Source organism: Burkholderia sp. Ax-1719 (assembly GCF_011753055.1).
Lineage (GTDB): Bacteria > Pseudomonadota > Gammaproteobacteria > Burkholderiales > Burkholderiaceae > Paraburkholderia.
In genome coordinates this window covers 1-191,212 of sequence record NZ_VWWJ01000015.1, presented here as the reverse complement: position 1 = coordinate 191,212, position 191,212 = coordinate 1, and the positions used below count along the sequence as shown (strand labels likewise).

At 64.3% G+C, this 191,212-nt stretch carries 174 protein-coding genes and 1 tRNA gene; 90 read left to right on the top strand and 85 right to left on the bottom strand.

Features of this window, described 5'->3' with window-relative positions; genetic code table 11:
- Nucleotides 1-259 precede the first annotated feature (259 nt).
- Complete coding sequence (locus F3J17_RS23285; protein WP_028217122.1) at nucleotides 260-598, bottom strand: P-II family nitrogen regulator; 339 nt, start codon at nucleotides 596-598, stop codon at nucleotides 260-262.
- Nucleotides 599-1,169: 571 nt separating this feature from the next.
- On the opposite strand from F3J17_RS23285, the gene F3J17_RS23280 reads away from it, so the two are divergent.
- Together F3J17_RS23280 and F3J17_RS23275 are read left to right on the top strand one after the other, a co-directional pair.
- Nucleotides 1,170-1,439, top strand: a complete 270-nt coding sequence (locus F3J17_RS23280) for an accessory factor UbiK family protein (protein ID WP_167064321.1) — start codon at nucleotides 1,170-1,172, stop codon at nucleotides 1,437-1,439.
- Between the two features lie 139 nt (nucleotides 1,440-1,578).
- Nucleotides 1,579-3,135 (top strand): YifB family Mg chelatase-like AAA ATPase, encoded by a 1,557-nt coding sequence (locus tag F3J17_RS23275; RefSeq protein ID WP_167064318.1) that lies wholly within the window; start codon nucleotides 1,579-1,581, stop codon nucleotides 3,133-3,135.
- A gap of 434 nt (nucleotides 3,136-3,569) precedes the next feature.
- Here the strand turns inward: F3J17_RS23275 and F3J17_RS23270 are convergent, their stop codons facing one another.
- Nucleotides 3,570-4,121, bottom strand: coding sequence for a hypothetical protein (locus F3J17_RS23270; protein WP_167064315.1), 552 nt, complete (start codon nucleotides 4,119-4,121; stop codon nucleotides 3,570-3,572).
- Nucleotides 4,122-4,318: 197 nt separating this feature from the next.
- On the opposite strand from F3J17_RS23270, the gene F3J17_RS23265 reads away from it, so the two are divergent.
- On the top strand, nucleotides 4,319-4,858 hold the full coding sequence (locus F3J17_RS23265) for a TlpA disulfide reductase family protein (RefSeq protein ID WP_167064312.1): 540 nt from the start codon (nucleotides 4,319-4,321) through the stop codon (nucleotides 4,856-4,858).
- 92 nt (nucleotides 4,859-4,950) lie between these two features.
- On the opposite strand, the gene F3J17_RS23260 is transcribed toward F3J17_RS23265, so the two are convergent.
- The 7 genes from F3J17_RS23260 to F3J17_RS23230 form a co-directional block, all read right to left on the bottom strand.
- Nucleotides 4,951-6,312 carry a sigma-54 dependent transcriptional regulator gene (locus F3J17_RS23260; RefSeq protein ID WP_167064309.1) on the bottom strand — a complete coding sequence of 454 codons (1,362 nt, stop codon included), beginning with the start codon at nucleotides 6,310-6,312 and terminating at the stop codon, nucleotides 4,951-4,953.
- 38 nt (nucleotides 6,313-6,350) lie between these two features.
- A complete protein-coding gene (locus tag F3J17_RS23255) occupies nucleotides 6,351-8,312 on the bottom strand; it encodes an ATP-binding protein (protein ID WP_167064306.1) in 1,962 nt (653 codons plus the stop codon).
- A gap of 187 nt (nucleotides 8,313-8,499) precedes the next feature.
- Nucleotides 8,500-9,834, bottom strand: coding sequence for a dicarboxylate/amino acid:cation symporter (locus F3J17_RS23250; protein WP_167064304.1), 1,335 nt, complete (start codon nucleotides 9,832-9,834; stop codon nucleotides 8,500-8,502).
- Nucleotides 9,803-10,078 carry a hypothetical protein gene (locus F3J17_RS23245; RefSeq protein WP_167064301.1) on the bottom strand — a complete coding sequence of 92 codons (276 nt, stop codon included), beginning with the start codon at nucleotides 10,076-10,078 and terminating at the stop codon, nucleotides 9,803-9,805. The genes F3J17_RS23250 and F3J17_RS23245 overlap by 32 nt, the downstream gene beginning before the upstream one ends.
- A gap of 78 nt (nucleotides 10,079-10,156) precedes the next feature.
- Nucleotides 10,157-11,161 carry a lipoyl synthase gene (gene lipA, locus F3J17_RS23240; RefSeq protein ID WP_167064298.1) on the bottom strand — a complete coding sequence of 335 codons (1,005 nt, stop codon included), beginning with the start codon at nucleotides 11,159-11,161 and terminating at the stop codon, nucleotides 10,157-10,159.
- Nucleotides 11,162-11,222: 61 nt separating this feature from the next.
- Nucleotides 11,223-12,041 carry a lipoyl(octanoyl) transferase LipB gene (gene lipB, locus F3J17_RS23235; RefSeq protein ID WP_167064296.1) on the bottom strand — a complete coding sequence of 273 codons (819 nt, stop codon included), beginning with the start codon at nucleotides 12,039-12,041 and terminating at the stop codon, nucleotides 11,223-11,225.
- A gap of 179 nt (nucleotides 12,042-12,220) precedes the next feature.
- Nucleotides 12,221-12,547: a DUF2917 domain-containing protein gene (locus F3J17_RS23230; RefSeq protein ID WP_167064293.1), complete on the bottom strand. Its 327-nt coding sequence runs from the start codon at nucleotides 12,545-12,547 to the stop codon at nucleotides 12,221-12,223.
- A 99-nt stretch (nucleotides 12,548-12,646) separates the two neighbouring features.
- Here F3J17_RS23230 and F3J17_RS23225 point away from each other — a divergent pair, with 99 nt between their 5' ends.
- Nucleotides 12,647-13,624 (top strand): transcriptional regulator GcvA, encoded by a 978-nt coding sequence (locus F3J17_RS23225; protein ID WP_167064291.1) that lies wholly within the window; start codon nucleotides 12,647-12,649, stop codon nucleotides 13,622-13,624.
- An 87-nt stretch (nucleotides 13,625-13,711) separates the two neighbouring features.
- Here the strand turns inward: F3J17_RS23225 and F3J17_RS23220 are convergent, their stop codons facing one another.
- The 10 genes from F3J17_RS23220 to F3J17_RS23175 form a co-directional block, all read right to left on the bottom strand.
- On the bottom strand, nucleotides 13,712-14,020 hold the full coding sequence (locus tag F3J17_RS23220) for a DUF493 family protein (RefSeq protein WP_167064289.1): 309 nt from the start codon (nucleotides 14,018-14,020) through the stop codon (nucleotides 13,712-13,714).
- On the bottom strand, nucleotides 14,017-15,015 hold the full coding sequence (locus F3J17_RS23215) for a D-amino acid aminotransferase (RefSeq protein ID WP_167064287.1): 999 nt from the start codon (nucleotides 15,013-15,015) through the stop codon (nucleotides 14,017-14,019). Before F3J17_RS23215 ends, F3J17_RS23220 begins: the two co-directional genes overlap by 4 nt.
- An 18-nt stretch (nucleotides 15,016-15,033) precedes the next feature.
- Nucleotides 15,034-16,236 (bottom strand): D-alanyl-D-alanine carboxypeptidase family protein, encoded by a 1,203-nt coding sequence (locus F3J17_RS23210; RefSeq protein ID WP_167064284.1) that lies wholly within the window; start codon nucleotides 16,234-16,236, stop codon nucleotides 15,034-15,036.
- A 344-nt stretch (nucleotides 16,237-16,580) separates the two neighbouring features.
- The gene (locus F3J17_RS23205; RefSeq protein WP_167064281.1) at nucleotides 16,581-17,213 is read right to left on the bottom strand and encodes an alpha/beta hydrolase; all 633 of its coding nucleotides are present in this window, start codon (nucleotides 17,211-17,213) and stop codon (nucleotides 16,581-16,583) included.
- Between the two features lie 39 nt (nucleotides 17,214-17,252).
- Nucleotides 17,253-17,588: a ferredoxin gene (locus tag F3J17_RS23200; RefSeq protein ID WP_027815750.1), complete on the bottom strand. Its 336-nt coding sequence runs from the start codon at nucleotides 17,586-17,588 to the stop codon at nucleotides 17,253-17,255.
- Between the two features lie 162 nt (nucleotides 17,589-17,750).
- A complete protein-coding gene (locus F3J17_RS23195) occupies nucleotides 17,751-18,983 on the bottom strand; it encodes a VanZ family protein (protein WP_167064278.1) in 1,233 nt (410 codons plus the stop codon).
- A 79-nt stretch (nucleotides 18,984-19,062) separates the two neighbouring features.
- A complete protein-coding gene (locus tag F3J17_RS23190; protein WP_167064275.1) occupies nucleotides 19,063-19,692 on the bottom strand; it encodes an ABC-type transport auxiliary lipoprotein family protein in 630 nt (209 codons plus the stop codon).
- Nucleotides 19,693-19,898: 206 nt separating this feature from the next.
- On the bottom strand, nucleotides 19,899-20,864 hold the full coding sequence (locus F3J17_RS23185; RefSeq protein ID WP_167064272.1) for an MlaD family protein: 966 nt from the start codon (nucleotides 20,862-20,864) through the stop codon (nucleotides 19,899-19,901).
- Nucleotides 20,865-20,963: 99 nt separating this feature from the next.
- Nucleotides 20,964-21,845, bottom strand: a complete 882-nt coding sequence (locus F3J17_RS23180; RefSeq protein WP_167064362.1) for an ATP-binding cassette domain-containing protein — start codon at nucleotides 21,843-21,845, stop codon at nucleotides 20,964-20,966.
- A gap of 41 nt (nucleotides 21,846-21,886) precedes the next feature.
- On the bottom strand, nucleotides 21,887-23,020 hold the full coding sequence (locus F3J17_RS23175; RefSeq protein ID WP_167064269.1) for an ABC transporter permease: 1,134 nt from the start codon (nucleotides 23,018-23,020) through the stop codon (nucleotides 21,887-21,889).
- A 381-nt stretch (nucleotides 23,021-23,401) separates the two neighbouring features.
- Here F3J17_RS23175 and F3J17_RS23170 point away from each other — a divergent pair, with 381 nt between their 5' ends.
- Genes F3J17_RS23170 through F3J17_RS23160 form a run of 3 tightly spaced genes read left to right on the top strand, consistent with a single transcriptional unit; the run spans nucleotide 23,402 to nucleotide 25,411 of the window.
- Nucleotides 23,402-24,319: a biotin--[acetyl-CoA-carboxylase] ligase gene (locus tag F3J17_RS23170; protein WP_167064266.1), complete on the top strand. Its 918-nt coding sequence runs from the start codon at nucleotides 23,402-23,404 to the stop codon at nucleotides 24,317-24,319.
- A complete protein-coding gene (locus F3J17_RS23165; RefSeq protein ID WP_167064263.1) occupies nucleotides 24,316-25,122 on the top strand; it encodes a type III pantothenate kinase in 807 nt (268 codons plus the stop codon). The genes F3J17_RS23170 and F3J17_RS23165 overlap by 4 nt, the downstream gene beginning before the upstream one ends.
- 49 nt (nucleotides 25,123-25,171) lie before the next feature.
- Nucleotides 25,172-25,411 (top strand): hypothetical protein, encoded by a 240-nt coding sequence (locus F3J17_RS23160; protein WP_167064260.1) that lies wholly within the window; start codon nucleotides 25,172-25,174, stop codon nucleotides 25,409-25,411.
- A gap of 48 nt (nucleotides 25,412-25,459) precedes the next feature.
- Here F3J17_RS23160 and rfaE2 read toward each other — a convergent pair whose 3' ends face one another.
- The 5 genes from rfaE2 to F3J17_RS23135 form a co-directional block, all read right to left on the bottom strand.
- Complete coding sequence (rfaE2, locus tag F3J17_RS23155; protein WP_167064257.1) at nucleotides 25,460-25,945, bottom strand: D-glycero-beta-D-manno-heptose 1-phosphate adenylyltransferase; 486 nt, start codon at nucleotides 25,943-25,945, stop codon at nucleotides 25,460-25,462.
- Nucleotides 25,946-26,066: 121 nt separating this feature from the next.
- Nucleotides 26,067-26,936, bottom strand: a complete 870-nt coding sequence (locus F3J17_RS23150; protein ID WP_167064254.1) for an acyl-ACP desaturase — start codon at nucleotides 26,934-26,936, stop codon at nucleotides 26,067-26,069.
- 672 nt (nucleotides 26,937-27,608) lie between these two features.
- Nucleotides 27,609-28,337: a PhaM family polyhydroxyalkanoate granule multifunctional regulatory protein gene (locus F3J17_RS23145; protein WP_167064251.1), complete on the bottom strand. Its 729-nt coding sequence runs from the start codon at nucleotides 28,335-28,337 to the stop codon at nucleotides 27,609-27,611.
- A gap of 95 nt (nucleotides 28,338-28,432) precedes the next feature.
- Complete coding sequence (locus F3J17_RS23140; protein ID WP_167064248.1) at nucleotides 28,433-29,260, bottom strand: enoyl-CoA hydratase/isomerase family protein; 828 nt, start codon at nucleotides 29,258-29,260, stop codon at nucleotides 28,433-28,435.
- A gap of 63 nt (nucleotides 29,261-29,323) precedes the next feature.
- Entirely contained in the window at nucleotides 29,324-30,316 is a 993-nt protein-coding gene (locus F3J17_RS23135; protein WP_167064245.1) for a fumarylacetoacetate hydrolase family protein, read from the bottom strand.
- Nucleotides 30,317-30,436: 120 nt separating this feature from the next.
- Here F3J17_RS23135 and F3J17_RS23130 point away from each other — a divergent pair, with 120 nt between their 5' ends.
- The 7 genes from F3J17_RS23130 (at nucleotide 30,437) to F3J17_RS23100 (ending at nucleotide 39,039) form a co-directional block, all read left to right on the top strand.
- On the top strand, nucleotides 30,437-31,354 hold the full coding sequence (locus F3J17_RS23130; RefSeq protein WP_167064242.1) for an IclR family transcriptional regulator: 918 nt from the start codon (nucleotides 30,437-30,439) through the stop codon (nucleotides 31,352-31,354).
- A 71-nt stretch (nucleotides 31,355-31,425) separates the two neighbouring features.
- On the top strand, nucleotides 31,426-32,799 hold the full coding sequence (locus F3J17_RS23125) for a DUF3108 domain-containing protein (RefSeq protein WP_167064239.1): 1,374 nt from the start codon (nucleotides 31,426-31,428) through the stop codon (nucleotides 32,797-32,799).
- 360 nt (nucleotides 32,800-33,159) lie between these two features.
- Nucleotides 33,160-33,999 carry a 3-oxoadipate enol-lactonase gene (pcaD, locus tag F3J17_RS23120; protein WP_167064236.1) on the top strand — a complete coding sequence of 280 codons (840 nt, stop codon included), beginning with the start codon at nucleotides 33,160-33,162 and terminating at the stop codon, nucleotides 33,997-33,999.
- 191 nt (nucleotides 34,000-34,190) lie between these two features.
- Nucleotides 34,191-34,448, top strand: a complete 258-nt coding sequence (locus tag F3J17_RS23115; RefSeq protein WP_027815766.1) for a DUF3567 domain-containing protein — start codon at nucleotides 34,191-34,193, stop codon at nucleotides 34,446-34,448.
- A 235-nt stretch (nucleotides 34,449-34,683) separates the two neighbouring features.
- The gene (locus tag F3J17_RS23110; protein WP_167064233.1) at nucleotides 34,684-35,763 is read left to right on the top strand and encodes a homocysteine S-methyltransferase family protein; all 1,080 of its coding nucleotides are present in this window, start codon (nucleotides 34,684-34,686) and stop codon (nucleotides 35,761-35,763) included.
- A gap of 83 nt (nucleotides 35,764-35,846) precedes the next feature.
- The gene (gene metH / locus F3J17_RS23105) at nucleotides 35,847-38,564 is read left to right on the top strand and encodes a methionine synthase (protein ID WP_167064230.1); all 2,718 of its coding nucleotides are present in this window, start codon (nucleotides 35,847-35,849) and stop codon (nucleotides 38,562-38,564) included.
- A gap of 259 nt (nucleotides 38,565-38,823) precedes the next feature.
- Nucleotides 38,824-39,039 (top strand): acid-shock protein, encoded by a 216-nt coding sequence (locus F3J17_RS23100; protein WP_167064227.1) that lies wholly within the window; start codon nucleotides 38,824-38,826, stop codon nucleotides 39,037-39,039.
- A gap of 96 nt (nucleotides 39,040-39,135) precedes the next feature.
- On the opposite strand, the gene F3J17_RS23095 is transcribed toward F3J17_RS23100, so the two are convergent.
- A complete protein-coding gene (locus tag F3J17_RS23095) occupies nucleotides 39,136-39,462 on the bottom strand; it encodes a DUF1840 domain-containing protein (RefSeq protein WP_167064224.1) in 327 nt (108 codons plus the stop codon).
- A 293-nt stretch (nucleotides 39,463-39,755) separates the two neighbouring features.
- Here F3J17_RS23095 and argS point away from each other — a divergent pair, with 293 nt between their 5' ends.
- From argS to F3J17_RS23070, 5 genes are all read left to right on the top strand, one after another.
- Entirely contained in the window at nucleotides 39,756-41,540 is a 1,785-nt protein-coding gene (gene argS, locus F3J17_RS23090) for an arginine--tRNA ligase (RefSeq protein ID WP_167064221.1), read from the top strand.
- A 130-nt stretch (nucleotides 41,541-41,670) separates the two neighbouring features.
- A complete protein-coding gene (locus F3J17_RS23085; protein WP_167064218.1) occupies nucleotides 41,671-42,570 on the top strand; it encodes an SPOR domain-containing protein in 900 nt (299 codons plus the stop codon).
- A 122-nt stretch (nucleotides 42,571-42,692) separates the two neighbouring features.
- Nucleotides 42,693-43,346: a thiol:disulfide interchange protein DsbA/DsbL gene (locus F3J17_RS23080; RefSeq protein ID WP_167064215.1), complete on the top strand. Its 654-nt coding sequence runs from the start codon at nucleotides 42,693-42,695 to the stop codon at nucleotides 43,344-43,346.
- A gap of 14 nt (nucleotides 43,347-43,360) precedes the next feature.
- Complete coding sequence (locus tag F3J17_RS23075) at nucleotides 43,361-44,134, top strand: SDR family oxidoreductase (RefSeq protein WP_167064213.1); 774 nt, start codon at nucleotides 43,361-43,363, stop codon at nucleotides 44,132-44,134.
- A 213-nt stretch (nucleotides 44,135-44,347) separates the two neighbouring features.
- Nucleotides 44,348-45,955, top strand: a complete 1,608-nt coding sequence (locus F3J17_RS23070; RefSeq protein WP_167064210.1) for an ABC transporter substrate-binding protein — start codon at nucleotides 44,348-44,350, stop codon at nucleotides 45,953-45,955.
- Between the two features lie 45 nt (nucleotides 45,956-46,000).
- On the opposite strand, the gene F3J17_RS23065 is transcribed toward F3J17_RS23070, so the two are convergent.
- Both F3J17_RS23065 and F3J17_RS23060 read right to left on the bottom strand, forming a co-directional pair.
- Nucleotides 46,001-47,149, bottom strand: coding sequence for a glycosyltransferase family 4 protein (locus tag F3J17_RS23065; protein WP_167064207.1), 1,149 nt, complete (start codon nucleotides 47,147-47,149; stop codon nucleotides 46,001-46,003).
- On the bottom strand, nucleotides 47,146-48,213 hold the full coding sequence (locus F3J17_RS23060) for a hypothetical protein (protein WP_167064204.1): 1,068 nt from the start codon (nucleotides 48,211-48,213) through the stop codon (nucleotides 47,146-47,148). Before F3J17_RS23060 ends, F3J17_RS23065 begins: the two co-directional genes overlap by 4 nt.
- Nucleotides 48,214-48,603: 390 nt before the next feature.
- Here F3J17_RS23060 and F3J17_RS23055 point away from each other — a divergent pair, with 390 nt between their 5' ends.
- Nucleotides 48,604-48,885, top strand: coding sequence for a hypothetical protein (locus F3J17_RS23055; protein ID WP_167064201.1), 282 nt, complete (start codon nucleotides 48,604-48,606; stop codon nucleotides 48,883-48,885).
- 9 nt (nucleotides 48,886-48,894) lie between these two features.
- Here the strand turns inward: F3J17_RS23055 and fabI are convergent, their stop codons facing one another.
- A complete protein-coding gene (gene fabI / locus F3J17_RS23050) occupies nucleotides 48,895-49,674 on the bottom strand; it encodes an enoyl-ACP reductase FabI (RefSeq protein ID WP_167064198.1) in 780 nt (259 codons plus the stop codon).
- A gap of 95 nt (nucleotides 49,675-49,769) precedes the next feature.
- A complete protein-coding gene (locus F3J17_RS23045) occupies nucleotides 49,770-52,703 on the bottom strand; it encodes a DUF3141 domain-containing protein (protein WP_345891236.1) in 2,934 nt (977 codons plus the stop codon).
- Nucleotides 52,704-53,153: 450 nt separating this feature from the next.
- On the opposite strand from F3J17_RS23045, the gene F3J17_RS23040 reads away from it, so the two are divergent.
- Nucleotides 53,154-54,116 (top strand): bifunctional enoyl-CoA hydratase/phosphate acetyltransferase, encoded by a 963-nt coding sequence (locus F3J17_RS23040; RefSeq protein WP_167064195.1) that lies wholly within the window; start codon nucleotides 53,154-53,156, stop codon nucleotides 54,114-54,116.
- The gene (locus F3J17_RS23035; protein ID WP_167064192.1) at nucleotides 54,117-55,367 is read left to right on the top strand and encodes an acetate/propionate family kinase; all 1,251 of its coding nucleotides are present in this window, start codon (nucleotides 54,117-54,119) and stop codon (nucleotides 55,365-55,367) included.
- 21 nt (nucleotides 55,368-55,388) lie between these two features.
- Here the strand turns inward: F3J17_RS23035 and F3J17_RS23030 are convergent, their stop codons facing one another.
- On the bottom strand, nucleotides 55,389-56,015 hold the full coding sequence (locus F3J17_RS23030; RefSeq protein ID WP_167064189.1) for an alpha/beta hydrolase: 627 nt from the start codon (nucleotides 56,013-56,015) through the stop codon (nucleotides 55,389-55,391).
- 219 nt (nucleotides 56,016-56,234) lie between these two features.
- On the opposite strand from F3J17_RS23030, the gene F3J17_RS23025 reads away from it, so the two are divergent.
- The 6 genes from F3J17_RS23025 (at nucleotide 56,235) to F3J17_RS23000 (ending at nucleotide 60,382) form a co-directional block, all read left to right on the top strand.
- Entirely contained in the window at nucleotides 56,235-57,185 is a 951-nt protein-coding gene (locus tag F3J17_RS23025; RefSeq protein ID WP_167064187.1) for a glyoxylate/hydroxypyruvate reductase A, read from the top strand.
- A gap of 78 nt (nucleotides 57,186-57,263) precedes the next feature.
- Nucleotides 57,264-58,196 carry a hydroxymethylglutaryl-CoA lyase gene (locus F3J17_RS23020; protein ID WP_167064184.1) on the top strand — a complete coding sequence of 311 codons (933 nt, stop codon included), beginning with the start codon at nucleotides 57,264-57,266 and terminating at the stop codon, nucleotides 58,194-58,196.
- Nucleotides 58,197-58,232: 36 nt separating this feature from the next.
- Complete coding sequence (locus tag F3J17_RS23015) at nucleotides 58,233-58,754, top strand: YbaK/EbsC family protein (protein ID WP_167064181.1); 522 nt, start codon at nucleotides 58,233-58,235, stop codon at nucleotides 58,752-58,754.
- Nucleotides 58,732-58,992: a DUF1289 domain-containing protein gene (locus tag F3J17_RS23010; protein WP_167064178.1), complete on the top strand. Its 261-nt coding sequence runs from the start codon at nucleotides 58,732-58,734 to the stop codon at nucleotides 58,990-58,992. The genes F3J17_RS23015 and F3J17_RS23010 overlap by 23 nt, the downstream gene beginning before the upstream one ends.
- Nucleotides 58,989-59,447 (top strand): MaoC family dehydratase, encoded by a 459-nt coding sequence (locus tag F3J17_RS23005; RefSeq protein ID WP_167064175.1) that lies wholly within the window; start codon nucleotides 58,989-58,991, stop codon nucleotides 59,445-59,447. Before F3J17_RS23010 ends, F3J17_RS23005 begins: the two co-directional genes overlap by 4 nt.
- The gene (locus F3J17_RS23000; RefSeq protein ID WP_167064172.1) at nucleotides 59,444-60,382 is read left to right on the top strand and encodes an MBL fold metallo-hydrolase; all 939 of its coding nucleotides are present in this window, start codon (nucleotides 59,444-59,446) and stop codon (nucleotides 60,380-60,382) included. The genes F3J17_RS23005 and F3J17_RS23000 overlap by 4 nt, the downstream gene beginning before the upstream one ends.
- 292 nt (nucleotides 60,383-60,674) lie before the next feature.
- On the opposite strand, the gene F3J17_RS22995 is transcribed toward F3J17_RS23000, so the two are convergent.
- Together F3J17_RS22995 and F3J17_RS22990 are read right to left on the bottom strand one after the other, a co-directional pair.
- Nucleotides 60,675-61,976, bottom strand: coding sequence for a DUF445 domain-containing protein (locus F3J17_RS22995; RefSeq protein ID WP_167064169.1), 1,302 nt, complete (start codon nucleotides 61,974-61,976; stop codon nucleotides 60,675-60,677).
- A gap of 110 nt (nucleotides 61,977-62,086) precedes the next feature.
- Nucleotides 62,087-62,989 carry a DMT family transporter gene (locus F3J17_RS22990; RefSeq protein ID WP_167064166.1) on the bottom strand — a complete coding sequence of 301 codons (903 nt, stop codon included), beginning with the start codon at nucleotides 62,987-62,989 and terminating at the stop codon, nucleotides 62,087-62,089.
- A gap of 131 nt (nucleotides 62,990-63,120) precedes the next feature.
- Here F3J17_RS22990 and F3J17_RS22985 point away from each other — a divergent pair, with 131 nt between their 5' ends.
- Nucleotides 63,121-63,609, top strand: coding sequence for an Lrp/AsnC family transcriptional regulator (locus tag F3J17_RS22985; RefSeq protein ID WP_167064163.1), 489 nt, complete (start codon nucleotides 63,121-63,123; stop codon nucleotides 63,607-63,609).
- 21 nt (nucleotides 63,610-63,630) lie between these two features.
- On the opposite strand, the gene F3J17_RS22980 is transcribed toward F3J17_RS22985, so the two are convergent.
- A complete protein-coding gene (locus tag F3J17_RS22980; RefSeq protein ID WP_167064160.1) occupies nucleotides 63,631-64,524 on the bottom strand; it encodes an alpha/beta hydrolase in 894 nt (297 codons plus the stop codon).
- Between the two features lie 222 nt (nucleotides 64,525-64,746).
- Between F3J17_RS22980 and F3J17_RS22975 the strand changes: the two genes are divergently transcribed.
- Nucleotides 64,747-65,706 carry a nitronate monooxygenase family protein gene (locus F3J17_RS22975; protein WP_167064157.1) on the top strand — a complete coding sequence of 320 codons (960 nt, stop codon included), beginning with the start codon at nucleotides 64,747-64,749 and terminating at the stop codon, nucleotides 65,704-65,706.
- Nucleotides 65,707-65,713: 7 nt separating this feature from the next.
- Here F3J17_RS22975 and F3J17_RS22970 read toward each other — a convergent pair whose 3' ends face one another.
- The 3 genes from F3J17_RS22970 to F3J17_RS22960 all read right to left on the bottom strand — a co-directional run bounded on the left by F3J17_RS22970 (nucleotide 65,714) and on the right by F3J17_RS22960 (nucleotide 69,123).
- Nucleotides 65,714-66,670, bottom strand: coding sequence for a LysR family transcriptional regulator (locus F3J17_RS22970; protein WP_167064154.1), 957 nt, complete (start codon nucleotides 66,668-66,670; stop codon nucleotides 65,714-65,716).
- Between the two features lie 191 nt (nucleotides 66,671-66,861).
- Complete coding sequence (locus F3J17_RS22965; RefSeq protein WP_167064152.1) at nucleotides 66,862-67,971, bottom strand: porin; 1,110 nt, start codon at nucleotides 67,969-67,971, stop codon at nucleotides 66,862-66,864.
- Between the two features lie 621 nt (nucleotides 67,972-68,592).
- Nucleotides 68,593-69,123, bottom strand: a complete 531-nt coding sequence (locus F3J17_RS22960; RefSeq protein ID WP_240161119.1) for a hypothetical protein — start codon at nucleotides 69,121-69,123, stop codon at nucleotides 68,593-68,595.
- A gap of 658 nt (nucleotides 69,124-69,781) precedes the next feature.
- Here F3J17_RS22960 and F3J17_RS22955 point away from each other — a divergent pair.
- The 4 genes from F3J17_RS22955 (at nucleotide 69,782) to F3J17_RS22940 (ending at nucleotide 74,478) form a co-directional block, all read left to right on the top strand.
- Nucleotides 69,782-70,816: a bile acid:sodium symporter family protein gene (locus F3J17_RS22955; RefSeq protein ID WP_167064146.1), complete on the top strand. Its 1,035-nt coding sequence runs from the start codon at nucleotides 69,782-69,784 to the stop codon at nucleotides 70,814-70,816.
- Nucleotides 70,817-71,117: 301 nt separating this feature from the next.
- The gene (locus F3J17_RS22950; protein ID WP_167064143.1) at nucleotides 71,118-72,959 is read left to right on the top strand and encodes a phosphodiesterase; all 1,842 of its coding nucleotides are present in this window, start codon (nucleotides 71,118-71,120) and stop codon (nucleotides 72,957-72,959) included.
- Nucleotides 72,960-73,147: 188 nt separating this feature from the next.
- Nucleotides 73,148-74,029, top strand: coding sequence for a hypothetical protein (locus F3J17_RS36045; protein ID WP_205194920.1), 882 nt, complete (start codon nucleotides 73,148-73,150; stop codon nucleotides 74,027-74,029).
- Between the two features lie 17 nt (nucleotides 74,030-74,046).
- On the top strand, nucleotides 74,047-74,478 hold the full coding sequence (locus tag F3J17_RS22940) for a hypothetical protein (protein ID WP_167064140.1): 432 nt from the start codon (nucleotides 74,047-74,049) through the stop codon (nucleotides 74,476-74,478).
- Between the two features lie 122 nt (nucleotides 74,479-74,600).
- Here the strand turns inward: F3J17_RS22940 and F3J17_RS22935 are convergent, their stop codons facing one another.
- A complete protein-coding gene (locus tag F3J17_RS22935) occupies nucleotides 74,601-74,756 on the bottom strand; it encodes a DUF3309 family protein (protein WP_103702607.1) in 156 nt (51 codons plus the stop codon).
- A 211-nt stretch (nucleotides 74,757-74,967) separates the two neighbouring features.
- Here F3J17_RS22935 and F3J17_RS22930 point away from each other — a divergent pair, with 211 nt between their 5' ends.
- The 7 genes from F3J17_RS22930 (at nucleotide 74,968) to F3J17_RS22900 (ending at nucleotide 84,101) form a co-directional block, all read left to right on the top strand.
- Nucleotides 74,968-76,029: a LacI family DNA-binding transcriptional regulator gene (locus tag F3J17_RS22930; protein WP_167064137.1), complete on the top strand. Its 1,062-nt coding sequence runs from the start codon at nucleotides 74,968-74,970 to the stop codon at nucleotides 76,027-76,029.
- Nucleotides 76,030-76,036: 7 nt separating this feature from the next.
- Nucleotides 76,037-77,380, top strand: coding sequence for an AGE family epimerase/isomerase (locus F3J17_RS22925; protein WP_240161118.1), 1,344 nt, complete (start codon nucleotides 76,037-76,039; stop codon nucleotides 77,378-77,380).
- Between the two features lie 40 nt (nucleotides 77,381-77,420).
- Nucleotides 77,421-78,398, top strand: a complete 978-nt coding sequence (locus tag F3J17_RS22920) for a carbohydrate kinase (RefSeq protein ID WP_167064134.1) — start codon at nucleotides 77,421-77,423, stop codon at nucleotides 78,396-78,398.
- A gap of 161 nt (nucleotides 78,399-78,559) precedes the next feature.
- The gene (locus F3J17_RS22915; protein WP_103702613.1) at nucleotides 78,560-78,781 is read left to right on the top strand and encodes a hypothetical protein; all 222 of its coding nucleotides are present in this window, start codon (nucleotides 78,560-78,562) and stop codon (nucleotides 78,779-78,781) included.
- A gap of 134 nt (nucleotides 78,782-78,915) precedes the next feature.
- Entirely contained in the window at nucleotides 78,916-79,161 is a 246-nt protein-coding gene (locus F3J17_RS22910) for a hypothetical protein (RefSeq protein ID WP_167064131.1), read from the top strand.
- A gap of 146 nt (nucleotides 79,162-79,307) precedes the next feature.
- The gene (locus tag F3J17_RS22905; RefSeq protein WP_167064128.1) at nucleotides 79,308-80,291 is read left to right on the top strand and encodes an ion channel; all 984 of its coding nucleotides are present in this window, start codon (nucleotides 79,308-79,310) and stop codon (nucleotides 80,289-80,291) included.
- Nucleotides 80,292-80,486: 195 nt separating this feature from the next.
- Nucleotides 80,487-84,101, top strand: coding sequence for an indolepyruvate ferredoxin oxidoreductase family protein (locus tag F3J17_RS22900; RefSeq protein WP_167064125.1), 3,615 nt, complete (start codon nucleotides 80,487-80,489; stop codon nucleotides 84,099-84,101).
- 56 nt (nucleotides 84,102-84,157) lie between these two features.
- Here F3J17_RS22900 and F3J17_RS22895 read toward each other — a convergent pair whose 3' ends face one another.
- Nucleotides 84,158-85,435: an EAL domain-containing protein gene (locus F3J17_RS22895; protein ID WP_167064123.1), complete on the bottom strand. Its 1,278-nt coding sequence runs from the start codon at nucleotides 85,433-85,435 to the stop codon at nucleotides 84,158-84,160.
- 413 nt (nucleotides 85,436-85,848) lie between these two features.
- Here F3J17_RS22895 and F3J17_RS22890 point away from each other — a divergent pair, with 413 nt between their 5' ends.
- The gene (locus F3J17_RS22890) at nucleotides 85,849-87,516 is read left to right on the top strand and encodes a Na+/H+ antiporter (protein ID WP_167064120.1); all 1,668 of its coding nucleotides are present in this window, start codon (nucleotides 85,849-85,851) and stop codon (nucleotides 87,514-87,516) included.
- A 95-nt stretch (nucleotides 87,517-87,611) separates the two neighbouring features.
- Here F3J17_RS22890 and F3J17_RS22885 read toward each other — a convergent pair whose 3' ends face one another.
- The 6 genes from F3J17_RS22885 to F3J17_RS22860 all read right to left on the bottom strand — a co-directional run bounded on the left by F3J17_RS22885 (nucleotide 87,612) and on the right by F3J17_RS22860 (nucleotide 93,802).
- Nucleotides 87,612-88,916, bottom strand: coding sequence for a solute carrier family 23 protein (locus F3J17_RS22885; protein ID WP_167064117.1), 1,305 nt, complete (start codon nucleotides 88,914-88,916; stop codon nucleotides 87,612-87,614).
- Between the two features lie 493 nt (nucleotides 88,917-89,409).
- Nucleotides 89,410-90,060, bottom strand: coding sequence for a DUF2239 family protein (locus F3J17_RS22880; RefSeq protein ID WP_167064114.1), 651 nt, complete (start codon nucleotides 90,058-90,060; stop codon nucleotides 89,410-89,412).
- 81 nt (nucleotides 90,061-90,141) lie between these two features.
- Nucleotides 90,142-91,647 carry a sensor domain-containing diguanylate cyclase gene (locus tag F3J17_RS22875; protein ID WP_167064111.1) on the bottom strand — a complete coding sequence of 502 codons (1,506 nt, stop codon included), beginning with the start codon at nucleotides 91,645-91,647 and terminating at the stop codon, nucleotides 90,142-90,144.
- Nucleotides 91,648-91,898: 251 nt separating this feature from the next.
- Nucleotides 91,899-92,675 carry a putative DNA-binding domain-containing protein gene (locus F3J17_RS22870; RefSeq protein ID WP_167064108.1) on the bottom strand — a complete coding sequence of 259 codons (777 nt, stop codon included), beginning with the start codon at nucleotides 92,673-92,675 and terminating at the stop codon, nucleotides 91,899-91,901.
- Nucleotides 92,672-93,535, bottom strand: coding sequence for a DUF692 domain-containing protein (locus F3J17_RS22865; RefSeq protein ID WP_240161117.1), 864 nt, complete (start codon nucleotides 93,533-93,535; stop codon nucleotides 92,672-92,674). Before F3J17_RS22865 ends, F3J17_RS22870 begins: the two co-directional genes overlap by 4 nt.
- 12 nt (nucleotides 93,536-93,547) lie before the next feature.
- Nucleotides 93,548-93,802: a DUF2282 domain-containing protein gene (locus F3J17_RS22860; protein ID WP_167064105.1), complete on the bottom strand. Its 255-nt coding sequence runs from the start codon at nucleotides 93,800-93,802 to the stop codon at nucleotides 93,548-93,550.
- A gap of 277 nt (nucleotides 93,803-94,079) precedes the next feature.
- Here F3J17_RS22860 and F3J17_RS22855 point away from each other — a divergent pair, with 277 nt between their 5' ends.
- Nucleotides 94,080-94,394, top strand: coding sequence for a DUF4148 domain-containing protein (locus tag F3J17_RS22855; protein WP_167064101.1), 315 nt, complete (start codon nucleotides 94,080-94,082; stop codon nucleotides 94,392-94,394).
- 299 nt (nucleotides 94,395-94,693) lie between these two features.
- On the opposite strand, the gene F3J17_RS22850 is transcribed toward F3J17_RS22855, so the two are convergent.
- The 14 genes from F3J17_RS22850 to F3J17_RS22785 form a co-directional block, all read right to left on the bottom strand.
- Nucleotides 94,694-95,503, bottom strand: coding sequence for a hypothetical protein (locus F3J17_RS22850; protein ID WP_167064098.1), 810 nt, complete (start codon nucleotides 95,501-95,503; stop codon nucleotides 94,694-94,696).
- A gap of 82 nt (nucleotides 95,504-95,585) precedes the next feature.
- Entirely contained in the window at nucleotides 95,586-95,879 is a 294-nt protein-coding gene (locus F3J17_RS22845) for a hypothetical protein (RefSeq protein ID WP_167064096.1), read from the bottom strand.
- Between the two features lie 311 nt (nucleotides 95,880-96,190).
- Nucleotides 96,191-99,121 (bottom strand): SNF2-related protein, encoded by a 2,931-nt coding sequence (locus F3J17_RS22840; RefSeq protein WP_167064093.1) that lies wholly within the window; start codon nucleotides 99,119-99,121, stop codon nucleotides 96,191-96,193.
- Complete coding sequence (locus tag F3J17_RS22835) at nucleotides 99,084-101,009, bottom strand: phospholipase D family protein (protein ID WP_167064090.1); 1,926 nt, start codon at nucleotides 101,007-101,009, stop codon at nucleotides 99,084-99,086. The genes F3J17_RS22840 and F3J17_RS22835 overlap by 38 nt, the downstream gene beginning before the upstream one ends.
- Entirely contained in the window at nucleotides 101,006-102,229 is a 1,224-nt protein-coding gene (locus F3J17_RS22830; protein ID WP_167064087.1) for a hypothetical protein, read from the bottom strand. Before F3J17_RS22830 ends, F3J17_RS22835 begins: the two co-directional genes overlap by 4 nt.
- A 400-nt stretch (nucleotides 102,230-102,629) precedes the next feature.
- Entirely contained in the window at nucleotides 102,630-104,339 is a 1,710-nt protein-coding gene (locus F3J17_RS22825; protein WP_167064084.1) for a LeoA/HP0731 family dynamin-like GTPase, read from the bottom strand.
- A complete protein-coding gene (locus F3J17_RS22820) occupies nucleotides 104,339-106,540 on the bottom strand; it encodes a hypothetical protein (protein ID WP_167064081.1) in 2,202 nt (733 codons plus the stop codon). Before F3J17_RS22820 ends, F3J17_RS22825 begins: the two co-directional genes overlap by 1 nt.
- A gap of 122 nt (nucleotides 106,541-106,662) precedes the next feature.
- Nucleotides 106,663-107,013 (bottom strand): hypothetical protein, encoded by a 351-nt coding sequence (locus tag F3J17_RS22815; protein WP_205194919.1) that lies wholly within the window; start codon nucleotides 107,011-107,013, stop codon nucleotides 106,663-106,665.
- Between the two features lie 631 nt (nucleotides 107,014-107,644).
- Nucleotides 107,645-108,331 (bottom strand): WYL domain-containing protein, encoded by a 687-nt coding sequence (locus tag F3J17_RS22810; RefSeq protein ID WP_345891234.1) that lies wholly within the window; start codon nucleotides 108,329-108,331, stop codon nucleotides 107,645-107,647.
- 765 nt (nucleotides 108,332-109,096) lie between these two features.
- Nucleotides 109,097-109,172, bottom strand: a tRNA-Ala gene (locus tag F3J17_RS22805).
- Nucleotides 109,173-109,243: 71 nt separating this feature from the next.
- Complete coding sequence (locus tag F3J17_RS22800; protein WP_167064348.1) at nucleotides 109,244-109,570, bottom strand: c-type cytochrome; 327 nt, start codon at nucleotides 109,568-109,570, stop codon at nucleotides 109,244-109,246.
- A complete protein-coding gene (locus tag F3J17_RS22795) occupies nucleotides 109,570-110,361 on the bottom strand; it encodes a BON domain-containing protein (protein ID WP_167064078.1) in 792 nt (263 codons plus the stop codon). The genes F3J17_RS22800 and F3J17_RS22795 overlap by 1 nt, the downstream gene beginning before the upstream one ends.
- 48 nt (nucleotides 110,362-110,409) lie before the next feature.
- On the bottom strand, nucleotides 110,410-110,997 hold the full coding sequence (locus F3J17_RS22790; protein WP_167064075.1) for a phosphoheptose isomerase: 588 nt from the start codon (nucleotides 110,995-110,997) through the stop codon (nucleotides 110,410-110,412).
- Between the two features lie 197 nt (nucleotides 110,998-111,194).
- Nucleotides 111,195-111,707: a YraN family protein gene (locus F3J17_RS22785; RefSeq protein ID WP_167064072.1), complete on the bottom strand. Its 513-nt coding sequence runs from the start codon at nucleotides 111,705-111,707 to the stop codon at nucleotides 111,195-111,197.
- Between F3J17_RS22785 and rsmI the strand changes: the two genes are divergently transcribed.
- On the top strand, nucleotides 111,706-112,596 hold the full coding sequence (gene rsmI, locus F3J17_RS22780; RefSeq protein WP_167064069.1) for a 16S rRNA (cytidine(1402)-2'-O)-methyltransferase: 891 nt from the start codon (nucleotides 111,706-111,708) through the stop codon (nucleotides 112,594-112,596). The genes F3J17_RS22785 and rsmI overlap by 2 nt on opposite strands.
- Nucleotides 112,597-112,780: 184 nt before the next feature.
- Here rsmI and F3J17_RS22775 read toward each other — a convergent pair whose 3' ends face one another.
- Nucleotides 112,781-113,380, bottom strand: coding sequence for a septal ring lytic transglycosylase RlpA family protein (locus F3J17_RS22775; RefSeq protein ID WP_167064066.1), 600 nt, complete (start codon nucleotides 113,378-113,380; stop codon nucleotides 112,781-112,783).
- Nucleotides 113,377-113,763: a hypothetical protein gene (locus tag F3J17_RS22770; protein ID WP_167063901.1), complete on the bottom strand. Its 387-nt coding sequence runs from the start codon at nucleotides 113,761-113,763 to the stop codon at nucleotides 113,377-113,379. Before F3J17_RS22770 ends, F3J17_RS22775 begins: the two co-directional genes overlap by 4 nt.
- Before the next feature lie 398 nt (nucleotides 113,764-114,161).
- On the opposite strand from F3J17_RS22770, the gene F3J17_RS22765 reads away from it, so the two are divergent.
- The 3 genes from F3J17_RS22765 to F3J17_RS22755 all read left to right on the top strand — a co-directional run bounded on the left by F3J17_RS22765 (nucleotide 114,162) and on the right by F3J17_RS22755 (nucleotide 116,109).
- The gene (locus F3J17_RS22765) at nucleotides 114,162-114,833 is read left to right on the top strand and encodes an MBL fold metallo-hydrolase (RefSeq protein WP_167064063.1); all 672 of its coding nucleotides are present in this window, start codon (nucleotides 114,162-114,164) and stop codon (nucleotides 114,831-114,833) included.
- A 79-nt stretch (nucleotides 114,834-114,912) separates the two neighbouring features.
- A complete protein-coding gene (locus F3J17_RS22760; protein WP_167064060.1) occupies nucleotides 114,913-115,548 on the top strand; it encodes an exonuclease in 636 nt (211 codons plus the stop codon).
- A 90-nt stretch (nucleotides 115,549-115,638) separates the two neighbouring features.
- Complete coding sequence (locus F3J17_RS22755; protein WP_181315535.1) at nucleotides 115,639-116,109, top strand: Lrp/AsnC family transcriptional regulator; 471 nt, start codon at nucleotides 115,639-115,641, stop codon at nucleotides 116,107-116,109.
- Between the two features lie 98 nt (nucleotides 116,110-116,207).
- Here F3J17_RS22755 and F3J17_RS22750 read toward each other — a convergent pair whose 3' ends face one another.
- The 3 genes from F3J17_RS22750 to F3J17_RS22740 form a co-directional block, all read right to left on the bottom strand.
- On the bottom strand, nucleotides 116,208-117,374 hold the full coding sequence (locus F3J17_RS22750; protein ID WP_167064057.1) for a cation diffusion facilitator family transporter: 1,167 nt from the start codon (nucleotides 117,372-117,374) through the stop codon (nucleotides 116,208-116,210).
- 274 nt (nucleotides 117,375-117,648) lie between these two features.
- Nucleotides 117,649-117,957 (bottom strand): H-NS histone family protein, encoded by a 309-nt coding sequence (locus F3J17_RS22745; protein WP_167064345.1) that lies wholly within the window; start codon nucleotides 117,955-117,957, stop codon nucleotides 117,649-117,651.
- 480 nt (nucleotides 117,958-118,437) lie between these two features.
- A complete protein-coding gene (locus F3J17_RS22740; protein ID WP_167064054.1) occupies nucleotides 118,438-119,106 on the bottom strand; it encodes a pyridoxamine 5'-phosphate oxidase family protein in 669 nt (222 codons plus the stop codon).
- A 296-nt stretch (nucleotides 119,107-119,402) separates the two neighbouring features.
- Here F3J17_RS22740 and F3J17_RS22735 point away from each other — a divergent pair, with 296 nt between their 5' ends.
- A complete protein-coding gene (locus tag F3J17_RS22735) occupies nucleotides 119,403-120,560 on the top strand; it encodes an MFS transporter (protein ID WP_240161125.1) in 1,158 nt (385 codons plus the stop codon).
- A gap of 108 nt (nucleotides 120,561-120,668) precedes the next feature.
- On the opposite strand, the gene F3J17_RS22730 is transcribed toward F3J17_RS22735, so the two are convergent.
- Together F3J17_RS22730 and F3J17_RS22725 are read right to left on the bottom strand one after the other, a co-directional pair.
- Nucleotides 120,669-121,814 carry a branched-chain amino acid ABC transporter substrate-binding protein gene (locus tag F3J17_RS22730; RefSeq protein WP_167064051.1) on the bottom strand — a complete coding sequence of 382 codons (1,146 nt, stop codon included), beginning with the start codon at nucleotides 121,812-121,814 and terminating at the stop codon, nucleotides 120,669-120,671.
- Between the two features lie 556 nt (nucleotides 121,815-122,370).
- Nucleotides 122,371-123,489: a nitronate monooxygenase gene (locus F3J17_RS22725; RefSeq protein WP_167064048.1), complete on the bottom strand. Its 1,119-nt coding sequence runs from the start codon at nucleotides 123,487-123,489 to the stop codon at nucleotides 122,371-122,373.
- Nucleotides 123,490-123,688: 199 nt separating this feature from the next.
- Between F3J17_RS22725 and F3J17_RS22720 the strand changes: the two genes are divergently transcribed.
- Nucleotides 123,689-124,387, top strand: coding sequence for a dienelactone hydrolase family protein (locus F3J17_RS22720; RefSeq protein WP_345891233.1), 699 nt, complete (start codon nucleotides 123,689-123,691; stop codon nucleotides 124,385-124,387).
- Between the two features lie 127 nt (nucleotides 124,388-124,514).
- Nucleotides 124,515-126,029, top strand: a complete 1,515-nt coding sequence (locus F3J17_RS22715; RefSeq protein ID WP_167064042.1) for an amidase — start codon at nucleotides 124,515-124,517, stop codon at nucleotides 126,027-126,029.
- Between the two features lie 27 nt (nucleotides 126,030-126,056).
- On the opposite strand, the gene F3J17_RS22710 is transcribed toward F3J17_RS22715, so the two are convergent.
- The 3 genes from F3J17_RS22710 to F3J17_RS22700 all read right to left on the bottom strand — a co-directional run bounded on the left by F3J17_RS22710 (nucleotide 126,057) and on the right by F3J17_RS22700 (nucleotide 128,132).
- Nucleotides 126,057-126,368: a high-potential iron-sulfur protein gene (locus F3J17_RS22710; protein WP_167064039.1), complete on the bottom strand. Its 312-nt coding sequence runs from the start codon at nucleotides 126,366-126,368 to the stop codon at nucleotides 126,057-126,059.
- A gap of 205 nt (nucleotides 126,369-126,573) precedes the next feature.
- Entirely contained in the window at nucleotides 126,574-127,680 is a 1,107-nt protein-coding gene (locus tag F3J17_RS22705) for an NAD(P)/FAD-dependent oxidoreductase (protein WP_167064036.1), read from the bottom strand.
- 212 nt (nucleotides 127,681-127,892) lie between these two features.
- Nucleotides 127,893-128,132, bottom strand: coding sequence for a DUF4148 domain-containing protein (locus F3J17_RS22700; protein ID WP_167064033.1), 240 nt, complete (start codon nucleotides 128,130-128,132; stop codon nucleotides 127,893-127,895).
- Between the two features lie 383 nt (nucleotides 128,133-128,515).
- Here F3J17_RS22700 and F3J17_RS36310 point away from each other — a divergent pair, with 383 nt between their 5' ends.
- The 14 genes from F3J17_RS36310 (at nucleotide 128,516) to F3J17_RS22630 (ending at nucleotide 144,007) form a co-directional block, all read left to right on the top strand.
- Nucleotides 128,516-129,166, top strand: a complete 651-nt coding sequence (locus F3J17_RS36310) for a hypothetical protein (RefSeq protein ID WP_240161116.1) — start codon at nucleotides 128,516-128,518, stop codon at nucleotides 129,164-129,166.
- A 75-nt stretch (nucleotides 129,167-129,241) separates the two neighbouring features.
- Complete coding sequence (locus F3J17_RS22690) at nucleotides 129,242-130,045, top strand: endonuclease/exonuclease/phosphatase family protein (RefSeq protein ID WP_167064030.1); 804 nt, start codon at nucleotides 129,242-129,244, stop codon at nucleotides 130,043-130,045.
- Nucleotides 130,046-130,182: 137 nt separating this feature from the next.
- Complete coding sequence (locus F3J17_RS22685; RefSeq protein ID WP_167064340.1) at nucleotides 130,183-130,830, top strand: LysE family transporter; 648 nt, start codon at nucleotides 130,183-130,185, stop codon at nucleotides 130,828-130,830.
- A 592-nt stretch (nucleotides 130,831-131,422) separates the two neighbouring features.
- Nucleotides 131,423-132,193: a ferredoxin--NADP reductase gene (locus F3J17_RS22680; protein ID WP_167064027.1), complete on the top strand. Its 771-nt coding sequence runs from the start codon at nucleotides 131,423-131,425 to the stop codon at nucleotides 132,191-132,193.
- A 454-nt stretch (nucleotides 132,194-132,647) separates the two neighbouring features.
- Complete coding sequence (locus F3J17_RS22675; RefSeq protein WP_167064024.1) at nucleotides 132,648-133,646, top strand: ATP-binding protein; 999 nt, start codon at nucleotides 132,648-132,650, stop codon at nucleotides 133,644-133,646.
- Entirely contained in the window at nucleotides 133,643-134,299 is a 657-nt protein-coding gene (rqpR, locus tag F3J17_RS22670) for a response regulator transcription factor RqpR (protein WP_167064021.1), read from the top strand. Before F3J17_RS22675 ends, rqpR begins: the two co-directional genes overlap by 4 nt.
- A 336-nt stretch (nucleotides 134,300-134,635) precedes the next feature.
- Nucleotides 134,636-136,039, top strand: coding sequence for an amino acid permease (locus F3J17_RS22665; protein WP_167064019.1), 1,404 nt, complete (start codon nucleotides 134,636-134,638; stop codon nucleotides 136,037-136,039).
- 395 nt (nucleotides 136,040-136,434) lie between these two features.
- Entirely contained in the window at nucleotides 136,435-136,956 is a 522-nt protein-coding gene (locus F3J17_RS22660; protein ID WP_167064016.1) for a (2Fe-2S)-binding protein, read from the top strand.
- A gap of 12 nt (nucleotides 136,957-136,968) precedes the next feature.
- A complete protein-coding gene (locus F3J17_RS22655; protein ID WP_167064013.1) occupies nucleotides 136,969-139,365 on the top strand; it encodes a xanthine dehydrogenase family protein molybdopterin-binding subunit in 2,397 nt (798 codons plus the stop codon).
- Nucleotides 139,366-139,378: 13 nt separating this feature from the next.
- Nucleotides 139,379-140,179 (top strand): xanthine dehydrogenase family protein subunit M, encoded by an 801-nt coding sequence (locus F3J17_RS22650; protein ID WP_167064010.1) that lies wholly within the window; start codon nucleotides 139,379-139,381, stop codon nucleotides 140,177-140,179.
- Nucleotides 140,180-140,263: 84 nt separating this feature from the next.
- A complete protein-coding gene (locus tag F3J17_RS22645; RefSeq protein WP_167064006.1) occupies nucleotides 140,264-141,151 on the top strand; it encodes a MoxR family ATPase in 888 nt (295 codons plus the stop codon).
- 5 nt (nucleotides 141,152-141,156) lie between these two features.
- Nucleotides 141,157-142,437 (top strand): VWA domain-containing protein, encoded by a 1,281-nt coding sequence (locus F3J17_RS22640; RefSeq protein WP_167064003.1) that lies wholly within the window; start codon nucleotides 141,157-141,159, stop codon nucleotides 142,435-142,437.
- A complete protein-coding gene (locus F3J17_RS22635; RefSeq protein WP_167064000.1) occupies nucleotides 142,428-143,012 on the top strand; it encodes a carbon monoxide dehydrogenase subunit G in 585 nt (194 codons plus the stop codon). The genes F3J17_RS22640 and F3J17_RS22635 overlap by 10 nt, the downstream gene beginning before the upstream one ends.
- Nucleotides 142,985-144,007 carry an XdhC family protein gene (locus F3J17_RS22630; RefSeq protein WP_167063997.1) on the top strand — a complete coding sequence of 341 codons (1,023 nt, stop codon included), beginning with the start codon at nucleotides 142,985-142,987 and terminating at the stop codon, nucleotides 144,005-144,007. Before F3J17_RS22635 ends, F3J17_RS22630 begins: the two co-directional genes overlap by 28 nt.
- Nucleotides 144,008-144,131: 124 nt before the next feature.
- Here F3J17_RS22630 and F3J17_RS22625 read toward each other — a convergent pair whose 3' ends face one another.
- From F3J17_RS22625 to F3J17_RS22615, 3 genes are all read right to left on the bottom strand, one after another.
- Complete coding sequence (locus F3J17_RS22625) at nucleotides 144,132-144,272, bottom strand: DUF1145 domain-containing protein (protein ID WP_167063994.1); 141 nt, start codon at nucleotides 144,270-144,272, stop codon at nucleotides 144,132-144,134.
- A gap of 13 nt (nucleotides 144,273-144,285) precedes the next feature.
- On the bottom strand, nucleotides 144,286-145,689 hold the full coding sequence (locus F3J17_RS22620) for an OFA family MFS transporter (RefSeq protein WP_167063991.1): 1,404 nt from the start codon (nucleotides 145,687-145,689) through the stop codon (nucleotides 144,286-144,288).
- A 356-nt stretch (nucleotides 145,690-146,045) separates the two neighbouring features.
- Nucleotides 146,046-146,741: a PepSY-associated TM helix domain-containing protein gene (locus F3J17_RS22615; RefSeq protein WP_240161123.1), complete on the bottom strand. Its 696-nt coding sequence runs from the start codon at nucleotides 146,739-146,741 to the stop codon at nucleotides 146,046-146,048.
- 367 nt (nucleotides 146,742-147,108) lie between these two features.
- On the opposite strand from F3J17_RS22615, the gene F3J17_RS22610 reads away from it, so the two are divergent.
- Complete coding sequence (locus tag F3J17_RS22610; RefSeq protein WP_205194917.1) at nucleotides 147,109-149,064, top strand: DUF3857 and transglutaminase domain-containing protein; 1,956 nt, start codon at nucleotides 147,109-147,111, stop codon at nucleotides 149,062-149,064.
- A gap of 22 nt (nucleotides 149,065-149,086) precedes the next feature.
- On the opposite strand, the gene F3J17_RS22605 is transcribed toward F3J17_RS22610, so the two are convergent.
- Together F3J17_RS22605 and F3J17_RS22600 are read right to left on the bottom strand one after the other, a co-directional pair.
- Nucleotides 149,087-150,127 carry a serine/threonine protein kinase gene (locus F3J17_RS22605; RefSeq protein ID WP_167064335.1) on the bottom strand — a complete coding sequence of 347 codons (1,041 nt, stop codon included), beginning with the start codon at nucleotides 150,125-150,127 and terminating at the stop codon, nucleotides 149,087-149,089.
- Between the two features lie 230 nt (nucleotides 150,128-150,357).
- Nucleotides 150,358-150,570: a hypothetical protein gene (locus F3J17_RS22600; protein WP_027815839.1), complete on the bottom strand. Its 213-nt coding sequence runs from the start codon at nucleotides 150,568-150,570 to the stop codon at nucleotides 150,358-150,360.
- 738 nt (nucleotides 150,571-151,308) lie between these two features.
- Between F3J17_RS22600 and F3J17_RS22595 the strand changes: the two genes are divergently transcribed.
- Nucleotides 151,309-152,550 carry an MFS transporter gene (locus F3J17_RS22595; RefSeq protein WP_167063987.1) on the top strand — a complete coding sequence of 414 codons (1,242 nt, stop codon included), beginning with the start codon at nucleotides 151,309-151,311 and terminating at the stop codon, nucleotides 152,548-152,550.
- Between the two features lie 269 nt (nucleotides 152,551-152,819).
- The gene (locus F3J17_RS22590) at nucleotides 152,820-153,005 is read left to right on the top strand and encodes a hypothetical protein (protein WP_167064332.1); all 186 of its coding nucleotides are present in this window, start codon (nucleotides 152,820-152,822) and stop codon (nucleotides 153,003-153,005) included.
- A gap of 73 nt (nucleotides 153,006-153,078) precedes the next feature.
- Here F3J17_RS22590 and F3J17_RS22585 read toward each other — a convergent pair whose 3' ends face one another.
- Complete coding sequence (locus F3J17_RS22585) at nucleotides 153,079-154,077, bottom strand: fatty acid desaturase (protein ID WP_167063984.1); 999 nt, start codon at nucleotides 154,075-154,077, stop codon at nucleotides 153,079-153,081.
- Nucleotides 154,078-154,264: 187 nt separating this feature from the next.
- Nucleotides 154,265-155,308 (bottom strand): L-glyceraldehyde 3-phosphate reductase, encoded by a 1,044-nt coding sequence (mgrA, locus tag F3J17_RS22580; RefSeq protein WP_167063981.1) that lies wholly within the window; start codon nucleotides 155,306-155,308, stop codon nucleotides 154,265-154,267.
- Nucleotides 155,309-155,557: 249 nt separating this feature from the next.
- Here mgrA and F3J17_RS22575 point away from each other — a divergent pair, with 249 nt between their 5' ends.
- Complete coding sequence (locus F3J17_RS22575; RefSeq protein WP_167063978.1) at nucleotides 155,558-155,764, top strand: DUF3185 family protein; 207 nt, start codon at nucleotides 155,558-155,560, stop codon at nucleotides 155,762-155,764.
- A gap of 23 nt (nucleotides 155,765-155,787) precedes the next feature.
- Here F3J17_RS22575 and F3J17_RS22570 read toward each other — a convergent pair whose 3' ends face one another.
- The gene (locus F3J17_RS22570) at nucleotides 155,788-156,552 is read right to left on the bottom strand and encodes a phytanoyl-CoA dioxygenase family protein (RefSeq protein WP_167063975.1); all 765 of its coding nucleotides are present in this window, start codon (nucleotides 156,550-156,552) and stop codon (nucleotides 155,788-155,790) included.
- A gap of 522 nt (nucleotides 156,553-157,074) precedes the next feature.
- Between F3J17_RS22570 and F3J17_RS22565 the strand changes: the two genes are divergently transcribed.
- Nucleotides 157,075-157,434, top strand: a complete 360-nt coding sequence (locus tag F3J17_RS22565) for a hypothetical protein (protein WP_167063972.1) — start codon at nucleotides 157,075-157,077, stop codon at nucleotides 157,432-157,434.
- Between the two features lie 108 nt (nucleotides 157,435-157,542).
- Here F3J17_RS22565 and metK read toward each other — a convergent pair whose 3' ends face one another.
- Complete coding sequence (metK, locus tag F3J17_RS22560; RefSeq protein WP_167063969.1) at nucleotides 157,543-158,730, bottom strand: methionine adenosyltransferase; 1,188 nt, start codon at nucleotides 158,728-158,730, stop codon at nucleotides 157,543-157,545.
- A gap of 291 nt (nucleotides 158,731-159,021) precedes the next feature.
- On the opposite strand from metK, the gene F3J17_RS22555 reads away from it, so the two are divergent.
- The 9 genes from F3J17_RS22555 to hslU all read left to right on the top strand — a co-directional run bounded on the left by F3J17_RS22555 (nucleotide 159,022) and on the right by hslU (nucleotide 168,709).
- Nucleotides 159,022-159,906, top strand: a complete 885-nt coding sequence (locus tag F3J17_RS22555; protein ID WP_167063966.1) for a lipid A biosynthesis lauroyl acyltransferase — start codon at nucleotides 159,022-159,024, stop codon at nucleotides 159,904-159,906.
- A 158-nt stretch (nucleotides 159,907-160,064) separates the two neighbouring features.
- Nucleotides 160,065-160,931 (top strand): diaminopimelate epimerase, encoded by an 867-nt coding sequence (gene dapF, locus F3J17_RS22550; protein ID WP_167063963.1) that lies wholly within the window; start codon nucleotides 160,065-160,067, stop codon nucleotides 160,929-160,931.
- Nucleotides 160,932-161,126: 195 nt separating this feature from the next.
- A complete protein-coding gene (locus F3J17_RS22545; RefSeq protein ID WP_167063960.1) occupies nucleotides 161,127-161,810 on the top strand; it encodes a DUF484 family protein in 684 nt (227 codons plus the stop codon).
- Nucleotides 161,811-161,848: 38 nt separating this feature from the next.
- Nucleotides 161,849-162,793, top strand: a complete 945-nt coding sequence (gene xerC / locus F3J17_RS22540; RefSeq protein WP_167063956.1) for a tyrosine recombinase XerC — start codon at nucleotides 161,849-161,851, stop codon at nucleotides 162,791-162,793.
- Nucleotides 162,794-162,910: 117 nt separating this feature from the next.
- Nucleotides 162,911-164,116: a class I SAM-dependent rRNA methyltransferase gene (locus tag F3J17_RS22535; protein WP_167063953.1), complete on the top strand. Its 1,206-nt coding sequence runs from the start codon at nucleotides 162,911-162,913 to the stop codon at nucleotides 164,114-164,116.
- A 189-nt stretch (nucleotides 164,117-164,305) separates the two neighbouring features.
- Nucleotides 164,306-165,418: a GTP-binding protein gene (locus F3J17_RS22530; RefSeq protein WP_205194921.1), complete on the top strand. Its 1,113-nt coding sequence runs from the start codon at nucleotides 164,306-164,308 to the stop codon at nucleotides 165,416-165,418.
- 597 nt (nucleotides 165,419-166,015) lie between these two features.
- Nucleotides 166,016-166,435, top strand: coding sequence for an RNA polymerase-binding protein DksA (gene dksA / locus F3J17_RS22525; RefSeq protein ID WP_027815854.1), 420 nt, complete (start codon nucleotides 166,016-166,018; stop codon nucleotides 166,433-166,435).
- Nucleotides 166,436-166,798: 363 nt separating this feature from the next.
- On the top strand, nucleotides 166,799-167,335 hold the full coding sequence (gene hslV / locus F3J17_RS22520) for an ATP-dependent protease subunit HslV (RefSeq protein WP_103702740.1): 537 nt from the start codon (nucleotides 166,799-166,801) through the stop codon (nucleotides 167,333-167,335).
- Nucleotides 167,336-167,359: 24 nt separating this feature from the next.
- Nucleotides 167,360-168,709: an ATP-dependent protease ATPase subunit HslU gene (gene hslU, locus F3J17_RS22515; RefSeq protein ID WP_167063947.1), complete on the top strand. Its 1,350-nt coding sequence runs from the start codon at nucleotides 167,360-167,362 to the stop codon at nucleotides 168,707-168,709.
- Nucleotides 168,710-168,796: 87 nt separating this feature from the next.
- Here hslU and F3J17_RS22510 read toward each other — a convergent pair whose 3' ends face one another.
- Nucleotides 168,797-169,339: a response regulator transcription factor gene (locus tag F3J17_RS22510; protein ID WP_167063944.1), complete on the bottom strand. Its 543-nt coding sequence runs from the start codon at nucleotides 169,337-169,339 to the stop codon at nucleotides 168,797-168,799.
- A 103-nt stretch (nucleotides 169,340-169,442) separates the two neighbouring features.
- Nucleotides 169,443-170,795: an ATP-binding protein gene (locus F3J17_RS22505; RefSeq protein WP_167063941.1), complete on the bottom strand. Its 1,353-nt coding sequence runs from the start codon at nucleotides 170,793-170,795 to the stop codon at nucleotides 169,443-169,445.
- A 116-nt stretch (nucleotides 170,796-170,911) separates the two neighbouring features.
- Between F3J17_RS22505 and F3J17_RS22500 the strand changes: the two genes are divergently transcribed.
- Nucleotides 170,912-172,546 (top strand): hypothetical protein, encoded by a 1,635-nt coding sequence (locus F3J17_RS22500; RefSeq protein WP_240161115.1) that lies wholly within the window; start codon nucleotides 170,912-170,914, stop codon nucleotides 172,544-172,546.
- A 33-nt stretch (nucleotides 172,547-172,579) separates the two neighbouring features.
- On the opposite strand, the gene F3J17_RS22495 is transcribed toward F3J17_RS22500, so the two are convergent.
- Complete coding sequence (locus F3J17_RS22495) at nucleotides 172,580-172,807, bottom strand: cysteine-rich CWC family protein (RefSeq protein WP_167064326.1); 228 nt, start codon at nucleotides 172,805-172,807, stop codon at nucleotides 172,580-172,582.
- A 312-nt stretch (nucleotides 172,808-173,119) separates the two neighbouring features.
- Here F3J17_RS22495 and argB point away from each other — a divergent pair, with 312 nt between their 5' ends.
- From argB to F3J17_RS22460, 7 genes are all read left to right on the top strand, one after another.
- Nucleotides 173,120-174,019, top strand: a complete 900-nt coding sequence (gene argB, locus F3J17_RS22490) for an acetylglutamate kinase (RefSeq protein ID WP_027815859.1) — start codon at nucleotides 173,120-173,122, stop codon at nucleotides 174,017-174,019.
- Nucleotides 174,020-174,191: 172 nt separating this feature from the next.
- Nucleotides 174,192-174,962 (top strand): pyrimidine 5'-nucleotidase, encoded by a 771-nt coding sequence (locus tag F3J17_RS22485; RefSeq protein WP_167063938.1) that lies wholly within the window; start codon nucleotides 174,192-174,194, stop codon nucleotides 174,960-174,962.
- Between the two features lie 198 nt (nucleotides 174,963-175,160).
- Nucleotides 175,161-175,841, top strand: a complete 681-nt coding sequence (gene slmA / locus F3J17_RS22480) for a nucleoid occlusion factor SlmA (protein ID WP_167063936.1) — start codon at nucleotides 175,161-175,163, stop codon at nucleotides 175,839-175,841.
- Between the two features lie 265 nt (nucleotides 175,842-176,106).
- Nucleotides 176,107-177,252 (top strand): homoserine O-acetyltransferase, encoded by a 1,146-nt coding sequence (locus F3J17_RS22475; protein WP_167063933.1) that lies wholly within the window; start codon nucleotides 176,107-176,109, stop codon nucleotides 177,250-177,252.
- Complete coding sequence (gene metW, locus F3J17_RS22470) at nucleotides 177,249-177,857, top strand: methionine biosynthesis protein MetW (RefSeq protein WP_167063930.1); 609 nt, start codon at nucleotides 177,249-177,251, stop codon at nucleotides 177,855-177,857. The genes F3J17_RS22475 and metW overlap by 4 nt, the downstream gene beginning before the upstream one ends.
- A gap of 69 nt (nucleotides 177,858-177,926) precedes the next feature.
- On the top strand, nucleotides 177,927-179,363 hold the full coding sequence (locus F3J17_RS22465) for an AmpG family muropeptide MFS transporter (protein WP_167063927.1): 1,437 nt from the start codon (nucleotides 177,927-177,929) through the stop codon (nucleotides 179,361-179,363).
- Nucleotides 179,360-180,568 (top strand): M48 family metallopeptidase, encoded by a 1,209-nt coding sequence (locus F3J17_RS22460; RefSeq protein ID WP_345891232.1) that lies wholly within the window; start codon nucleotides 179,360-179,362, stop codon nucleotides 180,566-180,568. The genes F3J17_RS22465 and F3J17_RS22460 overlap by 4 nt, the downstream gene beginning before the upstream one ends.
- A gap of 24 nt (nucleotides 180,569-180,592) precedes the next feature.
- On the opposite strand, the gene F3J17_RS22455 is transcribed toward F3J17_RS22460, so the two are convergent.
- The 5 genes from F3J17_RS22455 to gatC form a co-directional block, all read right to left on the bottom strand.
- Nucleotides 180,593-181,375, bottom strand: a complete 783-nt coding sequence (locus F3J17_RS22455; RefSeq protein WP_167063924.1) for an exodeoxyribonuclease III — start codon at nucleotides 181,373-181,375, stop codon at nucleotides 180,593-180,595.
- A 49-nt stretch (nucleotides 181,376-181,424) separates the two neighbouring features.
- Nucleotides 181,425-182,270 (bottom strand): polyphosphate kinase 2 family protein, encoded by an 846-nt coding sequence (locus tag F3J17_RS22450; RefSeq protein WP_167063922.1) that lies wholly within the window; start codon nucleotides 182,268-182,270, stop codon nucleotides 181,425-181,427.
- A gap of 108 nt (nucleotides 182,271-182,378) precedes the next feature.
- The gene (gene gatB / locus F3J17_RS22445; RefSeq protein WP_167063920.1) at nucleotides 182,379-183,854 is read right to left on the bottom strand and encodes an Asp-tRNA(Asn)/Glu-tRNA(Gln) amidotransferase subunit GatB; all 1,476 of its coding nucleotides are present in this window, start codon (nucleotides 183,852-183,854) and stop codon (nucleotides 182,379-182,381) included.
- 3 nt (nucleotides 183,855-183,857) lie between these two features.
- Nucleotides 183,858-185,348, bottom strand: a complete 1,491-nt coding sequence (gatA, locus tag F3J17_RS22440) for an Asp-tRNA(Asn)/Glu-tRNA(Gln) amidotransferase subunit GatA (RefSeq protein WP_167063917.1) — start codon at nucleotides 185,346-185,348, stop codon at nucleotides 183,858-183,860.
- Nucleotides 185,349-185,518: 170 nt separating this feature from the next.
- Entirely contained in the window at nucleotides 185,519-185,818 is a 300-nt protein-coding gene (gatC, locus tag F3J17_RS22435; RefSeq protein WP_167063914.1) for an Asp-tRNA(Asn)/Glu-tRNA(Gln) amidotransferase subunit GatC, read from the bottom strand.
- 381 nt (nucleotides 185,819-186,199) lie between these two features.
- On the opposite strand from gatC, the gene F3J17_RS22430 reads away from it, so the two are divergent.
- From F3J17_RS22430 to mrdA, 4 genes are all read left to right on the top strand, one after another.
- The gene (locus F3J17_RS22430; RefSeq protein ID WP_004189550.1) at nucleotides 186,200-187,243 is read left to right on the top strand and encodes a rod shape-determining protein; all 1,044 of its coding nucleotides are present in this window, start codon (nucleotides 186,200-186,202) and stop codon (nucleotides 187,241-187,243) included.
- Nucleotides 187,244-187,474: 231 nt separating this feature from the next.
- Nucleotides 187,475-188,527: a rod shape-determining protein MreC gene (mreC, locus tag F3J17_RS22425; protein WP_167063911.1), complete on the top strand. Its 1,053-nt coding sequence runs from the start codon at nucleotides 187,475-187,477 to the stop codon at nucleotides 188,525-188,527.
- Entirely contained in the window at nucleotides 188,527-189,039 is a 513-nt protein-coding gene (gene mreD / locus F3J17_RS22420) for a rod shape-determining protein MreD (RefSeq protein ID WP_167063908.1), read from the top strand. Before mreC ends, mreD begins: the two co-directional genes overlap by 1 nt.
- Before the next feature lie 104 nt (nucleotides 189,040-189,143).
- The coding region (gene mrdA, locus F3J17_RS22415; RefSeq protein ID WP_167063905.1) for a penicillin-binding protein 2 at nucleotides 189,144-191,212 on the top strand (2,069 nt) is incomplete at its 3' end.

The following is a 191,212-nucleotide window of genomic DNA, read 5'->3' as shown; positions in this document are numbered from 1 at the left end:
CCGCGTCGGCGGCGGGCGCGGAGGCCGTGGCGGCAGGCGCCGAAGCCGATGCGTCAGGTGCGGATGCAGTTGCGGCGGACGCCGCGGCGGGTGCGGACGCATCGTCCGCCAGCGCGGCGCCGATGCCACCGGCCAGCAGCGAGCCGGCCATCAGCAAGGACATCAAAAGTTTGCGCATCTTGGTTTCCTCTTGTCTCTCTATGTCGGCCAGGACTGGCGCTTGACTAGCGCCTTACGCTGGCCCCGTGACCGTGGTCTGTTACAGGGCGTCAGCGCCGGTCTCGCCGGTGCGGATGCGGATAACCTGTTCGATGGGGGTGACGAAAATCTTGCCGTCGCCGATCTTGCCGGTGCGGGCGGCGCGCTCCAGCGATTCGATGGCCTGCTCGACGATGTCGTCGGACACGGCCGCTTCGATCTTCACCTTCGGCAGGAAGTCGACGACGTATTCCGCACCGCGATACAGCTCGGTATGGCCCTTCTGACGGCCGAAGCCCTTCACTTCCGTGACTGTGATCCCCGAGACGCCGATGGCCGAAAGAGCCTCGCGCGCTTCATCGAGCTTGAACGGCTTGATGATTGCTGTAATCAGTTTCATGTAGTCCTCGCTGTGGTTGCTTTCATCCCGTATTCACTTCTGCAACGGGCGCCTGCGGTGCGGGTCTCGCCCCGCCGACGCACCGCGAGCCAGCCGTTGTTCGGTGCGCGGGGGGTTATTAGCAACACCCGTGCCAATTTGATCGACGGGCGTTTTTGCGGGACTTGCGACGAAGTTCGATGCACGAAGTGCGCATCCCGTGGACAATGCCGGTCCGCACGCCGAAGTCCGCGCCGCGCGGGCCGCGCAAGGCCCTGGCCGAACGGCCAGCGCAGGCCGCGGGCGGTGGCAACGCCAGGCGAGAGTTGCTAGAGTGTTCTCAAGGATCAGGGCGCGGCAGGATCGCCTCAGATGCGCGCGAATAGGCGTGAGAACGCAGCGCGGCGGCCTGCGAAGCGCACGGCCGGCAAGCGGCACGACTCGCTGGAAGCGGTTCGCGCCGGATGCGCACCAGATGCGCACACGGGCATCGCAGACTTCGCGGGTCTCGCACCAAGATCGGTCACGATCCGGATCGAGGCACAGTCCAAACGAAATCTGCACATTTTTTGTGCAGCGAAGGGGAAACCGAATGAAACAACCGAACGACGTATTCAACGACCTGCAGTCGAAGGTCAGCGAACTGCTGCAGAACTCGCCCGCACGCGATGTGGAGCGCAACGTGCGCGCCATGCTTTCGCAAGGCTTTTCGAAGCTCGAACTTGTCACGCGCGAGGAATTCGACGCGCAAACTCAGGTGCTGGTGCGTACGCGTCAACGTCTGGAAGAACTTGAGCGCCGCGTGGCCGAACTCGAACAGAAGCTGCCGGTTGCGTCGCCCTCGACTGGGCAGTCGTCCTGATTAATTTCACCTTTCTCAAGGCAAGCGAGCCGTAACGGTTTAGCAATGGAACCGTAAAGGGGCACGCGCTTCACCAGCCTGGCGCATGCGGGCAACGTCCGCTCGACGCTTACGCATGCACCGCCTTTCGGAGATTTCCATGTCGCTTGCCGTGGTGATAAGCCGCGCGCCGGCTGCTGGCCGCGCACCCGAGGTGACCGTCGAAGTTCACCTCGCCAATGGGCTGCCGTCGTTTTCCATCGTCGGCTTGCCCGACCTCGAAGTCCGCGAAAGCCGCGAGCGCGTGCGCGCCGCGCTGTCGAATTGCGGCTTCGACTTTCCCGTCCGGCGCATCACGGTCAACCTCGCTCCCGCGGACCTCCCCAAGGAGTCCGGACGATTCGACTTGCCCATTGCACTGGGCATCCTCGCAGCGAGCGGACAGATTCCCGCCACCGCCCTCACGTCTACCCGTGAATTCGCAGGCGAGCTATCGCTCACGGGCGCGGTGCGGCCCATGCGCGGCGCGTTCGCAATGGCCTGCGGCACGGCGCGCGCGCATGCCGCCGCGCCTTCGAGCGATCACGCAACGCCCTCACCCGAGCTCTACCTGCCCGCCGACAACGCCGCCGAAGCCGCACTCGTCCCCGGCGTGGACGTCTACGCCGTCACCGATCTGCGCGCGCTCTGCGGCCATCTCGCCCAGGCCGAAGACGCGCGCCTGAGTCCCGTGCGCGCACCGGCGCTCGATGTTGCGCGCACCGCGCCCTCGCCCGATATGGCCGATGTGATCGGCCAGCGCGGCGCGCGCCGGGCGCTCGAGGTCGCGGCGGCGGGCGGCCATCATCTGCTGATGGTGGGGCCGCCTGGCGCGGGCAAGTCGATGTTGGCCGCGCGCCTGCCCGGCCTGCTGCCGCCAATGAGCGACGCAGAGGCGCTCGCCAGCGCCGCGCTACTGTCGGCCAGCGCGATCGGTTTTTCGCCGCAACAGTGGCGGCGTCGGCCCTTTCGCGCGCCGCATCATTCATCGAGCGCCGCCGCGCTGATCGGCGGGCGCAATCCGCCACAGCCCGGCGAGATCACGCTCGCCCATCTCGGCGTCCTGTTTCTCGACGAGTTGCCGGAATTCGACCGGCACGTCCTGGAGACGCTGCGCGAGCCGCTGGAAAACGGTTCGATCACAATATCGCGCGCGGCTTGGCAGACCGACTTCCCCGCGGCCTGTCAGCTCGTCGCGGCCATGAATCCTTGCCCGTGCGGCTGGCGCGGCGATCCGTCGGGGCGCTGCCGCTGCACGCCCGAAGGCGCGGCGCGCTATCGGCGCAAGCTGTCGGGGCCGCTGCTCGACCGCATCGACATCCAGATCGAGCTGCCCGCGCTGCCGCCCGCCGAACTCGCCTCGCGCAAGGCCGCGCCGGGCGAGCCAAGCATTGGCATTGCCGCGCGCGTGGCAGCAGCACGCGAGCGCCAGCTCGCCCGTCAGGGCAAGACCAACCGCGAACTGAGCGGGCGCGAAACCGATGAAGTCTGCCGCCCGGACAGCGCAGGCGAGGCGTTGCTGCGCGAAGCAGGCGAGCGCTTTGGCTGGTCCGCACGGGCTTACTATCGTGCGCTCAAGGTCGCGCGCACCATCGCCGATCTCGCTGGCGCCGGGATGCCCGATGCGGCCCACGTGGCGGAAGCGGTGCAGTATCGGCGAGCCTTTAGCGATCAGTAGTGCGGATTAATCGGGCGATCGGGTGGGGCGCGCTGAGCCCGATCAAGCGGGAAATCCCCTTCCGCCACGGCCCGTCCAATCCATCAGAAGGATCAAAAAATCGAAGTCAAGTCTTGACTTATACACACTTGGTTGTATGGGCAGCATTTTAAGATACGATTCGCATTTCGCGACGATCCAAAACGCAAGTCATTGATTTTTATACATTTCAAAAAACGACAAGACGCTGCCAAAACTAACAAAAAGCCCACAGCACGGCCTTTTGCGGGCGACGAAGCCGTTTTACCCACAAAGTTATCCACAACACCTGTGGGTAACCCGTAAACCCTCAATCAAATCCAGCAGATAGCTCGTAAACCCAGGAGAGCACTTTCAGTTCGGCGCGCAAACGCCTGAGCGAGCGGCTGTGCAAATACACGGTCGCTCGGCTCTCCTCAATAGAGCTTGAACGATTGGAAGAACTGATCGACCTGCTCGACGGCGGGCTGCTCGCGCCCCACGATCGCAAGCTGGTAAGCGTGCGCGCCCTTCGCGACCAGACGCGCGTGTATCGTGCGCGTTTCGTCCTTCGCACCGGCCTTGCCCGACAGTTGCATATCGAAACCCGGCACGCTGCCGCCAGCCACGAGCGGCACGGCAACCGTGCGGGCGTCGGGCGGCACGCCCACGTTGCGCGCGAGGCCATCGCGCAGGAAGCCCAGCGCCTTTTGCTGCGTGGCCGCTTGCGCGTCGGGCAGATCGAGCGTGCCGATCACGAATACTGCGCCGCCGACTTCGGCGGTCTGCATATGCATTTGCATCGGCGTGCCGTCAACGTCGACGCTGCGCGCGTCCGAGCCGGGCTTGGCCGGCAGGTCGACGCTATAGCCGTTTGTGTTGTTCGAAATCGTGCGCCAGTCGTAAGTGGGCGAACAGGCAATCAGAGCAATGGAAAACACCGCAAGCAGTGCGCTCGCGGCCAGCGAGCGAAGGGCGTTGGTGAGCATCGTGGTTTGTAATTGGGGCGCAATAGTGCGCGTTCATGATGGCGTCGGCCATTATCCTGCGAGCGCGCCTGTGCGTGCCGCCGCAACCGCTATGCCGGGAAATTCGGCGCTACAATGTTCGCCCGAGCCATTGCGAGATAGACTGGCTCCGCCAGATCAGCAACGTTGCGCGCCCGTCGGCGCCTGAGGCTTCACCCATGTCAGCATCCACGAATTCACCGAATAGCCCGAAAGCGCGCTCCAGCGCGATCCGCAACATCGCTGCGGCGATCGTGGTGGTCGCCATTGCCGTGGCCGGTTATTTCGCCTTCTTCGGTAGCCAGCAGCGCGTGCCGGACGCTACCTTCACGCTGCTGTCGGGCCAGAAGGTCTCGACCGCGGATCTCAAGGGCAAGGTCTATCTGATCAACTTCTGGGCGACCAGCTGCGCCACCTGCATGCAGGAAATGCCGCAGATGGTCCAGACCTATAACCGCTTCAAGGGCGATGGCCTCGAATTCGTCGCCGTGGCGATGAACTACGACGCGCCGATGTACGTCGCCAACTACGCGCAGACGCGCCAGCTGCCCTTCAAGGTGGCGATGGACGACGGCTCGGCCGCGAAGCAGTTCGGCAACGTGCAGCTCACGCCGACCACCTTCGTGGTCGACCGCAACGGCAAGATCCTCAAGCGCTACGTGGGCGAGCCGCAGTTCGCGGAACTCGACCAGTTGCTGAAGAAAGCGCTGTCGACCTGATCGGCGCGCTTGACCCCAACGCGGTCATCGGCACATAAAAAACGGCAGCGAATTCGCTGCCGTTCTGCTTTTTCGAGCGCCGCTTTTAGCGCTTATCCACGCGCGTCGTTTTCCTGCCGCGCGACCAGCCCATAGCGCCGGATCTTTTCGTACAGCGTGGCCTTCGCCATCTGCAGCCGCTCGGCGGCTTGCACGACCGCGCCATTCGTCTGCTGCAAGGCATCGGCGATCAGTGCGCGCTCGTACTGCTCCACGCGCTCCTTGAGCGGCAAGGCATCGTCCGCGCCGGCTTGAGATGGCGGCGCGAGATCATCGGGAATCCCAAGCACGTAGCGATCGGCCGCATTGCGCAGCTCGCGCACATTGCCGGGCCAGTCGCGCTGCGCGAGGCGCATGCGGTCGCGTTCGGTGAGCAGCGGCGCGGGCCGCTGGTAACGCACCGCCGCGTCCAGCAGGAAGTGTTCGAACAGCGGCACGATGTCCTCGCGGCGCTCGCCCAGCGGCGGCAAGGCAATCGTCACGACGTTCAGGCGATACAGCAGGTCGCGCCGGAACGTGCCCGCCGCCACGTGTTCGTTCATATCGCCCTTGGCCGCCGCCACCACACGCAGATCGACGCGCACCGGCTGGTTCGAACCCAGCCGCTCCAGCACGCCGTCCTGCAGTACGCGCAGCAGCTTGACCTGAAGGTTGAGCGGCATGCTCTCAATTTCGTCGAGAAACAGCGTGCCGCCCGCCGCGTGCTCCAGCTTGCCGATCCGCCGCTTCGCCGCGCCCGTGAAAGCGCCCTGCTCGTAGCCGAACATCTCCGATTCGAACATCGGCTCGGGCAGCGCGCCGCAGTTCACCGCCACGAAAGGCTTGTCGCGACGCGGCGACAACTCATGCAGACTGCGCGCGATCAGCTCCTTGCCCGCGCCCGTATCGCCATTGATGAGCACGGACGCATCGGTGGGCGCGACGTTGGCGATCAGCCGGCGCACCTGCTCGATGGCCGGGCTCTTGCCGATGATGCGCGGCGCGAGCGTGTTCTGCCCCGCCAGCTCGCGGCGCAGCGCGAGGTTTTCGAGCATCAGCGTGCGGCGCTCCAGCGCGCGGCGCACGGTCTCGATCAAACGCTCCGACGCGAAGGGCTTTTCGATGAAATCGTACGCGCCGTCGCGCATCGCCTGCACGGCCATCGAGATATCGCCGTGACCGGTGACGAGGATCACGGGCACGTCGGGCGCGCGCTCGTGGCACTGCGCGAGCAGGTCCAGCCCGCTCATGCCGGGCAAGCGGATATCGCTCACCACAATGCCCGGAAAGCCCGCATCGACGAGCGGCAGCGCGGCTTCGGCGTTCGCGTAGCCCGTGGCCTCGAAGCCCGCGAGTTGCAGGCTCTGCACACCGGCGCGGCGCACCAGTTCGTCGTCCTCGATATAGAGCACCCGGCCGGGCGTTGAACTGACCATATTGGTTCGTCTTCCTTGTTTCTGATTCCGATGCAACGTCAATGCCGCACGCGCGGCGCGTCGATCTCGCCCGCCGCGTCGCCCGCAGCCGCGTTCATGCGCGAGCGCTTGAGCGTCAGCACGAACACTGCGCCGCCGCCTTCGGCATTGTGCGCCGTGAGCGCGCCGCCGCAATCGCGCGCGATCGACGAGGAAATCGCGAGGCCGAGCCCCAGGCCCTGCCCCATCTCCTTCGTCGTGAAAAACGGTTCGAAGAGGCGCGGCATCACCTCGGACGGAATGCCCGGCCCATTGTCGCGCACCGAGATTTCCAGCGTCGCAGGCAGTGCGCGCACATCGATGACGATGCGCGGGCCCGGCAAGCCCGCCACCGCGTCGAGTGCATTGCCGATCAGGTTGATGAGCACCTGTTCGAGCCGCAGGTCGTCGCATTGCGCGACCAGTTCGGGGTATTCGCCATGCGCGTCGAGCGGCGTGCTGGTCACGTCCGCGGCGTCGCCATCGGTGAGCGTAAGTTCGACGCGCACACCATCGAGCCGCTTGCCGAGCAGCGCGAGCGCATTGCGCACCGCACGCGCCACCGGCGAGCGCTGGCCACGCGGCTTCGCACGCCCGACGAACAGCTTGAGCTGATTGACGATCTTGCCCATGCGCTCAGTGAGCGAGCCGATCGCCTCCAGATTTTCGTGCGCCGCGTCGTACTGGCCGCGTTCGAGAAACACGCGCGTATTGTCCGAAAAACTGCGCAGCGCCGCGAGCGGCTGATTCAGTTCGTGCGTGATGCCGGCCGCCATCTGGCCAAGCGCGGCCAGCTTGCTCGCCTGGATCAATTCGTCCTGGGTGGCGCGCAGCTCCTGTTCGGTTCGGGTGCGTTCGGCGACTTCGCGTTGCAGGCTTTCGTTGGCCTGCGAGAGATCGGCGGTGCGTTCGGCCACGCGGTCGTTGAGCATCGCGTAGGCCTTTTGCAGCATCGCGCGGCTCTTCACCACTTCGCGCACGCGCGCGCGGCGCATGCGCCAGTAGAACGCCAGCAGGCACAGCGAGACATAGCCGAAGCCGGTCATGATGGTGGCGTTGCGCGCGGCGTCGAGCACCGGCGCGACCGGCGACATCGTCACCAGATGCCAGTCCGGTTCGCCCAGCGCCCGGCGCGTTTCCAGATAGCGCGGCGCGCGCAGGCCGCTGCCGATGCGCACGATATCGGCGTCGCCTTCCAGCACGCGCTCCACGCTCGCGGGCAGCGGCGGGATGTCCTGGCGCGCGTACTGGCGCGTACGGTCGATCGACGCCACGATGTCCGTCGGCAAAGGCCGCACCGTGCGGTATTTCCACGCGGGCACCGAAGACAGAAAGATCACGCCGTGATCGTCGGTGACGAGCAGCGGCTCGGAGGCATCCGAGCCCGGAAACCATTCGAGATTGAGCTTCACCACCGCCACGCCGACGATCTGGCCATTGCGGCGCACCGGCTGCGAAATGTAATAGCCCGGATCGCGCGAGATCGTGCCGATACCGAAGAAACGCCCCACGTCGCCTTTCGCGGCTTCGATGAAATACGGCCGGAAGCGGTACTCGACGCCCACAAAGCTGTCCGTGCCGCGCCAGTTGCTGGCCGCGATGCAGATGCCGTCGGCGCGGATGATGTAGGTCGTGGTGGCGCGCGCGTGGCGGTTCACGTCTTCCAGATAGCGATTGGCCGCGGCGACGCGCTCGGGATTGGGATCGGCCAGCGCGTCCTGCACGAGCGGATGCGCGCCCACCAGATAGGGCAGCGATTCGTAGCGCTCCAGCGTGCTCTTGAGCGCGGCGGTGGTGCGGTCGCCGCGCACGGCGGCGTTCAGGCGCAGCGCGTCGATGCCGGTCTGCCAGGCGAGCGTCCACGCGAGCGCGCACACGAGTGCGAGCCCGATGGCAAGCGCAAACAGCAGAGCAAGACGGCGCGTCACGGACAGAGCTTCCGGATGATCGAGCGGGGATGGGTGGGATTGTGGCACACGCATACCGCGCGAGGCGGCCGATCGTGGAAGGCGGGAGAGATAGCGGGCGGCACATCGCAGGGGAACGACGCACCGCCCAACGGCTTAACGCCGCTTACTGCCGGTACAGCGGGTACAACCGGTACAACGACAGCTTGATAAGACCGGGCAACGCTCAACGCGCCGCCCGATCAAACACACGCGAGCGAACTTACACGCCCGCGCTTTCCTTCACTTCCGAGGACTCGCCTGCCAGCACCGCACGCAGCTTGTTGCGGTCCAGCTCCTTTTCCCAAGCCGACACCACCACCGTCGCCACGCCGTTGCCGACGATGTTGGTCAGCGCGCGGCATTCGCTCATGAAGCGGTCGATACCGAGGATCAGCACCATGCCCGAGAGCGGAATGGTCGGCACCACGGCGAGCGTCGCGGCCAGCGTGATGAAGCCCGCGCCGGTCACGCCGCTCGCGCCCTTCGAGGTCAGCATCGTCACGGCGAGCAGCGTGAGCTGCTGCGTCCACGTGAGGTCGGTGTTGGTCGCCTGGGCGATGAAGAGCACCGCCATCGTCATGTAGATGTTGGTGCCGTCGAGGTTGAACGAGTAACCGGTCGGCACCACGAGGCCCACCACCGAGCGCGAGCAGCCCAGGCGTTCGAGCTTCTGCATCAGTTGCGGCAGCGCCGATTCCGACGAGCTCGTGCCCAGCACGATCAGCAGTTCTTCCTTGATGTACGAGACGAAGCGGATGATCGAGAAGCCGGTGAAGCGCGCGATCGCGCCCAGCACGACCAGCACGAACACGACCGACGTCAGATAGAACGTGCCGATCAGCTTGAGCATCGGCAGCAGCGAGCCGACGCCGTACTTGCCGATGGTGAACGCCATCGCGCCGAACGCGCCGATCGGCGCCAGCTTCGTGACGATCTTGACGACGCCGAACAGCACGCCCGAGATGCCGTCGATGAAGTCCGTCACCACGCGGCCGCGCTCGCCCAGTTGCGTGAGCACCGCGCCGAACAGCAGCGCGATCAGCAGGATCTGGAGAATTTCACCTTGCGCGAACGCCGAGAAGATCGTGTCCGGAATGATGTGCATCAGGAAGTCGACGCTGCTCTGACCGTGCGCCTTTTCGGCGAAGCTCGCGACCGACTTGGCGTCGAGCGTGCTCACGTCCACATTGAAGCCCGCGCCCGGCTTGAGCACGTGCGTCGCGATCAGGCCGAGCACCAGCGCGAAGGTCGAGACGATCTCGAAGTAGAGCAGCGCCTTGCCGCCCACGCGACCGACCTTCTTCATGTCCTCCATGCCGGCGATGCCGGTCACGACGGTACAGAAGATGATCGGCCCGATCACCATCTTGATGAGCTTGATGAAGGCGTCGCCGAGCGGCTTCATGTCGATGCCCAGCGCCGGCCAGAAGTGGCCAAGAATCACGCCGATGACGATCGCCACGATCACCTGGAAATAGAGGACTTTGTGGAGAGGTTTCTTCACTTGGGGTGCCTGCAATAAGTTAAGCCGATGGCCGCGCCTTTCGAGCGCCATGCCGCGACAGGTCGAAACGGGGGGAATCAGCGAAACCAGATGAGGTAATCGGACATCGGCTGTCTCCTTGCTGTTTTTTTTTGTCGCGGCCGGGAGGTTGGCCGCGCGTATCTATTTGCAAGGTTGATGCCAGCGACGCAATGCCGCGCCAGCCTTGATTTACAAGGCTTTTGGCGGCGTTCTGAAAACGGCGAATCCGGATTTCCAGAAATGCGGATTGAATGCGTCCGGGAATCCGGAACATTGCGGGCCATTCCGGAACGTCAGACGCAAAAAAAGCCCGCGCGAGGCGGGCTTTTTCAAGGCGAAGCGAGCGAGCGGTTTAGACCACGCCCGCGCCGTGCGCCTGCAGATCGGCGTGATAGCTCGAACGCACCATCGCGCCCACGGCGGCGTGCGTGAAGCCCATCTTGTACGCCTCTTCCTCGTACATCTTGAAGGTGTCCGGGTGCACGTACGAACGCACCGGCAGGTGGTGCTCCGAAGGCTGCAGATACTGGCCGATCGTGAGCATGTCCACGTCGTGCGCGCGCATATCGCGCATCACCTGAAGAATTTCTTCTTCGGTTTCGCCCAGCCCCACCATCAGGCCCGACTTGGTCGCCACTTCCGGATGCAGCGCCTTGAAGTCCTTGAGCAGCTTGAGCGAGTGCGCGTAGTCCGAACCCGGACGCGCTTCCTTGTAGAGACGCGGCACCGTTTCGAGGTTGTGGTTCATCACGTCGGGCGGCGAGGCGTTGAGGATTTCCAGCGCGCGGTCCAGACGGCCACGGAAGTCGGGCGTAAGGATTTCGATGCGGGTTTCCGGCGAATGCTCGCGCACCTGGCGGATACATTCGACGAAGTGGCCCGCGCCGCCGTCACGCAGATCGTCGCGGTCGACGCTGGTGATGACGACGTACTTGAGCTTGAGCGCGCCGATGGTGCGCGCGAGGTTGCCCGGTTCTTCCGGATCGAGCGGATCGGGACGGCCGTGGCCCACGTCGCAGAACGGGCAGCGACGCGTGCACTTGTCGCCCATGATCATGAACGTGGCCGTGCCCTTGCCGAAGCATTCGCCGATGTTCGGACAGCTCGCTTCCTCGCACACCGTATGCAGGTTGTGCTCGCGCAGGATGTTCTTGATCTCGTAGAAACGCGAGTTGCCCGTGGCCGCCTTCACGCGGATCCAGTCGGGCTTCTTGAGCTTCTCGATCGGAATGATCTTGATGGGGATGCGCGCGGTCTTGGCTTGCGCTTTCTGCTTCGCGGTGGCGTCGTAGGGAACGGCGTCGGCGGCAGGATTGACTGCGGGGGTGGCAGCAGTATTGGCGGTTACGTCACTCATGCTTTCGATCCAGTCAGGCCGCCGGGGAACGCCAGCCTGCGGTTGTGGCGGTTGCCCGCCTTCAGACCGCGCGAGCGGCCGGGTCCACGGCGGCCGCTTCGGCCGCGAGGTCTGCGGCAGCCGCTTCGGCTGCCGGAAGAGTTTCTGCTTGCGTCGCTGCAACGCGCTGCGCGTGTTGCGCGAAATTCGCTTCGAGCCGCGCCGCCAGCGTTTGCGCCGCTTCGCGCCACGTCACGCGTGCGCCGAGCGTCGCCATATCGACGGTTTCAAGGCCCGCGTAGCCGCAAGGGTTGATCGCGAGGAACGGGCTCAGATCCATCGACACATTCAGGCTCACGCCGTGGTAGCTGCAGCCATTGCGGATCTTCAGGCCCAGTGCGGCAACCTTGGCGCCGCGGTGGGCCGCGCTCTCGCCCTGGGCGTCATCTGGCACGTAAATACCGGGCGCGCCGTCCTTGCGCTCACCGGCGAGATTATACGCCGCGAGTGTTTCGATCACGGCCTGCTCGATGAGCGTCACCAGCTCGCGCACCATCAGTTTCCGTCGCCGTAAATCGAGCAGCAGATAGGCCACCACCTGCCCCGGCCCGTGATACGTGATCTGGCCGCCGCGGTCGATCTGCACCAGCGGAATGCCGCTGTTGGCGATCAGCAGATGTTCGGGCTTGCCGGCCTGACCGAGCGTGAAGACGGGCGGATGTTCGACCAGCCAGATTTCGTCGGGCGTGTTCGCGTCGCGTTGCGCGGTGAACTCGCGCATGGCGTCGAAACTGGTCTGATAGGGCTCGGTGCCGCGCCAGCGCAGAGCGATCGGTTCGAAGATCGGCACGGACACGGGGTCAGAGTGAATAGACGGGGATGAAACCGGGGTGGCGCACATGATGTCCGGAGTTTACCCAATTCGGGCCGAGCGCGCCGAGGGGTCTGCGGTCTTTGCACGGATATCCGCCATAACGCGCAAGTGACACGCCGTCGCAAGCCGGTTGCGCGAGCGTCAAAGGCGACATCGCGGACGCCCCATCCGATGGGCGTCCGCGACCGTGAAACGCACCGTGCGTGTCAAACGGTACGCCAGCCGTCGCCGGCATGCAGTCCGAGGCGCGCCGCCTGCCGCGCGGCCCAGTCGAGCGTGCGTTCGCCCATGCGCGAAGGCGTGGCAAACGCCACCCACGCGGCCGCGCCCTGCTCCGCGCCGATCCACAGCCGTTCGCCGCGTCGCAGACGCAGCGTGTGGCCAGGCTCCAGCCAGTAATCGGCCGTGTCGTCGCTGCGTGTTACCCACACGGCGCCGCAGTGCACCGTCAGCCGGGTGCTGCGCGAAACACGCACCGATGCGACTTGATTCGCCTCGACTTCGAACGTGATATCTGAAGAAATTTCTCTCATTTCAGCCTCCGAATGTCCTGCTCCGATGGCTACAATCCTAGACAGCACAAGGGATCGGGTAAAACGATCATTTTTCACGGCTATGTGAGAAAAAGTACGATGGACCTGCGCACACTTCCGGCGCTGAACGCCCTCAAGGCCTTTGAAGCCGCCGCGCGACACGAAAGCTTTTCGCGCGCCGCCGACGAACTCTTCGTCACCCACGGCGCGGTGAGCCACCAGATTCGCGCGCTCGAAGCGGAACTGGGCGTGTCGCTCTTCACGCGCGACGGCAAGCGCGTGCGCATCACCGACACGGGCCGCCGCTACGCCGGCCAGGTGCGCGACGCGCTCAACCAGCTTGCGCACGCCACCCAGGAAATCCGCGCGGGCGATCGCGACCGGCGTCTGGTGGTGTCGATGCTCTCGTCGTTCGCGGCGCGCTGGGTCACGCCGCGCATCGGCCGGTTTATCGAAGCCAATCCGCAGTGGGACGTCGAGCTGCAATCCACCAATTCGCTCACCGATTTCGCGCGCGACGATGTGGACGTGGCGATCCGCTTCGGCTACGGCCACTATCCGGGCCTGCACGCCGAACTGCTGCTCGACGAGATCTTCTTCCCGGCCTGCTCGCCCGATTTCCGCGACGGCAAGCTACCCGACAACCCGCGCGACATGACGCAGCTGCCGCTGCTGCGCTCGGACGACGAACTCTGGCGGCCGTGGTTCGACGCCGCCGGCATGCAGGACATGCCCGAGCCCAAGCGTGGCGTGCTCTATCAGGATTCGTCGAACCTGCTGCAAGCGGCGATGGACGGCCAGGGCATCGCGCTGGTGCGCCGCTCGCTGGCGATGCACGAGATCACGCGCGGCCGGCTCGTGCGCCTGTTCAAGGACATCGACGGGCCCAGCCCGTGGCGCTACTACTTCATCAGCACGCCGCAGCGCCTGCAAACCGAGCGCGTGCAGGCTTTTCGCGCGTGGGTCTTCGACGAAGTGGCGCGGTTCAGACGCCTGTACGAAGACGCCTGCGAAGCCGGACCGCTGATGACCGCCGCCGCAGCCGCCTTGCGCGCCAGCGAAGGCGATACGGTTTGAGCACGGTCTACATCGCCCGCGCAAATGAAAAAAGGCTGCCCGAAGGCAGCCTTTTTCACGAAACGACGCCGAACGCGTCAGTCTTCGTTACAGCACGATCTTGACCATCGGATGACCGGTGAGCGCGCGGTAGATATCGTCCAGATGCGCCTGGCTCGTGGCGCGCACCGTCACCGTGAGACCGGTGTAGTTGCCGCCGCTCGACGGGCGCTTTTCGATGATGGTTTCGTCGAAACCGCCGTCGAATTCGCGCAGCACCGCGATCATGGTCGATTCGAATTCCGGATGCGTCTTGCCCATCACCTTGATCGGGAAATCGCAGGGGAATTCGATCAGCGATTCCTTGGCTTCGGCGCCCGCGCCAATCACCGCGGGATTGTTCTGTGATGCAGTCATTTTTCCACTTCCTGTAGCGTGTTCTGCGCGGCGAGCGCTGCATGCACCGCACGCGCCTCGCGTGCCTTGGCACGCTGATAAGCCTCGTAGAGCGCGGCATAAACCGGCCCCGGTTTGCCGTTTCCGAGCGTCGCGCCGTCGAGCGCAACAACCGGCAAAATTTCTTTGGTCGCCGAGGATACTAGCAGTTCGTCGGCGCTGCGCAGCGCCGTTTCGTCGATCTCGCGCGCCTCGAAGCGCAGGCCGCACTCCAGCGCCAGCTCCTCGATCAGCCCGTAACGGATGCCTTCGAGAATCTTGTTGCTGCGCGGCGGCGCGTACAGCACGCCGTCCTTCACGATCCACACATTCGACGACGAAGCTTCCGTGACGAACCCGTCGCGTAGCTGGATGGTTTCGAACACGCCATGCTCGACGGCGTTCTGCGCCATCAGCACATTGCCGAGCAGCGATGTAGCCTTGATATCGCAATTCAGCCAGCGGCGATCTTCGGCCGTCACGCAGGCCACGCCCGCCGCACGTTGCGCGGCGCCCGGCATCACGAGCGGATTCACCATCACGAACACCGTGGGCGTCACGCCCGCCGGAAACGCGTGGCCGCGCTTCGCAACGCCCCGCGTTACCTGCACGTAGACGTTGGCGTGCGCGTCGCGCGCCAGGGCGCCCGCCGCTTCGTTCGCTTCGATCACGCGCGCAATGAGCGCACGCCAGCCCGCCTCGTCGAACGGATTGGCGATGCCCACCTTGTCGAGCGAGCGCGACAGCCGCGCCAGATGCTGGGCGATGCGAAACGGCACACGCACTGCTTGTGACGCGCCCGATGCGTCCCCGGATTCGAGCACATAGACCGGCACGACTTCGTAGATGCCGTCGCCGAAAATGAAGCCGCGGTCGAGCACCGGCACGCGCGCTTCGGAAAGCGGCGTGAGTTCGCCGTTGAGCCAGACCAGCGGTTCAAACTGACCAGCGGCTTCATTCGTCGAAATCGGGGACATGACGCGCGCCCTGCGGATTTACTTCTTCTTGTTGAACATGAGCATCAGCGAATCCCACACGCGGCCGACGATGCCGGCTTGCGGCACGGCCTGCAGGGCCACCAGCGGGAACTGCGCGAGCACCTTGCCGTCCGCGCCGACGAACTTCGCGGTGCCGACCTGCTGGCCGTCCGCGAGCGGCGCGATCAGCGGGCTGGTGATCTCGATCTGCGGCTTGGCCTTGTCGGCCGCGCCCTTCGGCAGCGTCACGAACTGGTCCTTCTTCACGCCGACCTTCACGCTGTCCTCTGCGCCCTTGTAGACGCGCGGCGTGGCGACCGCCTGGTTCGCGCCGTAGATGCGCGTGGTGTCGTAGGCGCTATAGCCGTAGTTGAGCATCTTCAGGCTGTCCTGCACCCGGTCGTGCTCCTTCTGCTCGCCCATCATCACCGACACCAGACGGCGATCGCCGCCGCCCGCCATCGGACGCTTGGCCGAGGCGATCAGGCAGTAACCGGCAGCTTGCGTGTGGCCGGTCTTCAGACCGTCGACCGTCGGGTCGATCCACAGCAGGCGGTTGCGGTTCGGCTGCTTGATGTTGTTGTACTTGAATTCCTTGACCGAGAAGATGCTGTAGTACTCGGGATAGTCGCGGATCAGGCGCGCCGACAGCGTAGCCAGGTCGCCCGCCGTGGTGTAGTGATTCGGGTCGGGCATGCCGTTCACATCGGCGAAATGCGTGTGCGCCATGCCGAGCTTCTGCGCTTCGGCGTTCATCATGTTGACGAAGTTCGACTCGCTGCCGCCGACCAGTTCGGCCAGCGCGATCGCCGCGTCGTTACCCGACTGGATGATCATGCCGTAGACCAGATCGTGCACCGACACCGGCTTGTTCGCTTCGATGAACATGCGCGATTCGTCGGTCTTCACGCGGCGAACGGCTTCGCTCGGCGTGACGATCTGTTCCATCGAAATCTTCTTGGTCTGCAGCGCCTCGAACGTGAGGTACGCGGTCATCAGCTTGGTGAGCGATGCCGGTTCGACGCGCTCATCGGCGTTGCCCGAGGCGAGCACCTGATTCGCGGTGGCGTCGACGAGCACCCACGAGCGCGCGTTCACTGCGGGCGGCGGCACCTGCGCGAAGGCCGATGCACTCGCGAGCAGCGTAGCGCCGAGCGTGAGGGTGCGAACGAGGGAAGGGGAAACGAAGGAGGACTGCTGGCCGTTGGAGAGAAAACGCATAGGTTCAGATCGGACGGGATTGGGGTCAGGACGAACGTTGCGCGCCATGCGGCGCACAGTCGGGTGAGCCGGATTGCGGGGCCTCGCTCACGCGCCTGAACGCAGTGTCCAGACGGGCGCGGCTGCCGCAAAAAGAGCGCTCATTATACGCGCCACGTAGGGGCGTTTTTCGTTGAAGCCACACGTTTGCGCGTACCTGTCGTGCATTTTTCACGCGTCGCGTATTTCGCGCTCGTATTTTTCGGCGTGCTTCTCAACTTTTTCTCAAGTATTTCTGACGATCGGCTTCGCACGGCAAACGCGCGCCTTGCGAGCGGCGCGCGCTGCCTCGCCAGACAAAAAATTCACCGCCAGGCATCGACGATGATGCGTTTGAGAATGTGCAGCTTGCGGTGCAGGAAATGTTCCGCCCCCGGAATCACGACCACGGGCAGCTCCTGCTCGCGCGCCCATTCGTAGACCGAGAGAATCGGCACGGTATCGTCGAGTTCGCCGTGAATCACGAGCGTGTCGTCACGCACCGGCGCGACTTCCCAGCGGCTCGCCGCCGTGCCGACGAACACCATGCGCTCGATGGCGCCGCCCGCTTCCAGATAGCGCTTCGCCACGTGCGACAGCACGAAGGTGCCGAACGAGAAGCCCGCCAGCACGAGCGGCACGTCGCCCTGCCCCGGCTGCGCACGCATGTACTCGATCAGTTCGAGCAGATCGTCCTGCTCGCCGATGCCGTTGTCGTGCGTGCCGGCCGTCGTGCCCACGCCGCGAAAATTCGAGCGGTAGACCACGTAGCCCAGTTGCACCAGCGTGCGCGCGAGCGTCTGCGCGACCTTGTTGTCCATCGTGCCGCCAAACAGCGGATGCGGATGCGCGACCAGCGCGATGCCGCGCACGGGCGTACCGGCGTCCGGGCGGTCGAGCGCGCATTCGATCGTGCCGACCGGGCCGTCGATATGAAACTTCTCGGTTTGTGCGTTCATCGTTCTGCGGTTTTTTACGTTTTATGGGCGCGGCGAGTTTCAGACGTCCTTGCGGTCGATCATCAGGCGCTCGACCGGCTGGCCGTTCTGCAGATGCGAAACGACGATCTCGTCGATGTCGCTTTCATCGATGTAGGTGTACCAGGTGCCTTCCGGATACACCACCAGCACCGGGCCTTCCTCGCAGCGGTCGAGACAGCCGGCCTTGTTGATACGCACCTGGCCCGGACCTGCCAGGCCCAGCTGCTTGACACGCTTTTTCGCGTATTCCTGCATCGACTGGGCATTGCAGCTTGCGCAGCTCGGACGTTCCGCGCCGGGGTCGCGCTGGTTCAGGCAGAAAAAGACGTGGTGCTTGTAGAAGGAATCGGTCATGGCAGGCGTACCAGTGGGGAGATGAGCCGATGATGCTCGCGCGGCGCGTCCCGCGCGATGCTCCGGCTGCAGCAATGGATGGGATGCGGTCGATTATAGCGAGCGCGGCGTGAACCTTCCCGGCTCGGCGCGGGTGGTGCGGGCGCTGCCTTGAGCGTTGGGCTACTTCGCACGCGCGCGCCTTGCGAGCCACGCGCGCTCCAGCGAAAACGCCGTCCAGCCGAGCGCCAGCCAGGGCCAGATCCAGGCGAGCCAGCGCGCCAGCCCGTTGAAATGCAGATAGCGGCCCTGACGCCAATCCGCCAGCACGACATCGAAATACGGATTCACCGGCAGCAGATTGACCAGCACGAGCGCGACGGCCAGCGCCACGGTCGCCGCCGCAGCACGCGCCGTGCGCGGCAGGCGCAGCGCCAGAAACGCCGCGAGCGTGCCCCAGACGAGGCCCGCGAGCGCGCCGGGCGTCGCCCAGTCGAACAGCAGACCGCTTTGCGATTGCAGGAAGGTCGCGCCCGCTTTCACCACCACCGTGACCGCGAGCAGCACCACGATCAGCCGCGCGCGCGGGGCGCGCTCGCGCATCGGCAGGGAGGCGAAAGCCGCCGCACCGAACAGGTTGAGCGTGGTGACGAGCGCCTCCCAGTCGCTCTCCGGCAGGCGTGCAGCCAGAGCGTCGGGCAGCGTGCGCAGATGCCAGACGGCGGGCGTCCACGCAAGCACGGCGTCCTGCATCGAGGCGTCGAAGCGCTGCCACAGCGCGCGCGGCCAGTCGCCCATGCCAAAGAGGCGCGGCGCGGGAAACATCGTCGCGAAGGGCCAGAGCGCGGCCAGCACCATCAGCGCGCCGGCGTCGCGCTCGAACCAGCGAAAGCGCAGCCGCCGCAGAAAGCCGCGCTCCAGCACCGCGCCGGTGAGCGGGGCCGCGAGCGCCGCGCCCAGCAGCGCGCCGAGCGCGTTGGTGGCGAGATCGAGATTCGAAGCGACGCGCGTGGGCAGATACGTCTGCACCGCTTCCATCACGCCCGACAGCAGCGTGCCGCCCAGCGTGGCGACCACGACCGCCAGCCAGCCCCGGCAACGCGGCCACACGGCGAGCACCGCCAGCGCGCCGAACGGCATATAGCCGAGCACGTTGGTGATGACGTCGAAGGCGGTCCAGTACTTCGGAAACGGATCGCCGAGATAAGCAAGCGGACTCAGGCCGAGCGAGCGCCAGCCCGAGAAGGGATACCAGGAACCGTAGACGATCAGCGCGGTATAAAGCGCGAACGACTGGCGCGAGAGCGTGGAGGCGTGACGCGGCAAGACGTCGGGCGCGCGGGGGTCGCGGGCTTCGCTGCTATCGCTGCCCGGCGAGATTGGGGGTGGAGGATTCGAAGCGCTGTCGCCGCTCATTTCACTGCTCTTGCCGCTTGTGCAGCATGTGCCGCATGTGCCGCTTAAGGCGTGAGCCGCGCGGCACGCGCTGCATCCTTCAAGGCGTGCCGGCGAAGGCCTGCACGCTCAGCCACGCGCCGATCTGGCCCGCGAAATCGTCGCTTGCCGCGCGCAGGGCAGCCGCGCCGCCCGCCGCATCCTGCGAGCTGGCCGGCGCGCGCGCGATGAACGAGCGCTGCGCGATCACCTTGCCGCCCTGCATGAGCGTCGCGCGCGCGGCCAGCACGCCGGAACTCGATTCCGAATTGTCGAACACCTGCTCGAACTGGGTCAGTTCGACCTTGAGCATCGGCGCGGGCACGGCGTCGCCGCCCGACAGCACGGTGGCGTGCGAGGACAAGGACGTGCGCAGTCGCAGCGTCAGCAGGCGCGCAGGCGACATGCTCCAGCGGCTGTTGGCGTAACGGCTTTCGCGCTGCGCATCGCCGATGCGATAGAGGATGCCGTCGTTATCCAGCGTGGCCGGCGCACTCACCTCCAGCACCTTGAGCGGCGGCAGCGACGGCGGCGCGGGCTGCGCTTCGATCGGCCCAAGGTCGTAGCGGATGTCCGAGAGCGCGGCCTGGTTGCCGGCGCACGCCGCGACCAGCGTGCCGACGGCAAGCGCGGCCAGCAAGGCGCGGCCAAGGCCGAAGAGCGGACGTAACGATGTGGCTTGGCGTGACATGGCGGTTCCTTCTGTGTGCTGCTGGCGTGTTGCCAGGTTGTTGCGTGCGCTTCGCTTGATGCGACCGGCCGATGCGGCGATCCGTGCGGCAAGGCAAACGTCGAAGGTACTCCGACTATGTTGCAGCGCCACAGTTCGCGCGAATCCTCACAAAATTCGCCAGACCGCGCCGATCGGGAATGCGTGAGGACGTCCGGGGCCGCGCCCTATTTTCCAGCCGAACCGGCCGGCCACGAGAAACCCGGTTCTCCGGGTCCCGGCGCGGGCAGCGGCGCGCCGCCAAACAGCAGGCTGCGCGGGCTGGTCGTGAACGTCCCGGCCGCGCGGTCCACCGAGCGCATCGCGGAACGCACGTCATCGGTCAGCGAATCGACCCGCGGCAGCGTGTCGTAACCCACGCGCGCGGACAGTTCCTGAATCGACTCGTTCATCGACGCCAGCGCCTGACCGGCTTGCTGCGCCGCCGTGCCGGCCTTGTTCAGGTTGACCTGGAACGGGCCGTCCGGACGGTTCAGCATCGTGACGAGCTGATTGGTCGATTCCAGCGTCTTCTGCAGATCGGCCACCGCGCCGGGCAGACGCTGGGTGGTGGGCTGCAGTTGTTGCGCCAGCACGTTCACGCTGCTCGCGGCCTGCTGCAGCGTCGCCACCGTCTGCATCACCTGCTTGCGGTTGTCTTCGCTGAGCATCGCGTCCACGTCGCTGGCGATGTTGTCGAGCTTGCGCAGCAGCGCATCGCCGCGCCGCTGGAGCTGGTCGAGCAGGCCGGGACGCAGCGGGATTTCCGCCACCTGCTTTTCCGACGACGGCAGCGGCGACAGATCGAGATTGTTGTCGTCGAGTTGCACGAAGGCGATGCCCGTCACGCCCTGGAGCGCGAGCGTGCCGAAGGTCGAGCGCGTCATCGGCGCTTTCTGGTCGATCAGCACGCGGATGCGGATCGCGCCCGGTTGATGCGGGTCGAACTGGATCGACTGCACCTTGCCCACGTCGATGCCGCGATAGCGCACGGCGGCGTCCGGATACAGCCCGGTTACGCTGCTGTGCGAAATCAGGTCATAAGGCACGCGCACCCGATGATCGGCGCTGAAGAAGAAGACCGCCAGCGCGATCGCAGCCAGCAGACCGATCGTGAAGAGGCCGGCCCAGAACGCATGCGGTTTGTTTTCCATCGTCAGATTTCCTTGTCGACGGCCGGCGCGCGCTCACGCGGCAGGACCGGCATCTTCTTCAACATGCTCAAAGGTTCAGCAGCAGGTTCAGCAGCGGATTCAGCACGGCTTGGCGCCCACCGATGCCGACGCCAGCGCCGCCGCGGGCAGCTTCGCGCGGCGCTCGGGCGGCAGCGCCTGCAGCGCGCGGCGTCCACGCATGCCCAGAAAGTATTCGCGGATGAACGGATCGTCCACGCAGGCCGCTTCCTCCACAGGCGCGGCCAACAGCACCTTGCGCTCGGCCAGCACGGCCACGCGCGTGGACAGCGCCACCATCGCGTCCAGATCGTGGGTGATGAGCACCACGGTCAGGCCCAGCGCCCGGTGCAGCGTGCTGATCAGCTCCACCACTTCGTCCGACGAGCGCGGGTCGAGCCCTGCCGTCGGTTCGTCGAGAAACAGCAGTTCCGGCTCCAGCACGATCGCGCGCGCGAGACCCACGCGCTTGACCATGCCGCCGGAGAGCGCAGCCGGCATCTTGGAGGCGTGCTTGCACGGCAGGCCCACCATCTCCAGCTTGAGCATGACGATGTCGCGCAGCAGGTCAGGCGGCACCTTGCCCAGCTCGCGCACCGGCTGCGCAATGTTGTCGAACACCGACAGCGACGAAAACAGCGCGCCGTGCTGGAACAGCATGCCCGTGCGCGTGCGCATGAGGCGCGCGCGTTCCGGCTCGATCTGCGAAATGTCCTCGCCGAACATCTTGATGGTGCCGGACGTGGGCCGCTCCAGCCCCAGAATCTGCCGCACCAGCGTGGTCTTGCCGGAGCCCGAGCCGCCCACGATGGTGACGATCTCGCCGCGCCGGATTTCCAGATTCAGATGCTGATGGACGATGTTGCGCCCATAGCGTTTGCTGAGATTGCGCACCTCGATGATCGGCTCGCCGATGGCGGGCAGCGGCAGATCGGCGACGGCTTCGCGCAGCGGCGTGCTCAGCGTGCCCGTCGTGTTGGTCGCGAGTGTGCTCAAACTCGTACTCATGACAGCCCCACGTTCTGGAACAGGATCGCGAACACGGCGTCGGCGAGGATCACGATGGTGATCGAGGTCACGACCGAAGTGGTCGTGCCTTCGCCGAGACTCTGCGAATTCGCCTTGATCCGAAAGCCGAAGTGGCAGCCGACGATGCCCACCAGCATGCCGAACGCCACGCCCTTGCCGAGACCGATCCAGAGATTGGCGATCGGCACCACGCTCGGCAGCGAACGGATAAACCACGACATATCGATGCCCAGCACCGCCTTGGCCGCCAGCGCCCCACCCAGCAGCGCGATGATGTCGGTCCAGATCACCAGCAGCGGCATGGCCACGCCCAGCGCGATCACGCGCGGCAGGATCAGCCGCAGCCCGTGCGAAATCCCCATCACGCGCATGGCGTCGAGTTCTTCGGTCACGCGCATCACACCGATCTGCGCGGTGATGGCGGAGCCGGAGCGCCCGGCCACGAGGATCGCCGCCAGCACCGGCCCGAGTTCGCGGATCACCGCGAGGCCCAGGATATTGACGATGAACTGGTTCGCGCCAAAGAGGCGCAACTGCTGCGCCGACAGATACGACAGCACGATGCCGATCAGGAACGCCACCATCGCCGTGATCGGCAAGGCGCGCGCCCCTGCGTTATAGACGTTCGCCGAGATCTCCACCCACGGCGTGGCCCTGGGCTTGCGCAAGATAAAGAGCAGATCGAGCACCACGCGCCCGAGCATCGCCAGGCCGCCGTACAGATGATCCCAGAACGAGAAGATGCCCAGACCCAGCTGCGTGATGGGATCGACGCGCACCACGCGTTCGGCCGGCTCGCGCACGGAATCGAGCAGCGCGATGCGCTCGAAGATATCGCGCTGGGTGTCGGAAAGCGCCACCAGATCGGCGGGCAGCTTGTGGCCCCAGAAGCGCCAGAGCGCCTGGCCGCCGACGTGATCCATGCGCTCGACTTTCGACAGATCCCACTGGCCGATGCGCTCGCCAGCGAGTGCGCGCAGTCTGCGCACGGCGCCGCCCTGTTCACGGTCGCGCGCGAGCGCAAGCGCCGTCCACTGGCCGGACAGGCGCACGATTTTTCCCTGATTGCCGGCCGCGATGTCGAGGCCGGGCGGCGTCTCTTGAGTCAAGGCGGGGCGCTCGGGTGTGGAGATTTGAGATCAGTCATTGTAGCGAACGCGCCCTGTTTCGGCGGTGCGGACGCACACCGTCGCGCCCACGCCCGGACGGCTGTGGATAATTCTGTGGATGACCAGTTGGCAGCCTGTGGGCATGATGGGAAATTCTCACGAATCGATCAGACAGTTAGCGTCTTTTTAGACGGTCGAGTGACTTATCGCCAGGCCGAGCCTGTGGATAGTTCTGTGGATTTCCTGTTTGCGGCCTGTGGATCGGCTGTGAATTGCACAAAAAATCAGCAAATTTCTCCCCCGAGCGCTGCCCGGACTTCGTCGCCGGATTGCGCCTGATTGCCTCCGTCAGAGCGCGGGCGAGCCACTACAATACGCACCATGAACGCTACTCCCCCGTCCCCCGAGACTCCGCGCGCCGACGACTGGCGCATCGACCGCGACCGTGCGGTCACGCTGTTCGGCCCCGCCGCGAACGACTGGCCGATCGAGATCGTCGAGGAAACCGGCTCGACCAACGCCGACCTGATGGCGCGCCTCAAGGCACTGCCGCATCGCGCCGACGCACTCGCGCGCCCCATCGTGCGCGTGGCCTATCTGCAGACCGCTGGCCGCGGCCGTCGCGGGCGCAGCTGGGTGGCGCAGCCCGGCGACGCGCTGCTGTTCTCGCTCGCCTGCGTGCTGCCGCGCCCGCTCGAAGGACTGGCGGGGCTGAGTCTTGCGATCGGTTCGGCGCTGGTGGACGGTCTGCGCACGCTGCCCGTGGCCGCGCCCGGCCAGATCGCGCTGAAATGGCCGAACGACGTCCTGCTCGAAGGCGACAAGCTGGTGGGGATCCTCGTGGAAAGCGCGTGGAGCACGCCGGATGCGTCGGCGGTGGTGATCGGCATCGGCACCAATGTGCGCGGCGCGGACGCGCTGACAAAGAAAGTCGAAGCGCTCAACGCTGACGCCGCTGCGCAGCAAGCCGCGCCGGTGCCCGGCACGACGCCTACCGCGCTCTCGCGCGTCTGGCCCGCCGCGAATCTCACCGATGTGCTGGCCGCCGAACTCAACGCGCTCGAAGGCGCGCTCGAACGCTTTGGCGCGCACGGCTTCGCGGCCTTCCAGGCGCGCTGGAACGCTTGCCACGCCTACGCGGGCCGCGAGATCGCGCTCTATGAACAGGGCGCGGAACTGATGCGCGGCGTGGCGGTGGGCGTGGACGAAAGCGGCCAGTTACTGGTCGACACCGCGCACGGCCGCGAATCGGTCACGACCGGCGATGTCTCGCTGCGCCTGGCGGGCGGCGGCGCATGAGCGGCGCGCAACACGCCGGGACGCCACCGTTTCTGTTGATCGATGCCGGCAATAGCCGGATCAAGTGGGCGCTGGTTGCCGCCGACGGCGCGCGGCTGGATTCCGGCGCGGCCAGTCATGACAGCGATTTCGCGGATTGGTCGGCGGTGGCGACGCCCGCCAGCGCGTGGATCTCGAACGTGGCGGGCGCAACCGTCGCGCGGCATATCGATGCCGCGCTCGACGCGCGCTGGCCAGGTCTGGCGCGCACGGTGATCCGCTCGACGCAGCAGCAATGTGGCGTGACCAACAGCTACACGACGCCCGATTCGCTCGGCAGCGACCGCTGGGCCGGGATGATCGGCGCACGCGCGGCGTTTCCCGGCGAACCGCTGCTGATCGCCACTTTCGGCACGGCCACCACGCTCGAAGCGCTGCGCGCCGACGGCACCTTCGTCGGCGGCCTGATCGCGCCGGGCTGGTCGCTGATGATGCGCTCGCTGGGCGAACATACCGCGCAACTGCCCGTACTCGATGCGCAGAATGCACCGGGCGGCGCAGCGACGCAGAGCGACGCTTCTTCGCTCTTCGCCACCGACACGAAACGTTCGATCGCTTCCGGCTGCGCGCTCGCGCAGGCGAGCCTCGTCGAGCGCGCGTGGGCAGACCTGCAGGATGCGTGGAAAATGCCGGTGCGGCTGGTGGTGAGCGGCGGCGCGGCCGCGCAGGCGTCAGCGGCGCTCAAGGTGCCGCATACTCGCCACGACGCGCTGGTTCTCGCCGGTCTTGCGCTGATCGCAGCACAATCCGCAGTGCAACGCTGAGCGTGCCTTGCACACGCTCTCAATAACGATATCGACGGAGTCTCATACGATGCTGCGCGGCCTGATCGCCCTCCTGATTCTCGGCAACCTGCTCGCCCTTGGGGCGATTCGCGGATTCTTCGGTCCGCCGCCCGCCTCGGGCACGCTCGATCGCAAACAACTGAGCCGGCAGATCCATCCGGAAGGCCTGAGCGTGCGGGCTATCAGGCCGTCCGAATCGGTGGACGTGCCCATCGTGGGCGGCCCGGTCGCGGACCCGTCCATCCAGGCGACGACGCTGACTCAATAAGCCAGCTATCCAATCAGCATCAAACTCTGAGGGGCACCGCTCGCGCAATCAGTCCTGTTGCGCGCGCACCTTCTGCAGCAGCTTGGTAGTCGAGCGATCGTGCTCGAACGCGATCGCCAGCGCCTTGCCGCCCCAGCTGCGCACCAGCGCCGATTCCGGCAGCGCATCCATGTCGTAGTCGCCGCCCTTCACGAGGATGTCCGGACGCACGGCCTCGATCAGCTCGATCGGCGTGCGCTCCGTGAACTGCACCACGTAGTCCACGCTTTCCAGCGCCGCCAGCAGCGCCATGCGATCGTTTTCGTTGTTGATGGGACGATCGTCGCCCTTGCCGAGCATCTTCACCGAAGCATCGCTATTCACGCCGACGATGAGCGTCGCGCCCAGCGCCTTCGCATCGGCGAGATAGGTGACGTGGCCGCGATGCAGAATGTCGAAAACGCCGTTGGTGAACACCACGGGACCTGCCAGCGAGGCGCGCAGTTGCGCGAGCGCGTCGCGGGTTGTGATCTTGCGTTCGAAGGAAGCGGGCATCGGATGTGACTCGAATTGAAGTTGACTTGATGTGAACCGGTCTGGCGATTCGACAAAACGGCCCGGACGCTTGCGCGTGCCGGGCCGTTTCGTTCAGTGCTTTCTGGCTGTTCTGCTGCTATCAGGCCGGCTGCTGCGCGCCCTGTTCGGCCTGCAGACGCTGCACCACTTCCTTGCGGTAGCGGTTCAGTTCCTGCGCCGTGCTGAAGGTGCGTTCGAACAGGATCGACAGGTTGTGCAGGATGCGCTCAACCACCTTCTTTTCCCAGCCGTCGTCGAAACGGATCTGCTCGTCGAGCCAGCGTTCGAGCCATTCCGGATCCGGCAGGCGCGACTGGATGGTGTCGCGCGGAAACAGCGACTGGTTCACGTGCAGGTTGGTCGGGTGCAGCGGCTTTTCGGTGCGGCGCGCCGAAGCCATCAGGACACCGATCTTCGCGAAAGCCGCACGCGCGACGTCGCCGGCGTTGTTCAGCGCCTTCTTCATGTAGCGCAGGTAAGCGCCGCCGTGGCGGGCTTCATCGCGCGAAATGGTTTCGTAGATGGCCTTGATGACCGGTTCCGTGTGCCATTCGGCCGCGCGGCGATACCAGTGGTTCAGGCGGATCTCGCCGCAGAAGTGCAGCATCAGCGTTTCGAGCGGCGGCGCCGGATCGAACGTGAAACGCACGGCGTGCAGTTCTTCTTCCGTGGGCACCATTTCCGGCTTGAAGCGGCGCAGGTATTCCATCAGCACGAGCGAGTGCTTCTGCTCCTCGAAGAACCAGACGCTCATGAAAGCGGAAAAGTCGCTGTCATGATGGTTGTCGCGCAGGAACATTTCCGTGGCCGGCAGCGCCGACCATTCGGTGATCGCGTTCATCTTGATGGTCGCGGCCTGCTCATCGGTCAAAAGCGAGCCGTCGAACTTGTCCCAGGGAATGTCCTTTTCCATGTCCCAACGGACCGATTCGAGCGATTTGTAAAGTTCCGGATAAAGCATCGTGTTCATAGTCCCGCCCCTGTTCTGCGCATGACGACTTCGTAGCGTGCTGCCCGCGGCGCGTATCTTCACGCGGCCGGCAGGCGAAAAGCATTTAATTTTACGCGGTAACCGGCCTTCCAGACGCAATTGCACTCCCGCTAAACAGATTACTTCCTGTCGAGCGGCAATCCGCCGTGCCGATGTGGATGGCGCCGTGATGAGTTCTGGGTAGCTGAACCATGCCTGGAACCCGGCTGCCTGAAATCCGCGGGGAGCCGCCCGCGCCGTCTGCCCGCCCCGCCCGCGTGGCGCGCGGCGGACTGACGGACCGTCCAGCAAGGGTCGCCCGCACGCGCTGCGACAGATTGTCGCGGCACGGCACCCTCACCGTCCCCGCCTGTTTCGACTGCTGCCGGCTGCCGCGGCGTAAGCGCACACGCTGGCTCTCTTTGACCGGAAGCAAACGGGGGACGCCTCGGGTGTCGGTCGGCATGCGCAAATACAACCTGACGCCCACGAGACGGTCGGAAATACCTTACACGATGATAGCACGGCGATCTTTCACTTCTGGCGCACCAGCGGAAGGCCCAGCGCCACGTCCGCGCCCCTCTCTGACGTCCATTTGCGATACATCAAGCGAACGCCATTCATCGCTTGCATGTCGCAAATGCCGCGCCCGATCCGGACGCGGCCCGCGCCTTACTCCGAACGCGCGGGCGCCTTCTTCGCCCCGCGCGCGGTCGTCTTCCCAGCCGCTGCACCGGCGCTCGCGCCGCCACTGCTGCTGCGCTTCGCCGCCGGTTTTGCCCGTGCCGCCTCTCCAGCGCCGGCACTCGCAGCGTCCGCCGCAGCTTGAGCGGCTTGCGCCGCCGCGGCCGGTTGCGCCATCGCGAACTGCGCGAGCTGGTTGAACTGCGATTGCAGCAGGTTCCACCATGCCGATGCGTCGAAGCCTGCTGGCGCATCGGCCGATGCTTCGGCGTCCCCCGTTGACGATGCAGTTTCGCGCGCGGGCGCAGCCGCCTCGCGCGCAGGTGCTTCATGCGCCGGCGGCGGGCTCATCTGCGACTGCGCGAACGCGCCGAACGCACGCAGCGTCGAGAGCGTCGCGCGCTGCACTTCGAGCGCCTGGATCGCCGACTGCAGCATGTTCAGGTTGAGCTTGAGCCACTGCTCGACCGCGCGCAGATCGGTGACGCGCTTGTCGAGTTCTTCGATGTTGGTGAGCGGCGTCATCATGTCGGACATCATCGACAGCGACGGCCCGAGTCCTTGTCCGAAACCTTGCGCCGCGCCCGGCTCGCTGCCGGGAAAGGCGCTGCCGAACGGCGTGAGGCGCATCATCCCCCACATGCGGTCGAGCATTTCGGCGGGCGGAAAGCCAGGAAAGCCCGGGAACGGCGGTACGGTGCCTGCTGAATCGGTCATGCGAATCTCCCTCGCGAATCTCTCTTACATTGCAGTCGGAATAGTCTGTCGTGCGCCGCGCGCATAGCGCCGATGATACCGCGCGCCTCGGTGCTTCAGAACGGATCGCCGCCCGGAAACTCAGGCGCGCGCCGCTCGCGCAGCGACTGCACGCCTTCGCGCACGTCCGGCCCGGAAAAGCCCATGAATTCCAGCGCCAGCGACGTATCGAAGTTCGGTCCCGCCTGGCGCAGCCAGTTGTTGAGCGCGTACTTGGTCCAGCGCACCGCCGTCTGCGAACCGTTCGCCAGGCGCTTCGCCACCTCGAACGCCTTCGGCAGCAGATCGGTTTCGTCGACGGCCAGCGACACCAGGCCGATGCGCTCCGCCTCTTCGCCGCTCACCGGCTCGCACAGCAGCAGGTAGTACTTCGCCTTCGCCATGCCGCACAGGAGCGGCCAGACAATCGCCGCATGATCGCCCGCGGCGACGCCCAGCCGCGTGTGTCCGTCGATGATGCGCGCAGTCTTCGCGGCGATCGAAATATCGGCCAGCAAACCGGCGACCAGACCCGCGCCCACCGCCGGGCCGTGCATCGCCGAAACAATCGGCTTGCTGCAGTTGATGACGTTGTAGACCAGGTCGCGCGCTTCGCGCCACACGCGTGCGCGCACGTCGAAGTGCAGCGCCATGTCCTCAACGAGCGCAAGATCGCCACCCGCCGAAAAGCCCTTGCCCTCGCCGCGAATCACGGCCACGCGCGCGTCAGGATCGCGATCAACATCGCGCCAGATTTCGGCGAGTTCGCGGTGCATATTCGCGTCGGCGGTGGCGAGGCCGCTCTTGTTGGCGCCCTCGCCGCTCATCACGATTTCGACGATGCCGTGCTCGTGGCGCCGCACGTGCAGCGCGTGATAGCGGGCGTAAAAAGGATCGTTGTTCATGGCACTGTCTCCTGTCTGTTCTGTTGTGTGTTTCGCGGTGCCGCGTCAGCGCTTGATCGTCGCTTACTGCGCGTCCGACAGCGCCGTCACCGCCTGATCGATCGCACCGAAAATCGACTGGCCGGCCGGATCGAGCATTTCGATCTTCACACTGTCGCCGAACTTCATGAATTCCGTACGCGCTTCGCCGTGCTCGATGGTTTCGAGGCAGCGCTTTTCGGCGATACAGCAGTAGCCGCGCTTCGCATCCTTGTTCGACACCGTGCCCGAACCCACGATCGCGCCCGCACGCAGATTGCGCGTCTTCGCCGCGTGCGCGATCAGCTGGCCGAAGTGGAACACCATGTCGGTGCCCGCGTCGGGCTGGCCCACCTTCTTGTTGTTCCAGTAGACCAGCATCGGCAGATGCACGCGGCCTTCGCGCCAGTGCTCGCCCAGTTCATCCGGCGTGACGACCACCGGCGAAAACGAGGTGGCCGGCTTGCTCTGGAAGAAGCCGAAGCCCTTGGCCAGTTCGGCGGGAATCAGGTTGCGCAGCGAAACGTCGTTGGCCAGCGCGATCAGGCGCACGTGCTTGAGCGCTTCGTCGGCGCTCGCGCCCATCGGCACGTCGCCGGTGATGACGGCCACTTCCGCTTCGAAATCGATGCCGAAGGCTTCCGATCCGCACACGATGTCGTCAGTCGGGCCGATGAAGTCGTCGCTGCCGCCCTGGTACATGAGCGGATCGGTCCAGAACTCGGGCGGCATTTCCGCCCCGCGCGCGCGGCGCACGAGTTCGACGTGGTTCACATAGGCCGAGCCGTCGGCCCACTGGTAGGCGCGCGGCAGGGGCGCCATGCAGTCGCGCGCATCGAAGCTGAAGGCGTTGCGCGCGCGGCCCTGGTTGAGCGCTTCGTACAGATCGAGCAGTTGCGGCGCGTAAAAGCGCCAGTCGTCGAGCACGCGTTGCAGCGTGGGCGCGATCGCATCGGCAATGGCGGCGCTGCGCAGGTCGCGGGAAACGACGATCAGCTGGCCGTCGCGGGTGCCGTCCTTCAGCGTGGCGAGTTTCATGGATTGAGGCGTGAGTGACGATAGAGGAAATGTATTCTACGATGGTGAATCGGCGCGACCCAAGGGCGTGCGCCATTCCTGCCATCGCGACCTTCGCGCACTTTAACGCCATCGCTTCGTATGCCGACCCGCTCCGCTTCATCGTCCCGCTCCGCCGACGCCTCCGTGGAGGACAGCGTCGATCCCGACGATCTCAACGCGTCGACTGACAGCGCAAACGACGCCACGAACGACGCCGGCGACGGCGGCGAAGAAAAGCTGCGCTCGGGCATCCAGTCGATCGAAGTGGGCTTTCGCCTGCTCGACGTGCTCACCAGCGAGCCGCGCGCGATGATGCTGCGCGACCTGGCGCAGCGCGCGGGCATGAGCCCTGCGAAAGCTCACCGCTATCTAGTGAGTTTTCTGCGCCTGGGCGTGGTGGCGCAGGACCCGGTGTCGGGCCGCTACGAACTGGGCGGCTTCGCGCTGCAACTGGGGTTGGCGCGTCTTGCGCGCGTCGACGGCGTGAAGCTCGCGCGCATCGCGCTGGCCGAACTGCGCGACGCACTCGACATCACCGTGGGCATCGCCGTCTGGGGCAACCAGGGGCCGACCGTGGTGCACTGGATGGAATCGAGCCATCCGGCCAAGGCGTCGCTCAAACTCGGCGACGTGATGCCAATGCTCAGTTCCGCGACGGGCCTGCTGTTCGCGGCCTACCTGCCGCGCAGCAAGACCGCGCCGATGATCGAGCGCGAGCTTGGCAGCGCGCAGCACTACTCGTGGGGCTCGACGCCGCGCAGCGCCGAGGCGCTCGAAGCCACGCTCGCCGAAGTGCGCGAGCACGGCGCAGCGCGTGTGGAAGGCATGCTGCTGCCGACTATCCACGCGTTCTGCACGCCGGTGTTCGACGCGAGCGGCGAACTCGCGCTCGGGCTGATCGCACTGGGACACGAAGGCGCGTTCGAGAGCGAATGGAACGGCGCCGTCGATACGGCCTTGCGCGACTGCGCACGCAAGCTCTCGTATGAATTGGGGTACAGCCCTGCGGAGCGTTGAGCGCCGCTTCTGCGTGGGTCGTGCTTGCCGTGTCACAGTAACGCTAATCCGCGATCAGGCCCGAAGATTCAATGACCCGTTCCACCGCCGACCGAAACGCGTCTAACTCGCTCACTTCATCCACCTCGCCCCAGCGCTCGAACGCGTGGCGCTGGGTGGCGGCGTTCGTGCTGGTGACGCTGCTGCACTGGCTCGCGGCGCAATGGTTCGAACGTCATCACACCGCCCAGCCGGTTGCGCCCGCGCATGTGCCGGTGCAGGTGCGCCTGCTCAAAACCGAACGCATCGAGCAACAGGCCAAACCCGCTGCGCCCGCCGCGAAGCCTGCCGCGCCCTCGCGGCCCGCGCCGCCCAAACGCGCGCCCAGTCCGCCGCACACACTGCAGGCGCTCACGCCGCCCGAAGCGCATCCAAAAACGCCCGCTGCACCCGCCGCGCCCGCAGAAGCGGCATCGAATCCCGCCGCATCCGACGCCGCCGCTTCGCCTTCGGGCAGCGCTAGCGGCACGGCGCAAGCCGCCGCGCCGGACAACGGCAACACGCCGAATGCACCGGCGACGCAGGCCTCGCACGGCGTCAAGTTCCAGGTCCCACCATCGGGCGAACTCGAATACGACACCTTCTTCAACGGCGCCCGCAACGCGCCGGGCACGATCCACTGGAAGAGCGACGGCCAGCACTACGAAATGGTCGTATCGATTCCGTTGCCTTTCGTCGGCACATTTAGCTGGACGAGCCACGGCCACGTCGACGCATTCGGTCTCGCGCCTGACCAGTACATCGAAAAACGCGGACGCAGGCCCGCGGACTTTACGGTGTTCAATCGCAAAGAGAAGCAGATCGTCTTCACGCGCACGCCGAATTCGCTCGCCTTGCCCGATGGCGCGCAGGACCGCTTCAGCATGGTGATGCAGCTTGCGAGCCTCGTGCGCGGCGATCCCGACACCTACAAGCCCGGCGTCACGCGAGAGTTCTACGTGGCCGATAACGACAGCGGCGAAATCTGGCCGATCACCACCATCGGCGACGAATCCGTCAGCACGGATCATGGCTACGTCACGGCGCGCCACTTCATGCGTCTGCCGCGCCACGATGGCGACAAACGCCGCATCGACGTGTGGCTCGCGCCGGCGCTCGGCTGGCTGCCGGTGCGTCTCGTGCAGACCGAACCCAACGGCACCGAAGTCGAATTGCTGTGGCATGGCGCGCTGAGCGTGCCGAAAGCATCGGATGATTCGAGCGCTGCGAACGCTGCGAACGCGACGGATACGTCTGCAGCGAGCGCTCCGGCGGCATCGCAGGCATCGCAAACGCCCACGCCGCCCGCACCCGCATCGAACGACGCAAGCAGCACCGCGACGCCCGCAGCGGCCCTCGCGCCGCCTGCCGATCAAGCCCCGCAAACGCTTCCCGAACCGGCCGCCGACGCGCCAATGCACCCTTAAGCGTCCTCCCGCACACAGGCGCACAACAACTGCGTCGGCGAGCCGCAAAACCGGCCTTTCTGACCGCACGTTCGCGCGAAATAGCGCATACTGGAAATCATCGAAGCGCCCTGCATCCGAACCGCATCGAATGCGCGCGCGGCCCGAGACGAGCACAAGAAAGAACAGAGGAAAGCGTTCGAAGGGAGGCTCGAGCCACGCATCGCACCGGCGCACCCGGCTGCGCGAATCACCCGTTTGCGCCTTTCAGGCGCGCGGCTTGCGATGCACTTTGCAATACCGTTTGCAAAACACGCACGACGTCCACGCAGTACCTCGCAACCAGCCTGACTCCCGACCGCACCGGCCAAGGAGGAACGCATGCAAGCGACTGTCAATGGCATCGATACGCGCTACGTCTTCGAAGACCGCAGCGGCGGCCCCGCGCTGACGTTCATTCATCAGCTCGGCGGCGATCTCTCCGTGTGGGACACACTTGCGGGTCATTTCCGGCATCGCTTTCGCGTCTTGCGTTATGACGTGCGCGGCCATGGCGCGAGTGCCATATCTCGCAGCCCATTCGGCTTCAAGGAACTGGCCGCCGATCTCACCGCTTTGCTCGATGCGAAAGACATCGAAAAAACGCATCTGGTCGGCATGTCGATGGGCGGCATGATCGCGCAGCAGTTCGCGCTCGATCACGCCGGATCAGCGCGCTCGCGCGTGCTCTCGCTCACGCTGTGCGATACCGCGAGCCGCACCGCGCCCGAAGCACGCGCGACGTGGAACGAACGCGCTGCGCTGGTGCGCAGCGAAGGCCTGGGCGCGATTGCCGACGTGACGATGGCGCGCTGGTTCACAGCCGATTTCCGTCGCACGAATCGCGATACGGTTGCCCGCATCTGCGACGTTTTATTACGCACGCCTGCGCAGGGCTACGCAAGCGCCTGCGAGGCCCTGCGCGACTTCGACGTTCACGAACGACTCGCGCAGTTGCGCGTGCCGACGCTCACGGTGGCGGGACGCCACGATACCGGCACGCCGCCCGCGCTCACCGAAGCGCTCGCGCAGGCCATTTCCGGCGCACGTTTCGAAACACTCGACGCCGCACATCTGGCCCCGGTTGAGGATTCCCATAGCTTCGCGGCCCTGCTGGAAACGTTTTTACGTCAACAGGCCCAGCAATTGCACCCTGCATCCGCAGCGCCGCGAAATCCGTAGTTGGTCAAGGCTCATCGAAGTTCAAAAAGGGCACGCAGAACTGTCGTACCGAAGCAGGCATCAAAGACGGGGAAGTAGAGGGAGAGCAGTCCGAAAAAGAGGTGATGCGGGACCCACCCCTTGAATTCCAGATCGAACGCTCCATGTATCGACAGAAGCAGTGAGGGAGCACAGGAAAAAGGAGTGTCGCCATGCAGATGATCTACAACAGTCCGAACTATTGCGTTGTCGAGTTTCCCCCGCAGGACGGTCACGTCGCCATGCGCTCTGGCGGCTATGAAATTGTCGACAAGAACGCGCGCCGCGAGTTGTTCATCGATGGTGTGATGGCGGCACGTTTTCGCGAAGACGTGCAGAAGCTGATGGACGAGGATCAGTCGCTCGACGAGGTGGACGAATTCCTCGGACAGTTCGACAGCCTCATGCAGCAACCCGTGGTGCTGCACTGACACGTGGCGGCCCTCAGCATGACGGCTCCCACGCTCATGCAGTAAAACACCCGCGCCCACGCTTCATGGCGGCGCGCCCGTCAGAAAGCCCCGCCCGGCCGCGCGCCGCGCGGGGCTTTCTTTTCGCCGAAGACATTGGGGGCCGATCGCCACGCCCGCGACAGCGGGGCGTCCCGGCTACGGATACAATATTGGGTTTCCCAGCTCGACCGGCGCTTTCGCGCGCCCGCCACCCATGAACCAGCCCGCCGAACACGCTACGCCTCCTCGTGCCACGCCGTACACGCGCGCAGCCTCGCTGCCCGCGCTGCTGGCCTCCCGCATCGTGATCCTCGACGGTGCGATGGGGACGATGATCCAGCGCTACAAGCTCGACGAAGCCGCCTATCGTGGTCAAGGCGGCGTCGAGCGCTTCAAGGACTATCCGCGCGACATCAAGGGCAACAACGAACTGCTCTCGCTCACGCAGCCGCAGATCATCAGCGAGATTCACGAGCAGTATCTGGCCGCGGGCGCCGACATCATCGAGACCAACACGTTCGGCGCAACCACGGTGGCGCAGGACGACTACGGCATGGGCGAACTCGCCATCGAGATGAACCTCGAATCGGCGAAACTCGCGCGCGCCGCGTGCGACAAGTACTCCACTCCGGACAAGCCGCGCTTTGCCGCCGGCGCGATCGGCCCGACGCCGAAGACCGCCAGCATCTCGCCGGACGTGAACGACCCGGGCGCACGCAACGTAACTTTCGAGGAACTGCGCAAGGCCTACTACGAGCAGGCCAAGGCGCTGATGGACGGCGGCTGTGACCTGTTCCTCGTCGAGACCATCTTCGACACGCTCAACGCCAAGGCCGCCCTGTTCGCGCTCGACCAGCTGTTCGAAGACACTGGCGAGAACCTGCCGATCATGATCTCGGGCACGGTCACGGACGCCTCGGGCCGCATTCTCTCGGGCCAGACCGTCGAGGCCTTCTGGAATTCGCTGCGTCACGCCAGGCCGCTCACTTTCGGCCTGAACTGCGCGCTGGGCGCAGCGCTGATGCGTCCGTACATCGCCGAACTGGCCAAGCTGTGCGACACGTATGTCTCGTGCTACCCGAACGCCGGTCTGCCTAACCCGATGAGCGACACGGGCTTCGACGAAACGCCGGCCGATACCTCGGCGCTGCTCAAGGAATTCGCCACGGCGGGGCTCGTGAATGTGGCAGGCGGCTGCTGCGGCACCACGCCCGAGCACATCGCGGCGATTGCCAAAGCGCTCGAAACGATCAAGCCGCGCCGCTGGCCGGGGCAGTATCGGGACGCGGCGTAACTCGCCTGCATCCCCGCCCGCGACCGAAGCCAAGCCGAAGCCACGCCGACTCAACACGACATCCGACGATCCAGTCCCACGCCATGACTGACCATACCCTGCGCCTCTCCGGCCTCGAACCCTTCAACGTCAACGAAGGCACGCTCTTCATCAACGTCGGCGAGCGCACCAACGTGACCGGCTCGAAGGCGTTCGCGCGCATGATTCTCAACGGCCAGTTCGACGAGGCGCTCGCGGTTGCGCGCCAGCAGGTCGAGAACGGCGCGCAGATCATCGACGTCAACATGGACGAGGCGATGCTCGATTCGAAGGCGGCGATGGTGCGCTTCATGAATCTGATCGCTTCGGAACCCGACATCGCGCGCGTGCCGATCATGATCGACTCGTCGAAGTGGGATGTGATCGAGGCGGGTCTGCAGTGCGTGCAAGGCAAGGCCATCGTCAACTCGATCTCGCTCAAGGAAGGCCGCGAGCCGTTCATCCATCACGCGAAACTGATTCGCCGCTACGGCGCCGCGGCCGTCGTGATGGCCTTCGACGAAACCGGTCAGGCCGACACCTACCAGCGCAAGATCGAGATCTGCAAGCGCTCGTACGACGTGCTGGTGAACGAAGTGGGCTTCCTGCCCGAAGACATCATCTTCGATCCGAACATCTTCGCGGTCGCCACCGGCATCGAAGAGCACAACAACTACGCGGTGGACTTCATCGAAGCCACGCGCTGGATCAAGCAGAATCTGCCGCACGCGAAGATCAGCGGCGGCGTGTCGAACGTGTCGTTCTCGTTCCGCGGCAACGACCCGGTGCGCGAGGCGATCCACACCGTGTTCCTCTACCACGCCATTCAGGCGGGCATGGACATGGGCATCGTCAACGCGGGCCAGCTCGGCGTGTATGCCGATCTCGATCCCGAACTGCGCGAGCGCGTGGAAGACGTGGTGCTCAACCGCCGCGAAGACGCCACCGACCGTCTGCTGGAAATCGCCGACAAGTTCAAGACCGGCGCGGCCAAGAAGGAAGAGAACCTGGAGTGGCGCAATCAGGAGGTCGAAAAGCGTCTCGCGCATGCGCTCGTGCACGGCATCACCAACTTCATCGTCGAAGATACGGAAGAAGCGCGCGCGAAGATCATGGGCGGCGGCGGACGTCCGATCAACGTGATCGAAGGCCCGCTGATGGACGGCATGAACATCGTCGGCGACCTGTTCGGTCAGGGCAAGATGTTCCTGCCGCAGGTGGTGAAGTCGGCGCGCGTGATGAAGCAGGCGGTCGCCCACCTGATCCCGTTCATCGAGGAAGAAAAGCGTCTGCTGGCCGAATCGGGCGCGGACGTGCGCGCGAAGGGCAAGATCGTCATCGCGACGGTTAAGGGCGATGTGCACGACATCGGCAAGAACATCGTGTCGGTGGTGCTCCAGTGCAATAACTTCGAAGTGGTCAACATGGGCGTGATGGTCCCGTGCAACGAGATTCTCGCCAAGGCGAAGGTCGAGGGCGCGGACATCATCGGTCTGTCGGGCCTGATTACGCCGTCGCTCGAAGAAATGGCTTACGTCGCCTCCGAAATGCAGCGCGACGACTATTTCCGCGTGAAGAAGATTCCGCTGCTGATCGGCGGCGCGACCACCTCGCGCGTGCACACGGCCGTGAAAATCGCGCCGAACTACGAAGGCCCGGTCGTGTACGTGCCGGACGCGTCGCGTTCGGTGTCGGTGGCATCGAGCCTGCTGTCCGACGAAGGCGCGGCGAAGTACATCGACGATCTCAAAACCGATTACGACCGCGTTCGCGAGCAGCACGCCAACAAGAAGGCGCAGCCGATGGTGACGCTCGAAGAGGCGCGCGCCAACAAGACGAAGATCGACTGGACGAATTTCGAACCCGTGAAGCCGAAGTTCATCGGCCGCCGCGTGTTCAAGAACTACGATCTGAACGACCTCGCGCAGTACATCGACTGGGGTCCGTTCTTCCAGACCTGGGATCTGGCCGGGCCGTATCCGCAGATTCTCAACGACGAGATCGTGGGCGAATCGGCGCGCAAGGTGTTCTCCGATGCGAAGTCGATGCTGTCGCGCCTGATTCAAGGCCGCTGGCTGCAGGCGAATGGCGTGCTCTCGCTCTTGCCCGCCAACACGGTGAATGACGACGACATCGAGATCTACACCGACGAATCGCGCACGGAAGTCGCGCTCACGTGGCGCAATCTGCGTCAGCAGTCGGTGCGTCCGGTGGTCGATGGCGTGATGCGTCCGAACCGCTGTCTGGCTGACTTCATCGCGCCGAAGTCGTCGGGCAAGGCCGATTACATCGGCATGTTCGCGGTCACGGCGGGCATCGGCGTGGACGTGAAGGAAGCGCAGTTCGAGAAGGATCACGACGACTACAGCGCGATCATGCTCAAGGCGCTCGCCGACCGCTTCGCGGAAGCCTTCGCCGAAGCGCTGCACGCGCGCGTGCGCCGCGATCTGTGGGGCTATGCGGCCAGCGAAACGCTCGACAACGACGCGCTGATCGCCGAGAAGTACGCGGGCATCCGTCCGGCGCCGGGCTATCCGGCGTGCCCGGATCACCTCGTCAAGCGCGATATGTTCGAGGTGCTGCAGGCGAATGAGATCGGCATGAGCGTGACGGAGTCGCTGGCGATGCTGCCGGCGGCCAGCGTGTCGGGCTTCTACCTTGCGCATCCGGACAGCACGTATTTCTCCGTCGGCAAGATCGCCCAGGATCAGCTCACCGATTTCGGCATGCGCATGGCGCTCTCCGCCGAAGACGCGCGCCGCGCGCTCGCGCCGCTGCTCTAAGGCGCTCGCAGGCCGTCTTGCGCAGTCGGGCCGCACATCGTTGTGGCGGCCCGACAGTCGGAACATACGCAAACCGATAGCCTGAATATTTCGCGCACGGAATTTTTCGGCTTTGTAAGATGGCCGCGCATCACCCTTGGCTCAAGGTGGCCCAAGCGCGGCCAGGCATTGCGGCAAAAAAACGCCTCGTTGCGCGCCGGCTCGCTCATCAGCAAGTCCTTAAAAACAGATCGAAGCAACCTCGACGGAGAACAATCGTATGAAGAAGCTGATGTTGATGTTGACCGCCTTTGGCGTCGCCGCGCTCGCCCAGCCGTCGTTCGCGCAACCGGCCTCCGCGCCGCACGAGTCGAGCGCCGTGTCGTCGTATTCGGCGCCCACTGAAAAACACGTGAAGAAGCCGAAGAAAAAGAAGATGAAGAAGGGTGCGGCATCGGCTGCGGAAACGGCTGAGCCGACGGCCGCCAGCCAGTAAGGCCGGTCAGGCCGATCAGGCAAACCACGCCGCAAAACAAAAGAGCCCGCTCGATGCGGGCTCTTTGCATTTGGGATGGAGTCTGCGCGACGCGCTTCAGACGCCCCAGACGATATCGTTGTCTTCCTTCTTCGCCGCGCGCAGCATGTCGAGGAAGGGAAACGCGCGCTGGGCGAGACCCGGCGGCAGTTCGTGCGGCTCGCGACCGTCCTCGCCTTCGTGGAAGTGGCCGTCGTGCTCGGCGCGATCCTTTTTGTCGACGGCAATCGCTGATTCGAGCTTGCTGATGGCGCTGTCGAGTTCTTCGCGGGTGATGACACCGCGCTCGCCCAGCCGCTTGCCAATAATGCCGAGGAGATATTGCGCGAGGCTGTCGAGCATCAGCACGTCGGGCGACGCGTGGCATTTGAACGTAATCAGCATGACTGTTCCCTTTTGATTTTCTAGGTTAAGCGCGTTGTGACCGGAACCCGCGCTTGCCGGGCTTCTCATTTCACATATTAGCACCTGCTAAAATCCGTCTGAACGGAATTACCCGCAGGGCGCGGCACGCCCGTCCGGCACGCTGAAGCGCCAGTTCGGCGCACGCTGCGAAAGGACGATACGGCCGGACGGCACGACAAGCCCGCTCTCACCGAATTCGACGGCACGCGCCGCCTTAGCGACTACGCGGGCGGCCCCGCACCCAAACTACCCGCACAGGACCTGCAACAAGCATGCTGCCCGCACAGAAACACACCCTGGAGACTCTGCTCGCCGACGCCGTCGCCCAGGTGGCGAAGGCCACCGAAGGCGCCACCGAGGCCGCATTCGTCGTGCCCGCCATCGCGCTCGAGCGTCCGAAGGTCGCCGCGCACGGCGACGTCGCCTGCAACGTGGCGATGCAGCTGGCCAAGCCGCTGCGCGCCAACCCGCGCGCGCTGGCCCAGCAGATCGTCGACGCCGTGAAGGCGCTGCCCGCCGCCGCAGGCCTCGTCGCCGACGCCGAAGTCGCCGGCCCCGGCTTCATCAACCTGCGCCTGAGCGCCGAAGCCAAGCGCTCGGTCCTGAACGCCGTGTTCGCCGAAGGCGCCGCGTTCGGCCAGTCGCAGCGCGACGCCGGCAAGCATGTGCTGGTCGAGTTCGTCTCGGCCAACCCCACCGGTCCGCTGCACGTCGGCCACGGCCGTCAGGCGGCCCTGGGCGACGCGATCTCGAACGTGCTGGCCTCGCAAGGCTGGGGCGTGCATCGCGAGTTCTACTACAACGACGCGGGCGTGCAGATCGGCAACCTCGCTGTTTCGACCCAGGCGCGCGCACGCGGCTTCAAGCCCGGCGACGCCGAGTGGCCGGAAGCCGCCTACAACGGTGAATACATCGCCGATATCGCGCGCGACTATCTCGCGGGCGAGACCGTCGCGGCCAAGGACGGCGAGCCCGTCACGGGCGAGAAGGATCCCGAGAATCTCGAAGCGATCCGCCGCTTCGCCGTGGCCTACCTGCGCCACGAGCAGGATCTGGATCTGCAGGCCTTCGGCGTGAAGTTCGACCGCTACTACCTGGAGTCGTCGCTGTACACGGAAGGCCGCGTCGAGAAGACCGTCGAGGCGCTGATCGCTTCGGGCCAGACCTACGAGCAGGACGGCGCGCTGTGGCTCAAGACCACCGACTACGGCGACGACAAGGACCGCGTGATGCGCAAGTCCGACGGCACCTACACGTACTTCCTGCCCGATGTCGCTTACCACGTCACCAAGTGGGAACGCGGCTTCACCAAGGTCATCAACATTCAGGGCTCCGACCACCACGGCACCATCGCGCGCGTGCGCGCCGGTCTCCAGGCCATGGGCGTGGGCATTCCGAAGGGCTACCCCGACTACGTGCTGCACAAGATGGTCACGGTGATGCGCGACGGCGCGGAGGTGAAAATCTCCAAGCGCGCGGGCAGCTACGTGACGGTGCGCGACCTGATCGAATGGTCGGGCGGCGCGAACCCGGGCAGCGAAGTGTCGCCGGATCTGCTCGACGAAGCGACCATCCGCCGCGGCCGCGACGCCGTGCGCTTCTTCCTCATCTCGCGCAAGGCCGACACCGAATTCGTGTTCGACATCGACCTCGCGCTGAAGGAAAACGACGAAAACCCGGTGTACTACGTGCAGTACGCGCACGCGCGTATCTCGTCGATTCTCGGCGACTGGCAAGGCAAGCACGGCGGCAACCTCGCCGCGCTGCCGTCGGTCGATCTCTCGCCGCTGTCGAGCGAACGCGCGCTCGCGCTCATCGCGAAACTCGCCGAATTCCCCGACATGCTCACGCATGCCGCCGCGGAACTCGCACCGCACGCCGTGGCGTTCTATCTGCGTGAACTCGCGGCTGAATTCCACTCGTTCTACAATGCCGAACGCGTTCTCGTGGACGACGCAGCCGTGCGCGATGCGCGCGTCGCGCTGCTCGCGGCCACGCGCCAGGTGCTGGCGAACGGCCTCGCCGTAATCGGCGTCTCGGCTCCCGAGCGCATGTAAAGCGGCCCTGGCCCACCCGCGCGGCAGCCGTCGCGCGGGCGCTCCGTCCAAAACGCATGACGACATGTTTGGGGCGTGCCCGCCTGGGCGCGCCGTTCCGGAATACTCTTGTTTGCAGGTGATTCAGACGATGGCACAACCGATTGCTAAAGCGCGCCGCACTATAAAACCGCAGTCGAAACAGTCCGGGGGCACCTTCGTTGGCGTTGTGCTGGGCCTGATTGTCGGCCTTGCGATCGCCGTGGTCGTCGCGCTCTACATCACGCGCTCGCCTACGCCGTTCGTCTCGAAAGTCGCGCCGCCGGCCGCCTCGGACGCGAGCCAGAGCGAGCAGTACGATCCGAATCGCCCGCTGCAGGGCAAGTCGCCGGGCCAGCCGGTGACGCCGCAAGCCGCGCAGAGCACGCCGCCCAACACGGCGCCGGGCCAGACCACGAACCAGTCGCAGTCGTCGGGCATGCTCGACGAGCCGCAGATCGTCGAAGTGCCGCCTTCGGGTAATGCGGGCAATGCCGCCAATACCGGCAACGCAGGCAACGCCGATAACGGCAATGCCGCCGCCAACAACGGCGTCGCAGTCGCACCGAAGCCGTCCACCGGCGACAACGGCACGACCATCGCGAAGAAACCGCAGCCGCAACAACAAGCGCAACAACCGTCGAGCCAGGCGAATCAGGCGCTGCAGCAGTTCGCCAATAACCAGCCGTTGAAGAACACGCCGAACGCCGCCACGCCGCCGGCCGCCAAGCCTGCCCAGCCGGGTTCGGCCGCACCGACGGCCGGCGACGCCAACACCGGCTACTTCCTGCAGGTGGGCGCGTACAAGACCTCGGGCGACGCCGAGCAACAACGCGCGCGCCTCGCGTTCCAGGGCTTCGAATCGAAGGTCACGCAGCGCGACGCGGGCGGTGTCACGTACTTCCGCGTGCGTATCGGACCGTTCTCGAAATTCGACGATATGAACTCGACCCGTCAGCGTCTGTCAGATGCCGGGATCGACACCGCCGTCATCCGCTTCACGAAGCAGTAACCGCGAAGACCGGACGCCGTGCGCGTCCGACACAAACTTCAACACTCGCACGCCGCGCGCTTCCTGCACCGGCGTGCTGCCTGGCCGGACGCCGCCGGCCCTGTTCACTGGAACAACACGCTATGAAACGCATTCTCGGAACGCTTCTGCTCTCGCTCTCGATGGTCGCCGGCGCGGCGCACGCATCGCCGACGGCCCCGGTCGCCGGCAAGGAATACACGGTCCTGAAGCAGGCCCAGCCGGTCACCGTGCCCGCGGGCAAGATCGAAGTGGTCGAATTCTTCTGGTACGGCTGCCCGCACTGCAACGCGCTCGACCCGTTCCTCGAAAGCTGGATCGCCAAGCAAGGCCCGGACATCGTGTTCAAGCGCGTGCCGGTGGCGTTCCGCGACGACTTCATCCCGCATTCGAAGATGTACTACGCGCTTGACGCGCTGGGCCTCGCGCAGAAGCTCACGCCGGCCGTGTTCCATGAGATCCACGTCAACAAGAACTACCTGCTGACGCCGGAAGACCAGGCCAAGTTCCTCGCCACGCAAGGCGTCGACACCAAGAAGTACATGGACGCCTACAACTCGTTCTCGACGCAAAGCGCGCTGCAGCGCGACAAGGGTCTGCTCGACACGTACAAGATCGACGGCGTGCCGACCATCGCGATCCAGGGCAAGTATGAAACCGGCCCGGCGCTGATGCAGGTTTCCGAAGACAAGGCCGATCCGGCCACGCTGCAGGTGATGGACTACATCATTTCGCAGATCCGCGCGAAGAAGATGTGAGCGCGCGCGCCGGTATGACACAACCGCTGAAGGTCTTCATCACCGGCGCGTCGAGCGGCATCGGCGCCGCCCTCGCCGCCGAATACGTGCGGCGCGGCGCCATCCTCGGGCTGGTCGCACGCCGCACCGACGCCCTGGAAGCGTTCCGCCAGTCCCATCCGCAACACCCCATCTCGCTCTATGGCGCCGACGTGCGCGACGCCGATGCGCTCGCCGCCGCAGCGCACGCCTTCGTCGCGGAGCACGGCATGCCCGACGTGGTGATCGCCAACGCGGGCGTGAGCCGCGGCGCGCTCACCGGTCACGGTGATCTCGCCACCTTCCGCGACGTGATGGACACCAACTACTTCGGCATGGTCGCCACCTTCGAGCCGTTCGCCCAGGCGATGGCCGAGGCGAAGCGCGGCACGCTGGTGGGCATCGCCAGCGTGGCGGGCGTGCGCGGGCTGCCGGGCTCGGGCGCGTACAGCGCGTCGAAAGCGGCGGCGTTCGCGTATCTGGAAGCGCTGCGCGTCGAGATGCGGCCGTTCAACGTGCCGGTCGTCACCATCGCGCCGGGCTATATCCGCACGCCGATGACGGCGAAGAACCCGTACCGCATGCCGTTCCTGATGGACGCCGACCGCTTCGCCGCCGCCAGCGCCGATGCGATCGCACGCGGCACCACCTTCGCGGTGTTCCCGTGGCCGATGCGCGTGGTCGCCACGCTGCTGGGCGCGCTGCCGCGCTGGCTCTACGACCGCGCCTTCGAGCGCGCGCCGCGCAAGCCTCGCACGGCGCAGCATTAAGCCACTCTGACTTACCCCTCGCGGCGCATTTTCATGCGCCGCGCGTCATTTCTCTCCTCGATTCGCCCCAGGCCGATCGCACCCCGGATCGCACCCCATATGGGTATGCGGATTAATTTGTTGTCTGGGCAATTTCCCTTCGATAAGCTTTCCCCGATCGGGCCCCGTGCGTGGCCCGCCTTCCATCAGCATCCTCGGCTAAACGGAGATCCCATGCGCTTCACCACGCCCGCTCCCGTGCTCGCCGCCGCGTTCTGCGCGGCGCTCGCCTGCGCGGCCACGCCCGCGCTCGCGAAACCGCTCACGGTCTGCACGGAATCGAGCCCAGACGGCTTCGACGTCGTGCAGTTCAACTCGCTCGTGACGACCAATGCGTCCGCCGACGTGATCTTCAACGCCCTCGTTGCCTACGACGAAGCCCAGAAGAAGGTGATGCCCGCACTCGCGCAGTCGTGGGACGTGAGCGCCGACGGCCTCACCTACACCTTCCATCTGCGCCCGAACGTGCAGTTCCAGACCACCGAATGGTTCAAGCCCACGCGCACGCTCAACGCCGACGACGTGGTCTTCACCTTCGGCCGCATGCTCGACGACAACAATCCGTGGCACAAGGTGGCGGGCGCGAGCGGCTTCCCGCACGCGCAGTCGATGGGTCTCGCGAAACTGGTCAAAGCGGTGACGAAGGTTGATGCGAACACGGTCAAGTTCGAACTCAACGAGCCGAACGCCACCTTCCTGCCGATCCTCTCGATGGGCTTCGCCTCGATCTATTCCGCCGAGTACGCCGACCAGCTGCTTAAGGCCGGCAAGCAGGTCGACCTGAACGCCAAGCCTGTGGGCACCGGCCCCTTCGCGCTCAAGAGCTACACGAAGGACGCCGTGATCCGCTACGACGCGAACCCGTCCTACTGGGGCCCCAAGCCCAAGGTCGACCGCCTGATCTACGCGATCACGCCCGACGCCGCCGTGCGCGCGCAGAAGGTCAAGGCCGGCGAATGCCAGATCGCGCTCTCGCCCAAGCCGCAGGATGTCGCCGATGCGAAATCGGACAAGGCGCTCAAGGTCGTGCAGACGCCGGCCTTCATGACGGCCTTCGTCGCGCTCAACACGCAGAAGAAGCCGCTCGACAACCCGAAGGTGCGCCAGGCGCTGAACCTCGCGTTCGACCGCACGACGTATCTGAAGACGGTGTTCGACAACACCGCCACGCCCGCGACCAACCCGTGGCCGCCCACCACCTGGGGCTACGACAAGTCGATCCAGCCGTATCCGTATGACATTGCGAAGGCGAAGCAACTGCTTGCTGAAGCGGGCGTGCCGAACGGCTTCTCGACCACCATCTGGGTGCGTCCGAACGGCAGCGTGCTCAATCCCAATCCGCGCGCGGGGGCGGAACTGCTGCAGGCCGATTTCGCGAAGATCGGCGTGAAGGCGGAGATCAAGGTGATCGAATGGGGCGAGCTGATCAAGCAGGCCAAGCAGGGCCAGCACGACACGCTGTTCATGGGCTGGGCGGGCGACAACGGCGATCCGGACAACTACCTTTCGCCGCTCTTTAGCTGCAACGCGGTGCAGTCGGGCATCAACTTCGCGCGCTTTTGCGATCCGCAACTCGACAAGCTGATCACCGAAGGCAAGACCACCGCCGATCAGGCCAAACGCGTGAAGCTCTACGACGCCGCGCAGAAGATCATTCACGATCAGGCGCTGTGGATTCCGCTGGGCTATCCGACCGCTTCGGCCATCACGCGCAGCAACGTGAGCGGCTATCAGGTGAGCCCGTTCGGCCGCCAGAACTTCGACGCGGTCGCGGTGCAATAACCACGTTCTGCCGCAATGAAAAAGCCGGGGCATGCCCCGGCTTTTTTACATCCGCGCTGGCGCGCCTTTGACCACGCGCCTGATTTCGTCGTATGCCTGCCGCCACCACGGCGTGCCCACGCGCCGCCGCGTGTCCCAGGCATGATCCTGCAGCGCCACCGCGCGCCACTGCTCCGCATGCGAGCGAAAGCGCGGCACGCCGAAGCTCTCGGGCGCTTCGAACAGATCGAAATACGCGCGCCGGTAGTGCTCAACGAGCACCGCGTCATCGTAGTGCGTCTCCATCCAGCGGCGCGACGCCTGGCCGATTTCATCGCGCAGCCGCTTATCGCCGAGCAGCGCGCGCAGGACGGGCTCGGCCTCTTCCAGCCTTGCGTCCACCCAGGGCAGCTCCACCGCGCCCGTGAGCGCGCGCAATTGGGCCTGCACGCGCGCATCCAGATGGCCGACTACCGGCTTGCCCTGAGCCAGCGATTCGAGGCCGCTCAGGTGATAGTTGCCGGTCACGCATTCGTCGACGGCCAGCGCGGCACACTGCTTCAGACGCAGACATTCGTCGTGCGGCGTATTCATGATCGTGCGCACGCGGCATAGCCCCTTGCGTTCAAGACGGCGCAGCAGCGCGAGCGTCTGCGGCGCGCCCTTGGTTTCCCAGCGCGTCTTCCAGGCGCTGGCGCGGCCGCTTGGCGCATAGACGACCAGAGGCGGCCCGTCGTCGGCTTCGGGCGCTTGCTGATAGCGCTCATCGCGAATCGGCACGAGATTGGGCACCACGCGCGCGAACGGATAGTAGCGCTCAGGGCCCTGCGCGATCACGAGCTGCGGCACCGGGTCCGTGACGATGCGCGTGAGCAGATCGCGATCGTGCTTCGCCCACAGCGCGGGCGCGGAGTGATATTGCCGGATCAGCTTGCGCGCGCGCACGCGGCGCGCCACCTCCGCACCAAAGGTCTCGTCGATGGAAAAGTGCTGATGAAGATGGATGACGTCGGCGGCGTTGATGACGGCCAGTGCTTCGTCGCGCTGCGTGCGCCAGTCGATATCGACAGCGAACGTGCGCGTGCCGTAGGCCTGCGCGTTGAACACGACATGACGCGCTTCGATATCCGTGTGCGTGTTGAGTGCAGCGACGATATTGCCGGGACTGCCCGCTACCGGCGTATTCGAAAGATGGACGACCCGCATGGCGCTCACGCTAGCGCCAAGGCCGGCTCGCGCGCGCCCGCATTCGCACGCTGGCGCTCAGCGCCGTGTACGAGGGACTGCCAGCGCAGCTTCGGGAAAATATCGTCGCCCAGCGCGCTCTCCAGCGAGAGATTGCACACGTCGATCCCGCGTCGTGCAAGCAGCGCAGCCGCGTGACGAAACGACGGCTCGATAAAGTCCGCGAAATTCTCGTCGAGATAACTGGGTTGCATGTCGCCTGCCGATTCGTAGAAACGCGGCGTGCGTTTCGTGGCGGCCAGATCGACGCCATGCAGATAGAGCCGCTTGAAACCGAGTGCCGCCAGCACCTGCAAGCCCGCATAAGCAACAGTACGGCCGTCGAACACACCGCGCCGCAAATCCAGACTGAAGCCAAGCGGCTGCGGCGCGTCGAAAAGCTGAAGTGCGCGCGCGCCATAAATCGCCTGCAATTCACACGACTTCGGCGCGCGACGTCCGGCGGGAAACAGCATATCGTCGAGAATGAACACGCGGCAACGAAGACGCTCGATGCCAAAACGCTCGGCGATATGCCAGAGCACGAGCGGCGTGGCAAACAACGTGAGCGGTTCGGCAATCACGCGCTCGACCAGATCGGGCCGATTGCGCACGAAACCCGTATCGACGATGCAGTAATAGTCGAAGCGCACGCCGTGTTTCGCGGCGAGCGCAATCGCACCATTTACGCCGAGCACGTGCGACATCGGCAGTGCGCGGTAATCGATGCTATTGACCGACGGGCCAGTTGCGATCAGATGGCATTCGCGCGTTTCATCGCTTAATTCAGGCTGGATTGCAATCTGGGCATTCACGCACGCGAGCGAGCGCGAACGAATGCGCATGCCCGCAAGCCGTCCCGCTGCGTCGCGTTCGAGCGTCACGCCATGCGCAAGACGTTCGTTATGGCGCCACGCGCGCGTATGCGTATAGCGATAAAGCAGCTTGAAAAATGTGTTGCCAGCACGCCTGACCGGCGAAATAGTTGCATTCGCAACATGTTTCGTTTCGCCGCGAGCGTGCGACGAACGGATGGCGTTGCCTTCGATGATCATTGCTCTGCCTTGCAACGGCGCGAGGCTGGTTGCCTTTCGCCACAGTAAGACGCGAGTCTAGGGTTTTAGACCGTTACATAGGTTACGTGAGAGAGGCAGCTTATTACGGTTATTTACGGGTTGTTGCGAATTCTGCATGAAAGCCCTACGTAACGCGTTTCCGCAATGCGCAAAAATTTGCATCAGCGCTGGCCACTTTCACGCGATCCGAAAATCCCGCGCCATCCACTATGAGCGCTTGTTTTCAAGGCATTTTATGGGTCGCTACCGCGTCATCCATCCCTTACTGAATTGCTTCAAGTCGAGATCATTGTTGCAGATTCGTAATTTAGAAGACCGCGGCGCACGCTAGATTGGAGTCGTCCATTCATCGAACGCCAGGAGGCCCGAATGAACAAGAAACTCATCGCCGCATTGGGTGCGGGTGCAACGATTCTCGCTATTTCGCAAACGGCAATGGCGGGTGTGTCAGTGGGCGTCGCGATCGGTGCGCCTGCGCCTGTCTACGCTGCGCCCGCGCCGGCTTACGTGGGCTGGCACGACGATCGACGCTGGGAAGAACGCCGCTGGCATGAACATCAATGGCAGGAACGCCATTGGGACGATCATCGTTGGGGTGGCGACCGCCGCTGGGGCGATCGCCATGACGACTACGGCTATCGCCGCTGGTAATCACGTGAATTACGCCATGATGTGCGCGCCGCCGTCGACGTAGACCGTATTGCCGGTCAGACGGCGGGCGTAGCGTGTCGCCAGATAAGCGGTCGCATAGCCGACGTCCATGATGTCGACGAGTTCGCCCAACGGCGCGCGCTCGACCGCATCGGCCAGCATGCGGTCGAAATCGGGCAAGCCAGAGGCCGCCCGCGTCTTCAGCGGCCCCGGCGATACGGCATGCACACGAATACCGCGCGGCCCAAGTTCATACGCCAGATAACGGCATGACGCTTCCAGCGCGGCCTTTACCGGCCCCATCAGGTTGTAATTCGGCACGACGCGATTCGCGCCGTCGTAACTCATCGCGAACAGCGTGCCGCCATTGTTCATCAGCGGCACGGATCGCTTAGCCATCCGAATGAATGAATGGCACGACACATCCATCGCATAGGCAAAGCCTTGCGCCGAGGAATCGAGCAGGCCGCCTTGCAGATCGGCTTTCGGCGCGTAGGCGATGGAGTGCAGCATGATGTCGAGCGTGCCCCATTGTTCGCGCAATGCATCGAACACCGCGTCGAGCTGCGCATCGTCCTCGACATTCAGCGGCAACAGCATCGTCGCGCCGAGTTCTTTGGCGAGCGGCTCGACGTAGGGTTTGGCCTTGTCGTTGAGATAGGTGAGCGCGAGTTCCGCGCCAAGTTCCGCGAAAGCGCGCGCGCAGCCGTAGGCGATCGATTCGGCGTTCGCCACGCCGGTCACCAGCGCACGCATGCCGGCGAGCGGGCGGTCGGAAGAAGTCTGCATGGCTGACCTCGTTGACGGTTAAGGTTGCATTCACAACGAAATGAAAAAGCGCGAGGCGGCTAGCTTGAGCCAGCCGCCCCGCGCTTGCTTGTCGCTTACTCGCCCGCGCGCGATGCCCGGCGACGCGCCGCGGCAGGACTTGCGGCGCGCGTCGCCGACGGCGCATTGGTCGTGCGAGAACCACGCGCGGCGGAAGCCTTGGCGGCCGGCGCTTTCGGCTCGGGCGCGGCAACGGCTTGCGCCGCCGCGGCAGCCGCCGCCTTCACCTTCGAGGCCGGACGCGCGGCGCGCTTCGGCTTCTCCGCCACCACGGGCGCGGCTTTTTCGACAACGGCGGGCTTGACGACCTTCCTGGCCACGGCGCGTGTCCGCGCCGGTGCGACAGGCTTCGCAGCCTTCACGTCGACATGCGCAGCAGGAGCCACAGGCGCAGACGCCGCTGCGGCGCCTTGTGAGCCCGTGGGAGCGGTTTGCGTGTCGGCGCCTGGCTTGCCCCCTTCAGCGCCCCCCGTGCCGCCTGCCCCACCGCTTCCCGGCGGCGGCGGCAGGGCGTCCTTCTCACTGCCCGGCTCCAGGCCCAGCACGCGCTGCACTTCGGCAAAGCGCTGGGCGCGCTCGCCTTCGAGCGGCTCATAGGCGGTCGCCACCTGATACACCACCGCCATCAGCGTGCGGCGCGTGCGCGTATCGGGCACGAGATCGGGCAACGCATTGATGGCGGCTTGCGCATCGAGCTGCACGATCGCGCCCTGGCGGCGCGCCGCATCCTTGAGTTCGGCGATGCTCGGCTGCCGGTCGCCCAGATACTCGCGGCCCAGTTCGCGCATGCGCTGGAACGGGCGGTACTGCACCACATGCATTTCGTCGGCGAGATAGGCCAGTACGCGCATGAACGCATCGAGCAGCGATCCGTTGTGCAGATGCGCACGCGCCGCACGCAGGCGCGTCTGCGCGAGTTCCTTGCGTAGCGCCGAAAGCGGCGGCGCGATCGGATCGAGCGGCGTATTCGGCGCGACGCCCACCCAGGCCTGCACCCACGGCGCCGTGTAGAGGCTGTAGAAGGTGCGCTCGACCCACGCGTCGCGCGCATCGCGATACGCGTCCCACGCGCCTTCAATGCTCGCCGATACCTGCTTTTCAATCAGCGTGAAGGGATTGTCCGGCGCGGCCGGTTTGCGATGCGCGCGCACCGCTTCGGCGATGGCGGGCAGCACGCCCAGCGCCGGGTTCGCGTCGCTGAACATGCTGCGCTCCACCCGCGACGGATGCGTTTCGCGCAGCAGATGCGCCGTCAGCGCATTGCTCGACCCGCGCACGACCGGCGAAACGAACAGGTCATAGATGCGCTGATTGTTCTCGGCGAACCGGCGCACGACTTCGAACGGCTGTTCGTCGTCGCGGCCATCGTCGAGCGCGAGCACATCCTCGATCGACCGGCGCTCGAAGCGGATCTCGTAACGCCCTTCGATCGCATCGAGACGGCCCGCTTCCGGCGTCGTATCGGTGATCTTCGCCTCGTACAGTCCCGGCGGCAGCACGTCGATCAGATCAAGCGCCGAAAACAGTTCGGTGTGCTCTTTATTCGCCACGCTTGCGGAAACGAAAATCCCCAGGTGGCCCACCTTGTCGTGCAGGCAATAGACGATCACCTGCTCGTTAGCGACGATTTCATCGACGCTGGCATAAAGATCGGGAATCCAGTTGAGCGCCTGTTGCGGCGGCGTGATGTTGTCGCCCCACGAGGCCAGCACGATGATCGGCGTGCGGATATTGCGCAGATCCACCGGCGAGCGCGCGTTCTTCGCGTACACCTCGTTACGCGTGAGGTGATTGCCGACGAACAGGTTCTGCACGATCCAGTCGATTTCCGCGCGATTGAGCTGGAAATGGCCGCCCCACCAGCGCTCGAATTCGAGGAAGCGCTCGCGCTCGGTATCTACTCGCGCGTAGAGGTTGTAGAGCTTGCCCCAGAACGTATTGGCGGGATTCAGGTTCTCGAAGTTCTGTACCAGATACGCGCCGTCGAAGTGGCCATCGCCCAGATCGGCGGCCAGCGACGAGGCCCACGAGCCGCCCAGCATGCCGCCCGAATAGCGCATCGGATTTTTGCCGATCACACCGGCCCAATAAGAAAGCGGCGAACCTGCCAGCATCAGCGGGCCGACCAGCGAAGGCGCGGAGGCCGCGAGCAGCGCGGCGGCCCAGCCGCCCTGGCAGTTGCCGATCACGAAGGGCAGGCCGTCGGCGTCGGCGTGCAGTTCGCGCACCTTGCGCAGGAACACGGCTTCGGCCTTGCCAACCGATTCGATCGTCTGCGTTTCGGTCGGCACCGGGAAGAAGGTCACGAAATAGCAGGGATGGCCCTTGCGCAGCGCGATGCCCACTTCGCTATCCATCTTGAAGCCGGCGATGCCAGGGCCATGCCCCGCGCGCGGATCGATCACCACGAACGGTCGCATGCGCGGATCGGTCTGCACGCCCTCCTCCGGCTTGATGCGCAGGAGTGCGTAATTGCAGGGATCGTCGAGTTCGCGGCCATCGACGATCACGTCGTAGTCGAACGCGAGCACCGGCGGCATGCCGGCCTTCTCATGGAGATAGGTCTGGTTGCCGCGCTCGCGCAGCACGTCGAGGAACAGCACGCTGCGCTGCCAGGCGTCGAACAGGTAGTCGAACAGCGGCTGGATCGCAGCGGGCGCGGCCTCCGGCAATCTGGGCGCGGCGGGCAGGCTGGCCGCCGCCGATGGCTCGCGCGTCAAGGCGAAGCCGCCGAACGGCGCGGTGGCCTGCGAGATCGCGCTCTGCCACGCGTTGCCGAGCACGTTGCCGAACGCGGATTGCGCGGCTCCGGCCGATTCGGCAAAAGCATCGGCGATGGGCTGGAATGGCGGCAGGGTCTGAAACGCGGAGAAGGACGAAAGTGACGGGAGCGGCCAGAGGGGCCAGAACGGCGCGGCGGGTGTGGAAGACGCCGAGGTGGAAGGCGTAGATGCAGACGAGGAAGCGGACGAGAGGGCGGAAACTGCCACGACACGAATCTCCTTTAACGGGGCGCGCGTCGCGCAACAGCCAGGCACAGGCGAGCGCACGCGGCAGTCATGCTGCACTGCAAAAGTCCAATCTAGGCAGCGCCTCGCGGAAAGTCAAGGCGGGCCGGATCGCACTGCCGGGTTACGAACGGACCATGATCGCGCCGTGGCATGAATGCGGCGTGACAACAAACATGTCGATGCGCGCGGCGCTTTGCTGCATGGCCCGCGCCGGGCCAACGCGAGATCATGCGGGATGCATGTGAAGTCCCTTGCGCCGGCCACGGTCGGCCATGTTGAGCGCTCGTCAAAGCGCGCTGGACTACACTATTTGCGCTTTGCGCGGCGCAGCATGACCGTGCGAAATTGGGGACCCGCATTGCTGCACGCGCGGCCCTTGCCGGTTGTCCACAACGGCTGCCCTCGCCGTCGTCACATTCGCGTTCGAACATGCCTTGCGTGGAGCCTGAAATGACTACAACGCCCGACAAGTACTCGATCCTGCTGTCGCGTTGCGCGGGTCTTGCGCCCGTGCCCACTGCGGTTGCCCATCCCTGCGACGTGTCGTCGCTCACGGGTGCGCTCGACGCCGCCAATCTGGGCCTGATCGCGCCGATTCTCGTCGGTCCCGAGGCGAAGATCCGTTCGGTCGCGCAGGAGGCCAATCTCTCGCTCGATAACGTGACGATCGTCGATGTGCCGCACAGCCACGCCGCCGCCGCGCGCGCCGTGCTCGCGGTGCGATCGGGCGAGGCCGAGCTGCTGATGAAAGGCAGCCTGCACACCGACGAACTGCTACACGAAGTGGCGTCCGGCAGCAACGGACTGCGCACGGAGCGGCGTCTTTCGCATGTGTTCGCGATGGATGTGCCCACGTACCACAAGCCGCTCTTCATCACCGACGCCGCCGTCAACATCTTCCCCAAGCTCGCCGACAAGGCCGACATCGTGCGCAACGCCATCGATCTGGTGCAGGCGCTGGGCATCCCCACGCCGAAGGTGGCGATCCTCGCCGCGGTCGAAACGGTCTCCGACAAGATGCCTTCGACCATCGACGCCGCCGCGCTGTGCAAGATGGCCGATCGCGGTCAGATCGAAGGCGGCCTGCTCGACGGACCGCTTGCCTTCGACAACGCCATCAGCACCGAAGCCGCGCGCATCAAGGGCATCCATTCGCCGGTTGCGGGCGACCCCGACATCCTGCTGGTGCCGGACCTGGAAGCCGGCAACATGCTCGCCAAGCAGCTGACCTTCCTCGCGGGCGCAGGCGCGGCGGGTATCGTGCTGGGCGCGCGCGTGCCCATCATCCTCACGAGCCGCGCGGACACGGTGCGCTCGCGCATCGGCAGTTGCGCCATCGCGGTGCTGCTCGCCCATGCGCGGCGCGCGCGACAGAACGCAGAGGTGCTGTAAATGAGCGTCGACAACTCCCACGCCCACGAGCACGGCGAAGGCCAGATCGTGCTGGTCGTCAACGCCGGTTCGTCGAGCATCAAGTGCTCGGTGTATCGCGTGATCGACGATCCGAACGTGCAAGCCGGCGCGCGCGCGATCCTTGGCGCGGGTGGGCAGATCGAGGGCATCGGCGTGGCGCCGCGTCTGGAAGCGCATATGGCCGACGGCCGCCTGATCGTCGACCAGAAGTTTCCCGTCGCGCAGGTCGCCGATCACGACGCCGCGTTCCGCTTGCTGCGCCTCGTGCTCGCGGTGGGTTTGCGCGACACGCCGCCCGCTGCGATCGGCCATCGCGTCGTGCATGGCGGCGCGCATTTCAAGGACGCGACGCTCATCGACGATCAGGTGATCACCGAACTCGACTCGCTCACGCCGCTCGCGCCGCTGCATCAGCCGCACAATCTCGCGGCGATCCGCGCGGTGCGTATTGCCGCGCCCGAACTGCCGCAAGTGGCCTGCTTCGATACGGCGTTTCACGCGGGCAACGACATCATGGCGCAGCTTTTCGCGCTGCCCTATCACTACTACGAGGAAGGCGTGCGCCGCTACGGCTTCCATGGCCTCTCCTACGAGTACATCGCTCATCATCTGCACGCCGTCGCGCCCGATATCGCGCGCGGTCGCGTGGTGGTCGCGCATCTGGGCAACGGCGCGAGCCTGTGTGCGATGCACGACGGCAAGAGCGTGGAAACCACCATGGGCCTCACCGCGCTCGACGGCCTGCCGATGGGCACGCGCTGCGGCGCGCTCGACGCGGGCGCAGTGCTGTGGATGATGGAACGCGGCATGGGCCATGACGAGATCCAGAAGCTGCTGTATCACGACTCGGGCCTCAAAGGCCTCTCGGGCGTGAGCAGCGACATGCGCGAACTGCTGGCGAGCGACAGCGCGCAGGCGAAGCTCGCCATCGACTTCTACACGTACCGGATCGCGCAGGAAGTGGGCAAGCTTGCTGTGGTGATGGGCGGGCTGGATGCGCTGGTGTTTACGGCCGGGATCGGCCAGCACGCGCCGCAGATTCGCGCGCAGGTGTGCGAGCGGCTTGCGCCGCTATTCGGCATTGCGCTGGACAGCGCTGCCAACGAAGCGGGCAAAGAGCGCGTCGCCGCGCGCGATAGCCGCGTGCCGGTGTTTGCCGTGCGTACCGATGAAGAAGGGATGATTGCGCTGCATACCGCGCGCCTGTTGCGTGAGGCGCGCGCGCATTGAGCCGGACGTTGCGCCTGGGATTCAGGCGTATTTAAGGCGCGCTTCGATGTCGTAGGCGACGCTTTCCTCGTCACCCTCTTCGTCGCGAAGTCTGCGCGGCGCTTCGCAATGCACCAGCGTATCGACGAAATACTTGGCGCGTGGCCAGGGCCCGAAGCCCGCCGCCGTGTTGATATGCCCCGCATCGCCAAGATTCACGAATGCGCTGCCCAGTTGCCGCGCAAGGCGCTGCGCGCCGTCGAGCGACATCCACGGGTCGGTTTCGCTGCCGATCAGAATCGACGGCACTTTCAGACGCCGCGCCTCGAACGGCCCGGCAAAGCGGAACTTTTCCGGGCTCGCGGGCGCGACGAACAACACGCCCGCCACATCGGCGGACAATAAGTCTTGTTGCAGCGCGTAAGCGGTCACGAGGCAGCCGAAGCTGTGCGCCGCGAGCAGAAATGGCCCGCGTTCGCGTGCCAGCAATTGCGCGAGCGCGCGGCTCCACACCGCCAGGTCCGGCGCGTCCCAGTCGTCCTGTTCGACGCGCAGCGAGCGCGGGAACTGGCGCTCCAGCCAGCTTTGCCAATGCGCCCCGTCGCTGCCATGCAGGCCCGGCACGGTGACGAGTCTCGGCGGCCAACGTGATTGTGCGCACGAAAGCATGATTTTTTCCTCGCTTCGACGGATCGTGGAGCGATTGTGATCTGCACCCGGCGCGCGCCGAACCAATTTTTTTTGCTTAGCTTTTTCGCGGCCCCGCGATGGTGCGGCGCGGCGTGCTGCGTTTCGGGCGCTGCGGGAGAAAGCGCGACGGCTTCCGGCACGAAAAAGTAGAATGTGGCCACCGACTTTGCCACGCGATTTCGAGGGATACGTATCACGATGAAGATTCTGTTCTGGCTCCCGCAATCCGATGCTTCCGGCTGGCTCTCCGCCCTCGCGCGCGCCCTGCCGAACGCCGAACTGCGCGAATGGCAGCCCGGCGACACCGCCCCCGCCGATTTCGCCGTGGTCTGGCACCCGCCGCGCGAGATGTTCGCCGCGTCGCGCGGCCTGCGCGCCGTGTTCAACCTGGGCGCGGGCGTCGACGCCATCCTCGCGCTCGAACGTGCGCATCCCGGCACGCTGCCGCAGGATGCGCTGCTCGTGCGTCTTGAAGATTCGGGCATGGCGCCGCAAATGGCCGAATACGTGCAGCATGCGGTGCTGCGCTATCTGCGCCGCTTCGACGACTACGCGCAGCAACAGGCGCGCCGCGAATGGCACGTGCTCGCGCCGCATCCCGTCGAAACCTTCACCGTGGGCGTGCTCGGTCTGGGCGTGCTGGGCTCGCAGGTCGCGCGCGCGGTGGCGTCGCTGGGCGTGCCGGTGCGCGGCTTTGCGCGCAGCGCGAAAGCGATCGACGGAATCGAAACGTTTTCGGGCGAATTGCGCAGCCCGCAGTTCGACGCCTTTCTCGACGATGTCAAAGTGCTCGTCAATCTGCTGCCCGCCACGCCCGATACCCACGACATTCTCAACGCCGACACCTTCGGCAAGCTCGCGCGCGGTGCGTATGTGGTGAATGTCGCGCGCGGCACGCATCTGGTCGAACAGGACCTGCTCGATGCGCTGGCGAACGGCACGCTCGCGGGCGCCACGCTCGACGTGTTCCGCACCGAACCGCTGCCGCCAGAGCATCCGTTCTGGCTGGAGCCGCGCATCACGATTACGCCGCATAGCTCGGCGCTCACGCTGCGCGAGGAAGCGGTTTCGCAGATCGCGGACAAGATCGAAGCGCTCGCGCGCGGCGAAACCGTGAGCGGCGTCGTGCATATCAAGCGCGGGTATTGAGTCGCTGAATGAGTCGCTGAATGAGTCGCTGAATGAGCCGCTGAAACGCGGCAGAAAAGACAAGGACAGGAGACAGACATGGCAGCAACCACCCTCCCCAACGCAGTCAAGATCGTTGAAGTCGGTCCGCGCGACGGCCTGCAAAACGAGAAGGAATTCGTGCCCACGCAGGTCAAGATCGAACTGATCGATCGCCTCACGCAGGCGGGCTTCGCGAATATCGAAGCCGCCTCGTTCGTCTCGCCGAAATGGGTCCCGCAGATGGCCGACGGCGCGCAGGTGATGGACGGCATCGCACGCCGCGCAGGCACGATCTATTCGGCGCTTACGCCGAATCTGCGCGGCTTCGAAGGCGCACTCGCCGCGCGCGCCGATGAAATCGTGATCTTCGGCGCAGCGAGCGAAGCGTTCTCGCAGAAGAACATCAATTGCTCGATCGCCGAAAGCATCGAACGTTTCGCACCCGTGGCCGAAGCGGCAAAGGCCGCTGGCGTGCGCATTCGCGGCAGCGTGTCGTGCTCGCTCGGCTGCCCGTACCAGGGCGACGTGTCGGTGGCGTCGGTGGTGGATGTGGTGCAGCGTTTCGCGGCGCTGGGCTGCGACGAAATCGATATCGCCGACACCATCGGCGTAGGCACCGCGAAGCGCGTGCACGAAGTGTTCGAGGCCGTCACGAAGGTGTTCCCGCGCGAGCGTCTTTCGGGCCACTTCCACGACACTTATGGTCAGGCGCTGGCAAATATCTATGCCGCGCTGGAAGAAGGCATTGCGATCTTCCACGCCTCCGTGGCAGGGCTGGGCGGCTGTCCGTATGCGAAGGGCGCAACGGGTAACGTGGCAACCGAAGACGTGCTGTATCTGATGAACGGCCTGGGCATTCATACGGGCGTCGATCTCGATCAGGTCGTGGCCGCGGGCGATTTTATTTCGCGCGCAATTGGCCGCAACAACGTCTCGCGCGCAGGCAAGGCGCTGCTCGCCAAACAGCAGAGCGCCGCCGCGTGCGCATAATCTGAATTCGAATCGCAGTACGAAGGAATCTTCAATATGATCGACACGCTTATCAACTCCGGGAAGGACGGCATCGAAGCACTGCCCGAATCCGCGCGCCGCGTTGCGCTGCTGCTGCGCGATCATGGCCACGTCAAACCGGTCGTACTGCTGCCCGAGACGGGCAAGACCTCGGCGGAAGCGGCTGCGGGACTCGGCTGTGAAGTCGCGCAGATCGCCAAGTCGATCCTGTTCCGTCGTCGCAAGGACGATGCGCCCGTGCTTGTGATCGCAAGCGGCGCGAATCGCGTGGACGAAAAGAAGGTCGAGGCGCATGTCGGCGAAATCGGCCGCGCCGATGCGAAGTTCGTGCGCGAGATGACCGGCTACGCAATTGGCGGCGTGTGCCCGATTGGCCACGCCACGCGCCCCATCACGCTGATCGACGCCGATCTGTTTTCGCTCGACAGCCTGTGGGCGGCGGCCGGCCATCCGCATGCGGTGTTCAATCTGTCGCCGCAGGAACTCGCGGCGATGACCGGCGCGCCAGTGGTGGATGTCGCGCTGCGCGAAGCGTAACGGCATGACTACGCCCTCGCCCTGCATCAACGTGTGCCGCATGCACGAGGCCAGCGGCCTGTGCGAAGGCTGTTTGCGCACGATCGACGAGATTGCGTCGTGGTCCACGCTCGACGACGACGCGAAACGCGCGGTGTGGGACGCCATCGAAGTTCGTCACGCGCAATGGCTGACGAAGCGCAACGCCTCGAACGTTGCGCACGCAACCGATAAAGCGAAGCCGGGAGACGCACGATGACCGCGCCCGCCCGCGTCGTGACGATCGGCGAGACCTTTGGCGCAACGCTTGCGCTCTCGCCCGATTCAGTGAAGACGTTCGCCACGCTCGTGAACGACCTCAACCCGCTGCATCATGACGATGCCTATGCCGCACAAAGCCGCTTCGGCGGGTTGATCGCATCGGGCACGCAGCCCACCGCGCATTTCATGGCGCTGCTGGCAACGCATTTTTCGCAGTACGCACAGCCGCTGGGCCTCGACTTCGACATGAAACTCAAGCGCGCCGCGCACGCCAGCGATGTGCTGACGTTCGAATGGCGCGTGGTGGATGCGTACTGGAAATCGAGCCTCAATGGCGATCTCGTCAAGCTCGAAGGCACGACGAAGAACCAGAACGGCGACACGCTCGTCGTGGGCCGCTCGACGATACCGGTGATGCCGAAACCGTCGAACGCCGAGGGCGTTGCGCCATGAGCGAAGTCGTTCTGCCCGCATCGATGCGCGTTTTCGAGCGCGGCTGGCTATCGTCGAACAACATCCTGCTCGTTGATGAAACGCGTACCGCGCTGGTCGATACCGGCTACGCCACGCATGCCGGGCAAACGGTCGCGCTCGTGCAGCATGCGCTCGCAGGCCGCGCGCTCGACACCATCGTCAACACGCACCTGCACTCGGATCATTGCGGCGGCAACGCGCCATTGCAGGCGCAGTGGGCCAGCGCAAAGGTCGAAACGCTCATCCCGGCCGCCAGCGAACGCGCCGTGCGTGAATGGGACGAGGCGAAGCTCACCTTTCGCGCGACGGGGCAGACCTGCGAGCGCTTCACGTTCACCGGCACGCTTGCGCCGGGCGCACGCCTGAAAATGGGTGGCATCGACTGGGACGTGATTGGCGCGCCGGGACACGATCCCGATTCGCTGATGCTGTACGCGCCCGAGCCGCGCGTGCTCATCAGCGCCGATGCGCTCTGGGAGCAGGGCTTCGGCGTGATCTTTCCGGAACTGGAAGGCGCAAGCGGTTTCGCGGAGCAGCAAGCGGTGCTGGACGCCATCGCGCAACTGGACGTGGCGACGGTGATTCCGGGTCATGGCGCACCGTTCTCGGGCGTCGGCGCGGCGCTCGAACGGGCCTATTCGCGCCTTGCATGGCTGCGCGCCGATCCCGCGCGCAACGCCAAAAACGCGCTCAAGGTGCTGATCGTGTTCAAGCTGCTGGAAGTACGCACGCTGAGCTTCGCCGCGCTGGAAGCCATGCTCGCCGATGCCGCCGTCCTGCACGCGGCGGCGCAGCAACTCGCGCCCGAAAGCGCATGGCCCGCGCTGCTGCGCGAGCTAAGCGCTGAACTGGCGAAGAGCGGCGCGCTGATACTGCGCGAAGACGGGATCGAAGCGCCGGCCGCCGTGTCCTGAACAGTGTCCTGAGCCGTCGCCTGAACATCGGCGGCTATGCACCAAAAAAAACGCTCGTCCTTTTGCGAGGACGAGCGAGAGTAGCTTGCTCTGACGTGATCAAACGTTCGAGCCGATCATACTCGCGCGCGATTGCGCGTCGCATCGGTGATTTCCCTACAAACTCCCAACCCAGCGCGGACCTGAAAACACCCGTAAAAACAGGCACATATTGCTTCGCGCTCCGAAGCTATGCCTGAGTTTATGCGTCAGGTTTATGCTCAATACGTTCACGAACCTGTCACACGCTCATTCATGAGCCGAGTTGCAGGCGCAACCATTCGAACAGGTGCGAGCAGAGATAAAGGCCCAGCCCGATCGTGCCGCCAATCACCGTGCCGTTGACGCGAATTTCCTGCAAATCCTTGCCGATCTTCAGTTCGATGAGCCGGGCAGTTTCGCGCGTGTCCCAGTTGCGCACCGTATCGCGGATGTGATGCGTCAGGTAGCGCGAGAACTCCGGCGCCATCGCGCGCGCGGCGTCTTCCAGATGGCTGTTGATCGAGGCGCGCAGATCGGCGTCCGCGGCCAGCGCCTGGCCGAGCCACTGGCCCGTCGCGGCCACTTTTGCGTGCAGCGTCGAGCCGGGTTTGTCGAGATCGTCGCGCAGCCACGCGCGCAGGCTGCCCCATAGCTCGCGCGTGTAATCGTTGAGCGCGCTGCCTTCGCGCAGGCTCGCCTTCAGCTCTTCGCCCTTGCGCAGAAACGCCGGATCGCTTTTCAGCTGCACGATCAGCTTTTGCATCACCTCGTCGAACTTCTGGCGCAGATGATGTTCGCGATCCTCGCTCACCTGGAGCAGCAGGCGGTTCACGGCGCTTTCCAGCACGCGCGCGCCTTTATCGCCGAGCCATTCCGAGGGCAGATATTTTTCGGTCTTCGGAAACTCACCCTTGAGCCCGTCGACGATGCGCGAGGCCACGAACGTGCGCGTGCTCTCCTCGGCCAGCAGCAGGCCAAGCTGATCGAGCATGCGATCGAGCAGTTCCTGGTGGCGGCCGTCTTTCGTCAGCGTATCGAGGATCGCGCCCGCCGACTTCGACAGATCGACCTTGTCCAAAGCCGCGTGCAGGGCATCGCGGATAAACGCCTGGATGCGCGCGTCGTCGGTCAGGCCGAGCAGGCCCGACATCAGCCGCACGGCGTAATCGCCCAGGCGTTGCGCATTCTGCGGCGCGGTCAGCCATCCCGATAGCCGCTCGACCGGATCGTGCCGCCGGATCAGCCCGACCAGCGAATTCACGTCGAGAAACTTCTCCTGCACGAACACGGCGAGTTCGTCGGCGATGCGATCCTTGTTGCGCGGAATCACGCCCGTGCGGGCGGCGATGAAGGGAATCGGCACGCGCCGGAACAGCGCGACCACCGCGAACCAGTCGGCCAGCGCGCCGACCATCGCGGCTTCGCTCACGGCCTTGATGCCGTCGACGACCACGCCCGGCGGCGACAGCGCCGTGACGACGAACACCACGGCGGCCGCGATCAGAAAAAGGAGCGCGCGGCGTTTGGCGCGGATGAGTTCGGCTTCGTCGCGGCTGATTTCAGTGGTGGGCATGCGGGCGGATCAGAAGGGAAATCGATCCGCGCCATTATGGAGGGAGTCTGCGAACGATGCGCCTGGGCGCACCGCCGCGTGCCGCCGTGTGCCGCGTCCCATTCACACGATCAAACCGTGCGCGCTTTCTCCCGCTGCGGCACGATCCGCCAGCCCAGGTTCACGCCCGCCGCCGCGAGCAGGATCAGCGCCGCGCCCGCCACCTGAATCCACGCGAGCCGCTGGCCGAAGGCAAACCAGTCGACGAAGATCGCCATCACCGGATAGATGAACGAGAGCGCGCCCGTCATCGCCGTGGGCAGCTTCTGGATCGCGCCATACAGCAGCACGTACATCACGCCCGTGTGCACGATGCCGAGCGTGACGATCTGCGCCCAGTGCACGGGTGTGTCGGGCAGCGTGCCGTAGTGGATGAACGGCGCGAGCGCCAGCGCGCCGAAGCCCAGCTGCACGAGCGCCAGCAGATGCGGCGGCGTGCCCTTCAGATGCCGCGTGATGATCGCCGAGATCGCATAAAGAAAGGCCGCGCCCGCCGCGCAGGCCACGCCCGCGAGGTATTCGCCGGGCACCGCCAGCACGGCGGGCGGCACCTCCACCACGCCCACGAGGCCGACGAAGGCCAGCGCAAGCCAGACCACGGTGGACGCGCTCACGCGCTCGCGCAGCAGCAGCGCGCCCAGGCCCACGAGCATGAAGGGCTGCGTGTTGTAGACGGCCGTGGCCATCGAAATGGAAGCACGCGAATAGGCCGCGAACAGCAGCACCCAGTTCGCGACGATGGCCGCGCCGCCCAGCACCGCGAGCCCGAGCGTGCGCCACGGCAGCAGCGCGCGCCTGTAAAGGCCGAGCGCCGCGCACACCAGCGCGAGCGTCGCGCCGCCCAGCACGCAGCGCATGAACACCACGTTGAGCGCCGGTTGCTTCGAAGCGACCACGAGCCAGCCGATGGTGCCAGACATCAGCATCGCAATGGTCATTTCGGCGGCGCCGCGGCGTACTTCGGGAGAAGCCATGAGTGTTGTCCTCGCAAGAATCTGCGAATCAGTTTACTGGTTACGCGCGGCGCAATACATGGCGAAAATAAGGCGAAAGATCGGATACGCCTTAGAATCGAAGGCAATATGCCCTTTGGATGAGCAAAGTCATGAACAAGCGTGCGAATGGACCGGCAGGGTCGTCTTCACCCGCGCCAGCGCCCCTCGATGAGATCGACCGAGCGTTGCTTGCGGCGCTCGCGGAAGATGCGCGCGCCAGCGTGAGCGAACTGGCGCGGCAGATCGGCTTATCCGCGCCCAGCACGACGGAGCGCATGCGCAGGCTCGAAGCGCAGGGCGTGATCGGCGGCTATACGGTGCAGATCGATCCGCGCGCGCTCGGTTATACGCTGCAGGCGATCGTGCGCGTGAAGCCGCTGCCGGGCCAGTTGCATCTGGTGGAGGAGATGCTGCGCCGCATCCCCGAATTCATCGAATGCGACAAGGTGACTGGCGACGACTGCTTCATCGCCCGCCTCTATCTGCATTCGATCGAACAACTCGACGAGATTCTCACCAAGGTCACCGAGCGCGCCGAGACCAGCACCGCCATCGTCAAAACGACGCCGGTGCCGCGCCGCCTGCCGCCGCTCGTCTGAGGCTCAAACCTGACGTCAGGCCTAGCGCTCGGTCGCTTCGAAGAACGCCAGCATTTCTTCGACCAGCGCTTCGTTGGCTTCCTCGGGAATGTAGTGGCCGCACGGCAGTGCGCGGCCGCTCACGTCGCGCGCGACCTTGCGCCATTCGGCGAGCGGATCGAAGCAGCGCTGGATCACGCCATGCTCGCCCCACAGCACGCGCAGCGGACACCCCACCTTGTGGCCGCGTTCGATATCGGCGCGGTCGTGTTCAAGGTCGATGGTCGCGGATGCCCGGTAGTCCTCGCACATCGCGTGTACCGCGCCCGGCTGGCGCAGCGCCGCGCGATACGCGCCCATCGCCTTGGGCGCGAACGGCGCGAGACCGGCGTGACGGCCGCCCATCACGCGCTCGATATAGGCATCGGGATTCGCGCCGATCAGCGCTTCGGGCAGCGGCTCGGGCTGGATCAGCAGGAACCAGTGGAAGTAGAGCGTGGCGAACTCGCGGTCGGTCTGCTCGTACATGGCGAGCGTGGGCGCGATGTCCAGCAGCATGAGCCGCTCGACGGCATCGGCATGATCGAGCGCCATGCGATGCGCCACGCGCGCGCCGCGATCGTGCGCGCACACGAGAAAACGCTCGAAGCCGAAGTGCTTCATGACCTCGACCTGGTCGGCAGCCATGGCGCGTTTCGAATAGGCGGCGTGGGTGGCGTCGCTGGTCGGCTTCGACGAATCGCCATAGCCGCGCAGATCGGTGGCGATCACGGTGAAGTGCTTCGCCAGATCCGGCGCGCAGCGATGCCAGATCATGTGCGTCTGCGGATGGCCGTGCAGGAGCAGAAGCGGCGGGCCTTCGCCGCCGCGCATCCCGTTGATTTCGACGCCGCCCGCGGTGCGGACGGTGAAAGGCGTGTATCCCTCAAACGGCATGATTTGTCTCTCCCCTGTCCCTGTTAGTGTGCTGCCATTGTATGAGGCGAGTGCGGCCCCATACCGTGCTTTGGGGCCCATAGCGCTAGAAACCGAGCACTCCTTCGAATAGCGCACGAAGCATGCGCCGACCACCCGCCGCCTATAATCGAACGACCGTTTTTAAGTCCGTGTTTTGAGTCGATTTCGTCAGCGCCTGCGCTGCGCCCAGGAGACACCGTTATGGCCTTGCCTGCCGTCCTGCAGAATCTGAGCTTGCCCGTCGTCGCCTCGCCGATGTTCATCGTCAGTTATCCCGATCTGGTGCTCGCGCAGTGCAAGGCGGGCATCGTCGGCTCGTTCCCGGCGCTCAATGCGCGTCCCGCCGAACTGCTCGACGAGTGGCTCACGCAGATCCAGGAAAAACTGGCCGAGCACAAGGCCGCGAACCCTGACGCCCAGATCGGGCCGATCGCCGTCAACCAGATCGTCCATCAGTCGAATGCGCGTCTGGAACACGACATCCGCGTGTGCGTGAATCATCGTGTGCCGATCTTCATCACCAGCCTGCGCGCGCCGCCGAAGGAACTGCTCGACGCAGTGCACAGCTACGGCGGCATCGTGCTGCACGACGTCATCAATCTGCGTCACGCCGGCAAGGCGCTCGAAGCGGGCGTGGATGGGCTGATTCTGGTGGCGGCGGGTGCGGGCGGCCATGCGGGCACGACTTCGCCGTTCGCGCTGGTGGGCGAAGTGCGGCGCATCTTCGACGGACCGATCGTGCTTTCCGGCGCAATCGCGAACGGCGGCTCGATTCTCGCCGCGCAGGCGATGGGCGCCGATCTCGCCTACATGGGCACGCGCTTTATCGCCACCCAGGAGGCGCACGCGGTGGAGGGCTACAAGCACGCGATCCTGAACGCCAAATCGGCGGACATCATCTACACCAACCTCTTCACGGGCGTGCACGGCAACTACATCCGCGAGAGCATCGTCAATGCGGGACTCGACCCGGATGCGCTGCCGGAATCGGATAAATCGGCGATGAACTTCGGCGGCGACAAGGCCAAGGCGTGGAAGGACATCTGGGGCGCGGGTCAGGGCGTCGGCCTGATGGACGACGTGCCCTCGGTGGCGGAACTGGTCGCGCGCCTGAAAAGCGAATACGACGAGGCGAAGGCGAAGCTCGGCATCGCCCGATAAAGCGGGCTTAAACCTTGACGCGCTGCGCGGCCCGCGCCGCCAGCGCGCGAATTTCGTCGGCGTTGGGCCAGAGCGCGCGCTCGCCAAAGCGCGCGGCAAGAAAGTCCACGAACGAGCGCACCTTCGCCGACAAATGGCGGCGGCTCGCATACACCGCGTAGATGGGCAACTCGCGCGGCGGCAGCGCATCGACGAGCAGCGGCACGAGACGGCCTTCGGCGATATCGTCGCCGATCACTTCCGTGCCCAGCATCGACAGCCCGCCGCCCTGCAACACCACCACGCGCAACGCTTCCAGGTGATTGACGATCAGGTTGCCGCCGGGCTTCGGGCGCGCGCCCGCTTCCGAGAACGGCGCGAGTTCCGCCGCCGACGCGCCCGCATAGTGCACGAACTTGTGGTTAGCGAGATCGGCGACCGACTTCGGCACGCCGTGGCGGCGCAGATACTCGGGCGACGCGCACAGCACGATATGGGCGGTAGCGAGCGGCCGCGCAATCAGCGACGACGATTTCAGCCCCGAAGGCGAAGCGCGGATCGCCACGTCGAAGCCCTCGTCGATCAGCTCGACCACGCGGTCCGACAGCGTGATATCGACGGTCACCTGCGGGAAATCCGCCGCGTAATCCGCCACCGCGCCCATCACGTGACGCAGCCCGAAAGCCGTGAGCGACGACACGCGCAGCCGCCCCTGCGGCACCACGCTCGCCGCACCGACGGCCTGCCCGGCTTCGTCGAGTTCCGTCAGCGCCTGGGCGACGCGTTCGTAGTACTCGCGCCCGGCTTCAGTAGGCGCGACGCGCCGCGTGGTGCGGTTCAGCAACCGCGCACCGAGCTGCTGCTCCAGGTGCATCACGTGTTTGCTGGCCATGGCCGCGGACATTTCCATGCGCTCGGCGGCTGCGACGAAGCTCCCCGCTTCCACCACCTGCCGGAAAACTTTCATGCTGACGAGGGTATCCATCGCGCTGCTCTTGCTCGTTCGGTCTATCGGAATCAGGAAACAATCGCCGATATTGTGCGCGCTTTATCAATTCCTGGTAGCCAAACGCGCAAGTCGTGAGCTTGCGTTTCCTTTCCAGCGCTCAAAAGAAAAAACCCCCGCGCTGCGAACAGCACGGGGGTTTCCCGGCGATGCGATGAAGCTCGAAAGGCTTAGAACTTGGCGCGCACGCCCACGCCGTAGGTCATGCCCGTCGACATATTGTCGTAGTGGTCGTACATGTAGGCCGCGTAGAGATCCGTGCGCTTCGAGAGCGGGTAGTCGTAGCCCACCGCCGCCGTGTTGTGCGTCTGGTTCAGGCCGCCCGTGTCGCGCGAGTACGCGTACGACGCCATCACCGTGCCCGGACCCACCGGCACCGACACGCCGCCCTGCGCCGTGTTGACGTGCCAGCTGTTGATGTCGCTGTTGTTGTTCGTGTACATGTACTGGCCGAAGAACTTCACGTACTTCAGGTCGTACGACAGGCCGACTTGCGCCACGCCCTGGCTGCGCAGACCGACGACGGTGGTGTCGCCGCTCACGATGCTGCCGATATCGCCCGGCGAGTTGTTGAAGTTGACGTACTGATAGACCGCCGTGGCGGCAAACGGGCCGTTGAAGTACAGCGCCTGGGCGCTCCACTTCTTCTTGCCGTTTTCGCCGGCCGTGTTGCCCAGCGCGTACATCACCGAACCCGACAGGCCGTTGAAGTTCGGCGTCGAATACTGGATCGCGTTGTTCCAGCCCGAATCGCCCACCACGCCCTGGTCGGTCGTGTAGGTCGGGAAGGTCGAAAGGCCCAGGTAAACGTGGTACACCATCGGCGAGAAGGTGTACGAATCGATGAACGGGTTGAACAGAATCGTCGAAACGAACAGTTGCGTCGTGAGACGACCCGCCGTCACCGTACCGTAGGGCGATTCGATACCCACGTACGAGTTACGGGCGAAGAAGGTGTCGCCCGAGAAGCGTCCGTACTGGCCGTTCTGCGCGCGGAAGAAGCTTTCCAGCGTGAAGATGGCCTTGTAGCCGCCGCCCAGGTCTTCCGAACCCTTCAAGCCCCAGTAGGACGTGGACATACCGCCGCCGCCGACATTCCATGCGGTCTGGCTGCCCGGAAAGCGCGTGGCGCCGACCCACTCGTCGACCTGACCGTAAAGCTGCACGCTCGACTGCGCGAAGGCCGACGACGATGCGGCGGCGAGCACGGCGGCGATGGCGCCGGCCTTGAGAGACGTACGCAGCGGTGAGCGCAGCGCGCGGCTGACGGCTGTATTCATGGGTTCTCCTGTCTTTGTCAAAAAAGGTGTGACTGGCGGCTGTGGCGCTCGCGCAAACCGTTTGTTTTTCGTCGTTCGCAGGCGTGGCCGTTCTGGGCGGAACCATCTTCGCGAACCATTTTTATGGACAAAAATATCGGCTGTTATCGCCGGTATATCGGCCCGATTAGTTTGTTGTCCACAAAATCTGTCGTGAGCGATTTCGCAGCTCTTTTTGCTGCATTGCAACACGATCGACGTGGGGCTCGCCGCCCGCATGGACGGGGCTTTTGCCCGGCTTTCGCGTAATCTGGCGAAGCCGTTGACGCAGCGCCACAGCGAAGTCAGGATTTGATGACGAAAGGCTTCTGTATGACGAGTGATTTCCAAAAAAGTGTGGTATCCACGCGTCAGTTTCAGCGCGAAAAATCGCCTCGCCCGCAAAACGGGCAAATCACGCAGGTTTTAAGCGGCAGAGTGACGCAGGGATGCGTCGATGCTGAAGAGGGGTAAGGCGGGGAAAGATCGCCGGCTGATCGCGAAGTCAATTGCGATAACGGATGCGCGCGAAATTGCGCTGCGGTGCAGCATCGCTATTCGATACGCATCGTCGTCATCAGTCTCGACGGCAATGCACTGCAATCAATTGCGATAAGGCGAAGGCATCGGCGGACGCGGCACGTCGCCGCCACCGCGCTGGAAGGGACGGAAGGTGCCGCGCTCTTCGTTGTAGCGCGCCACGTCTTCACGGATCGAACCCGTGCGTACGGGCGAATCGGCTGGAGGATGCGGAACCTGGCGCGTTTCCGCGCTCACGGGCTGGATCGGGCCGCGCGCGTTGCCATAGCCGCTACCGAAGCCGTTGCCGTAGGGATTGGCGCTAAAGCCGGGCGTTTCGCCACGCCGCTCCGCCTGACGACCGCCACCACCACCGGGTGCGCCGCGTTCGCGCCAGTTGCCCTGGTCGGCGACGCGCATCGGTGCGGGGCCGTTGCGGCGTTCACCCGCGCCGGGCTGCATGCCGCCGCCGAAGTGACCGCCGCCCCAATGCATGGACGACGAATCGCGCATCATGGGCGCGTGGCCGAAACCGCCGCCACCGCCATGAAAACCGCCGCCGCCATGGGGCGCGAATGAGGGCTGAGCATGGGCGAGCGCCACCAGGGAAGCCAAAACGGCCCCTAGCATCCACTGTCCCATCCGTAACAACCCTGCGCGCATTATGTCGATCACCTGCCCGACGATCCGCATGACCACCCGCCATTCGGGCCATGGCGGGCCAGTTCCCGGAACAGGTGAGCCGTGATGCGTAACGATTGCCACCACAACGGTCTACCCACGTTCCTTGACGGTAATTTATGGGCGCCCGCCCAGGGTGTCGAGCCAAAAAGTGTTATGCCCTCGGAAGGGTTGTAACACCATGTTACTGCACGATTTTTCGGGTTTTGGAGGGTTGCCGGGCGGGCCTGTTTCGTGCTCTCGCGAGCCCTGCTGGCCTGCGCTGGCGCGGCTTCGCGGCTTATCGCGATGCGCATGTTTCGTCGTACTTGAGAAGCGGTCTTTTGCATGACGAATGAGCGAACAATCGGTAATCGACGGGGCGAAAAAGTCGCCTCTTTTTCACTCGCTGGTAGCACACGAAACTGCCGTGAAAGCCGCCCCGTCATGCGCACTACTCATTAATCGATGTCTCGAATGAATTTGCTTTTTCAATGAGCTTGCGCCGACAATAGGGTTCCCGATAAGGGCTTCCCGATATTCCGATGACCCGCAGTGCCGCGTTCGCTGACGCGCACCGCCAGGCGCCGACATGCGCACTTGAGATTGTCCGATGGCACGTCCGAAATTCCTGCCCGATAACTTCACGCTCTGCCTCGTCGGCACCGTGATCCTTGCGAGCCTGCTGCCGGTGCACGGCCAGGCCGCCACCGCGTTCAACTGGCTCACCAATATCGCCGTCGGGCTGCTGTTCTTCCTGCACGGCGCCAAGCTTTCGCGCGAAGCAATCGTGGCGGGCGCGACGCACTGGCGTCTGCATCTGGTCGTGCTGGCCAGCACCTTCATCCTGTTCCCGCTGCTGGGTCTCGCGCTCAAGCCGGTGCTCTCGCCGCTCGTCACGCCCGCGCTCTACATGGGCGTGCTGTTCCTGTGCACGCTGCCCTCGACGGTGCAATCGTCGATTGCCTTTACCTCGATCGCGCGCGGCAACGTGCCTGCGGCCGTGTGCAGCGCGTCGGCGTCCAGCCTGATCGGCATCTTCGTCACGCCCGCGCTCGTCAGCCTCGTGGTGACGAACCAGACCGCCGGCGGCAGTTCCGCCTGGCATACGGTGTGGAACATCGTGCTGCAACTGCTCGTGCCGTTCGTGGCGGGTCAATTGCTTCGCCCCGTGATTGGCGGCTGGATCGAGCGCAATCGCGGCGTGCTCAAGTTCGTCGATCAGGGCTCGATCCTGTTCGTGGTGTACGGCGCATTTTCCGAAGCGATCAACGAAGGCCTGTGGCATCACACCCCGCTCGCCGCGCTGGGCGGGTTGCTGATCGTCAACGGCGTGCTGCTCGCGCTCGCATTGGGCATCACGATCTTCACGAGCAAACGGCTCGGCTTCTCGCGCGCCGATCAGATCACGATCATTTTCTGCGGCTCGAAGAAGAGTCTCGCGGCCGGTGTGCCGATGGCGAAGGTGATCTTCGCGTCGAACGCCGTGGGCGCGGTCGTGCTGCCGCTGATGCTGTTTCACCAGATCCAGCTGATGGTGTGCGCCGCGCTCGCGCAACGTTGGGGCGCACGCGACATGAGCGCGGAGCGCTCCGCGCAGGCCGGTGACGAATCGCGCGGCGGCGCGGCGGCGGCAGGCCGTCGATAACCGAAGCCGCATCGCTCACAGGGGACCGTGCCTTCCTCACGGTTCCCCACTCTCGCTCCCTCCCGCCATACCCATCGAGCGGCCTCACCGCCCGCTCCGATCCTCCCCCGCCTCCCGCCTCTTTCGCGCCTGTTTGCGTTTGCAGAACGTAAACAAACAACAGCAAACAACACGAAACCGGCGCGCAAACGTTGGCCTACCCATCTCGCACCTTTTTTCTTCGAACTGTCATTAAAAGTTCATTTAATTGTCCGACGCTGCTGCCGATATTCCCGTCGTTAAAGCCATCCTGGCTCTATCCATGTCTGCACGCGCGTCCACGCCGTCCGCCCCAACGCATCACGAGGGCGCCCCGCCCTCGACCGGCATCGAGGCCTTGATCGCCCAGCGCCAGCTGCGCGCCGTCTTCCAGCCCATCGTCGATTTCGACGATGGCGCGATCCTCGGTTACGAGGGGCTGATTCGCGGCCCGGCTGGCTCGCCGCTTGAGTCGCCCGCCGCGCTGTTCGCGCAGGCCACCGAAGCGGGCTGCACCACGGCGCTCGAACGCGCCGCCGCCATTGCCTGCATCGACGCATTCAACGCGCTCGGCTGCCACGGCAAGCTGTTCCTGAACTTCAGCGCGACCGCGCTGTGCCAGCTGGCGAGCATGGGTGTGGACACGCTGTTTTCGCGCATCGACGCCCATCGCGTCGTGATCGAGCTGACCGAGCAAAGCGCCATCGACGATCTGCGCGATTTCGCGCCGGTGGTCGCGGCCCTGCGCGCGGCGGGCGCGCAGTTCGCACTCGACGATTACGGCAGCGCCAATGCGAGCATGAACGTCTGGGTGCAGCTACAGCCCGACGTCGTGAAGATCGACCGCTACTTCATTCAGGACATCGCCAATACCGCGCTCAAGTTCGAGGCCGTGCGCGCCATGCAGCATTTCGCGCAGGCAAGCGGTGCGCGGCTCGTGGCCGAAGGCATCGAAAACGAAGCCGATCTGCTGGTGTTGCGCGACATGGGCATCGAAAGCGGCCAGGGCTTTTTCCTCGGCCGCCCGGATGCGCAGCCGCGTGCGAAGCTCGACGAGCGTGTGCGCGCCGCGATCAGCGCGCAGCACATCGCCGTGTTTCCCGAGGTCACGCGCAACAGCGGCGCGAGCGCAAGCGGCGGCGCGCCCGCGCAGAAGATGCTGGTGCACGCACCCGCGATGCCGCGCCGCGCAACCAATAACGACGTCCTCGAACTCTTCACGCGCATGCCCGATCTGCACGCGGTGGCCGTGGTCGAAGGCGAAACGCCCGTCGCGCTGATCAATCGGCGCGCCTTCATGGACCGCTACGCGCTGCCCTATCATCGCGAGCTGTTCGGCAAGAAGGCCTGTCTGCAGTTCGCCAACGCGCAGCCGGTGCTGATCGAACAATCGATGAGCGTCGAGCAGATGGCGGCGCTGCTCGCAAGCGACGATCAGCGTTATCTCGCCGATGGTTTCGTCATCACCGACAACGGCCGTTACGCGGGACTCGGCACCGGTGAAAGCCTCGTGCGCGCGGTCACCGAGGTGCGCATCCAGGCGGCGCGTTACGCGAATCCGCTCACCTTTCTGCCCGGCAATATCCCGATCAGTTCGCACATCGAGCGTCTGCTGTCGCACGACGCGGGCTTTCACGCCTGCTATGTCGATCTGAACCAGTTCAAGCCCTTCAACGATCAATACGGCTACTGGCAGGGCGACGAAGTGCTCAAGTTCGCGGCCCAGGTGCTCGCCGATGCGTGCGACCCCACGCGCGATTTTCTCGGCCACGTGGGCGGCGATGATTTCCTGATCCTGTTTCAGAGCGAGACGTGGCACGAACGCGCAAGCCGCGCAATCGAAACCTTCAACGCCGGGGCACTGCGCTTTTACGCGCCCGCCGACCGGCTCGCGGGCGGCATCCACGGCGAGGACCGCCAGGGTCACCCGACTTTCTTCGGCTTCGTGACGATGGCGATCGGCTGCGTGCATATCGCGCCGGGCGATGGCGCGCAGCACGGCAGCGAAGCGATCGCCTCGTTGGCCGCGATTGCCAAGCGCCGCGCCAAGCAGGAGGCAACGGGGCTGGTGGTGATCGAAGGTGGTGAGAGCGCTGAGTTGCTGCCGGCGCTGGCGCACGGGTAGAGGCGGGTTTCGACCTGCGGCCGGTTGGGTCGAGACCAACGGATAAATCCTGCGACGCGCGCCGAATCCCCCAAAAAGTCGCCGGCTTCATGCATTCAGCATCAAATGCCCCAGACATGGATTTACCGCAAAGTGCAGTGTGCGGCCGCGTGCCAGATTTACTGGCTTCAGACCGATGCGGAGGAGACATGTCGTTACCTGAATGGGGGCGCTCGTACAATGCGCTAGCCGTGCCGCTTACGAGCGACTGGCAATGCTCACTCGTGCCTGCCCGTGATGTCGGCGAGCCCACTGCGTGGTGGAACTTGACCTACGATCAGCGCCAGAAAAATCGAAAGGACCGCGAAGAGCAGATCGACCACGACCGGCGAGATTTCAACCGCTTGTTCCGGGTTTCAACCAGCCGTCGCGCAGCGCGCGCCTGCAGCGATTTCAGCGCCTATGCCGCGTTTATCCGCGAGCATTTACCTGTCTCGGGATTGTCCGCGCCGGTCGATGGGGAGGGCGTCACGTGCCTCCTCCTCAACGCGGTACGCGATGGTTGGCTTATTCCCGCAATTGACCGTGCATGGCGCGGTAGCCGGCGCGTTGCCCGGTTCTACGCCCCGCAGAGCTGGCCCAAACGAGCTCCCGACCCGAAGCCGATCATCTACAGCGTGCGCAACGGGCAGTTCGTCCCGCTCAACCCCGATGGAACATTTGTCGACTACACGCCTTACGTGCCAGTCAAGCCCGGTGGCGGTGCGACATCGGGTAACGTTGGCGCGCTCGACGATGTCTTCGCGAGTGGCGCGGACGATGATTCAACGCTACTCGCTGATGCGCAGGCGTTCGACTTTCAGCCTGATACCCCCGACGGCGATTCGTTCGATATTGCCAAGACTCCGAACGACGGCGAGCCGGGGACGTGGTACACGAATCCCGGTAGCGGGCAGATGCGCATGTATGGCGACGATGGCCAGCCCGTCGTGGATTTCGATTTTGACCACGATCACGGACAAGGGAATCCGCACGCCCACAACTGGGATGATGGCGTGCGCGGGCCCGGCGTTTCCTTTTCTCCGCTATGAGGTCTACGGGAGCAGATATGGCCACCGGTTCGTACACCGATATACGCGATCTACAAGAATTCCCGGGTTTTCACGACGCAGAGCTAACCGGAATTGAACACGATCCCGAATCGCGCACGCTTGAGCTTCGTTTTCGGCGGGTTGGCGGCAAAGTCGAGGTACTCAGGTTTTCTGGCCTGATCCGTCAGCGCCTGATTGATTTTGCTGGGCAGAACGTCGCGTCGAGGCTCCTGATTTCGCCACGATACGCATTTTCACTCGCCGAAGTTCGCAACTGGCTTCAGTGGATGAATAGCCGGGACGACGCCAAAGGTGCGGCGATCAGCGAGCAGAACGGGGAGGATTGTGTCCGCGATCTGGTAGCAGGCCATCGCGTGTTGTTTGTTCTGGAGCCATCGTGTGGCGCAGAAATGGCAGTGCTGTGCGAATCGCTTTCGCTGAAGGGATGAACGCGGGGCGAAAAAGCGCACAGGGGCGACGCCCCGAACAAAAAAGGCCGACGCAGATCCCATCCGCGTCGGCCTTTTCGCTTTCTATCTTTCTACGGTTGCGCCGCGCGAGGCGGCGAGCGCTAGATCGTCCCCATCAACACGAGCACGACCACCACGATGACGACGACCCCGAGCGTGCCGGAAGGCGCGTAGCCCCACGAGCGGCTATGAGGCCACGCGGGAAAAGCGCCGATCAGCAGCAGGATCAGAATGACCAGAAGCAAGGTGCCGAGCATGATGCCCCCGTACGGTTCGATTGATGACCCGATCCCTAGCGCAACTGGCGTTCCCGGCCCGGCTGTTTAGCTAGTTTTACTAAACACGTAAATTTACGTTTATCTCTGTAATTACGGGTATTTACGGGGGTAATTACGCCGAACACAACGTTATTCACCCCTGTTTTTACTATACAATCGCCGCAAAGCTGATCGGGCAAAAACAGGAACCATGGGGACAACCATTCGCGACGTCGCGCAGGCCGCCAACGTGTCGATCGGCACAGTGTCCCGCGCGCTCAAAAACCAGCCCGGCCTGTCCGAGGCCACGCGCTCGCGCATCGTCGAAGTCGCGCGTTCGCTCGGTTATGACAGTGCGCAACTGCGTCCGCGCATTCGCCGTCTCACCTTCCTGCTGCATCGTCAGCACAACAATTTTTCCGCCAGCCCGTTTTTCTCGCACGTCCTGCACGGCGTCGAGGAAGCCTGCCGCGAACACGGCATCGTGCCCGCGCTGCTCACCGCCGGTCCCGCCGATGACACCGTCCAGCAATTACGCCTGCACGCGCCCGACGCGATCGCCGTGGCCGGTTTCGTCGAGCCCGAAACGCTGCACGCGCTGGTCGCGCTGCAACGCCCGCTCGTGCTGATCGACCTGTGGGCGCCGGGCCTGCGCTCGGTGAATATCGACAACGCCGCGGGAGCCGCGCTCGCCATGCATCATCTGTTCGGCATGGGGCGGCGGCGCGTGGCCTTTATCGGCGGATCGCTGGCGCACTACAGCATCGCGCAGCGCGCGCTCGGCTACCGGCGCGCGTTCTTCGAAGCCGGGCTGCTGTTCGATCCATCGCTGGAAATCACCATCGACGGCGGACTCGATCCCGACACCGGCGCGACGCTCGCCATGCAACGCCTGCTCGACGCGGCGCGTGCGCGCGGCGAAACACCGCCCGACGCCGTGTTCGCCTACAACGACGCCGCCGCGCTTGCGGCCATGCGCGTGTGCCTGGCCAGCGGCCTGCGCGTGCCCGAAGACGTCGCGATCATCGGTTTCGACGATATTGCGGGCGCTTCGCATGCCGCGCCCGCGCTCTCGACCATCGCCGTCGACAAGGAAGCGCTCGGACGGCGCGGTGTGGAACTGCTGCTCGAAGAAACGCCCGCGACGCCGGAAATCGTTCTGCCCGTGCGGCTGATCGAACGCGCCAGCACCGCCGCGCTGCCGCACAACACGAACAACACGCTCGAAGCGAATGCGCCGCACGCGCTCGCCACACACGCCCAGTCAACCTGAGAACGCCATGACGAAGCCCACCGACACCCTTCACGCCCACGACAGCGCCGCCCCGGCCCCCGCCGTCGCGAGCTTCCGCGACCGTGCGTTCCTGCTCGGCCATGTCGAGGACACGCTGCGCTTTTACGCGCCCAACGTGTACGACGCCTCGGGCGGCTTCTTCCACTACTTCCGCGACGACGGCTCGGTCTACAACGCGCACTCGCGCCATCTGGTGAGCAGCTGCCGCTTCGTCTTCAACTACGCGATGGCGTATCGCGAATCGGGCGACGCGCAGCATCTCGACTACGCGCGCCACGGTCTGCAGTTCCTGCGCGAGGCGCATTGGGACCCGCAGCATCAGGGCTACGACTGGGAGATCGACTGGCGCGACGGCAAGAAGCGCGTGCTCGACGCGACGCGCCACTGCTACGGCCTCGCTTTCGTGCTGCTGGCCTACGCGCACGCGGCAATGGCCGGCATCGAAGAAGCGAAGCCGATGATCGCCGCCACCTTCGAGCTGATGGAACACCGCTTCTGGGACGGCGCAGCGGGCCTCTACGCCGACGAAGCCAGCGCGGACTGGGTGGTGTCGGGCTATCGCGGCCAGAACGCCAATATGCACACCACGGAAGCGCTGCTCGCCGCCTATGAGGCGACCGGCCACCTCGTCTATCTCGACCGCGCCGAGCGCGTGGCGTCGAACATCACGCTGCGTCAGGCCAAACTCTCGCAAGGCCTCGTGTGGGAGCACTTTCACGCCGACTGGTCGGTGGACTGGCACTACAACGAAGAGGACAGCTCGAACATCTTCCGTCCGTGGGGATTCCAGCCGGGCCACCAGACCGAATGGGCGAAGCTGCTGCTGATCCTGGAGCGTCACCGTCCGCTGCCGTGGCTGCTGCCGCGCGCGATCGAACTGTTCGACGCGGCCATGGCGCGCGCCTGGGACAACGATCACGGCGGCCTCTACTACGGCTTCGGCCCGGACGGCACGATCTGCGACCACGACAAATATTTCTGGGTGCAGGCCGAAACCTTCGCCACCGCCGCGCTGCTCGGCAAGCGCACCGGCAACGAGCGCTTCTGGGACTGGTACGACGAGATCTGGCGCTATAGCTGGGCGCATTTCGTCGATCATCGCTTTGGCGCGTGGTATCGCATCCTCACCTGCGACAACCGCAAGTACAGCGACGAGAAAAGCCCCGCGGGCAAGACCGACTATCACACCATGGGCGCGTGCTACGAAGCGCTCAACGGGTTGCCGGGACGCGGCATGGCGCCGGTAATCGGGCGCGAGGCAGTGGACGATGCCGCCAACGCCGCCGCCGATGAACCGGCGCGCGCGAACGGCACGGACGGCAGCGTCTGATCTGACGGCGCAACCCAAGTACACAGCGAAGGATCAAGCGATGAGCACCTGCAGCACTGGCCCCGACTTCTCGTCCGGCTTCCCCGCGTTTATCTCGGCGGGCGACATCCTCACCGATCTCGTGCGCGGCGCCGCGCCGGACGGCGCAAACGCACCCGCCGGCGCGCCTGGCGTGGACTCGCACTGGCGCGCTCACCCCGGCGGCGCAGGCTGGAACGTCGCGCGCGCGGTTGCGCGCCTCGGCCTGCCCACGGCTTGCGCGGGCGCGCTCGGCACCGACAACTTCTCGGACGAGCTCTGGAACGCCAGCGTCGCCGCCGGCCTCGACATGCGCTTCATGCAGCGCGTCGAGCGCGCGCCGCTGCTGGCCATCGTGCACCAGACGCATCCGCCCGCGTACTACTTCATCGGCGATAACAGCGCCGATCTCGCCTTCGATCCCGCGAAGCTGCCCGAAGGCTGGCGTGCGCACGCGAAGTGGGCGCACTTCGGCTGCATCAGCCTCGTGCGCCAGCCGCTGGGCGAAACGCTGGCGACGCTCGCCGCCGAACTGCGCGCGCAAGGCGTGAAGATCAGCTTCGATCCGAATTACCGCAACCTCATGGCGCACGGCTACGCGCCGATCCTGCACCGCATGGCGGCGCTCGCCGACCTCATCAAGGTTTCCGACGAAGACCTGCGCATGCTGTTCGCCGACAAGAGCGAGCCGGAAGCGATCGCCGCGATGCGCGCGCTGAACCCGGCCGCGACGCTGCTGGTCACGCGCGGCGCGCAGGCAGCGACGCTCTATGTCGGCGACGAGGTGTTCGAAGCCGCGCCGCCGCGCGTGGAAGTGGCGGATACGGTGGGCGCGGGCGACGCGTCGATCGGCGGCCTGATGTTCAGCCTGATGAGCGCGCCGCAGCGCAGCTGGCCGCAGCATCTGGCGTTCTCGCTCGCAGCGGGCGCAGCCGCGTGCCGCCGCGCCGGTGCGTACTCGCCGACGCTCGACGAAGTGGTCGCACTGATCGCCGATTGAGTGCTCACGGCGCGTCCGCGGAGCGCTTCGGGCGCGCGTCATGCGCGCCCGAAGCTGATCCCATGGCGTGACACGAAAGCGCCGCGCCAGCGTCACGAGCATGCCCCGCAGCCGCACGATCAACGTGCTAGCATGAGTTTTCCTTGCGCGAGGAGCAGGCTATGGAAGACGTCAGCTACACGAAGGGGATCTACACGGCGGTCGCCTCGGTGCGGCCGATGAACGCCGGGCAGTATCAGGGCATGGTCTCGCTGGCGCGCGACGACGGCGAGGAGCTCGAAAACGCCCTCTACGAAGTGGATGCGGCCTCGGGCACGCCCGAAGAAGCGCTGGAGGAAGCCAAGGCGCTGGCGCATCGCCTTCTCGGCGAACTGGAGCTGTAAGGCGCGAGGCGTCGTGCCTCCGCGTTCCCCTTTAGCGCGCGCGGGGCGGCGATCCCGTCCCACGCGCCGGTCCTGGGCCGCATGAATACCCTTTGGCGTGCGGCCGTTCTGGCAACCACGGTCAGGAGGCGATCATGACCGAGCAACTCTTCCTCTACGGCGTCTACGCCATTCACGTGCATCCGCTCGAACTGCAGGGTTCGCGCTGGGACGCCGAATATCAGATCACTCATCGCGACAAGCCCGTCCAGCCGTGGATCACGATAGGCGGCAGCAGCGGCTTTCCGCAGAGCGCCGAAGCCATCGACGCCGCGCGCCGCCAGGCCATCGCCGATATCGATCACGGCGCGGGCATTCCGAGGCCGCGCGCCTTTCCGTGATCGGCGGCAACACGCATCGGCGCTGTTGATGCCGTAAGCACTTTGGCGATTGGATGCCACGCGGCAAGTCCGCGTGCGAGGGCGCTTGTCCGGCAGCACCGGCGTTGCTACGCTTGCGGGCAATTCGCCCCCCAGCAGGGATTGCCATGACGCCCGAATCGCCTTCCGATCAGCCGCACGCCGCCACCGACAGCCTGCCGAAATCCGCTGCATCCGCCGCCGCGCCATCGAAGCCGCGCGCACGCGGCGCGCGCACCGTACGCGTGGGCTCGCGCGACGTGGTCGTCTACGGCATGCCGGTGCAGACGTGGACCGACTTCTACCACTACGCGCTGACGATGCGCTGGCCCACCTTCTTCGCCTCGCTCGCCGGCCTGTTCATGGTGCTCAACACCGCGTTCGCGTGCCTCTACGAGCTGGGCACCGCCCCCATCGCCAACCAGTTTCCGCACGGCTTCATGGGCGCGTTCTTCTTCAGCGTCGAAACGCTCGCCACGGTGGGTTACGGCGACATGCACCCGCAAACGGTCTACGCGCATCTTGTCGCTACGTTCGAGATTTTCGTCGGCATGTCGGGCGTGGCGTTGGCGACGGGGCTGGTGTTTGCGCGTTTCTCACGCCCGCGCGCGATGATCTGGTTCGCGCGCCAGGCGGTCATCCATCCGCTCGAAGGCCGCATGACGCTGATGGTGCGCGCCGCCAACGCGCGCCAGAACGTGATCGCCGAAGCCTTTGCGAAGCTGCGTCTGATCCGTATCGAAACGTCGCCGGAAGGCTTCACGGCGCGGCGCATCTACGATCTCAAGCTGGTGCGCGCGGAGCATCCGCTGTTCACGCTCGGCTGGAACCTGATGCATGTGATCGACGAATCCAGCCCGCTCTACGGCGCGGATGCCGAAACGCTCGCACGCCAGAACGCGTCGCTGCATGTGGTGATCGAAGGCTCGGACGAATCCACCGCGCAGACCATGCAGGCGCGCCACATCTGGGTGGATGCCGACATCCGCTGGCAATACCGTTACGTCGACCTGATGACCGATACCGATGGCGCCAGCGTGATGGACTACACGCACTTTCACGATGTGGTGGCGTTCGAGGACACGCGCCCCTACGGCCCCAAGGTGATTTGAGACAAACGGACCGTCTTGCGCCCGTCGGAGAAAAATCTCTCTCAAAATTACCCAACTGCGGGCAGGCTCTCGCGCGAAAGCAGGTTGCCCCCAATTAGTTAGCAAAAAATTTCCGTCATTGGCGCGAAAAAATAGAGTCTTCAACGCATCCCGGCATCCCGCGATGCGTGACAGAAAAAACGGAGACTCCCCCCAATGACCGCGCGCCCCGCTTTCGGCGACTCGCCTGCTTCGCCCCCGCTTGCCGACTACAAGCTCACCGACAACCTCACCGCCACGCGCGGCCGCATCTTCCTCACCGGCACCCAGGCGCTGATCCGTCTGCCGCTCATGCAGCGCGCACTCGACCGGGCGCACGGCCTGAACACCGCGGGCTTTATCAGCGGCTATCGCGGCTCGCCGCTCGGCATGGTCGATCAGCAGGCGTGGAAGGCGAAGAAACTGCTCGAAGCCGCCGACGTGCGCTTCCTGCCCGCCATCAACGAGGAACTGGGCGGCACCGCCGTGCTGGGCACCCAGCGCGTGGAAGCCGACCCGGAACGCACCGTCGAAGGCGTGTTCGCGATGTGGTACGGCAAGGGTCCGGGCGTCGACCGCGCGGGCGACGCGCTCAAGCACGGCAACGCTTACGGTTCGTCGCCGCATGGCGGCGTGCTGGTGGTGGCGGGCGACGATCACGGCTGCGTGTCGTCGTCGATGCCGCATCAGAGCGACTTCGCCTTGATGGCGTGGCATATGCCCGTGGTGAACCCGTCGAATATCGCCGACATGCTCGAATTCGGCCTGTACGGCTGGGCGCTGTCGCGTTACTCAGGCGCGTGGGTGGGCTATAAGGCGATCTCGGAAACGGTGGAGTCCGGTTCGACCGTCGATCTCGATGCGCTCAAAACCGACTGGCAAGCGCCCGAAGGTTTCGAGCCGCCCGCAGGCGGCCTGCACAACCGCTGGCCCGACCTGCCGAGCCTCGCCATCGAGCAGCGCCTCGCCGCCAAGCTCGACGCCGTACGCCATTTCGCGCGCGTCAACAGCATCGACAAGTGGATCGCGCCCAGCCCGCATGCGAACGTGGGCATCGTCACCTGCGGCAAGGCGCATCTGGATCTGATGGAAGCGCTGCGCCGCCTCGACCTGACCGTCGACGATCTGGAACAGGCGGGCGTGCGTATCTACAAGGTGGGGCTTTCGTTTCCGCTGGAAATGTCGCGCATCGACGCCTTTGTGGCGGGACTCGACAACGTGCTCATCATCGAAGAAAAGGGCCCGGTGATCGAGCAGCAGATCAAGGATCATCTGTACAACCGCACGAGCGGCGCGCGCCCCGCCATCGTCGGCAAACATGCGGAAGACGGCACGCTGCTGCTCTCCGATCTGGGCGAACTGCGCCCGTCGCGCATCCTACCCGTGTTCGCCGCGTGGCTCGCGAAGCACAAGCCCGCGCTCGACCGCCGCGAGCGCGTGGTCGATCTGGTCGCGCCGCAAATCCTCTCCAATGTGGCCGATGCCGTGCGCCGCACGCCCTACTTCTGCTCGGGCTGCCCGCATAACACCTCGACGAAGGTGCCGGAAGGCTCGGTGGCGCAGGCGGGCATCGGCTGTCACTTCATGGCGTCGTGGATGGAGCGCGACACCATGGGCCTGATCCAGATGGGCGGCGAAGGCGTCGATTGGGCCTCGCATTCGATGTTCACGAAAACACGCCACGTGTTCCAGAATCTCGGCGACGGCACCTATTTTCATTCAGGCATCCTTGCGATTCGCCAGGCCGTGGCCGCGAAGGCCAATATCACCTACAAGATTCTCTACAACGACGCCGTGGCGATGACGGGCGGCCAGCCTGTGGACGGCAGCATTTCCGTGCCGCAGATCGCGCGTCAGGTGGAAGCCGAAGGCGTGTCGCGCTTCGTGGTCGTGAGCGACGAACCCGAGAAATACGACGGCCATCACGGTCTCTTTCCGAAGGGCACGACGTTCCACCATCGCAGCGAGCTCGACACGGTGCAGCGCGAACTACGCGAAACGCCGGGCGTAACCGTGCTGATCTACGACCAGACCTGCGCCGCAGAGAAGCGCCGTCGCCGCAAAAAAGGCGAATTCCCCGATCCGGACAAGCGTCTCTTTATCAACGAAGCCGTGTGCGAAGGCTGCGGCGATTGCGGCGTGCAATCGAATTGCCTGTCGGTCGAACCGGTGGAAACGGAACTGGGCCGCAAGCGCCGTATCGATCAATCGTCGTGCAACAAGGATTATTCGTGCGTGAACGGCTTCTGCCCGAGCTTCGTGACGATCGAAGGCGGCAAGCTGAAGAAGGCTGCGGGCGCAGCGTTCGATCCGCAGGCGCTGGCCGCACGCGTGAATGCGCTGCCGCTTCCCGCCACGCATCTGGACAACGCGCCCTATGACATTCTCGTCACCGGCGTGGGCGGCACGGGCGTGGTGACGGTGGGCGCGCTCATCAGCATGGCGGCGCATCTGGAAGGCAAGAGCGCTTCGGTACTGGATTTCATGGGCTTTGCGCAGAAAGGTGGATCAGTGCTGTCGTTCGTGCGCTTCGCGGCCACCGACGCGCTGCTCAACCAGGTGCGCATCGACACCCAGCAGGCCGACCTGCTGCTCGCCTGCGATATGGTGGTGGGCGCGAGCGCCGACGCGCTGCAAACGGTGCGCCACGACCGTACGCGCATCGTCGTGAACACGCATGAGATTCCGAACGCCTCGTTCGTGCAGAACCCGGAAGCCAACCTGCACGCCGATGCGCTGCTCGCGAAGATGCGTCATGCGGCAACGGGCGGCGCGCCTGGTGCGCAAGATCCGCTTTCCGCATGCGATGCGCAGGCGCTGGCGCAGCGTTATCTGGGCGATACGATCGGCGCGAATATCGTGATGCTGGGCTTTGCGTGGCAACTGGGTCTGGTGCCGGTGTCGCTCGCGGCGCTTTCGCGTGCCATCGAATTGAACAACGTGGCCGTGCAGGCGAATCTCTTCGCGTTCTCGATCGGCCGTATGGCGGCTGCCGATCCGGCCGCGCTGGAAGCGCTCGACGCGCAGCGCGCCGCCGCTGCCAAAGCCACCTCGCGCAAGCTCACGCAAACGCTCGACGAACTGATCGCCGACCGCGAAACGCGTCTGCTGGCGTATGGCGGCGCGGGCTACGTGAAGCGCTATCGCACGCTGGTCGATACGGCGCGGAGCGCGGATCGCTCGACGGAACAGGCGCTCGCGCGCGCCGTCGCTACGACGTTCTACAAACTGCTCGCGGTGAAGGATGAATACGAGGTCGCGCGTCTGCACGCTGATCCCGCTTTCCGCGCCGCGCTCGAAGCGCAGTTCGAAGGCCAGGCTGGCAGCGATTTCACGGTGAAGTTCAATCTCGCGCCGCCGCTGATCGCACGCGAGAAGAATGGCCAGCCGCCGCGCAAAATGCAGTTCGGTCAATGGATGTGGAGCGCATTCGGCCTCCTGAAGAAAGGCCGCAGCGTGCGCGGCACCTGGCTCGATCCGTTCGGCAAGACGCTGGAGCGCCGCATGGAACGCGCCCTCGCCGATGACTACGAAGCGACGCTGCGCGGCGCCATCGCGAAGCTCACGGCCGATAACGCCGAAGAGATCGCGAAGCTCGCGAATCTGCACCAGCGTGTGCGCGGCTACGGTCACGTGAAGCTGGCGAATCTCGCGGCGGTGAAACGCAGCGAACGCGAGCTGGGCGCGCGTCTGAAGCTCGACGTGAAAACCAGCGCAGTCGTGCAGGAATCGATCGACTCGTTCAAGGGCGCGGGCGCGCTGCGCGGCATTCCGGTGGTCGTAGCGAAATAAGCCTTGTTTCAAGGCATGAAATGAACGGCGCGGGCGCTTGAGCCTGCGCCGTTTTTTTATGCGAGCAGTTCCGCCAGCCAGTCCACATCGCCGCATAGCACGCACAGGCGGTCGCCCACCTGCACGGCCATCGACAGCGTCACGCACGGCAGCGCCTCGTTGATCGACAGATACGGCGACGTCACATGCACGCGCCCAGGCGCGACCAGCGCCGCGCGGAAATAAGGCCGACGCAGCCAGTTCGCGCCCTGCGCGTCGTCGAGCGGCAGAAAACGCGCGTCCTGTTCCGCGCGATCCACGCGCAGCACGACATTGCGCCCCGCTTGACGCCCGTTCGCATCGAGCAAGAAGCAACGCGCCGAATGATCGAGCGCCAGAAAATTCCAGCACACCTCTTCGAGCGGCTCGCCCGCGCCCAGACGCTCCGCCGCGCGTTCGAACGCGCGCAGATACGGCGCCAGGCGGCTGGCCGTGCCGCGCTCGCGCGCCTCGGTTTGCTGACGGAAGCGATCGGTGGCCTCGGCGATGACGATCTGCGCGTGCGAGGAATCGGTGAGGCCGGGCGCAGGCCGCGCGAAGAAAAAGCCCTGCACGAAATCGGCATTGCACGACAGCGCGAGTTGCGCTTCCTGCTCCGTCTCCACGCCCTCGATCAGCACGAGCTTGCCCGCCTCGTGCAGCAGCGAAACCAGTGCGGGCAGCGTCGCGGCCATGTCGGCGCGATGCGCGGCGTGCATCAGCATGATGCGGTCGAGCTTGACGATGTCGGGATTCAGTTGCCAGACGCGGCCGATATCCACGTGACCCGCACCGAAGTCGTCGAGCGCGATCAGAAAGCCCCGCGCGCGGAAGGCGTCGACGGCATGCGCCAGCGCGTCGAGATCGGTGGCATCGGCTTCCAGCACTTCGAGCACGATACGGCGCGGCGGCAAGCCCAGCCGGTTCAGGTTCGCGAGCAGCGCCGCCGCGTGATACGGCTCGGTGAGCGTGCCGGGATGCACGTTGAGAAAGAGCCATTCGCGCTCGGCCCCAAGCAGCGAGAAGTTCTCCAGATGCAGCCCTTGCGCGAGCCGGTCGACCTGCAGCACTTCGCCCACACGCGCGGCTTCGCCGAACACATCGATGGGCGATACGGGACGGTCAAGCGCGTCGTGCGCGCGCAAGAGCCCTTCGTAACCGATCGCGCGCATGTGCGAAAGGCTGAAGACCGGCTGGAACACGCTGGTGAGCGTGAGTTCGCCATGTTGCGCGCTATAGCGCTGCAGCCCCGAGGTGACGCTCAGATCGAACCCATGCGGCGCGAGCGCCGTCTTTTCCTGTTGCTCTGTGATCATGCCTTCCTCTTCGCGCAAGTTGATCGCCGCGGCCTGTTGCCGCAGCTAATGCGTTGCGCCACGCGAGGCGATAAAGCAAGGTCCGTGCACACAGGCATCTGAACCCGCCGCGCATTGAACCCTGCACCGCAGCCCGCGCCTGTGCGCGGCCAGCGGGCATGCCACGCCCCATTTGCACCAAATCAGTGCTTTCGCTGGGGGACGACACGCTCGGCCTACTGCGCGCTTCACGACGGCCTACACCACCATCGGGCTAAACTAGTTGTAAGCCAACCGCCTGCTTCGTGGACACTCGTGGACCGAATGTGGGCTGACCGCTCCTCCGTTCGCAACGCTTCCGCATAAAGGGACACACTGAAGCCGCTTCACGCGCGCTTTGGCGCCCCGTCTTTGCCGCACCCTTTGCTTGATCGATGGAAACACTCTTCACCGTTCTTATTCTGCTCCTTGCCGTCGCGCTTTCGGGCGTCATCGTGCGTCTTCTGCCCATCAAGTTGCCCTTGCCGCTGCTGCAGATCGGCATTGGCGCCTTGCTGACGTTTCCGCGCGTGAATCCGCACGTCACCTTCGACCCGGATATCTTCATGGCGCTGTTCATCCCGCCGCTGCTGTTCGCGGACGGCTGGCGCATCCCCAAGCGCGAATTCTTCATGCAGCGGCGCGCGATCCTGATGCTCGCGCTCGGCCTGGTGCTGCTGACCGTGGTGGCGGTCGGCTATTTCGTGCACTGGCTGGTGCCGCAGATCTCGCTGCCGGTGGCGTTCGCGCTCGCGGCCGTGCTCTCGCCCACCGACGCGGTGGCGCTCTCGGCGATTGCGGGCAAGGACCGCATCCCCGCGCAGCTCATGCACATCCTCGAAGGCGAAGCGCTGATGAACGACGCCTCGGGCCTCGTGGCGCTCAAGTTCGCGGTGGCGGCAGCGCTCACCGGCTATTTCTCGCTGCGCGAAGCGACGCTGAGCTTCTTCCTGATTGCGGCGGGCGGGCTCGCCGTGGGGGCGATCATCGGCTGGGTGTTCAGCTTTGTTTCAGAGCGCTTCCTGAACTTCACCGATGACGGCGATCCCGCGCCCGGCGTCGTGATGACCTTGCTGATTCCATTCGCGGCGTACCTGTTCGCCGAGCACCTGGAAGTGTCGGGCGTGCTCGCGGCGGTGTCTGCCGGGATGATGATGAACTACACCAGCAGCGCGCACATCGGACCGGTATCGACACGCGTGCGTGCGGCGAGCACCTGGTCGATGATCGAATTCGTCTTCAACGGCATGGTGTTCACGCTGCTCGGCCTGCAGTTCCCGGGCATTCTGGGCAAGGCGTTGCTGGAAGCGCATCACACCAGCAATCTGCAGATGCTGCGCCTCATCATGTATGTCGCCGCCGTGCTGGTCGCGCTCTACGCAATGCGCTTCGGCTGGGTCTGGCTGCTGCGCTGGGTCGCGAGCCGCGGCGCGGCGCGTCATGGCGTCTCCAACGCCGTGCCGGGCCTGCGCACCGTGGCGATTACGACGGTGGCCGGCGTGCGCGGCGCGGTGACGCTCGCGGGCGTGCTGTCGCTGCCGGTTGCGCTCGATAACGGCCTCCCGCTGCCGGGGCGTGACAGCGCGATCTTCATCGCCACGGGCGTGATCCTCGCGTCGCTGCTGGTGGCGATCGTCGGCTTGCCGATCCTGCTGCGCGGCGTGCGGCGCAGCGGCGAATCGAAACATGCCGCCGAAGAACGCCTCGCTCGCATCCAGGCCGCACAGGCCGCGATCCGCGCCATCGACGCACATATGGAAACGGCCACGAAGGACATGGACGAATCCGAATTCGCCCATGCCGCCGATACCACCGCGCGTGTGATGGACACCTATCGCCGACGCCTGGCGACGCTCGACGCCGATCACGACCGCAGCAAGAACGCGCGTCAGGCCGAACAGCTCGAAGTGCAGATGCGCCTCGCCGCGATGCGGGCCGAACGCGCGGCGCTGCTCGAATTGCGCAACCAGCAGACCATCAATGACGAGACGCTCGGCAAGCTGATGCGCGAAGTCGATCTCACCGAAACGGCGATGATGAATCGCGGGCGCAATCGGGGCTGAGTGCCCGTAACGTACCGACGAAAAAAAACGCGACGACCTTCCGTAGAAGGCGTCGCGTTTTTCATGGTGCGCTTTGAACCAGAGCGCGCGGTGATTTAAACCGCCGCTTGCTGCGCCGGCTTTCTGCGCAGCAGCGCGTACAGGATGATCGCGCCGAAGGTGGCGGTGCCGATGCCGCCCAGCCCGAAATTGCCGACCTTGAGCGAGAAGTCGCCCGCGCCCAGCACGAGCGTCACGGCGGCGACGATCAGGTTGCGGTTATCCGAAAAGTCGACCTTGTTGACGACCCAGATGCGCGCGCCCGTCACTGCGATCAGACCGAACACGACGATCGACACGCCGCCCAGCACCGGGCCCGGAATCGTCTGGATCACCGCGCCGAACTTCGGCGAGAAGCCCAGCACCAGCGCGATCAGCGCGGCGATGGCGAACACCAGCGTCGAGTAGATCTTGGTGACGGCCATCACGCCAATGTTTTCCGCGTAGGTCGTCACGCCCGTGCCGCCCGCGAAACCCGAAACAATGGTCGCCAGACCGTCGCCGATGAACGCGCGGCCCACGTAGCGATCAAGGTTGTGACCCGTCATCGCCGACACAGCCTTGATGTGGCCGAGGTTTTCCGCGACGAGGATCACGGCGATGGGCACCAGCAGCGTCATCGCATGCGGATCGAACACCGGCGCGCTGAACTTCGGCATGCCGAACCAGGCGGCGTTGGCGACGATCGAAAAGTCGATCGGCTTGCCCAGACCCATGCCGTTGGTGACGACCGCGTAGATCGCGTACGCAATCATCAGGCCGACCAGAATCAGCAGGCGTTGCAGCATGCCACGCGTGAACACGGCCACGCCGCCCACGCACAGCACGGTGACGAGCGCCATCCACGAATCGAACTGCGTCGCGCTCACACCCTTCACGGCGATGGGCGCGAGATTCAAGCCGATCACGCAGACGATCGCGCCGGTGACGACGGGCGGCATCAGCGTCTCAATCCACTTCGTGCCGATGACCGACACCAGCACGCCGATCAGCGCATAGACCACACCGCACGCGATGATGCCGCCCAGCGCGACCGGAATATTCGTATTCGGACCGTGCCCGCCGTAGCCCGTGACAGCAATCACGAGACCGATGAAGGCGAAGCTGGAGCCGAGATAGCTGGGCACGCGACCGCCCACCACGACGAAGAACAGCAACGTGCCGATCCCCGACATGAAAATGCAGAGGTTCGGATCGAAGCCCATCAGCAGCGGCGCGAGCACCGTCGAGCCGAACATCGCGACGACGTGCTGCACGCCCATCGCGAACATCTGCGGCCAGGCGAGGCGCTCATCGGGCGCGACGACGCTTTTCGCGGCGCCCGATTGCGCGCGCCAGCGGGGAAACCAGGAATCGGACATGAGGGTTCCTTTTTGTGTGCTTTTTTGCTTGTGGCGTGGTGACCTGTCACCGCGACTGGCTGTGGCCGCGTGTCATCCGCGGCGCCCCCGGGATGACGCGGGCTGCCAGTGTGGTCAGGTGCTATTTATTTGGAACGGAACGCGGCCCACGTGCGTTGTGCGCAAGCCGCGGTCTTAGCCGTCAGAGAAATCACGCGCGAGTGTACGGAGCCGCAATCCGCGTGGCAAGGCAAAGTCTCGCTGCGTGTGGGCAGGAGGAAACACCGGGAAAGGGCGCGCCCGGATGGAGATTCGGACAAGTCTTATATCGACGCAGGGATGCCGTCCGTAGACTGCATCTACTGCGTGACCCCATGACTGTTCATGCAGAGGTTGTAAGTTGTAAACTCTCCGACTTCCCGCTCATGCCTTCCGGCCTGAGCGGCTTTTTTTTGCCTGCGCGTTGTATTTGCCTGCGCGTTTTAGATTGCGTGCTTTGTTTGCCTCCACGCGCTCACGCAAACGCGCCCTGCGCCAGCTCCCGTACATAGTCGCGCACGCCTTCGGGCCAATCCACGCTCCACGCTTCGAAACGCGCGCGCTCGCCCGCATAAAGCGCGCGCAGCGCCTCTTCATAGCCCGGCAGATTGCCCGCCAGCGCCGTCATGAAGCGATGCACGGCTTCGCGCGAGGTGCGCACGCGGTCCTTCGCCTCGCTGGCGTGGCGCGCACTTTCCACCAGCTTGCGCAACACCACCGACGCGCCGCCCGGTTGCGCCGCCAGCCAGTCCCAGTGACGCGGCAACAGCGTGACTTCGCGCGCGACGACGCCGAGCTTCGGGCGACCACGTCCGCGCGGAGCGTCTTCGCTGATTGCTTCGCTCGTGGCGTCTTGTCCGGTTTCGCCCGCTGTGGCGGTTTGGGCCTGCCAGGCGGCATCGGCGGCCAGACGCGCGGCGACATCGGCGGGACGGCCGCGCAGATCGAATTCCACCTGCATGGCGTCGCGGTCGTCGAAAACCAGCACGGACGCCGATTCGCCCTGCTCCAACGCCGCCTTCACCGCAAGCGCCACGTCGAGCGCCGCGCCGCGCGCGATCAGCCGCGTGCCCGCGAATGCGGTGACGCCCGCGCCATGCGGACCCTGAGTGGATGTTGCTGCCATCGTGATTGTCCTCGCGTCTAACGATGCAGCGAATATTACCCGGGTAAATTAATCGATGCAATATCATCCGGGTAAAAATATTCAAAGTTCTGGCCCGGCGCCGTGATGCTCGCGGGCAAAGCTCGGCTGCCAGACCGCCACGCGGTTACGGCCCGCGCGCTTGGCGATGTAGAGCGCGGCGTCGGCGGCTTCGACCAGCGCGCGCCAGCTTTCGAAATCGCTCGCCGATGTGCTCGCCACGCCTACGCTGGCCGTGAGCACGTTGTTGGGACTGTCGGCGTGCGGGATGTCGAGCGTCTCGATGGCCGAGCGCAGTTTCTCAGCATGGGCGAGCGCCTGGGCCGCGTTGGTTTCGGGCAGCAGCAACACGAATTCCTCGCCGCCGTAACGCGCAGCGCAGTCGCCCGGCCGCCGCGCATGGCTGCCGATCGCACGCGCGACGGCCGCCAGCGCGGCGTCGCCCGCCGCGTGGCCGTAGCGGTCGTTGTAGGGCTTGAAACGGTCGACGTCGAGCATCATCACCGCGAGCGGTTGAGCCGAACGCCGAGCGCGCAGCCATTCGTGATCGGCGCGTGCCTCGAAGGCGCGGCGGTTGGCGAGCGCCGTGAGCGCGTCGGTGCCCGCCAAAGCGCGCAACTCGTCTTCGAGCAGTTCGCGACGCCGCAACTGGCGCGAGAGCAGCGCCGCGAACGCGATCAGCGAAGCGTCGAGCAGCACCGTCAGCGTGCCGATGATCCACGCGCGCGCACGCCATTCGGTGTAGATATCGCCCGCCGCCACCGCCACGCTGAAGATCAGCGGATAGCCATCCACACGACGAAACGCGAACCACCGGCGCACGCCATCCACCGGCCCGACGCCGAAGAAACCGCCCTGCTGCGCCTGCTCGAAGCGCTGAAACAACGCCGAATCGGCGAGATTTCTGCCGATCATCTCGGGCGCGTAAGGACGGCGCATGAGCAGCGTGCCGTCGGCGAGCGTGAGCGTGACCGCGCCATGCGCGCCAATTTCGATGCCGCTCATCAGACGGCGGAAGTAGTCGAGCCGCATCGTGCCCACCACCACGCCCGCAAAAGACCCGTCGGGCTTTTCCAGACGGCGGCTCAGGCCGATGGTGGCGTTGTCCGGGCCGTCGCGCGCAATCATCGGATGACTGACGTAGAGACCCGTATGCGGCGAGTCGCGCTGCGCGATGAAGTAGTCGCGATCGGCCACATTCAGCTCGCGCGGCGGCGCGGCGCGCGAATCGAACACGACGTCGCCGCTGGCGTTGGCGACCAGAATCGCGCCGAGATTCTTTGCCGTCGCCGAACGGTCGAACAGCACGCTCTGGCGCAGATCGTCGGGGAGTTCGGCCAGACGCGGATCGTCGATGGCGTCGATCACGCCTTGCAGCGAGAGCGCGTAGACATCGAAATTGCGCTGCGTATCGCGCTCGAACAGCAAGGCCATGTTGTAGGCCGCGGCGCGGGCGCTCGCGAGCGCGTCCTCGCGCATCTGCGCCATGACCCAGCCGGCCACCGCCGTGAGGGCGGCAGCCAGCACGATGCTGATGACGATCACGGCGTTCGGTCGGCGGGTCATCATGGCGGTGGACTCGCGTGCGCGCGGTCGAAGAACGGGACGCGCGCGTCGATGCGCGGCGCGCGCGGCGTGCCGGTTTGCAATCGAGTGTACAACCAGAAAACGTGCCGCGCGTGGGGATTATGTGGCGCGGATCACATCGGCATCTGCAATGAAATCACCTGAATAATGCGGATGTTTCATTGCTTCATTTTTTCTTCGGAATCCTGTCTTTTTGATTCGACATTTTTATCTTTATGTTCGCTAACCGCTAGTTACTTATCGAGTAATCCGGTAATCGCGTTGGTCTCTATCCACGTGCGCCATTGCGTAGCGAAGTCGAAATTCTCGTCGATGGAGAACGCGCGTTCGAGCGCGGCGTCGAGCGTTTCGCCGCGTTGCAGTGCGAAAAAGGCCGCGTGTGCGGCCTGCGTGTGCGCAAGCGCGGCGGATCGCCATTGCGGGCGCACGATAAGGGTCCAGTTTGGTCTGTTGATGTCGATGGGTTCGGCTACTCCGTTCTGGCGATGCGCGCGCCAGATTTCGAATGCCGCATAGCGCGATTCCAGCGCCGTGCATGCCGGATGCAGCTTGAGGCGCGCGGACATGAGCTTTTCAACGCCGATCGACTGCCACTGCGCCGTTGAAAGCGGCGTGATATTCGCGGCGAAACTCGCGACATGCAGCGCCCATTCGAGTCGCGCGACATCGCCGAAATACGCGTAACGTGCGTCGGTTTCATAACGTTCGATGAAGTCGGGCAGCGCGGCGCCGAAGCGGTTCAAGTCCGCATCGCGCAAGGGATGAGCGCGTGCGTAGGCGAACGAGAGCGCTTCGAAGTAAGCATCGCCGGTAAGTTGCGCGATCACGGGATAAGCGCTCGCCAGCGCCGCGCGACGAGCCGCGCGCACGTTGCCGCGATAGAGGCCGAGGCGCTCGTGCGCGAGGGTTTCGTCGGCTATTTGCAGATGTTTGAAGAGTGCGGCATCGGCGGCGGGATCGTCGATGGCATCGGCGAATGCGGACTGCAATGCTTCCAGCGGCGTGCTCATATGCGCGCGCTCACGCGTTCTTGCGCCTGGCGCGCTTCGTCCAGCAGGACGTCGAGCGGCGGCACGGCGGTGTCCCATTCGATCAGCGTCGGCACCGCGCCGAAGCGATGCAGCGCGGCGTCGTAAAGCGACCAGACCTCGGGCGCGACGCGCGAGCCGTGATCGTCGATTACCGCGGCAGGCGTGATGCGATGGCCCGCAAGATGCAGTTCGCCGACGATCTCGCGCGGCAAGGCGTGCATCGCCGCGAGCGCGTCCTCGCCGTGATTGCGCTGGTTCACGTAGAGATTGTTCACGTCGAGCAGCACGCCACAGCCGGTGCGGCGCGCGAGTTCGGCGAGGAACGCGGCTTCGGTGTAATCGTCGTCGCGAAAACGCACATAGGTAGAGACGTTTTCGATCAGCACGCGGCGGCGCAGCGTGTCCTGCATGTGCGCCACGCGCGCGCCGATGTGTTCGAGCGAGGCGTGCGTAAGCGGCATCGGCAAGAGATCGTGCAGCGCGGCATGCGGCGTCGCGCCCCAGCACAGATGCTCGGAAACGAGCGCCGGTTCGATGCGATCGACGAGCAGTGCGAGGCGCGCGAGATGAGCCTCGTCGAGCGGCACAGCGGAGCCGAGACCCAGACCGACGCCATGCAGACTCACCGGCAGGTCGCAACGCACGGTTTCGAGCACATGTAGATCGTATCCACCGTCGCCGAAGTAGTTTTCGCTATGTACCTCGACCCAGCCGATGGGCGGCGGCGCTTGCATGAAGGCGTCGTAATGCGCATGACGCAAGCCGATGCCGACGCCCTGGACGTCCTGCTGCTTTCGTGACGGCTTCTCTGACATCGACATCGGCATCGTCATCGGCATTACGCGCGCGAGTTACTTTTCCGGCGAGCCGCCGAGTTTTTCGCAGGTGCCCTTCGGCATCGTCTTGAAGTCGCCCTTGTCGTGGTCGACCTTGGCCTGGCCCGCGCAATCGTGCACGCCGGTCTTGCTCGAACAATCGTTCTGGCCAGCCTTGGCGACGCCGTAGCAGTTCACTTGATCGTCGGCGTGCGCGACGCCGGTCGCGGCGGTTGCAAGCCCCGCCAGCGCGGCGGCAATCACGGCCTGACGGCCGAGCGCGTTTTTCATGGGAAATCTCCTGGAAGTTGCGGATGACACGCGGCGTTGCGCACGCGGCCTTGTGCGCACTATTTTGCCTCAGCGCTGTGGAGGACGAATTACCGGGATCGGCATTTCCTGATTCGCGTTCAGGCACCGAATTGATCTACGAATTATCACGATTTGCGCAATGATGTTTGCCGTATCCCGATATTTATCTTTGATGTGCACCGCAATAAAGTCACATCAACGGATCGAGCAAGAAGATTGTTACGGTTCGAATGATAATTTTCGGAGGTTGTAGATCATGAAGTCCCTTATCGCCGCAGCAATCGCTGCTACCGTGCTTGCCGCCCCGGCCGTGTCGTTCGCCCAGTCGAACAACCAGCAGCCGCTGACCCGCGCTCAAGTGCGCGCCGAACTCGTGCAGCTCGAAAAGGCCGGCTATCGTCCGGGCCTGTCGAGCCCGTACTACCCGGAAGACCTGCAAGCCGCGCAAGCGCGCGTCGCGCAACAGAACGCGACGGCTGAAGCTACTGCCTACGGTGCATCGACGAATGGTTCGACGCAGGCTGGCACGCGTTCGACGGAGAACATCAAGCCGGTTTATTTCGGCCAGTAATTCGCTTTGGTCAGGCGTTGCGCGTTTTTCTGAGACGCGCTGTTTGACCTACGCCAGTTGGGCTCGCTCTGACGCGAGCCCTTCAGTCTTTGTGTCGATACGTTTGCTATCGTCGCTTTATGCGGATTTCTCCGCGTAAGGCGCGCCCACAGGAAACCTCCGCCGTCGGTTATCCGGCGGCTTGCCCGGGCACTTTGTGTCCGGGCCTTTTTCTCTTTTCCTCGGGTGCTGCACGCTTTGTTCTGTCGGTTCGCGCTTCGTTGGCGTCGGTGCGCGGACTTGTCTTTTCGTTTTCCTCTCTATTCTGGTGTCGCAGTTTCCGGGCTTAGGTTGGCGCGGGTGACTGGCTGTGTGCGCTTCAAGCGCGCGAGACGGGCGCTGGCTGTCTGGACGAGCATCGCGATGATGGATGCTTCGATGAATACCAGCGGTGCCGGCTGATGGTTCAGTCCCATGGCGAGCGTCAGGCAGAAGGCTGCGAAGCCGAAGCGGCCCAGCACCATTCCGCGTAGTAACGCGATCACGAACGGCGCGCCGTGCGCCCGGTGCGACGAGACGGCCAGCACGCTGCCTAATAGCGGGAATACAGCGAGTAGCCCGCTCCACGCGGGGCCGAGGCGCGCTGATAGCGCGGTGACAATGAGTGTTAGCGCTGCGCCTGCTGCCATGCGGGAGGCGAGGTCTTTGCTTGTTAGTTTTGCGCCTGATGCGGATGCGGTGCTGCGCGGGAGGAAGGTTTGGCCGAAGCAGGTTGCGGTTAGCGCGACGGCGAGTGCCCAAGGCCAGGATACGGGCAGGCGTGAGAGCACGCATGCTGCTGCAAACCATGCGCTTAACCCTGCTGCGAGTGCCAGCCACCACGGACGTGTGCGGCATGTCCACGCGTAGGCAAAGTTGAACGATTCGGATGCGAGGATCGCGTAAAGCGATAGCGTGGCGGCGCGGGCGCCGAAGGCTGTGCCGTGGTCCATTACGAGCAGGAAAAGAATCGGGCCTGCTACGACTGGCAATCCGGCGAGCCAGCCCGCCACCCGCGGGCCCCACAACTTGCCGGATATAGATACGAACAACAGGAAAAGCGGGACGAGCGTGAGCTTGAGGGAGAGCATCGGGCTTTGTTGTGTTTTGTCGCGGTGGGTTAAGCGCTGATTGTGGCAGTAGGTGGGGTTTGGCTGGCTGTTAGTTGCGGTTTTAGAAGCCTTGGGTGACTAGCGATAACACCGACAGGTCGGGATGCGTGCCATCGATGATGCTTCGGCCTACGTGCGAGGCTTCTTCGATGGCTTCCTGCTCGGTGCGGAAGGTTTCTTCGCCGTCGGCGTGGTAAGGGACGGTGTGGCCCGGTTTGGCTGGGTTGGCACCGGGGTGGCAGATGTAGGCTGTGTAGGTGTATTTCGCTGAGCTTTCTTCTATGGGCGCAGCGGTGATGTGGATTTCGAAGCCTTCGTGGTCGACCTGATGCGTCGCTTGCGGTTGAGCGCTCATTCTCGCCTCCGGGTGCCGCGGGTAAACAAACGGCTGCGTTCAGTACTGGAAGTTTAGGCGATGCGGATCGCGTAGGCCTACTATTGCAGGGCGATTCACTACTGTGGGAGTTTCGATATGGAATCGAACACCGTCCGCCTGCACCGCGTGCTGCGCGCGCCGCCCGAGCGTTACTGAGTGCTCCAGTTGTACAACGTTGGGCGGCGTCGCTCTCTCTACAGCCTGTCGCGCCACATCGCGACAGCGTACCGGCTGCGTCGGGCATTGAGATCGAACTGAACGGAGCCAGTGTGCGCGTCACGGGTAGATTGTTAACTTTTCGATTCATCGCCCAGATGTCGCGCTGTCCCAAAGTAGTGCTCTGATAGTGACTGCCTTAGCGGCAGAACCTTGGGCACAGGAACATCCAGTGAGATGCCGTCGTCTCCGTCGGCAACGTTGTTATCGGAAATATTGTCCCCGGTCACAGCGTCGCTTTGCCGCTTCCGTTCCATCACTACGTCAATCTGACGACGTTCGAGCGTGTCTCGCAGATGCGGGTAGAGCATCTCTAACGTGGGCATCGGCTCAATCGATGTTTTGAGCCGTCTTTCGATCTTGCTGAAATAACGGTCGACACGCCCCACGCGTTGCTCGAGGTCGCCCGGTGTCCAAGCGAGCCCGTAATGCATCACGCGGTCGCAATACAGGTGAAGGTTGACACCCTCGCGAATCGCGTCCGTACCCACCATGACCCACGGCATGCCCGGCGTATTGAATTGCTGGATTGGTCGTTTGTGCCCGCGGCTGCCACCTGTGATCCCAACAACAGGATCCAGCGAACCGAGAAACTCAAAGCTTTCCTGGCTGGCGCGCGCCTCCAATGTTTCATCTTGAGTCTCACCGATCGCGGACGAGAAAATCAGCGTATATTGCCGGACCCAGTCGTGCCAGATGCCGCGTAATCGGACAGCGTCGATGTCATTGCTGCACAGCCAATCCACGAACTTATCGAGCATGCTCGTGGTTTCCGAAGCGTGATGGTCCGCGCAGTACAAATCGAGCAACGTGTCCGTCAGACGCAGATAGCGACCCAGCACATTGCTCAGCACCTGACGCCATAGCAGCGCTTCGCGCGTGGCCTGATTTCGCTCAGTCCCGCGCTTCCGGGCTGGCAATGCCAGGTTTTCCGCCCAGCGGCACGACTCCGCTCTCGCCCATAATGACTCGAACAACATCAGTTCGCGGTCTTCGCGACCATCGAGTGCGTCGGGCTGCACTTGCGCATAGACATCTTCCGGGTAGACATACCGGAGTACACCGCGCCAGAAATCAGCTTGTTCCTCGTCGAGCCCGAACACGTCGCGCGCATGCCGGTCCAGGCAGTGCCATACCAGGTAACGGAATTGCCGCCGGCGCTGACGGCGCGCGCCACGTACCGCATAGGCATACGACTCTGCCCAAAGTGCGCCGGGTATCCGATCGCGTGCGGCTTCAGGTACTACCCCTGCTTCCTCGCACAGACGCACAAACCAGTTTTGCTCGAAGATCAGCGCGTGCCGGTAGCCGTCGTCGAAGGTCTTGCGAAAACGATGCAACCATTCGCCCGGACGAAGCGCCATGCGAAAGTGATTGGTGTCATCTGCCTCGTTATCGTTGTCGTTCTCGATGTTGTCAGACTCGTCGTCAAGCGAGCCAGCCGCAGACATGTCGTCATCTTTCCTGTCGCCACGCGTTGGCAGGCCGGCTTTCCAGTTGAGCCTGAGTCGCCACACCTCGCGGCAACGTTCTTCGATCGACGCGAAATAGCGCTGCATCAAGCGTTGGCGCAAGGTGGTCACGCTGCTGATGCGACGGCAAAATACAAGCGTTTTCGACCCACCGACGCGGCCGCCCTTGCGGTCGCCTTTGCGCTCACCAAAGGCCAGCAGGGCGAGAGCGCTTTCCACTTCATCCAGTTTCGGATGCGGCAGGCTGAAGCCGAATCGGCTCTCGAAATCGCGACTCAGCGCACTGACATAGCCTGTATCCGGCGCGTGCGCTTCCAGTGTGCGTACGTTCGCCTCAATGTAGAAGTCAGCGCGCTCGGATTCCTCTTCTGCGGGCGTCGGGTGGCTCGCCTGTTTTTTCGCGTTATTCGAGGCCTTTTTCTTCCTCAAGGAATCGTCGAGGCTTTCGAACGATGCCATATAGCCCGTTCTGAAGCGGTTACCCTGCTTCTCCAGCACGTCTACCAGGTGCTTCTGCACGAGAGAGATGGAAAGCGTGTCGAGCGCCGACTGGCACGTCAGCGATAGGGATTCCTGATCGTCGCGCCGATAGTCTTGTTTACGAAGCGTCGTTTCGCCAACAATATAGGTGCGCGGGCGCCGGATCATATACTGACGCAATGCGGACTTGAGCTGGCGAAAATCGTCCGTTGGTTCGATCGAATCCGGGTCAATGAGGTTGCCTCGTCCGGGATACGTGTTGAACAGCGTCGCGATGTTCTCTACGCCGGAGTGTGCGGGCGTGGCGCTCATGAAGAGCCAGTGATCGACACACGAATGCAACAGCGTTCGAAGCACGGTGTTCGTCTGGTTTGACGCATTGCGCAAACATTGCGCCTCGTCCACGACGACCAGATCGAACCGGATTCCCTCGCGAATGAACCACGCGTTCACTGTCTTCGCGAAAGCTACGTTGTACGCAAAGCTTCGCTCCGCGTTGCCGGACGCGGGCACAGCGCGAAGCAGCGTATCGATCGCCGGCAGATCGACTTTGCCGATCGCGTCGTGCCAGCTGATCTCTTCACTGCCGCCGATGAACAACGGCCGCATGAAACTCGGATGTCGCAGTAAATGCACGTCGTTGCTGTGTTGCACGTCTTCGAGACAGTCGCGCAGTCGGGCATATTCTCGTAGCGATGCGATGCTCTTCCCGACATATCGATGAAAGCGTTCGAATTCTCTCTTCCAGCCGCTCTGGACGTTTTCGCGCGGTGTGATGATCAAAATGCGCGCATTAGGGTTAATGTGCCGATACCATCCGACAACACCGAGTGCCTGCATGGTTTTTCCCAGTCCCACTTCATCGGCCAGATACGCGACCTTCCGCCTGCGCAGAATCTTGCATAGCGCGGTCACGCCTTCAACCTGCATTTGGACCATCGACTCGCTAGCCCCGAATTTACCGTCGCAGTCGAAGCGAAAGAGGTCCGCAATGGTATTTGTCGACAGGCGCATCTCACACTCCCGTTGCGCTTGATTGATTGAATTCGACATGGCACGGCCGGGTCAGCCTTCTGACGTACCACTCGAGCATTTGCTTCGCATCATCGTGCCGAACCCCTCTGCGGCGCAATTCCGTGGCAATCTCGAGACGGACTTCGTGGTGCAGTCGTGCCATTTCACTACGGAGCTTTCTGCGCGTCACACCAGCCTCCCTCAATTCGGGCAGCGAGCGCAACAAGGCGTCGCATTCGATGCACATCACTAACCTGGCCGCGGCCTGATACTCGCTGACGCTGATCGCATTGACAAATGCGTGCACGCTGTCGCTGCGGCTCACCATCCATTCAATGAGCCGCTTGCGATCATCAACGGATTCGAGGATCTTGCCTTGCAGGACCTTGAGCGCCTGATAAAAGCGGAACGAGTCAAACATGGGTTTGACGGCTTCGGCACTTCCCGCGGGCACCATGATGTCCGACGTATCGACGGGGTCGTTGTCATCATCGCCATCCCCGCATGGCGACGGCTCGGTCGACCCGCCGCCATGCCACGAATCGATGATGTCGTCCGCGCTGACGGGAGTGCCATATTGTTGCGTCGAATCGCCCAGATTGAGTTCGGTGACGACGCCTTCCCATTGCTCGCCGTTCGACTTGAGCCGGAACAGGTGTGATTTCAGCGCGCCCTTGCGCCGACCGCTGGGACGTGCGTCATTCACGACGACGGGCGGCTGACCCATTAGCAGCAATTCGATGTCGGCGTCGCTTTGCCCCTGCAGCGTCCACTCGAACCGCTCCTGTCGCCAGTCGTATTGCACGAACACATAAAACGGCCACGGTTGCGGCGGGTCGTCGCTGCAACTTGTCTCGGGCAGTTCTTCAGCAGGCAAAGGCCGTGTAGCCGGCCACGCCAGACGCGTGACGTCGAACAGCATCGACTCGACGTTGCCGTGCAGACCGTCTTCACTCTCGGCCCAGAAGAGACCGCGTCGCGTGAAGTTGCACGAGCCGACGCCCGCCACCTTGCCGTCGCGCGTCTCGATGTCGTATAGCTTCGCGTGATAGAAGCGGCCTTCGTCCTTGACCCACGTGCTGACTTTCGGCCGGCAATTTGCGTCTGCCAGAGACTGGGTCAAATCCTGCCCCAGTGCAACCTTCGCGTAGAGAGGCGGTACGCGCGCTGCCGTCAGTTCGATGGGCACACCCTGCAGCGCTTGCGCTGTCGCATGAACATCGCCCCAGTAAGGCGACGCCGCACGCACTCTGCTGATCGCGCCGTAACGACGAGCGACGTAGTCCCACATCGACGTATGCTGCGGTGAGAAATATAGTCCGACGTTGCGCTTGTCGTCATAGTGGCCGCCCTGCGGATCGCATTTTTTTCTCTGCGCTTGCAGTTGCTGGCTCAGCACGCGCGCTTGCTGCAACGCGTCGCCTTCCGTGTCGCTGCCCACTCGCGTATGCAGCCAGTCGAGAAAGTCCGAGACAGACTTGCCGACCTCTTCGCTGCGCGCGTGCACCCAGGTATCGGCGAATCCTTCGCAATTTTGCCCCCACGCCTTCAGCGACAGATTTGCGGACATCGCCGCGACATACATCCACCGCGTTCCGTGATGGTCGACACCGATCAGGATGATGTTCTTGGGATGAAACAGCCGCCCTTCGACAAACACGGGATAGACGGTATAGCGAAAGGGCTTGCGACCCATCTTTATCTGGGAAGGATCGCAAAAAACGCCAACGGGCGTATGCATCAAACCCTTGTGCACTGCGGACTCGCGCATTGCGCGCGTGCTGTCCGGCTCGGCGCCGAAAAGCGCGGGCATTACATTCTGCTCGAAGAAATCGGCGTTGAAATTAAAGGTGCTGAATAGCGCGACTTCGATCGTGTGTAACTTGCCCGCCACGTCGGAGAGCCGCTCTCGGAGCGTCATATTCATCGTGCTACCCGGGTTCCCACCTGATGGGCCAAATTGTGCAATGTTTGCAGGTAATACCCGTTACGCCATGCGGTAACGGGCGACAGGCCATCGACGTCCGACCGGTTGGCGGCAAGACTGCAGTCAAGGCGGCCGCTGTCGTCCAGAACAATCCACGGCGAACTGTTGCGCGACTCGCTGATCGCCGCATGGTGGTCGATAAGCGATCGGACGAGTGCGCGAGCACTCGAGAGATCGAGTCTTAGTAAGGCATCGGCTCGTTCGCGGGACAGTCCGTCAAAAGTGCCGGCGCGCGCAAAGCGTTCACGTGCAGCGCGCAGTACTGCCAGATCGATCTTTAACCGCTTTACGACGCGATCCACATCACGCTCTTCGGTGCTGCAAATTTCCTCGAAGATCGCATCGAGCGGCGCAATGAATTGCTCGCAGCCGATCACGTTTTCGAGCGTAGGGGCGTGCTGGGGAAGACTTTCTATCGCGCCCGCCATGAACATTCTAAGGCCGTTGCTCAGACTATCTTTCGCCCCCAGCAACTTTGCCAGATCGACAGTAATTGGCGAACTCACCGGCACCACGAACGTTTCCCGGATTTCGCGCCTGAACGGTAGCGTGTCAAGAATTTCGGTGAGGCCTGTGACGATCCTGTTCGAACGGTTGCTGGCCAATTTGCACGGTGGTGCCTTGATTCCCGCCGTGAGCAATTCGGCGATGGGCTGCAACAGGCTGCGCACAATCGGCGTACGCTCGCGGATACGCGCTGCGAGTTCCGCGCTGCAAATGCGATTCTGCTCATCGATCAGGCCCGCATTGTGAGCAGGGCCGCGATAGAGTCCCCACACACCGTTGGTCAGTTGGTTGTCCAGCAAATGCGCGCTCTTTTCAAGACTGATCCACACCCCCGTATCGCCATCATTCAGGCGCCGGCTTCCAGGCAATCGCCAGTCCTTATCTGCACACCGGCAGGCCCGCGCAAAGGCCTGCTCGATGAGAAGGAAGAATTCTTGGAGCTTTGGTCTGACCGAATCCTTTCGCGTTGCCATCACCGGCCACCATGCGAGCACGACAAGGAGGATATGAAAACCTTCCGATAGTCCGCTCGCAGCGGTGAGGTTTGGCACGATGTCGCGAGCGCGGCGTTGCCACACTGCCTGCGTGCCAAGTGGATCGCGACCGCTTAGTGGCAGGCAAAGGCTGGTGTCTCTATCTGTCAGTGCGAACATTGCCGTTCTCCGTATAGATCATTTTGGCGTACGGCGTCGACCAGTGAACAGAAACTCAAATTCTCGGCGTGGCGAATATCAATGACGCAGCGTTTCATCTCGGGTCGCCAAACGAAAAAATGATGGTCGACAGTTTGTTAGGCCATGGCCATTTCACTAGCCGAACCTCTTCCGGAAACGTAACTGACTCACTTAGCCGGCTGGCTCCATCCGCTCGTCCGATTCTCGCAGTCTTCCGTGAAAAAGAGCTAGGTGCACTAAGCCCCACGATCTCAGTCAAACAGCGGCCGGCCGGACGAACTTTGCGCATCTTCTCAGGTAGCGTAGTTATACGTAGCACGCCGCCCAGAGTGCGGGCGGCGTGACCAACGTTAGACCGTGGAATTTACGCGAGCCCTGATCAAGCGGCATCCATCATCCGGAACTCTGCATCGATCGCTTCGCCTTGATCGCGCCAGCGATGGAACTGCTCGCGCTTCTCGCGTCCCGCAACGACGCTTTGCTCGACCGCCGTTACATTGGCGCGCAAATCGACGAGTTCCGGGAAGAACTGATCCTCGAATTGCGGCCCACCGATCAAACCTAGCAATTCCGAGCGCTGCTTCTCGAAGTTCTCGACCATCTTGTCGATCATCTTGCGAAATGCCTGCTCGCGCCGCACCTGCTCCACCGAGTCCCAGATTTCGAGCGCGAGTCCCAGCGCCGACAGCAGGCCGTTGAGCCCCTTCGCCAGATTGACAGCGCCCCACGGCTTAAACTTCAGCATCTTGCCGAGATCGAGACCAACTACCTTCGCGACATTGACAATGCCGTCGCGCGCCGCCAGCACCGACGTGTTGCTTATCAAGCCGCCCTTGACCACGTAATCGATGCCCTGCTTGCCGAACGCACGTACGCTCGCATTGAAGTGATTAACCTCCGCGTCGAAACCGACTGCCATCTTGCTAACCTCGAATTTCACCGAGCGCATCTGTTGATCAAACGCGTTTTGCAGATTCGCGTTCAAAACCGCGCCATCCGAACCGACATTACGCTCGAAGAACTCCGCGAAAGTGTCCAACGACTGTCCGCGCGCCTGCAGGATCAGATCGGTGAAAAAGTCTGTCACGAAACTACGCAAACCGATGCGCACATCGTTGATACGTGCATCGGACGTAACCAGTTGCTTTCGTAACTGGTTACTCATCGTTTCAAGACGGTTCACCTCCTGCGCAATGCGGTCGTCGTTATGGACGGCGATCGGCAACCGCTTGCCGAGCACGTCGCGCACGATGCTGCGCCGCGTTTCGTCGACAACTGCGGCTATTCCGCCGGCCGCCGAGACCTTTTCAGACGTCGCGTGCTGGAGCAGCCCGATGCGGGAGAGCGTGCGAAAACGCTCCAGGTTCGAGAGCCAGTATTCGGTGCCCATCTCGAACGGATCAGCGGCAACGGCCACCACGGCGAGTTCTGCGGCCTCCGCGTCGGTCAGCGAGATCAGATCGCGCAAGCGGCCCGCCACATTGTCCGCCTTGATCGCGAGGAGCTTTACGTACTCGTGCTCGTCTTCGACGTCCGCGACCGCGTCGAAGCGGCTCAGCACAAACACCGTGCGCGGCAGCAAGTTCAGCGAGCGGAAGAGCCACGTTAGATCGTCGCGATGGCTCTCCTTGATCGGGTTCGTCGGGTCCATCACGTAGACCACGAGATGCGCTTCGCTCACATACTTGCGCGTGAGTTCCTTGTACTTTTCGAGTGTGTTGGTTTGTGCGTCGAACTGCTCCTTGAAGCCGAACAGACCCGGCGTGTCGATCAGCAGGCAATCGGGGCCCGCCTCGTAGATCGTCACCGCATTCGAGGATTCCTCGTGGCTAATCTTCATCGTCGACTTGTCGAGCCGTTCGAGCCACGCGGCCGCGATCGCCGTCTTGCCTTCGGAGAAACCGCCGATCAGCACGACGCGCAGCTTTTCCTCTTCCATGCTGCGGATCGCGCTGTCGAGTTTCGCCTTGACGTTCGGATCGGCATCGATACCGAATGCTTCGCCTCGCGCCAGGAACGCCTGAAGGTCGTTGAGCACTCTCAACGTTTCCGCTTGGCGTTGCTTGAAAGAGTTGAGTGTCTGTTCCATTACACTGCCTCTGCTTCGGACATCGTTGTAGAAAAATGCGTTAGATTCGCGCTGACACGGATTAGAGCGGAATTTATTTGCGCAACCTGATCGACCGATTGCTCGACTTCGGCCGCGATCTCTTCGATGCGCGCCTTGACGTTCTCCATCACCTTGTCGCAACTGCTCTTCATCGCGTCTTCCATGCGGCCAACGACGCGCCCAATGTTCTCGTTCGCGGCCTTGCGTTGCTGTGACTTTTTGTAATCACTGTCGAAGAAACCCCAGACTGCTTTCGCGATGCTCACGACAAGCGTCACTCCACCGATCGCAAGCGTCACCCATCCGACGGGATTCCAGATCATCATAAGCCCCCCTGCGAGCGCCGCAATGAGTGGCATGTACTTGACGCCGCTGTCGAAAGTCATGTTCAGCTCCAAGCCGCCGAGCGTCGGCGTACCGATCGATCGATACGCATCCTGCAGTTCAGCGATGCGTCGCTGAAAGCGCTCAAGCGTGTCGCTCACGTCCTGCTGAAATCGCGTGAGTTCCCTCTCCATTAGCGTCGGGAGGGCCAATTCAAGCTTTGACTGCTCGCGCTTCATCGCCGCGCCCAGTACGTTTTTCACGTCGTCGTTATCGATGCCGTCGTTGATTCGCTCGTAGATCTGCTCGCGCACGCGCGTTTCGAACGTGCGGATCGCGGCGTCCGCATGCGTTTGCAACGCGGGGCCAAGCGCACTCACCGCGAGTTCCAGCTGCGGACTGACATGGGCCCAGTCGCGCTGCACGTCCGCCGCAAGTGGCGCGACCTTGTCGCGCTGAATCAGCGCAATCGTGCCAGCCGCCGTCTGCACGGCGCTGCGCACCTTGTTGACGTTCGCGGCGCGAATGCGCGCATCGCTATCGGTTACCATGCTGCCGCTGAGCCAGTCGATAAACGGCTGGAAACCCGACCTCGCGAGCACTTCGGTGGAACTCGCCTTCGCCAGGAACTTATCGCGGCTTCGCGCGCCATCTGAGGCAGGCACAAGACAATCGGCTGCCGCAAGAAACGCGGGGTGCGCACTCAGAGCGATGTAGCGCTGGTAGTTGTTGCCCAGATGCTCACGCATTGTTTCGTCGAGCACCTCGAGGCTCGCGCGTTCGCCTTGGTTCAGCAAATCGCCCTTTTCGAGCTGGATCGGATTCGTGATGCGCTTATTAAAGATCGACCATACTTCCGTTTGATCGCCGAGATGTTCGCGAATTTTTTCGAGCGTGCCTTGCCCGTCCTTGTCGCCGGTCTGCGGCGCTGAGGGCTTGCCAGTCACATAGAACACCGCGTGTGCGGCCTTCACCGCGCCGAGAATGCTGTCGATCACGCGCGCTTCTTTCCCCTCGATACCGGGCACGTCGAGCAATTCGAAGCGCTGACCGTTCGCATGAAATTCGTAGCCATGCGTGTCGAGCGTGTAGTCGGAGCGGCCCGTGCCGATGATCTGGCCGTCCGCGAACGGCGCGAGGCTGTCGAGCATCGCATGCGCCTTTGCCTGCTGGGTTTCGAGTGACTGAAGCGCAGTTTGCGCGCTGTCGAGCTCCGTATCGAGCATCGCGCGCTCTGCCGCCTGCGCCACCGCAAGTTCCTGCTGTTGCTGCGCAGTACGCGCGAATTCGAGTTGCTCCGGTGGCTTGCTGAACAGCCACACGAGCTTTTGCCAGAACGACGCGGCCCGTTTCTTCGCCTCGAGCGCAAGACGCAGTTGACTCAGCGACTGCTGGAGCCCATCGCGCTCGGCATCGAGTTGTGCGTTACGCTCGGATGTTTGTGCGCGCTGCGCATCGAACGTCGCGCGGCTCGCCTCGATCGATTGCGCAAGCGCAGCCAGAACTGCTTCGCTGATGCCGAACTCGGCCTCCTTCGCACGGAACGCAGCGCGCGCCTCGACCTTGGTTCGCTCTTGCAGCAGGATACGCAGCGTTTCTATGATCGTCGACTTGCCCGCGTTCGTTTCACCATAGAACGCGATCGTGAATTTGTCCCACCGCGCGTACCGTTGCAAAGTCTCAATTCGCTTCGCAAGGTCCTCATGAATCGGAGCGACGAGATCGACGACTTGCTTCATCGTGCTCGCAACGCGCGGATCCGTCGCATCGAGCTTGAGCTGCGTGAGTAAATCGTCGATTTCGCTCAATACGGCTTGGTGAAGGCCATTCGATGACGTAGCGTCGGTTCGTTGCATGCTGCATCTATACTGCATATATTGTTGGAGAAACAAAGCGAGACAACTTGTGAAGGTGCGCCACCGTGTTGCAGTCGTGACTCGTGGAACGTGCCAATAAAGCGTCCACCTCTATTTCGACGTTATTTTTCTTTCTTGTAGACTACGCTCAGATGCCCCTTGATCTGGTTCTTCCCCAGCTCATAGTCTGGGTCCCACGTCGCGAGATTGTGGGCTGCAATCGCGGCGGCCGATGCCATGCCGGCAATTGCAGTAATTCCACCGAGCACAGAGCCAGGCACGGCCGCCAAACGGTACTCCGTGTACACGCGGCAGCTAAAGCCAGCCTGTTCGATGCGTCCTTCGACTTTTTCAACCACCGAACTCATGTGCCGGATGTTGACGATCTGAAACGATGTTTTGGCATCTATCAGACTGTCCAGCTTGATGTCTGTCAATTCGTCCGGCGTATATCGCACCAACTCAATCGACATAGAAAGGCTGCCCTACGATTGTTAAAAATTGATCGAACATACGCAGTGGCGCTAACAGGACTGGTCACGCCTCAAATCGCCCACGACAAACTATCTCCGTGAGCACTGTACTTCAATCACCTACTCTACCGAATCTGCCCAAGTCGGCCGAAAAATCGCTCAATAAAATTCGGTCGCGAACGAATCAACGGCCGTGCACCGCACCGGGGGCAACGCGAACGGGTATCTATGTCCGGCACCTGGACATCACTACGCGGGGCAAATGTATGCCTCCAACCACATTTATTACACTTCAATGTAAATGGTGCTGGGCGTACGGGCATATCACTTCTGGTAGTTTGTTTGTAGTACCTGACGCGCTATCTCAAGCTCTCCACCGAACCGAAACGTGTCATTCATCCGCGTTGCGCATCGCTCGTTACAGAATCTACATATGCGCCTACTGCCACAGTTCCCATCACGGCTGCGATAAAAACAATCGCGAACGCAGCCAGATGTTGCAGGGGGGAAGAATTGCAATTGGTGAGCATGCTTTCTCCTATTCAAGGGTTCGATAGAACAGCACCGACGTGCTGCACTCTCAAGATAACCGCGCCATCAGACAAATCATGTCCCAGTGTCACGATACCAGCTAGCCCTGGTAAAGCGCGGTCAAAGCCTTAGCCTCCGCCGCCAGCTCTGCCCGCAGGCTCGGCGGCCGCATCACCTCGACGTTCGGTCCGAACGCTCTCAGCCACCATCTCAGTCGCTGAGTCAATAGTACCGTGCCGCGTACTTCAAGCGCGTCGCCATCTTGGGCGACCTGCTGGTCCTCGGACAGCGGCGCTTCGAGCAGATGGTTCCCTGCTCCGTTTCTGAAACGCAGCCTCAGGTCGATTTCGCCCTCTACCATGAAGTCGAACTGGCGTTGCTCCCGCACGTACACCGAAAGCCTGAACCCACGCGGGTAGACAAACGATTCGGGCAACATGGCCGCGCGTGCGAGACGGTCGAGCCGGTACATCGCCGGATTGGGATGGCGCGGCATGGCTGCCACGAGATAGACCAACCCGCCGACCTCCACCAACTCGAGCGGGTAGACAATCTTCGCTTCGGCATTATCGATCTTCGAGCGCGGCTGGTAGACGATCTCCAGTTTCTGCTCGTTAAAGAGAGCTTGCGAGACCGTTGCGAAGATATCGGGATCAACCTCGGGGTATCGCAGCGCGAAGCTGCCGGTTTCGACCTCGATCTTGTCGATCCATTCACGGTATCGACGCTCGTAATCGTTGTTGACCGTCGCCACCTCGCCATTCCGAATGGTCGAAGAAAAGCTCACAAAACAACCGCCTTGCATCAATCGATATGCACAAATCACCCAGATTTGTACGCTTGCTGTTGCTGTCGTCGATCACCGACAGACACCCCGTTATCTTTTGCATTTCAAACATCCAAAGAAACGGCTAAATACATCGAGCAGCTGTGCCGGAAGGCTGCGCGGTATTGACTTGGGCCCACCGAAACCCGGCCTTATTTTTTCGAAATCACGGCGTAACAAAAGTCGCAGAGACGATGGCTGACCACACGCCAGCTGCGATTCCGAAAGTTCGGTGGGTGGCCTAGGCGATACCGGAGCCCGGCCTTGGGGGAATGCTGTCACGGCATCAAAACAAGCCGCAGCCGGGATAGCACACTTCACTATGCCAATTGCGGTGCCGAAGGCTCGGCGTGTGACCTGAGCGCGTACGGCCGCTCGGCTCTATGGGAGTAAGGCACGGCATGAAAACCCGACGATCGCTCAGCGCTAAACCGAACTCGTGTGGGTCCCGAGCGCTCGGGGTTGACCAAGGCGACGCCGAAGCCCGGCCTTTAAGCCGCGTACATTCACGACGTCAGGGTACTACACCCGTTCTATCAGGGCTTCATGAGTCGATCCGCACATTTGTGCGATGTCACGCACTGCGAGACAGCTGAAAACTTAGCCTGCTGGGTCAACAGCCAACTCGCCACAAATCTGCCACACGCAATGTGCAAAAACCTGCGCCAGAATGCAAAACAACGCATTACATCGCAAGACGTAGTGCGTTGTTTTTATTCAAAATCTTGGTGGAGCGGAGGAGGATCGAACTCCCGACCTTCGCATTGCGAACGCGACGCTCTCCCAGCTGAGCTACCGCCCCACTGCGAGACGAGTGTAGCACACCTATTTTTCAGCGCACCACCGCAGAAATCACGGTCGCCGCAACCGAAACTACTTAGAAGCAACAGGCGCCCCAGCCAGCACCCACGCCACAACATCGTGAATATCCCCAGCGCTCATCCCAGGATGAGAGGGCATCGGAATAGCGCCCCAAACGCCTGATCCACCATCGCGAACCTTCTTCTCAAGCTTCCCCTGCGCCCCAGCATCACCCTTGTACTTCGCAGCGATGTCTTTAAACGAAGGCCCAACCAGCCTCCGATCCACCGCATGACATCCCATACAAGCATTAGCCCGAGCCACAGCAGCCCCATCCCCAGCAAACGCCGAAGCCGCAGCACCAATCAAAACCAGCCCAACCACCAAACGCCCCACCATCACATCGACGCCCCAGTTGACCCAGCATGCGCCGGCGACGACTCCATCACTGGCGCCGGAGCCTGCTGCTCAATCGGCCGCGAGCTCACACCCGAATCCGGAATCGCCCCCACCGTCGGCGCATCGGCCGCAGGTTGCGCGGGCGCACTCGAAACCGGCGCATTACCCGACGACGAAGCCAGCGCCTGATCCGGCGCGATGTACTGATAGCACTTCACCACCTGCGCCACACCAGAAACCGTGCTACTAGCATTAGCCGCAACGTTACCCTCACGCTGCGTCACCAGCCCCATCAGATAAATATTCCCGCGCTCAGCCACAACCTTAAAGTTGTTCGCCGAAATCTCCTTGTACAGCACCAGCTCGCTCTTAACCCGCCCTTCCAGATACGAGTCATTAGCACGCGACGAGAACGAACTAGCCGGCTGCACCGCCAGCTCATTCACGATCGAGCCGACATTCGGAATCCCGCGCACGATGCTCTCGGCTTTCTGCTTCGAAGCCTCGTCGGGCACTTCACCCGTCAGCAGCACGCGCTGATTGAACACCGCCACGTTCACGTGCGCGGCATCGGTCAACCCGCTCGTCACATTCGACAGCGCCTTCACCTGGATCTCACGGTCTTCGGTCTGCGAGCCCACCGTGCGACGGTCGGTCGCCACCAGCGCCGTACCGCCCGCCGCGCCCGCGAGCGCGAGGAAGCAGCCCTGCAGGCTCGCGCACAGCGAGGCCGCGAAGCCGATCGTCAGCGTGGTCCGTGCCAGCGCGCGCGTCATGCTGTTTCTGCTCATCAACTCCCTCTCCTTGGTCCTTCGATGTCGGTTCGAGTCAATCCGCCGTCACTCTTCACCCATCAGCATCGCGTCGATGCCGTCGCACAGGCAATGGATGGTCAGCAGGTGCACTTCCTGGACGCGCGCGGTCCGGTCGGACGGCACGCTCAGGTGGATGTCGGTATCCGCGAGCGTTTCGTTGACCATGCCGCCGCCCTTGCCGGTCAGCGCGATCACGATCATTTCGCGTTCGTGCGCTTCGGTGATGGCGGCCAGCACGTTCGCGGAATTGCCCGAGGTCGTGATGGCCAGCAGCACGTCGCCGGGCTGGCCGAGCGCGCGCACCTGGCGCGCGAATACCTGGTCGTAGGCGTAGTCGTTCGACACCGCCGTGAGCACCGATGCATCGGTCGTCAGCGCCAGCGCGGGCAGGCCCGGGCGGTCGCGTTCGAAGCGGCCGATCAGTTCGGCGGCGAAGTGCTGGGCGTCGGCGGCCGAGCCACCGTTGCCACAGGCCAGTATCTTGTTACCGTTCGCCAGCGCGGCGAACATCGTATCGACCGCGGCGGCAATCGGCACCGCCAGGGTTTCCATCGCGGCGAGCTGCGTGGCTGCGCTATCGCGAAAATGCTGTTGAATACGTTCGACGGACATCGACTCTCTAATCTGTACTGCGGGAAAGCGCGAATTCCTTCGCGAAAGTCCCTTGGTTGCGGCGTGCCGCAAGTTTAGCGCACTCGCAAGGGTTCTCTTCCGGCGTTCTTTTCCATCGCGCGTATTCTGCGCGCTTATTTACTGCTTGTTCACGCTAATTCCGTATCAATAAGTAACCGCGCAGTAACCGCGCCGATTCAGCTCTCGTCCTCACGAAACGCATCGCGCAGCCAGGCGAGCCGGCCGCCTTCGAAGGTCACCACGTCGAAGCGGCAGGCAGGCGGCAACGCGCCATGCTCTTTCGCATACGTGAGCAAGTACTCACGCGCGGCGCGCAGCAGCCGTTGGCGCTTGTGCCATCCCACGCTCGCCGCCGCGCCGCCGTAGGCTGCCCGCGTTCGCGCGCGCACTTCGACGAATACCAGCGTGCCGTCGCGCTCGCGCATCACGAGGTCGATCTCGCCGCCCCGGCAATGCACGTTGCGCGCGATGAACACCAGCCGCTGGCGTTGCAGCCACGTCAGCGCATGCGCTTCGAATCGCTCACCCACGGCGCGGCGCGAAGCCGTGCGACCTTGCGCGTTCGACTGGCCGCGCGCAGAAAAGTTGTCGTCGACGTTTCGCGCGCCGTTGTCCCGATGCGCCGTCGCGCTCTCCCCCCCATGGCACAATGACGGCCTCTTTTCTTGCGTTCGCGCGTTCCGTGTCATGACGTCGTCTCCTTTCGAACTCGCCCAGGCCCAGCAGTATCCGGCCGCCACGCTGTATGTCGTGGCGACGCCCATCGGCAATACCGCCGATATCACTGTGCGTGCGCTGCACGTGCTCGGTCTGGTCGATCGCATCGCCGCCGAGGACACGCGCAACACCGGCCAGTTGCTCACGCGCTACGGCATCTCGAAGCCGCTGATCGCCGTGCACGAGCACAACGAGCGCGAAGCCGCGCTGCGCGTGATCGAGCATCTGCGCGCGGGCGAGCGCGTGGCCTGCGTCTCGGATGCCGGCACGCCGGGCATTTCCGACCCGGGCGCGAAGCTCGTCGATGCGGTGCGCGCCGCCGGTTTCCAGGTCGTGCCCGTGCCGGGCGCGAGCGCGCTCGCCACCGCGCTTTCCGCGGCGGGCGACTGGGTATCGACGTTCACGTTCCTCGGCTTTCTGCCGCCCAAGGCGAAGCAGCGCGCGTCCGCCTTGCAGCCGCTCGTCTCGCATGCGCACGCGATGGTGTTTTACGAAGCGCCGCATCGCATCGTCGAAACCGTGCAGGCGCTCGCCGATGCGTTCGGTCCCACGCGGCGTCTGCTGATCGCCCGCGAGTTGACCAAGTTACATGAGGCGCTGTGGTGCGGCACCCTGGCCGAAGGGCCAACGTGGCTCGCCGAAGATGCGAATCGTCAGCGTGGTGAATTCGTGCTGGTGGTGGAAGGCGCGAGCGCGCCCGAATCCGGCGAGGCGGATCACGATGCGCTGTTGCGCATGCTGCTGCAGGAAGTGCCGGTGAAGGGCGCGGCGAAAATCGCGGCGGCGCTCACGGGCGCGTCGCGCAATACGCTCTACGCGCGTGCGCTGGAACTGAAGGAAGAGGACGGCGACGAGGACTAAGCCCGCGTTTGCTGCGCCAGAAAAACCGAAGGGCTGCCCAATCCGGGCAGCCCTTCGTACTTTTTGCGAGTCGGGTATCGACGAGTAGAGGGGGTTTCGTTCCTCATCCGGTGCGCGCAACGCGCCAACACGGACGACACACGCTAATCAACCTCTCTCCCACCGAACGCCAACCCAAAAGCGATTACTGGTTCGAGTTCGCCGCCAGCATTTCGGCCTGAGCGGCCTTGGCTTCCTGGCGCGAGAGACCTTCGATGTTCACCTTTGCCGTGCCTGCGTGTTGCAAACCCAGCACCCGCGCCGCAGCGAGGGACAGATCAATCACGCGACCACGCGCATACGGGCCACGGTCGTTGATCTTCACGACGACCCACTTCGCGGTCCCCGGAATGCTGACGCGCACGTAGGAGCCGAGCGGCAGCGTGCGGTGCGCGGCGGTCAGCGCTTCCATGTTGTAGCGCTCGCCGCTTGCGGTCTTGCGGCCGTGGAAGGCGCGGCCATACCACGACGCGCGACCGACCTGATGGAACGAGCCAGCGTCTACAGCGTCGCCGTCGATCGCCTGTGCATCAGCGAGCGAGTTGTCCTTGCCTGCGCCCGATGCGGGCAGTGCGGCCAGCGCCGAGCCGTAGCTCTGCGGGGTCGCGAACGCGGTGTGTGCGTCCTTGGTGCTCAGCGCGTTGCCTTGCGCCTGGTCCTGCGGGCCGGGCGGCATGGCACAACCTGCCAGCACGGACACGGCTGCGAGACTCCCGAGTCGTCGTCGAGATAATCCAAAGTTCATAAGTTAGCCTTCTGTTCGAGGCCATCCTGCACCTTGGTGGTGCATCGCTGGATAACCCCGGCGGTCGCAGGCAAAAGGACGCCGCGCTCGCCTTGTCGTATGAACAAAAGGCGTGCGAGTGCCAATACCCGGATGCGGCCCCATATGCCGCTAACCGCTGGTTTTCTTTCACGTCTGGCGCAACCTGTCCCCGGCAGCCTGACCAGACCCCACATGCCGCCATCGAACGGATGACCACATTCAGGCACGCCGGATAAAACACGGCGCACAGGAACGGCGGCGTAGGCCCCACCCAGCGTCACGACAGCAAGTTCGTGGCAGGCGCGTGGCGCCTGGCTGGGCAAGACGTGCGGTGCCGAACGGATCGGCACCTGATTTGCCATCTTGTAAGGCAGCCTGTTTAGCTAGCCTCTGAGACGGCACTGCTTGACGGCGATGCATCGAGACCCATTATTTACTGCAGGTCACATCGCCACTTGAATGCACGCACAAACGTGCTTGATGGGTCGCATTATACCTAAAAGTTATTCTTGTCATGCTCGCCACCCGCAAATCTCCATGATTTCTAACTATTGATGCAATAAAGCCGTTTGGCGACACCCGCCGATCCCTTGTCTGACAAGGGCTGCGCCGATCAACCCACCAACCCCGGACGACGCCCGGCGGCCCCGTGCTCACCCCGGTACAATCGAGTCCTTGGGTCGGTTTGCCGCACTTGCGAGCAAGCACGGCCCCCACGACAAAACCTCCCCCACTCTCTCTCCTGAGCCCGACCGCGCGCATGAAAGTCACGCTGATCCCCGTCACGCCGTTCCAGCAAAACAGTTCGCTGCTCGTCTGCGAAGCGACGCAACGCGCTGCCGTTGTCGATCCGGGCGGCGATCTCGATCGCATCGAAGCGGAGATCGCGAATCAGGGCGTGCAGCTCGAAAAAGTGCTGCTGACGCACGGGCACCTCGATCATTGCGCGGGCGCGAAAGCGCTAGCCGACAAATTCGGCGTGCCGATCGAAGGGCCGCAGGAAGACGAGCGCTTCTGGATCGAGCAGTTGCCGCAGCAGAGCGTGCGTTTTGGCTTCGGCCATGCGCAGGCGTTCGAGCCGGATCGCTGGCTCGTGAACGGCGACACGGTGCGCTTTGGCAACGAGGTGATGGAGGTCTACCACTGCCCCGGCCACACGCCGGGTCACGTCGTCTTTTTCAGCCGCGAGCATCGGCTCGCGTTGGTCGGCGATGTGCTGTTCGCCGGGTCGATCGGCCGCACGGACTTTCCGCGCGGCAATCACGCGGATCTGGTGCGTTCGATCCGCGAAAAACTCTGGCCGCTGGGCGACGATGTCACCTTTGTGCCGGGCCACGGGCCGGTTTCGACCTTCGGCGAGGAACGCCGCTCCAATCCCTATGTCGCAGACAGCGTGCCCGGCAACGAGCCCTCGCAGGCGCAATGGGGTTGAACTCAGGCTGAATACGGGCTGAACCCCGCAACAGACAACCCGCGCATCGCCAGGCGGTGCGCGCCAGACACAGGAAGCGATGAATCAAGCCGCCATCGAAGAGATTTACGTAAGCACCGACGTCGAGGCCGACGGTCCGATTCCCGGCCCGCACTCGATGCTCAGTTTCGCCTCGGCGGCCTACACCGCCGACAAGCGCCTGATCGCCACCTTCTCGGCGAATCTGGCGACGCTCGACGGTGCGGCGCCGCATCCGGTGCAGGCGGCATGGTGGGAAACGCAGCCCGAAGCGTGGGCGGCGTGCCGCAAGGATCTGCAAGACCCGGCGGCGGCGCTGGTCGCCTATGTCGAATGGGTGGAGGCGCTGCCGGGCAAGCCCGTGTTCGTGGCCATGCCCGCGGGTTTCGATTTCACCTACATGTTCTGGTACATGATGCGCTTCGCCGGGCGCTGTCCGTTTTCGTGGTCGGCGCTCGACATCAAGACGCTTGCCTTCGCGATCACCGGCTTGCCCTATCGCAAGAACATCAAGCCGCGCTTTCCGAAGCACTGGTTCGACGACCATCCGCACACGCATGTGGCGCTCGACGACGCCATCGAACAAGGCGCGCTGTTCTGCAACATGCTCGCCGATCTGCGTGCGCAGCAGGCCGCCCTGAAGGCGCTTCCGGGCGCCGATGAAGGGGACGCCTCAGGGCAAAATGCCGCCAGCTGAGCGCGATATTAGGTAATCTCCCTCGTCAGACGCGGTTTGCATTGCGTTTCGTTTTCCCGACCTCTAACATTCGGGAATACGGCGACGCACATGGAGGCGCATTTGACACTCGATACGTTCTCTCAGAAGATCCTGCGCCTGCTGCAGCTGGACGCGCGCCGCTCGGTGCAGGAAATCTCCGATCAGGTCGGGCTCTCCAGTACGCCTTGCTGGCGTCGAATCAAGGATATGGAGCAGTCCGGCGTGATCCAGCGCTACACGGCGCTGCTCGATCGCGAAAAGCTTGGCCTGCACGTCTGCGCACTCGCGCACATCCATCTCACGCGGCACACGGAAGGCGGCGTCGAAGCCTTCGAGCGCGAGATCGCCACCTGTCCGGAAGTGACCGAGTGCTACAGCACCACGGGCGAATCGGACTACATCCTCAAGATCGTCGCGCCCGACATCAAGGCCTACGACGCCTTCCTGCACGAACGCATCTTCCGCATTCCGGCGGTTGCGCAAGTGCGCACGAGCGTCGTGCTGCGCGAGATCAAGTTCGATACGCAATTGCCGCTCTGAGGCTGCACTCCAGTCTGCCATCTGCCGATGACAAAACGCCGCGCGCCATGAATGGCAGCGCGGCGTTTGCACACTGATGCGTCGACTTCGACGCTCGATCAGTCCATGCGCGGCGATGTGGTTAGCCGCGCATCCGCCGTCATCTGCAGCGCCTCCAGCCGGCTCGCGCCCAGTTTGCGACGCAGCGCCTCCAGATCGACATCGGCGAGACGCCGCGCGTCGTCGCGCGCCGCCAGCGCGAACTGGATCTCCAGCCCCGTGCTCAAGTAGTGCAGCGTCACCGCTTCCACATGGACGTCGTGCGCGGCAAGCGCCTCGCGCAGCGCTTTGGCGACTTCGCCACGCGCCGGCAGGTTCGACACCGAGCGCACGTGCATGTCGTCTTCGGGGTCGACGTGAATCAGTGCGTCGAGCACGCGCGAATCGGTGAGCAGGCGCGCGCGCGCCATTTCGGCGATGAAGTGTCCTTCGGACACCGAGATAAACGGATCGACCAGGATATGCGCGTCCACCAGCGCGAGGTCGCCGGTCTTGCGCGTGCGCATCTCGTGCACGTCGAGCACGCCGGGCGTCTCCAGCAACAACGCTCGCAGATCGGCAGCGGCCGATTCGTCGAGCGCGCGATCCGACAGATCCTGCAGCGCGTCCCAGCCGAACACCCAGCCCATGCGCGCGACCATGAAGCCGACGATCGCGGCCGCAATGGGATCGAGCAGCCGCACGCCCGCCAGGCTGCCGATGATGCCGATCGCCACCACCAGCGACGACGCCGCATCCGAGCGCGCATGCCACGCGTTGGCAATCAGCATGGCGGAGCGCACGCGCTGCGCCTCGCGCAGCATGTAGCGAAACAGCGCCTCCTTCGACACCAGCACCAGCACGGCCACCGCGAGCGCGCTTGCATGCACGGGCGGAATATCGCCGAGTTTGGCGAGTCGCGTGCCGGCGCGCGCGAGCATGCCCACGCCCACCGCAATCAGTAATGCGCCGAGAAATAATGAAGCAACTGTTTCATAACGGCTGTGGCCGTAATTGTGATCGGCATCCGGCTTTGCACCACTATGCCGATTGGCGATCAGGACAACGAAATCGGAGACAAGATCGGAAAGCGAATGGACGCCGTCGGCGACCAAAGCCTGTGAATGCGCCATCGTGCCCACCGCGATTTGCAGCACGACAAGCACCGAATTCAAGCCAACGCTAACAAACGTTGTCTTGCGTGCGACCTGCTGTTTATCTGATAACGCGGCGGTTGAGGAGGACATGCTGATCCAGAAGCGAACGAAGGTATTTCCGCGATTGTAATCGCGACGCCGTCCCCAATTGGAGATAACCCTGGAATCTTCTTTTAAATCAGGCGACTACGAGAACCCTTCGTATTCGCGTTCAGCAATCCTGCGCGAGTGCGCGCGCGTCGCGCCTGGCCGTCGATGGTAAGAAAGAGAAAGTCACGGTAAGCAAAATAACAAAAAGCCGCGCGTCCCCGTGACAGCGCGGCTTTTTTACCGATGGACCGTGAAGCCCATCTATTACGGCTTATTACTTCGAGATCAGATATTTATCGCGATCCTGGCCAGCGATCCAGCGCGGCGGCTTGCCGCGGCCCGACCACGTGCTGCCGCTATCCGGGTCGCGATACTTCGGCGCAACGCTTGCGCGCGAGCGGCTGGCTGCCTTTGCAGCCTTGCCTGCAGCGCGGCTGCCGCCGAGTTCTGCGATGGTAATGCCGTAGTCGGCCATTTTCTGCTTGATTTCGTCGAGGACCTCGGCGTACTCGCGCTCCTTCGCCTCTTCAATCTGCTTTTCCAGCTTTTCTCGCTGAGCGAGGAGTTCCTTGTATGACGACATGAGTATGGTGCCCTGGTGATTGTTGATAATGGCTACCGATCTGATGCCAGTATGCCGATTGACAGTTGAATTGCCTCGGAAATTGGAGGCGAGATTAACACAGAAACGAATGCCGCGAAAAGCGCGCTGCAATAAAAATAATCGAAATATTTTACGAAACGTTTGCCGATGATTGGCACCACTTACTTCAGCGTTTGCTGGAATGTAGAAATGGTAAGAATCTTTCATTTCGTGCAAATCGGTATTTTTACTAAATGCTCCAATTCGCCGATAAATTCGTTTCTCATAATTAGCAGGGCATGAACATTATCTGACGGGAAAACGATAAACATTTCATGGCATGATAACTTCCTACGAATCGCAGCCAATAGCCCGCCATGACGCATTGCATCATGGGTTGCGACCGGCGGTTTGAAGACCGCTTGAAGCCCGCTTGAAGCCCGCTTGAAGCCTTTTATCGCCGGGTTTTAGAGAAAATACTCAGTTTGAATAGGCGGCAAGGGAATCGGCTAGCGCGCCATGCAAGGATGCGCCGTCGAGTTGTGGCAGCTCAAATGGATGGCGAATGCGCTGACCATCGATACGCAAATCCGCACCATGGCGATCGACGCCCAGCAGCGCGAAACCCTCGCGTCGCGCCGGGTGGGTATCGGCGAAATGGATCAGCGCGTCTTCCTCTTCGGCAGGCACGGGAACGAGCGTGTCGAGTTCCGCGCCGTCGAGCCAGCCCATCGCGCCAAAACCGCCGATATAGCGCAGCCGCTCCACGTGCAGCGTCCAGAAGGTGAAATCGCCGAGTGCGAGATAACGTGCGGCGTCGGGGTGATAGCGCAGATAACGACGCGCCAGCGTGGAATCCGCTCCAGCGTCGCTGGGTTCGAAGCGGCCGATCAGCGTCATACGCGGCGCGCTGAGCACGTCTTCGCCGCTCGTTTGCGCCACCAGAAAACCCGCACGCGGATCGTCCTGAAGATTGCGCGTGTGCTCGGCGAGGCGGCTCACGAGGATCACGGGACGATGCCGCGCATCGGTCGCGAAAGGCAGCAGCGTCGGGTACGGGAAACCTTGCGGCTCACGCGCGTGGGTGGCGAGCGTGCCGACGGGCGCCTGATGCAGCAGATGAAGCGGAGCGTGAGCGGGAATCTTCAAGGAATCGTCCTCAATCGATGGAAAGGCGGATGCAATGCATGTGCAACGCTCATTAGAGCAGAGCGCGCGCAGGCATCAGCAGTAGTTGCGCGCCTTCGCTAGAATCATCGCTTGCCTTTCAGACGGCTTGTGCCTGCGCGCCGCCGTCCCTTCCAGTATGAGCGCCGTGCCCGAGACCGTGGCGCGTGCGCTGCCTCTCTTCGACGGGATTATCCGTGTCCGACCGCATCACCGATCCGGCGCGCTCAGCGTCCGCTTCAGCATCTGCCACCACGCCTGCCGCTGCGCATCGCGCGCTGCCCGACGCCACGCGCCGCCGCGCGCGCTACGCGACCATGGCGCTGTTCTTCATCGCCGGCATGATGTACGCCTCCTGGGGCGTGCACGTGCCCACCGTGCGCGACAAATTCCACCTGAGCGCAGCGATGCTCTCCTATGCGCTGTTCGCGGTGGCGGGCGGCTCGATTGCCGCGATGACCACGATCGGCGGCTGGATCGCGCGCGTCGGCTCGCGGCGCGCGTGCCTCGCGGGCGGCCTTACCATGTCGATCTGCGGCGCACTGATCCTCGTCGTGCCGTATTACTGGATGCTGCTGGTCGTGCTGGCCGCGTTCGGCATCGGCATGGCCACGCTCGACGTGTCGATGAATGCCGAAGCCAGCGCCGTCGAGGAAGCCGTCGGCAAACCGATCATGTCGGCGCTGCACGGCATGTTCAGTCTGGGCGGGATGGCGGGCGCGGCGATTGGCGGCGCGCTGCTGTCGCGCGGCATGGCGCCCGCACTGCATCTGTTCCTCGCGTCTGCCTTGGCGGCGCTGGTGCTGTGGGTATCGTGTCCGTTCGTGCTGCCGCATGTGCCGCACGCCACGCACGGCGAGCACGCCAAAACCGGCAACCGCTGGCGCACGCCCGCGCTGTGGGCGCTGGGCGGCATCGCCCTGATCGCGCTGATCGCCGAAGGCGCGATGTACGACTGGGCCACCGTCTATATGCGCGACGTGGTGATCGCCACGCCCGCGCTCGCGAGCGCCGCCTATGCGGCGTTTTCGGGCGGCATGGCCGTGGCGCGCTTCGCGGGCGACGCAGTGCGCGCACGCTTCGGCGCGCCGCAACTGGTGCTCGCCAGCGCCTCGCTGGCCTGCGCGGGCATGATCGGCGCGCTGCTGCTGCCGTATTCGATCACGGCACTCACCGGTTTCACGCTGATGGGCCTGGGCCTCGCCAATATGATGCCGGTGCTGTTCGCCGCCGCCGCGCGCGTGAAGGGCATCCACGCGGCCGAAGGCCTCGCGCACGTCGCGGGCATCGCGTATTTCGGCTTGCTGTTCGGGCCGGTGGTGATCGGCGCGATCACCCAGGTGACCAATCTCACCGTTGGGCTCGCCGTGGTCGCGCTGTGCGCGGCGCTGGTGGCGTTCGCGGGACCCAAGGTGCTGCGCCGCCTGGGCATCTGAACGCACACGGCCACATAACTGAAAAAAACAAAAGCCCACGGATCGAAACCCGTGGGCTTTTTCACATCGATACCAACCGGCCAAAGCCGGTCAGCGTCGCATGCGGATTTACATCTTCACCACGTCGAGCAGCGACTTCTTGCCCGACTTGTAGTTGTACAGCGAGATCACGCCGTGCTTGAGGTCGCCCTTCGAGTCGAAGGTCGTCTCGCCGATGACACCCTTGTAGTCCGTCGTCGGCATCGCTGCCAGAATCTTCGCCGGATCCGTCGAGTTAGCGCGCTTCATCGCGTCGACGATGATGTAGACCGCGTCATACGTGAACGGTGCGTAGATCTGGATCGGCTGGCCGAAGCGCTTCTCGTACTTGGCTTCGAAGGCCTTGCCGCCCGCCATCTTTTCCAGCGCCATGCCGGCTTCCGAGCACACGATGTTGTCGGTTGCGTCGCCGGCCAGGTCCGACAGCTTGTCGGTACACACGCCGTCGCCTGCCAGCACCTTGGCGCGCAGGCCGAGCTGCTTGGCTTGCTTGGCGAACGGGCCGCCGGTGGCGTCCATGCCGCCGTACATGATCGCGTCGGGGTTTTCGCCCTTGATCTTCGTCAGAATTGCGCGGAAGTCGACGGCCTTGTCGTTGGTCGCGTCATGCGACAGCACGTTCATGCCGAGCGACTTGGCGGTCTTCTCGAATTCGTTGGCGAGACCCTGGCCGTACGCCGTCGAGTCGTCGACGATCGCCACGCTCTTGACCTTCAGGTTCTTCGACGCGTAGTTCGCGAGCGCCGGGCCTTGCTGGGCATCCGTCGCCACGACGCGGTACGTCGTCTTGAAGCCTTGTTGCGTGTAGGCCGGGTTCGTGGCCGACGGCGAGATCTGCACGATGCCTGCATCGCTATAGATCTTCGAAGCCGGAATCGACGTGCCCGAGTTCAGGTGGCCGACAACCGCGACAACCTTGTCGTCGACGAGCTTCTGCGCGACCTGCGTGGCCGTACGCGGGTCAGCCGCGTCGTCCTGCGCGTCGAGCGCGAGCGTGACCTTCTGGCCGTTGATCGTCAGACCTTTCGCGTTGATCTCTTCGACTGCGAGACGCGCGCCGTTTTCGTTGTCCTTGCCAAGGTGTGCGATTCCGCCCGTGAGCGGTGCGACGTGGCCAATCTTGACCGTTTCGTCGGCGCTCGACACCGTTGCGAACGACGCGCACAGCATGGCTGCAGCGCTGATCGGCAACAGCTTGTGAAGCTTGATATTCATGTAAGTCTCCAGTTTCGAACCCAAAAGCAACGTAATCGCCCTGTGCCCCCGCGCCCCGAACGTGTCGCTCCCCGTGCGGACGACCACGCAGGATGCATCCTTGATGCACCTGGCCAGCATGGTTTCGAATGCCGTTTGTGACAGCGTTCGCGCACCATACTTGCGCGCAAGTGTAGGTGATCAAATTAATTTGGGGGACTTTTTTCAGATATCGGGGCGAGTACCAATAGGCTTTCACCCGAGTACTTCGAAAACCTGATCAATTTCCGCGAAACCCTTACCCAGCAAGGCCCGGAAAAGAGGTTTGCAATCCTTTCGAAAGCTTCGTCCGATTGTGCGTACGAATATTTTTCAGGATTTTTGGCGAGTTATGCGAAGCATTCCGGAAGGCCCGGAATACGCCCGGCAACGTTTGCTTTTTTGAATGCGCAACGAATTGGAGAGGCGGTAAATGGTTCGGCTTTAAAGTCAGCTTTCGATTAATTTTTCTTCTTCTCCTGACGCAAGCGGTGCCCGCGCCAGGAGAGCGGCAGATTTGACCGGTTTTTATCGAGAGTCAGCCGTTTGATGCACGCAACATCGCACGCAACGTCGCGCGCCATTCCGCGTCCAGCGCATCGACGAGCTGCGCCGCGCCGATGCCTTCTTCGCGCACGCGCGACAGCGGCGCGCCCTGCCCGGACCACAGCGACAGCCAGTCGCCGTCATTGGCGCGCGCCGCACGCTGGCGCAATTCCTGGGTCAACGCGTTTTGCACCGGATACGGCGCAACGCTGTCCGCGTGCGCCTCCAGTTGCGCCATCAGCGGATTGCGGATGCCGCGCGCGTGGCGGCCCGTGATGGCGCGCGTCACTGCGGTGGACGTATCGGCGCTGGCACGCAGGCGTGCTTTCCAGTCGGCGGGAATCGCGCTTTCGGCGCAGCCGAGAAACGCCGTGCCCATCTGCACGGCCTGCGCGCCCAGCGCGAGCGCGGCGGCGATGCCGCGTCCGTCCATCACGCCGCCCGCCGCCAGCGCGGGCAGGCCGGTGGCGTCGGCGATCTGCGGCGTGAGCGCGAACGTGCCGATCAGCGCGTGCGCCACTTCGCCGATGAAGGTGCCGCGATGGCCGCCCGCTTCCGCGCCCTGCGCGACGATGGCGTCCGCGCCCGCGTCGCGCCACGCGAGCGCTTCGGCAACATGGGTGGCGGTGCCGATCACATAGCTGCCCGCCGCGTGCAGCCGCGCGACATCCTCTTTGGGCAGCAGGCCGAAGGTGAAGCTCACCACCGGCACACGCAGATCGACGAGCGTATCGAGTTGTGCACGGAAATCGGGCGCGTAGGCCGCGAGCGGCGCGCCAGGCGGCAGATCAAATTGCGCGCGCAACGGATCGATCGCGGCGAGCGCGCGGCGCACGGTGGCGTCATCGGGATGCGCGCGCTCAAGCACGAATAGATTCACGCCGAACGGCTTCGCGGTGAGCGCGCGGATCGCGGCCACTTCGCTGGCGATCTTTTCGGGCGCGAGCGCCGCGCCCGCGAGAAAGCCCAGACCCCCCGCGTTCGAGACGGCGGACACGAGCGCGGGCGTAGTGGGACCGCCCGCCATCGGCCCTTGCACGAGCGGCAGGCGCAGATCGAAGCGACGGCTAAACGCAGTAGAAAACGCGGTAGAGGGGGAAGTGGAACTCATGACGCAATCCTTTTCATGAAGAGCGGAACAGGCCTGACTGTCCGACTCTAGCGAAGCCCCTCACGCCCGAAAAATGAATAATCGAGATCATTACGATCCGCTTGCGAGAACGAAGCCACGCTGCAAGGCGACACAGGCCTATGGCAAACTGGCTCCCCGTTTTGACGGCATCACCCCATTCGCGAAGAAGGAGAGCAACGTGAGCGTAACGACCAAGTGGATCGACATTCCGGCCGGCAAGGACAGCTTCGGCGGCTATCTCGCCCTGCCCAAGGGCGGCAAGGGCCCGGGCATCGTCATCCTGCAGGAAATCTTCGGCGTGAACGGCCATATCCGCGACGTCGTCGAGCAGTACGCGCTGGACGGCTATGTGGCGATCGCGCCGGACATCTTCTGGCGCAGCGCGCCGCGCGTCGAGCTGGAATACGTGGGCGCGGACCGCGACCGCGGCATCGAACTGATGAAACAGCTCGACTTCAATAACGTCGCCGCCGATATCGCCGCAACCGCCGACACGCTGCGCAAGCTGCCCGAGTGCACGGGCAAGGTCGCGGCCATCGGCTATTGCCTGGGCGGTCGCCTCGCGTATCTGGCTGCCGCAAGCGGGTCGGTCGACGCAGCGGTGTCGTACTACGGCGGTGGCATTCACACGCAACTCGATCTCGCCGACAAGATCACGCAGCCGATCCTGTTCCACTACGGCGAACTCGATCACGGCATTCCGCTCGACGCGGTCGGCCAGGTGAAGGAGCGTTTCGCGGGCCGCGACAACGCCGACGTCTATATCTACCCGGGCGCCGATCACGGCTTCAACTGCTCGGTGCGCGCGTCGTACAACCAGAACGCTTCGGCGCTGGCGCACGGCCGCACGCTCGCGTTCCTCGCCGAGCATCTGTAAAGCGCCACACGTGGGCTTCTGCAAAACGGCCATTGCGGCAGAATCGCTGCAATGGCCGTTTTCTTTTGCCTGCCGGAAACACCCTGTACGAACACCCAATACGAACACCCTATAAGGAGTGCGCGACGTGCGGTCCGACTATCTGGAATACGATGCCATCGGCCTTGCCGAACTCGTGCAGCGCCGCGACGTGAGCGCGCGCGAACTGCTCGATGACGCCATCGCGCGCGCCGAGGCCACCAATCCCGCCATCAACGCGGTCGTGCTCAAGGATTACGACGCCGCGCGCAAGCGCGCGCTGCGCATCGAGGCGGGCGGCGACGGTTTCGACGCGCTCGCGCAAGGGCCGCTCGCGGGCGTGCCGTTTCTCGTCAAGGATCTGGGCGCGGCGGTCGCGGGGCTGCGCATGACCTTCGGCAGCCGTCACTATCGCCATTACGTGCCGACGGTGGACGCACCGGTGATCGCGCGCATTCGCGCCGCGGGCCTCAATATCTTCGGCAAGACCAGCGCGCCGGAACTCGGGCAGATGCCGTACACGGAGCCGGAACTGTTCGGCGCGTGCCGCAATCCGTGGAGCCTCGATCACACGCCGGGCGGTTCCAGCGGCGGCGCGGCGGCGGCAGTCGCGGCGGGCATCGTGCCGCTCGCGCATGCCTCAGACGGCGGCGGCTCGATCCGCATTCCGGCGTCGTGCTGCGGCCTGTTCGGCCTGAAGCCGACGCGCGGCAAGCAACCGCCCTCGAACGTGCCGCCCGCGCCGGGCGAGCTGGGCGTCGATCTGGCCATCTCACGCAGCGTGCGCGACAGCGCGCTGATGCTCGATCTGTTCGCGGGCGATCCCGCGCTGCCCGCAGGCGCGCCCGGCACTTATCTGGCGGCGGCGCGCGAACCGCTCGACGGCAGCAAGCCGCTCGCGATCGCGTATATCGACGATCCGCTCTTCGCCGATACGCTTTCGCCCGACGTGCGCAGCGCGCTCGACGACGCCGCCGCGCTGCTCGTTTCGCTCGGCCACAAGGTCGAGCCGGTGAAACTCGGCATCGACTTCTCGGCGGCGCGCGAGGCGTTTCTGATGTTGTGGTCGGTGGTCGCCGAGCAATATGTGCTCAACGCCGACACCATCACGGGCAACAAGCCGCGCCGCCAGGACTTCGAAATCGCGACGTGGGCGATGGCGCATATCGGCCGCAAACTGGGCGAACGCGAACTGCCGGCCGCGCTCGACGTGCAGCAGCGCATCACGAAGCAGCTCGCCGATCTGATGACGCGTTTCGATGTGATTCTGTGCGCGACGCTCGCGGGGCCGCCGGTAAAAATCGGCGAACTCAAGCCGACGCAATCCGAGCGCATGCAGATGCGCGCCGTCACCGCGATGCCGGTGGAAGCGTTGATGCGCAAGATGCTGATGGAAGCCGCGAACAAGGCGTTCGCGTGGGCGGGCTGTACCGAGCTGTTCAACCTGACGGGACAACCGGCGATGACGGTGCCGCTGGCGTGGAATGCGCGCGGTCTGCCGATTGGCGTGCAGTTCGCGGCACGCGAGGGCAACGATGCATTGCTGCTGCGCCTCGCCGCGCAACTGGAAGCGGCGCGCCCGTGGTTCGACAAGCGCCCGCCGCTGCTGATGGCGCGCGTGTGACGCAGCGCCCTCGCAGCGTGTAAGGGCTTACGCCTTCTTGTTATACGCGCTGCACCAGCCCTTGCCCGCGACCTGCTTGCCGCCGAACATCGGGCACGGTGCGAAGGCGTCGGTGGCCTTGCCTTGATAGAAGGTGCAGTTGCTGCAATCCTGGCCGGCGGCGTACTTCGCGAATTTGGCCTTGTCGACCTTGGTGGCGTCGAGCTTGTAGCCGAGTGCCTGCGAGGTGGGATCGGCTTCAGTGGCCTTCGGCGCGTCGGCGAAAGCCTGGCGCGACAGCGCAACGGTCGTGGCGACGCCAAGGCTCGTGATCAGAAAGCTGCGGCGGGACGATTTCATGGGACGTACTCCAGTATTGTGGGCACACCGTTCTGACGACGGCGTGGCGTGAAGGATAGCAACGCAGCCACGGCGCGTGCGCCCGAAATTCCGGAGATAAGGGAAGCGCATCTTGCGGACGATGCGCTTTGAGCGGGGAAAAATGGGGTCCGCACGCGAAGAGCGCGGCGGATTGACGCAAGGCCTGTGCGTACAGGCTGACGCGCTAGGCGTTGCCGGAAACCTCGCACACGCGCTGTGCGATGGCCAGCGATGCGGTGAGCCCCGGCGATTCGATCCCGAACAGATTCACAAGCCCGCGCACGCCGTGCGCGGCGCTGCCCTGAATCACGAAATCGGCGGCGGGCTCGCCCGGGCCCGAGAGCTTGGGACGGATGCCCGCGTAAGCCGGCTGCAGCGCGCCGTCGGCGAGACCGGGCCAGTAGCTGCGGATCTGCGCGTAGAACGATTCGGCGCGATGCGGATCGACGTCGTAATCGATCGACTTGATCCATTCGACGTCGGGACCGAAACGCGCCTGGCCGCCCAGATCGAGCGTCAGATGCACGCCCAGTCCGGCTTCGTTGGGCATCGGATAAATCAGGCGCGAAAACGGCACGCGGCCCGACACGCTGAAGTAATTGCCGCGCGCCAGATAGAGCGGCGGAATATGACGCGGATCGAGCCCGCGGATGCGTTTGGCGAGCGCCGTCGCGTGCAGGCCCGCGCTGTTGATGAGACAGGCCGCGCGGATTTCGGTGGGCGCATCGCCGCCCGTGCGGATCACGAAACCATTGGCGGTAGCGTCGATCGATTCGACCGGCGATTTGAGCGCGACCATGGCGCCGTCGCGTTCAGCATCGCCTTGCAGGGCCAGCATCAGTTGATGACTGTCGACGATGCCCGTCTGCGGCGAGTACACCGCCGCCACGCATTCGAGCGCCGGTTCGAGCGAAAGCGCTTCGCTGGCGCTGATGCGCGTGAGGTCGAACACGCCGTTTTCCTTGCCACGCGCGAGGATCGAATCGAGTTGCGCGATCTGCGCAGGCGCGGTCGCCACCAGCAGCTTGCCGCAGCGCGAATGCGCGACGTTGCGCGAGGCGCAGTAGTCGTAGAGCATTTCGCGGCCGCGCACGCACAGCGTGGCTTTGAGCGAGCCGCGCGGGTAGTACAGCCCCGCATGGATCACTTCGCTATTGCGCGAGCTGGTGCTGGTGCCGATCGCGTCGGCGGCCTCCAGCACGATCACTTCGCGTCCGCGCGCGGCCATCGCGCGCGCTACGGCCAGGCCAACCACGCCCGCGCCGATCACCACACATTCGATCTGATCCATATTGCTGCGCCCGCCTCCGGCGAATGCGGCAGCGCGGCCTCTGCTCTCGCGCGCCACCTGCGTCTATGCGTTGGGCGCTCTGTCAGCGCCGCCTCACGAAAATTGTACGCCGTGAGCGGCGTCGCTTCCGAAGGCGCAACGCGCGCGAAGGCGCGCTGGCGAACACGGCTTGACGTGTAGCGATGCGGATCGATTCAAACGGTGAGCGCAGCTTAGCGCGAGCGCGGCGTCGCGACCTGCACGCGCGGCGCGGTGTAGCCGCCTGTGGCGAACTGCTGCGGGTAATCCGGCGAATTCGGGTTTTGCATTTCGCCGTTGGCGCGCGCCTGAGCGAGCTCGGCCTTCACTTCGGCGCGGGTTTTCGCCACATTGGCGGACGCAAAAGCAGGCGCAGCGGCAAAAGCAGTCGCGGCAGCGAGGACGAGGGCAGCGAGCGAGACGGTCTTGTTCATGACGAATCCTTTCAACGACGGGGTAATCGGCGGTAATCGGCGCGAGCAAATCTGGCTGTTTCTACCGGCACTTACCGGCATTCGCGCTGAGGGGGTGAATCGCAATGAGTTCAGTGTAAACACGTACTATCGATAAACCATCCTAATAAACAGCAAGTCACCGTTGCAATGTCGATAACAATACGATTAATGAGGCGAATAAAAATGCACCATCGTTGCGCACGCATAGCAAATGCCGATATGCGCGATGGTTGAAGCGTGGACGCGTCGTCCCCATCTGCAATGGACTGTTGCGGTCCGGCGTTTGCGAACCCGGTATAGGATCGATGGTCATAAACCGACACCCTTGCCTGATCCGGCACGCGTGAATGGAGCGCCTGGAGATGACGTTGTTGAACCCGCTGAAGCCTTACCTCGCCGCTGCGTTGTGCGCTGCTGCCGCCCTCATGGCTGCCAGCGCCCACGCCCAGAGCGCGCCTGCCTCGCCGGCGTCAGCGCCGAACGGATTCACCGACGCCGCCGCCAGCGCGGCGCTCGCGAAGACGGCCTCGCAGACGGCGGCGCAACCGGCATCGGCGAGCGTGGCCGTGACGCCTGGCGGCTCGCCCGCCGCCGTCCAGTGGACGCTGCAGGTGATGCGCGACGGCCAGCAGATCGATTCGTTCGACGGCACCACCACGGTGGGCCAGGCGCGCACCGATACGCACCACAAGGTCGTTACACACAACGTCGGTTGCAAGGATCAGCCCGCGGGCAGCATCGACCTGCAACGCACCATCACTGTCTCGCCGTTGCAGGCCAATGCCAGCGCGGCGCTGCTTCAGATCGAAGCCCAGGAAACGCTGGAAAACCCCAGCGCGCCCAAGACCACCGACGGCTGCAAGCTGCCGCCGCAGCCGCGCCAGATCGGCGCGAGCCACCCGGGCCTGAACGTGCCGGCGGGCCAGTGGGTGAACTGGACCATCGTGGACAAGGACCCGACGATTGTTTATCGCGTGCGCGCCAGCCTTGCGCCGCCGTCGGCGCAGCCCTGAGCGGCGCGTGAAGTGCACTCCGAAGTCCGCGCCGATGTCCGCTCGAAACCGTCGTAAGAACCCGTCGTAACCAGCATGCGAAATTTCGAACAACCTCTGATCGACATGGACCCGGCCCATCCCGGGGACTTCGTCGCGGTGAGCTGGAACCTGCACAAGGGCCGTTCGCCGCTCGGCTTTCAGGCCTGGGAAGCGATGCGCCGCTGGGTGCAATCCACTCACGCCGATGCCTGGTTTCTCCAGGAAGCGATGGCGCGGCGTCTGCCGCAGCCCTTGCTGTCCTCCACCTTTGGCGCGCCGCTGGGCGATCCGCTCGAAGATGTCTGGCAGTGCCAGGCAAGCGAAATCGCCCATGCGCTGGATCTGCAGATCGCTCTGGGGCCGAACGTGTTCAAGCCTTCGTGGCGGCACGGCAATGCGATTCTTTCGCCGCATCCGCTCGATCTGGGCGGACGCTGGGATATCTCGGCGCACCGTTTCGAGCGGCGCGGCCTGCTGGTTGCGCGTGCAAGCGTTGCGGGCCGCTCGGTCACGCTGCTGTGCGCGCACCTCGCGCTCACGCGCAGCGCGCGCATGCGGCAAATGACGTGGATCGCGCACTGGATCGCCAAGGAAGCGCCCGACGGCCCGCTCGTGCTCGCGGGCGACTTCAACGACTGGCGCAACGATTCGGTGCCGCTGTTCGCGGAGCACGGCATGCAGGAAGTGGCGACGCTGCTCGGCGAGCCCGCGCGCACCTTCCCGGCGTTTTCGCCGGCGCTGGCGCTCGACAAGATGTTCGTGCGCGGCATCAAGCCCATCGAGCTGCTCCAGCCCGCGCAGGAAACGGCCTGGCTGTCCGATCATTTGCCGTATATGGCGCGACTGAGGATCGAATAACTGCGCGAATAACTGCGCGAATGACGCGCGCGTGCAACGGCGCGCCAAAAACATCGGCAGGACACCGATACAAGCGCGTTACCATGACGCGTCGCGCGCCTTGAACGGCGCGCTTTTCTTTGCTGCCTGTCGCCGCCATGCACCCGCTCGCCACCCTGCTCCAGATCGCCATCGTCTATCTGTTTGCGCTCATCAGTCCTGGGCCGAACTTCTTCATGGTGACGCAGCTTTCGCTCGCGGGACGGCGCGGTCTGGGCATCGCCTCGGCGTTCGGCGTGGGGGCGGGGTCGACGCTGTGGGCGGCGCTCGCCATGCTCGGCTTTGCCGCCGTGCTGCAGAAAATCGACTGGCTTTATCAGGGCGTGCGCATCGGCGGCGCACTCTATCTGCTGTGGTTCGGCTTCAAGCTGCTGCGCTCGGGCGTGCGCAAGGAGCCGGCGCAAGCGGTGCCCGAAGCGCCGGTCGCACCGCTGCCGCCGCCCGATCGCCGCACGTGGTTTCGCACCTGGCGCGCGGGCTTCCTCACCTGCCTGACCAATCCGAAGTCGTGCGTGTTCTGGACCAGTGTGTTCGCCGCCGTGTTTCCCGCCGATCCGCCGACTTGGTTTTACGGCGCGGCGCTCGCGCTGGTGGCGTCGATGTCGTTCGGCTGGCACGCGAGCCTCGCGCTGCTGTTCGCCGATCACCGCACCCAGCGCGGCTACAAGCGTCTGCGCCGCCCGATCGACGCCTTTTGCGGTACGGCGCTGATCGGTCTCGCCGCCAAACTCGCCGCCGATCGCTGAAACACGGAAATCAGCGGTAAAACGTCGCAAAGAGGCTGCAAAACGGCCCGAAGGCACGCCGAAACTGCCACGCCAGCAGGGTCTATGCTGCGGTCTGACAGACCTTCCGGTATCATTTGGGACGAACAATCGTAGTAAATCGCCGGTGTGCGTCGATATTCAGGTGCGGAACCCGTACCAAACGCACGCCGCTTGCGGCAAGCGCGCCCGTCACGGCGCCGCCTCCCAGCCGATGCCAGCGATCCCCGTCACGCTCCGCGTGCGGGTGCCAGCAAGTGATTGCCAGCGAACCGCCAGCAAGCGCCCTGCCGTTAGGCCGGGGCTCCTTCCCCTTCGAAACGGCGCCGCCCACGAAGCGCGCTCGCGGTAAAATGGCGGATTGCGCCTTGTTCGCCACAGCGCGGCGGGCCGGCGATGCAGCGCGCGCAGGACTGGCGAGGCAAGCGTCGCGTCCGCAGGCCAGGCACACAGCGGCGCATTTCGCGGCTCACCGCGCGCGCCGCGCATCGTCAAGACCGCGCCCGTCATGCCTCGCGTGATCGGCCGGAAGGAACGCCCACTGGGCGGACCTTGTTTCGCACCTTCAGGAACCATGAGCAAATTCACCGAAGAAACCGTTCTGAGCGTCCACCACTGGACCGACACGCTTTTCAGCTTCACGTGCACGCGCGACCAGGCCCTGCGTTTTGACAACGGCCAGTTCACCATGGTCGGCCTCGAAGTGGACGGCAAGCCGCTGATGCGCGCGTACTCGCTCGCGAGCGCGAACTACGAAGAGCATCTCGAATTCCTCAGCATCAAGGTGCCGGATGGTCCGCTCACGTCGCGCCTGCAGCACTTGAAGGTGGGCGACAAGGTGCTGATCGGCAAGAAGCCGGTCGGTACGCTGGTCGCGGACAACCTGCTGCCCGGCAAGGTCCTGTGGATGCTGTCGACCGGCACGGGCCTCGCCCCGTTCATGTCGATCATCAAGGACCCGGACATTTACGACCGTTTCGACAAGATCGTCCTGACGCACACGTGCCGTTTCGTCGATGAACTCGCGTACAAGGAGTTCATCACCGAAGAACTGCGCGAGCACGAATACCTCGGCGAGATCGTGCGCGAGAAGCTGGTCTACTACCCGACCGTCACGCGCGAAGTGTTCGACAACCGCGGCCGTATCACCGAACTGATCGACACCGGCAAGCTGTTCGCCGACCTCGATCTGCCGGCATTCACGCCCGAGCGCGACCGCATCATGCTGTGCGGCAGCACGCACATGCTGCGCGACACGGTCGAACTGCTCGAGAGGGCCGGCCTCAAGGAAGGCAGCAACAACGAGCCGGGTCATTACGTGATCGAAAAGGCCTTCGTGGGCTAAATCTGGCTTAACGTCAGACCACAGTCTTACGACTGGTTTTCGGTCAACGCCGACCCCAAAACCGGAGCCATGCGCTCCGGTTTTTTTTCGCGGCTTGCGCGCCACACTCCGCCATGAAATGATGCCCAGCGGTTACATTTTTCGCGGAATTCACGTAAGTTCCGTGTCAGAGTTTTTCCTACAAAAATGCGAAGAGCCGACTTCATGCAGGCTCTCAGCGTTGTGCCGTTAAGCCTTGTCCTGACTGAAGGTTTTCCTTTTTTGGGATATTATCGCGGCGCAGCATAGGCCAAACCGGTTTGTCTGGTGGTATCAGTGCCAGGTTGTTACCGTATGTAAATTTCGTTACGCTGCGCCGTGCCGTGGGAGCCACGCCGGCTCTGGCTGCGCCGGCATGGGCAACGTCAGAACATCAGCAGGGAATCGGTTCCTTAATGGAATTCACGGGGGATTGATGGATACGTCGACTTACGCCGCGTTCGACGCGCGCCCGCCTCGCGCGGACGCGTCCGGCACGCGCTCCGCGCACGCGGATGGTGGACTTTCCTTCCTCGCCGACGCCGAAGGGGCGCGTGCGGCGCTCGATGCCATCGCGCGGGTGCAGCGGCAGATCGTCGCGGCAGGCGCGGCGCGGGTCCACGCCGACGAAGCCGCGCGCCGCCGTCTCGCGCGCGAACTGCACGACAGCGTGGGCGCCGAACTGGCCGCCACGCGCTTCGCGCTGGCAAACGTTCAAACGTGGCTGCCCGCCGACGCCTCGCCGCAATGCGCCCAGGCGCTTGAACTGGTGGTGCGCTCGCTCGACGCCGCCGCCGAGGCCGTGCGCCACGTACTCGACGGCCTGCATGCTCCCGAACTCGACGAAGGCCTCGCGACGGCGCTGGCGAACTGGACGCGCGGCTTTGGCGCGCGCACGGGTCTCGCCGCCACCTTCACGGCCCGCCCTTCCATCGAACACAACCGCAAAGGCTTCACCGCCGAAGACGCAGAACGGCTCGCGCATCTGCCCGCCGAAGCGGCGCTTGCGATCTTCCGCGTGGCGCAGGAAGCGCTCACTAACGTCGCGCGCCACGCCCAGGCGTCGCGCGTCGAAGTACGCCTTGCCTGCACGCCGTACGCGCTGGTGCTCAGCGTGATAGACGACGGCATCGGCCTGTCGCGCGAAGCGGCGCGGCGCGCCAAGAAGCACAGCGGCCAGCGCGAAGACGTCGCGCCTTCGGCAGAAGACGGCATCAACCGGCGCGGCGCCTACGGCATCGCCGGCATGCGCGAACGCTGCGCCGCTTTTGGCGGCGCGCTGCGCGCCACGGCCAACCCGCTCGCCGCCGATGCCGCGCCCGAAGCGCGCGAGCGCCCCGGCACCACCGTCGAGGCGCGCTTCTTCTGGGACACGCTGCTCTCGCGCACGGCCGCCGATCTCGCTCCGAATCCCGTTCAAGGCATCCACTCATGACCCTGCGCATCCTGCTCGTCGACGATCACGCCGTGGTGCGCCAGGGCGTGCGCCAACTGCTGCTCGACCGCGGCATTGCCAGCGAAGTGATCGAGGCGCAGACCGGCGCGGAAGCGCTCACCGCCATCGCCAAACACGCCTGCGACGTGGTGCTGCTCGACATCTCGCTGCCCGACATGAGCGGCATCGAAGTGCTCAAGCGCGCGAAGAAGAAAGCGCCGCGCCTGCCGGTGCTGATGTTCTCGATGTATCGCGAGGATCAATACGCCGTGCGCGCGCTCAAGGCCGGCGCATCGGGCTATCTCTCGAAGACGGTGGACGCCACGCAGATGACCGCGGCGATCCAGCAGGTCGCGAGCGGCCGCAAATACGTGAGCCCAGCGATGGCCGAAGCACTCGCCGATTACGTGCTGATCGACGGCGAACAGCTGCCGCACGAAAAGCTCTCCGACCGCGAATACCAGACGCTGTGCATGCTGGCCTCGGGCAAACGTCTGACCGATATCGCGCATACGCTGTCGCTGTCGGTGAAAACGGTGAGCGTGTACCGCACGCGCCTGCTCGAAAAGATGAAGCTCGCCAATAACGCCGAGCTGACGTTCTACGTCATGAGCAACCAGCTCATCGACCTCTCCCCCGCGCCGACGGTCTGAGCCGGCCCCGGACGCCCCCGCGAAGGCCACTAAGGCGGCCTTCTCGCCATAAGCCCTTGATGCGGAAATGAATTCCGCCGCTTGCGGCGTGCGCGGGCAGGATTGCGCGCGCCGAAGTCGCTTTGCGGCGAAATCGACTGCGCGCACTCGCCAGTTATCGACGCATGTTGGCCCGGAATCGCCTCAAAACGGCCCAAAACAGCCCGAATCAATCGGTCTGAAAGCTGCGATCGGCTAAAATTATGGGTTTCCCCGACATACGGCACGCGAGGCGCGATTTTTCTTTTCGAGCGCCTGCGCCGCGTTTCACCCGTTACACCTGGAGTTCCCCGCCAAATGTCCCTCTTTCGAAAGAAGAACGTCGAGCTGATGATGCAGGCGAGCGCCAAGGGCGCTGGTCTGAAGAAAGCCCTCGGCGCACTGGACCTGACTTTTCTCGGCATCGGCGCGATTATCGGCACCGGCATTTTCGTGCTGACCGGCACCGGCGCGGTCCAGGCCGGCCCGGCGCTGATGGTCTCGTTCCTGGTCGCCGCCGTGGCCTGCTGCTTCGCCGCGCTCTCGTACGCCGAATTCGCCTCGACCATTCCCGTGGCCGGTTCGATCTACACCTACTCGTACGCGACGCTCGGCGAGCTGATCGCGTGGATCATCGGCTGGGATCTGATGCTCGAATACGGGCTGGCCAGTTCGGCGGTATCGGTGGGCTGGTCGGGCTATCTGCAGTCGCTGCTCTCGGGCTTCGGCGTGTCGCTGCCGACCGCGCTCACGGCCGCGCCCGGCGCGCTGCCGGGCGTGCACACGCTCTTTAACCTGCCCGCCTTCCTCGTGATGATGGGGATCACCGCGCTGCTGTCGATCGGCGTGCGCGAATCCACCCGCATCAACAACATCATGGTCGCGATCAAGGTCACGGTCGTGTTGCTGGTGATCGCCGTGGGCGCATTCCACGTCACGCCCGCCAACTGGCATCCGTTCATGCCGCACGGCTGGAATGGCGTGTTCGGCGCGGCGGCGGTGATGTTCTTCGCCTTCATCGGCTTCGATGCGGTGTCCTCCGCCGCCGAAGAAGTGAAGAACCCGAAGCGCGATCTGCCGGTCGGCATCATCGCTTCGCTGGCCGTGTGCGCGGTGCTGTATGTGTCGGTTGCGGCGGTCGTCACGGGCATCGTGCCGTGGCAGCAGTTCGCCAATATCGGCCACCCGGTTTCGTACGCGCTGCAGGTGGCGGGCGAGAAGTGGGTGGCGGGCTTCATCGATCTGGGCGCGGTGCTGGGCATGCTGACCGTGATTCTGGTGATGAGCTACGGCCAGACCCGCATCATCTTCGCGATGTCGCGTGACGGCCTGCTGCCGGCGAAGCTGTCCAAGGTGCATCCGCGCTATGCCACGCCGTTCTTCACGACCTGGCTGGTGGGCATTTTCTTCGGCCTGATCGGCGCGCTGGTGCCGCTGAACGTGCTCGCCGAGCTGATCAACATCGGCACGCTCGCGGCGTTCTCGATGGTGTCGATCGCCGTGCTGGTGCTGCGCAAGACGCACCCGGACCTGCCGCGCGCGTTCCGCTGCCCCGGCGTGCCGGTGGTGCCGGTTCTGGCGGTGGCCTCGTGCCTGTTCCTGATGCTCAACCTCGCGTGGCTCACGTGGGTGGCGTTCATCGTCTGGCTGGTGATTGGCCTCGCGATTTACTTCCTTTACTCGCGCCGCCATGCGCGCCTGGCGCATCATCCGCACGAGTAAAAAGCGCTGATTTTCGCTGCACTGCAACGGCCCGCCCGGTTCTCCGCGCGGGCCGTTTTTCTTTTGCGCGCACACCGGCAGAAACCAGCCGAACGTTCGCAGACGGGAAAAGCCCGCGCAGCGCCAGAGGGCGATTTGTGCTTTACTGAGCGAACGTAAGCGCAAGATTTCTCGTAGTACGGTTAAAAGCTCCAGGCAGTCTCAGGCAATCGTAGGCATTACTGAACAGCAACGCACCCGCCGGGGCGATTGCATGCCCCAGGCAGGTCTCCCCTCCCAATATTTGTGCTGGACCGGTAGAACGCGCAGCGCTGATTCGGGCCGCGCCGCCTTTGGCGGCATGGGGCCGGAGTAGGCGCTGAAGCGCCAACTCCGGCCGACACAGGAGACGTTCAATGACGATCAGTCTCAGCCTGACGGTCAACGGCCAGCCCGTGACCGCGCAGATCGAACCCCACACGCTTCTGGTCCAGTTCCTGCGCGAGCAGCGACGCCTGACCGGCACGCACGTCGGCTGCGACACCGCCCAGTGCGGGGCCTGCACCGTCCATCTGAACGGGCGCGCGGTCAAATCGTGCAACACGCTCGCCGTGCAGTGCGAAGGGATGAGCGTGACCACCATCGAGGGTCTTTCCGCCGCCAATGGCCACGAAGTCGGCAACGGCGCGATCTACGGCACGCTCCACCCGATGCAGGCGGCGTTCCGCGAGTGTCACGGCTTGCAGTGCGGCTTCTGCACGCCCGGCATGGTGATGAGCGCCGTGGCGCTGGCCAACGATAAGCCCGGCCTCACCGAAGCCGATGTGCGCGCGAACCTCGACGGCAATCTGTGTCGCTGTACGGGCTATCACAACATCGTGAAGGCCGTGCTCGCGGGCGCAGAAGGCATGGCCTCACAACCCGCCGCCGCGGCATAAAGGGAGACGGCCATGAACGCACCCGACTCCCCGACGCCGCACATGATCGGCGCATCGATCAAGCGCAAGGAAGACTATCGCTTCCTCACCGGCGCAGGCCAGTACACCGACGACGTCGTGCTGCCCGCGCAGACTTACGCCGTATTCGTGCGCTCGCCGCACGCCCACGCGCGCATCCGTAGCATCGATACGAACGCCGCGCAGGCCGCGCCCGGCGTGGTGGCCGTCTTCACCGGCCGCGATCTCGCCGCCGAAAACGTGGGCGGCCTGCCGTGCGGCTGGCTGATCCACAGCATCGACGGCACGCCCATGCACGAGCCGCCGCATCCCGTGATCGCGCACGACAAGGCGCTGCACGTAGGCGATCAGGTTGCGCTGGTGATCGCCGAATCGCTCAAGGAAGCGAAGGACGCCGCCGAACTCGTCGAAGTCGATTACGAGGAACTGCCCGCCGCCATCGACACGGCGCATGCCGCCGACGCGGGCCAGCCGCTCGTGCACGACGCCGTGCCGGACAACACCTGCTACACGTGGGGCCACGGCGACAAGGCCGCCACCGACGCCGCCTTCGCGCAGGCCGCGCACGTCACCACGCTGCACATCGTCAACAACCGGCTGGTGCCGAACGCCATCGAGCCGCGCGCCGTCAACGCCAGCTACACACAGCACGACGACAGTTACACGGTCTACGTGGCGAACCAGAACCCGCACGTCGAGCGCCTGCTGATGGCCGCGTTCGTGCTGGCGCTGCCGGAAACGAAACTGCGCATCGTCGCGCCCGATGTGGGCGGCGGCTTCGGCTCGAAGATTTTCCTTTACGCCGAAGACGTCGCGCTCACGTGGGCATCGAAGAAATTGCGCCGCCCGATCAAGTGGACCGCGGAACGTTCGGAATCCTTTATTTCGGATGCACATGGCCGCGATCATGTAACCCAGGCCGAACTCGCCCTCGACAAGGACGGCAAATTCCTCGCGATGCGGGTGCACACCACGGCAAACATGGGCGCGTATCTTTCGACCTTCGCGTCGAGCGTGCCGACCATTCTTTACGCGACGCTGCTCGCGGGCCAGTACACCACGCCCGCGATCTACGCCGAAGTGAAGGCCGTGTTCACGAACACCGTGCCAGTGGATGCGTATCGCGGCGCGGGGCGTCCTGAAGCGACCTATGTGGTCGAACGCCTGGTGGAAACCGCCGCGCGCGAACTCAATATCGACCCTGTCGAACTGCGCCGCCGCAATTTCATCAAGACCTTTCCGTACGCGACGCCCGTGGGCCTCACCTACGACATCGGCGATTACGAAGCGTGTCTGTCGCGTTCGCTCGAACTCGCGGATGTCAAAAACTTTCCCGCACGACGCGACGAATCGAAGGCGCGCGGCATGCTGCGCGGCCTCGGCTATTCGTGCTACATCGAAGCGTGCGGTCTCGCGCCATCGAATATCGCGGGCGCGCTGGGCGCACGCGCGGGCCTGTTCGAAGCGGGCGAAATCCGCGTGAATCCTACCGGGTCGGTGACCGTGTTCACCGGTTCCCACAGCCACGGTCAAGGACACGAAACTACCTTTGCACAAGTGGTTTCCGAGCGCCTGGGCGTGCCGATCGAGCAGATCGAAATCGTGCACGGCGACACCGCGCGCATTCCGTTCGGCATGGGCACGTATGGCTCGCGCTCGATTGCCGTGGGCGGATCGGCGATCATGAAAGCGCTCGACAAGATCGAGGCGAAAGCGAAGAAGATCGCCGCGCATATGCTGGAAGCGGGCGTCGAAGATATCGAGTTTGCCAACGGCGTGTTCCGCGTCGCGGGCACCGACCGCACCAAAACGTTCGCGGAAATTTCGCTCGCGGCCTACGTGCCGCACAACTATCCGCTGGAAACGCTGGAACCGGGTCTCGACGAAAGCGCCTTTTACGATCCGACCAATTTCACCTATCCGTCCGGCGCGTATATCTGCGAAGTCGAAATCGATCCCGATACCGGCGAGACGCGCATCGAACGCTTCACGGCTGTCGACGACTTCGGCAACGTCATCAATCCGATGATCGTCGAAGGCCAGGTGCATGGCGGACTGGGACAAGGCATCGGCCAGGCGATGCTGGAGCGCTGCGTGTACGACAACGAAAGCGGACAGTTGCTCTCCGGCTCGTATATGGACTACGCGATGCCGCATGCTTCGGATGTACCTTCATTTACGGTGGAAACCGCGAAAGGCACGCCCTGTACGCACAATCCGCTCGGCGTGAAGGGCTGCGGCGAGGCGGGCGCAATCGGCTCGCCGCCTGCCGTCATCAACGCGATTCTGGATGCGCTCGCGCCCCTCGGCGTGAAGGACATACAGATGCCAGCCACGCCCCATCGCGTATGGCAGGCCATTCGCGAAGCGCAGTCTTCAACCCAACCTTGAGCGGAGGCGCACCATGTATGCATTCGACTACCAGCGCGCCAGCGACGCGCAAGGCGCAGTGAAAGCCCTTGCCGCCGACACCGAAGCGAAATATCTCGCAGGCGGACAAAGCCTGCTCGCGGCGATGAAACTGCGGCTCGCGCAGCCTTCCACGCTCATCGACGTCACGCGCATTCCCGAACTGAAGTCGATCGACGTCGACGGCAAGGTCGTGAAGATCGGCGCGGCGGTTTGTCATGCCGATGTGGCCGCGAACGCGCAGATTCAGGCCACCTTGCCGGGTCTCGCGCAGCTTGCAGCGCATATCGGCGATAGACAGGTGCGCGCGCTCGGCACGCTGGGCGGGTCGCTCGCCAACGACGACCCCGCCGCCGACTATCCCGCCGCCGTGCTGGGCCTGAACGCGACGGTCGTGACGGACCGCCGCCGCATCGCCGCCGACGACTTTTTCCTCGGCATGTACGAAACGGCGCTCGAACCCGACGAGCTGATCGTGGCCGTCGAATTTCCTGTGCCGCAGCGCTCGGCCTACGAGAAGTTTCGCAATCCCGCTTCGCACTTCGCGTTGACCGGCGTGTTCGTCGCGCAGTTTGCGGATGGAAACGTGCGCGTGGCGGTGACGGGCGCGGCGTCTTCCGTGTTTCGCGCAACTGCGCTGGAAGATGCGCTGAAGGCGAACTTCACCGCTGCCGCCGCGCGCGCCGTGACCATCGCCCCCAACGATCTCAACACCGATCTGCACGCGAGCGCCGACTATCGCGCGCATCTGATCCCGGTGTTGACGGCGCGGGCGGTGACGAAGGCGCTCGGCTAGCCACACTCGCGCACTCTGCCCGCGCGCGCCAACGATCAGGCGCGGCGCGGGCAGCGGTGTTTTCATATCGATATCAGGCCCGCCATGCTCCCCGCCACGATCGACGACACGCTCGCGCAGCTCGAAGCGCAGCGTTATTTCGCGAGCCGCGAACTGGCTACCGCGCTTTTTCTCGCGCTCAAGATGGAGCGGCCGCTTTTCCTCGAAGGGGAACCCGGCGTCGGCAAGACCGAGCTTGCAAAGGCGGCCGCCGCGCTCAGCGGCACGACGCTGCTGCGCCTGCAGTGCTACGAAGGATTGGATACTGCCAGCGCGCTCTACGAATGGGACTACCCGCGCCAGATCATGGCGCTGCGTCTGGCCGAATCGGCGGGCGAAACGCCTCGCGCCGACACGCTCTATCGCGATGAATTCCTGCTCAAACGCCCGCTTCTACAGGCGCTCGAACCCGACCCCAAGCAAGCCGACGCGCGCCGCGTTCTGTTGATCGACGAAATCGATCGCGCCGACGAACCGTTCGAAGCCTTCCTGCTGGAGCTTCTTTCGGACTTCCAGGTATCGATTCCGGAATACGGCACGGTGCGCGCGAAAGTGCCGCCGCTCGTGATCGTCACGTCCAATCGCACGCGCGAAGTGCATGACGCGCTCAAGCGCCGCTGCCTGTATCAATGGCTCGGTTATCCGGAGCGCGAGCGGGAACTGGCGATCGTCGCGGCGCGCGCGCCGCAGACCAGCCTTGAATTGCAGCGGCGTGCGGTGGCGTTCGTACATCAGTTGCGTACGATGGATCTGTTCAAGGCGCCAGGCATCGCCGAAACGATCGACTGGTGCCGCGCGCTATCGGCGCTCGCGGTGACGGAACTCGATCCACAATCGGTGCAGGACACGCTGGGCGTGCTGCTCAAGTATCAGGACGATCTCGCGCAGCTCGACGCGCAACGGATCGCCGAAACGCTCGCGCTTGCGGAGTAGCGCCGATGCCCGCAGACAGCGCCCCGCCCATGCTTGCGCGCAACATCGTGCATTTCGTGCGCGTGCTGCGCGGCGCGGGTCTGCCAATGGCGAGCGCACGCGCTGTCGACGCGCTCGAAGCGCTCAGCCATATCGATCTCGCCCGTCGCGACGACGTGCGCTCGGCGCTGGCCGCCGTGCTCACTGCCGCACCCGACGAACGCGAGCTGTTCGACACGGCCTTTGCGCTGTTCTGGCGCGATCCCGACTGGGAAAACAAGCTGCGCGCGCTGCTGCTGCCGAAGGTCCAGGGCGGCCTGCCGCCGCCACGGCGCAACAACCGTCTCGCCGATGCGCTCGCCGCGCGGCCTGCTGCACGCACGGGCGCGAAACCGCCCGCCAGCGTCGAGGAGCACGAATTACGCGCGCACGCGACCTTCAGCGCCGAAGAACGACTGCGCCAGCGCGACTTCGACACCCTTTGCGCCGATGAATGGCGCACGCTGCGCCATCTGATCCGCGCGCGCCGCCTGCCGCTTGCGACCGCGCCCACGCGCCGTCTGAAAGCCGCCTCGCACGGCACACATGCGGATCTGCGTGCGAGCGCGCGCCAGGCCGTGCGAGCGGGCGGCGACTGGACTGTGTGGAAATACCGCGCGCGCGTCGAACGCAAATTGCCGCTGGTGCTGCTGCTCGACATCTCCGGATCGATGAGCAGTTATTCGCGCGCCGTGCTGTACTTCTGCCACGCACTGCTGCAATCGCGCGAACGCCTGCAGGTGTTCCTGTTCGGCACGCGCCTCACGCACGCCACGCGCGCACTGCGCGAACGCGACCCCGACGTGGCGCTCGCGCAGCTTTGCGCGCAGGTGGCGGACTGGTCGGGCGGCACACGCATCGGCGAAACGCTGGCGCAGTTCAACCGGCGCTGGGCGCGCCGCGTACTGGGCGGTCGCGCCACGGTGCTGCTGGTCACCGACGGCCTCGACCACGATCCCGGCGGCGGGCTCGCCGACGAAATGGCGCGGCTGCATCGCTTCGCGCATCGCGTGGTGTGGCTCAATCCGCTGCTGCGCTTTGGCGGCTTCACGCCGAAGGCGCGCGGCGTGCAGGCGATGCTGCCGCATGTCGACGCCCACTATCCCGTGCACAACCTGGAAAGCCTCGAAGCGTTCGGGCGCAGCCTGCGCGAAGCGCCGCCGGACCGCCGGGCGCCGGATCGCCGGCCGCCAGAGCGCGCACCATTGCATGGAACGCAACAGGACATTAAGCCTGCGACAACGCAAGGAGCGATACGATGGAGCTGACCGAAAGCCACACGCTGCCGGTGCCGCAGCAGCGCGCCTGGGAAGCGCTCAACGATACGGCGATACTTAAGGTGTGTATTCCAGGATGCGAGAGCATCGAAGCCGACGGCGAAAACACTTATGCTGTCGCGCTGACTGCCGCCGTAGGCCCCGTCAAGGCGCGTTTCAAGGGCCGCATGCAGCTCGCCGATATCGACGCGCCGCGCAGCTACACGATCCAGTTCGAAGGCCAGGGCGGCGCGGCGGGATTCGGCAAGGGTGACGCGCGCGTAACGCTCGAAGCCGCCGGTGACAACGCGACCACGCTCAACTACACCGCCAGCGCGCAGGTGGGTGGCAAGCTCGCGCAGATCGGCTCGCGTCTGGTGGATGGCGCCGCGCGCAAGATCGCCGCCGAATTTTTCAAGCGCTTCGGCGAGCAGCTGGGCGCGGGCGAACCATGCCCACCGGACGCCGAAGCCGAAGCGCCGCAAAACGAAACTGATTCAAATACCGCCGAAGGCAGCGACGCCGACGGCGGCGAAGAACCGCAAAAAAGGAAACGATCATGGACAGCGTGGATCTCGAAGTCCTGAAATCCAGCGTACGCTGGCTCGAGGAAGGTCACCGCGCCCTGCTGGTGACGGTGGTGAAGACGTGGGGCTCGTCGCCGCGTCCGGAAGGCGCGATGCTCGTCGTACGCGACGATGGCCTCGTGGTCGGCTCGGTGTCGGGCGGCTGTATCGAGGACGATCTGATCGATCGCGTGCGCCGCGAAGGCATCCACATCGTCAAGCCGGAAGCCGTGAAGTACGGCATCACGGCGGAAGAGGCGCATCGCTTCGGGCTGCCCTGCGGCGGCACCATCCAGCTCGTGCTGGAGCCGCTCAATGAAGGCTCCGGCATCCGCGCGCTGCTGGAGACGGTCGAGCGCGGCCAGCTGGTGGCGCGCACGCTCGATGTCGCCTCGGGCCGCGCCACGCTCGGGCCCGCCAGCGCCACCGACGGCGTGGACTTCGACGGCGAACGACTGCTGACGATCCACGGCCCGCGCTATCGCATGCTGGTGATCGGCGCGGGGCAGTTGTCGCGCTATCTCTGCCAGATTGCCGTGGGGCTCGACTATCAGGTGACCGTGTGCGACCCGCGCGAGGAATACACCGACACCTGGAGCATCCCCGGCACCACGCTCGTGCGCACCATGCCCGACGACACCGTGCTCGACATGAATCTCGACGAGCGCTGCGCCGTGATCGCGCTCACGCACGACCCCAAGCTCGATGATCTCGCGCTGATGGAGGCGCTCAAGACGCGCGCGTTCTATGTGGGCGCGCTCGGTTCGCGGCGCAACAATGCGGCGCGGCGTGAACGGCTCAAGGAATTCGATCTGAGCGACGCCGAACTCGCGCGCCTGCATGGGCCGGTGGGCATTTATATCGGCAGCAGAACGCCGCCGGAAATCGCCGTGTCGATTCTCGCGGAAGTCACGGCGGCGAAGAATGGCGTATCGCTGCCCACCATCCTCAAGGTCGAAGGCGCGAAGGCCGCGCGCGAGCAGGCCGCGAGCGTCGGGTCGAGTTGCGACGTTTGAGGCCGGGCGAAGCGGCGCAGCCGCGCAAGTGGAAAAACCATGCAAAACGGGCCGCAGCTTGACGCTTGCGGCCCGTTTTTTATGCCTTCACGCCTGAACCGGCGATATCGGCAAGATCAGCGCATCAGCCAAACAGCTTCATGGCCTGCGCGAGCGTGTTGGTCACGCCCCACACGAGCGGCACCACCACGTAGAGCCAGAATACCGCCATCAGCAGCTTGTTCGACTGCTTCGGCGCTGCGGTTGCGTTGCTTGCATTCGTCATGATCGTGCGCTCCTTATTTGCCCGCGGCCGCGAGTTGCGCGTCGCTCATGTGATGCTTCTCGTCGACTCGGCGCACCAGCAGATTGCAGATGAAACCCACCACCAGCAGCGACGCCATGATGTGAACGGTCATCGTGTAGGCATCGGCCTTGGCCACGCCGTGCGCCACCTGATAGGCACGCACGTAGTTCACCAGCACCGGACCCGCCACGCCCGCTGCCGCCCATGCGGTCAAGAGACGCCCGTGAATGCCGCCGACGAAAGCCGTGCCGAACATGTCCGCAAGATACGCGGGCACGGTCGAGAAGCCGCCGCCGTACATCGAGAGAATCAGGCAGTAGGCCAGCACGAAGAACACGATGTTGCCGCTCTGCGCGAACTGCGGGACCGCGTAGTACAGCACCGCGCCGAACACGAAGAAGATGAAGTACGTGTTCTTGCGGCCGACCCAGTCAGACGCCGACGCCCACACGAAACGCCCGCCCATGTTGAAGAGCGAAAGCAGTCCGACGAAACCGGCTGCTGCGCCCGCGGTGACGGTGTCCTTGAAGCTTTCCTGAATCATCACCGAAGCCTGGCCGAGAATGCCGATGCCCGCCGTGACGTTGAGGAACAGCACCAGCCAGATCAGGTAGAACTGCGGCGTCTTGAGCGCCTGATCGATATGCACGTGCGAGCGCGAAACCAGCTTGCCGCTCGTCGCGGGCGGCGTCCAGCCTGCCGGCTTCCAGTCCTTGGCGGGCACGCGAATGGCGATCGAGCCGATCGTCATCGAGATGAAGTAGGCCACGCCCAGCACCACGAAGGTCTGCGCCACGCCCACGCTGGTGCTGCTGGAGAAGTGCTTCATCAGCATCACGGACAGCGGTGCCGCGATCATCGCGCCGCCGCCGAAGCCCATGATGGCAAGGCCCGTCGCCATGCCGCGGCGGTCCGGGAACCAGCGGATCAGCGTCGACACCGGCGAAACATAGCCCAGGCCCAGCCCGATGCCGCCGATCACGCCATAGCCGAGATACAGCAGCGCGATCTGGTGCAGATAGACGCCGAGCGCCGAGACGAGGAAGCCGCCGCCAAAGCAGCAGGCCGCCGTGAACATCGTGCGGCGCGGGCCGACGCGTTCGAGCCACTTGCCGCCGAACGCAGCCGAAAGACCCAGAAACACGATCGCCAGCGAGAAAATCCAGCCAAGCGAGGTGAGCGTCCAGTCGTCAGGCGACGACTGCGTAATACCGATCACTTTCGTGAGCGGCGAGTTGAACACCGAGAAGGCGTAGGCCTGGCCGATGCACAGATGCACCGCGAGCGCGGCGGGCGGCACCATCCAGCGCGAAAAGCCGGGCGGTGCAATGGTGGCCTCCTTGGAAAAGAAGGGCGCGGCTGCGGTGCCGCGCGTCGAATCCGCAACGCTGCTCATTGGTCGGTCTCCCTGGGAAGCGTATGTTCGTCATCACTGTGCAGGCGCGCGATTTGTTATGGAGACCGGCCGGAAAGGCATTTTCAGGCGGTTTCGAAATCAGGGACGCGCGCGGCTGCACGAAGCACTTACGTGCCGGAAATCCGGCACGCCCGAACGTTAGTGCGACAACCGGGCACTTGGCAATATGAGATAGCGGTGCATATGGGGCGGATGCGACGGAATTGGCGTGTCGTTGTGCGACTTTTGAGCGACTTTGGGGCGATTTTGATTGCGCGCGCAACGGCCTCGCTGCACCGCCTGATCGGCTCAGGCAGGAGAGCGAAGAAAAACCGCCGTCGAGGAAAGAAAACGCTTTAGAGCAGACCGATCGCGAACGCCGCCGCCACCGAACCCACCACGAGCACCACGCCCACAGTCTTTCTGCGGTTGAGTTCGGTCCACAGCAGCACGCCGGTGAGCGACAGCAGAATGAGGCTGCCCGCGATGGTGTCCATCAGCAACACCCAGCCGATGCCCATGCCCACGCCGCGATGGAGATTGTTGAGCGTGGCGAAAAACGCGCTCTGCGTGCGCCGCACCGACACCGTGCTGTTGCCCACCCAATATTCCACGGCGATGCTCTCGTGCGGCCCCATCAGCGCAAACTGCCAGGATTCGGGCTGCACGACGCTGCGGTCGCCCCACGCGACCGGATGCGACTTCTCTCGGCGGATCTTGCCAGGTTTGCCGTCGAAGTCGAGCGTCTGTTGCAGCCAGTTGGCGAGCGCTTCGGGCGTTTTAGGCGTTTTGAGCGGATCGGCGGGCAGCGCGACCTGCATTTCTTTGACCTGCGCCGTGCCCGAGGAAATATGCAGCGGTCCGGCGCGATGGTTGAGCAGGAAACCGGTCACGCCAAACAGCAGGCCCAGCACCGCGCCCCACAGCCCCACCCAGCCATGCACCTTGCGCAACCACTTGATGAAGGTGGCGCGGCGCGAACGCTTGCGGCGCTCCGCGAGATCGGCGGCATCGAGCGGCCGGCCCGCGCGTTGTGCGATATCGGCGGGCAGGCCAACGCTCGGGGTTTCGATCAGGGGCTCGTCAAGGCGGGCGTTCAAGGCACGACTCCAGAAACGGCGGGCGCTACCTCTCCACGCCAACCACGCGGAACAGGCACCCAGCTTACAATTGAGAATGGTTATTATTACATAACAGAAAGGCGGCTGTCAGACTGCCTTGCGCGCGCCCGGATGAGACGGTCGAAATGACCGAAACGGCCGCACAAAGCTTGCAAACGAGGCTTTCCGCACGCCCGTGCCGGAGTCGCGCTTGACAAGCGAATAACGTGACTTTTAAGTAGGAGGGTTACGCCAGACCCCAGCTAAAAACCTGATTCGACGTCCCCCATAACCGCCGCGCCGCCAACGGAACGCCGCCATGCGCCACGTCCTCGTTCTTTGCACTGCCCTCTTCGGCACGGCTATCGGTTTCGGCGCGCATGCGAGCGGCGAACCGGTTTCCTCTTCCGCGCAAGGGGCCTCTTTTGTCTCGTCAGCGGCTGCCAGCCAGGCGCCTTATACGAACGAAGCGGAAACGCAGACCTTCACCGTCAACGCCGACGGCTCCTACACCAAGCTCGACACGCTCACGCTGCGCGTGAACACGGAAGCCGGCATCGCGCGCGCGGGCCAGTACTACGTGTGGTTCAACCGCGAGATGGCGCATGTCGAGATCCTCGACGCCTGGACCGAGGACGCCCAGGGCATGCGCCACGACGTGCGGCCCGACCAGATCCGCGACGTCCAGGAAGTGCGTTCGTTCGACGCGCCGATGTTCCAGGACGTGCAGGACAAGGTGATCGTGTTTCCCGCCGTCGAACCGGGCGCGCGCGTGCATCTGACGTGGAAGAAAACCCAGCGCGTGCCGCTCGTACCGGGCTGGTTCAGCGACTTCACGCCGCCCGACATGGCGCCCACGCACAACTTCCGCGTGATCTACGATCTGCCCGCAAGCGTGCCGCTGCATGCCGATGCGCGCGGCTTCACCGCGCTCAAACCCGTCACGGCGAATGACCGCACGCGCTACGAATATCGCTACGACAAGGCGAATTTCGATCGCCTCGAATATGGTTCGGTTTCCTACGTAAGCTATGGGGACCGGCTGATGGTCTCCACATTCCCCGACTACGCGGCGTTCGCGAAGGTCTATCGCGAAGCTTCCGCCGATCCGGGCGCGCACGACGCCGCCGTGGTGCAGCTCGCGCAATCGCTCACCGCCCACGACGCCACGCCGCGCGCGAAAGCGCAGACGCTCTACGACTGGGTGCGCCGCAATATCCGCTATGTGGCGATCAACGTCGGGCGCGGCGAGATCGTGCCGCATCGCGTCACCGATGTTCTGGCGAACCGCTACGGCGACTGCAAGGACCACGTCGCGCTCTATGGCGCGCTGCTCGACGCCGTGGGCGTGCGCAACGTGCCCGCGCTGGTGAACAGCGGCACGGTCTACACGCTACCTGCCGTGCCGGGCTTCGGCGTGATCAATCACGTCATCACCTGGCTGCCCGATCTGCAGATGTTCGCGGATTCCACTGCGAATAACGTCGAGTTCGGCTTTCTGCCGTCGACCGACATGAACCGCGAAACCGTGCTCGCCGGCGACGGCACCTTGATGCGCACGCCCGCGACGGCCAACACCACGCGCGACAGCGATCTCGACATCACCGTTGCACCCGATGGATCGGCGCGCTTCGTCTATCGGCTCGAATCGGCGGGCTGGGCCGCCGAGCAGACGCGCAGCGTGCTACGCCTGCAAACACCGGCGCAACGCGAGGAATCGATGCAATGGGAGTTGCGCAATGCGAATCTGCGCGGCTTTGCGACGCTCGCGTCGAGCCCGCTCGACGCCACCACCGGGCCGCTCATCGTGACGCTCACGGGCACGCTGGACGGCTTCGTCGATCCGCAGATGACCACGCCCGTGCCGACGCTCACGAGCCTCGTAGGCGGGCTCGACGCGAGCCTGCGCTACTGGCTGGGCGAGCCGCGCCGCACCCAGCCCTTCGTGTGCCGCAATATGGAAGTGACCGAGCGCGCGCGCATTGCGCTGCCGCCGGGCTTGCGCGTGCTCGATATGCCCGCGCCCCAGCATGCGGGCAATGCGTTTATCGATTTCGAGTCGGATTACGCGCTGGATGCGAGCACCAACGTGCTGCGCGTGACGCGCAAGGGACGCACGCATTTCCCCAGCGACGTGTGCAGCGCGGCGGATTTCGCGCAGATGCGGCCCGCCTTCGAGACGATGGCGCGTGACCTGCGCGCGCAACTGATCGTGAAGCCCGACGCGAAGACCGCAGCGGGCGCGACCGCGCAGGGCAGCACGCGCGATCAATGATGGCGCAGCGGCGCCTGCGCAATCAAACCGGCCAGAGCGGCCCTTCCTGCATCGCGCCGATCTGCTCGCGCAGTTCGAGAATGCGCTCTTCCCAGTAGCGTTGCGTGTTGAACCACGGGAAGGCGGCGGGGAACGCCGGATCGTGCCAGCGCCGCGCGAGCCACGCCGAGTAGTGGATCAGCCGCAGCGTGCGCAGCGCTTCGACGAGATGCAGCTCGCGCTGATCGAACTCGCAGAAGTCCTCGTAACCGGCCAGCAGATCGGCGAGCGAGCGCGAGGCATCGGCGCGATCGCCGGGCAGCAGCAGCCACAGATCCTGAATCGCGGGGCCCATGCGGCTGTCGTCGAAGTCGACGAAATGCGGGCCTGCGTCGGTCCACAACACGTTGCTCGGATGGCAATCGCCGTGCAGACGCAGTTGTCGCACATCGCCCGCGCGCTCGAACGCCGCTTCCACGCCTTCCAGCGCGAGGCCCACCGCCGTCTGCCACGCGTCGCGCACGTTGTCCGGCACGAAACCGTGTTCGAGCAGATATGCACGCGGCTCATAGCCATAGCTTTGAATATCGATCGCGGGACGCGCGCGATACGGTTGCGCCGCGCCTACGGCATGAATGCGACCGATGAAGCGGCCGATCCATTCGAGCGTTTCGCTGCGGTCGAGATCGGGCGCGCGGCCGCCGCGCCGTTCGAACAGCGCGAAACGATAGCCTTCATGCTCGTGCAGCGAACGGCCTTCCAGCACCAGTGCGGGCACGGCGGGAATCTCGCGCGCGGCGAGATCGGCCACGAAGGCGTGCTCTTCGAGAATGGCTTCGTCGCTCCAGCGCCCCGGCCGATAAAACTTGGCGACGAGCGGCGCTTCGTCCTCCACGCCGACCTGATAGACGCGGTTTTCGTAGCTGTTGAGCGCGAGCATGCGTCCGTCGGTGCGACGGCCCGTGGGCATCAGCACGCCGTCGACGGCGTCGAGCACGCACTCGGGCGTCAAACGCGCGTAGGGTGCGGACGAGTCGCCGGATTCGTCAGACGTACCGGAAGAAGAGGAGGTGAGATCGTTCATCCCCGCATTGTGCATCTTGCGGACGGCGGCGGCGAGTTGCGCGCGCTGCGCCTTGCTGGCTGCGGCATCGGCGGCGTGCGGATCGCACACGCCGCGCCGATGCGCTGCGGGGTTGAAGCGGCGCGCGGGGTGTGCGCCGGGGTCGGAGCGGCGTGGGTTGCCGCCCGGGAACGATGATGCCTGAGCGAGGCTAGCTGAGTGAGGCTACCTGAGTGACGCTACCCGAGTGCTTAGTGGACTTTCGCGCCGGCGGGCATCACCTGCTCGCCCGTATCGATCAGATCTTCCAGAAAAAAGGGCTCGGTATTGAGCTGTCGCGACGCGCCAGGCTCGCCGATGTACCAGGTAACCATGGCCATGTCGCCGAGAATACGCATCACGATGCCGCGCGCGCCATGAGGCACGGCGATATGAACTGTGCGGACAATAGAACCGATTTGCATGATGTTTCCCCGTTCCCAATGCCGGCTTCTTCGCTAGATAGACCGGTCAGTGTGCTGACAAAAACCCGTGCGCACACGAGGTTGCGCACGCATTCACCTGCTCCCGGCAGCGCGTTCGCGCACTCATTGCATCGGCTTCTGCAGGGTTGCCCCGATCACGCCGATACCCGCTTAAGCGCACACACGTGCTAAACCGGTTTACGCATTGTTGCCTTTTTGGCCGTAGCCGCAAAGCAAAAAAATAGGGGGGACGATCCGTGCGCAACAGTGCGCAATGCGTTCGCGCAGGCATTGCGCTGGGCTCGCATGACGCATTCGAGCGCGCTCATCCCCGCCACCACTCTCGCACGAAGCCAGCGCGCGTGCAGCCATGGCCACACGCCGCGCCGGTTTGGCGCTGGTTTTGCAAAAGGCTGACTGTACCAGATGGTGAACCGGCGACCTGAAGTTCGCCGCAAGGTTCAGCATGCTGACGAGTCGCCGCGAGAGGGCAGACCATAACGCACTACGACGACATTTCTGTGACCGTCGTCAGGCACTGGATCCGTCAGACAAGGGCTTTTGTGCGTCCGAGGGCAATCTTTTCCGTTGCGCACACAACCATTAGCAAACGCTGATCAACCTCGCGCGTACACAACACCCGTGAAAAACAGGCCTTGAAATTGCATGTCGGGACGGCAAGGATCGTGCAACAGGCGTATCGTTGCGCCTTTGCAATTTCCGTAAGGAGTACCTGTCGTGAGTGCATCACCGGGCGCGGGCAGCAAGGCCGCCCCATCGGCCATTCCCTATATCGAGCGCGGCACGCGACCGTTCTGGCGCGCCAGCCTCGCGCTGCTGTTCGCGGGCTATGCCACGTTTTCGCTGCTGTATTGCGTGCAGCCGCTGCTGCCCGCGTTCTCGCAGACCTTCGGCGTGAGTCCCGCACAGAGCAGCCTTTCGCTGTCGTTCAGCACGGCGGCGCTGGCCTGCGCGATCTTCGTAGCGGGCTTTGTCTCCGAAGGCTGGAGCCGACGCACGATGATGACGGCCTCGCTCACGGCGTCGTCGCTACTGACGCTCGCGGTGGCGTTCGTGCCCCACTGGCACACGCTGCTGGTGCTGCGCACGCTCGAAGGCATTGCGCTTGGCGGAGTGCCCGCGGTGGCAATGGCCTGGCTTGCCGAAGAGATGCATCCCGACGGACTCGGTCTTTCGATGGGCCTCTATGTAGGTGGCACCGCCATCGGCGGCATGGCCGGGCGCGTCATCACCGGCATCTGCACCGACCTGTTCGGCTGGCGCGTGGCCGTTGCGGTGATTGGCGTGCTGGGACTCGCGTCGATGTTCGCGTTCCGCTCGCTGCTGCCGCCTTCGCGCCATTTCGTGCCCAAGAGCGGCCTGCGCTTCGCGCATCATCGCGCGGCGCTGCTGCGTCATCTCGCGCGGCCGGGCCTGCCGGTGCTGTTCTCGCTGGGCTTCGTGCTGATGGGCAGCTTCGTCACGCTCTACAACTACATCGGCTACCGGCTGATCGCGCCGCCGTACAACATGAGCCAGGCCGCCATCGGCGCGATCTTTCTGGTTTATCTGACCGGCGTGGTCGCGTCGCCATGGTCGGGCCGCATGGCCGACACCTTCGGACGCGGCCGCGTGCTGCTCGCGAGCCTCGCGCTGATGCTGGTGGGCGTTGTGCTGACGATGTTTGCGCCGCTCGGCGCGATTGCGGCGGGCATCGCGTGCCTCACCATCGGCTTCTTCGCCGGGCACTCGGTGGCGAGCGGCTGGGTTGGGCGTCTCGCACGCGAAGCCAAAGGCCAGGCCGCGGCACTCTATTTGCTGAGCTATTACCTGGGTTCGAGCATCATGGGTTCGGTTGGCGGCCACTTCTGGGCCGCCTGGGGCTGGGGCGGCGTGGCCGGTCTGGTGACGGTGCTGCTCGTGCTGGGTCTGCTGGGCGCGCGCATGCTGCGCTCGCGCGAACAGGCCGGCGCGGCATGATTTCCGATCGGCCGGTTATCGTCTGACGAAAGGTGTTCGTAACCCTGGCGATGAGGTGACAGGGCGTCAAAGCGCGCTGGACGCCTTGCCGCAAAGCCCCGTGTAGCGGGGTCGCACGGCGAGGCGTGGATCACACGTTCGGCGACATATGCGCCGACGTGATCGAAAGCCTCACCTATACTCGATTCAGGGCCGAAGCCGCAGCGCCGCGCGTGACGCCAAAGCGGCAGGAAGGATTCTCGTCGGCCCCTAAATACAAGGAGACGAGCATGTCAGGTTATTTCACGATCGGCGACTTCGTGATGATCATCCCGATGGCCCTCGCTGGCGCACTCTTTCTTGGCGCGGTGCCCTGCGCGACCGAATTCCGGCATAACTCGCTGCGCATCGTGGGGGCCATCATTGGCGCGCTCGCGGCCGTTGCGCTCGTCGAAACATTGCCGGCGCTGATGTAACGGACAGCGGTTTTCGTCTTTCCGCCAGCTTTGCTAAAGCGCGCCCGCAAGGGCGCGCGAAGTTTTGTTGTGCTCAACGCACGCCAACACCCGGCTGCAATCCCCGAAACTGTCTCAGCACCGCTCGCCAGTAAGGTTCGCGCTTAGGTGCGGGTGTCTCTTCAAGCTGCGCGGGCAGCGCCACCCACGGCAGCGTCGGATGCAGATGATGCTGTCGATGCAGATGGTGATTCATCAGCAGCAGTCCCACACCGCGCGGCACACGGAAGTCGCGCGAGCGCCCCGGTTCGTCCATCGCGACGCCGTAATGCGGCAGGTTATCCGCCACCGACAGCCACAAGCCGCGCAAATACATCGCCAGCACCAGCACCGGCCAGGCCTTGCCGTAGAGCGCAAACGCGCCCGCATACAGCGCCAGCGAACACAGCCAGTCGCGGCGCGCACGGCTGCGTTTGGCCGGGTCCTGAACGTGGTTGGAGAAAAGCCGCTGCACCTGCTGCCCTTCCTCGCCCTGCGCGTCGACGCCGCGCTCGATCACCGCGCGCGCCATGCGCACCGGAATAAAGGCGAGCAGCGGCGCGAACACTTCCGCCACATAAAGCCCGCCCAGCAAACGCACGTACCAGGAGAGACGGCGCAGCCAGCGCGGGCCGCGCGCATCGTCGACATCGGGGCGATCGAACGCCTCGCGCGTGAAACGGTGATGCATCAGGTGTCCGAAACGAACCGCGTCGAACGGCATCGCCATGCCAATCGCGAGCAGGCGCGCAACGGTTTCATTGGCGCGCCGCGCGCGCAGCAACTGGCCGTGGATGCCTTCGTGGATCAAGCCCCAGTGGATCGGCGTGGTGAGCACGATGGGCAGGAGCGTCGCGAGCAGCGCGAACGACACCTCGCCGGTCGCGCGCAGCAGCAGCGGCAAACCGATCAGTTCATAGGCAAGCGCCAGCGCCACCACACCGGTGAGCGCGAGATTCGCGCGCACGTCGATATCGCGGCGCGCAACGCCTTTCGCAGACGACCTCGAAATCGCCCCATCGGACCCGGGACGAACGGCGCTCGTGGACTCCATCGGCAACCCTCGCGGTAAAGATTGCCGCGAAAATAGCAGCGCTGCGTGACAGCGAGAAGGCGCGCATCTTGCCGCGCATTACGGATTGCGCCGCCCACGACGAAGCTCAAATCGTCGCGACGAAAAAAACCGCCTCGCGCGAAGCGAGGCGGTTTTCAGGTCATGCGCCGTGCGTCGGGACCGGCAATCAGATCGCCTGATCGGTCGACGGCTTTTCCCACAGATTGATGCCGCCTTCGGTGGCGAAACGATCGATCTCAGCAAGTTCTTCCGCCGAGAATTCGAGGTTCTTCAGCGCCGCGACGTTCTCGCGCACCTGCTCCGCGCGGCTCGCGCCGATCAGCGCTGAGGTCACGCGGCCGCCGCGCAGCGTCCAGGCGATCGCCATCTGTGCGAGGCTCTGGCCGCGTCGCTGCGCGAGTTCGTTGAGCTTGCGCACATGCTCGATGTTTTCCGGGCTCAGATGTTCGCTCTTGAGCGAGCCGCCGCCCGGACGGTTCACGCGCGCATCTTCCGGCACACCGTTCAGATACTTGTTGGTGAGCAGGCCTTGCGCGAGCGGCGTGAACGCGATGCTGCCCGTGCCGATGTCTTCCAGCGTGTCGAGCAGCTCATGCTCGACCCAGCGGTTGAGCAGGTTGTACGAAGGCTGATGGATCAGCAGCGGCACCTTGTACTCGGCCAGCAGCTTCGCCATTTCGCGCGTCTTCTGCGCCGAATACGACGAAATGCCCACATACAGCGCCTTGCCCTGCTGCACGGCCGTGGCGAGCGCGCCGGCGGTTTCTTCCAGCGGCGTTTCGGAATCGAAGCGGTGCGAATAGAAGATGTCGACGTAATCGAGGCCCATGCGCTGCAGGCTCTGGTCGAGGCTCGCAAGCACGTATTTGCGCGAGCCGCCGCCCTGGCCGTACGGACCCGGCCACATATCCCAGCCCGCCTTCGACGAGATCAGCAGTTCGTCGCGATACGGGCGGAAATCGTCCTTGAAAATGCGGCCGAAATTGGTTTCGGCGCTGCCGTACGGCGGGCCGTAGTTGTTCGCGAGGTCGAAGTGCGTGATGCCGAGGTCGAAAGCCGTGCGCAGGATTTCGCGCTGCGTCGAAATCGGCGTGGTGTCGCCGAAGTTGTGCCACAGGCCGAGCGAGAGCGCCGGCAGCTTGAGTCCCGACTTGCCGCAAAAGCGGTATTGCATTTCCGAATAGCGTTCAGCAGCTGCTTCGTAGGCCATCTTTGAATCCTCGAACGGGAACTGGTTTCAGAAAGTCCGGCGGCGGCGCGCAGATTCTGCGCATATCGCGCAAAAAACGCAGCAATAGCGCCATAAAACCGTCAAATGCTGCGATGTGGCGCGCGGCGCGGTCTGCCATGCTAGCCGATCCGCGCGCTGCGTGCAGATGCCCATCATGTGGGACAGGACAATGGACGATGCCGCCGTGCTCGCCTACACTGCGGCGTCCGTCTTCTGCATGAGGTCTTTATGGTCAAAGCGCTTTCGTTCGCGCTGATCGCCTGCGGCGTCGCGCTGCTTTACTTCGGCGGTCAGTCGTTTCACTCGTTCTCGAATGACGTTTCGCGCATCGTCACCGGCGCGCCCACCGATCGCACCATGATCCTGATCGTGGCCGGCGCTGCCGCGACCGTGGCTGGACTGACCGGCCTGGTGGTATCGGGACGCCGCCGCTAGGCCAACGTCCCTTTCACTGCGCGTCAGACCAGCTTCACTTCCGGCAGCGAAGCCGAGCGCGTGCCCGGCAGCGGCACGTTGCTCGCGCCGTGGTAGGTGTAGACCAGCGAGAACTTCACGTCGTCGCTCTGGTTCTGTCCTGCCGAATGCAGCGTATTGCAGTGGAAAAACACCACATCGCCCTTTTGCAGCGTGGGTGACGTGGCCTTGTCGATCCATGCCTGGTTTTCCGGCACATCGGAGCGGAAGAATTTGGCGTTGTCGAAACTGCCCGATGTGAACGGCGCGCTATGCGAGCCCGGCACGAACCACAGGCCGCCGTTCTCGATGGTTTCCGGCCCGAGCGCCAGCCACACCGACACCAGATCGTCGCGCTCGAACGACCAGTAACGCACGTCGCGGTGCCAGCCCGTGAGGCTGCCGTAAGTGGGATGCTTGGTCATCATGCAGTTGTGATGCACGCGCGAGAGCACCGGCTCTTCGCCGAAATACAGCTCCATCCAGCCCGCGACCTCGGGCGACGTCGCCCATTGGCGATACGCAGGATGACGCGAATAGGCGTCGAGCAGACGCCGCACCGTATGGCCGCCGGGCGCGTCCTTCGAATCGGGCGCGCCGGGGTAGCGCAGATCGGCTTCGAATTCGAGCGGCGCCGCAGCCGCCTCCAACTGTTCCTGCGCCGCGCGGCGGATCTCGTCGCACCGTTCGGGCGAGACGAGCCCCGGCACCACCACGAAACCGCGCTCGCGCAGCGCCTGCACCTGTTCCTTCTTTGACTGGACTGACATGGGACTTCCGTTATTCGAGGCCTGCGTGGGCCACGGTCATGCGGACCGCGGCAGCGGCGCCGCGCTTTATGTGCCGCTCTATGCGTTTCGGCGCGCCGTGCGTTCGATTGTAAGAGCGCGCGCACGCTGCTGGAAGCGGCGGCCGCACGCATCGATGCTCACATCGACGCACTTCGATGAAGCAGCCCCGCACCGCCGTGGCGACAAAGGGCGCGAACGCATGGTCAGAATTGGACAGGGCCGGGTATTAACCGACTTTCAGGCGTCATGATTCGCGTGTAGTCTGCCGCCATGCTGTTTTTTGCCCAAAAAAATCTATCGCGCGGATTGAACGCCGCTCAGCCCTTGTCCAGCAAGGCTGCGGCACTGAGAGGTTCATCCCGGCGCGCCCTTCCAGTCCTTGCGCATGCCACCCGGCGTGCCTCGCGTGTCCCTTCGCGTTTCCTTTTATCGTGTTCACGCTGAGAACAGGCACGCTTGCTGCATCGAGCCAAAGCGCTCGAACCTGAAACTGCTCACACCATGCCTACCCTTTCCGACACCCGTCGCATTACCCATGCTGCCCTGAAGGCCGCCCGCCCCGCCCGCCGCCATGTCGTGCGCGCGCTGCGCCATCATGCCGCGCGCACGCGCGCGATCGCCCAGCAGGTGCGTACCGCCCATCCGGTCGACAGCATGCGCTCGTGGTTCCACACGTTCTTCTCGGTGCTGCGCCTGCGCGCGGGCACGCGTCACTTTTCGCTGCGCACGCTGCTGTATCGCCCGAACGCGACGCTGCGCACGCTCGCCGCGCCCTCCACGGTGCATACCGCACGCAACGCACGCCGTCCGCGCCGCAACACGTCGAGCAGCGCAGGCTGGTTCGGCTTCGCGATGCGCTGATTTGGCCTGACCAAGCTGATCGCGCGAGTAGCGTTTTCGCGCGCCGCATAACGAAAAACCCCGCCAGGGCTTGCGCCCGGCGGGGTTTTTCTCTGCGTGCTTCGCTATTCAGGCGAGCGCGCCAACCGGCTCCGTGCCAGCCGCTTCGGCCAGTGCGATGGCCTTGTCGGTGGCTTCCCACGTGAATTCCGGCTCTTCGCGGCCGAAGTGGCCGTAAGCAGCGGTCTTCTCGTAGATCGGGCGCAGCAGGTCGAGCATCTGGATGATGCCCTTCGGACGCAGGTCGAAGTGTTCGCGCACGAGCTTCGTGATCGTCGCGTCCGAAACCTTACCCGTGCCGAACGTGTTGACCATCACCGAAGTCGGCTCGGCCACGCCGATGGCGTACGACACCTGGATCAGGCAGCGCGATGCCAGACCGGCGGCGACGATGTTCTTCGCCACGTAACGGCCAGCGTAAGCCGCCGAACGGTCGACCTTCGACGGATCCTTGCCCGAGAACGCACCGCCGCCGTGCGGGGCTGCGCCGCCGTACGTATCGACGATGATCTTGCGGCCAGTCAGACCGCAATCGCCTTGCGGGCCGCCGATCACGAAGCGACCGGTCGGGTTGACGAGGAACTTGATGTCGCCCTTGATGAGGTCGGCCGGGAGCACCGGCTTGATGACTTCTTCGATGACGGCTTCGCGCAGCGTGGCCAGATCGATGTCCGGTGAGTGCTGCGTGGAGAGCACGACCGTGTCGATGGCGTGCGGCTTGCCGTCGACATAACGCACGGTGACCTGCGACTTCGCGTCCGGACGCAGCCAGGGCAGACGGCCGTCACGGCGCAGGTTCGACTGGCGCTCGACCAGACGGTGCGAAAGGTGGATCGGCAGCGGCATCAGTTCGGGCGTTTCGTCGCACGCATAACCGAACATCAGGCCCTGGTCGCCAGCACCTTGATCGAGGTTGTTGTCGTGCGCGCGGTCGACGCCTTGCGCGATGTCCGGCGATTGCTTGTCGTAAGCGACGAGCACCGCGCAGCCGCGGTAGTCGATGCCGTAGTCGGTGTTGTCGTAGCCGATGCGCTTGATCGTGTCGCGCGCGACCTGAATGTAGTCGACGTTAGCCGTCGTGGTGATTTCACCGGCCAGCACGACCAGACCCGTGTTGCACAGCGTTTCCGCTGCGACGCGCGAGTACTTGTCCTGCGTGAGGATGGCGTCGAGGATCGCGTCCGAGATCTGGTCCGCGACTTTGTCCGGGTGACCTTCCGAGACGGATTCGGAAGTGAAGAAATAGTCGTTTGCCACGTGTAAGGCTCCTTGTAGCTGGTGACGGTTGAATTTCACGTAGCCAGCTTCGGGAGCTTTGAAGCGGCGACGCTTTAGCGGATTACCTGGTCCGGGCTGCCTGTGACCGCACACTTAGCTCCGTGGCGCGATACATGGCAAACCGGCTTCGCCCCGCAAGTTGTCAGTTAACTCGGCGAAGCCCTTATTATAGCGACTTCCCTAATTTGTCGCAGAGTCACGCTGAGTGTTGTCAATCGTTTTCTCCACCGCTGCTTTGTCCACGTTCCGGCACGTCACGGGAGTCGCCGCATGCTAGGCAAACTCGGCTCACGTTTCGCCATTGGTCTGCTGAAACTTTTTGCGATCCTACCCTATGGTTTCGTCGCTCGTCTGGGAGACGGGCTGGGCTGGCTGCTCTACCAGATCCCGAGCCGCCGCAAGCGCGTCGTCCATACCAACCTGCGTCTGTGCTTCCCCGAGTGGAGCGAAGAAAAGCGCGAGGAAGTGGCGGGTCAGCATTTCCGCCAGGCGATCCGCAGCTACATGGAGCGCAGCGTGCAGTGGTTCGGCTCGGCGAAGAAGCTCGAAAAGCTCGTCCAGCTCGACAGCGAAATCGATCTGACCGATCCCAACCTGCCGCCCACGCTGTTCCTCGGCCTGCACTTCGTTGGCATCGAAGCCGGTTCGATGTTTCTGAACTACTCGCTGCACCGTCCGTGCGGCTCGCTGTATCAGCCGTTTTCGAACCCCGAATTCGAGGCCGCCGCAAAAGCGGGCCGCAGCCGCTTCGGCGCCGAAATGGTCAGCCGCGCGGACAGCGCGCGCGCCGTACTGCGCTGGCTGCGCGACAAAAAACCCGTGATGCTCGGCGCCGATATGGACTACGGCATGCGCAACTCCACCTTCGTGCCGTTCTTCGGCGTGCCGGCGTGCACGCTGACTGCCGTCGGGCGGCTGGCGAAAGTGGGGCACGCGCAGGTCGTGCCGTTCATCGGCGAGGTGCTGCCCAATTACAAGGGTTATCGGCTGAAAGTATTCAAACCTTGGGAAAATTATCCGACCGGCGACGACGAGCAGGACGCGCGCCGCATGAACGCGTTTCTGGAAGAGCAGATTCCGCGCATTCCCGAGCAGTATTACTGGGTCCACAAGCGCTTCAAGACGCGACCGGAAGGTCAGCCGGGCCTGTATTGAACGGGCTGAAGCGACCGGGCGAGAAGTCGAGTCCAAAGCCGCCTGCGGGCGGCTTTTTGCTGCCCGGCCGGTTTGTCGGCGGGCGACTGCCGCCTGGCCACCGTGTATCATTCGCTATTCGCCACGAATCCTCTCGCAGCAAGGAACAGAAGCCCATCGTGAAGCTGAAATTCACCAAGATGCACGGCGCGGGCAACGACTTTGTCGTGCTCGACGGCTATACCCAGTCGCTTTCGCTCACGCCCGAACGCGTGCGCGCGCTCGCCGACCGCCACTTCGGCGTTGGCGCGGATCAACTGCTGCTGGTCGAAAAGCCGACCGTCGATGGCGTCGATTTCCGCTATCGCATCTTCAATTGCGACGGCGGCGAGGTCGAGCACTGCGGCAATGGCGCGCGCTGCTTCGTCAAATTCGTGCGCGACCAGCATCTCACCGACGCGCGCAGCGTGCGCGTGCAGGTCCAGAAAGGCGTGCTCACGCTCGTCATGCAGGACAACGGCGAAGTCGTCGTCGATATGGGCAGCCCGGTGTTCGAGCCGGCGCTGGTGCCGTTCAACGCAGACGGCCTCGACGGTCGCCGCGAGGGCAACGACACGCTCTGGCCGCTCGAAGTGAATGGCCAGACGCGCTGGATTTCGGCGGTGTCGATGGGCAATCCGCACGCGGTTCAGATCGTCGACGATACCGAAGCGTTTGCGGTGCTCCAGGACGGCCCCGTGATCGAAGCGCATGCGCGCTTCCCGAACAAGGTGAACGCAGGCTTCATGCAGATTGTTTCGCGCAACGAAGTGAAGCTGCGCGTGTTCGAACGCGGCGCGGGCGAAACGCTCGCGTGCGGCACGGGCGCGTGCGCGGCGGTGGCGGCGGGTATTCGCCGCGGCCTGCTTGACTCGCCGGTCAAGGTGCATACGCACGGCGGCCAGCTCACGATCGCCTGGGACGGCGCGCGCAACGAAGACGCCGCGCTGACCATGGCAGGCCCGGCCACCACGGTGTTCGAAGGCGAGATCGAAATCGCCGATTAAGGCGCACACGTCGATCACGCCGATCAAGTTGATCGAGCAGCAAACGCAAGACAGACTAAAACGCAGGACCGCAAGACCGTCGTGCCGCGAAACCATGCGCGGCGTGACCACGATACATCGCCTCATCCGGCGCGCAGCCGCGCGCCGCTTCCTGACCGAACGCGCCTTTTACGTTGCTTTTTACGTGCTAACGACATGACCGATCGCGAAGTCGCCGATTATCTGCTTGCCAACCCCAACTTCTTCGTCGAGCACGCCGAGCTACTGGTCTCGCTCAAACTGGGCAATCCGCACGGCAAGGCTGCCGTGTCGCTCCAGGAGCGCCAGATGGAAATGCTGCGCGAGAAGAACAAACACCTGGAACTGCGTCTGTCCGAGCTGCTGCGCTACGGCCACGAGAACGACAGCATCGCCGCGAAGATGGTCCACTGGACCTCGCTGGTGCTCGCCGAGCGCGATCCGCACGCGTTGCCGCGCATGATCGCCGAGCGTCTGCGCGAGGAGTTCGATGTGCCGCAATCGGCGCTGCGTCTGTGGGATGTCGCCGAAACCTACTCGCAGGCCAGTTTCGCGAAGCACACCGGCGAGGAAGTGCGCCTGTTCGCGGGCAGCCTGGAAACGCCGTATTGCGGCGCGAATACCGGCTTCGAAGCCGCGCAATGGCTCGATGCCGAGCAAGGCGAGCCGCAGTCGGTGGCGATCATCACGCTGCGCAAGCGCGTAAGCGATGAGGAACGCGACCCAAGCGGCGCACCGTTCGGCCTGCTGGTGATGGGTTCGCCCGATCCGCGCCGCTTCCACGACGGCATGGGCACCGATTTCCTGCGCCAGATCGGCACGCTGGCGAGCGGCGCGCTTGCGCGTCTGTTGCCTCACTAAGTTGCCGCACTGATCTTGACCGAAGCGAAGCCGTCACCGTGAACCCGACCGATCCGATCGCCGACTATCTCGACACGCTCGAGCATGTGCGCCGGCTCTCGGCGCACACGCTGCGCGGCTACGCCCACGAACTCGACGAGCTGAAGAAGCTCGCCAACGGCCGTCCGCTCGAAAAGGTCACGCCCGCGGATGTGCGCGGTGCGGTGGCGCGCGCACACGCGGGTGGATTGTCGGCGCGCTCGATCGCGCACCGGCTGTCGGCGTGGCGCGCGTTTTATCGCTGGCTCGCGGGCCGCATCGAACTCGACGCCAATCCGGTCGCCGCCGTGCGTGCGCCCAAGCGCGCGAAGACGCTGCCCAAGGCGCTGTCCGTCGATGACGCCACGCGCCTCATGGAAGCACCGGCGGCTGCGAGCGAAGCCGCCTCGGGCAGTCTGGAAACGCTGCGCGATCAGGCGATGCTGGAGCTGTTCTATTCGTCGGGGCTGCGTCTGGCGGAACTCGTCGGGCTGGACGTGCGTTACGTGCGGCGCGACGGCTACGAATCGGCGAGCTGGCTCAAACGCGACGCCGCCGAAGTCGAAGTGCACGGCAAAGGCGACCGGCATCGCATCGTGCCCGTCGGGCGCAAAGCGCTGGATGCGCTCGATGCCTGGCTCGCGGTACGCGACGCGTGGATCAAGCACGACGACGCCCCGCTCTTTCTCTCCGTGCGCGGCAACCGCATGGCGCCTGGCGTGGTGCGCGAGCGCGTGAAGCGCGCCGCGCTGGTCGCCGGGATTCCGGCGAATGTGCATCCGCACGTGTTGCGGCACTCGTTCGCCACACATCTGCTGCAATCGAGCGGCGATCTGCGCGCCGTGCAGGAATTGCTGGGGCACGCGAGCATTTCGGCCACGCAGGTGTACACATCGCTCGATTTCCAGCATCTGGCGAAGGTGTACGACAACGCGCATCCGCGCGCGAAGAAGCGCGAAGAGTAAGGCGCTTGCGCCTTCTCGTCGCTTGAGGCCACTCGCGCGCCCTCACCGTTTTTTGCGCGTCCGTTGCGCTCACGAAGGCTCATCGGACGCCGCCGCATCATTGGCATCACATCCATCATGAATATCGTCACACTCAAGCCGTCGAAAGAAAAATCCCTGCTGCGTCGCCATCCGTGGGTCTACGCCAACGCGATCGATCGCGTCGACGGCAAGCCCGCGCCCGGCGCCACGGTGATCGTGCGCGCCGCCGACGGCCGTTTCCTCGGGCGCGCCGCCTACAGCCCGCATTCGCAGATCCGCGCGCGCATCTGGAGCTTCGACGAAAACGAGCCGATCGACCACGCGTTCTTCAAGCGCCGCGTGCAGCGCGCGCTCGCGCATCGCCAGGCGATGGTGCATAACACCGGCGCGGTGCGCCTGATCTTCGGCGAGGCGGACGGCCTGCCCGGCCTGATCGTCGACTGGTACACGGAAGACGTCGCGCAGAACGCACGCGGCCAGCTCGTCTGCCAGTTTATGGCGGCGGGCGTGGAAGCGTGGAAGGAAGCCATCGTCAACGCGCTGACGCAGGTGACGGGCTGCCCGAACGTCTACGAGCGCTCGGATGTCTCGATCCGCCAGAAGGAAGGCCTGGAGCAGATCACCGGCGTGCTGGCCGGCGACGAGCCGCCCGAAACGCTCATCGCCAGTGAAAACGGCGTGCGCTATCACGTCGACGTGCGCAACGGCCACAAGACCGGCTTCTATGTCGATCAGCGCGACAACCGCGCGCTGGTGCAGACCTACGCCGAAGGCCGCGACGTGCTCAACTGCTTCTGCTACACGGGCGGTTTCTCGCTCGCGGCGATGAAGGGTGGCGCCAAACGCGTGGTGTCGATCGACTCGTCGGGCGAGGCGCTGAATACGGCGCAGAAGAACGTCGAAGCGAACGGCTTCGACGCCGAACGCGCCACCTGGCTGGACGCCGACGCCTTCAAGACGCTGCGCCGCCTGCACGAAGAAGGCGAGCGTTTCGATCTGGTGGTGCTCGATCCGCCCAAGTTCGCGGCCTCGAAAGAACACGTGGATCGCGCCTCGCGCGCCTACAAGGACATCAATCTGACCGGCTTCAAGCTGCTGCGTCCGGGCGGTCTGCTGTTCACGTATTCGTGCTCGGGCGCGATCGATCCGGAACTGTTCCAGAAGATCGTCGCGGGCGCGGCCGCCGATGCGAAGGTGGACGCACGCATCCTCAAGCGTCTGGGCGCGGGCGTCGATCATCCGCTGCTCACGGCGTTCCCGGAAGGCGAATACCTCAAGGGCCTGCTGTTGCAAATCGCCTGAAACGGCCTCATTTGCGCGTGAATCGCGTGCATTGAGCACGCGTGATTCGACCCCGCATCACGTGCGCCCCTGCGTGCGCGGCGCAGATATGATTCAATAGATAGTTATGTTGTAACACTGGCGACAGGACGCGCGGGCCGCGCGCCGCGCCCATCCCGACACTCAGCGAGCAAAAGCATGGCAAACAGCATGATTCCCGTCACGATCCTGACCGGCTTCCTCGGCAGCGGCAAGACCACGCTGCTCAAGCGCATCCTCAACGAGAACCACGGCATGAAGATCGCCGTGATCGAAAACGAGTTCGGCGAAGAGAACATCGACAACGAAATTCTCGTGCAGGACAGCAACGAGCAGATCATCCAGATGAGCAACGGCTGCATCTGCTGCACGATCCGCGGCGACCTCGCGCGCGTGCTCGGCGATCTGGCGCAGCAAAAGCGCGACGGCAAGCTCGACTTCGAGCGCGTCGTGATCGAAACGACGGGTCTGGCCAATCCGGGCCCGGTCGCGCAGACGTTCTTCATGGACAACGAGATCGCCGACACCTTCCTGCTCGACGCGATCATCACGCTGGTGGACGCCAAGCACGGCAACAAGCAGCTCGACGAACACGAAGTGGTGCAGCGTCAGGTCGGTTTCGCCGACCGCATCTTCATCACCAAGGCCGATCTGGTCGATGCGAAGGAAGTGGCCGATCTGCGTCACCGTGTGCTGCACATGAACCCGAAGGCGCAGGTGCGCGAAGTGAACTTCGGCGAAACCGACATCAAGGAAGTGTTCGATCTGCGCGGCTTCAACCTGAACGCCAAGCTGGAAATCGATCCGGACTTCCTCGCCGAAGACGATCACGAGCACGCGCATGACCACGCGCACGCGCACGACGATCATGGCCACGCTCACGGCGATCACGATCATGGCGATCACGCCGATTGCGATCATGACCACGGCAAGTGCACGCACGAAGGCCACGACCACGGCCATCACCACCATCACGCGCACCACGACGACAAGATCAAGTCGTTCGTGTACCGCAGCGACCGCCCGTTCGACCCGAACCGCCTGGAAGACTTCCTCGGCGGCATCCTGCAGATCTACGGCGAGCACCTGCTGCGCTACAAGGGCGTGCTCTATATGAAGGGCGTCGATCGCAAGGTGGTGTTCCAGGGCGTGCACCAGATGATGGGCAGCGACCTGGCCGCCAAGTGGCTGCCGATCGAGAAGAAGAACAGCAAGATGGTGTTCATCGGCATCGACCTGCCGAAGGATCTGATCACCGACGGCCTCGACGCCTGCCTCGTCTGATGCGCTGAATCCGCGTTCAAATCGCTTTTTATGCTTCAACGCCTGGCTTTACGCCGGGCGTTGTCGTTTTTAGCGGTCTTGCAGGCTGAGCAATTGCGTCTTTCCGTGCGCTGTGCATCAAATAACGTACCCGACCATCGCTTTTTCACGATTGGCGCGTTATATTTTCTGGATATCGATCGTAAGACGAAGCCGTGGATGCAGGGATTTCCCGCTTGCGGCGTGAGTTTGCGGTTCGGTTACAATACGGCCCCACTGGAAGAGAGGCATTCTCCCCACCACCGGTTTCCGGCAATCTCCGGCAGCATCCGGTGAGAATCGCCTCCCGGCAGCGCATCGCGTCGCAGCGCGCAGCCGGTACGAAATATGCCTCAGAAGCTTCTGAACCACGGTTTCCAGAGGAGTTCGGCCCCGCAGCGGCGCTCAGGCGTCACGACAAATCACCGTCCGTGCCCGTCGGTGCGCACCCTGGCGTGAAAAAGCGCGCGATAAAACGCGGTTTTGCGTAGTAATCAGGTGGTGAAGGCCACTGCGGGCAACACAAAAGTGCAGGCAAACTGTGCCAGTTTTGCCTCACTCATTGAAGAAGCAAGCCAGATGACGACGAAACGACTCTTGACCGAAGCCGAAATCCTGAAGATGAGCGACAAGGATTACATGAACGAGGATCAGCTCGCCTTCTTCAAGAACCGGCTCGAACAGCTGCAGGCGGAAATCCTCCGCAATGCGGGCCAGACCACCGAGAATCTGCGCGAAACCGTGATCGTTCCCGATCCGGCCGACCGTGCGACGATCGAAGAAGAGCACGCGCTCGAACTGCGTACGCGCGACCGCGAACGCAAGCTGCTGAAGAAGGTGCAGCAATCGATCGCGCGCATCGAATCGGGCGATTACGGTTGGTGCGAAGAAACCGGTGAGCCGATCGGCATCCCGCGTCTGCTCGCCCGCCCGACCGCCACGCTCTCGCTCGAAGCGCAGGAGCGCCGCGAACTGCGTCAGAAGCTGTTCGGCGACTGACCGGCTGACGGCTACCGGCTGTCCCGCGCCTTGCGTGGGCGCGCGCCGGATCGACTGCCTTCCTCGAAGAAGCGCACGGAGTCCCGTGCGCTTTTTTTATTTGCGCCATCCGCATAGACAAGCGCCACGTCCGCCTGCGTTCCCGCCCGATCCCCTGCTTTATCTCGCTTTCTGCGCTGCGAGCCCTTGAACTGCCCGCTGCCGCCCTAAACTTCTACCGACACGCCCGCTCGCGCACCCTGGCGCGGCCGCTTCCGGTCAGCGTTTCAGGCACGCGCGGCGCGTACCGAATCCCGATGGCGCGGCACATGAGTGACTGGCCGCGCCAATCTCTACCTGGCATCAACGGTAAAAGGAACGCACATGGAGCAATTTCACGGCACGACGATCGTATCCGTGCGGCGCGGCGATAAGGTCGCCCTCGGCGGCGACGGCCAGGTCACCCTCGGCAACATCGTCATGAAGGGCGGCGCGAAGAAAGTGCGACGCATCTACGGCGGCAAGGTCATGGTCGGCTTCGCCGGCGGCACCGCCGACGCGTTCTCGCTGCTCGACCGCTTCGAAGCCAAGCTCGAAAAGCATCAGGGCAATCTCACCCGCGCAGCCGTCGAACTCGCCAAGGACTGGCGCACCGACCGCATGCTGCGCCGTCTGGAAGCGATGCTGATCGCCGCCGACGCCACCACCACCCTCGTCATCACCGGCAACGGCGACGTGCTCGATCCCGAAGGCGGCATCTGCGCGATCGGCTCGGGCGGCTCGTATGCACAGGCGGCGGCCAAGGCCCTCGTCGACAACACCGACCTCTCGCCACGCGAGATCGTCGAAAAGTCGCTCGAAATCGCGGGCGACATGTGTATCTACACGAATCACAACCGCGTGATCGAAACCATCGAGTAATCACCAGGACGACAAGGAATCACGATGAGCACCATGACTCCCGCCGAGATCGTCTCGGAACTCGACAAGCACATCATCGGCCAGGCCAAGGCCAAAAAGGCCGTGGCGGTCGCGCTGCGCAACCGCTGGCGCCGCCAGCAGGTGGCCGAACCGCTGCGCCAGGAAATCACGCCGAAGAACATCCTCATGATCGGGCCGACGGGCGTCGGCAAGACCGAAATCGCGCGCCGTCTGGCCAAGCTCGCCGACGCGCCGTTCATCAAGATCGAAGCCACCAAGTTCACCGAAGTGGGCTACGTGGGCCGCGATGTGGACAGCATCGTGCGCGATCTGATCGAAATTTCGGTGAAGCAGACTCGCGAAACGGAAATGCGCAAGGTGCGCAGCAAGGCCACCGATCAGGCCGAAGACCGCATTCTGGACATCCTGTTGCCGAGCGCGCGCCCGGTCGGCTTCAACGCCGCCTCGGAAAGCGCCCCAGCCGAAGGCGACAACGCCACGCGCCAGACCTTCCGCAAGCGCCTGCGCGAAGGCCAGCTCGACGACAAGGAAATCGAGCTTGACGTGGAAATGCCGCAATCGGGCATGGACATCATGGGGCCGCCGGGCATGGAAGACATGACCGAGCAGATCCGCTCGATGTTCGCCAATCTGGGCGGCGGCAAGAAGACGCGCCGCAAGGTGAAGGTCAAGGAAGCGCTCAAGCTCCTCACGGACGAAGAAGCATCGAAGATGCTCAACGACGAAGAGGTCAAGCAGAAGGCCGTGCAGAACGTCGAGCAGAACGGCATCGTGTTCCTCGACGAAATCGACAAGATCGCCTCGCGCAACAACGAAGGCGCGGGCGGCGGCGAAGTGTCGCGTCAGGGCGTGCAGCGCGATCTGCTGCCGCTCGTGGAAGGCACCACCATCAACACGAAGTACGGGATGATCAAGACCGATCACATCCTGTTCATCGCAAGCGGTGCGTTCCATCTCGCCAAGCCGAGCGATCTGATCCCCGAACTGCAGGGCCGTTTCCCGATCCGCGTGGAACTGGAATCGCTCTCCGTGAAGGACTTCGAAGCGATTCTGGTCGCCACCGACGCGAGCCTCGTGAAGCAGTATCAGGCGCTGCTCGCTACCGAAGACGTGCAGCTCGATTTCGCCGAAGACGGTATTCGCCGTCTCGCGGAAATCGCTTTCTCCGTCAACGAGAAGACCGAGAATATCGGTGCGCGCCGTCTCTACACGGTGATCGAAAAGCTGCTGGAAGACGTGTCGTTCGCCGCCGGCAATCACGCGGGCCAGAGCGTGACCGTCGATGCCGCCTACGTGGACAAGGCGCTCGGCGAAGTCTCGCAGGACGAAGACCTGTCGCGCTACGTGCTGTAAGCGCTTTCTCGTAGTTCAAAGCAAAAAGCCCTGCAAATGCAGGGCTTTTTTCATTGCGGCACTGAAGTCGTCGCGCGAAGGCCACGCTCACTGCTTGACTGGGCGCTTGGCGAGCTTGCGCTGCAGCGTGCGGCGGTGCATGTTGAGCGCGCGCGCGGTGGCCGAAATATTGCCACCGTGCTCGGACAGCACGCGCTGGATATGCTCCCATTCGAGACGCGCAACCGACAGCGGCGCGGGATGCTCGATGGCGGCTTCCGCCTGCAGCGAACTGGCGTCGCCTTGCAGCGACGTGAGGATCATTTCCACATTGGCGGGCTTGGCCAGATAGTTGTCCGCGCCGTCCTTGACCGCCTGCACCGCCGTGGCGATGCTCGCGTAGCCGGTCAGCACGAGCATGCGTGCGTCGGGCTGAAGATCGCGCAGCGGCGCGATCAGCGTGAGGCCCGAGTCGTTGCCCAGATGCAGGTCGACCGTGATCTGCCCGAACTTTTGCTGGTTAGCGAAGCGGATCGCTTCCTCGGCATTGTGCGCCTGCTGCACCTGGTAGCCGCGCCGCGTGAGACCGCGCGCGAGGATGTCGGAGAAGACTTCGTCGTCGTCGATCACCAGAAAATTCATATCGCTCATGCCACTTTCTCCGTGTTGCACCGATGTTCCGTTTTGATCAGGTCGAGCCGCGTGGTGGATCGCTTCATTGCCCACCGGATCGCGCCATACCTGATCCCCTGTCTTAAAGTGCCGCTGCCGCGCCGTTGCGCGAACCAGCGGCCGGGCTCGCTTCGCCCACTTGCCCTTCTGTCACCGGCACGCGCAGCACCGCACGCGTGCCGCGCGCCTTGCGCGGACGGCCCGCGCCGCCTTCGAGGCTTGCTGCGCCCTTGCTGCCTTGTGCGGGAGCGTCGGTGAGATCGATCGATCCGCCCAGACGCGCCGCCGACGAAAACGCCAGATAGAGCCCCACGCCATGACCGCCCTGGGTGCTGTCCACGGGCGCGGCGCCCAGCGACGTGCGCAAAGACGGCGGGATGCCGGGGCCCGCATCGCACACTTCGAAATCGATATACCCTGGCAGCGGCGTCGCGCGCAGCGTCACAAAGTCGCGGCTCGCGCGCGCGGCGTTGTCGAGCAGGATGGTGAGGATCTGTCCGACCGCCACAGTGTCGTCGAGGAACAGGCCTTCGGGCGCATTGCCAGGCAGTTCGAAATTCACATGCGGATGACGCAGACGCCATTGCTCGACGAACGGCCCGAGCCATTCGCTCACCGCCTGACGGCTGCCCGTGGACGACGCGCGGCTCCTCAGCCGCGCCAGCGCCGAGGTGCACAGCGTGATCTGCTTGTCGAGCAATTCGAGGTCGGCGGAATACGGTTCGAGGCCCTTATCGCTGCGGGCGATGTCGCGCAGCTCTTCGGTCAGCATGGCGATGCTGGAGAGCGGCGTGCCGATTTCATGGGCGACGGTGGCCGCCTGCACGCCCAGCGCCACTGCGCGTTCGTCGCGCAACAGGCGCTGCTGTGCGTCGGCGAGCGCGTTTTCGCGCTGGCGCAGCGCGCGCGACATGCGCGCCACGAACCACACGATCAGCGCCACGCTCACCATGAAGTTCACCCACATGCCCGCACGGTAGTAATCGAACAGGTTGGCGGGATTGTCGAGATTGAGCGGAACGTTGTCGAAGCCGAGCAGCACGTAGCAGATCACGGCGAAGCACGCGAGCCATGCCGTGAGATACCAGGGCAGCACGGCGGCCGCGATGGCCAGCGACGGCAGATAGAGCGAAACGAAGGGATTGGTCGTGCCGCCCGATAGAAATAGCAGCGCGGAGAGCGCGCCCAGATCGACCCATAGTTGACCGAACAGTTCGAGATCGGACTCGGGACGGTCCTGCGTGACACGCAGCCAGGTGACGCCGTTGAACGCCACTTCGAGGGCGATCACGAACAGCATGGCGGGCAGCGGCAATTGCACGCCGAAGAAGAATTGCACGAACGCAATCGTGCACAGCTGGCCGATGATGGCGAGGCTGCGCAGCCAGAACACATGGCTGAGATTGACGCGGGCACTGACAGTTATGCGATGCATGGCGTCAGTTTACCTGTTCGGACTTGTCTTATTCATTGTCTTGAAATGCTCTGTTCCAATATCTGACATCCGTCGCCTACAAACGCGACGACTCATTCTGATAAGGCAGGCAGCAGATGACTTCCGTTACGCTCGATCCCGTGCAGAAGGCGCGAGATCTCTTTCTCGATTTTGTCGATGCCGCCTGCGGCGATATGTCATCGGCAGACACCCTGCTGGACGCCACGCGAACCGCACTGCGCGCAATCAGCGACGACGCACTCATGTTGACCGCCGCGCGCGCCCAGCAACCCGCGTTCGCGAAGGAAGCCATCCGGCTTTGCGCCGCCATCGCGCAACTCGAACCGCAACGTACCGCAGCCTGGTTCGCGGCGGGCCTCGCACTGCAATTCGCGAACCGCCACGCCGACGCCGTAGCACCTTACCGCCGTGCACTCGCCATCGATCGAACGTTTCCAAATCTGCGCAACAATCTTGCGACGGCCTTGATGCAGATCAATTCGAATGGCGATGAAGTCGCGGTTCTGCTCCGTGAATGCGTCGAGGCGAAACCCGATGACGCCAACGCGTGGATCAATCTCGCGCGCCTGCGCGCCGACGAAGCCGACGTCGAACGTCCGCTGGAAGCAAGCCGCCGAGCCCTTGCGCTCGCGCCGCAAAGCCCGCTCGCCCTCAACAACTATTCGATGGCCTGCAAGGAAGCGCAGCTCTGGGACGAAGCCGAGCGCGCGGCCCGCGCCGCCTGCCAGTATGCCCCCAACGACGCCACGACACGCGTGAACCTGTCGATGACCCGGCTGCTGCGCGGCAACTTCGCCGATGGCTGGGCCGATCACGAGTTGCGCTGGCAAGGATCGAGCGAACTCGCGTCGGGCCGCCCCGTGTTTCCCAGGCCCGAATGGCATGGCGAGCCGCTCGCGGGCCGCACGCTGCTGGTGTGGGGCGAACAGGGCATGGGCGATCTGCTGCAGTTCAGCCGCTATATCCCGATGCTTGCCGAACGCGTTCGCCGCGAAGGCGGCCGGCTCGTCTGGAATTCGTTCCCGCAGATGGGCGCGCTGCTCGCGCGCAGCCTGCATGGCCACTACGACCTGTACACGGCGGGCGGCCCGGTCGAGGCGCTGCCGCCGTTCGACTACGAGATTTCGCTCGTCAGCCTGCCCGCGTTCTTCGGCACACGCGAAAACACGATTCCCGGCCCCACGCGCTACCTGGCCTCCGAACCGTCGGCGGCCGACCGCTGGCGCGCGCGCCTCGCGGGCGAAACACGCCTGAAGGTGGGACTGACCTGGACGGGCAGCCTCACGCACAAACGCAATCCGTTCCGGCGCGTCGGGCTGGAGCGCTACGCGCGGCATTTCGGCGGTATCGACAACGTGGTGTTCTACTCGCTGCAACCGGGCGCTACCGCCGATATCGAAGCCGCGCGCAAAGCGGGCTTCGACGTGGTCGACTTCAGCGAGGAGTGGCAGAGCTTCGACGACACCGCCGCCTTTATCGACGCGCTCGATCTGGTGATTTCGGTGTGTACGTCGGCGGCGCATCTGGCGGGCGCGCTCGGTCAGCGTACGTGGGTGTTGCTGGATGTGAACCCGCACTGGGTCTGGCTGCTGGATCGCCGTGACAGCCCGTGGTATCCGAACACCACGCTCTATCGCCAGCCGCAGTTCCGGCAATGGGAGCCGGTGCTCGACACCATGAGCGCCGATCTGGCGAAGCTCGCCGCCGCGCATCGCGCGAAACAGGCCTGAGCGGCGTCTGCAGTTGTGTCTCAGGGCGCCTGGTCAGTGGCCCGGCCCACCCTTCGGTTGGCCACCCGCGGCCACGGCGGCGGCCAGGCATTCGGGGCACATGCAGCGCCCGCGCGGGTCGAGCTGGTTAGCGGGAACGGCCGGCAGCGCCTTGCACCAGCAGTCGAAAGGCTCGGTATTGCGCCCGCAGTCGAAGGCGTTGCCGCAGCGCGGGCAGCGCGCATGTCGGACGGTATGGGCGGGTGTTGCGGAGGCGGTCATGGTGGCGCGCTCCCAGGAAACCAGCGTCGGCGATGGAGAAATGATGCCACAGCGCACGGCGTGCCTCGACGCCCCGTGCAAACGCGACTGTCGCAGAAATTTCATGAATTTCGACGCAAAATCGCCGAAGAAGCCCGCCAAAGACAGTGCAAATGCCTGATCTGTCGCATCGTTGCATCGCCTGGCGTCCCACCTGGCGAAAACCCTGTTGCAGCGCGCCAGTCCTGTACAATTCGCCCTGTTTCGTCCGCGCTTTTGCTAGCGCGCCCTTTCAGGCGTTTTTCGCCCCGTTTTCCAGCACAGCCCGCCGCCATGTCCGAGCCCATCGACCTCTCGCAGATCGCGCCCACCCTGAAAGCCGAAATCCTGGCCGAAGCACTGCCGTACATTCGCCAGTACCACGGTAAGACCGTCGTCATCAAATACGGCGGCAACGCCATGACCGAAGAGCGCCTGAAGCAGGGCTTCGCGCGCGACGTGATCCTGCTCAAGCTCGTGGGCATCAACCCTGTCATCGTGCACGGCGGCGGCCCGCAGATCGACACGGCGCTCAAGAAGATCGGCAAGCAGGGCACCTTCATCCAGGGCATGCGCGTCACGGACGAAGAAACCATGGAAGTCGTCGAGTGGGTGCTCGGCGGCGAAGTGCAGCAGGACATCGTCACGCTGATCAACCATTTTGGCGGCCACGCGGTCGGCCTGACCGGCAAGGACGGCGGCCTGATCCACGCACGCAAGCTGATGATGCCGGACCGCGACAACCCGGGTCAGTACATCGACATCGGCCAGGTGGGTGAAGTCGAGGCGATCAACCCGGCGGTCGTGAAGGCGCTGCAGGACGACGCGTTCATTCCGGTGATCTCGCCGATCGGCTTCGGCGAAGACGGTCTGTCGTACAACATCAACGCCGACCTCGTGGCGGGCAAGCTCGCGGTCGTGCTGAACGCCGAAAAGCTCGTCATGATGACGAACATCCCCGGCGTGATGGACAAGGAAGGCAACCTGCTGACGGACCTTTCGGCGCGCGAAATCGACGCCCTGTTCGAAGACGGCACGATCTCGGGCGGCATGCTGCCGAAGATCTCGTCGGCGCTGGACGCGGCCAAGAGCGGCGTGCGTTCGGTGCACATCATCGACGGTCGCATCGAGCACTCGGTGCTGCTGGAAATCCTGACCGAGCAGCCGTTCGGCACGATGATCCGCTCGCATTAAACTGCGCAGCACGCCGGCGGCGGCCTCGCGCTGCTGCCGGCCGTTATCCGCCAGTCGCCAGCTTCGGGCTGGCGCATATTCGTGGCCCATGCCCACGCGCGACGTCAGCGCTTGCAGTCGATAACCGCATTTCGATGAACGCAGCACGATGAACCGCAGCTTGCCCAGCAGCATGTCCAACACCGCCCGTCCGCTTCGCCGTCGTCCGCACGCCGCACGCGGCTCGCATGGCGGCTGCGCAGCCCACCGGCACACGCCGGTCTGGCTGTTCGATCTCGACAACACGCTGCACTGCGCCACTCGCTCGATCTTCCCCGCGATCAACCGGGGCATGACGCAGTACATCATCGACGCGCTCGGCGTGAGCCGCGATGTCGCCAACCATCTGCGCACCAGTTACACGCAGCGCTACGGCGCGGCGCTTCTGGGCCTCACGCGTCATCATCAGATCGATCCGCACGACTTTCTCAAGGTCGTCCACACCTTCCCCGATCTGCCCAATATGGTTCACGCCGAGCGCGGCCTTGCCCGCACGCTCGCGGCGCTGCCGGGCCGCAAGATCGTGCTGACCAACGCGCCTGAGGCTTACGCGCGCGCCATGCTTGCGGAGCTGGGCATCGAGCAGCTGTTCGAGCGCGTGGTGGCGATCGAGCACATGCAGACGCGCGGCCGCTGGCGCGCCAAGCCCGACCACGGCATGCTGCGCGCCGTGCTGCGCGAGGCACGCGCGTCGCTCGCGGATGCGATTCTCGTCGAAGATACGCACGGGCATCTGAAGCGCTACCGGCGTCTGGGCATCCGCACGGTCTGGATCACCGGCCACCTGCCCGCGCATCTGGCGCGCTGCAGCCGGCCGCACTATGTCGATCACCGCATTCGTTCGCTAAAATCGCTGCAACGCGGCCTGCAGCACACGCCGTTGCGGGGCCGGCCGCGCGCCTGAACCGCGGCGCAAGGCTCACGACGCACCGCGCCCGACGGACCACGGGCGCACCACACAGCACGATACAGCACGACACGACATTCGCCGGATGCGCCATACGCATCCCGAGCGACGATAAACGGCAAGACCCAGCGGCACGGCGCGCGGATAACCCCGCAGCCCGCGAGCCGCACTCAGGGCCACTCAGGGGCGACATTCATGCAGCCGAGCCATTCGTTGGAAACGCGTGACGCAGTCGTAGCAGCAGAATCATCCGCGACACCTGAAGACGCGCCGCGCCGCAGCCGCCCGAAGCCGGGCGAGCGCCGCGTGCACATCCTGCAGACGCTCGCCTCGATGCTGGAAACGCCGCGCGGCGAAAAGATCACCACTGCGGCGCTCGCGGCGAAGATCGGCGTATCCGAGGCGGCGCTGTATCGCCATTTCGCCAGCAAGGCGCAGATGTACGAAGGCTTGATCGACTTCATCGAGCAGACGCTGTTCGCGCTCATCAACCAGATCGTCGCGAAGGAGCCGGGCGGCTTGCGCCAGGCGCGCGCGATCGCGCTCATGCTGATCCAGTTTTCCGCGAAGAACGCCGGCATGACGCGCGTGCTGACCTGCGAAGCGCTGGTGGGCGAACACGAACGCCTCGCCGAGCGCGTGAACCAGATGCTCGACCGCATCGAGGCGTCGCTGCGCCAATGCCTGCGCCTGAGTCTCGCCGAAGGCCGCGAGAGCGGCGCGGATGCGCCGCCGCCAGGCGCTTACGATCCGGCCGTGCGCGCCAATCTGGTGGTGCGCTATGTGATCGGCTGCTGGCATCGCTACGCGCAAAGCGGCTTCACGCGCTCGCCCGCCGAGCACGCCGAAGAGCAGATCCGCGTGATCCTCGCCTGATCGGCGAACACGGCGCGAAGCGGGCCCAAACCGCCCCAAACCGGCCCACGCGGCCGCTTTGCACTTTTTCCGATATACTCAGCGTTCCTTTTGGAATACCCACGCGCCGATTTGCTGACTCGATTGCGGGCGCGTGAACTTCGTGGGATGGGTCCTGCGGAGTTCGATATAAATGCGGCTAAAGAGGTCGTCAGCTGCGCCAACTCTTTCGCACTCCGCGCTCGCCGACACCGTTTAGCCGCCCGAATCAACACAGGCGGAACGAATGGAATCGATCGGCATCGTCGCTCCTCAAACACTGCATTTCGACGAGCCTCTGCAACTGCAGAACGGCACGGCGCTGGCCGGTTACGACCTCGTGGTCGAGACCTACGGCACGCTCAATGCCGCACGCAGCAACGCGGTGCTCGTCTGTCACGCGCTCAACGCGTCGCACCACGTCGCGGGCGTCTACGCGGACAACCCCAAAGACGTCGGCTGGTGGGACAACATGGTCGGTCCGGGCAAGCCGCTCGACACCAACCGCTTCTTCGTGATCGGCGTGAACAATCTGGGTTCGTGCTTCGGCTCGACCGGCCCGATGAGCATCGATCCCGCCACCGGCAAGCCGTGGGGCGCGAAATTCCCGGTCGTGACAGTGGAAGACTGGGTGGACGCGCAGGCGCGCGTGGCCGACCGCTTCGGCATCGAAAAATTCGCGGCGGTGATGGGCGGCAGCCTCGGCGGCATGCAGGCGCTGGCGTGGAGCCTGCGCTATCCCGATCGTCTGGGCCATTGCATCGTGGTGGCTTCGACGCCCAAACTGTCGGCGCAAAACATTGCGTTCAACGAAGTGGCGCGCTCGTCGATCCTGTCCGATCCGGACTTCCACGGCGGCGACTACTACGCGCACAACGTGAAGCCCAAACGCGGGCTGCGCGTGGCGCGCATGATCGGTCACATCACCTATTTGTCCGACGACGACATGGCCGAAAAATTCGGCCGGGCGCTGCGCCGCGCGGAAGGCGCCGAAGACGCCTACAACTTCAACTTCGACGTGGAATTCGAGGTGGAGTCGTATCTGCGCTATCAGGGCGACAAGTTCGCCGATTACTTCGACGCCAATACCTATCTGCTGATTACGCGCGCGCTCGACTACTTCGATCCCGCCAAGGATTTCGACGGCGATCTCACGCGCGCGCTCGCGCACACCAAGGCGAAGTATCTGGTGGCGAGCTTCGCGACCGACTGGCGTTTCGCGCCCGCGCGCTCGCGCGAGCTGGTGAAGGCGCTGCTCGATCACAAGCGTCAGGTGACTTACGCCGAGATCGACGCGCCGCACGGCCACGACGCTTTCCTGCTCGACGACGCGCGCTATCACAACGTGGTGCGCGCCTATTACGAACGCATTGCCGCAGAGGTGGGCGCATGAACCAGAGCGCATTCGACAGTCTTTCCGCCCGTCCCGACTTCCGCACCATCGCGCGCTGGATCGAGCCGCGCTCCAAGGTGCTCGACCTCGGTTGCGGCGATGGCTCGCTGCTTTCCCTGCTCACCGAAGAACTCGAATGCTCGGGCTACGGCATCGAGATTAACGACGCGGGCGTGCTCGCCTCGGTGAAAAGCGGCATCAACGTGATTCAGCAGAATCTGGAAGACGGCCTGCGCCTCTTTGAAGACGGCAGCTTCGACTTCGCGATCCTCTCGCAGACGCTTCAGACCATCCACCAGACCGCCGCGATCCTGCGCGAGACGGCGCGCGTGGGCAAGGAATGCATCGTCTCGTTCCCGAACTTCGGCTACTGGCCACATCGGCTTTCGGTGCTCAAGGGCCGCATGCCGGTGTCGAAATCGCTGCCTTACCAGTGGCACAACACGCCGAACGTGCGTGTGCTCACGGTGAAGGATTTCGAGGCGCTCGCGCCCGAAGTCGGCATCGAAATTCTCGACCGCGCCGTGCTGCATGGGGGCCAGACCGTTCGATGGGGTGTGAACTGGCGTGGTAGTCTTGCGGTCTATCGCGTGAAGAAACGCTGACGCCGGGACCGGCGACGCGCGTTTTGCACCACTCCATATAGTTACACCGCGCCGCCGCTACCCGACGACATGCCGATACCGCCCCAAGAGGCCCCCGCCCGCGACGCCCCGAGCGTCCACGACGTCCACGACACGCACGACGTCAATGCACACGAAGAGCACCCCGGCTGGCGCGCGTACCTGAACACGCACATGCTGATCTGCGTGTTCCTCGGCTTTACGTCGGGGCTGCCGCTCTTCACGCTGGTCTATCTGGTGCAGGCCTGGCTGCGCTCCGAAGGCGTCAATCTCAAGGAAATCGGCCTGTTCGCGCTGATCCAGTTTCCCTATACGTGGAAATTCGTCTGGGCGCCGCTGATGGACCGCTACGTGCCGCGCCTGCCGGGCTGGAAGCCGGGCCGCCGGCGCGGCTGGATGCTGGTCACGCAGATTCTGGTGGCCGGCGCGATTGCGGCGCTCGGCTTCGTCTCGCCCAAAGAGTCGATCTGGACCGTGGCCGCGCTCACGGCGCTGGTGGCCTTCTTCGGCGCGAGCCAGGATATTTCGATCGACGCTTACCGCCGCGAACTCCTCAAGGACACCGAACAGGGTCTGGGCAACGCGGTTCACGTGAACGCTTACAAGATCGCGGCGCTGGTGCCGGGTTCGCTCGCGCTGATTCTGTCCGATCATCTGCCCTGGAGCACGGTGTTCGTCGTCACGGCGGCGTTCATGATTCCCGGCATGCTGATGTCGCTGGTGGTGAGCGAGCCTGAGGTCCACGGCGCGCCGCCCAAAAATCTGCGCGAAGCCATCGTGCAGCCGTTCGCCGAATTCGTGAATCGTGACGGTCTCGCCGCCGCGCTGTTCGTGCTGGCCTTCATTTTTCTCTACAAGCTCGGCGATACGATGGCGACCACGCTGTCGACGTCGTTCTTCCTCGATATCGGCTATTCGCGCACTGAAATTGGCGTGATCGCCAAGATGACCGCGTTTGGCGCGAGCCTCGCGGGCGGCATTCTGGGCGGCATTGCGCTGGTGAAGATCGGCATCGGGCGCGGGCTTTGGATTTTCGGCCTGCTGCAAATGGTGTCGACGCTCGGTTTCGCGTGGCTGGCGCAGCTCGGCCCCGATTCGCCGACGCTTGCGCTCATCTACGACGCCGTCGTGACGGTGAGCCACGGCGCCTCGCAGATCGCGAGCGTCTTTGGCGCCAGCGCCCAGCTCACACTCGATCCGCGCGCGGTGGCGCTGGCAATCGTCTACGGCTTCGAGACCTTCGCGACCGGCCTCACGCTGGCCGCTTTCACGGCCTATATTGCCAGCACGACCGACCCGCGCTACACGGCCACCCAGTTCGCGCTCTTCACCAGCCTGGCCTCGGTGCCGCGCACGCTGGCGTCCGCCGCCAGCGGTTACGTGGTCGCGAAAATCGGCTGGTTCGATTACTTCATTGCCTGCACGCTGCTCGCTTTGCCGGGTATGCTCCTGCTCATTCGAATCGCCCCGTGGAGAATCCGGAAGTGACCCCGCCTCAGCATGCCGCCTGTGTTTCCCTGTCGACGCGCCGCCGTCCGGGAGGGATAAACGCACAGGCAACGGGGCCACAACGCGATCTCGCGCGCCCGGGCCTGCGCAGCGCGCTGTGCCTGCTCGCGCTGACGCTGGGCGCAGGTGTCGCGCAAGCGACGGAAAACCCCGCTGCCAATTCAACCAATGCAGCCAGTTCCGCTTCGACGCCCACGCTCGCGATGCCCGCCACGCCGGCCGCACTGTCCAGCGCGGCGGAAACGGCGGGCGCGGCTTCCGCGAACGCATCGAGTCTGCCGCCCGTCGGCAACGGCGCGACGCTCAATGCGAACCCCGCCGCGGCTAACACCAACGCGCCATCCGCCATGCAGAACGGCGGCCCGAATACGGGCCGCGTGGTGCGCTTCGGCAATATCGGCGTGTTTCGTAATCTGATTCCGTCGCCCGCGCTCGAAGCCCAGGCCGCCGCCGAATACAACGAGATCGTGCGCGGCGCGGCGCACTCGAAGCTGCTCTATCCGGATAACGATCCGCACGTGGTGCGCGTGCGCCAGTTCGTCGACCGGCTCGCGCCGTATGCACTCAAGTGGAGCGATCGCGTCAAGAACTGGAAGTGGGAAGTGGCGGTGATCCGCTCGCCCGATATCCGCATGTACTGTCTGCCAGGCGGCAAGATCGTGGTGTATGGCGGCCTGCTCGACCGCGTGAAGCTCAACGACAACGAACTCGGCATGCTGCTCGGCCATGAGATCGCGCATGCGGTGCGCGAGCATGTGCGCGAACGTCTGGGCGAGCAACAGGCCGCGCAGATCGAATCGGGCGTGGTGCCGCAGCTATTCGGTCTGGCCGATCTGGGCGTGTTTCCGCTCGGGATCGGCTCGCGTCTGGTGGAAATGCACTATGGCCGCGCCGATGAAACCGAAGCCGACGTGATCGGCAGCGACATCGCCGCGCGTGCGGGTTTCGATCCGCGTGCGGCGCTCACGCTGTGGGACAAGCTCGCGGTGGCCACGAAGTCGGACCGCGATCAGGGCTTTATCTATGTGCATCCGTACACGCCGGCGCGGCGCGCGGATATCGCCAAGCGTCTCGCGGACATGATGCCGCTCTACGCCAAGGCCATTGGCAAGCCGCTCAACGAGTTGCCCGATTACCAGGGCATCGCCGCGGTGCAACGGCGCAAGCTGGTGGCGGCGCCCTGAACGTTCAGGGCGCGGTCCTCACACTTACTTCTTCTTGACCTTCCAGTCGTAATCGACCGTCAGCGGCGCATGGTCGCTGAACTTGATGTCGCGGAACACGTCCGTGCGCTTCGCCGTCGCGGCGACGCCGGGCGTGGCGATCTGGTAGTCGATACGCCACCCCACGTTCTTCGCGTACGCCTGGCCGCGATTGCTCCACCACGTGTACTGCTCGGGACGTTGATCAAGCGTGCGGAACACATCGACGTAACCCACTTCGTCGAACAGCTGCGTGAGCCACGCGCGCTCTTCGGGCAGGCAGCCGGAGTTCTTCTGGTTGCCCTTCCAGTTCTTGATGTCGATTTCCTTGTGGACGATGTTCACGTCGCCGCACACGATCACTTCGCGCTTCTGCTTGAGTTCGGCCAGATGCGGCATGAACACGTCCATGAAGCGGTATTTGGCCTGCTGGCGCTCGTCGCCGCTCGAACCCGAGGGCACATACACCGAGATCACCGACAGATCGCCAAAGCGCAGTTCCACATAGCGGCCTTCGGCGTCGAACTCCTCGCTGCCAAAGCCGATGATGACTTCGTCAGGCTCGCGGCGCGCGTACACGCCCGCACCGCTATAGCCCTTCTTCACGGCATGCTGGAAGTAGCCCTTGAAGTCGTGCGGCGCGAGGAATTCCGGCGTCATGTCGTCCTGCGAGCACTTGATTTCCTGCACGCAGAGCACGTCGGCGTTCTGTTCGCCGAACCATTCGAAGAAGCCCTTCTTCGCCGCGGAGCGGATGCCATTCAGGTTCGCGGTGATCACACGCAGCATTTTTTCAGTCCTTTTTTGAGTGTTCGTTGAGAGCGGGAAGATCGGCGTTTTACTCGATCTTCATGCCCTCGAGTTCGGGCTTGGCGGGCGGAAATTCGAGCTTCAGACCTTCCATCAGGCGCAGCAGCAGTTCGGCCACCATGACGTTGCGATGCGTCTTCGAATCGGCGGGAATTACGTACCAGGGCGCGTGTTCGGTGGAGGTAGCCGCGAGCGCGTCGCGATACGCCGCCTGATAGGCGTCCCAGTGCTTGCGCGCTTCGAGATCGGAGAGATCGAATTTCCAGTGTTTCGAAGGATCGTCGATGCGCGCCTGGATGCGGCGGCGCTGCTCGTCCTTCGAAATGTGCAGCCAGCACTTGATGATGGTCGTGCCGTTTTCCACCAGCATGCGTTCGAAGTCGCGGATCTGCGCGTAGCGGCGCTCGCATTCGGCGGCGTCGATCTGGTCCATCACGCGCGGCACCAGCACGTCTTCGTAGTGACTGCGGTTGAAGATCGCCAGTTCGCCGGCGGCCGGCACGTGCATATGCACGCGCCAGAGGAAATCGTGCGACGCCTCGATGGGCGTGGGCGCGCGAAACGGCACGATGCGCAGGCCGAGCGGATCGACTTCGTGGAACACACCGCGAATGGTGCCGTCCTTGCCGCTCGTGTCCATGCCCTGCAGCACCAGCAGCACGCGCTGATGACGCTGCGCGTGCAGGCGCTCCTGCAGCACGTCAAGCTTGTCGCCAATCGCGGCCAGCCGCTCGCGGTCGCTGTCCTTGCTGCCGGTGGAAAAGGGCTTGGCCGATGGGTCGATGGCCTCGGGGGTGAACGGATCGCCCTTTTTGTCGCCGTAAAACGGCACGCGGAAATCGTCAAGGTTCGGGGAATTCTGGGACTTCGCCATCGCTACAGTTCTCCTGAGTAAATCCGCCTCTTCAAGCGGCGAGGCGGCGCCGCACATCCTTGCGCGACGCCGCCTCGCCAGCTTGCCGACCCACAGTCTGACAGACTATCAGCCCAGCTTCTTTTTCAGCAGTTCGTTGACCTGCTGCGGGTTTGCCTTGCCCTTGGTGGCCTTCATGGCCTGGCCGATCAGCGCGTTGAAGGCCTTTTCCTTGCCCGCGCGGAATTCCTCGACCGACTTCGGGTTCGCGGCCAGCACCTCGTCGATGATCGCTTCGAGCGCGCCGGTGTCCGAAATCTGCTTGAGACCCTTGGCGTCGATGATGCGATCGACCGCGCCTTCGTCCGTCGCCTTCTCGTCCCACATCGCCTGGAAGATTTCCTTGGCGATCTTGTTCGAGATCGTGCCGTCGGCGATACGCGCGAGCAGCAGCGCGAACTGCGCAGCCGAAACCGGCGACGCGCCGATATCCAGACCTTCGCGGTTCAGCTGCGACGAGACTTCACCCATCAGCCAGTTCGCGGCGGCCTTGGCCTGCGCAGCGCCAGCCTTGGCGACCACGGCTTCGAAGTACGCAGCCATCGCCTTGCTCGACGTCAGCACGTTCGCGTCGTACGGCGTCACGCCGTATTGCTCGACGAAACGCGTCTGCATCGTAGCGGGCAGCTCGGGCATTTCGCCCTTCACGCGCTCGACCCACGCCGCGTCGATCACGAGCGGCATGAGGTCGGGATCGGGGAAATAGCGGTAATCGTGCGCGTCTTCCTTGCTGCGCATCGAACGCGTTTCGCGCTTGTCCGGATCGTAGAGGCGCGTTTCCTGCACCACCGTGCCGCCGTCTTCGATCAGTTCGATCTGACGGCGCACTTCGTACTGGATGGCTTCTTCGAGGAAGCGGAACGAGTTCAGGTTCTTGATTTCCGCGCGCGTGCCGAATTCCTTCTGGCCGACCGGACGCACCGAGACGTTCGCGTCGCAGCGGAACGAGCCTTCCTGCATGTTGCCGTCGCAGATGCCAAGCCACACGACAAGCGTATGCAGCGACTTCGCGTAGGCCACAGCTTCCGCCGCGCTGCGCATTTCAGGTTCCGTGACGATTTCGAGCAGCGGCGTGCCCGCGCGGTTCAGGTCGATGCCCGTCATGCCCGCGAAGTCTTCGTGCAGCGACTTGCCCGCATCTTCTTCCAGGTGCGCGCGCGTCAGGTTGACGGTCTTTTCGTAGGCTTCCTTGCCGGTCTTCTCGTTGGCCGGCACCTGAATCGTGATCTGGCCGCCCTGCACCACCGGAATCTCGTACTGGCTGATCTGATAGCCCTTCGGCAGATCCGGGTAGAAGTAGTTCTTGCGCGCGAAAATGCTGCGCGGCGCGATGGTCGATCCGATCGCCAGACCGAACTGGATCGCGCGTTCGACCGCACCGCGGTTCATCACCGGCAGCACGCCCGGCAATGCGAGATCGACGGGGCAGGCCTGCGTGTTGGGGGCGGCGCCGAACTGCGTCGATGCGCCGGAGAAGATCTTGGAGACCGTCGACAGCTGCGCGTGCGTCTCAAGACCGATAACGACTTCCCATTGCGTGCTCATGCTTTACACCCCTGCCGGCGCCTTGCGATGCCAGTCGGTCGCGCGCTGGAAAGCGTCGGCGACCTGCAGCATGCGGGCCTCGTTGAAATAGTTGCCGACGATCTGCAGACCGACCGGACGTTGCGCGTTCGCACCCGCGCCGAAGCCGCACGGCACGCTCATGCCGGGCAGGCCCGCGAGGCTGGTCGACAGCGTGTAAATATCTGCGAGGTACATCTGCAGGGGATCGTCGCCCTTCGCGCCGATGTCCCACGCCACGCTCGGCGCGACCGGACCCATGATGACGTCGCACTGCTTGAACGCTTCCTGGAAGTCCTGCGCGATGATGCGTCGGATCTTCTGCGCCTGCAGGTAGTACGCGTCGTAGTAGCCGTGCGAAAGCACGTAGGTGCCCACCAGAATACGGCGCTTCACTTCGGGGCCAAAGCCTTCCGCGCGCGACTTCTTGTACATGTCGAGCAGATCGCCGTACTGCGCCGCGCGATGGCCGAAGCGCACGCCGTCGAAACGCGAGAGGTTCGACGAGGCTTCCGCCGGCGCGATCACGTAATAGACGGGGATCGACAGTTCGGTCTTGGGCAGCGTGACTTCCACGAGCGTCGCGCCCAGCGATTCGTACGTCTTGAGCGCGGCGTCGATGCTCGCGCGCACGTCGTCGGCCAGACCCGCGCCGAAGTATTCCTTCGGCAGGCCGATGCGCAGGCCCTTGAGCGGCTTGTCGGCGGTGGCGTCCGGCGTCCAGTGCTGGCCGAGGTGGCGCGTGTAGTCTTCGTGCTCGCGCGTGAGGCTGGTGGAGTCGCGCTCGTCGAAACCGGCCATGGCGTTGAGCAGCAGCGCGCAGTCTTCGGCGCTTTGGGCCATCGGGCCGCCCTGGTCGAGCGACGAGGCGAACGCGATCATGCCGTAGCGCGACACCCGGCCATACGTGGGCTTGATGCCCGTGATGCCCGAGAACGACGCCGGCTGACGGATCGAGCCGCCCGTATCCGTACCCGTCGCGGCGGGCGCGAGGCGCGCAGCCACGGCGGCGGCCGAACCGCCCGACGAACCGCCCGGCACCGCCTGGGTGTCCCACGGGTTCTTCACCGCGCCGAAGTGCGAGTTCTCGTTGGACGAGCCCATCGCGAATTCGTCCATATTGGTCTTGCCGAGCGTCACCATGCCGGCGCGCGCGAGGCGCTCGACCACCGTGGCGTCGAACGGGCTCTCATAGTTTGCAAGCATCTTCGAGCCTGCCGTCGAGCGCCAGCCGCGCGTGACGAACACATCCTTGTGCGCGAGCGGGATGCCCGCCAGCGGGCCGCCGTGGCCCGAGTGCAGCAGCGCGTCGGCGGCCTTCGCCTGGGCGAGCGTCAATTCGGGATTGACGTCGACAAAGGCGTTCAAGTCTTGATGTGCCTCAATCCGGCCGAGGAAATGCTGGGCCAGTTCGACTGCGGAGCACGCCTTCGCGGCCAGTGCGGCGCGCAGTTCGGTCAAACTTTTGTCATGCATTGCGTGATTCCTGGAAGATCGTAACGGGGCGACCACAACGATCGCACCGCCCGGGAGCGCCTCGCGCACGCGCGGGCTGCGCCCCGCCAATTCGGGGGTGGCAACGTTTTCAGAAGTTAAGCTCAGATGACTCGAACTTCTTCGAAAACGCCGCCAAAATGAGCGTTTGTTTACTCAATCACACGCGGGACAAGGTAAAGTCCGTCCTGTACCGCGGGCGCGGGGCGCTGGTAGGCGTCGCGATCCACGGTTTCGGTTACCGCGTCCTCGCGCAGTCGCAGCGCGACGTCTTCGATCTGTTCGATCGGATGCGCAAGCGGCGCAATGCCCGTGGTGTCCACGGCCTGCATCTGCTCGACGAGCCCGAAGAAATTATTCAGGCGCTCGAGCGTATTGCCGGCCTCGGCGTCGGCCAGTTCGAGGCGCGCAAGGTGCGCGATACGCTTCACATCGGTCAGGGTCAGGGCCATGCGGTCACCGGAAAAAATTGAGGCTGGAGCGGCGCGCAAAAAACGGTGCTGCAACAGCGATTTATCGCGCCGGATCCGAGGGTGGAAGAAAGCTTCGACGAGGTCAAAAACTGGCTTTCGGATCCTGCAAAACAGGCAAAATTATAAGGTATCATTACGCGTTCGACTCAAACCCGGACCGCCTTGCGTCTGCCTTTCACCCCTGAACGCAGCAATTTGCGCTCAGTTGGCGCGCAGCGGGGCCGCCTCCGGTAACCATTCCCGCAGTTTCAGGCTCCTCGCGGCGGCGCTTTCCGCCCGTCCTGAGGCTGTTATTTTTTCCGCTGCCGCCCGTGACCCGCTCGTCTCGTAGGTCGGCCACAAGCGAGACAGGATTTTTGAATGTTCGGTTTTCTGCGTAGCTACTTCTCCAACGATCTCGCGATCGACCTCGGTACCGCCAACACGCTGATCTACATGCGCGGCAAGGGCATCGTCCTTGACGAGCCGTCGGTCGTGTCCATCCGCCAGGAAGGCGGCCCGAACGGCAAGAAAACGATCCAGGCAGTCGGCAAGGAAGCCAAGCAGATGCTTGGCAAGGTGCCGGGCAACATCGAAGCCATCCGCCCGATGAAGGACGGCGTGATCGCCGACTTCACCGTCACGGAACAGATGATCAAGCAGTTCATCAAGACTGCACACGAATCGCGCATGTTCTCGCCGTCGCCGCGCATCATCATCTGCGTGCCCTGCGGTTCGACCCAGGTCGAGCGCCGCGCGATCAAGGAAGCCGCACACGGCGCAGGCGCTTCGCAGGTCTACCTGATCGAAGAACCCATGGCAGCCGCTATCGGCGCGGGCCTGCCGGTTTCGGAAGCCACCGGCTCGATGGTGGTCGACATCGGCGGCGGCACGACCGAAGTGGGCGTGATCTCGCTCGGCGGCATCGTGTACAAGGGCTCGGTGCGCGTGGGCGGCGACAAGTTCGACGAAGCCATCGTCAACTACATCCGCCGCAATTACGGCATGCTGATCGGCGAGCAAACCGCCGAAGCCATCAAGAAGGAAATCGGTTCGGCCTTCCCGGGTTCCGAAGTCAAGGAAATGGAAGTCAAGGGCCGCAACCTGTCGGAAGGCATTCCGCGCAGCTTCACGATTTCGAGCAACGAAATCCTCGAAGCGCTGACCGATCCGCTGAACCAGATCGTTTCGTCGGTGAAGATCGCGCTGGAACAAACGCCGCCGGAACTGGGCGCCGACATTGCCGAACGCGGCATGATGCTCACGGGCGGCGGCGCGCTGCTGCGCGATCTGGACCGTCTGCTGGCTGAAGAAACCGGTCTGCCGGTGCTGGTCGCCGAAGATCCGCTCACCTGCGTCGTGCGCGGTTCGGGCATGGCGCTCGAGCGCATGGACAAGCTGGGCAGCATCTTCTCGTACGAGTAAGCGCCTGGCGGCGGGTGCGGGCGGCGCCAGTCGATGCTGATGCAATCGACGGCGCAAGGTCACCGGCAAATCCGCTACCATCGACGCGCAACGAACGTGAGAGGCGGCCTATGCGCCGCCGCACAGCGGGGTGTCCCGGCGGTTTCTCCAAACCGCCGCGGGCCGCACCGCTGATGCGCCTCACGTTTCACCGTTAGTTTCACCGAACCGCATACGCCCCCGGCGCAGACCATGGAATACAGTCCGCCGCCTCTGTTCAAGCAAGGCCCCTCGGCACTCGCACGGCTGCTCTTCTTCGTCGTGCTGTCGATCGCGCTGCTGATCTCCGACGCGCGCTTCAAGACACTGGAAGTCGTGCGCGGCGTGCTCGGCGCCGGCCTCTATCCGCTGCAACGCGCAGCGCTCGTGCCGCGCGACCTCTTCATGGGCGCCGCCGATCTGGCCGTCACCAGCGCCTCGCTGCGCCAGGACAACGCGACGCTTCACGCGCGCAACCTCCAGCTTTCGCAGCAGGCCAACCAGGCCGCATCACTGGCCGCCGAGAACATCCATCTGCGCGCGCTGCTGCAACTGTCGCAGCGCATCGGCGCGCCCACGACGCCTGCCGAAATCCAGTACGACACGCGCGACCCGTTCACGCAAAAGGTCGTGATCGGCGGCGGTTCGCAGCAAGGCGTGCAGAATGGCGCGCCCGTGCTCAGCGAAGACGGCGTGATCGGTCAGGTCACGCGCGTATTTCCGATGCAGTCCGAAGTGACGCTCGTGACCGACAAGGACCAGGCCGTGCCGGTCGAAGTCGTGCGCACGGGTCTACGCAGCGTGATCTACGGCACCGCCAAGGGCGATCTGCTCGATCTGCGTTTCGTGCCGATCAGCGCCGACCTGCAAAACGGCGACGAACTCGTGACGAGCGGCCTGGACGGCGTTTATCCGCAAGGCTTGCCGGTCGCGAAGGTGATCCGCGTCGACAAACAGGCCGATACCGCCTTCGCGCGCGTGGTGTGCGCGCCGCTGGCCGCCGTGCGCGGCGCGCGTCAGGTGCTGGTGCTGCACTTCGTGCGCCAGGTGCCGCCGAATCCGGTCGAAGCCGCCGACGCCGCCGCAGCGGCCGCCGCTGCCGAAGCCAAGGACGCAAGGAAAAAGGCCGCCAAGGGCGCTGACAAAAAAGCCGACGACAAATCGAAGGCCGCCGCGCCGGCCGCCAGCGCGTCGCAGCCAGCCGCGCCCGCCAAAGCACCGGCGAATGCACCGGCGAAAGCGCCCGCAGCACAAGGGGGCCATTGATGGCGCGTCCGCAATACATCCTCCAGCCGGTCAACCCGTACTTCATCGCCTTCAGTCTCGCGGCGGCGTTCCTGCTGAACCTGCTGCCCTGGGGCAAGCTGCCCGGCGTGCCTGACTTTGTCGCCGTGGTGCTGCTGTTCTGGAACATCCATCAGCCGCGCAAGGTGGGCATGGGCATCGCTTTCTGCCTCGGCCTGCTGATGGACGTGCATAACGCAAATCTGCTTGGCGAGCACGCGCTCGCCTATACCCTGCTCTCCTTCGGCGCCATCACCATTCACCGCCGCGTGCTGTGGATGTCGCTGGGCGTGCAGATGTTTGCCGTCACGCCGATGCTGGTGGGCGCGCAGGTCGTGCCCTTCGTGATCCGCCTCGTGATGGGCGCATCCTTCCCCGGTTGGGGTTATCTGATCAGCGGCTTCGTCGAAGCCGTGCTGTGGCCGCTCACCAGCCTGGTGCTGCTGCTGCCGCAGCGCCGCCCCGTCGATCCCGACGATACGCGGCCCATCTGAGCGGCCTCGCGCCGCTCACCGTTGAAAGTCGCAACCGATGACCACCTCTTCCTACCGGCCCGCCGCAGCGCACGCGCGAGGCGCGGGCTCTGGCGTGTGAGCGCATGACCGAATTCAAGGACACCCAGCAGCAGCTCACGAAATACCGCCTGCGCGTTGCCGCGGCGGGACTGTTCGTGTTCGTCTGCTTCGGGCTGATCGCGTTCCGCTTCCTCTACCTGCAGGTCTGGAACCACAGCAAGTATTCACTGCAAGCCGACGAAAACCGCATTTCCGTCGCGCCCATCGTGCCGAACCGCGGCATCATCACCGACCGCAACGGCGTCGTGCTGGCGAAGAACTACTCCGCGTACACGCTGGAAATCACGCCCTCGAAGCTCACCGACACGCTCGATAACACGATCGACCAGCTCTCGACCGTGATCCCGATCGATGCGCGCGACCGCCGCCGCTTCAAGAAACTGCTCGAAGATTCGAAGAACTTCGAGAGCCTGCCGATCCGCACCCGCCTGACCGACGACGAAGTCGCCCGCTTCACGGCGCAGCGCTTCCGCTTCCCCGGCGTGGAAGTGCGCGCGCGCCTGTTCCGCCAGTACCCGCTTGGGGCCACGGCGGCGCACGTGATCGGCTATATCGGCCGGATTTCGCAGCGCGACCAGGAGCGCATCGACGATCTCTCGGACAAGAACGACAGCGATCCGGAACACTACGATCCGCGTCTGGACGCCAACAACTACAACGGCACCGACTACATCGGCAAGATCGGCGTCGAGCAGAGCTACGAAACCGAGCTGCACGGCCTGACGGGCTTCGAGGAAGTTGAAGTCACGGCGGGCGGCCGCCCGGTGCGCACGCTCTCGCGCACCCAGGCCACGCCCGGCAACAACCTCGTGCTGTCGATCGATATCGGTCTGCAGCAGGTCGCGGAACAGGCGTTCGCGGGCAAGCGCGGCGCACTGGTGGCCATCGAGCCGTCGACGGGCGACATTCTCGCCTTCGTCTCCGCGCCGAGCTTCGACCCGAATTCATTCGTCGACGGCATCGACCAGCAGACCTGGGACGAGCTCAACAACTCGCCCGATCACCCGCTGCTCAACCGCCCGCTGCACGGCACGTATCCGCCGGGCTCGACCTACAAGCCGTTCATGGCGCTGGCCGCGCTCACGCTGCACAAGCGCACGCCGGGCTGGGGTTTCTCGGACCCCGGCTACTACATGTTCGGTGGCCACCGCTTCAACAACGACGTGCGTTCGGGCCAGGGCTGGGTCGACATGAACCGCGCGATCATGGTGTCGAACGACACCTACTTCTTCATGCTCGCGCACGACCTGGGCGTGGACGCCATCGCCGGTTTCATGAAGCCGCTGGGCTTCGGCCAGTTGACCGGCATCGACATCGCGGGCGAGGCGCGCGGCATCCTGCCCTCGACCGAATGGAAGAAGAAGGCGTACAAGAAGCCCGAGCAGCAGAAGTGGTACGAAGGCGAAACGATCAGTCTGGGCATCGGCCAGGGCTATAACTCGTTCACCATCCTGCAGCTCGCACACGCCACGGCCACGCTCGCAGACAACGGCGTGCTCATGAAGCCTCACCTCGTGAAGGAAATCGAGAATCCGATCACGAAGGAAGAGCATCTGACCGTGCCGAGCGAAAGCGGCCGCCTCGACGTCAAGCAGTCCGATATCGACGTGGTGAAGCGCGGCATGGAAAACGTGACGATGAACCCGTCGGGCACGGCATACAAGCTGTTCCAGACCGCGCAATACACCTCGGCGGGCAAGACCGGTACGGCACAGGTGTACTCGCTGCAAGGCGCGAAGTACCAGGCGCACGCGGTCGCCGAGCATCTGCGCGACCACGCGCTGTTCACCGCATTCGCGCCGGTCGACAAGCCGCAGATCGCGCTCGCGCTGATCGTCGAAAACGGCGGTTGGGGTGCGCAGTCCGCCGGCCCGATTGCGCGCCGCGTGCTCGACTACTGGCTCGTCGATCGTCTGAAGCCGGGCGCCGAGCAGGCCGCCGTGGCGGCTGCGGCGTCGGCGACGCAGGATGCGTCCGCGCCGGTCATCGGTCAGCCGCCGCTGGGGGCGTCGGGTGCTTCGGCGGCGTCGCCGGCCTCCGCGGCGTCGGGCGCAGCAGCGCCGGTCGTGCCGCTGGTCAAGATCGCGGCTGG

Excerpts from the sequence above, each read along its gene's own strand:
- F3J17_RS23215 (WP_167064287.1), bottom strand. The coding sequence starts at position 15,015 with ATGTCCCCGATTTCGACGAATGAAGCCGCTGGTCAGTTTGAACCGCTG.
- F3J17_RS22700 (WP_167064033.1), bottom strand. The coding sequence starts at position 128,132 with ATGAACAAGACCGTCTCGCTCGCTGCCCTCGTCCTCGCTGCCGCGACT.
- mreC (WP_167063911.1), top strand. The coding sequence starts at position 187,475 with ATGGAATACAGTCCGCCGCCTCTGTTCAAGCAAGGCCCCTCGGCACTC.
- F3J17_RS22835 (WP_167064090.1), bottom strand. The coding sequence starts at position 101,009 with ATGAATATGACGCTCCGAGAGCGGCTCTCCGACGTGGCGGGCAAGTTA.
- F3J17_RS22755 (WP_181315535.1), top strand. The coding sequence starts at position 115,639 with ATGGAGGCGCATTTGACACTCGATACGTTCTCTCAGAAGATCCTGCGC.
- F3J17_RS22800 (WP_167064348.1), bottom strand. The coding sequence starts at position 109,570 with ATGGTGGGGCGTTTGGTGGTTGGGCTGGTTTTGATTGGTGCTGCGGCT.
- F3J17_RS23025 (WP_167064187.1), top strand. The coding sequence starts at position 56,235 with ATGAAGATTCTGTTCTGGCTCCCGCAATCCGATGCTTCCGGCTGGCTC.
- F3J17_RS22860 (WP_167064105.1), bottom strand. The coding sequence starts at position 93,802 with ATGAAAAACGCGCTCGGCCGTCAGGCCGTGATTGCCGCCGCGCTGGCG.
- gatB (WP_167063920.1), bottom strand. The coding sequence starts at position 183,854 with ATGAGCACGCAATGGGAAGTCGTTATCGGTCTTGAGACGCACGCGCAG.
- argB (WP_027815859.1), top strand. The coding sequence starts at position 173,120 with ATGTCCGAGCCCATCGACCTCTCGCAGATCGCGCCCACCCTGAAAGCC.
- F3J17_RS22790 (WP_167064075.1), bottom strand. The coding sequence starts at position 110,997 with ATGTCCGTCGAACGTATTCAACAGCATTTTCGCGATAGCGCAGCCACG.
- F3J17_RS23020 (WP_167064184.1), top strand. The coding sequence starts at position 57,264 with ATGGCAGCAACCACCCTCCCCAACGCAGTCAAGATCGTTGAAGTCGGT.
- F3J17_RS23165 (WP_167064263.1), top strand. The coding sequence starts at position 24,316 with ATGAGCGGCGCGCAACACGCCGGGACGCCACCGTTTCTGTTGATCGAT.
- F3J17_RS23195 (WP_167064278.1), bottom strand. The coding sequence starts at position 18,983 with ATGAGCGGCGACAGCGCTTCGAATCCTCCACCCCCAATCTCGCCGGGC.
- F3J17_RS23005 (WP_167064175.1), top strand. The coding sequence starts at position 58,989 with ATGACCGCGCCCGCCCGCGTCGTGACGATCGGCGAGACCTTTGGCGCA.
- F3J17_RS22815 (WP_205194919.1), bottom strand. The coding sequence starts at position 107,013 with ATGTCGATTGAGTTGGTGCGATATACGCCGGACGAATTGACAGACATC.
- F3J17_RS23210 (WP_167064284.1), bottom strand. The coding sequence starts at position 16,236 with ATGCGTTTTCTCTCCAACGGCCAGCAGTCCTCCTTCGTTTCCCCTTCC.
- mreD (WP_167063908.1), top strand. The coding sequence starts at position 188,527 with ATGGCGCGTCCGCAATACATCCTCCAGCCGGTCAACCCGTACTTCATC.
- F3J17_RS22680 (WP_167064027.1), top strand. The coding sequence starts at position 131,423 with ATGAGCAAATTCACCGAAGAAACCGTTCTGAGCGTCCACCACTGGACC.
- F3J17_RS22455 (WP_167063924.1), bottom strand. The coding sequence starts at position 181,375 with ATGCTGCGTGTGATCACCGCGAACCTGAATGGCATCCGCTCCGCGGCG.
- F3J17_RS22905 (WP_167064128.1), top strand. The coding sequence starts at position 79,308 with ATGACGCCCGAATCGCCTTCCGATCAGCCGCACGCCGCCACCGACAGC.
- F3J17_RS23145 (WP_167064251.1), bottom strand. The coding sequence starts at position 28,337 with ATGACCGATTCAGCAGGCACCGTACCGCCGTTCCCGGGCTTTCCTGGC.
- F3J17_RS23115 (WP_027815766.1), top strand. The coding sequence starts at position 34,191 with ATGCAGATGATCTACAACAGTCCGAACTATTGCGTTGTCGAGTTTCCC.
- F3J17_RS22825 (WP_167064084.1), bottom strand. The coding sequence starts at position 104,339 with ATGGAACAGACACTCAACTCTTTCAAGCAACGCCAAGCGGAAACGTTG.
- F3J17_RS23220 (WP_167064289.1), bottom strand. The coding sequence starts at position 14,020 with ATGACTGCATCACAGAACAATCCCGCGGTGATTGGCGCGGGCGCCGAA.
- F3J17_RS22990 (WP_167064166.1), bottom strand. The coding sequence starts at position 62,989 with ATGGCTTCTCCCGAAGTACGCCGCGGCGCCGCCGAAATGACCATTGCG.
- F3J17_RS23205 (WP_167064281.1), bottom strand. The coding sequence starts at position 17,213 with ATGAACGCACAAACCGAGAAGTTTCATATCGACGGCCCGGTCGGCACG.
- F3J17_RS23095 (WP_167064224.1), bottom strand. The coding sequence starts at position 39,462 with ATGCTGATTACGTTCAAATGCCACGCGTCGCCCGACGTGCTGATGCTC.
- F3J17_RS22710 (WP_167064039.1), bottom strand. The coding sequence starts at position 126,368 with ATGAAATCGTCCCGCCGCAGCTTTCTGATCACGAGCCTTGGCGTCGCC.
- F3J17_RS22620 (WP_167063991.1), bottom strand. The coding sequence starts at position 145,689 with ATGAGCAGCGTTGCGGATTCGACGCGCGGCACCGCAGCCGCGCCCTTC.
- F3J17_RS22485 (WP_167063938.1), top strand. The coding sequence starts at position 174,192 with ATGTCCAACACCGCCCGTCCGCTTCGCCGTCGTCCGCACGCCGCACGC.
- F3J17_RS22915 (WP_103702613.1), top strand. The coding sequence starts at position 78,560 with ATGGAAGACGTCAGCTACACGAAGGGGATCTACACGGCGGTCGCCTCG.
- F3J17_RS23225 (WP_167064291.1), top strand. The coding sequence starts at position 12,647 with ATGGACCTGCGCACACTTCCGGCGCTGAACGCCCTCAAGGCCTTTGAA.
- F3J17_RS22895 (WP_167064123.1), bottom strand. The coding sequence starts at position 85,435 with ATGATCACAGAGCAACAGGAAAAGACGGCGCTCGCGCCGCATGGGTTC.
- F3J17_RS23275 (WP_167064318.1), top strand. The coding sequence starts at position 1,579 with ATGTCGCTTGCCGTGGTGATAAGCCGCGCGCCGGCTGCTGGCCGCGCA.
- F3J17_RS22665 (WP_167064019.1), top strand. The coding sequence starts at position 134,636 with ATGTCCCTCTTTCGAAAGAAGAACGTCGAGCTGATGATGCAGGCGAGC.
- hslV (WP_103702740.1), top strand. The coding sequence starts at position 166,799 with ATGGAGCAATTTCACGGCACGACGATCGTATCCGTGCGGCGCGGCGAT.
- F3J17_RS22690 (WP_167064030.1), top strand. The coding sequence starts at position 129,242 with ATGCGAAATTTCGAACAACCTCTGATCGACATGGACCCGGCCCATCCC.
- F3J17_RS23110 (WP_167064233.1), top strand. The coding sequence starts at position 34,684 with ATGAACCAGCCCGCCGAACACGCTACGCCTCCTCGTGCCACGCCGTAC.
- F3J17_RS23080 (WP_167064215.1), top strand. The coding sequence starts at position 42,693 with ATGAAACGCATTCTCGGAACGCTTCTGCTCTCGCTCTCGATGGTCGCC.
- fabI (WP_167064198.1), bottom strand. The coding sequence starts at position 49,674 with ATGCAGACTTCTTCCGACCGCCCGCTCGCCGGCATGCGTGCGCTGGTG.
- F3J17_RS23125 (WP_167064239.1), top strand. The coding sequence starts at position 31,426 with ATGACCCGTTCCACCGCCGACCGAAACGCGTCTAACTCGCTCACTTCA.
- F3J17_RS22910 (WP_167064131.1), top strand. The coding sequence starts at position 78,916 with ATGACCGAGCAACTCTTCCTCTACGGCGTCTACGCCATTCACGTGCAT.
- F3J17_RS23135 (WP_167064245.1), bottom strand. The coding sequence starts at position 30,316 with ATGAAACTCGCCACGCTGAAGGACGGCACCCGCGACGGCCAGCTGATC.
- F3J17_RS23245 (WP_167064301.1), bottom strand. The coding sequence starts at position 10,078 with ATGTTCCGGATTCCCGGACGCATTCAATCCGCATTTCTGGAAATCCGG.
- F3J17_RS22925 (WP_240161118.1), top strand. The coding sequence starts at position 76,037 with ATGACGAAGCCCACCGACACCCTTCACGCCCACGACAGCGCCGCCCCG.
- lipA (WP_167064298.1), bottom strand. The coding sequence starts at position 11,161 with ATGAGTGACGTAACCGCCAATACTGCTGCCACCCCCGCAGTCAATCCT.
- F3J17_RS23055 (WP_167064201.1), top strand. The coding sequence starts at position 48,604 with ATGAACAAGAAACTCATCGCCGCATTGGGTGCGGGTGCAACGATTCTC.
- F3J17_RS22635 (WP_167064000.1), top strand. The coding sequence starts at position 142,428 with ATGGAGCTGACCGAAAGCCACACGCTGCCGGTGCCGCAGCAGCGCGCC.
- F3J17_RS23190 (WP_167064275.1), bottom strand. The coding sequence starts at position 19,692 with ATGTCACGCCAAGCCACATCGTTACGTCCGCTCTTCGGCCTTGGCCGC.
- F3J17_RS23040 (WP_167064195.1), top strand. The coding sequence starts at position 53,154 with ATGCCTTGCGTGGAGCCTGAAATGACTACAACGCCCGACAAGTACTCG.
- F3J17_RS22765 (WP_167064063.1), top strand. The coding sequence starts at position 114,162 with ATGAAAGTCACGCTGATCCCCGTCACGCCGTTCCAGCAAAACAGTTCG.
- F3J17_RS23060 (WP_167064204.1), bottom strand. The coding sequence starts at position 48,213 with ATGATCATCGAAGGCAACGCCATCCGTTCGTCGCACGCTCGCGGCGAA.
- F3J17_RS22935 (WP_103702607.1), bottom strand. The coding sequence starts at position 74,756 with ATGCTCGGCACCTTGCTTCTGGTCATTCTGATCCTGCTGCTGATCGGC.
- F3J17_RS23230 (WP_167064293.1), bottom strand. The coding sequence starts at position 12,547 with ATGAGAGAAATTTCTTCAGATATCACGTTCGAAGTCGAGGCGAATCAA.
- F3J17_RS23000 (WP_167064172.1), top strand. The coding sequence starts at position 59,444 with ATGAGCGAAGTCGTTCTGCCCGCATCGATGCGCGTTTTCGAGCGCGGC.
- F3J17_RS22600 (WP_027815839.1), bottom strand. The coding sequence starts at position 150,570 with ATGCAAATCGGTTCTATTGTCCGCACAGTTCATATCGCCGTGCCTCAT.
- F3J17_RS22785 (WP_167064072.1), bottom strand. The coding sequence starts at position 111,707 with ATGACACGGAACGCGCGAACGCAAGAAAAGAGGCCGTCATTGTGCCAT.
- F3J17_RS23200 (WP_027815750.1), bottom strand. The coding sequence starts at position 17,588 with ATGACCGATTCCTTCTACAAGCACCACGTCTTTTTCTGCCTGAACCAG.
- rsmI (WP_167064069.1), top strand. The coding sequence starts at position 111,706 with ATGACGTCGTCTCCTTTCGAACTCGCCCAGGCCCAGCAGTATCCGGCC.
- F3J17_RS23265 (WP_167064312.1), top strand. The coding sequence starts at position 4,319 with ATGTCAGCATCCACGAATTCACCGAATAGCCCGAAAGCGCGCTCCAGC.
- F3J17_RS23260 (WP_167064309.1), bottom strand. The coding sequence starts at position 6,312 with ATGGTCAGTTCAACGCCCGGCCGGGTGCTCTATATCGAGGACGACGAA.
- F3J17_RS22970 (WP_167064154.1), bottom strand. The coding sequence starts at position 66,670 with ATGGATACCCTCGTCAGCATGAAAGTTTTCCGGCAGGTGGTGGAAGCG.
- dksA (WP_027815854.1), top strand. The coding sequence starts at position 166,016 with ATGACGACGAAACGACTCTTGACCGAAGCCGAAATCCTGAAGATGAGC.
- F3J17_RS22820 (WP_167064081.1), bottom strand. The coding sequence starts at position 106,540 with ATGCAACGAACCGACGCTACGTCATCGAATGGCCTTCACCAAGCCGTA.
- F3J17_RS22985 (WP_167064163.1), top strand. The coding sequence starts at position 63,121 with ATGAACAAGCGTGCGAATGGACCGGCAGGGTCGTCTTCACCCGCGCCA.
- F3J17_RS22950 (WP_167064143.1), top strand. The coding sequence starts at position 71,118 with ATGTCTGCACGCGCGTCCACGCCGTCCGCCCCAACGCATCACGAGGGC.
- F3J17_RS22530 (WP_205194921.1), top strand. The coding sequence starts at position 164,306 with ATGATTCCCGTCACGATCCTGACCGGCTTCCTCGGCAGCGGCAAGACC.
- F3J17_RS22675 (WP_167064024.1), top strand. The coding sequence starts at position 132,648 with ATGGATACGTCGACTTACGCCGCGTTCGACGCGCGCCCGCCTCGCGCG.
- F3J17_RS22795 (WP_167064078.1), bottom strand. The coding sequence starts at position 110,361 with ATGAGCAGAAACAGCATGACGCGCGCGCTGGCACGGACCACGCTGACG.
- argS (WP_167064221.1), top strand. The coding sequence starts at position 39,756 with ATGCTGCCCGCACAGAAACACACCCTGGAGACTCTGCTCGCCGACGCC.
- F3J17_RS22965 (WP_167064152.1), bottom strand. The coding sequence starts at position 67,971 with ATGAATACAGCCGTCAGCCGCGCGCTGCGCTCACCGCTGCGTACGTCT.
- lipB (WP_167064296.1), bottom strand. The coding sequence starts at position 12,041 with ATGTGCGCCACCCCGGTTTCATCCCCGTCTATTCACTCTGACCCCGTG.
- F3J17_RS23270 (WP_167064315.1), bottom strand. The coding sequence starts at position 4,121 with ATGCTCACCAACGCCCTTCGCTCGCTGGCCGCGAGCGCACTGCTTGCG.
- F3J17_RS23150 (WP_167064254.1), bottom strand. The coding sequence starts at position 26,936 with ATGAACACGATGCTTTATCCGGAACTTTACAAATCGCTCGAATCGGTC.
- F3J17_RS22655 (WP_167064013.1), top strand. The coding sequence starts at position 136,969 with ATGAACGCACCCGACTCCCCGACGCCGCACATGATCGGCGCATCGATC.
- F3J17_RS23160 (WP_167064260.1), top strand. The coding sequence starts at position 25,172 with ATGCTGCGCGGCCTGATCGCCCTCCTGATTCTCGGCAACCTGCTCGCC.
- F3J17_RS22650 (WP_167064010.1), top strand. The coding sequence starts at position 139,379 with ATGTATGCATTCGACTACCAGCGCGCCAGCGACGCGCAAGGCGCAGTG.
- F3J17_RS23280 (WP_167064321.1), top strand. The coding sequence starts at position 1,170 with ATGAAACAACCGAACGACGTATTCAACGACCTGCAGTCGAAGGTCAGC.
- F3J17_RS22495 (WP_167064326.1), bottom strand. The coding sequence starts at position 172,807 with ATGACCGCCTCCGCAACACCCGCCCATACCGTCCGACATGCGCGCTGC.
- F3J17_RS23250 (WP_167064304.1), bottom strand. The coding sequence starts at position 9,834 with ATGGCGCTCGAAAGGCGCGGCCATCGGCTTAACTTATTGCAGGCACCC.
- metH (WP_167064230.1), top strand. The coding sequence starts at position 35,847 with ATGACTGACCATACCCTGCGCCTCTCCGGCCTCGAACCCTTCAACGTC.
- F3J17_RS22625 (WP_167063994.1), bottom strand. The coding sequence starts at position 144,272 with ATGACGAATGCAAGCAACGCAACCGCAGCGCCGAAGCAGTCGAACAAG.
- F3J17_RS22555 (WP_167063966.1), top strand. The coding sequence starts at position 159,022 with ATGCTAGGCAAACTCGGCTCACGTTTCGCCATTGGTCTGCTGAAACTT.
- F3J17_RS22475 (WP_167063933.1), top strand. The coding sequence starts at position 176,107 with ATGGAATCGATCGGCATCGTCGCTCCTCAAACACTGCATTTCGACGAG.
- F3J17_RS22830 (WP_167064087.1), bottom strand. The coding sequence starts at position 102,229 with ATGTTCGCACTGACAGATAGAGACACCAGCCTTTGCCTGCCACTAAGC.
- F3J17_RS22545 (WP_167063960.1), top strand. The coding sequence starts at position 161,127 with ATGACCGATCGCGAAGTCGCCGATTATCTGCTTGCCAACCCCAACTTC.
- rqpR (WP_167064021.1), top strand. The coding sequence starts at position 133,643 with ATGACCCTGCGCATCCTGCTCGTCGACGATCACGCCGTGGTGCGCCAG.
- F3J17_RS22775 (WP_167064066.1), bottom strand. The coding sequence starts at position 113,380 with ATGAACTTTGGATTATCTCGACGACGACTCGGGAGTCTCGCAGCCGTG.
- mgrA (WP_167063981.1), bottom strand. The coding sequence starts at position 155,308 with ATGGCCTACGAAGCAGCTGCTGAACGCTATTCGGAAATGCAATACCGC.
- F3J17_RS36045 (WP_205194920.1), top strand. The coding sequence starts at position 73,148 with ATGTCGTTACCTGAATGGGGGCGCTCGTACAATGCGCTAGCCGTGCCG.
- F3J17_RS23030 (WP_167064189.1), bottom strand. The coding sequence starts at position 56,015 with ATGCTTTCGTGCGCACAATCACGTTGGCCGCCGAGACTCGTCACCGTG.
- F3J17_RS22510 (WP_167063944.1), bottom strand. The coding sequence starts at position 169,339 with ATGAGCGATATGAATTTTCTGGTGATCGACGACGACGAAGTCTTCTCC.
- F3J17_RS22870 (WP_167064108.1), bottom strand. The coding sequence starts at position 92,675 with ATGAGCACGCCGCTGGAAGCATTGCAGTCCGCATTCGCCGATGCCATC.
- F3J17_RS22890 (WP_167064120.1), top strand. The coding sequence starts at position 85,849 with ATGGAAACACTCTTCACCGTTCTTATTCTGCTCCTTGCCGTCGCGCTT.
- F3J17_RS22930 (WP_167064137.1), top strand. The coding sequence starts at position 74,968 with ATGGGGACAACCATTCGCGACGTCGCGCAGGCCGCCAACGTGTCGATC.
- F3J17_RS23255 (WP_167064306.1), bottom strand. The coding sequence starts at position 8,312 with ATGCGTGTGCCACAATCCCACCCATCCCCGCTCGATCATCCGGAAGCT.
- F3J17_RS22850 (WP_167064098.1), bottom strand. The coding sequence starts at position 95,503 with ATGCTCTCCCTCAAGCTCACGCTCGTCCCGCTTTTCCTGTTGTTCGTA.
- F3J17_RS23085 (WP_167064218.1), top strand. The coding sequence starts at position 41,671 with ATGGCACAACCGATTGCTAAAGCGCGCCGCACTATAAAACCGCAGTCG.
- F3J17_RS22875 (WP_167064111.1), bottom strand. The coding sequence starts at position 91,647 with ATGATGACCCGCCGACCGAACGCCGTGATCGTCATCAGCATCGTGCTG.
- F3J17_RS22760 (WP_167064060.1), top strand. The coding sequence starts at position 114,913 with ATGAATCAAGCCGCCATCGAAGAGATTTACGTAAGCACCGACGTCGAG.
- F3J17_RS22685 (WP_167064340.1), top strand. The coding sequence starts at position 130,183 with ATGCACCCGCTCGCCACCCTGCTCCAGATCGCCATCGTCTATCTGTTT.
- F3J17_RS22430 (WP_004189550.1), top strand. The coding sequence starts at position 186,200 with ATGTTCGGTTTTCTGCGTAGCTACTTCTCCAACGATCTCGCGATCGAC.
- F3J17_RS23185 (WP_167064272.1), bottom strand. The coding sequence starts at position 20,864 with ATGGAAAACAAACCGCATGCGTTCTGGGCCGGCCTCTTCACGATCGGT.
- F3J17_RS22855 (WP_167064101.1), top strand. The coding sequence starts at position 94,080 with ATGAAGTCCCTTATCGCCGCAGCAATCGCTGCTACCGTGCTTGCCGCC.
- F3J17_RS22845 (WP_167064096.1), bottom strand. The coding sequence starts at position 95,879 with ATGAGCGCTCAACCGCAAGCGACGCATCAGGTCGACCACGAAGGCTTC.
- F3J17_RS22920 (WP_167064134.1), top strand. The coding sequence starts at position 77,421 with ATGAGCACCTGCAGCACTGGCCCCGACTTCTCGTCCGGCTTCCCCGCG.
- F3J17_RS22565 (WP_167063972.1), top strand. The coding sequence starts at position 157,075 with ATGCCTACCCTTTCCGACACCCGTCGCATTACCCATGCTGCCCTGAAG.
- F3J17_RS22575 (WP_167063978.1), top strand. The coding sequence starts at position 155,558 with ATGGTCAAAGCGCTTTCGTTCGCGCTGATCGCCTGCGGCGTCGCGCTG.
- F3J17_RS23010 (WP_167064178.1), top strand. The coding sequence starts at position 58,732 with ATGTCGCGCTGCGCGAAGCGTAACGGCATGACTACGCCCTCGCCCTGC.
- F3J17_RS22585 (WP_167063984.1), bottom strand. The coding sequence starts at position 154,077 with ATGGAGTCCACGAGCGCCGTTCGTCCCGGGTCCGATGGGGCGATTTCG.
- F3J17_RS23070 (WP_167064210.1), top strand. The coding sequence starts at position 44,348 with ATGCGCTTCACCACGCCCGCTCCCGTGCTCGCCGCCGCGTTCTGCGCG.
- rfaE2 (WP_167064257.1), bottom strand. The coding sequence starts at position 25,945 with ATGCCCGCTTCCTTCGAACGCAAGATCACAACCCGCGACGCGCTCGCG.
- F3J17_RS23015 (WP_167064181.1), top strand. The coding sequence starts at position 58,233 with ATGATCGACACGCTTATCAACTCCGGGAAGGACGGCATCGAAGCACTG.
- F3J17_RS22465 (WP_167063927.1), top strand. The coding sequence starts at position 177,927 with ATGCCGATACCGCCCCAAGAGGCCCCCGCCCGCGACGCCCCGAGCGTC.
- F3J17_RS22900 (WP_167064125.1), top strand. The coding sequence starts at position 80,487 with ATGACCGCGCGCCCCGCTTTCGGCGACTCGCCTGCTTCGCCCCCGCTT.
- F3J17_RS23035 (WP_167064192.1), top strand. The coding sequence starts at position 54,117 with ATGAGCGTCGACAACTCCCACGCCCACGAGCACGGCGAAGGCCAGATC.
- F3J17_RS22880 (WP_167064114.1), bottom strand. The coding sequence starts at position 90,060 with ATGGCAGCAACATCCACTCAGGGTCCGCATGGCGCGGGCGTCACCGCA.
- F3J17_RS22590 (WP_167064332.1), top strand. The coding sequence starts at position 152,820 with ATGTCAGGTTATTTCACGATCGGCGACTTCGTGATGATCATCCCGATG.
- F3J17_RS22865 (WP_240161117.1), bottom strand. The coding sequence starts at position 93,535 with ATGCCGATGACGATGCCGATGTCGATGTCAGAGAAGCCGTCACGAAAG.
- F3J17_RS22940 (WP_167064140.1), top strand. The coding sequence starts at position 74,047 with ATGGCCACCGGTTCGTACACCGATATACGCGATCTACAAGAATTCCCG.
- F3J17_RS22725 (WP_167064048.1), bottom strand. The coding sequence starts at position 123,489 with ATGAGTTCCACTTCCCCCTCTACCGCGTTTTCTACTGCGTTTAGCCGT.
- metW (WP_167063930.1), top strand. The coding sequence starts at position 177,249 with ATGAACCAGAGCGCATTCGACAGTCTTTCCGCCCGTCCCGACTTCCGC.
- F3J17_RS22995 (WP_167064169.1), bottom strand. The coding sequence starts at position 61,976 with ATGCCCACCACTGAAATCAGCCGCGACGAAGCCGAACTCATCCGCGCC.
- F3J17_RS23170 (WP_167064266.1), top strand. The coding sequence starts at position 23,402 with ATGAACGCTACTCCCCCGTCCCCCGAGACTCCGCGCGCCGACGACTGG.
- F3J17_RS23075 (WP_167064213.1), top strand. The coding sequence starts at position 43,361 with ATGACACAACCGCTGAAGGTCTTCATCACCGGCGCGTCGAGCGGCATC.
- F3J17_RS22975 (WP_167064157.1), top strand. The coding sequence starts at position 64,747 with ATGGCCTTGCCTGCCGTCCTGCAGAATCTGAGCTTGCCCGTCGTCGCC.
- F3J17_RS22750 (WP_167064057.1), bottom strand. The coding sequence starts at position 117,374 with ATGTCCTCCTCAACCGCCGCGTTATCAGATAAACAGCAGGTCGCACGC.
- F3J17_RS22450 (WP_167063922.1), bottom strand. The coding sequence starts at position 182,270 with ATGGCGAAGTCCCAGAATTCCCCGAACCTTGACGATTTCCGCGTGCCG.
- F3J17_RS22955 (WP_167064146.1), top strand. The coding sequence starts at position 69,782 with ATGGCACGTCCGAAATTCCTGCCCGATAACTTCACGCTCTGCCTCGTC.
- F3J17_RS22535 (WP_167063953.1), top strand. The coding sequence starts at position 162,911 with ATGAATATCGTCACACTCAAGCCGTCGAAAGAAAAATCCCTGCTGCGT.
- F3J17_RS22730 (WP_167064051.1), bottom strand. The coding sequence starts at position 121,814 with ATGAATATCAAGCTTCACAAGCTGTTGCCGATCAGCGCTGCAGCCATG.
- slmA (WP_167063936.1), top strand. The coding sequence starts at position 175,161 with ATGCAGCCGAGCCATTCGTTGGAAACGCGTGACGCAGTCGTAGCAGCA.
- gatC (WP_167063914.1), bottom strand. The coding sequence starts at position 185,818 with ATGGCCCTGACCCTGACCGATGTGAAGCGTATCGCGCACCTTGCGCGC.
- F3J17_RS22605 (WP_167064335.1), bottom strand. The coding sequence starts at position 150,127 with ATGAACGATCTCACCTCCTCTTCTTCCGGTACGTCTGACGAATCCGGC.
- F3J17_RS22885 (WP_167064117.1), bottom strand. The coding sequence starts at position 88,916 with ATGTCCGATTCCTGGTTTCCCCGCTGGCGCGCGCAATCGGGCGCCGCG.
- F3J17_RS23140 (WP_167064248.1), bottom strand. The coding sequence starts at position 29,260 with ATGAACAACGATCCTTTTTACGCCCGCTATCACGCGCTGCACGTGCGG.
- hslU (WP_167063947.1), top strand. The coding sequence starts at position 167,360 with ATGAGCACCATGACTCCCGCCGAGATCGTCTCGGAACTCGACAAGCAC.
- F3J17_RS23130 (WP_167064242.1), top strand. The coding sequence starts at position 30,437 with ATGCCGACCCGCTCCGCTTCATCGTCCCGCTCCGCCGACGCCTCCGTG.
- F3J17_RS22570 (WP_167063975.1), bottom strand. The coding sequence starts at position 156,552 with ATGTCAGTCCAGTCAAAGAAGGAACAGGTGCAGGCGCTGCGCGAGCGC.
- F3J17_RS23100 (WP_167064227.1), top strand. The coding sequence starts at position 38,824 with ATGAAGAAGCTGATGTTGATGTTGACCGCCTTTGGCGTCGCCGCGCTC.
- F3J17_RS22705 (WP_167064036.1), bottom strand. The coding sequence starts at position 127,680 with ATGGATCAGATCGAATGTGTGGTGATCGGCGCGGGCGTGGTTGGCCTG.
- F3J17_RS22610 (WP_205194917.1), top strand. The coding sequence starts at position 147,109 with ATGCGCCACGTCCTCGTTCTTTGCACTGCCCTCTTCGGCACGGCTATC.
- F3J17_RS22745 (WP_167064345.1), bottom strand. The coding sequence starts at position 117,957 with ATGTCGTCATACAAGGAACTCCTCGCTCAGCGAGAAAAGCTGGAAAAG.
- pcaD (WP_167064236.1), top strand. The coding sequence starts at position 33,160 with ATGCAAGCGACTGTCAATGGCATCGATACGCGCTACGTCTTCGAAGAC.
- F3J17_RS22770 (WP_167063901.1), bottom strand. The coding sequence starts at position 113,763 with ATGGCAAATCAGGTGCCGATCCGTTCGGCACCGCACGTCTTGCCCAGC.
- F3J17_RS22660 (WP_167064016.1), top strand. The coding sequence starts at position 136,435 with ATGACGATCAGTCTCAGCCTGACGGTCAACGGCCAGCCCGTGACCGCG.
- F3J17_RS22630 (WP_167063997.1), top strand. The coding sequence starts at position 142,985 with ATGGACAGCGTGGATCTCGAAGTCCTGAAATCCAGCGTACGCTGGCTC.
- F3J17_RS22645 (WP_167064006.1), top strand. The coding sequence starts at position 140,264 with ATGCTCCCCGCCACGATCGACGACACGCTCGCGCAGCTCGAAGCGCAG.
- gatA (WP_167063917.1), bottom strand. The coding sequence starts at position 185,348 with ATGCATGACAAAAGTTTGACCGAACTGCGCGCCGCACTGGCCGCGAAG.
- F3J17_RS23285 (WP_028217122.1), bottom strand. The coding sequence starts at position 598 with ATGAAACTGATTACAGCAATCATCAAGCCGTTCAAGCTCGATGAAGCG.
- F3J17_RS22505 (WP_167063941.1), bottom strand. The coding sequence starts at position 170,795 with ATGCATCGCATAACTGTCAGTGCCCGCGTCAATCTCAGCCATGTGTTC.
- F3J17_RS22640 (WP_167064003.1), top strand. The coding sequence starts at position 141,157 with ATGCCCGCAGACAGCGCCCCGCCCATGCTTGCGCGCAACATCGTGCAT.
- F3J17_RS22500 (WP_240161115.1), top strand. The coding sequence starts at position 170,912 with ATGACTTCCGTTACGCTCGATCCCGTGCAGAAGGCGCGAGATCTCTTT.
- F3J17_RS36310 (WP_240161116.1), top strand. The coding sequence starts at position 128,516 with ATGACGTTGTTGAACCCGCTGAAGCCTTACCTCGCCGCTGCGTTGTGC.
- F3J17_RS22840 (WP_167064093.1), bottom strand. The coding sequence starts at position 99,121 with ATGTCGAATTCAATCAATCAAGCGCAACGGGAGTGTGAGATGCGCCTG.
- F3J17_RS22980 (WP_167064160.1), bottom strand. The coding sequence starts at position 64,524 with ATGCCGTTTGAGGGATACACGCCTTTCACCGTCCGCACCGCGGGCGGC.